At 55.7% G+C, this 230,686-nt stretch carries 161 protein-coding genes and 2 pseudogenes (1 of these 163 running past the window's edge); 83 read left to right on the forward strand and 80 right to left on the reverse strand.

Annotated features, from left to right (window positions below):
- Positions 1-1,073, forward strand: partial view of a protein kinase domain-containing protein gene (locus tag LOC70_RS01075; protein WP_230251412.1) — the 3' portion only. 2,146 nt of this gene lie to the left of the window's left edge; the window shows 1,073 of its 3,219 coding nt (coding positions 2,147-3,219); its start codon lies off the left edge, out of view; the stop codon is at positions 1,071-1,073.
- A 14-nt stretch (positions 1,074-1,087) separates the two neighbouring features.
- Here LOC70_RS01075 and LOC70_RS01080 read toward each other — a convergent pair whose 3' ends face one another.
- The 6 genes from LOC70_RS01080 to LOC70_RS01105 form a co-directional block, all read right to left on the reverse strand.
- Positions 1,088-1,759 carry an HAD family hydrolase gene (locus tag LOC70_RS01080; RefSeq protein WP_230251413.1) on the reverse strand — a complete coding sequence of 224 codons (672 nt, stop codon included), beginning with the start codon at positions 1,757-1,759 and terminating at the stop codon, positions 1,088-1,090.
- Positions 1,760-1,771: 12 nt separating this feature from the next.
- Positions 1,772-4,159, reverse strand: coding sequence for an efflux RND transporter permease subunit (locus LOC70_RS01085; protein WP_230251414.1), 2,388 nt, complete (start codon positions 4,157-4,159; stop codon positions 1,772-1,774).
- A complete protein-coding gene (locus tag LOC70_RS01090; RefSeq protein WP_230251415.1) occupies positions 4,156-4,803 on the reverse strand; it encodes a signal peptidase II in 648 nt (215 codons plus the stop codon). Before LOC70_RS01090 ends, LOC70_RS01085 begins: the two co-directional genes overlap by 4 nt.
- Before the next feature lie 289 nt (positions 4,804-5,092).
- The gene (locus LOC70_RS01095; protein WP_230251416.1) at positions 5,093-5,515 is read right to left on the reverse strand and encodes a thioredoxin family protein; all 423 of its coding nucleotides are present in this window, start codon (positions 5,513-5,515) and stop codon (positions 5,093-5,095) included.
- A 247-nt stretch (positions 5,516-5,762) separates the two neighbouring features.
- On the reverse strand, positions 5,763-6,668 hold the full coding sequence (locus LOC70_RS01100) for a DUF1571 domain-containing protein (RefSeq protein ID WP_230251417.1): 906 nt from the start codon (positions 6,666-6,668) through the stop codon (positions 5,763-5,765).
- 314 nt (positions 6,669-6,982) lie between these two features.
- Positions 6,983-7,219, reverse strand: coding sequence for a hypothetical protein (locus LOC70_RS01105; protein WP_230251418.1), 237 nt, complete (start codon positions 7,217-7,219; stop codon positions 6,983-6,985).
- A gap of 337 nt (positions 7,220-7,556) precedes the next feature.
- Here LOC70_RS01105 and LOC70_RS01110 point away from each other — a divergent pair, with 337 nt between their 5' ends.
- The 3 genes from LOC70_RS01110 (at position 7,557) to LOC70_RS01120 (ending at position 11,226) form a co-directional block, all read left to right on the forward strand.
- Entirely contained in the window at positions 7,557-8,390 is an 834-nt protein-coding gene (locus tag LOC70_RS01110) for a hypothetical protein (RefSeq protein WP_230251419.1), read from the forward strand.
- Between the two features lie 126 nt (positions 8,391-8,516).
- Positions 8,517-10,559: a serine/threonine-protein kinase gene (locus tag LOC70_RS01115; protein WP_230251881.1), complete on the forward strand. Its 2,043-nt coding sequence runs from the start codon at positions 8,517-8,519 to the stop codon at positions 10,557-10,559.
- A complete protein-coding gene (locus LOC70_RS01120; RefSeq protein WP_230251420.1) occupies positions 10,540-11,226 on the forward strand; it encodes a hypothetical protein in 687 nt (228 codons plus the stop codon). Before LOC70_RS01115 ends, LOC70_RS01120 begins: the two co-directional genes overlap by 20 nt.
- A 63-nt stretch (positions 11,227-11,289) precedes the next feature.
- Here LOC70_RS01120 and LOC70_RS01125 read toward each other — a convergent pair whose 3' ends face one another.
- The 4 genes from LOC70_RS01125 to LOC70_RS01140 all read right to left on the reverse strand — a co-directional run bounded on the left by LOC70_RS01125 (position 11,290) and on the right by LOC70_RS01140 (position 16,916).
- Complete coding sequence (locus LOC70_RS01125) at positions 11,290-14,235, reverse strand: protein kinase (RefSeq protein WP_230251421.1); 2,946 nt, start codon at positions 14,233-14,235, stop codon at positions 11,290-11,292.
- A 140-nt stretch (positions 14,236-14,375) separates the two neighbouring features.
- Positions 14,376-15,197 (reverse strand): uracil-DNA glycosylase family protein, encoded by an 822-nt coding sequence (locus LOC70_RS01130; protein WP_230251422.1) that lies wholly within the window; start codon positions 15,195-15,197, stop codon positions 14,376-14,378.
- 21 nt (positions 15,198-15,218) lie between these two features.
- Positions 15,219-15,983: a hypothetical protein gene (locus tag LOC70_RS01135; RefSeq protein ID WP_230251423.1), complete on the reverse strand. Its 765-nt coding sequence runs from the start codon at positions 15,981-15,983 to the stop codon at positions 15,219-15,221.
- A 21-nt stretch (positions 15,984-16,004) separates the two neighbouring features.
- On the reverse strand, positions 16,005-16,916 hold the full coding sequence (locus LOC70_RS01140) for a shikimate dehydrogenase (protein ID WP_230251424.1): 912 nt from the start codon (positions 16,914-16,916) through the stop codon (positions 16,005-16,007).
- A gap of 196 nt (positions 16,917-17,112) precedes the next feature.
- On the opposite strand from LOC70_RS01140, the gene LOC70_RS01145 reads away from it, so the two are divergent.
- Complete coding sequence (locus LOC70_RS01145; protein ID WP_230251425.1) at positions 17,113-18,483, forward strand: phenylacetate--CoA ligase; 1,371 nt, start codon at positions 17,113-17,115, stop codon at positions 18,481-18,483.
- A gap of 210 nt (positions 18,484-18,693) precedes the next feature.
- A complete protein-coding gene (locus tag LOC70_RS01150; protein WP_230251426.1) occupies positions 18,694-21,054 on the forward strand; it encodes a polysaccharide biosynthesis tyrosine autokinase in 2,361 nt (786 codons plus the stop codon).
- Positions 21,055-21,194: 140 nt separating this feature from the next.
- Here the strand turns inward: LOC70_RS01150 and LOC70_RS01155 are convergent, their stop codons facing one another.
- Positions 21,195-22,520: a polysaccharide biosynthesis/export family protein gene (locus LOC70_RS01155; RefSeq protein WP_230251427.1), complete on the reverse strand. Its 1,326-nt coding sequence runs from the start codon at positions 22,518-22,520 to the stop codon at positions 21,195-21,197.
- Between the two features lie 64 nt (positions 22,521-22,584).
- The gene (locus LOC70_RS01160; protein ID WP_390888975.1) at positions 22,585-23,469 is read right to left on the reverse strand and encodes a hypothetical protein; all 885 of its coding nucleotides are present in this window, start codon (positions 23,467-23,469) and stop codon (positions 22,585-22,587) included.
- Positions 23,470-23,936: 467 nt separating this feature from the next.
- Between LOC70_RS01160 and LOC70_RS01165 the strand changes: the two genes are divergently transcribed.
- The 6 genes from LOC70_RS01165 (at position 23,937) to LOC70_RS01190 (ending at position 32,340) form a co-directional block, all read left to right on the forward strand.
- Entirely contained in the window at positions 23,937-25,496 is a 1,560-nt protein-coding gene (locus LOC70_RS01165; protein ID WP_230251429.1) for an O-antigen ligase family protein, read from the forward strand.
- 732 nt (positions 25,497-26,228) lie between these two features.
- Complete coding sequence (locus LOC70_RS01170) at positions 26,229-27,458, forward strand: ISL3 family transposase (protein ID WP_230251430.1); 1,230 nt, start codon at positions 26,229-26,231, stop codon at positions 27,456-27,458.
- 213 nt (positions 27,459-27,671) lie between these two features.
- Positions 27,672-28,460: a sulfotransferase domain-containing protein gene (locus LOC70_RS01175; protein ID WP_230251431.1), complete on the forward strand. Its 789-nt coding sequence runs from the start codon at positions 27,672-27,674 to the stop codon at positions 28,458-28,460.
- A 159-nt stretch (positions 28,461-28,619) separates the two neighbouring features.
- Positions 28,620-29,678, forward strand: coding sequence for a glycosyltransferase family 4 protein (locus tag LOC70_RS01180; protein WP_230251432.1), 1,059 nt, complete (start codon positions 28,620-28,622; stop codon positions 29,676-29,678).
- On the forward strand, positions 29,678-30,769 hold the full coding sequence (locus LOC70_RS01185) for a polysaccharide pyruvyl transferase family protein (RefSeq protein ID WP_230251433.1): 1,092 nt from the start codon (positions 29,678-29,680) through the stop codon (positions 30,767-30,769). The genes LOC70_RS01180 and LOC70_RS01185 overlap by 1 nt, the downstream gene beginning before the upstream one ends.
- Positions 30,770-30,834: 65 nt before the next feature.
- Positions 30,835-32,340, forward strand: a complete 1,506-nt coding sequence (locus LOC70_RS01190; RefSeq protein ID WP_230251434.1) for an O-antigen polymerase — start codon at positions 30,835-30,837, stop codon at positions 32,338-32,340.
- A 5-nt stretch (positions 32,341-32,345) separates the two neighbouring features.
- Here the strand turns inward: LOC70_RS01190 and LOC70_RS01195 are convergent, their stop codons facing one another.
- Positions 32,346-33,269, reverse strand: coding sequence for a sulfotransferase domain-containing protein (locus tag LOC70_RS01195; RefSeq protein ID WP_230251435.1), 924 nt, complete (start codon positions 33,267-33,269; stop codon positions 32,346-32,348).
- Positions 33,270-33,277: 8 nt separating this feature from the next.
- The gene (locus LOC70_RS01200) at positions 33,278-33,937 is read right to left on the reverse strand and encodes a lipopolysaccharide biosynthesis protein (protein ID WP_230251436.1); all 660 of its coding nucleotides are present in this window, start codon (positions 33,935-33,937) and stop codon (positions 33,278-33,280) included.
- 1,315 nt (positions 33,938-35,252) lie between these two features.
- On the opposite strand from LOC70_RS01200, the gene LOC70_RS01205 reads away from it, so the two are divergent.
- Together LOC70_RS01205 and LOC70_RS01210 are read left to right on the forward strand one after the other, a co-directional pair.
- Positions 35,253-35,987, forward strand: coding sequence for a sulfotransferase domain-containing protein (locus tag LOC70_RS01205; protein ID WP_230251437.1), 735 nt, complete (start codon positions 35,253-35,255; stop codon positions 35,985-35,987).
- Between the two features lie 43 nt (positions 35,988-36,030).
- A complete protein-coding gene (locus LOC70_RS01210) occupies positions 36,031-37,242 on the forward strand; it encodes a glycosyltransferase family 4 protein (protein WP_230251438.1) in 1,212 nt (403 codons plus the stop codon).
- 48 nt (positions 37,243-37,290) lie between these two features.
- Here LOC70_RS01210 and wbaP read toward each other — a convergent pair whose 3' ends face one another.
- Together wbaP and LOC70_RS01220 are read right to left on the reverse strand one after the other, a co-directional pair.
- The gene (gene wbaP / locus LOC70_RS01215; RefSeq protein WP_230251439.1) at positions 37,291-38,895 is read right to left on the reverse strand and encodes an undecaprenyl-phosphate galactose phosphotransferase WbaP; all 1,605 of its coding nucleotides are present in this window, start codon (positions 38,893-38,895) and stop codon (positions 37,291-37,293) included.
- Positions 38,896-39,486: 591 nt separating this feature from the next.
- Positions 39,487-41,241 (reverse strand): B12-binding domain-containing radical SAM protein, encoded by a 1,755-nt coding sequence (locus LOC70_RS01220; protein WP_230251440.1) that lies wholly within the window; start codon positions 41,239-41,241, stop codon positions 39,487-39,489.
- 551 nt (positions 41,242-41,792) lie between these two features.
- Here LOC70_RS01220 and LOC70_RS01225 point away from each other — a divergent pair.
- From LOC70_RS01225 to LOC70_RS01240, 4 genes are all read left to right on the forward strand, one after another.
- A complete protein-coding gene (locus tag LOC70_RS01225) occupies positions 41,793-50,630 on the forward strand; it encodes a type I polyketide synthase (RefSeq protein WP_230251441.1) in 8,838 nt (2,945 codons plus the stop codon).
- A gap of 2 nt (positions 50,631-50,632) precedes the next feature.
- On the forward strand, positions 50,633-51,805 hold the full coding sequence (locus LOC70_RS01230) for an aromatic ring-hydroxylating oxygenase subunit alpha (RefSeq protein ID WP_230251442.1): 1,173 nt from the start codon (positions 50,633-50,635) through the stop codon (positions 51,803-51,805).
- 16 nt (positions 51,806-51,821) lie between these two features.
- A complete protein-coding gene (locus LOC70_RS01235; RefSeq protein WP_230251443.1) occupies positions 51,822-52,616 on the forward strand; it encodes an SDR family oxidoreductase in 795 nt (264 codons plus the stop codon).
- A 103-nt stretch (positions 52,617-52,719) separates the two neighbouring features.
- Entirely contained in the window at positions 52,720-54,012 is a 1,293-nt protein-coding gene (locus LOC70_RS01240; protein ID WP_230251444.1) for a hypothetical protein, read from the forward strand.
- A gap of 69 nt (positions 54,013-54,081) precedes the next feature.
- On the opposite strand, the gene LOC70_RS24175 is transcribed toward LOC70_RS01240, so the two are convergent.
- The 3 genes from LOC70_RS24175 to LOC70_RS01260 form a co-directional block, all read right to left on the reverse strand.
- Positions 54,082-54,537, reverse strand: a complete 456-nt coding sequence (locus LOC70_RS24175) for an RNA recognition motif domain-containing protein (RefSeq protein ID WP_255712666.1) — start codon at positions 54,535-54,537, stop codon at positions 54,082-54,084.
- A gap of 242 nt (positions 54,538-54,779) precedes the next feature.
- Positions 54,780-56,252 (reverse strand): protoporphyrinogen oxidase, encoded by a 1,473-nt coding sequence (hemG, locus tag LOC70_RS01255; RefSeq protein WP_230251445.1) that lies wholly within the window; start codon positions 56,250-56,252, stop codon positions 54,780-54,782.
- A gap of 13 nt (positions 56,253-56,265) precedes the next feature.
- Complete coding sequence (locus tag LOC70_RS01260) at positions 56,266-57,699, reverse strand: hypothetical protein (RefSeq protein WP_230251446.1); 1,434 nt, start codon at positions 57,697-57,699, stop codon at positions 56,266-56,268.
- 230 nt (positions 57,700-57,929) lie between these two features.
- Here LOC70_RS01260 and LOC70_RS01265 point away from each other — a divergent pair, with 230 nt between their 5' ends.
- Entirely contained in the window at positions 57,930-58,904 is a 975-nt protein-coding gene (locus tag LOC70_RS01265; protein WP_315857191.1) for a ferredoxin--NADP reductase, read from the forward strand.
- 119 nt (positions 58,905-59,023) lie between these two features.
- Positions 59,024-60,313 carry a glucose-1-phosphate adenylyltransferase gene (locus LOC70_RS01270; RefSeq protein WP_315857182.1) on the forward strand — a complete coding sequence of 430 codons (1,290 nt, stop codon included), beginning with the start codon at positions 59,024-59,026 and terminating at the stop codon, positions 60,311-60,313.
- A gap of 531 nt (positions 60,314-60,844) precedes the next feature.
- Here LOC70_RS01270 and LOC70_RS01275 read toward each other — a convergent pair.
- The 6 genes from LOC70_RS01275 to LOC70_RS01295 all read right to left on the reverse strand — a co-directional run bounded on the left by LOC70_RS01275 (position 60,845) and on the right by LOC70_RS01295 (position 63,435).
- Positions 60,845-61,381 carry a 3-hydroxyacyl-ACP dehydratase FabZ family protein gene (locus tag LOC70_RS01275; RefSeq protein WP_230251449.1) on the reverse strand — a complete coding sequence of 179 codons (537 nt, stop codon included), beginning with the start codon at positions 61,379-61,381 and terminating at the stop codon, positions 60,845-60,847.
- Positions 61,382-61,383: 2 nt separating this feature from the next.
- Positions 61,384-61,482: a 50S ribosomal protein bL37 gene (locus LOC70_RS24560; protein WP_390888982.1), complete on the reverse strand. Its 99-nt coding sequence runs from the start codon at positions 61,480-61,482 to the stop codon at positions 61,384-61,386.
- Positions 61,483-61,580: 98 nt separating this feature from the next.
- A complete protein-coding gene (gene infA / locus LOC70_RS01280; RefSeq protein ID WP_007328023.1) occupies positions 61,581-61,802 on the reverse strand; it encodes a translation initiation factor IF-1 in 222 nt (73 codons plus the stop codon).
- Positions 61,803-61,814: 12 nt separating this feature from the next.
- Positions 61,815-62,228 carry a 30S ribosomal protein S9 gene (gene rpsI / locus LOC70_RS01285; RefSeq protein WP_230251450.1) on the reverse strand — a complete coding sequence of 138 codons (414 nt, stop codon included), beginning with the start codon at positions 62,226-62,228 and terminating at the stop codon, positions 61,815-61,817.
- 42 nt (positions 62,229-62,270) lie between these two features.
- On the reverse strand, positions 62,271-62,726 hold the full coding sequence (rplM, locus tag LOC70_RS01290; RefSeq protein ID WP_230251451.1) for a 50S ribosomal protein L13: 456 nt from the start codon (positions 62,724-62,726) through the stop codon (positions 62,271-62,273).
- 127 nt (positions 62,727-62,853) lie between these two features.
- Positions 62,854-63,435 carry a hypothetical protein gene (locus LOC70_RS01295; RefSeq protein ID WP_230251452.1) on the reverse strand — a complete coding sequence of 194 codons (582 nt, stop codon included), beginning with the start codon at positions 63,433-63,435 and terminating at the stop codon, positions 62,854-62,856.
- A 327-nt stretch (positions 63,436-63,762) separates the two neighbouring features.
- Between LOC70_RS01295 and LOC70_RS01300 the strand changes: the two genes are divergently transcribed.
- From LOC70_RS01300 to LOC70_RS01320, 5 genes are all read left to right on the forward strand, one after another.
- A complete protein-coding gene (locus LOC70_RS01300) occupies positions 63,763-65,814 on the forward strand; it encodes an efflux RND transporter periplasmic adaptor subunit (protein ID WP_230251453.1) in 2,052 nt (683 codons plus the stop codon).
- Between the two features lie 71 nt (positions 65,815-65,885).
- On the forward strand, positions 65,886-66,797 hold the full coding sequence (locus tag LOC70_RS01305) for an efflux RND transporter periplasmic adaptor subunit (RefSeq protein ID WP_230251454.1): 912 nt from the start codon (positions 65,886-65,888) through the stop codon (positions 66,795-66,797).
- Positions 66,798-66,862: 65 nt separating this feature from the next.
- Entirely contained in the window at positions 66,863-69,100 is a 2,238-nt protein-coding gene (locus tag LOC70_RS01310) for a hemolysin D (RefSeq protein ID WP_255712667.1), read from the forward strand.
- A gap of 201 nt (positions 69,101-69,301) precedes the next feature.
- Positions 69,302-69,712: a DUF3467 domain-containing protein gene (locus tag LOC70_RS01315; protein WP_306796853.1), complete on the forward strand. Its 411-nt coding sequence runs from the start codon at positions 69,302-69,304 to the stop codon at positions 69,710-69,712.
- A gap of 239 nt (positions 69,713-69,951) precedes the next feature.
- Positions 69,952-72,900: a RecQ family ATP-dependent DNA helicase gene (locus LOC70_RS01320; RefSeq protein WP_230251456.1), complete on the forward strand. Its 2,949-nt coding sequence runs from the start codon at positions 69,952-69,954 to the stop codon at positions 72,898-72,900.
- A gap of 51 nt (positions 72,901-72,951) precedes the next feature.
- Here the strand turns inward: LOC70_RS01320 and LOC70_RS01325 are convergent, their stop codons facing one another.
- Together LOC70_RS01325 and LOC70_RS01330 are read right to left on the reverse strand one after the other, a co-directional pair.
- Positions 72,952-75,477, reverse strand: coding sequence for a PAS domain-containing hybrid sensor histidine kinase/response regulator (locus LOC70_RS01325; RefSeq protein WP_230251457.1), 2,526 nt, complete (start codon positions 75,475-75,477; stop codon positions 72,952-72,954).
- Positions 75,478-75,481: 4 nt separating this feature from the next.
- Positions 75,482-76,411, reverse strand: coding sequence for an ATP-binding response regulator (locus LOC70_RS01330; RefSeq protein ID WP_230251458.1), 930 nt, complete (start codon positions 76,409-76,411; stop codon positions 75,482-75,484).
- A 129-nt stretch (positions 76,412-76,540) separates the two neighbouring features.
- On the opposite strand from LOC70_RS01330, the gene LOC70_RS01335 reads away from it, so the two are divergent.
- Positions 76,541-77,809, forward strand: coding sequence for a lactate racemase domain-containing protein (locus LOC70_RS01335; RefSeq protein WP_230251459.1), 1,269 nt, complete (start codon positions 76,541-76,543; stop codon positions 77,807-77,809).
- A gap of 71 nt (positions 77,810-77,880) precedes the next feature.
- On the opposite strand, the gene LOC70_RS01340 is transcribed toward LOC70_RS01335, so the two are convergent.
- Complete coding sequence (locus LOC70_RS01340) at positions 77,881-79,014, reverse strand: hypothetical protein (protein ID WP_230251460.1); 1,134 nt, start codon at positions 79,012-79,014, stop codon at positions 77,881-77,883.
- Positions 79,015-79,234: 220 nt separating this feature from the next.
- Here LOC70_RS01340 and LOC70_RS01345 point away from each other — a divergent pair, with 220 nt between their 5' ends.
- The 5 genes from LOC70_RS01345 to LOC70_RS01365 all read left to right on the forward strand — a co-directional run bounded on the left by LOC70_RS01345 (position 79,235) and on the right by LOC70_RS01365 (position 85,835).
- The gene (locus LOC70_RS01345) at positions 79,235-80,428 is read left to right on the forward strand and encodes a phosphoglycerate kinase (RefSeq protein ID WP_230251461.1); all 1,194 of its coding nucleotides are present in this window, start codon (positions 79,235-79,237) and stop codon (positions 80,426-80,428) included.
- 206 nt (positions 80,429-80,634) lie between these two features.
- Positions 80,635-81,915, forward strand: a complete 1,281-nt coding sequence (locus LOC70_RS01350) for a Gfo/Idh/MocA family protein (protein ID WP_230251883.1) — start codon at positions 80,635-80,637, stop codon at positions 81,913-81,915.
- A 423-nt stretch (positions 81,916-82,338) separates the two neighbouring features.
- Complete coding sequence (locus LOC70_RS01355; RefSeq protein WP_230251462.1) at positions 82,339-84,099, forward strand: glycoside hydrolase family 97 protein; 1,761 nt, start codon at positions 82,339-82,341, stop codon at positions 84,097-84,099.
- Between the two features lie 515 nt (positions 84,100-84,614).
- Positions 84,615-85,316: a helix-turn-helix domain-containing protein gene (locus tag LOC70_RS01360; protein WP_230251463.1), complete on the forward strand. Its 702-nt coding sequence runs from the start codon at positions 84,615-84,617 to the stop codon at positions 85,314-85,316.
- Between the two features lie 117 nt (positions 85,317-85,433).
- A complete protein-coding gene (locus tag LOC70_RS01365) occupies positions 85,434-85,835 on the forward strand; it encodes a GNAT family N-acetyltransferase (RefSeq protein WP_230251464.1) in 402 nt (133 codons plus the stop codon).
- Positions 85,836-85,856: 21 nt separating this feature from the next.
- Here LOC70_RS01365 and LOC70_RS01370 read toward each other — a convergent pair whose 3' ends face one another.
- From LOC70_RS01370 to LOC70_RS01390, 5 genes are read right to left on the reverse strand one after another with little or no spacing between them, the layout of a single operon-like run.
- A complete protein-coding gene (locus tag LOC70_RS01370; RefSeq protein ID WP_230251465.1) occupies positions 85,857-86,396 on the reverse strand; it encodes a CinA family protein in 540 nt (179 codons plus the stop codon).
- Positions 86,393-87,082: a (d)CMP kinase gene (cmk, locus tag LOC70_RS01375; RefSeq protein ID WP_230251466.1), complete on the reverse strand. Its 690-nt coding sequence runs from the start codon at positions 87,080-87,082 to the stop codon at positions 86,393-86,395. Before cmk ends, LOC70_RS01370 begins: the two co-directional genes overlap by 4 nt.
- Entirely contained in the window at positions 87,079-89,781 is a 2,703-nt protein-coding gene (locus LOC70_RS01380) for a transglutaminase TgpA family protein (protein WP_230251467.1), read from the reverse strand. Before LOC70_RS01380 ends, cmk begins: the two co-directional genes overlap by 4 nt.
- Complete coding sequence (locus LOC70_RS01385; protein ID WP_230251468.1) at positions 89,774-91,042, reverse strand: DUF58 domain-containing protein; 1,269 nt, start codon at positions 91,040-91,042, stop codon at positions 89,774-89,776. Before LOC70_RS01385 ends, LOC70_RS01380 begins: the two co-directional genes overlap by 8 nt.
- A 7-nt stretch (positions 91,043-91,049) precedes the next feature.
- Positions 91,050-91,946 carry an AAA family ATPase gene (locus LOC70_RS01390; RefSeq protein ID WP_230251884.1) on the reverse strand — a complete coding sequence of 299 codons (897 nt, stop codon included), beginning with the start codon at positions 91,944-91,946 and terminating at the stop codon, positions 91,050-91,052.
- A gap of 289 nt (positions 91,947-92,235) precedes the next feature.
- Here LOC70_RS01390 and dprA point away from each other — a divergent pair, with 289 nt between their 5' ends.
- The 3 genes from dprA to LOC70_RS01405 all read left to right on the forward strand — a co-directional run bounded on the left by dprA (position 92,236) and on the right by LOC70_RS01405 (position 97,872).
- The gene (gene dprA / locus LOC70_RS01395; RefSeq protein ID WP_230251469.1) at positions 92,236-93,402 is read left to right on the forward strand and encodes a DNA-processing protein DprA; all 1,167 of its coding nucleotides are present in this window, start codon (positions 92,236-92,238) and stop codon (positions 93,400-93,402) included.
- Positions 93,403-93,691: 289 nt separating this feature from the next.
- On the forward strand, positions 93,692-97,378 hold the full coding sequence (locus tag LOC70_RS01400; RefSeq protein ID WP_230251470.1) for a S1 RNA-binding domain-containing protein: 3,687 nt from the start codon (positions 93,692-93,694) through the stop codon (positions 97,376-97,378).
- Positions 97,375-97,872, forward strand: coding sequence for a hypothetical protein (locus tag LOC70_RS01405; RefSeq protein ID WP_230251471.1), 498 nt, complete (start codon positions 97,375-97,377; stop codon positions 97,870-97,872). Before LOC70_RS01400 ends, LOC70_RS01405 begins: the two co-directional genes overlap by 4 nt.
- 101 nt (positions 97,873-97,973) lie before the next feature.
- Here the strand turns inward: LOC70_RS01405 and LOC70_RS01410 are convergent, their stop codons facing one another.
- The 6 genes from LOC70_RS01410 to lpxD are packed head-to-tail and all read right to left on the reverse strand — an operon-like array spanning position 97,974 to position 103,633.
- A complete protein-coding gene (locus LOC70_RS01410; protein WP_230251472.1) occupies positions 97,974-99,491 on the reverse strand; it encodes a methyltransferase RsmF C-terminal domain-like protein in 1,518 nt (505 codons plus the stop codon).
- The gene (locus LOC70_RS01415; RefSeq protein ID WP_230251473.1) at positions 99,488-99,817 is read right to left on the reverse strand and encodes a hypothetical protein; all 330 of its coding nucleotides are present in this window, start codon (positions 99,815-99,817) and stop codon (positions 99,488-99,490) included. Before LOC70_RS01415 ends, LOC70_RS01410 begins: the two co-directional genes overlap by 4 nt.
- Positions 99,810-100,502, reverse strand: coding sequence for a SpoVG family protein (locus LOC70_RS01420; protein WP_230251474.1), 693 nt, complete (start codon positions 100,500-100,502; stop codon positions 99,810-99,812). Before LOC70_RS01420 ends, LOC70_RS01415 begins: the two co-directional genes overlap by 8 nt.
- A gap of 9 nt (positions 100,503-100,511) precedes the next feature.
- Complete coding sequence (gene ispE / locus LOC70_RS01425; RefSeq protein WP_230251475.1) at positions 100,512-101,501, reverse strand: 4-(cytidine 5'-diphospho)-2-C-methyl-D-erythritol kinase; 990 nt, start codon at positions 101,499-101,501, stop codon at positions 100,512-100,514.
- Positions 101,502-101,505: 4 nt separating this feature from the next.
- A complete protein-coding gene (locus LOC70_RS01430) occupies positions 101,506-102,450 on the reverse strand; it encodes an LpxI family protein (RefSeq protein WP_230251476.1) in 945 nt (314 codons plus the stop codon).
- 31 nt (positions 102,451-102,481) lie between these two features.
- A complete protein-coding gene (lpxD, locus tag LOC70_RS01435) occupies positions 102,482-103,633 on the reverse strand; it encodes a UDP-3-O-(3-hydroxymyristoyl)glucosamine N-acyltransferase (protein WP_230251477.1) in 1,152 nt (383 codons plus the stop codon).
- Between the two features lie 208 nt (positions 103,634-103,841).
- On the opposite strand from lpxD, the gene LOC70_RS01440 reads away from it, so the two are divergent.
- Together LOC70_RS01440 and LOC70_RS01445 are read left to right on the forward strand one after the other, a co-directional pair.
- The gene (locus LOC70_RS01440; RefSeq protein WP_230251478.1) at positions 103,842-104,768 is read left to right on the forward strand and encodes a tetratricopeptide repeat protein; all 927 of its coding nucleotides are present in this window, start codon (positions 103,842-103,844) and stop codon (positions 104,766-104,768) included.
- A gap of 147 nt (positions 104,769-104,915) precedes the next feature.
- The gene (locus LOC70_RS01445; RefSeq protein ID WP_315857192.1) at positions 104,916-106,526 is read left to right on the forward strand and encodes a glycine--tRNA ligase; all 1,611 of its coding nucleotides are present in this window, start codon (positions 104,916-104,918) and stop codon (positions 106,524-106,526) included.
- A 50-nt stretch (positions 106,527-106,576) separates the two neighbouring features.
- Here LOC70_RS01445 and LOC70_RS01450 read toward each other — a convergent pair whose 3' ends face one another.
- Positions 106,577-107,677, reverse strand: a complete 1,101-nt coding sequence (locus LOC70_RS01450) for a UDP-2,3-diacylglucosamine diphosphatase (RefSeq protein ID WP_230251480.1) — start codon at positions 107,675-107,677, stop codon at positions 106,577-106,579.
- A gap of 415 nt (positions 107,678-108,092) precedes the next feature.
- Here LOC70_RS01450 and LOC70_RS01455 point away from each other — a divergent pair, with 415 nt between their 5' ends.
- The 4 genes from LOC70_RS01455 to LOC70_RS01470 all read left to right on the forward strand — a co-directional run bounded on the left by LOC70_RS01455 (position 108,093) and on the right by LOC70_RS01470 (position 112,354).
- Positions 108,093-108,992: a succinate dehydrogenase cytochrome b558 subunit gene (locus LOC70_RS01455; RefSeq protein ID WP_230251481.1), complete on the forward strand. Its 900-nt coding sequence runs from the start codon at positions 108,093-108,095 to the stop codon at positions 108,990-108,992.
- Positions 108,993-109,031: 39 nt separating this feature from the next.
- Positions 109,032-111,041: a succinate dehydrogenase flavoprotein subunit gene (sdhA, locus tag LOC70_RS01460; protein ID WP_230251482.1), complete on the forward strand. Its 2,010-nt coding sequence runs from the start codon at positions 109,032-109,034 to the stop codon at positions 111,039-111,041.
- Positions 111,042-111,115: 74 nt separating this feature from the next.
- Entirely contained in the window at positions 111,116-111,970 is an 855-nt protein-coding gene (gene sdhB, locus LOC70_RS01465) for a succinate dehydrogenase iron-sulfur subunit (RefSeq protein WP_230251483.1), read from the forward strand.
- A complete protein-coding gene (locus LOC70_RS01470; RefSeq protein ID WP_230251484.1) occupies positions 111,971-112,354 on the forward strand; it encodes a hypothetical protein in 384 nt (127 codons plus the stop codon).
- Between the two features lie 24 nt (positions 112,355-112,378).
- Here the strand turns inward: LOC70_RS01470 and LOC70_RS01475 are convergent, their stop codons facing one another.
- The 11 genes from LOC70_RS01475 to LOC70_RS01525 all read right to left on the reverse strand — a co-directional run bounded on the left by LOC70_RS01475 (position 112,379) and on the right by LOC70_RS01525 (position 129,236).
- The gene (locus LOC70_RS01475; protein ID WP_230251485.1) at positions 112,379-113,914 is read right to left on the reverse strand and encodes a proprotein convertase P-domain-containing protein; all 1,536 of its coding nucleotides are present in this window, start codon (positions 113,912-113,914) and stop codon (positions 112,379-112,381) included.
- A complete protein-coding gene (locus LOC70_RS01480) occupies positions 113,914-116,373 on the reverse strand; it encodes a secretin N-terminal domain-containing protein (protein WP_230251486.1) in 2,460 nt (819 codons plus the stop codon). The genes LOC70_RS01475 and LOC70_RS01480 overlap by 1 nt, the downstream gene beginning before the upstream one ends.
- A 527-nt stretch (positions 116,374-116,900) precedes the next feature.
- Positions 116,901-117,407 carry a hypothetical protein gene (locus LOC70_RS01485; protein ID WP_230251487.1) on the reverse strand — a complete coding sequence of 169 codons (507 nt, stop codon included), beginning with the start codon at positions 117,405-117,407 and terminating at the stop codon, positions 116,901-116,903.
- A 102-nt stretch (positions 117,408-117,509) separates the two neighbouring features.
- Positions 117,510-118,961 (reverse strand): GntP family permease, encoded by a 1,452-nt coding sequence (locus tag LOC70_RS01490; RefSeq protein ID WP_230251488.1) that lies wholly within the window; start codon positions 118,959-118,961, stop codon positions 117,510-117,512.
- A 59-nt stretch (positions 118,962-119,020) separates the two neighbouring features.
- Positions 119,021-119,767 carry an arginyltransferase gene (locus LOC70_RS01495; protein WP_230251489.1) on the reverse strand — a complete coding sequence of 249 codons (747 nt, stop codon included), beginning with the start codon at positions 119,765-119,767 and terminating at the stop codon, positions 119,021-119,023.
- Between the two features lie 94 nt (positions 119,768-119,861).
- Positions 119,862-120,998, reverse strand: coding sequence for a DUF1559 domain-containing protein (locus tag LOC70_RS01500; RefSeq protein ID WP_230251490.1), 1,137 nt, complete (start codon positions 120,996-120,998; stop codon positions 119,862-119,864).
- Positions 120,973-121,722: a DUF2306 domain-containing protein gene (locus LOC70_RS01505; protein ID WP_230251491.1), complete on the reverse strand. Its 750-nt coding sequence runs from the start codon at positions 121,720-121,722 to the stop codon at positions 120,973-120,975. Before LOC70_RS01505 ends, LOC70_RS01500 begins: the two co-directional genes overlap by 26 nt.
- Positions 121,723-121,747: 25 nt before the next feature.
- The gene (locus LOC70_RS01510) at positions 121,748-121,951 is read right to left on the reverse strand and encodes a hypothetical protein (protein WP_230251492.1); all 204 of its coding nucleotides are present in this window, start codon (positions 121,949-121,951) and stop codon (positions 121,748-121,750) included.
- A gap of 106 nt (positions 121,952-122,057) precedes the next feature.
- Complete coding sequence (locus LOC70_RS01515) at positions 122,058-123,551, reverse strand: sulfatase family protein (protein WP_230251885.1); 1,494 nt, start codon at positions 123,549-123,551, stop codon at positions 122,058-122,060.
- Between the two features lie 83 nt (positions 123,552-123,634).
- Positions 123,635-127,165, reverse strand: coding sequence for a PVC-type heme-binding CxxCH protein (locus LOC70_RS01520; protein WP_390888976.1), 3,531 nt, complete (start codon positions 127,163-127,165; stop codon positions 123,635-123,637).
- A 475-nt stretch (positions 127,166-127,640) separates the two neighbouring features.
- Complete coding sequence (locus tag LOC70_RS01525) at positions 127,641-129,236, reverse strand: outer membrane protein assembly factor BamB family protein (RefSeq protein ID WP_261368039.1); 1,596 nt, start codon at positions 129,234-129,236, stop codon at positions 127,641-127,643.
- A 234-nt stretch (positions 129,237-129,470) separates the two neighbouring features.
- On the opposite strand from LOC70_RS01525, the gene LOC70_RS01530 reads away from it, so the two are divergent.
- Both LOC70_RS01530 and LOC70_RS01535 read left to right on the forward strand, forming a co-directional pair.
- Positions 129,471-130,754: a LamG domain-containing protein gene (locus LOC70_RS01530; RefSeq protein ID WP_230251493.1), complete on the forward strand. Its 1,284-nt coding sequence runs from the start codon at positions 129,471-129,473 to the stop codon at positions 130,752-130,754.
- A gap of 74 nt (positions 130,755-130,828) precedes the next feature.
- On the forward strand, positions 130,829-131,089 hold the full coding sequence (locus tag LOC70_RS01535; RefSeq protein ID WP_230251494.1) for a hypothetical protein: 261 nt from the start codon (positions 130,829-130,831) through the stop codon (positions 131,087-131,089).
- A gap of 25 nt (positions 131,090-131,114) precedes the next feature.
- Here the strand turns inward: LOC70_RS01535 and ltnD are convergent, their stop codons facing one another.
- A complete protein-coding gene (gene ltnD, locus LOC70_RS01540) occupies positions 131,115-132,080 on the reverse strand; it encodes an L-threonate dehydrogenase (RefSeq protein ID WP_230251495.1) in 966 nt (321 codons plus the stop codon).
- Between the two features lie 130 nt (positions 132,081-132,210).
- Here ltnD and LOC70_RS01545 point away from each other — a divergent pair, with 130 nt between their 5' ends.
- The 14 genes from LOC70_RS01545 to LOC70_RS01610 all read left to right on the forward strand — a co-directional run bounded on the left by LOC70_RS01545 (position 132,211) and on the right by LOC70_RS01610 (position 154,663).
- The gene (locus LOC70_RS01545; protein WP_230251496.1) at positions 132,211-133,368 is read left to right on the forward strand and encodes an AraC family transcriptional regulator; all 1,158 of its coding nucleotides are present in this window, start codon (positions 132,211-132,213) and stop codon (positions 133,366-133,368) included.
- A 230-nt stretch (positions 133,369-133,598) separates the two neighbouring features.
- On the forward strand, positions 133,599-135,920 hold the full coding sequence (locus LOC70_RS01550; protein ID WP_230251497.1) for a PSD1 and planctomycete cytochrome C domain-containing protein: 2,322 nt from the start codon (positions 133,599-133,601) through the stop codon (positions 135,918-135,920).
- Between the two features lie 61 nt (positions 135,921-135,981).
- On the forward strand, positions 135,982-137,421 hold the full coding sequence (locus LOC70_RS01555) for a DUF1501 domain-containing protein (protein WP_230251498.1): 1,440 nt from the start codon (positions 135,982-135,984) through the stop codon (positions 137,419-137,421).
- 66 nt (positions 137,422-137,487) lie between these two features.
- Positions 137,488-138,711 (forward strand): Tm-1-like ATP-binding domain-containing protein, encoded by a 1,224-nt coding sequence (locus tag LOC70_RS01560; protein WP_230251499.1) that lies wholly within the window; start codon positions 137,488-137,490, stop codon positions 138,709-138,711.
- A 162-nt stretch (positions 138,712-138,873) separates the two neighbouring features.
- Complete coding sequence (locus tag LOC70_RS01565) at positions 138,874-139,662, forward strand: SDR family NAD(P)-dependent oxidoreductase (RefSeq protein ID WP_230251500.1); 789 nt, start codon at positions 138,874-138,876, stop codon at positions 139,660-139,662.
- A 64-nt stretch (positions 139,663-139,726) separates the two neighbouring features.
- Positions 139,727-140,569, forward strand: a complete 843-nt coding sequence (locus tag LOC70_RS01570) for a hypothetical protein (RefSeq protein WP_230251501.1) — start codon at positions 139,727-139,729, stop codon at positions 140,567-140,569.
- Positions 140,570-140,830: 261 nt separating this feature from the next.
- Entirely contained in the window at positions 140,831-142,870 is a 2,040-nt protein-coding gene (locus tag LOC70_RS01575; protein ID WP_230251502.1) for an oligogalacturonate lyase family protein, read from the forward strand.
- A gap of 58 nt (positions 142,871-142,928) precedes the next feature.
- Positions 142,929-145,535 carry a glycoside hydrolase family 3 C-terminal domain-containing protein gene (locus LOC70_RS01580; RefSeq protein WP_230251503.1) on the forward strand — a complete coding sequence of 869 codons (2,607 nt, stop codon included), beginning with the start codon at positions 142,929-142,931 and terminating at the stop codon, positions 145,533-145,535.
- A 136-nt stretch (positions 145,536-145,671) separates the two neighbouring features.
- Positions 145,672-147,333, forward strand: a complete 1,662-nt coding sequence (locus LOC70_RS01585; protein ID WP_230251504.1) for an ExeM/NucH family extracellular endonuclease — start codon at positions 145,672-145,674, stop codon at positions 147,331-147,333.
- A 120-nt stretch (positions 147,334-147,453) separates the two neighbouring features.
- Complete coding sequence (gene pta, locus LOC70_RS01590; protein WP_315857193.1) at positions 147,454-149,553, forward strand: phosphate acetyltransferase; 2,100 nt, start codon at positions 147,454-147,456, stop codon at positions 149,551-149,553.
- A complete protein-coding gene (locus tag LOC70_RS01595) occupies positions 149,550-150,659 on the forward strand; it encodes an acetate/propionate family kinase (protein ID WP_230251506.1) in 1,110 nt (369 codons plus the stop codon). Before pta ends, LOC70_RS01595 begins: the two co-directional genes overlap by 4 nt.
- Positions 150,660-150,906: 247 nt before the next feature.
- On the forward strand, positions 150,907-153,219 hold the full coding sequence (locus LOC70_RS01600) for a VIT domain-containing protein (protein WP_230251507.1): 2,313 nt from the start codon (positions 150,907-150,909) through the stop codon (positions 153,217-153,219).
- Positions 153,219-153,893 (forward strand): rhombosortase, encoded by a 675-nt coding sequence (gene rrtA, locus LOC70_RS01605; RefSeq protein WP_230251508.1) that lies wholly within the window; start codon positions 153,219-153,221, stop codon positions 153,891-153,893. Before LOC70_RS01600 ends, rrtA begins: the two co-directional genes overlap by 1 nt.
- A 134-nt stretch (positions 153,894-154,027) precedes the next feature.
- Positions 154,028-154,663, forward strand: coding sequence for a CatB-related O-acetyltransferase (locus tag LOC70_RS01610; protein WP_230251509.1), 636 nt, complete (start codon positions 154,028-154,030; stop codon positions 154,661-154,663).
- Here the strand turns inward: LOC70_RS01610 and LOC70_RS01615 are convergent.
- Both LOC70_RS01615 and LOC70_RS01620 read right to left on the reverse strand, forming a co-directional pair.
- A complete protein-coding gene (locus LOC70_RS01615; protein WP_230251510.1) occupies positions 154,660-155,214 on the reverse strand; it encodes a dihydrofolate reductase family protein in 555 nt (184 codons plus the stop codon). The two genes, LOC70_RS01610 and LOC70_RS01615, sit on opposite strands and share 4 nt — an antisense overlap.
- A 79-nt stretch (positions 155,215-155,293) precedes the next feature.
- On the reverse strand, positions 155,294-156,295 hold the full coding sequence (locus LOC70_RS01620) for an alpha/beta fold hydrolase (RefSeq protein ID WP_230251511.1): 1,002 nt from the start codon (positions 156,293-156,295) through the stop codon (positions 155,294-155,296).
- A 138-nt stretch (positions 156,296-156,433) separates the two neighbouring features.
- Here LOC70_RS01620 and LOC70_RS01625 point away from each other — a divergent pair, with 138 nt between their 5' ends.
- Entirely contained in the window at positions 156,434-157,147 is a 714-nt protein-coding gene (locus LOC70_RS01625; protein ID WP_230251512.1) for a helix-turn-helix transcriptional regulator, read from the forward strand.
- Between the two features lie 43 nt (positions 157,148-157,190).
- Here the strand turns inward: LOC70_RS01625 and pdxR are convergent, their stop codons facing one another.
- Positions 157,191-158,669, reverse strand: coding sequence for a MocR-like pyridoxine biosynthesis transcription factor PdxR (gene pdxR, locus LOC70_RS01630; RefSeq protein ID WP_230251513.1), 1,479 nt, complete (start codon positions 158,667-158,669; stop codon positions 157,191-157,193).
- Between the two features lie 80 nt (positions 158,670-158,749).
- Between pdxR and LOC70_RS01635 the strand changes: the two genes are divergently transcribed.
- From LOC70_RS01635 to LOC70_RS01650, 4 genes are all read left to right on the forward strand, one after another.
- On the forward strand, positions 158,750-159,256 hold the full coding sequence (locus tag LOC70_RS01635; RefSeq protein WP_230251514.1) for a carboxymuconolactone decarboxylase family protein: 507 nt from the start codon (positions 158,750-158,752) through the stop codon (positions 159,254-159,256).
- Positions 159,257-159,403: 147 nt separating this feature from the next.
- Positions 159,404-160,498: a cupin domain-containing protein gene (locus tag LOC70_RS01640; protein ID WP_230251515.1), complete on the forward strand. Its 1,095-nt coding sequence runs from the start codon at positions 159,404-159,406 to the stop codon at positions 160,496-160,498.
- A 113-nt stretch (positions 160,499-160,611) separates the two neighbouring features.
- The gene (locus LOC70_RS01645; protein ID WP_230251516.1) at positions 160,612-162,441 is read left to right on the forward strand and encodes a Xaa-Pro dipeptidyl-peptidase; all 1,830 of its coding nucleotides are present in this window, start codon (positions 160,612-160,614) and stop codon (positions 162,439-162,441) included.
- Positions 162,442-162,596: 155 nt separating this feature from the next.
- Positions 162,597-164,339 carry a hypothetical protein gene (locus tag LOC70_RS01650; RefSeq protein WP_230251517.1) on the forward strand — a complete coding sequence of 581 codons (1,743 nt, stop codon included), beginning with the start codon at positions 162,597-162,599 and terminating at the stop codon, positions 164,337-164,339.
- A 27-nt stretch (positions 164,340-164,366) separates the two neighbouring features.
- On the opposite strand, the gene LOC70_RS01655 is transcribed toward LOC70_RS01650, so the two are convergent.
- Positions 164,367-166,739, reverse strand: coding sequence for an arylsulfatase (locus tag LOC70_RS01655; RefSeq protein WP_230251518.1), 2,373 nt, complete (start codon positions 166,737-166,739; stop codon positions 164,367-164,369).
- A 456-nt stretch (positions 166,740-167,195) separates the two neighbouring features.
- On the opposite strand from LOC70_RS01655, the gene LOC70_RS01660 reads away from it, so the two are divergent.
- Positions 167,196-168,188 carry an HAD family hydrolase gene (locus tag LOC70_RS01660; RefSeq protein WP_230251519.1) on the forward strand — a complete coding sequence of 331 codons (993 nt, stop codon included), beginning with the start codon at positions 167,196-167,198 and terminating at the stop codon, positions 168,186-168,188.
- A gap of 100 nt (positions 168,189-168,288) precedes the next feature.
- Here the strand turns inward: LOC70_RS01660 and LOC70_RS01665 are convergent, their stop codons facing one another.
- A complete protein-coding gene (locus tag LOC70_RS01665) occupies positions 168,289-169,761 on the reverse strand; it encodes an SDR family oxidoreductase (protein WP_230251520.1) in 1,473 nt (490 codons plus the stop codon).
- Positions 169,762-169,820: 59 nt separating this feature from the next.
- Here LOC70_RS01665 and LOC70_RS01670 point away from each other — a divergent pair, with 59 nt between their 5' ends.
- Positions 169,821-170,033, forward strand: a complete 213-nt coding sequence (locus LOC70_RS01670) for a hypothetical protein (RefSeq protein WP_230251521.1) — start codon at positions 169,821-169,823, stop codon at positions 170,031-170,033.
- Between the two features lie 459 nt (positions 170,034-170,492).
- Here the strand turns inward: LOC70_RS01670 and LOC70_RS01675 are convergent, their stop codons facing one another.
- A complete protein-coding gene (locus LOC70_RS01675; protein ID WP_230251522.1) occupies positions 170,493-171,842 on the reverse strand; it encodes a sulfatase family protein in 1,350 nt (449 codons plus the stop codon).
- A 115-nt stretch (positions 171,843-171,957) separates the two neighbouring features.
- On the opposite strand from LOC70_RS01675, the gene LOC70_RS01680 reads away from it, so the two are divergent.
- From LOC70_RS01680 to LOC70_RS01700, 5 genes are all read left to right on the forward strand, one after another.
- A complete protein-coding gene (locus LOC70_RS01680) occupies positions 171,958-173,022 on the forward strand; it encodes a family 16 glycosylhydrolase (RefSeq protein WP_230251523.1) in 1,065 nt (354 codons plus the stop codon).
- A 208-nt stretch (positions 173,023-173,230) separates the two neighbouring features.
- Positions 173,231-173,602 carry a DUF2294 domain-containing protein gene (locus LOC70_RS01685; RefSeq protein WP_230251524.1) on the forward strand — a complete coding sequence of 124 codons (372 nt, stop codon included), beginning with the start codon at positions 173,231-173,233 and terminating at the stop codon, positions 173,600-173,602.
- Positions 173,603-174,019: 417 nt separating this feature from the next.
- Positions 174,020-175,609, forward strand: a complete 1,590-nt coding sequence (locus LOC70_RS01690) for a proton-conducting transporter transmembrane domain-containing protein (RefSeq protein ID WP_230251525.1) — start codon at positions 174,020-174,022, stop codon at positions 175,607-175,609.
- Between the two features lie 71 nt (positions 175,610-175,680).
- Positions 175,681-178,296: a YbcC family protein gene (locus LOC70_RS01695; RefSeq protein ID WP_230251526.1), complete on the forward strand. Its 2,616-nt coding sequence runs from the start codon at positions 175,681-175,683 to the stop codon at positions 178,294-178,296.
- A gap of 41 nt (positions 178,297-178,337) precedes the next feature.
- Positions 178,338-178,895, forward strand: coding sequence for a hypothetical protein (locus tag LOC70_RS01700; protein WP_230251527.1), 558 nt, complete (start codon positions 178,338-178,340; stop codon positions 178,893-178,895).
- 14 nt (positions 178,896-178,909) lie between these two features.
- Here LOC70_RS01700 and LOC70_RS01705 read toward each other — a convergent pair whose 3' ends face one another.
- Positions 178,910-179,746, reverse strand: coding sequence for a Swt1 family HEPN domain-containing protein (locus tag LOC70_RS01705; protein ID WP_230251528.1), 837 nt, complete (start codon positions 179,744-179,746; stop codon positions 178,910-178,912).
- 153 nt (positions 179,747-179,899) lie between these two features.
- Positions 179,900-180,172 (reverse strand): hypothetical protein, encoded by a 273-nt coding sequence (locus tag LOC70_RS01710; RefSeq protein WP_230251529.1) that lies wholly within the window; start codon positions 180,170-180,172, stop codon positions 179,900-179,902.
- Positions 180,173-181,335: 1,163 nt separating this feature from the next.
- Between LOC70_RS01710 and LOC70_RS01715 the strand changes: the two genes are divergently transcribed.
- The 10 genes and pseudogenes from LOC70_RS01715 to LOC70_RS01760 all read left to right on the forward strand — a co-directional run bounded on the left by LOC70_RS01715 (position 181,336) and on the right by LOC70_RS01760 (position 194,619).
- The gene (locus tag LOC70_RS01715; protein ID WP_230251530.1) at positions 181,336-182,349 is read left to right on the forward strand and encodes a DUF1559 family PulG-like putative transporter; all 1,014 of its coding nucleotides are present in this window, start codon (positions 181,336-181,338) and stop codon (positions 182,347-182,349) included.
- Between the two features lie 95 nt (positions 182,350-182,444).
- Positions 182,445-183,758 carry an outer membrane protein assembly factor BamB family protein gene (locus tag LOC70_RS01720; RefSeq protein WP_230251531.1) on the forward strand — a complete coding sequence of 438 codons (1,314 nt, stop codon included), beginning with the start codon at positions 182,445-182,447 and terminating at the stop codon, positions 183,756-183,758.
- Positions 183,759-183,810: 52 nt separating this feature from the next.
- Positions 183,811-184,521 carry a DUF4198 domain-containing protein gene (locus LOC70_RS01725; RefSeq protein ID WP_230251532.1) on the forward strand — a complete coding sequence of 237 codons (711 nt, stop codon included), beginning with the start codon at positions 183,811-183,813 and terminating at the stop codon, positions 184,519-184,521.
- Positions 184,522-184,692: 171 nt separating this feature from the next.
- Complete coding sequence (locus tag LOC70_RS01730; protein ID WP_230251533.1) at positions 184,693-185,793, forward strand: SGNH/GDSL hydrolase family protein; 1,101 nt, start codon at positions 184,693-184,695, stop codon at positions 185,791-185,793.
- Between the two features lie 57 nt (positions 185,794-185,850).
- Complete coding sequence (locus LOC70_RS01735; protein WP_230251534.1) at positions 185,851-187,986, forward strand: DUF4261 domain-containing protein; 2,136 nt, start codon at positions 185,851-185,853, stop codon at positions 187,984-187,986.
- 102 nt (positions 187,987-188,088) lie between these two features.
- On the forward strand, positions 188,089-189,141 hold the full coding sequence (locus tag LOC70_RS01740) for an ADP-ribosylglycohydrolase family protein (RefSeq protein ID WP_230251535.1): 1,053 nt from the start codon (positions 188,089-188,091) through the stop codon (positions 189,139-189,141).
- An 826-nt stretch (positions 189,142-189,967) separates the two neighbouring features.
- Positions 189,968-190,048 (forward strand): annotated as a pseudogene (locus LOC70_RS24565) (hypothetical protein); the annotation flags it as partial.
- A gap of 245 nt (positions 190,049-190,293) precedes the next feature.
- Positions 190,294-191,919, forward strand: a complete 1,626-nt coding sequence (locus LOC70_RS01750) for a hypothetical protein (protein ID WP_230251902.1) — start codon at positions 190,294-190,296, stop codon at positions 191,917-191,919.
- A 252-nt stretch (positions 191,920-192,171) separates the two neighbouring features.
- Positions 192,172-193,884 (forward strand): arabinan endo-1,5-alpha-L-arabinosidase, encoded by a 1,713-nt coding sequence (locus LOC70_RS01755; protein WP_230251536.1) that lies wholly within the window; start codon positions 192,172-192,174, stop codon positions 193,882-193,884.
- 3 nt (positions 193,885-193,887) lie between these two features.
- A pseudogene (locus LOC70_RS01760) lies at positions 193,888-194,619 on the forward strand (potassium transporter TrkG).
- A 93-nt stretch (positions 194,620-194,712) separates the two neighbouring features.
- Here LOC70_RS01760 and LOC70_RS01765 read toward each other — a convergent pair.
- Positions 194,713-195,453, reverse strand: coding sequence for a YqjF family protein (locus tag LOC70_RS01765; protein WP_230251537.1), 741 nt, complete (start codon positions 195,451-195,453; stop codon positions 194,713-194,715).
- 350 nt (positions 195,454-195,803) lie between these two features.
- Between LOC70_RS01765 and LOC70_RS01770 the strand changes: the two genes are divergently transcribed.
- The 3 genes from LOC70_RS01770 to LOC70_RS01780 are packed head-to-tail and all read left to right on the forward strand — an operon-like array spanning position 195,804 to position 198,179.
- Positions 195,804-196,088, forward strand: coding sequence for a hypothetical protein (locus LOC70_RS01770; protein ID WP_390888983.1), 285 nt, complete (start codon positions 195,804-195,806; stop codon positions 196,086-196,088).
- 14 nt (positions 196,089-196,102) lie between these two features.
- Entirely contained in the window at positions 196,103-197,203 is a 1,101-nt protein-coding gene (locus tag LOC70_RS01775; protein ID WP_230251539.1) for a quinone-dependent dihydroorotate dehydrogenase, read from the forward strand.
- A gap of 40 nt (positions 197,204-197,243) precedes the next feature.
- Positions 197,244-198,179, forward strand: coding sequence for a ThuA domain-containing protein (locus LOC70_RS01780; RefSeq protein WP_230251540.1), 936 nt, complete (start codon positions 197,244-197,246; stop codon positions 198,177-198,179).
- Positions 198,180-198,259: 80 nt separating this feature from the next.
- Here the strand turns inward: LOC70_RS01780 and LOC70_RS01785 are convergent, their stop codons facing one another.
- Positions 198,260-198,895, reverse strand: coding sequence for a hypothetical protein (locus LOC70_RS01785; RefSeq protein ID WP_230251541.1), 636 nt, complete (start codon positions 198,893-198,895; stop codon positions 198,260-198,262).
- Positions 198,896-199,127: 232 nt separating this feature from the next.
- Positions 199,128-201,839: a cation-transporting P-type ATPase gene (locus tag LOC70_RS01790; RefSeq protein ID WP_230251542.1), complete on the reverse strand. Its 2,712-nt coding sequence runs from the start codon at positions 201,837-201,839 to the stop codon at positions 199,128-199,130.
- A gap of 513 nt (positions 201,840-202,352) precedes the next feature.
- Here LOC70_RS01790 and gltS point away from each other — a divergent pair.
- A complete protein-coding gene (gltS, locus tag LOC70_RS01795; RefSeq protein ID WP_230251543.1) occupies positions 202,353-203,573 on the forward strand; it encodes a sodium/glutamate symporter in 1,221 nt (406 codons plus the stop codon).
- A gap of 211 nt (positions 203,574-203,784) precedes the next feature.
- Here the strand turns inward: gltS and LOC70_RS01800 are convergent, their stop codons facing one another.
- The 6 genes from LOC70_RS01800 to LOC70_RS01825 form a co-directional block, all read right to left on the reverse strand.
- Complete coding sequence (locus tag LOC70_RS01800) at positions 203,785-204,336, reverse strand: hypothetical protein (RefSeq protein WP_230251544.1); 552 nt, start codon at positions 204,334-204,336, stop codon at positions 203,785-203,787.
- 163 nt (positions 204,337-204,499) lie between these two features.
- Positions 204,500-205,195, reverse strand: a complete 696-nt coding sequence (locus LOC70_RS01805) for a class I SAM-dependent methyltransferase (RefSeq protein ID WP_230251545.1) — start codon at positions 205,193-205,195, stop codon at positions 204,500-204,502.
- Positions 205,185-205,544, reverse strand: coding sequence for an Rrf2 family transcriptional regulator (locus LOC70_RS01810; RefSeq protein ID WP_230251546.1), 360 nt, complete (start codon positions 205,542-205,544; stop codon positions 205,185-205,187). Before LOC70_RS01810 ends, LOC70_RS01805 begins: the two co-directional genes overlap by 11 nt.
- A 7-nt stretch (positions 205,545-205,551) precedes the next feature.
- Positions 205,552-208,854, reverse strand: a complete 3,303-nt coding sequence (locus LOC70_RS01815) for a family 20 glycosylhydrolase (RefSeq protein ID WP_230251547.1) — start codon at positions 208,852-208,854, stop codon at positions 205,552-205,554.
- Between the two features lie 59 nt (positions 208,855-208,913).
- On the reverse strand, positions 208,914-209,705 hold the full coding sequence (locus LOC70_RS01820; protein WP_230251548.1) for a glutamine amidotransferase: 792 nt from the start codon (positions 209,703-209,705) through the stop codon (positions 208,914-208,916).
- A 33-nt stretch (positions 209,706-209,738) separates the two neighbouring features.
- A complete protein-coding gene (locus LOC70_RS01825; protein ID WP_230251549.1) occupies positions 209,739-211,526 on the reverse strand; it encodes a sodium:solute symporter family protein in 1,788 nt (595 codons plus the stop codon).
- Positions 211,527-211,735: 209 nt separating this feature from the next.
- Between LOC70_RS01825 and LOC70_RS01830 the strand changes: the two genes are divergently transcribed.
- Positions 211,736-212,569, forward strand: coding sequence for a helix-turn-helix domain-containing protein (locus LOC70_RS01830; RefSeq protein ID WP_230251550.1), 834 nt, complete (start codon positions 211,736-211,738; stop codon positions 212,567-212,569).
- A gap of 129 nt (positions 212,570-212,698) precedes the next feature.
- Here the strand turns inward: LOC70_RS01830 and LOC70_RS01835 are convergent, their stop codons facing one another.
- From LOC70_RS01835 to LOC70_RS01885, 11 genes are all read right to left on the reverse strand, one after another.
- On the reverse strand, positions 212,699-213,934 hold the full coding sequence (locus LOC70_RS01835) for a DUF6786 family protein (protein WP_230251551.1): 1,236 nt from the start codon (positions 213,932-213,934) through the stop codon (positions 212,699-212,701).
- A 67-nt stretch (positions 213,935-214,001) separates the two neighbouring features.
- On the reverse strand, positions 214,002-214,934 hold the full coding sequence (locus LOC70_RS01840) for a family 43 glycosylhydrolase (RefSeq protein WP_230251888.1): 933 nt from the start codon (positions 214,932-214,934) through the stop codon (positions 214,002-214,004).
- A gap of 186 nt (positions 214,935-215,120) precedes the next feature.
- The gene (locus LOC70_RS01845; RefSeq protein WP_230251552.1) at positions 215,121-217,013 is read right to left on the reverse strand and encodes a sulfatase-like hydrolase/transferase; all 1,893 of its coding nucleotides are present in this window, start codon (positions 217,011-217,013) and stop codon (positions 215,121-215,123) included.
- Between the two features lie 109 nt (positions 217,014-217,122).
- Positions 217,123-218,682 carry a sulfatase family protein gene (locus LOC70_RS01850; RefSeq protein WP_230251553.1) on the reverse strand — a complete coding sequence of 520 codons (1,560 nt, stop codon included), beginning with the start codon at positions 218,680-218,682 and terminating at the stop codon, positions 217,123-217,125.
- Positions 218,683-218,687: 5 nt separating this feature from the next.
- On the reverse strand, positions 218,688-222,272 hold the full coding sequence (locus LOC70_RS01855; protein WP_230251554.1) for a sulfatase-like hydrolase/transferase: 3,585 nt from the start codon (positions 222,270-222,272) through the stop codon (positions 218,688-218,690).
- Between the two features lie 221 nt (positions 222,273-222,493).
- Positions 222,494-223,927: a sulfatase family protein gene (locus tag LOC70_RS01860; protein ID WP_230251555.1), complete on the reverse strand. Its 1,434-nt coding sequence runs from the start codon at positions 223,925-223,927 to the stop codon at positions 222,494-222,496.
- A gap of 113 nt (positions 223,928-224,040) precedes the next feature.
- Entirely contained in the window at positions 224,041-224,436 is a 396-nt protein-coding gene (locus LOC70_RS24570; protein ID WP_390888977.1) for a sulfatase-like hydrolase/transferase, read from the reverse strand.
- A 174-nt stretch (positions 224,437-224,610) separates the two neighbouring features.
- The gene (locus tag LOC70_RS01870; protein ID WP_230251556.1) at positions 224,611-225,576 is read right to left on the reverse strand and encodes an alpha/beta hydrolase; all 966 of its coding nucleotides are present in this window, start codon (positions 225,574-225,576) and stop codon (positions 224,611-224,613) included.
- An 8-nt stretch (positions 225,577-225,584) separates the two neighbouring features.
- Positions 225,585-226,817 carry a putative glycoside hydrolase gene (locus tag LOC70_RS01875; protein ID WP_230251889.1) on the reverse strand — a complete coding sequence of 411 codons (1,233 nt, stop codon included), beginning with the start codon at positions 226,815-226,817 and terminating at the stop codon, positions 225,585-225,587.
- A gap of 118 nt (positions 226,818-226,935) precedes the next feature.
- The gene (locus tag LOC70_RS01880; RefSeq protein WP_390888978.1) at positions 226,936-229,197 is read right to left on the reverse strand and encodes a right-handed parallel beta-helix repeat-containing protein; all 2,262 of its coding nucleotides are present in this window, start codon (positions 229,195-229,197) and stop codon (positions 226,936-226,938) included.
- 19 nt (positions 229,198-229,216) lie between these two features.
- Positions 229,217-230,626, reverse strand: coding sequence for a sulfatase family protein (locus LOC70_RS01885; RefSeq protein WP_230251557.1), 1,410 nt, complete (start codon positions 230,624-230,626; stop codon positions 229,217-229,219).
- Positions 230,627-230,686 lie beyond the last annotated feature (60 nt).

The raw sequence follows: 230,686 nt of genomic DNA on the forward strand, positions 1-230,686 counted from the left end.
CCACGCAGATGGTCATGCTCCGACGCGAAATCTCAGTCCGACTGCACGACGGACGCGTCGATGTGACCACCAGTCTGCAAGCCGTGGAAGAACTGAAACGCTGGTGTTCCGATTCGATCTTGGAATTGGAAGAGCTTGATTTTGGAGTGAAACAGCAACAAATTTCTTTGTTGGAATCACTGGTTTCCTCGGAAGATCTTGTGACGGAAATCGAATCCGCGGAGCAACTCGCAGCGTTCGAGCTCAATCGCATTGCAATCGAATTGGCCGGTGATCAACTGCGAACCTTCCAACAGAGAATCGGAAGCCTGCACGAAGTGCTCACGCGAATCGCCGTGGGAATCGCCAAAGCGATTCGATGCGTCCCCGGCGACGACCAGGATTCAGAGAATCCATGGACGGAGATGCCGCAAGAAATTCAAATGCGTTTCAATCCCTTGCTGGATCAACTGCACGCGCAAACGGCGCCCAAGTGGTTGTTGGGATTGCTGCGTGACCCCAACTCGGAATGGGACGAATCTTCGATGCCGGTGGAGTTGGTTGCGAAGTGTTTGCCGATGGTCGAGAGCATCATCGACAACCAACGAGCCATGGAGCTCGAAACATCCGACTCGACGACTTCCACGGGCAAGAGCCAAACCACCGACCCAAACGGATCGCCCGCCACCTCCTCACTGACACGACTCACGGGCGAATCGAGCAAAGCATCCATTTCCGAAACCCAAATGTTCGAGCAAACCTCGCACGTCAAACGCGAGGCACCGGAACAGACCAGCATTGAATCGGCACTGCAAGTTGCCGCCCCGTCGCTGTTGCAATGTGGCGGACGCCAGCGACTGCTGTTGCTCGTCGGCAGCCAAACGGAACAGGAACGGCTCGAGTCCAAAGTTCGTGCCGCCCACTCAGGAACACTCACCACCGTCGTGATTCCGGGGATCACTCCCATCCTGATCCACGAAGCCCAGCAAATTCCGGTCGACAACTTGCTGGAACAACTGAACTTGGTCTCCGGTGGCAACACGCAGATCAGCAAACGACTGCACGCCCGCAGCGACTTGGATTGGCGAGTCTGATCCAGCGTCGGAGGTCAGGCGGGTATTTCGGTGCCCGGTTCTGGCAGCAAGTCCCACAGACGCGAATCTTCGAGCGAATCGGCGACCAAGTGCACTCCGGAAAACTCGTGACCACGAGTGTGTTCGTTGGGAACGGCAACCGTCACTGCCCCCGCGGAAACCGCCGCGGCCGCGCCATTGCCACTGTCTTCCAGCACCAACATTTGTTTCGCTGGCATCGCCAATCGCTCCGCGGCCTTCAAATACATCTCCGGGTTTGGCTTCCCATGAGTCACGTCGTCTCCCGTCAGGACGAAGGCGAGCTCATCGGACCAACCGGTTGTCGGCAAGATCATGTCGACAAATTTGCGACGACTGCTGGTGGCTAACCCAAACGGCAAACCGCTTTCGCGAAGGCGATCCACCCAAGCGTCCAATCCAGGCATCGGACGCAGTTCTCCCAGCAACAAATCACCGTACACATCGTCCGATTCGGCCAGCAACGCCACCGGATCATCGTCCAAAGAATGGTGCTCGATCATCTGGCCAATCGCTGACAACCCGACACGGCCCATCATCTTTTGCTGCAGCTCTAATGTGAACGTGTGCCCACGTCGCTCCATCAATACCTGACCAACACGAAAGTAAATGCGTTCGGTGTCAAAGAGCAGTCCGTCCATATCCAGCGCGACGCCGCGAACAAACATGGATGCCTCCATTCAGGTCGGGAAAGGTTTGTTGGATGAATCAAACAGCCGCGACTCAAACGCGACCACCGCGGCAGGCAACAACGTCAAGTTGATGATCGCCGATGCTGCCAAAGTTGCTGCGATCAATGTGCCGAAAGTTGCTGTCGGAATGAATGGGCTAGAGATCAAAATGGCAAAGCCAACCACCAACGCGAGTGTCGCCAGCAAGATCGGCGTAGCAACATCCGTCGCCGCGTGGGCCGCGGCCAGATCCGGACGCATGCCGTGCGACAACCGTCGTTGATAGCCCGCCAAGAAATGAATGGAGCCGTCAATCGACAATCCAATCGACACCGCTCCGATCATTGCCGACCCCAAGTTCAATCCGCCACCCAACCACCCCATCACGGTCAGGACCAACATCACGGGCAAGGAATTGGTCAGCAACGCGGCCATGGCATACCGGACACTTCTCGTTGCAATCGCGATCAACGCCCCCACAAGCAACAGCGAAATGATCAGGGCTTGCCACTGGTCACGCATCAAGCTGTCGACCAATCGCGACATCATCACGGAATACCCGGTCACACTGGCGTCCTCATCAAATTCGTGAACGACCTGCGTGACCTTCGCAATCAAATCCTGTTTGACATCGCCCGGCATGTGTTCTTTGCTACGCAACATGATCCGCAATTCGCGGTCGATCGGGTCGCTTGAAAGTTCACCCGATGGTTCAAACGTCAACAAGGCTTCGGCAAACGTCGGAATCGCCGCACGCATCCCCGCCAAGCGAATTTCAGGCGTCACGATGGCCAACAGAGGACTCATCGCGGCCACCCCATCCGCATCAGCGAGAGATAAAACCTTGGTCAAGCGATGGGTTTCTCCGTCATCGGCGGAGACAACCTGCACCTGTCGCAATTGCGTTTGCAGTTTCCGAACTCGCTCCGCGTACTCCGGAGTGATCACCTCCGGGGCGGGTAAAACAACATCCCAAACGCCCGCTCCACCCAGCTCTCGTTCCACACGTTCGTAGGCCTGGACGATCGGACTGTCATCGCGAAAGTTTTTCAAGAAGCTCGTCTCCGTCGGCAGCCGAGCCGCCAAGAAGGTACTGACGATCAAACCCAACACCGCCAAGCCAGTCAGCCCTTTTCGATGATGCAAACTCTTGCAAACCAACCACATCATGGATTGGTGAAATCGACCATCCAGACTGGCGTCGGCGCTCCCTTCCAACTGCCGCAAAGCCGACTCATCGGATGAGAAACGTCGCCACCCCGGCAATTTCATCATCGCTGCCGTGAACCAAAGCAGCGACAACACGATGCTGATCGCTGCGATACCGGTCATCGCGCCGAACTGTTTCACCGGCTGGACGTCCGACTGCAACAAGGAAGCGAAACCGGCCGCGTCAGTTAAACAGGTCCAAACAATCGGCACCGCCAAAAACGCAATCGCTGCCGAATGATTCTGAGACGCCGTCGTCACCCGATCTTTCATGCGGATCCCCACATGCATGACCGACGCCACGGTGATCACGGCAATGATTGCGATCAAGATGGTCGACACCAATGACATTTCCATTCCCAAGACGACCATCGACGCGCGCGTCGCGACGGTGGACCAGGCGATGGTCAATATCGCCAAGAGCACGACTCGGTAATCGCGAAGCGTCAACAGCATCACCAGACTCAGCAAGCCAATCGTGCCCATCGCCAAGCGGTTTCCGTCTTGCTCGATCAAGTCAAATGCATCGTCCAGCAACACCGGTTCGCCAACCAACACCGGACGTCGTTCCTGTGGCAACTGCTCTGCGAGTGCGCGAAGACCTTCCACTGCCGCTTGCGATTGATCGGTGTCCAACATCGCCACAATCGCGGCCGTTTCCTCATCCGGACTGTGTGTGTATCCAGCAAACATGCCACGAAAGGCGAGAGCGATCGGGTCATCCTGAGACAACATCTTCGATCCAGACGTTGCCCCCGCTTTCGAGTCGCTCGATTCTGATGTCAGAAAGGAAGCCGCATCGGACAAGCTCATCGGCGGTTGTATGTAGTGGAATGCCTCCACCAATTTCGCGATGGACAGGACGCCTCGCACACCCGGCAAAGACTCCGCCTGAGCCGTCCAAGCCTGGCTGCGCCGAACGCCTTCTGCGGTCATCAAATCAGGATCATCGTAGACCAGCATGACGACTAAATTGCCGCCGAATGTGCGTTGCAAATGCTGATACTGCAGCAGCGTTGGATCATCACTGGCGAACATGGAGGCCAGCGAACGATCCATGCCCAAATCACGTTGCTGGATGGTGAGCGGGATCGCCAACAAACACCCGATACCGAACAACCACCAACGCCAAGCGACAAGAAAGTGCGCGAGCCCGTGACGTGGTGACGCGATCAACGTGGACTTCACGATGTCGCCGGATTGCCGGTCGTATCTTGTGATGGATCCTCTGTCTTCTTCGAGTCTTCGTCAGCCCCCAGATGCGGTGGCGGAAAGAAGAACGACTGAATCAACAACATGATGGCTCCCGTCACCAACAACGAATCGGCGATGTTGAAATTGGGCCACTTCCATTCGTCCGAAGCCTGCCACAGAATCCAATCGCGAACACCGCTTTGCCATGCTTCGTGCATGCCCGGTTCCCACCAAAAGCCTAGGCGGTCGTAAAGGTTGCCGATGATTCCACCGGCGATGCAACCAAGTGCAAACGTCAACCAACACGAACGGGCAGCACCGAAATAGAAAAGCCAAACCATGATCGCGATCGCGGCGATCACAGAGATCACGGCGAAGACCAAGCCTTGGCCGGCCCCGAGACCAAAGACCGCGCCGATGTTCACGGCCGTCTCGATGCCAAAGTACCCTTCGATCACCCAATACACGTCACTCATTCCCGGTAAACCACGCCATCGAAAAATGGCTTCCTTGGTCCACAGATCCAATCCTCCACCGATTGCGGCCAAACCGAAGAACAGAGCAAATCGGCTGGCGGGATAGGACGTGGTCGCGGAAGCGGGTTTGACTTCGGATTGGTTTTCGGCGGCGGAGTTCATTCGGGCGAGCCAAACGGGGAAAGCGTTCCGCAGTGGCTGATTCCCACCGCGGGGTGATTCCGCGGGACCCAAGCTGTTTGGAAGTCGCTGGATCAGTTGACCAGAACACGTGAAATCAGATCACTGCTTCGTTCAGCCTGCACGGTAAAGCCAACCGTTGAGAATTCCCAGACGACTATGGAAAGAAGTGCTCAGGAACGCATGAGATTTCCCGAGAGTCATCTCGCGATCGACTCGTATCGTGAATGCGGACTCAGCGGTCGATCACGATCGCTGAGCCCCATTTGGATCACTGGAAATCGGCAACCCAATCTCGTAGTTCCGACTTCGAATGGAACCCGAGCTCGTCGGCCAACACCTCGCCGTTCCGAACCAAGAACATGCGGGGAATGCTTTGGATTCCGAACTGAGCCGCCACGTCGGGAGCCTCATCGACGTCGATCGCGACGACCCGCACGTCTTCCTCCAACGATGCGAGTTCCTTGTCGACTTGGCGACAGGGTCCACACCATGGGGCACCAAATTTCACCAGCACCAACTCCTGCGGTCCCGCGTCCCCAACGGCGGCCTGGATAGCCTCTGCAGGAACGGATGGCGGGGGCAATTGAGGGTCTGATGCGTTGCATCCCAACAGAAAGAGCGACGCCACCCCAATGCAACCTGCAGCGAGCGAGGTCGCGATGAGCGAGGCTGGACTGGAAAAAGCTGTCATGATGAAACTCCGCAAACATTCCACCCGCGATCAGCAATTCGCGGGAGGAAGTGAAACATGCCTTCCGCAACTCGCGGGTGGGCAAAACAGGCTTCCTGCAACGTGCAGGTGAGCGAATTGGACTCCCGCGACACACGGGGAAACCAGCAGGATCAGTGTAACTCTTTTACAACAATGACTGTTCCTACGAATTCCCCGCATCGAATTCTCAAAGCGAAGTTTCTCGCGGTTTCACCCGGCCAGTGAATCAGGAGTGGAAATTGTAGGACTTGTTGTACGGATCAAAATCTGCATCCGTCAGCCCGACGTTCACCTTCAGGTTGAGGTAGTTGTATTCCTCAATGACTTCCCCGCGAGCCCCTTCGGAGGCTGGCCAATCGTAAGCGATGTAACGGATCGGCATGTTCAGCTCATCGTCCATGAACACCTGGGCGGTGTGGAATTCGGCATCTGGGCGACGGGTGGGCTGAGTCAGCTCCAAAACGGTGCAGGCGCGGTCTTTCAGACGGGCGCCTTTACGGAACTCAGCGCGAACGTCCTCGAAGTTCAACGCTTTCTCACCGCGTTCGATCAGCTTGACAATCATGTTCTCGACACCGATTTCCGTCATCGGATATCGCTGGCCACGCATTGCTAGCATTCCGGTTGGTGGAATGGTCACGGTGGGCAAGAAACGACCTTTGAAGCCGCCTTCGTGAGCGACGATATTGCCGTTGTTTTGGTTTTCGACGTAGATCACTTCGCGTCCCTTAACCGAACTCGGTTTCAGGAACATCAGGTAAACGCTGAACGGCTGAACCAAACGTCCGCCCACTTCCTTGTGATTGCGCACCTTGATCGACATGTATTCGTGTTCGCCGACCGTGTCACCGATGCGCTCACGTTTGACCAAAATGGCCGTGTAATCGTTGACCTCGGTCTTCGATCGTGAAAGCGACTGACGCGCCATTTCCAAACCGCGGACCAAATCGGCTTTGGCGGGGCTCATCCCACTGATGGCCGGCGTTGCCTTTTGTGCGGACATCGCTGCGTTGGCGACGCGGTGAACCGGTTTGGTCCACTGCGGATCTTGGCCGAAAAGACGAGATTGAGAGAGTCCACCGGCCAGCAAACCGCCAGCGAGTCCTAAAAATTGACGACGAGGTGTGTTCATCTCAGCTTCCTTGCTGCGTGAGGTCAGGCGAAGAGTTGGGAGGACGCCACTGGATGGACGCCACGTGGGGCTGCATCCAAGTGCATCGACCACGTCCATGCTCAACAACCAATCCTGTGATCGAACCAACTACAACCCGAACAACCCGAGTAACCCTGTTCGGAATCGAATGCTCCCGGCCGAATAGAAACGCCGGGATTTCGTGACGGTAGCAAAGTTTCCCGGCGAGGACCAAGCCAATCCGCACGCCGATCGAAAAAAGAACCGCCCCTTGGCCTTCACTCAACAGGCGGCCCCATCTCAGCGGTCGCCTCTCAGCGATCCTCTTTAAGTCCCCGGATTTTGGCTCCGTGCGACTGAAACGCGGAAAGCTGAACCTCCATCTCAGACAGATCGGATGCAATCCAATCGCCGAAGGCAGCGTCGACCGTTTCGGTATCGAATAACGCCGTGATCCGTCCCCAGTCGAGACACTGGATCTCGTGCCTCGGCGTGCCGGTTTCAGGCGGCACCCATTCGGATGGATTCGGTGTTGGTGATGAAGTTGACATGGCGATTTCCCCAGGACCATTTCAGATGGCTTCACCCAGGAATAGGTTCGGCAAATTTGAGGCCGAATGATCAATTTGGTTTTAAGAAAACCTACGTCAGACAGCGTCCGAGCGCGGCGGAAAACACGCTCAAAACGAGCATTTGGGTTTAATTGACCGACATCTCTTCTACGGAGCTGGACCGTACCAGGTCGCCAAAATTCACCCCGAAACCTGCTTTTTCGTTTTTTTCGCGCCCATTTGCCAAGACGCGGGTGCCACTAACGAAGAACCCACTGATGCGGCATGAAACCGCCCCAAAAAAATCCCGTGATTGGTTTTCCTAGGAGAACACCCGATGTTGAAGAAAATAGTCTTGGCAGGCACCGCCGCCACATTGTTGTCCGGTCTCACCATTGCTACCCCCATTGGCAGCTACGCTCGTTGCGGTTGGTCGCACCTGACCAACTCGGCCAGCGACGCGGTTCCTTTGGAATGGGAACTGAAACGAGCCCGCCAGCTGATCACCGACCTGAAACCCGAAATTCAGCAGAACGCTCGCCGAATCGCTCAGGAAAAAACCGAAGTGGTTCGCCTGCAGCGTGAAGTGAAAGCGACGGAAGAAAAATTGGTCAAAGCCAAATCGGACATCGAACGGTTGAGCAACGACCTCCGCGAAGACAGCGATGTCTACTCCTACGGCGGAGTCACCTACACCTCGGCTCAAGTGAAATCCGACCTGGGCAACCGCTTCAAACGGTTCCAAACTCGTCAGCAAACGTCTGAAAAACTGCGTCAGATGCTGTCTGCCCGCGAAGCATCGCTGGCCGCCGCTTCGCAGCGTATGGACGCGATGCTGGATGCCAAACGCCAACTCGAAGTGGAAGTCGAAAACCTGCAAGCTCGTTTGGGTGCACTGCGTGTCGCTCAGACCAGCACACAATTGCACTTGGACGACAGTGCTTTGTCCGATACCCGCCGCTTGCTCGATGACATCGCCACTCGAATCGATGTGGAAGAAGAGACCATGAAGGTGGACGTCGAATACTTCGGCGAAATCAACTTGGACGAACCTTCGGATGAGAACTTGTTGGACGACATCACGTCCTACATGCAAGAGCTCGAGGGCGTTGACGACCAAGCCTACGTCTCGATTCAGTTGGATGAAGAAAGCAGCGATTCGTCGCTGTGATGAGGGACACACGGGTCTTGTTGGACATGGGGAGCGTTGGGCTCCCCGTTTGACCGTCTGTGTTGAATCTGGCGGAACGTTCTCTTCTCTTTGAAAAGGCATGCGATGAATGCTTTGGCCGATACAATGGAACTTCCCGCCGACCACTCCAATCTTTTGCCTCCTTCTCGTCCGATGAAATTCACCCACGCCCCTAACGATCTGGTCCTGGACCGATACACGATTCGTCGTGGCATCGGCGTGGGCGGATTTGGCGAGGTCTATTTCGCGGTCAGTCAGGCGGGCAAAGAAGTCGCTTTGAAACGCATCCAGCGAAATTTGGAAGTTGAACTGCGAGGCGTTTCCCATTGCTTGAACCTCAAACACCAAAACCTCGTCTCACTGCATGACGTCTGCCGGGATTCGGACGATCAAGCTTGGGTGGTCATGGAATACGTGGCCGGCCCGAACCTGAGAGAGGTTTTGGATGATGCGGCAAAAGCGAACCAAGCTGAAAAACGAAATCGTTTTCGTCCGTCAAAGCGATTGCCTAGCGGGATGTTCGAATCGCAGGTCCGACATTGGTTCGCGGGCGTTTCGGCCGGCGTGGCTCATTTGCACTCCGCTGGCTTGGTCCACCGAGACCTGAAACCGGGCAACCTGTTCGATGACGACGGCATCGTCAAAGTGGGTGACTACGGACTGAGCAAGTTTATCTCTGCCTCCCACCGCAGCGGCCATACGGAAAGCATCGGCACCTTCCATTACATGGCACCGGAAATTGGTCGAGGCCAATACGGTCGCGAAATCGATTTGTATGCATTGGGAGTGATCTTGTTTGAAATGCTCACCGGAGAACTTCCGTTCGATGGTGAAACACCCCAAGAGATCATCGTCAAACACCTGACCGATTCACCCGACCTCAGCCGCGTTCCGGAAGACTACCGCAACGTGATTTCGCGGTGCCTTCAGAAGGACCCGAAGAAACGTCCACGAGATGTTGCGGAAATGCTGTCTTTGGTTTCCATGGACGTTCAACAAACACCGGTCATGGCCGAGGTTGTCCGGGCGAACTCGGACGATCGCCCAGCCACCGATGCAGCGAACGATCTCGAATCCAACGAACAAGCTCCCTTCGCACAGGCAGCCCTCGGTCGCCAGGAAGGCGGAACGGCGATGGTGTTGAACTCACCGGATAGCGAAGAGCCCATCGCTCGCGCGGTTCGGAATACATTCGCCGATGCCAGTGCTTGGTGGCGTGCTTTGGAAACCTCGCCGGGGATCAAACTCGTCTTGGCAATCTCCGCCGTGGCGATTTTGTTGGTCAACACGCACTGGTTGTTGCCGGTGCTTTCGATGGTGGGATTCTTTTACGTTCCGTATTACGTGCTGCGTCATGTTGTGCTGCAGTTGTCGGAACCGCCATCTTACTCGCCATCCAATGACAACCGATCCAACCATTCACAACAACTGACTTCTGCTCCGGCCACTCCCCCCAAACGCAAACCGACGATGTCCAAGGCTCAGGTCCGAGCCTTGCTTCGCGGTGGTTTGGCCGATCGCACTCGCCTATCGCGCGCCGCGGAATGGTCCACGTCGGGAATGACGTCGATGATCGTTGCCGGAGTGCTGCTGCTACTCAGCTCCGTCATCGGCATGCGAAGCACGCCTTTCACTCCTTTGGCTCTCGCACCTTATGTCTGGATGGCTCTGGTGATTTGGCTGGGTGCATTTGGCTTGCTGGGCATCGGCAAATTTTGGGAAAGCACAGAGGGCGAGGGCCTCGTTCGCCGATTGGTGTCGGCGTCTTGGGGAGCATGTCTGGGACTACTGGCATTTGCGTTGGGCCACTTCTTGATGGTCCCGATGGATGAAGGTTTGACCCGAGACATCGATGCAACCGCACTTCCGGTTTCGTTCTACCTCGAAACAGGCGTTCCCAAAGCCGCGGCGATGATGGCTCACTTCGCATTGCTCTTTGGCGTGTTGCGAATGTGGAAGCCGGTCGATCCTTTGCGTCGCGTGCGGCTCAGCCTTTGGGCGGTGACCGTCGCGGTGGTCGGCGAGTGGGTCGTCCATCAAATCGTTCCCGTACCACAGCCCGCTGGGATGCTGATCGCGGGTGGCGTGATCGTGATGACTCAGCTTTCTGCTCCTTGGGTGAAGTCCGATGCAATTGCAACCGTTTGATCGAAGTCGCTATCTGCCGACGTTGGCCGCGTTTCTGCTCGGAACCGCGTGTTCATTGCACGTCACCATCGCCTCCTGTGACGACGCCTCGGCCAAGACTTCGGATGCAACCGAGGTCTCGGAAGCAGACGTCGTCGAGGACGGGACCGCCGAATTGAGCGTTGCCCCGCTGTCACACACGATCTATCCGCCGGAGCGACCAGGATGGATCGATGAAACCAAAGCTCGCGACGGTGACAACGTGCAAATGGTCGTGACCTCCGGTCCGTGCGTTTCCAAAAGCGAAGCCGATGAGATGACCAAGCTTTATGCTCGCGCATCAGTCCAAACTTATGTCGATGAACTCATTGCAAAGCAGCAATCCACCGCTGATCCCGCAATGGTTCCCATCGCCGAAGATTGGATTGAAAATGAATTGATCGTTCGTCGCTACGAAGGCAAGGTGCTGGTCGGCGATGAGACTCAACACGAAAAAGCGGTGCTGTTGCGGATTCAACCGGAACACCAAAAACGCTTTGAAACCGCCATTTCGAACGTTCAATTGCAAGAGCGTTTGGCGGCAACAGGAATCGTGATCTTGGGCGGATTTGGCTGCCTGGTCGGCGGCTCGATCCTGCTCGGTGGATTGGCTTCGCGGCAACGGCAGCAAACAATCGCCAAAGCCTGATTGCACGATAACTTGCTCGCACGAACTTGATCACACGCCAAACCGTTGTGTTTGGTCAGGCGATCAATTTCCGAGCGGACGAAACAGTTCGGTCGAAAACGCTCGCTCCGACTGCATTCGAAATTCCGCCAGGTCCACCACCATCATTTGAGGATCCTCCGCATCGGATTCAGAAGCCGGCGATTGAGGCTGGTTCCCGACCAAATTCGCTTCGATCACGGTGTCCATCGCTGGATCCAAAGATGCGGCTTGCAAAATACTGGCCATCTGCGGCTCGTTTTCCTCGCTCGTTCCCTGATTGGCCCAACCCTCCGCATCGGGTTCCCAAGGCTTTGGCATGATTGGAGTGGCGGCCGTTCGTTGCGACTGCCGACGAAACACATTGCACCCAACCAATCGTGTCTGATGGGGCGGTGAAAAGTTGACGAAGAACGACTGCTGGCGGACACCAAGATCGATCGTCAAATGTGGGCTCCGCCGAAGCACGTCTGAGATCTGACGCGGGCTGAGGTTGCAGTCTTTCAACATCACTCGGTGAAGGGTTTGTGACCTCGCGAGTAAGTTCAAATGACTGTCCGTCAGCGTGCATCCGGCGAGGTTCAGCGTTTCGAGGTTTCCGTTCTCCACCAAACGCTGCAGATCCTCGACCGGGAAGTTGCAGCCGCTGATATCCAGTGAAGCCAACTGCGAAAGCGAACTCACCAAGCGGCTCGCTTCTTCGTTCAAATCGACCCGAGCGATCGACAAACGCCGAAGCGACGGAATCTCCTTCAGCCACCGAAAGGTATTGGTCGAGACACTGGTGTCATCAAAATTGGCAACACGCAGTCGCATCAACTTCGTCCAATGCGACGCTGTTTGATCGTCCACGGCACACCCCGGCAATTCTAATCCGGTCAGGTACCGGTACTTTCCCAGTGCCTGCAATCTCTGGGAAGAAACGTTCGGGTAGGCCAAAACGATGTGGTCCAAATTTCGGAACTTCAGAACCTGATCGATCACCCCGTCGTTGAGCCCAGGTCCGCCGCCACCGAAGTAACGCAAACTACGAAGCCCATCTAATTTGGCCTTCGCCGGCCACGGACTTTCGATCAGCAACTCATCCAGCAACGGCAAATCGACCAGTTCGATCTCATCAATTTCGCCACGAATTTGGATGGCTCCGCGAAGCCGAGGCAGATGCGTCAACTTCAATCGCTCAAGCTCAGTCACTTCGAAATGATCGAGAGCGATGAGATTGCTGTTGTCTGCAATGGCGACTTGATCAAGCCCCGAAAGATCGGCATGCAGCCTCTTTAGCTTTGGCAGGTTCGCCAAACAGTCGTCCAACCATTGCGAAGAGATCTGACACTCGGGAATGTCCAATGCCTCCAAATTGGTCATGGACAGGATCCAGTCCAGTTGCGCTGGGTTGAGATCGGCCTCACGCATTCGCAACCGCCGCAAATACCGCAGTTGAGTCAATCCCTTCAACGCCTCGGAATCAAACCGCACTCCCGATAGGTCAAGCGACGTCAACGTCGGCGTCGCGGCAATCTGATCAAGCCAAGTCGAATCCCCATTCATTGTCGGACTCGCGGCGTGCACCTGTCCCTGGGAATCGTAGTTGTAGACACCGATATGGATGTCTTTGAGTCGATTGACATCTGATAAACGCAACTCTTTCAAATCCGTTGCTTGACACTGAATGGCGCGGATACTGGGAACGTTTTCGAGATCCAGCGTTTCAAACCGCGTCAGCCCCTCAAGCTTGGTGTTGTTTCCATAAAGCAACATCAAATCAATCGGCTCAAGGACTCGATAAAACCGCGGCAAATTCTTGGCGTACAAAGAGTGTTTCTGAGAACGATCGAGATGAATTTCGCGAAGCGACGGCAGATCGACCAAGGACAATGTCAATGTTGCATCGTTGCGGATTCGAATCGAATCCTGAATCAGTAGACGCTCCAAATGAGGCCACTGATAAATATTCAAATGAGCCGCCTCGCCCGGCCTAGGCCTACTGAGGATTAGCGTGCGACACGTTTGCGACCAAGTGGGACGTTGGATTGCTTCCAATGCGAAAAGGTTGCCTTGCAAATCGACATGCTGCAGATGCTTCATGCCACCAAGATGTGCAATCATCTCGGAATCCAACCGGCATCGATGAATCCCCAAGCAGATCAAACGCTCGCATTTCGCGATTTCTTGGCAAACTTCCGCAGACACGGGAGTCCGATTCAGAGCGAGACTGGTCAGTTCAGAAGTGCGTGAGAGTGGCTCCAGCAACTCGGCATCCAATTCGCCATCCGCGATCAACACGGATCGAAGCGTGGGCACTTGCAACAATTGCTGCATTGCCAACCGATCAGGTGAGTAGAGCTCAACCGATCGCAAACGCAGGAAATAAGGGTGCAACTTTTCGGGAATGCGTTTTTGAAACAACTGAGGTGCTTCAAAGGTGAAGTGATAACCACCACGTGCACCGAGACGCTTGACCGATTGATATTGCTGGCGAGCGATCAGGCTGGATCCAAAGACACAAAATGCCGGGACAAGGAAACTTGCCGAAGCCGCGGCGATGTCAAACCGACGTTGCGTCCGCTCGGGCGTGACGGATTTCGCGATTTGCTTTCCTCGCCAGCACCACAACATGAAGGCCAAGACCACCAGGAGCACTGCGACGAAGCTATCTGCGATCAATGCCCCCCAAGACCAAAAGCGGGTCGAATTTTCATTCAAAAGCTGCAACTTGGGAGCATCGTGGAAAGACACTCGCGTTGCATGCTGCGAGTCTCCACCATCGATGACGATCTGGTAACGCCACGGCCAACCCGCCCGAGTGATTTGGTCGGTGTGAATCGTCGGAACTCGCTGAATCAGCGTGAAGGGCTCGCCCACCCAACGTTCGCTAATTTGCGCATAACGCCACGGAGCATTGAATAGAACCATCAAACCAGCAACCAAAATGGCGATGGCATAGGCCGTTTGACGAGTGCGACGACGGTACTGCGAAACTGAATCCGACATTCATTCCCCCGTGCGAGTGAACTCACCACAGAGGGGTCCCAAAGAGGCTCTGCAGTCGAAGTGTCGTCAGTTTAACAGACTCACCGACGGCAACACTGTCTGATTTTTGCAACTTCAGCGACCGCTATCGCGGGACAAGGTCACCAGAGCCCGCATTCCTGTAGCTGTTGCGTCGCTTTCCCCGCCCAATCCTTGTTGGCCGCCGGGGACGCCGGACTGGGGTGCAGGATCCGGTGTATTCGAAAGGCGGATTCTTCTGTCTGCCGCCGCACAGCTTTCTTCCGGCTTGTTTTCTGAACGTCGCTTTCTCCCATCGATTGAACGCATCGAATGAGACACTTCTCGGCAAATGCTCCGACTCCGATCAGGTCCGTCCAAGACGCCGCTTGCAGCACTCGAACCAGATGAGCATCGCAGACCGCCTCCAACGCCTTCTTTTCGCTGGCCGGCAACTTATCCGGCGTCCGGTTTTTGCCACTTTCTTCCATGAAAACCAGCGGACAATAATTCGCGATGAAATGTTCTTTGAAGAAGTCTTTTGCCTTCGGATAGCGTTCGGACATCAGACCCCACAGTCGACGCCCGCTGACTTCACTGCGTTCACACGCCAACCCTTCGATGGGACGCTTTGGGTGTTCGGAAGAAGGCGAATCGACTTCCCCCTGAATTCCCATCCAATTTGCAACCGCATCGATCTCACCGAATGGAACGCCCGTTTGCGCCATCCCCCACGGGCCTGGGTTCATTCCCAAGAAAAGCACGCGCACTTTCGGACCAACTTGACCAACATACTTTTCATGTAAACCCCATGCGTACTGCAACGGGTTGTAGACGTGCGTGACCGGCTCGTCAAACACCAGTGAGTCGACGGAATCTCGAAGTTCCTCCGCGGCCTTCAACAGGTCGGCTTGGATCCGCTTGGATCCGGACGACGTCTTGGAGACACGTTTCGCAGTGGGCATGGCGTTCGTCGTTGGAAGCGTTCAGGGCTTGGGATGGTGAGCCGGAACGGTCGTCCCAGCTGTCTGGTTCAGGATCATGATCTTTTGCCAGATCTTTCGAGACAGACCGGTCGAGAGCTGTTCGATTTCACTCACCGCCGCGATGGAGTCAGGGTCGTCAAAAGTCTTGACATAGAGAGCCGCGATTTTTCCAGTCAGCGACAACATTTCGCTGCAGTAGTCGAGATAGCGATTGAGTTCAAACGCCGACATTTTTTGTCGCGGTGAGTTGTCAGTACCTCGGAAGTTGGAAAGCAGACGTTCCGGGTCTTTCGTCAATTGGTGCATGTCGATGATGTGACACATCGATCGCAGCTCGTGAATTGCAGTCAAAGCACGCCGTCGTTTCAAACGAGTCTCTAGCGAGATCAAGAAGTAGATTCCCGCGCACAGCAACAACATGACTTGACTAGCCGAATCAGCGGTGGCAATCAGGTTGGTAACCTTCATGTCGTCTTGCGTCAGGTCCGTCGTGGACGATTGGGCCACGGAAAACGCCAACACCACCACCGACCCAATCAGTCCAGCGAGCAACAGATAGCTGGCCACCCGAATACGCCGAATGGGGCGGCCCATCTCTTGAGAACGCTGGGACGCCTGACGGGCGACTTCGAGCAACTCACCACACAAACGCTGCAGCCCTGAATCGGGAAAACGTTCGCTGATCCGTCGCTGCAACGTGGCAACGGTCTCAACGATGTGCACATCGTGCAGGGCGAGTTCAGGAGGCGGTGTCGTTCTTTCCATGGTCGATCCATTCATGGCCAGTCAAACCGACAGATACTCTTCGATTGCATCCCGCAACACATCCACTCGGACTTCCTTCCCGAGCCACATCGGGACGACTTTGGCGAGGCATGCGGCATGAATGTCCCAGCGTGTGATGCAGTTGCTGCCGACATCCATTTTGCAACGTTCCCACTCGCTCATGTCGTTTGCCGACCAGTCTTCGCTCAGATCCACCAACACGGTTCCCGGCGGTGTGGACGATTCGTGAAAAGCCTGGATTGCGTCCGCCGCATTGCCGTCCAACACCAACCAAATGTTCGCGTGGGTTGTCCTGGTGATCTCCTCCGGGCGATTCACGAACACAAATCGCTCGCGAATCATGCCTTCATCGGTCAATTCGGGATCCGTTGATTCCGAATCGCTTTCTTGAGAACCAGCGACCTGAGTGGCAACCGGTACCGAAAAGGGCCACGATTTTACTTCGGCCAAAGAGTGAGCCAAACGCCGGCTTTGAGTCGAATCCTCGCCGACCAGCATCACCTGCTGCACATGAAATCCTCCGAGAGCGAGTTGCTGTGCAACCATGTCGCCCCAGACGTCTTGCCGGATTGCAATTGGCAACCAGGGTGAGCTTAAAACCTCGATCTCCTTGGCTGAATCCTGCCTGCTCCGGCGCTGCAACGCGTCGCAGGCAAACGATTTGCTTTCTTCTTCCGACGCCAAGGAACGTACGATGGATGCTTTGCAATTCGCGTCAATCCACGCCCCTCGAAACCCCATGGCATCCATTCCAGCCAGAGCAATCGGCATCTGCTGTTCGTCGAGGTCGAACGAAAGCACTCGGCAATCCAGATTGGCTTGGTCAAAGGCACTTTCCAAAGCGAACTGTGTCGGGTTGCCGGCAACCGGATGTCCAACCACTGCGATCACAGGCTCGATCTTGTCGTCCATGGAGAGGGGTGCCGTGATGCGAAAGTGCGAAAAGAGCAGTGATGCGGATGGAATCGAGGCACAAACATTCTCTGAACGCGCTCAACAATTCACTTCCAGGTAGTTTACCGCGATCTCTTCGATTGCACGACCTTGCTACCTTGGCTGTTATGCTGTCTGCCTTCACCTCCACCCTGATTCGATACGCTCAACCGCCGTGTCGAGTCTTCCGTATTCCTTGCTGGCGAACTCACCGCTGCCAATCTTTTTGATCTTCATGGAACCTTCGCGAACAGAACTACTTTCTTTGAACCGAGATCAACTTCGGCAATGGCAATGGGAACGGCTCCAGACAGTCTGGCAAAGCATCCAATCGCAAAATCACCCTCTGTATCAAGACATCTTTGAGCAATCGCCTGAACTGACGGACTGGGACGCTTTTGAGGCGTTGCCTTTCTTGACCAAAACTGACTTACTTGGCGAAACCCGTGACCAGCCATCCAAGCTCTTTACCTTGCCGCGAGGAGACTACACGAGGACGCATCAAACCAGCGGTTCTCGAGGATGGCCAATGCCCATCTTCGACACGCCCGATGATTGGCGATGGTGGTTGGATTGTTGGCAGTACGTGTTGGACGCAGCGGAGGTCACCTCATCGGACACCGCGATGATGGCGTTCTCGTTTGGTCCATTCATTGGGTTTTGGACGGCAAACGATGCCTTGGTCGATCGAGGTTGTTTAGTGGTCCCGGGTGGTGGCTTGTCGTCATTGGCCCGTCTTCAATTGATGCTGGACCGACGATGCACTGTCGTTTGTTGCACGCCGACTTATGCGTTGCATCTCATCTCCGTCGCGAAAGAAAACGGGATTGATCTGCGTGACAGCCCGGTGAGTCGACTGATTGTGGCGGGGGAACCCGGTGGTAGCGTTCCCGATATTCGGCGTGCAATTGAAAAACCGTGGGGAGCTCGTGTGATCGATCACGCGGGTGCGAGCGAGCTAGGTGCGTGGGGTTTCCCAACGGCCGATGATTCGGGTCTGCATGTGATCGAGTCTGAGTTCATCGCCGAGTTCTTTGTGCTGGATGAGGATGGCACCCCGCAGCGACGTGCGAAACCTGGCGAAGCCTCCGAGTTGGTGATGACCAATCTGGCGCGTCTGGGTGGTCCGGTCATTCGGTACCGCACCGGCGACATCGTTCGTCCCGTTTGGCAACATGGTTTGGATTGCGGCTTTGTCAAACTGGATGGTGGTGTGATTGGCCGAGCCGACGACATGCTGGTCATCCGAGGAGTCAACGTGTTTCCAACCAGCATTGAAGCCATCGTCCGACAAATCGCCCCCACGGCAGAATTTCGAATGATCGCAACACGAAAAGATCATTTGGATCAGCTCTCGATTGAGCTGGAACGCGACGATTTGAACGGCGTGAGGGACGAAACGGCAAGTGCCGCCGACCGTCTCAAGGACGCCTTCCGAGAGCGTTTGGCTTTGCGGGTGGAGATCCACGAGGTCGCCGCTAGCTCGCTTCCCAGATCCGAGGGAAAATCCAAGCGTTTTGTCGATCGCCGCGGAGCTGATTCGTAACGATTGTGCGGTTTGGACGAATCAAAATGATTCTCCGCGACATTCTGACGAGATGAGGTCAAAATGGGCTCCTCTCGCCGGTTGAAAACGGCTGAAACATGCTTTTTCGCTTGACGATCACCAGGGCGCAAGTGAACATCGGTCTGTCACGATGGGGGGAACGCTTCGAACCCTGTCGTCCATCATCGACTGACCCCGAGAATCTTATCTATGGCTGAGTCTGCCAAACCGACCAACCGGCTTCCCGCTCACAGTCCCTCCAGTAGCTCCGTCGACAACGAAGAGACTCTGGATGTCCTACAGATTCTCAGTCGCCAACGTTGGCTGATTGCCTTCCTCAGCATCGCGGGCATCGTCGCCGGGATCGCCTACGCACTGAACGCGACCGTTTGGTACGAATCAAATGCCAAGGTCCTGATCAATCAAAAAAGCGCAGGTCTCGGAGGCAACAGCACCGGCACCGACATGGTTGACGAGGACATCCTGGCCAACCACATGGAATTGCTGCAGAGCCGGATGATCGTCGGTGAAGCACTAGACCAAAACGAGCTGCGGGATTTGCCATCGATTCTGGTTCACCTTGACGAAAAAACAGACGCCGTCGACTACGTCATCGACCAACTTTCGATTGTCAAAGGTGGCGACGGCGCAGCGAAAACCGCTCGCAGCCTCAACATCTCGTTCAACCACACTGATCCCGACGACGCCAAGTTGATTTTGACGGCCGTGATGAAACGGTACGAACAATTCATCATCGACCAAGTCGAGCAGGTCATGGGTCGGGCCAACGAGATGGTCAACGAAGCCAAAACCGAAGTCGAAGCCGATTTGATTGCGGCGGAACAAGCTCACCTGAAAGCTCGCCAAGAAGCTCCCTTGTTCTTCCAAGGGGAAGGCAGCAGCAACATTTACCAAGACCGCTACCGACGACTCCAAGACGAACTACTGGATCTCGATATCCAAGAATCAACGGTCAAAACGCGACTGGCTCGAGTGGACGAGACTCTCGAAGAGATGGGTGATTCGACCGATCCAATGGATCAGCTCGACAAACTTGCTTTGATCGACAGCGAGAGTCTTGAGCGATTGGGTGTGTTCGCCGGACTGCAAATGAATTCTGCAAACACAGCCGAATTCAAAGCTGCGATGCCAGCGAAAATGGAAGAGGCGCGTACCCAAATCACTCACCTGCTTCAGCTCAACAGTGAGAAGCAACGATTGTCCTCTGTCTTCGGTCCGGGACACCCCAAGGTCCAAGAACTCGAAAGCGAAATCACTCTGGTCAAAGAATTCTTGCAAGACAAAAAAGATCTCACCGACCCAGGTGAGATGTTCGGCGAGAGTGCCTTGACCCCTGAAGGATTGCTGAAGGCTTATGTTGGCTTCTTAAACCACGACTTGGCCGCACTCGCAGAACGTCGCAAGGAACTGACCTATCTGGCCGCCGACGCGGAAACCAAAGCCAAAGAACTAATTGAATACGAACTGACGGACATGATCCTTCAAAAGAAGATCACGCGTCAGGAAGAGCTGTTCGAAGGTGTCGTTCAACAGCTTCGTGAGCTGGATACGGCGAGCGGACTGACTGGATATCTCTACGAGTTTTTGGCGATTCCGCGGGTGGGTGAAAAATCCTGGCCAAAGCTTCCGCTATGTGCTGCGGGCGGTCTAATGCTCGGATTGTTTTCCGGGCTGTTTCTCGCCGTCGCCAACGACGTCCGCGATGGCCGATTCCGTTCCGCGGCGGAACTCGACGAAGCCATCGGACTGCCAAGCCTGGGACGAGTTGGCAAATTGAACTCGATCAACCAGGGCATCAAGGGCCTGATCGCAACGGAGCTCTCACCTGATGCCGAAGCATTCCGATTGGGACGCACGGTGCTCCTGCCTGATATTCGGAGCGGCAACGTCCAGACGATCGGATTCACCAGCCCCATGCAGGGCGATGGAAAATCGACCGTCGTCTCCAACTTTGCCGTTTCGTTCTCGCAGGTCGGGCTGAAGGTTCTGGTCATCGATGCTGACCTTCGACGCCCCAGTGCTCATCGCTACTTCAGCCTTGGAAAAGAAGACGGCCTGTGCGATGTCCTGGAGGGGCGACTTGAAATTCCAGAAGCCATCAAGACGACGGAAGCTGAAAACGTTTCTGTGATGACGTCGGGTTCATCAAGCCAAACCCCCGCTGAGCTTCTTCAGTCCAATCGATTGGATGAGGTCCTGGCGGTCGTGAAAGATGAGTATGATTTGGTCCTGGTCGACCTTCCGCCTGTGTTGGCGGTTTCCGATCCAGTGGTCGTTCTGCCACGATTGGACGGCGGCATTTTGGTCGTCAAAGTTGCCAATGTGCGACGTGATGAGGTGGTCAACACACTGCGTCGCGTCGGAAGCTCCGGCGGTGAAATGCTGGGCTGCATGCTGAACGCATTTGGAGCGGGCAAGAAGTTTGATTCGGACGGTGGCTACTACGGCTACTACAAGAGCGACTACACGCGCCCCACCTCCGCCACCCCACGGATGTCCGCCCCCAAGGCAGCCACCATCTCCAACAACGGCCAACCCAAGCCAGAGTAATCGTAGAACAGTTGTCGCAACTGTTCCATGAAGCAAGGCTGCGTCGAAAACGCCCCTCGCTGGCGTGATGCCCAAAAGAAAAAGGCCGCGAACAATCCAAGTGTTCGCGGCCTTTCGTTTGCTGAACTAGGTACTCGAACCTACTCTCGAGTGAAGGCAACCAAGATTGAGTCTCCGCTGAAGTAGTTCAGGAACCCATTGAAGAATGCGGGACCAGGTTTTTGCTGCAGCATGACAACGTCGTCAGGCAGAATTCGAAGTCGCTCTTTCGGATCTTTCATCGCACGATCCAGGTCACAACGAATGGTCATCTGACGCCCATCGGGCAACGTACGAAGAACCAATACACGGCTTGGCTCTCGAAGGTAACCGGGAGTTCCACCCGCCAGGACGCTACCATCGCGGCCAAGAGGACCACCTGCTGAACCACTGGCGAGTGCGATTGCCTCGATGATGTCGACGTCCTGGTCACGAGGAAGAGGAACACGTCCTCCGGGGAGCAGGCCACCCGCGATGAAGTATTCGTTGCGACGTGGAATGAACACCACATCGCCTTCTTCCAAGATGACGTCTTGTTGTGTGAAGGGTAGGTTGTCACAGGGGCAACCCGCAAGCGGAATTCGAATCACTCCAGGGTTACACTGACCGCCTTCTCCACCGGAGACGATGCTCTGCAATTGACCACCGCTGATGAAGCTGGTGTTCAAGCCCGCACTCGCACGGATGACATACAATTCACGAGCGGCGTCGGTACCTGGCAATCCACCTGTCGATGCCAGGGCGTGCAACACATCGTTCTCGTAGATCGGCAAATCGATCACTTCGCCCGAACCACGATGAATTTCATCTACGGCTTGCGGTGAGACAAGAGCCACTTGGGTGTTCGGCGTATCTTCTCGAAGAACGACGACACGTTTGACACGCGGGATCAAGAGATCCACCGTCACGCGTTCTTTGCCTTCTTGAACCACTTCTTCTTCAATCAAACGAGCGGTGATGCGTTCGATCGCCTCACTCATCGTCAAACCGTTTACATCAACCCGCCCGATGATGGGCAGCGTCACGCTCCCATCGGCATCGACTTGAATTGGAAGGCCGGTTGCGGGAGCGACCACACTGCCTCGCGGCGGATAGTAACGCTGGTTAACAGCCTGAGTTCGCTGCTGAACTGGTGTCTCGTCTTCGTTTGGTGGGAAAACACCAAAGACGTAAACACTCAAGGTGTCACCGGCCGCAATTCGGTGAGCTGCCGGCTTCGGCTGGCCCAGCGTCGCATATGGCAACGGGCCCAACGCCTCACGCGAGCAAGCAAACAGTTCTGGATCCAGACGATGAGCCGGCACGGCGTGAGCGGCGGACGACACCAAGTGCTGATGACATCCGGTGCTGCCGATCGCGGCCATCGCGAGCATGCCACAGGCGGTCTTCGCCATGCTCTTCATCAGGGTTTCTTTAAAGCGGGTCATTGCTGAGTCCCTTCGCAATGCAAGGAATGTTCGGGTGTTGGAAGTTGCAAAAACGGGAACTCGTCTACTCGGCGAGTTTGACAACGGGCTGAGTCTCAATCATTTCAAAGAAACCAGCGGGCAAAGCGATGGCATTGCCACTCGCGTCTTTGAGCTCGGTACTGGCCTTCAATCCTTCACCGGTGGGCTCAACCATTCGAATGACACCAGTCCGTGCGGAAGCAGGCTTGGCTTCGAAAGAAGGAGCATTCCGGCGAGCAATCAACTCGGGTTCGCGATCGGGCTTGATCGAAGGCTTTTGCTTTGGCTCAGCTTTCGAAGTCGCCTCAGGCCCAATCGTGTTGCCGGCATCAACCGGAAGTTCGCTGACGTCCAAGTCGATGACTTGAGCTTTCTTTGCGGCAGCTTGCAGGTCGCTGAAGGAGGTCTCGATGTCGGTGGTTTCCATGGTTGGCACCGGAATCGGGGCCATCTCGATCATCTCGTCGGAAACCGGCATTCCGATCGCGGGAGTCCCACAAGGAATGCAGGTACCGTCCGCACAAGGTTCTTCGCAACGGGGGAACGGGCACTCGCATGTTTCGAAAATGCGAATGGTGTGCGTGTCCGGGAACTGCTCTGCTCGAGCCGCTCCGTCCTGCCACCCGCTGTAATAGGCGTGACGCTTGTTGTCACAATCCTTCAGAATTTGACCTGGCTTCCAGTATCGCGACGGGGCAACCGCCGGCGGGCAGGTGCTGCCACCGGTGGACACCTCGTAGAAGCCGTCAATCCAACCACACTTGTAGTCGTGTGGGTAGCAGGATGAATCAGGATTGCCGCATTTCATGTACTGAACGATCGCGCGAGCCGACTGGGTGTGCTCGTAGCAGCAATCATCCAACGACGCACAACCGCCGAAGGGGACCATCAACAGCATGGTCGCCAAGAATTTCCGTTTCATTTTCATACTCGCACCGTGGCTCGTTTGAGACCCGTAGATGGGGATCGCCTACCGGTGTTTTCGGAAAGTCAAGCAATTCCGCACGGAGGAAAGGCAGGAAACCGGGACAAGTTCCCATCCCCCCACCCTGCGAGTTTCAAAACCGTCGCGACCGCAACAGCCGTCAAAGTTTGCCCAGGCGGTTCGCTAGGTTTGCAGACGCTGCTCGCAACCCGCCACGCAACAGAGTTTTGCCGTCGTTGCGTCACGACTTAGACCCCGCAGCGTCAGCAAAGAAGTGCATACGTCGCAGCAATCTTCGTTGTCAAAAAGCTGACAAGCAGGATGGCCCTGCCGTTGACCCTCCACGCACTTCTCATCGCAGCAAATAAACGCGTCCCAGATTAAACTGGACGCCCAAGCCTTGTGCCGCGCAAACACACTCTGCATTCGCAAGATGCTCCAGGAACAAGTCCCAATGACAACCTGCGGCCGTGCATCAGTCTCAGCAAAATCATTTGCTCGGTCACGGGCGTTCAGCCGAAGGAAAAGGCAACGTCAAAGTTGGCAATGAGCGTGATTCGGTTCGCTTTGACATCTGCGGCTCTTTTCTTCCTTCCACTTTCAACCTTCACCTGCACATGCTCAGCCCCGAAATCTCGTTTTGGATCATGCTGACCGTTTCGCTTGGCTTCGCAGGGTGGTTCGGATGGCAGCACGGAAAGAAATACGCCTTGGGCGCTGGCTTGGCCGCTTCTTTGCTGGCGGGCACTTGGTTTGACATCACGGTGCTGAACACACGCATCAATGTCACGATGGCGACTGCGATCGTGCTTCTCGTTGTCTATTGCACACACTCATGGCGAGAAATCTTTCGCCACCTCGGCCTGCTCGACTACCTCATTGGCGCGATCACGATCTGGCACATCATCGTCGACACTTACCACGGCGAACAGCCACTCGCCGTCGCCGCCCAGGCCTACGGCCAATGGATGCTTCCCTATGCCGCCGGCCGCTATGCCTTCCTGCACCGCAACTCATTACTCAAACTCGGACCAGTCTTCGCGATTGCTGGCGCGATCATTTCTCTACTCTGCGTCGCTGAAGCCTGTTCTGGAACCAACATCTGGGAAACCGCCTTTGCTCCACGCGATGAGCTGGTCAATTTTAACGGTCGGGTTCGATACGGGATTGCCTATCGAGCATGCGGTCCCACACGACATGCAATCTTCCTGAGCAACATGCTACTCACGCTCATCCCGTTTGCCATTTTGATGACGCAGCGAGAAATCAATTGGTTTCCAAAACTCGGAAAGCGGAACCGTCTACCCGGCCTCGCAATCGTTGCCATCTTAACCGCAGGAATCGCCTCGTCCTTGTCGCGAGGCCCGTTAATCACACTCTACGTGGCAGGCTGCCTTTCGATCGCATGGCTCTACCGCCCTGCTGCGTGGACATTGCTTGGAGCTAGTCTGATCGCGGCGATTCTTGTCGCGGCGAATTGGAACGAATTCATTCGATTGATAGAATCGAACGAACAAGACCGCAAGCGAGCCTCCGTTCTGGTCGTTGACGATGAAGACGAAGCCATCATCTACACGGGAACCAGAAACCGCCTTGTGATCTTACAGGTCTACGTTCCAATCTTCCTTGAGGGTGGCCCGCTAGGTTACGGAACGACAGCCAGCACCGGCTTCCCACCGAAAGACCTTCCAGGGCTTCCCACTGCGCCCAAAGTCCGAAAACGCCTAGGCATCGTCGACAACGCCTTCCTCAATAACGGCCTGCGTTTTGGCTGGGTTGGATTGGTTTTGTTCGCAGGGCTGTTCGTTCTCGCAACGTCAACGGCACTCCACCTCGCACGTCGAGCCAGCACCTATTTCTTCCCGCTAGATCAACGCTACTTCATCGCCGTCGCCATGCTTTCCATCGCGTTCCTGTTCGAGATCGCCACTGTGTTTTGGTCTTACGACTACGCGACTTGGATGCTGCTCGGATTTGGTACGGTCTCCGGACTGCTATCACAAGTGAAGCGTCCTGACTTCGCAGTTTGATCGTTTCTTCAACCGAACCCTCGCGATCGCGTCGCGAGCACATCCGGATGCAGCTCCGCGAGAATTCAACTCCACGACATTCCGAGTCTCAGACACGGAGAGCTTCCGTCGCAAATCCTTAACAGTTTGCTGCTTCTGGTTCGAGCCCAATCGTTTCCCCAAGGTGCTTCCCAAAGCATGGTTCTGGCTTGTTCGCCCTGGACCAAGAGTCGCTTCAACCGCATGCCTTCACCTGCAAATTCCTTAGAAACTGTTTTGAGCGAGCCCCTGATCAACTTGGAACAACGAGGGTTGCAAATGGCCCCGAAGATTACCGTCGTCGACTGTGCCCTTGAATTCTGAGCTGCGTTCCGCGAAGCGATCCCAGGAACGCGTTAACAACGCTATTGAGTCTACAAAACGGCCAACGCACCGAAAAAGATACCCAAGAGCGTTCACCCGATAGTAAAAGGCGACCTTCAAGAACTTTAGCAGGCAGAAACGAAGGATGATGCGAAAAAGGCATTCGGCGAGCTTTTTGGAACGACGAGACGAAGTACGCTTAACCGAGCAACTGTGTGAAGAAGAAAAGCGACGTGCTACTGCCTTTCCCTGCTTGAAAACTACCTTCGTCTAGTAACTCTTGGCCAACGACGATTCGACTTTTTCTGGCAGGCTGCCACTGCCCCCGAAAAAACGGTCCATCCGGGAATCCTGTGGGTCGGTTAAAATTCTCGGCAAAGGAGAGCACCGATGCAGGAAACCGAATTTTACCAGCAAATTCTCGGACTCAAGCAACCTTGGTTCGTGGCTGATGTCAAACTTGATCCCGAGGCCCAGCAAGTTGACGTGTACGTCGAGCATCCTGAAGGAACCTCATTTTGCTGTCCCGAATGCGGCAAAGCCTGCTCGGTCTACGATCACACGAAGTCGCGTCGCTGGCGACACCTGGACACCATGCAATTCCGCACCGTCCTTCACGCTCAACCGTCTCGCGTGAATTGCCCTGAGCACGGCGTCAGACAGGCGACGTTGCCTTGGGCTGAGAAGAGCAGTCGCTTCACTATCTTATTTGATCGCTTTGCGATCGATGTGTTGCTCGCCACGCAAACCGTCCTAGGAGCCCAAGGCATCTTGAAAACAAGCTGGGACGAGACCTGGCACATTCTCAAAAGAGCAGCCGCTCGCTGGCAAGCTCGCAAATCGGCAAAACCGATGCCGCGAATTGTTATCGATGAAAAGGCCTTCCGCAAAGGGCAAAACTATATCACGTTAATTTACGACCTCGATCGCAGCACCGTAGAAGCGATTTCCGATGGCAACGATACCGAGAGCGGAAACGCCTGTTTTTCGCAGCTTTCGCAGGAACAGCGTGACTCTGTAGAAGCCATCGCGATGGACATGAGTGCCGCGTTGGTCCGAAGCGCCAAGCAGAACATTCCACTGGCGGAGCACAAGATCGTGCACGATCGTTTTCACATCATGAAGCTGGCAAGCGAAGCGGTCGACAAGGTGCGTCGCGGCGAACACCGACAACTGAAGAGTCAAGGCGATGATCGCTTGACGGGAACTCGCTATCTCTGGCTCCCGGGGCAAGAGAACCTGACCGACGGCCAGCGAGAACGATTCGACCGGGTCTACAAGCAAGAGTTGGAGACGGGAAAGGCTTGGGCCTACAAGGAAATGCTTCGCGACCTGTGGCACCATGAGGACGTGGGGTCAGCAACGCTCTTCTTCCAGGACTGGTACCGGCGAGTGATTCACACCAAGCTGACTCCGCTGAAGAAGGTCGCCCGCACCATCAAGGAACGTCTCGCCAACGTCGTGAGCTACTGCGCTCATGGAATCACCAACGCGGTGGCCAAGGGAATCAACAGCAAGATCATGTCAATCAAACGACGCGTCGGTGGCTACCGAAACCGAGAAAACTTCAAAACCGCGATCTATTTCTACTGCGGTGGGCTGGATCCCTACCCACAATAAACCCGGTTAAACCAAAAAAACACGCACAATGAAGGAGCCCTAATAAGCTGTTGAGTGCTTCGACACTTGTGCCAAATCTTCGTTGAACTAAAATTGGCGGTGATACAAGCGATTTGACCTCAGCTTTTCATTTGCCAGCATTCCATGAAATCGCCGCCGACGGCCATCCCGAATCTTTGGCACCGCTGCATAATAAGCAGTCGGCATGCTTTGATGAAGAGTGGCTTTCGGCACCGACTAGTCACACTACGGCACCGGAACCTGACATCAAACGATGTATTTCTGAGCTCGTACCCGAAGTCAGGCAACACGTGGCTTCGTCACTTAATCACATATGTAGTGACTCAAGAGTCCGTTCCTTGGCGAGGTGGCGTTGATGGCGTCTCCAGATTAGTGGGGCGTCACCGGTTACTTCCGGAGGTCGCCGCTGGCGGAGGAAGGTTAATCAAGACACACGAACCGCATCGCGCGAGCTATCGACGCGCGGTTTTATTGGTACGTGACGGTCGTGACGTCGCAGTTTCCGAATACTACTTTCAAAAAACCTACACCCCTTACTTTTACAAGTACGGCAACTCGTTCGAACGATTCTTGAATTTATTCTTGAAAGGCAAGACAAACGGGTATCGAGCTTGGCACTACCACACGTCAACTTGGCTTGATGCGACTGCGGATCGACAGAATGACATCCTCGTCTTGCCATTCGAGCGTTTGAAGAGCGAGCCCCATGAGTCGCTTCGAAGCGTCGTCGATCACATAGGACTCGAGGCCGATGACTCTTTGATTCGAGACGCAATTGCCGATTGCAGTTTAGAATCGATGAAGCAGAAAGAAGATAAGTACTGGAAAGATCGTGGTGAATCCAGCAAAAACTTTGTTCGTTCAGGCAGCTTTGGTGGATGGCGGAAACACTTCACGCCAGAGTTAGAAGAAGCATTCTGGAAAACCGCAGGCTCGACCATGGAACGACTTGGTTACGAGAGGGTTCGCCTGAGCCAATGAAACTAGAATGTGTTGCGTGATGGCGAAAATTCAGATTCCGTGTGCTAAGACCTTTTGGAGTTCTCTATCTTGACGAAGGGCTGTCCTTTGACTTCCGAAACGAGGCCTCCAATATCTGTCGCGGTCGTGCTACCAGGACCACGCAACGGCATGACGCTCATGACTGAGCGAATTGTTCGTGAGATGCAAAGACAATTCTCACTGCGTGTGTTTGACATTGGAAAGAACGGTCGCCCTCGCGGCCGAAGATGGCAGCTTAAAAAGCTGATTCGCAGCGTTTTCTCTGCCCTTCGAATCTTTAGCTGGAAACGACGGGGACAGGAGCGATTGTACCTCGTACTCAACTCCGCGTCTGGACTCATCTACAATCTCGCTCAAGTGATTGCTGGTCGCGGCAGAGGATTTGAAATGGTGGTCCACCATCATGTGTGGTCTTATCTTTCCAAACGTGATTGGCGAATGGACCTGATCATTCGGTTTTTAGGAGACAATGCTGTACACGTCGTTGCCTGCCCGGAAATGGCATCCGCACTGGAGAAGGTTTACGCTCGTCGCCTGAGGTTTGCCTATGTGACACCAGGAATCGTCGGATTGCCAGAGCAAAGCGAACCCGACAATGCACCAAACACGGGAGGACGTGCTTTCCGGCTTGGCATGCTCAGCAATCTAACAATCGAAAAGGGTTTGGGCGATGCAATTGAAACGTTTGCGGAGCTAAGACGACGCGACCGTGATGTCGAGTTAATACTTGCCGGCCCCGCGGCTGAACCGGAAGCTAGGCGGAGAATCGCCGATGCACAGCAGAAATATGGCGACCGAATACACGTTCTTGGACCTGTCTACGGTGACGAGAAGACCGCTTTCTATCGAGAAATCGATGCATTCCTATTTCCGACTCGATATCGAAACGAATCCTGGGGGATCGTTTTGAACGAAGCACTGATGGCAGGGGTTCCAGTCATCACGCTCCGCCGAGGTTGTATTGGATACCTTGTCGGAAAGACCGGAGGTACTCTAGCTGCTCACGACAACGATTATGTCGAGACAGCTACATCGCAAATTGAACACTGGATCAAAGAGCCGGCCCAATACGCCAAGGCTACGGGAATGGCGCGGAGTCGGGGCAATGAATTGAGGGAAGAGGCTGAAGCTCAGTTGACTTGCTTCCTTGATGGTTTCCAAACCGGGCATTGGCCTACCCCCATGAGACATGGCTGATGAACAGCCCCAACGCTCAATCCGAGACACGCAAGTACGCAATCTTCGGCTTCTTCGGTGGATTCAATTCAGGCGATGAAGCCATCCTGGAGACCGTGATCCGAAATCTACGCTCGCTTCATCCGAACGCGGACATCGTGGCGATCTGCCCACGAATCCGAAGTGGGTATGCACCGGTCTACGAGTCGATGGGAATTCGCGTTGTTCCGGCAAATGCAGTGAAGCAAGTCCGCCTATTGCTTCGGACGCACCAACTGATTGTTGGCGGCGGCCAAATCATCACCGGCGACCGTTCCTACAAAGGGCTGCTCTACCTCTGGTGGCTACATCGAATTGCTGCGTCCCATGGTCGCAAGCCATACATGGTTGGAATTGGAGTTGAAGGGGTCCAGCGGCGACTTGCGAAGTGGATCGTGAAGAGTTTGACAGGGTACACCGCACGCATCGGATGCCGCGATGAGTATTCGCTAAACATGCTCCGCAGTGCTGGATGCGACGATGGAAAACTTAAGCTAACCGCAGACGTCGTTCTTTCATCCGTGTTCCAAATGGAAAAGATCAAGACCTTGCAAAAGCAAGAGCGTCCAATTGCGATTGGCCTGCACCACAGCCCGGTTCGTACGTATGCGGAACCCGACTTTTACCAAAGCCTGGTGAAGAAAATTCGCCTCGCATTCCCGGAAAGAAGTGTGGTACTTGTATCCAATGACTCTCGAACAAACTTTGACGCTGGCCTGTTAAACCACCTTACAACGTCGATTGATGACCCTCTTGTGGGCTTTCAACACTTCGATTCACTCGAGGACGTGGTCAAGGTGTACGCACATGCATTGTGCGTGGTAAGTGTCAGAATGCATCCGCTAATATTGGCATTGATTCACGAAGTCCCAGTGGTTGGTGTAAAACGAAGCAAAAAGGTCGAACAACTGTCCAGCAGAGTTGGATTCCCCCTCTACTGCCCTTTAAATGAAAGCAATCCTTCAAGCGACAGCGGTGATTTGATTAAATGTATCAAACGAGCGATCCAGCAAGAATCGTTTGAGTTAGGTGAATTGCCCAATCTTGCGAAGATCAATTTCTTAAGTGTCTGAGAAATCAGTGCGTCCTGACCGTCGCCCATCAACCCATCTCGGCTTTGTTCTACCGGAACTGACGTATGCCTCCTAAAGAGTTACAACAACAAGCTACGATTCGCAAGGCAGTGGGACTTGCGCTGGGCGTACTCTTTGTTGCAACGCTGCTTGGTCTCGCAGTTGCTTGGTCCGAAATGTCTCCGACCCGATTTCGACTCGCTCTGATGCTAGTGGGCCCAGCATTCATCACCCTCGCCACGCCAATCTTGATCGCGATGCGGCAACGCCCGTACGACATTTTCCACCCACTCAATTTTGTTGCACTGTCGTTCTTTTTTGGTGTATTTGGACGTGTCCTCTATGTGCTATCTGCGCACTCGGAAGCGGCGCAAGACCTACTGGAGGGACGTCCAATCGAGATGCTTATCCCTGGTGCAATTCTTAGTGCCACGGGTTCAGTTTTGCTTTGCACCGGTTTCGTCGTGGCAGGATCGATTCATGTTCGCATGCGAACGCTAAACCGAATTTTTGAGGGAACGACCTATCGAGGACTTTCGCTCTGGCTTCCGTTTTGGCTTCTCGTTTCACTAGGCGCCACGTACCTATTTCTTCGCGAAACAGGCTTTCAATATGATGGATTTGCATCGCTTTCAGCAAAGCGTCGCATGGTTGTCAATGGAAACGAAACTCCACTTGGCTACCATCGCTTGCTCGCTCAAGGCATTTCACGGATTGTTATGCTAATTCTAATTTCGATGTGGTTTTGGCCGATTCGCCGCAGTATTGGCTTACGACTTTGGATCTTGACATTCAGCCTTTCAGCCGTAGCGTTGCCGTTCATGGCCAGCAGTCGCGTCAATGTATTGCTGGCACTTATCGCCGCCTGCGTTGCGATTAACCGACTGAAGATCATTCAATTTCGAACGCTACTACTGGCAGTTGCTGCATGCGTAGTGATTCTGACTTGCATGCTTGCACTGCGCAGAGAGAATCAACGGGGAATAGACGCGTCAGAGTCAATCGTAAACCTAGGTTTGGAACCGCTGTTCGGGAACAAGAACTTCGCTTGTGTGGTCAAGCTTTCGCATATCTATGACGGAGTCCCGGACTTAATGGAATATAAATATGGCCAATCATACCTTGGCATGTTTTATGCCCCGATCCCTCGTACTCTTTGGGAAGACAAGCCAGCAATACGGATGGGGCGAGAAATCACAGAGAAAATCTACCACCGCGGATTAGACCTCCGAGACAAAGGCGGTGGAACTCCGCCTGGAATGTTCGCCGAGGCAATTATCAATTTCAGCGTGTATTTATTCCCATTGTTTGTGTTCCTGGTTGGCTTACTATTCCGAATACTCGACAATTCACTAAAAGCACTGGCCGACCAAAGTCCAGTTGGAACGGCACTTTATGCTGGAATCATGCCTGGGCTGAGCCTCGAATTGATGTCTGGAGACTTCGTGGCCACCGTTATTCTAACATTGTCTGTATTGGGCATCCTCGTCGCCATCTGCATTCTTAGACGCTTAACTATCAAGCGGCGATATACCTATCTTTCCTACGACGAAACGGAACCTGCACGATAGAGCATTTACGCTTGATCTTTCGGAAGTTTCCAGTGGTTTAGATCACGGCCGAGTAATCGCTCCACTTTTTCGACCTCGGGAGCAAAATGCTCTACTAACTCGCGGCTGAACTCTCGAGAGACGGGCTCGCGTTTCGAAGGACGAAACATCAGCTTGTGCTTTGCCGCACGGGCATAGCGATAGAAAGCTCCGCTGAGCCTGGACTTCAAAAACATCGTCACGTTGCGCACCGGTTTGCTTCGCAACATCCGAGTGACGACAACACTGTTTGATTTCATCGCTGCGTTGTCTTTGGGAAACTCGGATCGCCCATCACTGGGAAGCTCGAGAAACGACAATACGCGTTCGTACTCTGCTTTGGGATCTTGAGCGAAATCGTCGAATAGCAGCACATGTACTTGCGCCGGCGGGATGACTGCGAGGGCGCGCTCTAACTGCGTTCCTAACGCTGCTACGGAAGCGTACTGCAACAGTCTAGGAGACTTGCATCTCGCTGCGATCGATGCTGGATTGCTCCGACGCGACTCCTGCATTCGCCACGCTTTTTCGAAATCCGGTTCGTTTTCCGCTTCATGGAAACACATCTGCATGTGATAGGCATGCGCGACTTCGTCAGGACGCCGCAACATGAATAGGTACCGCATTGACGGGTTATAGGCCAGTGAATCCGGCACCGCACAGTCCGAATATAGGTAGAGTGTCGACCCCTCCCCGACAACAGCGTGCTCGTCGGTCGCAGCCTGAAACAAAGACTCGTAGGCTTGCGTTGTTTCGATTCCTTCACTGCTACGTAACCCAGGCATGTCGGAAGCCCAATAAAAAGGCTCCTTCACGAAGGAAAAGTAAATCTGCGGATGAGTCCGCAGATAGTTCGCAAGGGCCGTCGTACCACTCTTGGGAACGCCCCCGATGATGAAGTTCGGCTTCATAGTAGCTCTTAGGTTTTCGCTTGTTTCTTTCGGTTCAAAATGCGCTTACTCAATTCCAACATGCCCCTGAGATCAGTTGTTGGCGTACACCATATCTTGATTTGCCAGCGGACAATCAACATTGAAATCACATTGCGAGCACAAATCATCAAAGCGGCCATGCAGGCGGCTCCAAACAGTTGATATGTCTGGATGACCCAGGGTGCTGTGAAAACGTAAGCGATCGCCAGAAGTACCGTTGTCACCGTGGTGACGCCCAAACGATTGGTCATTCGCAAGGTCAATCCCGCGCTGCCCGCGCCAACGAAGACGACATTCGCAGCCCCAAGCAAGCACAATGATGTTGCGCCGACCGCGAAATCGGGATCGAACACCGACAGCACCGCATCTCCGAAGAACAGGAAAAGCAAGAATGCGATCAACGCTGGGGGAGTCGCAATGGTTGACGTAGTGCGCAAGAGCCTCTGCAATTGTTTCAGATCACCGGCAGAATACAGTTCGGCGATGAACGTAGGGACGGCGGCGTTGATCAACAAGAGTGGCGCACTGACCAGGGAAATCATTCGCCGTATTGCCCCCCAAGTTCCGACCTCCACATCGGTGCAATAGCGCCCAACCAACAGGGTCTCAAATTCAACCAATCCAAACACCGCCATCTGCGAGATCACGATTTTGGAGCTCTCAGCGAGAAGACTTCGGTACCCCGGCACTCGATGCGGAGACTCGACGGGCGTATCAGCATCTTGAAACGCTTTTCGCAGAACGAACACACCTAGCAACGTGATCAAGAGTGAGATCACGACGTGCACCAAAAGTGCGTCGCGTGCGTCATTGATGCTGGCCCCAAACAGCAACAAGTACAGCATCATGGACACATTGACCAATGGCCCCTCCTGAAGCCCGCCGAAAAAAGCCGCCTGTGAAAACTTTTGAAGTCCGCGGAAGCTCTCAGTGAACATGGTGATCGCGGCTCGTAAGGCGACCCAAGTCAGGATCAATGGCAAGACGGACTGTAGCGAACGGCCCAAGAGTCTGGGGTACCAATGCAGCAACATTGAAAAAACGCATGCACAGAGAACACATGCGATCGCGGACATCGCGAATACCCGCCGAAGCAATGTCCTACGCTCGTCCCGACTGACTCCCTCCTTCCGAGGACTTAATTGACGCAGCAACACGGTGCTGAGCCCGGAACATGTGATGACGGTTCCTAACGAAGTCGCACTGACGGCGATGACATAAAGAGAAATCTCGGAATCGCTGAGGTAACGACAAACCAAGCGATAGTTGTAGAGAACGCAGAAGACGGAAGCGACGCGTCCGATCAAAGCCCAGAGGCTACTGGAGGCCAGTCGGCGGAGGAGGGAATTTGGTTGTTTCGGCGTCGGCATACGCGGTTGCAGATTGGACTGTAGCGGTTGTGTGGAAGAAACGAAACGTTTTGACTCAGGACAGCGCTGGAAACTAGATACGATTCCAATGTCTTCCCAAAGACGGCTCAGCGAGCACCCAACTCGAAAAGTCTAATTGTCGCATCGCAAATTCGACACCTGTGTTTCAATGGATTGCAGTTCAATCATGCCCGGAGAACACCGTTAAATCCCGCCGAAGGCTATCTGCATCCACCTAAACCTGACTGGGAAACAGCCATGTGTCTTCGCAAAGACGGCTCGGTAAAATCGCGCCGGCAACGACTCGATTTCAGGTTCCATTCTCGCATCTGGACGCAAAGCAACCGCGGCGATGAAGCCTTAATTTTCGTGGCTCGGTTTCCAGCAGGGATTCGATCCGGGGAATGGCAGAAACGATTGAAATCCGACACGGGTGGCTTAACATGTCAGCTTCCAACTCACACCGCAGGTAAACATGGTGAAGCTTCGTCATTCGGCCGTCTATCGAAAAGGGAAAAGCCTTCTGGCGAAGCCGTTGCGGGTCCGGGCGCGACGTCGAGTTCGACGTGAATTTCCGCAAGGCTGCAGCGCCGTGCTGTGCAATTCATTTCCAAAAAGCGGAACTCATCTTCTGATCCAAGCCCTGGGAGCTCTGCCAGAAACAGAGTTCTATGGATCCTTTATCGCAAGCGTTCCGTCCATTCGATTTCGTCTCCGCTCCGATCAAGCTCACCTCAATCGAATCAAGAGCGTTGCGCCAGGCGAAGTCGTCCCTTCCCACCTTTATTACAGCCCGCCATTCGCCGACCAAATCCGCAAACAACGGATCGCTCACTTTTTCATCTATCGCGACCTGCGTGACGTGGTGGTTTCCGAGGCTTTCTACTTGCACTCGATGGCATGGTGGCACGGATTAAGCCGACACTTTCGTGCTTGCCCCAATTTAGAATCGCGACTGCTTTTGTCGATTAATGGAATGCCGGACAAACTACCGAATGAATATCCTGGCGTCGGATCGCGGTTTCGCTTTTACCAGCCCTGGATCGACGACCCGAACTGCATGGCCATTCGGTTCGAAGACTTGGTCAGCGACGAGAAACGAGAGGAAACGCTGCGTGGAATTGCAACGTTCGACCAATCCATTCGTGGCCGGGCCTATGACGTCAACGACTTCGTTTCAAAAGCAACCGTAGCAATGAATCCTGGCAAAAGCCACACATTTCGCAGCGGCAAGCGGCAGGAATGGAAAAAACACTTCACGCCGGCCATTGAGAAAGCATTCGACCGTGTCGCGGGTGAGGTCAATTCATCACTGGGATACCAGTAAGTCACTCAATCTATCGCTCCAGGGGATACGCAGAACCGTCGCCATGAAAATACTAATGCATGACTATGGAGGTTATCCGTTTCCGGTTGACCTCAGCCGTGAACTTGCGGAACGCGGCCACGAAGTGCAACATACCTACTGCGGATCACTAAAAACGACCCCCGGAAGAGGCTTCAAGCGAACAAACGAAGACGCTGCTGGTCTAACCTTTTCGGCTGTTACTCTCTCCGAGCCTCTTGAGAAATACTCTTTAATAAAGAGGTGGCGACAAGAACGACGCTATGGGCAACTAATCGCCGATCAAGTTGACATTTATTCACCGGACGTCGTCGTCTCTGCTAACACTCCTCTTGACGCTCAAAGGCCACTTCAGAACGCTTGCCGCCAAAAGAAGATTCCTTTTGTGTTTTGGCTCCAAGACATACTCAGCTTAGCGACTCAAAAGTTGCTAAGCAAACGCATTCCCGGCATTGGTCATATGATCGGCGAATACTACAAATCGATGGAGGCCAATCTTCTCAAAAACAGCGACTGGAACATTCTAATTACCAGTGATTTTGAGCCAGTGCTTCAGCGTTGGGGAATCCAACGACAGAAAACGAGTGTCATCGAAAACTGGGCTCCCATCCGAGAAATCCCCGTTAAGCAAAAGATCAACCAGTGGTCATCTCTAAACGGATTGTCAGACAAAAAATGCATCGTCTACACCGGCACGATGGGCCTAAAGCACAACCCTGCCTTGATGCTCAAGCTAGCTCTAAAGCTTAAAGAGTCACCAGATTGCCGCGTAGTCGTAATATCCGAAGGCAAAGGAGCTGATTGGCTCCGAAGAAAAGCACTAGAGCTAGAACTGGATAACCTGCTCGTCCACCCGTTCACCCCTTTTGAAGACATTCCGGACGTCATGGCAACCGCAGAAGTCTTGGTTGCAATCCTTGAACCTGACGCGGGTGTCTATTCCGTTCCTTCGAAAGTCTTGGCCTACCTTTGTGCAGAAAGACCGCTCCTACTTTCTGTGCCACTTGACAATCTCGCAGCAAGGACTGTATCGCGAGCGAAAGCGGGTTCGGTTCATGCACCAGATGACGAAGACGCTTTCGTCAATTCTGCAATCGAGCTTCTGAACAACGAAAGCAAACGTAGACAACTTGGTTGCAATGCAAGATCCTATGCGCAAACAAAATTCAACATCAAAGAAATCACAGATCAATTCCTCGTTGGATTCAGAAAGCTAACCAACTCTTCAGCTCATTGAAACGCTCACTCCGAATTGCGGTTCCGCTATCGAAACTGCTGGCATCCGTCAATACGCGCCCTCTCGAAAGAGCATGGTTCGGATGGTTCGGAAGATGATGTAGGTGTCGAGCCAGGGGGACCAGTTGCAGACGTAGTAGCTGTCGAGACGGACTCTTTGTTCGTAGCTGGTGTCGTTGCGGCCGGAGACCTGCCAAAGACCTGTGATTCCTGGGCGGACCCGGAGGTAGAGAGGGTACATCTCTCGGTAGCGTCCAATCTCGTCTGCCACGATTGGACGGGGTCCCACCAGACTCATTTCGCCTTTGAGTGTATTCCACAATTGCGGGATCTCATCCAAGCTGGTCTTTCGTAGAAAGCGACCGATACCGGGGATGATTCGCGGATCGTTCTTCAGCTTCTGATCTTCGACCCATTGGCGACGCATCTCCGGGTCTTGCTCGAGATATTGCTCGAGGACTTGATCTGCGTTAGTGACCATCGTACGAAACTTCCAGGCTTTGAACGTTTCGCCGCCAATTCCAATTCGTTTGTGACCGTAGAAAACCGGTCCAGGACTCTTGCGTTTGATGTAGACCGCAACGATCGCAAAGAGTGGCGAAAGTGCAATCAAAGCACCTGCTGATGCAACCACGTCAACCGAGCGTTTTACAAAACGACTCACTGGACTACGAAGGTGGTCTTTCAGGTGAACCCCCATCACCCCGGCACATTCTCGTGTATTCGACCATAAACTTGGTAGGAGCACTTGAGACGGCAACACAAGTAAGTTGGGTACGTTCCCCGCATGCGACATGACTTCGTTCATGTCAATTTGCTCGCAGCCACCCGGTGCCACGATTGCCCAGCGGACCTGGAGCTTGCGACGAAGTCGGTCCAATCGTTGCACAGACCCTAAGTACGGGATTCCGTTGAGTTCTTCTGAATTGAGATCAGCAGTTTGCCGAGGAAAATCAACGATTCCAATCGGACGAAGTCCACGCTGCGGCACGCGACTGTAGAAGCGAAACAAAGCCCGCCCCTGAGGTCCCGCACCAACGATAATGGTGTTCTCGCCCCACCATGTTGTTTTGGAACAAAGCTTGCGGACAGTTAGCCGAACAATTGGCACTAAAAAGACAGCTACCAATATCCCAATTGAGCACAACAAAAATTCGCCGGTGCTCAAGGTGGCAAGCGTCATGTTGGCGAGCATTACAAATGCAAAGGAGGCAGCAGCGGCCAAAACAGTTTGCCGCAACTCCAAAACGGGACTGCTACCCGTCCCGGGGAAAAGTCCCAAAATTGCACCGGTGCCGAGATAACATGCAACAAGACAAACTGCCTGCAAGAGCAATCCAGAATGCAGGCCCAACCATTCAAGCGTGAACAGAGGCAGAGCGGCGATCATCGCTGACAGCAGAAGAGATGTGACATCACCCAGTACCAGGGGCATGCAGGTCATGAAGAGCTGCATGGTGCCGGTCGCTTGATTGCGAGGCGCGCGTCGTTTGCGTGGACTCGCGCTGCGACGCTGAGTCAACCGCTGGTCCTTGACCGCCGCGCTGGGGACGAAGGGGTCGAGTTGTTCGATCGTGTCTGTGCAAACGACACCGACCGGTAGCGGATTTGTGTCTAGCTGCGGCATCAATCGCGGACCAAGTTGAACAATCAAGATGAGTGAAGCACGCCGTTGCGGAACGCGGGGTTCGCTCGGACGGGTGGCATTCTAATTGGACTCACCAGAAGAAAAGGCAACTTCGTCAAGGTTTTACGAAGATCCGATCCCGGCAGCCATCACCTGCTTATAAAGGGGCATCGCATTCCGTTAAGGATCGCATTTGCGAAAAACACAACGGGACAAGCATGGACACTTTCGACAAGACATACGTTTGTCGCGGAGTTGATATCACGGGGAATTTGCAGTCATCATTTCGGTCCGTCACCGACCAGGTTGATCGAGCAGACACCGAGTCCGGCTTGGCTTATGTCGGGTTATTCTCCGTAAAGGACATGCCGAAACCGACACCAGACATCACTGTGACGACACGCGTCAAACGACGCTAATTCCAGTATCAGAGACTTGGGTTTTGATTTGAAGATCGAGCCGTCTTTTGGACGGAACCTGAAGGTGGGTTGGGCGGAGACGCCTCGTTTCTGCGAAGCATCGGCCAGAGTGCCATGTGAGACATGGCCTACGAAGAGGTTGGGAAGCGGTGAATTGGTGAAGCTTCCTTCATCTCAACCTTTGCGGCATTGATCTGCTTCAGGCAGAAGCGGCGGAGTCGCAACTGGATGCGTCAGCGATTGGCAGCGAGGTTGCCGAGTCGTGATTGCTGAACGCCGGCATGTCGGCCACGCTTCTTGGGTACGTCGCGTGGTTCTTCGCGAAATCGATGCTGACGTCTAGAGCTTCCAGCATCTTGCGTGTCTGCAGATCGAAGTGCAGGAAACTACCCATCACAGTGTGGGCATATTCAAACTTCGTCGGCCCCATCCACGCCGCTCTGGCAAAGTTTCGCAGATACAGATACCGGGTTCGTTTATCGCGAAGCATCCGCCAAGCAATCGTTCGAAAGCCCTTGAACATTCGCCGAAATTCCCAGCCATTGGGAACGTGCTTGTTGACGATTTTGATTCGCGAGGCGGTGTCGATCACACGGTCCATGAAAGCCCGCGGCGAGTAGACATGCTCGATGATGTTGCGGAGCTCTTGGTAGATTTCCACTCGGTCACGCATCGTGACAAAGTTCATCCCGCTGATCGTTTGATCTTTCGATTCGGCGCTTCGCAGCTCGTAGTTTGCCGCGTCGTCTTGAATCCAGTTGTGTTCGGAGTCAATCAAACGACGTTCCTTCGCCAGACGCCGGGTGAGCTGCGTGTTGGGCAGCGCCGACAACAAGCCAACCATGGAAAGCGTGATGCCACTCTCTTGAATGAACCGGATCATCGGCCCATCCGTGCCGGGTTTGTCCGTATCGAATCCGATGATCAACCCAGCGGCGACGGAAATCCCATGATCGTAGATCGTTCGAACTCGTTCGATGATCGGGTGCACCGTATTGATTCGCTTTTGAGTGTGAATCAATGTCTCCTCATCGGGCGATTCAATCCCCAAAAAGACATAACGAAACTGCACGTCTCGCATCAGTTCCAGTAGCTCTTTGTCATCCGCCAAGTTGATACTGGCTTCGGTGGAAAACACAAAAGGATAATTGTGTTCTTCGTTCCACTGCTTGAGTGCCACCAACAGCGGTTTGATCAGCTTGCGGTTGCCAATGAAATTGTCATCAGTGAAATCAACCCAACCTCGGTAGCCGAGATCGTAAAGCCGCTGTAGCTCGGCCAGAAACTGATCGGGCGTCTTCACGCGTGGTCGGCGGCCGAACAGCTCGATGATGTCGCAGAACTCACAGTTGTACGGACAGCCTCGCGAAGACTGGACGCCCACGTGCAGATAGTCATTGAAGTCGACGAGATCAAAACGAGGCGTCGGTGTTTGAGTGACATCGGGCTTGTGCGGCGATTCAAATTGCCCCTTGGGGTTCCCATCTCGCCATGCGTCGAGCCACATCGGAATGGTCAGTTCACCTTCGCCAACGATCACCGCGTCCGCGTCTTGATAGATCTGCGGCTGGCTCGTCGGATCCGGCCCCCCAACTACAATGAACTTGCCTTCCGCGTTGGCCCGCTGAACCCATTGCAAGATGCCGGGTTGCTGAGGCAGCATGCCGCCCGTGCAGACAACATCGGCCCATTGCCAATCCTCCTCGTTCACCTCGTCCACATTTTGATCCGCGAGGCGAAACTCCCATTGTTGAGGCAACAACGCGGCGACCGTCATCAATCCCAACGGCGGAGCGGTCGCTTTGGCACCGATCGCTTTGGCACTTTCGACGAAGTTCCAGTAGTTCGTTTGTTCAAAACGCGGCTGAATGAGAAGACAACGAACCGGAGCATCGGGGCTCTCAGGGAGCCGTGAAAAATCTGGCAAGCTGGACGGAGTGGGCGTCGTTTGCATGATTGCGGTGTCAGCCAGGTGAGTGGATCAATTGCGTTGCCAAGCATGTTGTGCGGCCGCGTCCATCTCGTCCAATCCGCCCAGACACGACTCAGTCAACCTAGTCAGTCAGTGGGGGGTCACCAAATGAGAAACGCGGTTTTCACGTAATTTTTGCAATCTGACGGGCTGGACAGTTGGAAGCCGAAACACCCGACGAGCCCCCAACCACCGCATTGCCGAAAGCTTGAATCATTCGATCAGTTTGATCGCAACGGGTTCAGTTTGCTCACAGCGGGCTAGCAAATTGCTTTACGCGTCCCAAGCAAGACCGGATGCAAGTGTCCCACTGCGCCCGCCGGATTTTCGACTTCACCATTCAGACCGGTCGAAAGGACTCGGCGGGCACAATCCTTGCAACCCGGCCAAGTTGAACCAAGCGAATTCACTGCTTCGACATTCCCGCCTTTTTTGGCGTCACCGTTTGCACGGGGGGATCTGCAAATAAACTTGGGCGGTACGAAACATTTGTTCTTCACCGATGCGGTGGCTGCAAAGCCGACCCAAAAACCATGCCCCACTCGCCTTCTCTCGGAATGCCATTGATCACAGGAGCCAGCGGCATGCTGGGCTCTTACGTGATGGCGGAGATGCTACGTGCGGGCCGATTGTGTGCCGTCCTGGTGCGAGGCAAAGGCAAACAATCCGCATCGCAACGAGTGGATCACATCCTCAGCCGATACGAAACGGCTTGGCAAACAAAGCTCGTTCGTCCAACGATTTTGGAAGGAGATCTGCTGCAACCTGGTTTAGGCCTCAGCAACGAAGCCATCGACTGGGCCAGCCAAAATTGCGATCGAATTCTGCACAGCGCTGCCAGCTTGAGTTTTCTGCCGGCTGACCCCGAAGGCGACAACGAACCCTATCGCACCAACGTCGATGGGACTCGCGAGGTCATTGCGATGGCCCGCCGAATGGGACTCACCCAGTTTCATCACGTTTCCACCGCCTACGTCTGCGGCAAGCGATCGGGACGAGTCAAGGAGTCCGAAGGAGACGTCGGTCAATCGTTCGCCAATGACTACGAACGCAGCAAACTGATCGCCGAAGGAATTGTCCGCGAGGCCTTCACCGGTCGGGATCTAACCATCTACCGTCCTTCGATTGTGATTGACCGCACGGGTTTGTCGCCGGTGTCCGGTGATCGCACGATCTACGGTGCGTTCTCGATGTATCAAATGCTGGCGTCTCGATTTGGTCTGCCGAGCGACGGTCAATGGTTTCGCGATTTGGGTTTTGCCGGCAATGAATGCAAGAACATTGTCGATGTGGATTGGATTGCCCGTGCGATTTGCAAGATCATCAGCACGCCACGTCTGCACGGTCGGACTTACCACCTGACGACTCGCGACGGCAGCTCCATCGAATCGTTGGACGCCGCATTCCACACAGCCACAACGCAGTGGCTGGCCACCCGCAAGCCAGATCGAGTGTCTGCGTCACGGCCATCCAACTCCGACCGAAGTGCGTCTCCATCGCAAACTCGAAAAGAGCTGGATCAGATGGCCGATCCGTTTGTCAAAACGTTCTTGCCGTATTTCCGCGACGACCCAACCTTTGATCGTGAAAACATCGACGACGTGATCGCAACGACGCATCTGGATGACACTCCGGCCATTGGCACCGAGGAGTTGTTGCAGATGATCAGCAATTGGACGGCTCCCACGACGAAGCAACCCACCGGGAAGAAGCGCTCGGCAAGGACAGCTGACTCCGCCGCCGAAGGCGACAAGCGAACTTCCGTTGCCCGATCGCCAGAAGCCGCCATCTCAGAAGGCAATCCAAACGATTGTGTCATTTGCGGGTTTGAAGTTCGGCTCCCCGGAGGCGTCGATAACGCTCGGGCTTTTGAAGAAATGCTGTTCGATGGGCGGTCCGTCATCGCCCCGATGCCGAGCGACCGTTTGGATCGCGAACTGTACTTCGATTCCAAACGCGGAGTGCCAGGCAAGACCTACACTCAGCTCGGTGGATGCGTCTCGCCCGCGCCACTGGATCCCGATGTCGAGCGTCAAATTGAGTCTTTGGGCACGTTTGACTTGACCCATCGGCAATTCGCTCAGGTGGCGGTCGCGGCGATGAAGTCAGCGGCGGCCGCGAACCAATCGTTCTCGTTTGATCCAATGCGAGCCGGTGTGTTTGTCGGACATAGCGGTGGCACCGAACTTGGTGGCCCGCTAGCGATGGCGACGATGGCTGATTCCGCGATGGAATTGGTCGAGCAAACTTCCAACGTTCAAGCGTTGGATGCTGGCACGCGAGAGGGACTGAAACGGTCCGTCGCCAACGCCATTCGCCAAGATCGCCCACGTCATCAAGCCAACCATCTCCCGGAGTTCAACGCGTACTCCGCCGCATCGTTGGCCGCCAGGATGCTCGGCTTCCAAGGTCGACGCGAAGTCATTGATGCGGCTTGTTCCTCGTCACTGTTGGCGTTGCAACATGCCGCCTCGGCGATTGAAGCCGACCGAATTGATCTCGCGGTGGTTGGCGGAGCAACATTCAACAACGTCGACAACTTGGCTTTGTTCTCGCAATCGGGCGCGTGCAGTGAGACGGGCTCTTACCCGTTTGACAATCGAGCCAGCGGGCTGATTAGCAGCGAAGGGTACGTCGCGGTGGTGATCGCGCGGCGCAGCGTCGCCGAAGCGAACCAGATGCCGATCTTGGCCACACTGCGTGGGGTTGGTGTTGCTTCCGACGGAAAAGGCAAGGGCCTGTGGGCGCCCCGCAGCGCAGGCCAGCAAACGGCGATGCAACGTGCCGTTGACTCGCAACCACTCAACATTGATTACTTGGAGTGTCATGCCACCAGCACGCAGGTCGGTGATGCGACGGAGCTTGAAAGCCTGACTCAATTGCTGGCCGGAAAGAGCGGCAACGGCCCACTTCCCATCGGCAGTGTGAAGAGCAATCTGGGGCACCTGTTGGAAGCGGCTGGTTTGGTCGGCGTTGCGAAGTGCCTGCTGGCAATCCAACGCGGTGAAATTCCACCGTCCATCAATTTCTCACAGCCGACCGAACGACACGACTGGCAAAATTCGCCGGTACGAATTGTTGACCGCGTGGAACCCTGGACACAACGGACTTCATCGCGTGGAAAAGTCGCCGCGGTCAACGCATTTGGCATCGGTGGCTTGAACGCTCACGCGGTGATTGAAGAAAAGCCGTCCACAACATTGAATTCCCGCACAACAGCTAGTTCGCGAGAAGCCGAGCCGATCGCAATCGTTGGTCGCGGTGTGGTGCTTCCGGACGCGCCGAACTTGGATGCATTCCGCGAATTGTTGACTTCGAGTCGTTCCGCGATCAGTGATCCTCCGCCCGGTCGATGGATGCAGCGTGCGGCGGACGGAGCCTGGATTGGTGTCACCAATCGCTCACAGTACGGCGAGATTGGTTACAGCACACCGCATTGCCGTGGCGGCTACATTCGCGACTTCAAGTTTGACGCCCAGTCCTATCGCATTCCGCCCAAGATGGTGGCCAACGCCAATCCGGCTCAACTGATGCTGATCGAAGCCGTTCGACAAGCGATGGATGAGTTCGATGGCGGCCAATGGTCCGTCGATCGGCAAAAAGTCGGTGTCGTTGTCGGAACGATCTTTGGTGGCCAATTCAGCAACGAATTGCAGGTTGGTTTGCGTCTGCCAGAGATCACTCGGTTGGTCACGCGGCAACTGCGGGAATTGGGTTGGTCCGACCTCCAAGCCCAGGCGACCGCCGACGAATTGCGTCAAGTCACGCTCGACAAATACGGTGCTTTGCTTGACGAAACCGGCGGGTTCACCGCCAGCACACTGGCATCACGGATTGCGCGCACATTCGATTTGATGGGCGGTGCTTTCGCGGTCGATGCTGACGAAGCCTCCGGCGGTCTCGCGCTGATCACCGCGATGGAACAACTGCATGCCGGCAAAATGGACTTGGCCATTTGCGGCGTCACTCAGCGCGGCATGGACTTGGTCGCGTTCGAACAGTTGGCTCGCAAGAATCAGCTCCTCACCACCGGGCATCCCCAAGATCTTCCGCACGATGGATCGCAGATCATCCCGGGTGAAGGCGTTGCCGTGTTGACCCTTCAACGCCTCAGCGATGCGAAAGCCAACGGCCGTAAGATTCTCGGAATTCTCACCAAACCTACCGAGAGCTTCACGAGCGATGTTCGGGGCGCGCGTGCCGCAGCGGCTCAGGATTCCGAAAGAAATCAAATAATTTCCGCACGAAAACTGGTGGGACAAATCGGCCACTTGGGCGGTGGTCAGGGCATCGTTCGAACAATAGCGGCAACATTGTCGCCTTCCTTCGGTTCCGCAGCAGCACCTCACGAAGCGATACGCATCCACGAAGTTGCCGACGACGGCTATCAAGTGAATTATAGTGTCGCCCCCCAGATGAACTATGAGTCTGCATCCTTGTCTTCTGATGAGTCAACTTTGATTTCGCCATCAACCGCTTTGGAATCCCGAGCCGAATCGACTCCTTCGCCGAACTTTCGCGAAAACGTCGTGGCGGCCACATCGCCGGAATCGGGAGACTGCATCACAACTCGGATTCAGTGCTTTTCCTTCGAGGCATTGCAAACGGCTCTTCGCCAAATCGCGGAAGGCGTCACGCCAAACGATTCTGTCGTTGAGCAATTCGACTCCTTCGCCCACCGATGCTATCGAGCCGTCTTGCTGGGTGACAACCAACCGGAAATCGCGTCCGCCGCATCAGCAGCACTCAGCGGCCCCATCCGAGAACGAAAATCAGGTGGCTTGGTTCGTCATGATGGCTGGGTTTGGATGCCGTCCTCTCGCCCGAGCGAACTCCTGCCCCGCGCGGCTTGGTTGTTCCCCGGACAAGGTTCGCAATACGCGGAGGCCCCGGCTTGGCTGAAGTCCGACGATGCCGAGGCGAGCCGAGCATTCTTGCAGTCGTTTGATGGTGAGCTGCAAGCCATGGGATTGCCCGCGGTTTCGGATCGCCTGCATGATCCTGATCAGCAACTCGGTCGTGATGTCTGGTGGACTCAAGCGTGGGTGTTGGCCGTTGGGTCAATGTTCTCCGATGCATTGCTGCGATCTGGACTGCGTCCTGACGTTGTTTTGGGTCACAGCTTTGGCGAATGCACGGCAGCATGGTGCGCCGGCGTCGTACCGACTCGCCAAGCCATCGAGTTTGCCAAGTCGCGAAGTGATAGCGTCGTGATGACGACTCGCGAACGAGGGGAATTGCTCTCGGTTCGTGGCGCACCTTCCCAAGTCGATGCGGCACTCCTGTCGAGCGACATCCGATACACGATTTCGCATCACAATTCGCGTCAGCAAACGGTCATCGCCGGTTCGCCTGACCAAATGCGTGCTGCGAAGGAGACGTTGGCCTCCGCGGGCATGGCGTCGGTCGTGATTCCCGTTCCCGCTGCATTCCACACTCCCGAGATGATGCCCGCGCAGGAGATGCTGCGCGCTCGATTCACCGGTCAAAACGCTCGACCACCTCGCTTCGCATTTTTGTCCGCAGTCTCCAATCGCTACTTGGCTGAACCCGCGGACATTGTCGACAACCTAGTCACCCAATTGACGCGTCCCGTTTGCTTCAGCGGTGCGGTGGAACGATTGGCTCATGATGGTTGTGAATTGATGGTCGAGGTTGGCCCGAACAATGTCCTCACACGACTGGCGGGCTCCACCGTTGAACCGCACGTGCTGTGCTTGTCGGCTGATGAACGCGGACGCACCCCACATCGCCAATTGAAGCTTTTGAAGCTGGCCTACGAAGCTTTGGGACAAACACTGGATCAGTCCGTATCGCCGTCGATGCCCACTTCACCGGCGAGTCGACCTCGGCATTCGCAAAATGGCCATGTCGCCATGCAAAACGGGCATGCCACCAGCGTACCTGTCAGCGCGGCCACGACCTTGCAAACGCAACAACAACCGACATTTGAGGTGGTCGACGTCACTCGCCGCAGCCGACGACAAGCGGACCAATGTGCCGATCCGCAAAACGACGCAAGCAACATGAATTCCATGTTGGCAACACCAGTCAGCAGCAATGGTTCGGCATCGCAGGCTACGATCGATTCACCGATTGCGCCCCCTTCGCCGGCGACCGTGGCTCCGACCAAGGCTGCGAACGCGATGGCGTCACCAGCTTCCACGGCAACCGATCTTCAACGTATGCAATCAGCTCGATCCTTCTTGTTCGATTTGGTGGTCGATCTGACGGGTTACGATCCGGAAGTCATCGAATTTGATGCGGACCTGGAAGCGGAGCTTGGCGTCGACAGCATCAAAAAGGCTCAACTGATCGGCGAGATTGTGCAGTGGGGCAACTTGGAGGTGGATACGCAATCCATGCGTCTGGCTCAGTTCGCTTCGCTGAACGACATTTTGCAGTTGGTCGGTGATCCCTCATCCATTGAGAACGCACCGGAACCTTCCACCGCGTACTCGAACCAGGCGTCGCCTGGAACAGAAGAATTGCCACTACCAGAAAGCGGGTCTGATCTGGCGGACTCGCTGAAGCGATTGATGATTGATCTGGTCGTTGACCAAACCGGTTACGACGAAGACATCATCGACATGGACGCGGATCTGGAAGCCGAACTGGGAATTGACAGCATCAAGCGGGCTCAGCTGCTGGGCGAGCTGGAGCAACAGTACGAACTGCAATCGCTCCGCCAATCCAACTTGAAACTGTCGGACTTCCCCACGTTGTCTTCGATCCACACGTTTGTGATGGACCAAATCGAAGGGCGGGAACCATCCAGCGAAAAAAAAAACGCCTCGCTGAACGAACGCCCCACCGCTGAATCAGGCGAACAGGACGCTCCCGCCACGGGCACTCATCGATTTGTGATGCGAACCCGAAAGGCCAATCGCCGTGACGGAATGCCAACATCGCCGAACCTCAACGGTGCGGCATTGATTCTGGGCGACAACGACGTTGCGGATTCTTTGGCGCGACGATGTCTTGAGCAAGGCGTTGAGGTCTATCATCTGAATCGCCCATCATCGATGGAAGCTTTGGATGCGGAGCTGGATCGGATTTGGCAGATCGAGCCGACTCCGCATTTGTTCCTGACCACACCGCATGACGCCGGTGCGTGTTGGTCCACGTTCGATGTGGAATCATGGCGTCAACGGCACGCCGATGCATTGGCCACTCCCTATCGCGTTTGCCAGCGTTGGATGCAGCACATGATCGATGACGACCGAATGAGTCAATCGTCGCTGGTCACCACACTGAAACTGGGCGGCGAATTCGGCTTCGACGCGATGACATCGGCGGCTCAGTCGAACGTCGCCATTCACAGTCGGTCCGCAGAGTCGGGTGGTTTGGCCGGTCTGACCAAAGCGATGCTGATCGAAGCTTGGATGCGAGGCTTCCGAGACACACCGATGCTGGTCGTGGAAGGCATCGATGGTTCCTCCGCCGACGAAATAGCCGATGGCGTCTTTCGCGAATTGGCCGTGCCTTCGTATGACGAAGAAGTCGCTGTCCAAGGTCAAGAACGTATTGCGACGCGAGCCGTTTACCAACCGTTGGACATTTCATCACAACAGACACCACGGCTGACTCGGGGCGGCAATTGGGTTGTTGCTGGTGGCGGTCGCGGCATCACGGCGATGACCGCCATGGAGCTCGCTCAGCGTCACGATTTGAAGCTGCACCTGCTTGGCATGGCTCCCGTTCCGCAAATCGATGCGGAGATGCGTGCCCATGCCAAGCGTGATCGGGCGGATCTTCGTCGCGTGGTGATGGCGCGCATCCAAAAAGAAGGTGGCAACCCGGTTAAAACTTGGCGTCAGCTCGAAAAGGCGATCGAAATCGACCTGACGTTGGAAGAGTGCCGCGAACGATCGATTCAGGCCACTTATCACAGTGTGAATGTCTCCGACGCCGAAGCTGTCCAAGCCGCGTTGTCAAAGATCCGTTCGACCGACGGCCCGATTCGCGGCGTGATCCAGGGTGCAGGTTCAGGACAAGACGCACGCTTCGATCGCAAGCGTCCAGATAAGGTCGCTCAGTGCTTCAGTGCCAAAGTCGACGGCACCATTTCGCTTGCCGCCGCGACACAGAACGATCCATTGGAATGGTTCATCGGCTACGGTTCGATTAGCGGACGTTTTGGCGCCAACGGGCACACCGATTATTCGGCCGCCAATGACATGCTTGCCAAGCTGATCGGGCGACTGCGCCAGCAACGGCCACAAACCCGTTGCGTGACTTTTCATTGGCACGCTTGGGGTGATGTCGGCATGGCAACCAAACCCGAAGCCAAATTGGCGCTCGACATGATCGGCATGGAATTCATGCCGGCGGAAGAAGGCCTGCAGCATTTCCTTCGCGAAGTGGAACATGGTGGGAACGAAGCTGAGGTCCTGATCACGGACCGACGTTATGTCCGGAAGTTCTTTCCGTCGGAGTCTTCACGCTGGATCGAGTCTCCCGATCGTCCTTCCCCGATGCTTGATCCGACCGAGCGGATGGACGACTCAAACCCAGAAACTTTCGCAGTCACGCTTCATCCTCAGAACGATTTGTTTCTAAAAGATCACTTGGTGGTGGGACGGCCAACGCTGCCTTTCGTGATGGCGATTGAAATGCTGGCCGAGGCCGCCCGTTGGAACTCTTCACAGCAAGTCACTCGATGTCGCGATGTGGTGGCATCCATGCCTCTCAAATTTGCGACGGACGATCCGTTGGCAATTGAGATTCTGAAAAGCGATGCCAGTTCATCCGACCGCTGGTCCTTGGTCAGTGACCTTCGCCGAAAAGATGGCCGATTGGTTCAGTCACGGCGTCAACATTTCTCGGCAGCGTTTGATTTGGGATCGCCAACCACCAAACGCGGTTCGATTGAAGTTGCACGGGTTGAAGAGTTGCCCGTTCCCTACGTCGACGAAACCGCGCCGGTCTATCATGGGCCATCGCTTCAGTGCTTGAGAAGCATTGGCTTCCTGAACGTTGCCGGCAGTGCCACCGCAACGTCCACCGACAAACCAGTGGCCGTCGGCACCATCGTCGCACCGAGCCCAGCACACCTTGCTGGCGAATCTCGACCGCTGATGGGATGGGTTCTGTCGCCCGCAACGATGGATGCGGTGCTTTACGCTGCGGGAATGCTCGCCTACCGAGTGGGCGGCAACCCCAGCCTGCCGATTTCTTTCGACACCATCGACTTTGGCCGACTGCCTGATCCTGGCGAACCGCTCCGAGTCCAGGTTCGATGGGAAGAAGACATTCCTGGCAAAGGTCCGGAATCCGCAGCGGGCGGACGATTGTCGGCGTTGCTTCTGGGGCAAAACCAAGACGTGATTTTGCAGTTGCATGGATACCGAGTTGGTTGGTTGCGTTAGAGATGTATCACGCGACGACCTCCCTTCCAGCGATTCTGCCATCGCAGTGGTACACCGACGCTGACTTCAATCGGCGTGAGCGGACGGCGTTACGTCGCGACGGATGGCAACTGGTGGCCGCCGCGTCTCAACTGGCAAATTCAGGCGACTACGTCGCGATGGACTGCCTCGGGCTCCCACTGGTCGTCCGCAACCACGACGGTGAACTGGTCGCATTTCAAAACGTCTGTGCCCACCGGCAATGCCAACTCGTCCCAAAGGGACAGGGCACATCGGAAGAATTAAGATGTCCGTACCACGGCTGGCGTTACGGGGCTGATGGCCGAACACGAAAGATCCCCGAAGCAAAGAACTTCCCTTACTTTGACCGTGAAAAGCACCGCTTGACCGGCTATCCGGTTCACCAAATTGGTCAATTGGTTTTCGTAGATCTCGCTGTCGACAAGAGGTCCGACGAACCAAGTGATCCGCAGATGTCTTGGCCCGCACCATGGCTGAGCGAACTGGCCGCCCGAACCAATTCAGATGACTGGCAATTGGTTCTGTCGGATGAGTTGAGTTACCCGTGCGACTGGAAGATTCCCATCGAAGGATCGCTCGAAAGTTATCACCTCAGCGAAGTGCATTCTGAAACATTCGGAACAGACCCGGGCGAAAACGCGAGCACGCATGAATTGCTTCCCTGGGGAACTCGCTTCGCAACCGACGCCCGGGAGGACTCTTTCTTGGCCAGAATCGAGGAACGTGTGATGAAGTACTTGGTCGGCAATTTTGGCCCTGAATACCACCATGTGCACGCGTTTCCAAATATCATGGCATCGTTCACCGACACCATGAGTTTGGTCTACCAAATCACCCCGGTGGTCGATTGCGCAACCGATGGCCAAAGCGGCGGAACTCCCCAAAGCAAAATGAAAGTGTTCGGATTTACGCGAAAGTCCAAGCGCAGCGGTCCCGTTGGAAGATTGCTTTCGCGAGGACTTGGTCGGAGCGCGGCTTCCATGGCACAAAAGGTCTTGGCAGAAGACGCGGCGATTTTCCCCAAGGTTCAAGCGGGGATGAACGCCGCTGTGAGTCACCATCGCCAAACACCCGAAAGAATCTTTGGACGTTGCGAAGAACGTCTGCACGCGTTTCACGTGCATTGGAACCAACAAATGAAACGTCACGGATAAGGACAGGACGGCAATCATGCAGAGTGACTCCTATCAAACGAATGCAACGTTGGACCTACTTGGAAAACGAGCCTTGGTCACGGGAGCAAGCCGTGGCATCGGCAAAGCCATCGCTCTCGAACTCGCTTCACGCGGTGCGTCGGTCGCGATCAACTTTTTGAAGTCAGAAGAGCAAGCCGTCCAAGTCGCGACGGAGGTTTCCAACCTCGGTCGAAACGTCATGCTCGTGCGGGCCGATGTGTCTTCGAAAGACGATGTCACCGCGATGGTGGACACGGTTGCCGACAAATGGGGTGGACTGGACATCGTGGTCAGCAACGCCGCCGCCGGTGGCTTTCGCGATCTGAACGATCTCACGCCGGTCAACTTCGAAGCTGTTTTGCGCAGCAACTCCGCTCCCGTGGTTTGGCTCGCGCAAGCGGCTTGGCCTCATTTGGCCAAGGGTGACGATCACGGCAAACTGGTCGCGGTGAGCAGCCACGGATCCAACTGGGCGGTCCCGCACTACGGTGCCATCGGCGCTTCCAAAGCGGCGCTCGAAGCCTTGGTCCGTCATCTTGCATTGGAACTGGGCGACCATGGGATCAACTTCAATTGCGTCTTGCCTGGCATCATCGCAACGGAAGCAATCGCCAGCATGCCTGGATCGGAAGGTTTGATCGAAGCCGCGACCGAACGCATGATGGTCGGGCAACGACGCCTGTGCGAACAAGATGTCTCTTCCGTGGTGGCGTTTTTGAGCGGACCAGGCAGTGACCTCATTCAAGGCCAAACGATCGTCGTCGACGGCGGAGTCAGCATTCGCGTCTAACCGTCTCAACCATTTCATCTCATCCATTTTCATCTCATCCGGCGAGTCGCTGCCCCGACGTCACGCCGCCATCATCCCACGCAACACAACGAACGAGTTCGTCATGGTAGATCCCCTGATGCTTCGCCGAGGTACCATCGCTTTGGCGGTAGTTCTGATCGGCATGATTGGATGGCAAGTCGCGAAAACGGCTCCTGGTTCGTTGCCCGGCGAGACTTCGGACAAGGTCGCAAAAGAGACACCCGAACTGAGCCTGGGCAGCTTCGCACAGCCGGTCCGGCCTTCGCGAGCCGAAGGCGAAAGTGAGTCGTCGCGCGACTTGACGCTGCGAGTTGGCCAGATTGGCTCCGCCCCGCGCCGCGACGAGTTGATGACGTTGCGAGCACTCCCAGAATCCGAACGCGACTGGATGCGGGCATACAGCAACGCCAAAGGTCACGCTTGTCGTGTGCTGACGCCGGGTGCCTCGGTCTCGTCGTCGTTTTCGCGAGTGCGTCCCGGACAACATGGCGAACTCGGTCGTCCGTCAGCGATCACGATTGGACTGGAGATGGCCAACGAAGGCCGCCAGAAGCTTCCGGCGGTGACCCGCCAACAGGTGCTTAAGTATTTCGAGGACCATCGTCTCTCCGTCCAACCCAACTTGTATTACGACGAAGAAGGTCGGGTCTACTTTGGCACTGACTGCGCCGCCGCGTTCTATGAAATCGAACGCCCTGGCTACACGATTGAACCGGAACCCATGATCAATGTCGCGGTCAGCCGTTTCCGAACGCTGGGTTTGATGGGCACACCTGATGACTCGGGCGTGGTAATCGGACGCACCTTGGCAATGATGTTCGCGTTTGAAAAGAGTGACGCGACGGTGTCGGGCGTTGCCGATAGTGGTCGCCAGGCGCTGGAGCTGATGCTGCTTCATCTGCCGCAGGATTCCACCGCAGATGACTTCGAATTGGAGGTCTACATCACCAGTGAAGAACGCACGAACTTGCATCGTCTGGATTTGGGTAACCAGGCGGTGAACTCACCATTGCCAACGATCTCCTCCGAGGTTCGATTTGACAAGATGATTTTGATGGGCATGTACCCCGCGGAACCCGTGGTCACCAAGATCCATTTTCGTTCGGCAGGCATCCTATCGATGGAAATGATCAAACGTTTGACACGAGGTACCAGTGACCGAACGGCGATGAGCCTGACCGAGATCCTGGACGAGTTTGGCAAGTTGTCTCTGGAAGCGCCCGTCAATTCGACGCCGAAGTACGAGGACGCGGAAGTCGCGGAGGCGGCACGACGCAAGTACGAACGATTGCGTGCGATGCGTGAAGAGATTTCTCGCGACGACGCGATTTTAGATTCCCCCAAGCGAGCGATGATGACCGGCTTGGACGACTGAATCAGCGCAAACAAGAAGCCGATTCGTCTCCGAACCGGCTTCGCGTTTCTCAAACTTTGCTGTCGAGGATCAGCGATCGCCGCGGCCACCGTAGCCGCCACCGCCGCCGTATCCACCGCCACCACCGTAGCCGCCACCGCCGCCGCGGTTTCCGCCGCCACCGCCATAGCCACCTCGGCCGCGTCCGCCGCCACCGCCACCGTATCCACCACCACCGCCACCACGCGGTTCACGTGGACGAGCTTCGTTGACCGTCACGCTGCGACCGTCAATTTCTTGTCCGTTCAGGTTTTCGATCGCGTCTTTTGCGCCTTCGGCGTCCGCCATTTCGACAAAGGCAAATCCGCGACTACGTCCTGTCTCTCGATCCATGATGATGTTCACAGATGACACTTCGCCATACTGTTCGAACGCCCCACGAAGCTCATCCTCCGTGGCTTTAAACGAGAGGTTCCCGACATAAATGTTCGTCACTAATCTAATACCCTGCAAACCGTCACCAACGAGGCAAGATGCCTCTCGCATTCAGGTTCGTTTCACTGGAAAACGCTTCCAAAACAAACCAACCAACCCGAATGTGGTGCTCAACTGACTGCGCAGCGTGAACCATCCTCATACCTCAGTCAATCCCAACTTTTTGACGCGATGATGGAATTCACGAAACAATTCCCTCGCGTCGCAATACCGTCAACTCGGGGTGTCACGTTCGCCATCCATCCCGATCCGGTCATGGATCGGCACCTCAATCCGGAAGTCTCGGCAGCACCTTAAGATACGTCGGCCAAAATCTTCTTCGCAGTTCGCTCCGCCGCCGCGATGACGGGTGCGATCCCCACACCGCCCAGTGCATTCGTGTTCAGATGCAATCCGGTGAATGGCTCCAACGCGGAACGGATCGTTTCGACCTTTTCCAAGTGCCCAACCTCGTACTGAGGCATCGCCTGATTCCACCGAACCACGCGGATCACCGACGCAAGCTCGTCAATTGACAAGGCTTGGTCGAGCCCAATCAGATCCCCCAGTTCCTTTCGCACCACGGAAACAATTTCGTCGTCGCTGCGCTGCAGGATTTCAGGTTGCAAGACACCACCGACAAACGCCCGGATGATGACGTGATCGTCCGGTGCCCGCTGCGGGAATTTGGTGCTAGCAAAGCTGCCCGCCAAAACGTGACGCTGTTCCTTTGGCGGCACGACAAAACCAAACGTATCCGGCAACCGTTCAACATATTCTTTCCGCACAGCCATCACCACGATGGCGGTCGAGGCAAAGGGAATGCTGCGAAGTGTTTCCGATGCCTTTTCGCTCCAAGACTGAACCAAACCTGCCGCCACGTGCGCCGGCGTTGAGATCACGACTTGATCGAACTCCGACGAATCTTCCAAGCCTGGCGATGCACCGGAATCGATGTTCACTCGATAACGCCCATTGTCGGCCTGTTCGATCGACAGCACTGATGTTTGCAGTCGAATACTCTCACGACCGATGAAGTCAGCGAGTGTATCCATCCACTGCTTCATGCCCTCTGGAAAGGCGCGAAACTTTTCGTAGCGAGCCCCGCTGCTGGCTTGTTCGGTGGAGTCCTCTCCAGATCGAACGCGGCGGATGGTCGCCTTTGCCAATGATCCGTCTTGCGACTCCATGTCCCACAGTGGCTTCATCGTCGCCGCCATGCTCAACCGATCCACGTCCGCGGTGTAGATCCCAGCCACCAACGGCGCCACGATGTTATCCAAGCACTCGGGTCCCAACCTTCGCCGGACAAACGCGCCCACACTTTCGTCAGCAACGCTGTTGTCTCGAGGCGGTATCAAACGCTCGCGAAGCAAACGCAACTTTCCTGGCCAACTCAACAAAGGCGTTGTGATCATCGACCAAAGCCGGGTTGGTCGCATCAAGACAAACCCTTCGGGAATGGGGACCAACTGGTCGCCCGTCGCAATCATGGCGCCACGACCGTTGGGATTGGGGCGCAGCAGCTGATCCGCGACTCCCAACTGCTCACACAATTCGATGGCTGCGGGTGGCGCGGTGGCGAACATGTCGGCACCGTGATCGATGACGAACCGATTGCCAGCCTCATCCGTCACGGTTTCGGTATGGATGACTCCGCCGAGTCGATCGGCTGCTTCAAATAGCGTGACGTTGGGCTGCGGCTTGCCTTGTTTCTTTGCCAACAAACGCAGGTGAGCGGCGGTCGACAATCCCGACAAACCACCACCAATGATCGCAATGTTCATCTACTGAACTGGCTCACTGATTCGTTGGCTGCATGCCGTAGCCTGGACCACTTTGATCCATGCTGCCGTCTTCCATCATCATGGGTTCGCCATAGTTCTCGCCATAGTCGGGTGGGCCCATCCCCATGTTCATGTCGTCGTAACCCGAGTTGCCGTAGCCCCCCATTCCATTGCCGCCACGGCTCGCACCCATTTTCGCGAAGGCAGAGACCATACTGAACATCGGCTGAATCGCAGCAATTGTTTGCTCCGATGCCTCGTGAAATGCGGTGGCACTGTTGGCCGATTCGAGTGGGGCCAAAAAAGAGTCCAGCATTTGCGGGGCCTGGGTTGCCATTCCAGCAACCATTGGATTCGCGGCACCGGCACCTGTGTTCAACGATGCCATGGTGGCCTCACCATCGCTCATTCCATTCAGCTTTTCGGTTTGCTCTTTGATCCAATCTGGAAACCGCTCCGAAACACCCTTTGGAATCCAGTAGCCGTCTACTTTGACAATCTCGATCGAACCACCGCGGTTGCCGCGTCGCTGGCCAGGCTGAGTCGCACCCGAACCGACGGGTTGGATCATTGCGGAGTCTTCCTTGAAACTCCCAACTTCCCACCGAGCCTCTGAACTGGTGAAGGAGCCGGTGAGCTGATGAAGGTAAGGTGCCATCACACTGCTACGTTCTCGAAACCAAGCGGTGAAGCCTTGTCCGCGGATGGACTCGGGTGAGAACGCGTTGTCCGCCATGCCTACTCGAATCATGTTGGCAAGCGGCAGAAGCAATTCATCAAACGCTTCGCTGAATGCACTCGGACTGCTGGGATCACCGGACGACAAACGCGGATGTGACTTGATCCAGTTTTGGCGAGTCACCAAGAGATCCGCCAAACGGTAGAGCTGTTGATTGCCTTGGTTCCATTCGTTCGGATCGACTTTCTGCATCGCCAGATCCACCAACTGATCCAGATCGCTGCGGTAAGATGGAGGCAGGGCGTCGAAGATAACCGCCAAGTGTCCGTCACGAAGCTGCTGCTGTATCTGCGACACCGCTTCATCAGCCGACAATCCGGCGGCCAACGGTGTGTACGCCGGGGCTGCCGGTGGCGTTGGCAGCGGGTCGGGCGCGGGAGCCGATTCCGCCGACGCCACCTGACGCAATTCGTCGCTCAATGCCTGACGTTGCGACTTCAGCCGTTCGGCGATTTCTTCGGCTTGAATGCGACTCTCCGCAACCAAGCTTCTCATCGGCACGCTGACTTTCCGTCCATTGGACATCAGCAGGATGACGTTGTCGTCCCACAGCCCAACCATCTGCGCTTGAATGGTGCGGTTCCCCACGAGGCTGGTCCAGTTCTCGGCGGGCAATTGGGTTTGCGCGCAGATCGCCAATCCGATCGCAAGCGAAAGGCTTGAGAAAGGACGCGAAAGCAACCGAAAGAAGACTTGGCGATCAAACATGATCGATGGCCTGAATGGAATGATGAGATAAAGGAAGGTCGGTGTCGGATGCGAGGCCTCGGGTGCTATGAACGTCCCACGTTCGGCCCGACTGAACCACGGCACTGCCAATCCATCTCTCTCCGTAGGCCAGGCACCCGTCGTCACCACGCCGCTCGACGCCATCCAGTATAGTAACTCCCGCAAGAGAGGTCGCCGACATGAACCAGCATCTGGGAGCGGAACGAAAGATGGACGAAGTGGACTACCCAGATGAGGAAGAGAAACAGCAGCTCCGCGAAAAACACTACAACGCGACCATCATCAAACGAATCGACCTGACGGAAGACCTCGCTCGATTCCGCATTCAGTGCGACGAACCGTTCATGCCGTTTGTGCCAGGGCAGTACGTCGCGATCGGACTGGGGAACTGGGAACCCCGGTTGCGTGGGACTCAACCAGAAGACGTCCCGATCAAAAAGTCACGCAAACTGGTCCGCCGCGCATACTCGATTTCATGTCCGATCTTGCACGACGCAGATTCGCCGCACGCCGGCCAACTGGCGCCGGTGGACGAGATCGACTACCTGGAGTTCTACATCACCCTGGTCCGCCAAGGCGCCACGTCGGCGAGCAAACCACCTGCGCTGACGCCTCGCCTGTTCGGCAAAACCGACGGAGATCGAATCTGCGTGGAGAAAAAGATCACGGGACGTTACCTGTTGGGCGATATTCCTTTGGACGAGAACGTTCTGATGCTCGGGACGGGGACCGGCGAAGCACCTCACAACGCCATGGCCACAACGCTGTTGTCCAACGGCCATCGCGGCAAGGTCGTGGTGGCCACCAGCGTTCGCTTCCAGTCCGATCTCGGATACCAGCCCGAACACGATGAACTGATGCGTCGCTTTCCGAATTACTGCTACCTGCCTCTGACAACTCGCGAGCCGAAGAACCTGGAACCGAACCGTCCCGATTACGTCGGCAAGCAATACCTTCAAACAATCTTCACTTCCGGTCGACTGGCTGAATTGGTTGGCGATCCGCTGTCCCCGTCAAACACGCACGTTTTCCTGTGCGGCAACCCAGACATGATCGGCTACGTTCCGCCAGGTGCGGAAACTCCTGACAGGCCGGGCATGCTCCCTCTGTTGCGTGCGGCCGGTTTCCACGATGCTGATGAAGCTTCCGGGCCAGGCACAATTCGCTTCGAGAAATACTGGTAGCCTCTGACCATCTTCTTGCAAGATTCGGCTTCGTAAAAACAACGCATTGCCTGCTGACCGCTGAAACCGAACCATCTAAGACAGACTCTTCACACGCACGAGCACATCATCCCACGAGAGTGATCATGGACCTCAACAACACCATCGCTTTGATTCTTGGTGGCGGCCGCGGGACTCGCCTGTTTCCGTTGACAAAGATCCGCGCCAAACCCGCTGTGCCATTGGCGGCCAAGTATCGCTTGATCGACATTCCGATCAGCAATTGCATCAACAGCGGCCTGAATCGTGCCTACGTGCTGACCCAATTTTTGTCGGAAAGCCTGCACCGTCACCTTCGTCAGACCTACACGTTTGACCATTTCAACGGCGGCTTTGTCGAACTGCTGGCGGCTCAGCAAACCGTCAACTCAGGAACGGACTGGTACCAAGGCACCGCCGATGCGGTTCGCAAGAACCTGGTCCACCTTCGTGAAAGCTGGATCAAACACGTGCTGATCCTTTCGGGTGACCAACTGTACCGAATGGATTTTCGAGAAATGATGCGGACGCATATCGAATCCGGTGCGGCCGCGACCATCGCGGGCATTCCCGTGACTCGCAAAGACGCTTCCGCGCTGGGCATCATGCAAGTCGATGACTCCGGCCGCGTGACCGGCTTTGTCGAGAAGCCACAAACCGAAGAGGAGATCGCGAAAGTTCGCATGGAGCCTAGCTGGATCGACGCTCGCGGCATCGAAAGCCAAGGGCGTGACCTACTGGCCAGCATGGGCCTGTACATTTTCGACAAGGACCTGATGGTCGACATGTTGGAAAGCAGCACACACAGCGATTTCGGCAAAGAAGTGTTCCCGGAAGCGATCAACACGCACAAGGTTCAGCTGCACCTGTTCGATGGCTACTGGGAAGACATCGGTACCATCCGCTCGTTCTACGAAGCCAACCTGTCGCTGGCCAGCAAGAACCCGCCGTTTGACATCCGCAATCGACATTCACCGATCTACAGCCGGCCTCGCTTTCTGCCACCAACGATCATTGGCGACGCCAACATCCGGGGCAGCTTGATCGCCGACGGCTGCCGAATTGGCGACAATGTCACGATCGAAAACAGCGTCATCGGCCTTCGAACGGTCATCGGCGACAACGTGACGATTAAAGACAGCGTGGTCATGGGAGCGGACTTCATCGAAATGCGTGGTGCCAATCGCGACGGCCGTTTGCCGCTGGGCGTCGGAGCCGGCAGTTACATCGAAGGCGCGATCCTCGACAAAAATTGCCGCGTGGGACAAAACGTTCGCATCACCAATGCCGCGAAGGTCGACCACCAAGGCGAAGACGATGACCTGCAAATTCGAGACGGCATCAGCATCGTGATCAAGGATGGTCAGATCAACGACGGATTCCAGTGCTAAGACTGAGGTCATTGGCGGCTGGCTTATTAGGAGAAGAGTCCGGTGGAACCGGACCTACGTGACTCGAAGACACGCCAGCGTTTTGGGACGGGCAATAGTGCCCATCCTACGTCGGTCGAGAGACACGGAAGGGTCAACTGTAGGTTGGCCACTCTTGGCCGACCGCGAACACGCGCGGCCTGTCAAGGAACACGCGGGCTGCGATCATTGGCTCGCAGGAGCGTCCGGTAGAACCGGACCTACGCCATAACGCTGAATTGTCTTGCGGTGAAAGTGGGCTCAGGGCAACTGCGCTGACCAATTTGCACCAGAAGCCCGAAGAGACGCCAACGTTTTGGGATGGGCAAGAATGCCCATCCTACGTCGGTCGAGAGACATTGAAGAACCAACTGTAGGTTGGCCACTCTTGGCCGACCGCGAACACGGGCGGCCTGTCGAGGAACACGGGGGGCTGCGATCATTGGCTCGCAGGAGCGTCCGGTAGAACCGGACCTACGCCACACCGCAAATTTCCTCCCGGTGGAAGGGAGCTCAGGAGTTGGTCGACTCTTTGGCGGCGCCAAGTTGGCGAGTGACAGCTTCGATTGGAATTGGGATGCCTCGCAGGCAACCTTCCAAAACCAAGTCCGTGCCGACGACGCCTTGGAAGCGGGCAACGATCATGCGGCCACGGCGAGCTTTTTCGAGCTTCACCAACACGATCAAGTTATCGCCGGGGGTCACGACTCCGCGGAAACGGACTTCGTCAACACCACCGAAACCGACCATGGCGGCGCCGAGAAGATCGTGCTTTTGGGTGTAGTAGCTGGAAAGCTGAGCGACTGCTTCCAACATCACCACACCGGGCATCAGCGGCATGCCGGGCATGTGACCGCGAACCCAGAATTCATCTTCCGTGATGGCCTTGTACGCTGCGCAAGCATGCTGATCGAGATCCTCATAGAGAATCGCCGTCAGCTGTTCCATTTCGTGCCGCTGCGGGTTGTACTCGCGAATCGCATTGATGTCTGCGATTGGCTTTTCAATGTCCAGCAGAGCCGGGTCCAGGATGAATTCGCTACGTGCCACGATCAGGTCTTGATTTTCTTACGCTTTGCTTTGCGGGCTTTGGCGTTGGCAGGACGTTTGCCGTGGTTGGCTTTCTTTGGTTTCCGGTGGGGCTTGGCCACTGTATCGGTCACTATGGAAGAGGGGAGACGAATGGAAACGGCAAGCAGATGGCGAATGAAACCGTCGGCCAACACGAGCGGATGCGAAGGCTTGTGACCTAGCGTTCTCGGTAGACGATGCGACCTTTGGTCAAATCGTACGGAGAGAGTTCCACGCGAACCTTGTCGCCTGGGACAATCCGAATGAAGTGCTTTCGCATGCGGCCGGCAACGTGTGCCATGACTTCGTTGCCGGTTTCCAATTGCACGCGAAAGCGAGTGTTGGCGAGGGCCTGTGTAACGGTGCCCTCGACTTCAAAAGCTTCTTCTTTCTTACCCAAAATTGAACCTTCTTAGCGTTTGCTAAACTGAACGCCACGGCGAGCACCGCGAAGGCCTGGTTTCTTACGTTCCTTCATACGTGAATCACGCGTCAGGAAGCTGCCTTCACGCATTGGATCGTGCAGAGCCTCATCGTGGCTGCACAGGGCACGAGCCAAGCCCATGCGGACGGCGCCGCTTTGGCCGGTCATGCCACCACCGGAAACGCGAACCAACAGGTCGACCGATCCGGTCAATCCCGCTGCATCGAGCGTTTCAGTGATCGCGTAGCGATGTTGATCGTTGACGAAATAGTCTTCGATCGATTTTCCGTTGATTGTGATGTTACCGCTGCCGGGACGCACGCGAACTCGGGCAACGCTGCTTTTGCGACGACCTGTTCCCAGTGCGTCGCCGTTGATCTTGTCTTTTTTAACTGAAATCATGGATCAGACCCGCATGATGCGGTCGGTGAGGACGTGTGGGAACTAGGCGGTGGCTTTCTTGCTGGTGCGAGCCAATTCGGTTGGCTGCTGAGCGGTGTGTGGGTGCTCAGGACCAGCGTAAATTTTCAGCTTGCTCAGCATTTGGCGAGCCAGCTTGTTTTTCGGAAGCATGCGACGAACAGCGTGAAACAGCAAATCCTCAGGTTTGCGATCACGACGATCTTGATAGCTTTCCAAACGCAGTCCGGTGTAACCGGTGTACCACGTGTAGTGCCGATCACTCATCTTGTTGCCAGTCATGGCGATCTTCTCGACGTTGGTCACGATGACGAAGTCACCGCAATCCACATGTGGGGTGTACTCAGGACGATGCTTTCCCATCAACACAACAGCGATATCGCTGGCGAGTCGACCGAGGACTTCGTCACTGGCATCGACGACGTACCACTGTTTTTCGATTTGGCCGGGTTTGGCCATGTAGGTTCGTTGAACAGCCACTGCTTACAACTTCTGACAAAAGGGCACCGAAAATTTGAATCGCAGAACCTACTCGACCGACCCCAAGGCCGGCAAGGGCTATTTGGGAAACGTTTGTAGGCTTTTTGGGCGAAATGGGACAGCGGAGCTAGCCGGCCTTCGTTCGTGACTCCGCCGTCGAAGTGGTCGTGCGACCGGACTTTGACGAGGCGGTCGATTCGGAACGAGGCTTCCGCTCGGGCTTGGCCGTCAACTGAATTGGCGGCACCGAAGCGGACCCGCCATGAAAGGTGCGTTTCCCGTCAATGGTGTGATCCAAGACGAACGCTCCCGCTGGCATCCCTTTTCGCGGCGAGACACGCAAAATCGCAGCGTGCCCGCACTGAGGGCATCGAATCCGAAGGCTATGCGCGTCCAATATCTTTTGAATGGATTGAGCAAGTTCTCGATTTTCTTCGATCGTCTCCAGCGACTGCCCCACCAAGGACTGCAACCGCGATTGCAGCGTCAACCGGATGGTTCGCTGAATTCGATTCAATTCCCACTGCAGCGACTGCAACATCTGGCCAGGAGCAACCTCGCTCCCCACCGCAGCGGCACCGACGGCACCCGCCGTCCCCTGAAGCGTCTCCTTGGAAGAACCCCGCGTTGCGGCGATGGATTGCTGACGGGCGGGCTGGGCATCATCCAAGACGCGGATCCATTGTTGAAGACACAGAGATAAAGACACGGACGAGAGACCAAGCGACATCCTGATTAACCGCCTCTCGGTTTCAAAAGTTTTCTCTAGACACGAGGTTATACAAAATGTATAAGTTGTCCAGTGGAAATCGCTGCAATCGATTTCCTCAGCGTTTCCGGAGTTGTCGGCCGAGACGCGCTGGGGGGAAGGACCGGGTCAATCGGCGTTTTCCATGCCAGTGGTGCAGTCGACCCACGTTGGAGGCAAACTCCGTTTTTGACGTCACTTCCCGTGGCGATCTGGGCGGATGTTTAAGTAGTGTCGGCCCCACTGGACGTTTCCGCCCCCTTCTCGCCCGAGCAGTCAAGCAGGCCCATGTCGGTCAACCAACAAACGGTCGAAGAAACCAAAGCACAGATCCGTGGTTTGGTGAACGAAATCGCAGCTCTCTCAAAGAGCGGTGCCACCGCCTCGGAGTTTTATCCAGAGCTGCTTTCGAAAATCATCACCGCCCTGGCAGCCGCCGGTGGTGCGATTTGGTTGCTCGATGACGACCAACAACTACGGCTGCAGTACCAAATCAATGCGGAACCTTCGATTCTGAACGAAGGCACGGAAGACGCCGATCGACACAACCGATTGATCCGCCGAGCCGCGGCCGCCGGCCAATCTCTTTTGGTCCCGCCCTACAGCGGAACGACCGACGGCGACGCGGAAGGAAACCCGACCCGTTATCTGTTGGTGCTGGGTGCACTGCAGCATGACGGACAAAAGGACGGCTTGATTGAGATCTTCCAACGCCCCGACACGGCACCGGATACCCAACGTGGCTACCTGCGGTTCCTACAGCAGATGTGCGAATTGGCGGCGGAGTGGCTTCGCAGCCAAAAGTTGCGAACACTCGGTGATCGCCAAACCCTTTGGCAACAAGCCGACTCGTTTGCCCGCGCCGCTCACGAATCACTCGATCTCAAAGAAACCGCCGCCATCGTCGCGAACGAAGGCCGCCGATTGATCGGCTGCGACCGAGTCAGCGTGGCCATCAAGAAAGGCCGCAAGTGCAAGGTGGAGGCCATCAGCGGCCAAGACACCATCGAGAATCGCTCGAACATCGTTGCAGCCCTGAACGTCCTGGCAACTCGAGTGGTCGCCGCCGGCGAACCTCTTTGGCACGACGGGTCCACGGAAGATCTGCCGCCGCAAATTGAAGAAGCCCTCGAGGATTACGTCGACCTTTCCTACGGCCGCAACTTGGCCGTCCTTCCGCTGCGTGAACCACAACGCAAACTCGGTCACGAAGCCGAGGTGGGTGCCGCCGGAGAAGTCGACCGCGACAACGCTCACCGCGGCGAAGTCATCGGTGCGTTGATCGTGGAACAAATCGAATCAGATCTGCCGCCGGAAATCTTCCGCCAACGTTGTGACTTGGTTTTCGAACACGGCACTCGAGCCATCGCGAATTCGCAAGCACACTCGAATCTCTTCCTGATGCCGCTGTGGCGGACACTCGGTCGCGCCACCTGGGTTCTGCGGGCTCGCACCCTGCCCAAGACTGTCGGTGTGATCGCGGGCATTGCCGCATTGATCTGCGGATTGATCTTCATCCCGATGGAGTTCGACCTGGAAGCCGAAGGCACCTTGAAAGCCGAAGCCCGCCGCGAAGTCTTCGCCGGAATCGACGGCGAGGTCCGTGAAGTGCTGGTGGACCACAACTCGACGGTCAAAGCCGGTGATCCACTGGTCAAGATGATCAACCCGGACATCGATATCGAAATTGAAGATCTGCGTGGGCAAATCCGCACGACGATGGCGGAACTGAATCGCATTCTGACGCAGTCACAAAATCGCTCGCAACTGAAGCCCACGGAGCGATTGGCAATTGAACTGGAAGAAGTCGAAGTCCGCACCAAGCTCAAGGCACAACAGGCCAAGCTCGAGCTGAAAGAGCAAAGAGCCGCGGATCTGATTGTGCGATCGCCCATCGACGGAATCGTTGTTTCGTGGGAGGTCGAGAAGATGCTGCTCAACCGACCGATCCAAACGGGCCAAGTCCTGATGGAAATCGCGGATCTCTCCAAACCCATGTATCTCGAAGTTGAGATGCCGGAGAAACGTGAAGGTCACTTGGATGAGTTCATTCAGAAAAACAAAACGCAAGTCCTCGATGTGGATTACATCCTGGCATCCAACCCGGACGAAGCTCTGCCGGGCAAGCTCCCCGTCGAAAACATTTCGCTTCGCGCGGATACCAGCGAAGAGCATGGCTCGATCATCAAAATGCGTGTCCTGCCCGACCTAACGGAACTGAACAAGTTGTCGCCCAGCCCCGGCACCAAGCTGACCGCCGACGTGAAATGCGGCAAACGTGCCAGCGGCTTTGTACTGCTGCATGAGGTGCTCGAGTGGCTCTACAAGTTCATGTTCTGATTCCGAAACGCTTCGCAAACTCCTTCTCTCCTCTCCCTTCTCTTCTTGACCCCCACCACGAGTTTCCCTTGATGAACACCTGGCGTTTGATCTTTGCAGCAATGGCTTGCATCGGCACCGCGTTGATCAGTGCTGACTTGGCGACGGCTCAAACTGGATCCGCAACCGATCCGTCGACAGTCTCGCAAAACTGTTCTGTCAAATTCATCCGCAAGGTGGACATCCCTGCCGAGGTCGAAGGCAAGCTGGTTGAACTTCCGATCGAAGAGGGCATGAGTGTTTCCAAAGGCGACTTGCTCGCACTGGTCGACGACACGTCCGCTCGGTTGGCCTTGGAATTCAAGAAAGCGGAAGAGAAGGAAGCTCAACTCAACGCGGCCAACGAAGTCAATCTCAAAGACGCTCGCAACAACGAAGAACTGGCCCGCGCCGAGGCGGAGTCCTTTCGCGAGCTGTACGAAAAAGGTGCAACGCCTTACTACGAGATGAAGAAGAAAGTGCTGGAAGCCATCCGAGCTCTGCTTCGGATCGACTTGGCAGAGATGCAAAAGAAAATTGCCGAGGCGCAGTACATCGCAAAACGCAGCGAACGTGAAATCGCCGAGTTCGAACTGGATCGTCGCCGCATCACGGCTTTGTTTGATGGCTACATCGAAATGCGAATCGCTCAGCTTGGCGAATGGGTTCAACCAGGATCACCAATCGCCACCTTGGTGCAACTGGATCGCCTGCGAGTGGTTGGCGACATCAGTGCCATCGAGTCCAACGGCATGGCTCGCGCGGGCGCACCAGTTGTGGTTCGCGTATTCAACTCGGCCGACCCCGACCAAGACTACGAAACCAACGCTCAACTGGGCTTTGTCAGCAGCGAAGTCGATGGGCTGAAACGCTATCGCATTTGGGTCGACATCGACAATCGCAAGGACAGCAACGGCAACTGGATGGTCAAACCCGGTATGGATGCGGAAATCATTTTTCAGTGATTGCAACTCTTCTCAATCGCTTCTTTGAACCATTCGCAACTTGATCTCTCGCGTAGCTTGACTCCATGACCACTTTGGCTGAATCACTGGTAAGCAGTTCGTCACGTGCACTGACCGTGCGCCGACGTCCTGACTTGACCGCCAGCCGCCACCACTACCAGGGACAAGGGTACTGGGTGGTCAAAGAGCCTGTTGGCCTGCAGTACTTTCGTTTTCACGACGAAGAGTATTTCATCCTGAACATGCTGGACGGGCATGTCAGTTTGCAGCAAATCAAAGACGGCTTCGAACAGCGGTTCGCGCCGCAAAAGATCACCTTTGGTGACTTGCAACAATTCATCGGCATGCTGCACCGCAGCGGCTTGGTGATCAGTAATTCACCCGGTCAAGGAAAGTCGCTTCGCGAACGCGGACGCAAGAAAAAGAACAAAGAGCTGCTGGGGAAATTCTCCAACGTCTTCGCCATCCGTTTCCGTGGCATCGACCCAGAAAAGATCCTGAACCGGATGCTGCCGATTTTCGGTTGGGTGTTCACGGTCCCCGCGTTGCTCTTCTTCATTGGCTTGTTCTTCGCCGCATCCTTGCTGCTCGCGACGCAGTACCAGACAGTTTACGCCAAGCTACCGACCTTCCACCAATTCTTCGCAGCCGATCGCTGGATCATCTTGGCGGCGACCATGGCCATCGTGAAAGTCATTCACGAATTTGGTCACGGGTTGAGCTGCAAGAAGTTCGGCGGCGAATGCCACGAAATTGGCTTCATGTTGCTGGTGTTCACACCATGTCTTTATTGCAACGTGTCCGACTCGTGGATGTTGCCCAACAAATGGAAACGCATTTGGATCGGTGCCGGCGGGATCTACGTCGAGATGATCCTCGCCTCGATCGCCGCGTTTGTTTGGTTCTTCAGTGAACAAGGCACGACGGTCAATGACTTGTGCCTCAACATGATGTTCTTGAATGTCGTGAGCACGGTCTTGGTCAACGGGAACCCGCTGCTGCGTTTCGACGGCTACTACATTTTGATGGATTACTTGGAGATTCCTAACCTCCGTCAAAAGAGCACCGAAGTTCTCAAACGTTGGTTCCAAACCACGTGTTTGGGATTGGAACTGCAAGAGGACCCATTCTTGCCAACCCGCAATCGATTCATGTTTGCGATGTTCACCGTTGCCAGCGTGATCTACCGCTGGGTGGTGGTGTTTTCGATCGTGTGGTTCGTGATGCAAGTCTTGGAGCCTTACGGCTTGCAAGCACTGGGACGGATCCTGGCCGTGATCGGCTTCTCGGGTTTGGTGGCCCAACCCGTCATTCAAACTTGGAAATTTGTTCGCACACCTGGGAGATTGTCAAAAGTGAAACGCGGACCGTTGTTAACGACGCTCGCCGTTGCGGGCGTGATCCTCGCCGCGGTGTGCTACATCCCTTTGCCGCACCACATCGACGCGGCGTTTGAAATTCGCCCCAGTCAAGCTGGCATGGTCTACGCCGGCGTGGTTGGTCGCGTGGAAGAGACCGTCCCGGTCGGAACTTTGGTCAGTGCCGGTGACACCATCGCCATGCTGAAGAATCCTGAACTGGAGATTCGACTGGCGGAACTTCAGGGCGAACGCAATCTCGCGAAAGTTCAATTGGCCAACTTAAAGTCACGCCGGTTGGATGACACCTCCGCCAAAATCCAGATCGAGATTCAAGAAGAGATGTTGGAAGCCATCGAGACATTGATGGCGAAGACGCAAGAAGAATTGGATCGCTTGAACGTTCGCGCAAAACGTGACGGTTTTGTACTTCCTCCGCCGGAAAGAAAGGAACAAGACACCAGTGATGGGCGTCTACCAAGTTGGACCGGCACGCCACTGCAAGAACGCAATCGCGGTGCGCTGCTGACCGCCGACGATTTGATCTGCGAAATCGGTTCGCCCGAAGCTTTTGAAGCGGTGCTGATCATCGACCAAGGCGATCGTCAGTTGGTCCGTGAATCACAAGAAGTCGACCTGAAATTGGATTCGCGTCGCTTGGAAACCTTTCATGGTTCCATCCAGGAGATTTCCAAGAAGCCGTTGGAAGCTGCATCGGCGTCCATGTCCAGCCAAACCGGTGGCAACCTGCAAACCGAAATCGACCCACAAACCGGACAGATCAAACCACGAAGCGTCTCGTATCAAGCACGTGTTCCGATCGAGGGAATCGATTGGCCACTGCGGCCCGGATACCGAGGTGCCGCCAAGGTTCATGTCGACCCGATGTCTCTAGGAGCACGTTTGTGGCGAGTCATTATCAAAACTTTCAACTTCGACTTCTGAGTGAGCTAGGTTTCCAACATCCTTTCCCATTTGCCGCGAATTCGCTTCTTTGACTCGATCAAACCTCACTGGAATCGAAGGCGTTTCAAAAACACAGATTCTTGATCCCCACCCGTCGCTTTCGCGTTGCGACGTTGGGGGGGATCACTACATTGGCCCCAAACACGCGAATCTCAACGTTACCTTTCCCCTTTTGATTTTTTGGAGATTTTGATGGCAGACGAAACCAAGACGGCAGAAGCCCCAGCAGCAGAAAAAGCCGCTCCAGCTGAAAAGGCTCAAAGCCAAGCTCAGGCTCCTGTGCAAGTTCAGGTCAACGACGACAACGCCGTTGCAACCTACGCGAACTTCTGCCGCGTGACCGGTTCGCCCGAAGAACTGATCATCGACTTTGGTCTGAACCCACAACCGATCGGTGTGCCAAAGGAACCTATCCAAGTCAAGCAACGCATCATCGTGAACTTCTTCACTGCGAAACGTTTGTTGGCTGCTCTTCAAATGTCGGTCGCTCGTCACGAGTCGGTCTTCGGCGTTTTGGAAACGGACATCAACAAACGAGTTCGTCCAGGCCTGCAACAGCAGCAACAGCAACAAGCTCCTGCCAAGTCGTGATCGACTGAGAGCTTCTTGAGACTCCCAAAGCCATCTCGTTGAGTTCAGCGAGATGGCTTTTTTTGTGCCGGGCCGACCGCGAAGCAAAACACGCGGGCAATTCAGAATGCAGTGGTTCGATTCAGCCCATGGTTCGAGGTAGCACTGGCACGCGGTATCCCCGATGATGGCACCGACCGCCATCGAATTTGTGTGATGGCCCTGCAATCTGAACATTCTCCCTCGCCACGAAAGATCGGATGTCGTCGATCGCATCCCAATCGAACCGCTCCGCTGATCCGGATTCCCTGCTGCCAAAGTTCGGACTGACGCAGTTCCGTCCCGGACAGCGAGACGTGGTGGACGCGTTGGCGAAGGGATCGGACTGTCTGTGCGTGATGCCGACGGGCGGTGGAAAGAGCCTGTGCTACCAATTGCCGTCGCTGGCGCGTGAGGGCACAACGATCGTCGTGTCACCGCTGATCGCACTGATGAAGGACCAAGTCGACGCATTACAGAAACGCGGCATCCAAGCCCGGTTGCTGAACAGCACGCAGTCGCACGGCCAGCAAGAATCGGTGATGGAAGAAATGGCGGCCGGTCGTTTGGACATGATTTACGTCGCACCGGAACGATTGCGAAACGGTCGCTTCTTAGATGTGGTTCCCAAAGCCAATGTGACCTTGCTGGCCGTCGACGAAGCTCACTGCGTGAGCGAATGGGGACACGATTTCCGCCCCGACTATTCGCGCCTTGGTCGTTTTCGGGATCGCTACCTCGGCGGAGTGCAAACGATTGGCCTGACCGCCACCGCCACCCCAACGGTTCGCGACGACATCTGCGAACTGTTGAACCTGAAACAACCAAAGATCTTTGTTACCGGCTTCGCTCGCACCAATCTGCGTTTCTCGGTCACGCCTTGCAACAACGACGTTGCCAAACAGAACGCCTTGCGTGATTACTTGGCCAAGCAATCTGGTGCGGGCATCATTTATGGTGCCACGCGAAAACGATGTGAAGAGATCGCTGAATGGCTGCCGGAAAAGACCGGTCGCCATGTGGGCGTTTACCACGCGGGCATGCATCCGGACGAACGACGTCGTGTCCAAGAGTCGTTCATGAATGGCGATCTGTCCGCGATCGTTGCCACCAACGCGTTCGGGATGGGGATCGACAAATCGGACATTCGATTTGTTGTTCACTACAACATGCCCGGCTCGCTCGAAGCCTATTACCAAGAAGCGGGCCGCGCCGGACGCGACGGCGAAATGAGCCAGTGTTGCTTGCTGTTCGCCTATGCCGACCGGCAAATCCAAGAGTTCTTTATCGAGAATCGGTACCCGTCTCGCGAAACGGTCAAGAAGGTTCACGAATACCTGTTGTCTCGCGATGAAGATCCGATCGAGCTGACGCTGGATCAGGTCCGCGAGGCAATCGGGGTGCGTGATGGCAGCGAAGCCATTGGGACATCCGAAACGTTGCTTTCGAAAGCAGGTGTGTTGCGACGACTCGACGCCAGTGCCAACCAAGCCGTGCTGCGGATCGACAGCGACGCCCCCACCTTGTTGGACTTTTTGCCGCCGGAAGCCAAACTCAAACGCCAAGTCATGACGGGGATCGAAAAGATCGTCGGTTCGCGACGCGGCGAAGATGTCTTTGTACGTTTGAGCTACCTGGCGACTCGATCCGGAGTGGAACGCAAACAACTGACGCGGACACTGCGTGAACTGACCAAGCTGAAGTCGTTCGACTACATCCCGCCGTTCCGCGGACGCGCCGTTCACATCATGCGTCGCGACGTGCCCTTTCATCAGTTGAAAATCGACTTTGATGAACTGGCGCGGCGCAAGAAGGCCGAATACGAAAAGCTGGAAGCGGTGATCGACTTCGCACGGTCAACGTCGTGTCGCCAACATGTGATCCTCAATTACTTCGGCGACCCCAACGCATCGGAATGTGGCAAGTGCGACCACTGCGATCCTGCGGGCGACTGCATGCCCGCGGAAACCGGCACGAACTCAGCCGGCAACACTCTTCCAACCGCGAACGAACTGCAGGTCGGCGGCGGACTCAGTGACCAGCCTGGATTGGACATGTCCGCACTGACCACCGCGGTGCGAGTGATCCTCAGCGGCGTGACCCGGACGCATGGACGACTGGGCAAGAACCTGATCGCCCAAATGCTGGCCGGCTCAAAGAACAAAAAGGTCACCCAGCTTCGGCTGAGTCGCCTCAGCACTTACGGCATGCTATCGGGAATGAAGCAGGCTGAACTGACCGACGCAATGGACTCACTGCTGACCGTTGGTTTGCTGGATCAGAAAGAACTGAACGAACGGCGGCCCACCGTTCACATGACGGACCTTGGTCGCAGCGTGATGAATGGACAGGTGCCACTTCCGAGCACGTTGCAACTGAAGTTTCCGCTCGCGAAGAAGCTGGCAAAAATCGCGAGCAAGATCGAATCGGGAGATGTCGCGGAGGAAGAACCTGGCGACGCTCCCATGGTGCCAACTTCCGTCGGCCCCACGTTATCCCCACCCGCGCCATCCTCACCCGCAACCGAACCGTCCATCGCGACCGAAGCCACTCAACCGACCGATCCGGAGCCACTCACGTCCAACGATGCTTCGGAATTGCTGTATCAAGACTTGAGTGATCGCATCAAACGTTTTCGGCGGAAACGTTCCGCGGCACTTAACGTCGCTCCCCATCGCATTCTCTCAGAATCCACCATCAAACGACTGGTTCAATCCAAACCCGCCAACGTGACGCAGCTCGAAAGTGTCTCCGGCGTATCCGACGAATTCATCGAGGCTTACGGAAGCGATTTGCTGGAATTGATTGCCAACACGTTGTCCGAACACGAATCCAGTCTTCCCCCGACAACATCCACACCGACGCCCCAACCGACTGCCACACCAGCCACACCCACCAAGTCATCACCAACGCAAAAGCCCGCCCAGCCATCCGTCTTTCCTGATGAAGCCGAGACCGTTGCCGTCGATCCGTCCGCGTGGCGTCATGAATACTGGACGTGGCGTCTGTGCCGAGATGGCTACACCTTGCAACAAGTCGCCGAGATCCGTGGTGAGCCCACCGACGTCTTGGTGGACCATCTGATCGCGGCAGCCAAAGCCGGACAAACCATCGATCCGAACTGGGCCGATTCACCTGCCAATGCGAAACGACTCCGCAACTTGAAGTAGCTCGCCAGCGAAGGGTTGGTGCCTTCACGGCTCAGGCCTTCCCGAACGACTTCAAGCCTCGTCGGGGCTGCCCGATTGAGAGAGCAGCTCATCGACGGCTGCCAGCACACGTTCCGCTTCCCGCTTCAAGTCGTCCAGCAATTGCGGTGCGTCGGCGACCCGATTTTCTCGGCCAGCTTCTTCAATTCGCTCCGCCGCGATCTGCAACTGCTTCGCCCCCAGCAGTCCACATGCTCCCTTCAAAGTGTGAGCTGTTCGACGTGCATCGTCATTCAGGCCGGCCGGCATTTCATCCGACAACTTGGAAACCAATTGCTCGCATTCCGTCCGGAACACAAACGCCAAACGAAGCACCCCCGCCGTCCCACCAGGAATTCGCGAACGTGCAGAATCCAGATCCAAACATCCCAACGTGTTCGACGAAAACGAAATGGCGTTGGAAGTCGATCCGGCCGAGGGGAAGGCTGCGTGAGCCGCGTTGATCGTCACAGAACTCTGGTCGTCGCTGAGTTTCAAGTGATCCACCGGCGTTTGGTCGATGGTTTCAGCGAGCGAAGTGTCGTCACTTTGCGGCAGTTCCTTTTGATAGGGCGTCAGAGCCTCTCGCAGTTTGCGGCTGTGAATCGGTTTGGTCAGGTAGCTATCCATTCCCGCGGCCCGACACGCCGCCGCGTCTTCGCTCATCGCCGCGGCGGTCAACGCGATGATGGGTGTGTGCCGGCTGGTTCCGAGTTCTTCCTGCCGGATCGCGCGCGTCGCTTCCAAGCCGTCCATCACTGGCATGTGCATGTCCATCAAAACGACGTCGTACTCTTCGCACCGCCACTTCGTGAGCGTTTCGCGTCCGTCGCTGGCGATCGAACACTGATGCCCAAGCGATCGCAACAACCCGGCGATCACGTGCTGGTTCGTCACACCATCTTCCGCGACCAAGACCCGTAAAGGAGCGAGCCGTTGATGGGACGCTCCTCCTAAATCTTCTTCTTCGTCGTCATCTTCACTGGGCACGGACTCCGGACAAACCGGCATTCGCAATTCAAACGAAAATGTGGTTCCGACTCCGACCTCGCTCTGCAGAACAAGCTTCCCGCCCATCAGTTCGACTAATTGGCGGCTGATACTGAGTCCCAATCCCGTGCCTCCAAATCGACGCGTGGTGGAAGCATCGGCTTGCGTGAACGGATTGAGAACAGCGTCTTGTTGAGCCGGAGGGATGCCAATTCCCGAATCTCGGACACTCAATCGCAGCGTCACCAGATCGGGACGCCCCACCTTGCCCGATGGCTGATCGCCATTATTCGAGTCGAGAGGATTTTCCTCCCGAAGCAGAACATCCACCTCCAAACGCACGCCCCCGTTGTCGGTGAACTTGATCGCATTGCCGACCAAGTTCGTCAGCACCTGGCGCACTCGACCGGGATCTCCCATCAATCGATCAGGCAACTCCGTCGCGATCGCACTTTGAAGCTCCAACCCTTTTTCAGAGGCGGGCAGAGCGAATGAGCGGAGCGTCGACTCCACCGTTTTCGAAAGAGAGAACGGAACCGATTCGAGTTCGAGCCGGCGGGCTTCGATCTTCGAAAAATCCAAGATGTCATTGATCAGTCGCAACAGCCCATTGGAGGACTCCTGAATGATCTGCACGTAATCTTGTTGATCCGCATCCAAGTCGGTTTGCGAAAGCAAGTCCGCCATCCCAATCAGTGCGTTCATCGGCGTGCGAATCTCATGGCTCATGTTGGCCAGAAACTCACTCTTGGAACGATTCGCGGCATCCGCCATCCGAACCGCTTCTCTCAGCGCCGCTTCCGATCGTTTCAGTTCCGTGATGTCACGCGAAATCCCGAAGGTCCCAATGATGTCGCCTTCCTCGTTGCGTAGCGGCATCTTGGTGGTCATGCACCATGTGTCTTCGCGGTCGGGCCAAGTCTCTCGTTCCTCTCGATCGACCAAAGCCTCACCGGTCGCGATCACCGTCAACTCATCCTTGCGAGCCGCTTCCGCATGCTCGGGTGTGAAAATGTCGGCATCAGTTCGGCCGTGTACCTGCTCCACACTTTGCAGACCAAACTTCTGCGCCATCGCTTGACTGACTCGAATGAAACGGCTGTCGACATCTTTGAAGTAGATTGAATCCGGAATATTCGCGAGCAATGTGTTGAGCAACGATTGCTCGAACTGCGACGCCTTTTCCTTTTCAACCTTTGCGGTCACGTCCCAAAAAAGAACCTGAATGCCCAGCAACTTGCCGCGGTGATCATGAACCGCCGTCTTCACCCGTTCGATCCAGCCAATGGAATTGTCGCCCAACCGAGTGGACTCGACACTGTGCAAGGGCTCGCCTGTGTCCATCACCTGTTGGTCATCAGCACGGTACTTCTGCGCGATCTCAGGTGGAAACAAGTCCTCATCGCGTTTGCCCGCCAACTCGTCCCAGGTGACGTTTCGCCATTTCAGATACGAATCGTTGGCGAACACTCGGCGCCCATCCGCCGATTTGATCAACAAGTTCAGCGGCAGGGCATTGGCCAACGCGCGGTACGTTGCTGACGTTTGGAATTCAGAAACATGACTCATCGGTTCACTCAACACCGCATCGTTTCACCAACGTGATTTGGTTGCCTTCGTCGTTGAACCACATCTGATCAACAAAGCTCGCAATCAACACCAACCCTTGCTTGTCGCCTTGTCCGACACCGTCCGCACTGGCCGCAAGCGAACTCGCATCCAACTCACCGGCTTGTGGAACGCTGGACGTATCAAACCCCGGGCCTTGATCCGTGATCACGATCCGAATGGCGTGCTCCGATGCGGTTGCTTCGACATGTGCCAACCGACTCTTGTACGGTTCTTCCGACAGCCGCTTTTTCATCGCGTCGTTGATCATTCCTTCCCGAGCCAATTGGCCATGCGTTGGTTGTTGCTCGCGTGGGATTTCCAAATTGCCATGCAACATGGCGTTGGTCAGCGCATGTTCAAGTGCCACGCCCAAACGAACCATTTCAATGCTGGGCAGAAGCTCCATCCCCGCACTGACTTGCATCAACAATCCAACCAGCGGAGAGATCAACGTTGGATCCGAAGGAAGATCAAACACGAAGACATTCTTTTTCAACGTCGAGATCAACTTCGCGTACGACGCATCGCTGCGGATCACACCGAGCACATCAACAATGGTGTCATTGAGCAGATCGCTCATTCGCGTCTTCGGAACATAACCCGCCGCGCCACGACGGAGCGCTTCCGCGGCCAATTCCTCGCTGCCGTGACTGGTGACCAGAATGCTGGGGATGTGCGAGAAGTCCGCTCGCATGCATTCCACCAACTGCAGACCATTGATTTCGGGCATTTCCAGATCCGTGATGACGATATCCGGTGCCTGTTCTTTCAAATGCGATAGCCCGAGTTGACCATTGGCAACGTGCACCACCTCGTGATTCGCCTCCTGCAACAACATGGTCATCTCCACCGCCTGGGTTGCACTGTCTTCGACGAGTAAGATCTTGGCCATCGCATCTACCTCTTTCATGTTGAGCAAGCAGGACGGGCGTTGTTCTGGTGAACTTGCCACCCCTTATCTTAGGGTTAACGGCGGCGAAGATGTGCATCCCCCTTCAAAATTGTCGCAGGAGCAAACCGAATGACCCTCTATTACTCCGTTGGATCTGAAACTACTTCGCTGACAACGGATGACTTGCGAGAAGCGTTGAAGGAAACGTTTTCCGCGATCAAAAAGCCCGAACGCGTCCTGCTGTTGCCTCCCGATGCGACTCGATTGTTCAGTCGAGCGGGTGAATTGACGGTGCTGTGTCACGAGCTGCTCGGCGATGCGATCACCGACATCATGCCGGCGTTGGGAACGCACACGCCCATGAAGCCCGCCCAGCTCGACCACATGTTCCCGGGCGTTCCTCACGATCTTTTTCGTCCGCACCGTTGGCGAGAGGACGTGGTGGAACTTGGCCAAGTCCCGGCCGAATTCGTCAGCGAAGTGACGGGCGGGATCTACACAAAGAGTTGGCCCGCCCAGGTCAACCGCAAGCTTCGCGACGGTGGCCACGACTTGATCTTCTCACTCGGCCAAGTCGTGCCGCACGAAGTCATCGGGATGGCCAACTACAACAAGAACGTATTCGTTGGTACGGGGGGCGTCACCGGGATCAACGAGAGTCACTACCTGAGCGCGATGGTCGGGATCGACGACACGCTGGGAGTCGCTGACACGCCGCTTCGCAAGATACTGAACTACGCTTCGGATCACTTCTGCCAAGACATGCCGCTGCTGTACGCATTGACCGTGATCCAGCAAATGAAGGATGGAACGAAACACACGCGAGGTCTGTTTATTGGCGACGATCACGAAACATTCTTCGCCGCCGCGGAACTCGCACGCAAGGTCAACATCACGCATCTTCCCAAAGCACCACAACACGTGGTCGCGTACTTGGATCCGGACGAATTCAAGAGCACCTGGTTGGGTAACAAGGCGATCTATCGAACCCGAAAAGCCATTGCCACCGGTGGGCGTTTGACGATCCTCGGTCCCGCCGTGGAAGAGTTTGGCGAAGACCCTCGCATCGATGAATTGATTCGCAAGTACGGCTATCGAACCAAAGCCGAAGTGATGCAATTGGTCGCCGAGAACGAAGACCTCGCCGGTGATCCATCCGCCGCGGCTCACTTGGTGCACGGATCGCCCGAGAACCGATTCGAAGTCGTTTACGCCGCCGGCAAACTCACCGACGAAGAAATCTCATCGGTTGGTTTCACACCCGGTGATCTCGACGCGTTGATGAAACGTTACGACGTGACCAAGTTGGAAGACGGCTTCCACACCGATGAAGACGGTTCCGAGTTTTACTTCGTGCAAAACCCGGCACTGGGTTTGTGGGAAGCACCTCTGAACTGACAACTTTGGTGCCGCGTCGATAGCCACCAAACAATGTCACCCTGTGCCAAACATGATTGCTTGATTGGCAATCACTGAGCTGTGCGATGCGGCGACGTCGCGGCGATTTGTTGACCACGTCGGGCAACGCCGAGAATCGTTTGTGCAAACGCATCTCGCGTTGCTTCGTTCACCTGAGGCAATCGTCCCGCGATGTCCAACATCGCCGATGGATTCCGTTCGCTGGCTTCACTGACCTGAGCAATGAATTGAGCGGTTTGTTCGAAGTTGCTGTCGGCTGATCGACCGATGATTGGACTCATGGTCCGAGCGATCAGATCGATGCCGAGACTGTCCAGCTGCACAAAGCAATCCAGCACTCCCGACACGCGGGTCTTGCCGTCGTCGCCCACGGTGTAGGTGGATTCCAAAACGAACACGCCTTTGCCGCGAATTTCGGTGGGCGTCATTTTTCCGTCGTAGGAACCATCGACCACGAAGATGTGCTTGTTGGCGTCGCCGTACACCAAATCGACTCGGCACAACGTCCCCACACCATCGCTGGCGTCGAGCTGGTAAGGCCCCGTGCGAGTCGACTGCACTTTGGTGATGCCCATCAAATCCCAAAGGCCCACCAATACATCGGGGTTCCGAGTCAGGAACAGGAACATGTCGCGGTCGCACGGAATGATCTGCGAAGGCAACCGACGAAACAAAGTCGGCTTCTCCGCAATTCCCAAGATCCGTTGCTTGGCCTCGGGTGTTAGCCGTTCCATTGGCAGAGCGTTCAAAATCTCTTGCCGATGCGCCACCGAACCAATTCGCGGCGGGCCCGACTGCGGCAACAGAGAGAAACGACGCGATTCGGAGCCGTCTTGAGCGAATCCCGTTTGCCCAAGAAGGCAAACCAGGACAAGACTCGCCAAGATCACGCGTGCGGAACGCTGCACTTTGGTGCCCGACGTGGCGGGACCATACACCTGATCGATGAGGGTGTCTCGCGATGATGTGACCGTGTGGTCATGGCGCATTGCAATCCTGGCACAGGCTCTCACCCGCACCTCCCCCGCTGGTATCGGTTGCGATCGAAAGGGCAAAGTCTTCCGTCCGCGATCAAAGTCATCCAAATCGAATGACCATCCAAGTTGACTTCGGTTGTCGCCCGCTTGTTCCACCGTGACTCGCGACGTACCGATGCCGTGGACGAACCGCTCTCGTTTCGCCACCGCTCTCTTTGTTTCGGTTCTGACGATGGTGAGACGTGAGGAAAAGAGATCTCAGATCTTGCCTGGGATGGTCACGCGGCTCGCGGAGATGCGAAAACACCACGAAATTCACGGTTTCAGGTGGCCCCTTCGCGAAATTGCCCAACTGACCAATACTGATGGCTCGGGTTCCGCCCGTCGCAATCACCCCGTCCAACACCAACTCGGAGTTTCCCGCCCGATGGCCAAGAAATCCATTGATCAAATCGACGTCCAAGACAAAACCGTCCTCATGCGAGTGGACTTCAACGTGCCGCTGGACGATTCGTTGGCGATCACGGACGACCGTCGCATCCGCATGGCGTTGCCAAGCATCAAGAGCGTCATTGAACGGGGTGGCAAACTGATTCTGATGAGTCACCTGGGTCGCCCCACCGGCGGTGAAGGTGACGAGAAATTCTCGCTGGCCCCCGCCGCCAAACGCTTGGGCGAACTGCTCGGCAGTCCCGTCCATTTCGCAACCGACACCGTGGGCGACGATGCCTCCGCCAAAGCCGACTCGCTGAAGGCGGGCGAAGTCTTGGTTCTGGAGAACCTGCGTTACAACGCGGGAGAGAAAAAGGGTGACGCTGAGTTTGCTGGCAAACTCGCCGCCATGGCAGACGCCTACTGCAACGATGCATTTGGCACCTGTCACCGCAAAGACGCATCGATGGTCGCCGTTCCCGAAGCGATGGCCGGCAAGCCACGCGTGGTCGGTCACTTGGTCGCGAAAGAGATTCAGTACTTGAACGATGCCATCGGAAACCCCGAGCGTCCGTTTGTGGCAATCTTGGGTGGTGCCAAAGTCAGCGACAAGATCAACGTGATCAACAACCTGTTGGGCATCTGCGATGCCGTCCTGATCGGTGGTGCGATGGCTTACACCTTCTCACTCGCACAAGATGGCAAAGTGGGCGGGTCGTTGGTCGAAAAGGACAAAGTCGAATTGGCAAAGGAACTGCTCGCCAAAGGCGGTGACAAGTTGCACCTTCCCGTCGACACCCATTGTGGCGACGACTTCGGAAACATCGCCGGATGCAACAAGAAGATCGTCTCGGCCGGCGAGATTCCCGATGACATGGAAGGCTTCGACATCGGGCCCGAAACCGCCAAAAAGTACGCCGATGTCATTCGCTCGGCCAAGACCATCGTTTGGAACGGCCCGATGGGCGTGTTCGAAAAACCACCGATGGACGAAGGCACCAAAGCGGTCGCGCAAGCCATTGCCGATAGCGATGCCATCAGCATCATCGGCGGTGGCGACAGTGCTGCTGCTGTGGATCAACTCGGTTTCGCGGATCAAGTCAGCCATGTCAGCACCGGTGGTGGTGCCAGTCTGGCGATGCTGGAAGGCCAAGCCTTTGCCGCCGTTGATCTGCTCGACGAAGCCTGATCCGCGACTTTGTCGCCAAACGATTCGCGAGAATTGAGCTTCTTTGGCGGGATTGCATTAAACTGGGGAAGATCTGTGATCTTTCCCTCCTTCGCATTCTCCATCAGGAGCCCGCCAAGATGCTTTCTCGCAACGAATCCACTTTTTCCCAACGTCGCGAATCTCAAACCGCGACGACGACCGGTGAAGCCTCTCGCCGGCGGTTCATGGGCACCGGAGCCGCACTCGCCGCGGGCATCGCCTCGACCACCGGTCGCCCCGTCCGCGGTGCGGAACCCGCGGAAAGCTCATCCAGCTCGGCATCCAAACATCTGCGTTTGGCTTTGGTCGGTGCCGGGGGACGCGGGACGGGAGCTATCAATGATTCGTTGACCATCAACGACAACGTTTCCTTGGTCGCGGTCGCTGACCTGGAAGGCGAAAAGATTGGAAAGATCTGCGAATCTTTGAGCAAACGTCATGGTGACAAAGTCGCCGTGGATTCCAGCAAAATGCATGGCGGAATCGATGCCTACAAACGGGTGCTCGATGATCCGGAAGTTGACATCGTTCTGTTTGCCACACCGCCTGGTTTTCGACCCCGCACGGTTCTGGACGCGGTGGATGCTGGCAAGCATGTCTTCGCCGAAAAACCAACGTGCGTGGACCCGGCGGGATATCAATTGTGCGTGACCGCGGATGAAAAGGCGAAAGCCAATGGCACCTCCATCGTCACCGGAACTCAATATCGACGACAAGAAAACTATGTTGAAGCAATCAAACGTATTCACGACGGTGCGATTGGCGACATCATTTCCGCGACCGCTCGTTATTGCAGCAACGGGATTTGGAACAAGACTCGAAAAGAGGGCATGAGCGACACCGAGTATCAGATTTACAACTGGATGCACTTCATTTGGTTGTCCGGTGACCAGATTGCCGAGCAAGCCGTTCACAACATTGATGCCATCAACTGGATCATGGGTGGCCCACCCGAGTCAGCCTACGGGAGCGGTGGCCGGTTCACTCGCCCCGAAGGCAGCGAAATGTGGGACAGCATGTCCATCGATTACATCTATCCGGGAAACCGTTTGGTCTCATTCATGTGTCGCCAAATCCCCAACTCGCAGAGCGATAACTCCAATGTGATCTACGGATCCAAAGGCATCTGCACGATCTACGGGATCAACCGAGGTGCCATGATCCACGACCGTGACGGCAACGAAGTGTGGTCGATGGAAGGCGACTTGGGGGCGGCTTACAAACAAGAGCACAAGGATTTGGTCGACAGCGTTCGTGCCGGCAAGCCGATTGTCGAGTTCAAAGAAACCGCTGACAGTTCGCTGACCGCTGTGCTCGGTCGACTGGCCGCCTACACCGGCAAACAAGTCAGCTGGGACTTCGTCGCCAACGAATCCAAGCTTGATCTGTTCCCCGAGAACCTGGATATGCAGGCATCGCTTCCCGAACCCGCTTTCGCGATCCCCGGCAAGACGAAGTTGGTCTGATCTCAAGTGTCACAAGCTTCCAGTCTGTGATTGATGTCATACGCAGCAGGTCCCTCGCGGGCGCTACCGATGTGGTGCTTGCTGCGTTTTCGAGTGGTGGCAAACGCCCGCTGGATTCAACGTGACAGGCGGTTTGTTTTATCTGTCATCTAAGTCTGGGTTTCCGAGCCGATCGCGACACCCATTTTGTGCAGCGGCTGAATCACAAAGCGTCGCCGCATCGATTCAAGGCAAAATCGTTTTGCCTGTTCCCCTTTGGCCTTCGCCTCGCTTGCCCCTATCTGGCAAGTGCTCAACGGTCGTGCCAACCATTGTCGAATCTAAATGATGATCTCAATGCCAAAGCTGGTTTCCTTTTCAATTGCATGTTGGTTGTTCCTTTCCATATCGAACTGCAACTGGGCAGCGGAAGAGACAACGATCGTGTCTCCATCCGGAGATCATTCGATTCAGTTTTCGCTTCTTGATGGGGTGCCGCATTACAGCGTCGCGTTTCGGAACGTCCCCATTCTTGAGAATTCAGAGCTCTCTCTGGTTCTAGATGGAGGCGAACTCGGTGATCGGTTCGTTGTCGAGAGCAAGCAGGCCGATTCGGCGAACGAGAGTTGGGTTCCCGTGATCGGTTCGAGAGCTTCCTACCCTGATGCCTACAACGAATGTGTCATTCAGCTTCGTGGGGGAAATCAGAAGGCACTTCGACTTGAGCTAACCTTCCGTGCATACGATGAAGGGGTGGCGTTCCGCTACACGATTCCTCCGCAGGAAGGGATTGATGAGTTGGAGCTGAAATCAGAAGACACACACTTTCAGTTCACCGACGATCACTTTGTTTACTGGGATGATTATCCGCAAGCACGGTATTCGAAGCTGCGAATCTCTGAGATGCCGGGCCGTTCGATCCGCCCGCTGCTGGTCGAAGCCGGATCGCATTTCGTGGCAATCGCAGAAGCTGGAAGCATTGGGCACTACGCTCCCATGATGCTGAATCGATCCGGTAAGAATCAATTGGTCACGCGGTTTCGAAGCGGGACTGTGTCAGCAAGCAAGTCACTGACGACTCCTTGGCGAGTGATCATGGTGGCGGAACAACCTGGGACATTAGTTGAAAATCACTATTTGCTTCAGAACCTGTCGCCGCCGTCCAAGCTGAATGACACATCATGGATCCAACCTGGAAAGGTCTGGCGAAGCAGCCTGACGACGAAGGGTGCCAAAGCGATCATCGACTACGCCGCCGCGAACAACTACCAATATGTGCACTATGACGCGGGCTGGTATGGCCCCGAACGCGATGCGAATTCGAACCCACTGACGGTCATCGATTCGATCGACATGCAGGAGACGATTCGTTATGCGAATGAGCACGGTATCGGATTGATCTGCTACATCAACAAAATTGCCATGTCACGATACGACCTGGACAAAACATTTCAGACGTATCAGCAATGGGGCATTCGCGGGGTCAAGATGGGATTTGTTGACTGGACGAGCCAGTCGGACATGGAATTCTTGTACGCTTCCATCGAGAAAGCCGCGAAGTACAAACTTATCGTTGATATTCATGACAACTTTCGGTTGACCGGGATCGAACGCACCTACCCACATCTGTTGACCGTCGAAGGAATCCTTGGGAATGAGGAATTGCCAGAGAAAGGGAATCCGCCAAAGAATGTTCTGACCACATCGTTTGCTCGCATGATCGCAGGGGCTGGCGACTACACGCCCTGTTATTTGAATGGCCGTGTCGTCAGCCGTTCGTTTCAGCTTGCTTTGGGGGTCGTGTTCTACAGTCCGCTGCAATACCTGCATTGGTACGACCAAGCCGATCGATATCCAGAGAATCGTTATCCTGAACTTGAATTCTGGAAGGAGATGCCAACGACTTGGGATAACTCGAAGGTGGTCCACGGTTCCATCGGGAGCTACATCACGATTGCCAGGCGGAAAGGCGATCGGTGGTTCGTGGGAACGATTGTCGACGAAGCCCGAAGTCTGGACATCCCGCTCGATTTCTTGGGCCCGGGAGTGTTCGACGCCAAAATCTACGCGGAAGATCCAGACGACAAAAAGCAGGTGGTCATCCAGTCACGCCAGGTCACCGCGAGCAGCAAGTTGAAAGTGACCATGAGCTCTGGAAGCGGATGCGCGATCATGATCTCGCCGATGCTGAACTTAACCGAATGATCTTTGGAACCACGTTGGTATTGAAGTCAGCCGCATCAGCAGAAAGTGGTTCAACACTTATCCGCCTCATCATCTCCCACTGATTCAAGAGTGAGTGATCGACGTCAGTTGCTCAGACAGTAGCAACAGCTACTGTCGGGCTAGCCACGGGCCTTCATACCGGTTGCCGAGATTGTCTGCGTATCCGCCCGGTTCAATGCACATCATGTCATCCCATTGATTCGTCTTGCGGCGAAAATATCGCTCTGAGGCGATTTGTTTCATGGGCCTGGCACTGGGTAGGGCCGTGAACCAGAGAAAATTCCGGCAGACACTTGCCAGACATACGAGGAAACTTATATTTATGTTATAATTGGTCGATGGTTTATTTGCAACTCATTGAAATTCCAGCACAGTGCGAAACGCTAACTGGCTCGTCTGCTGTCCGTGATGCAGATGCGATTGAACGTCGTGCTGGAGCGGATGCACATTCGCCACGACAACCCGTTTGGATTGCCTGAAGTGGAGACGACATCATGAGCACAACTGAAACTCCCGGCGCACCCCTCGAAAACACGAACACTTCTTTGATGCGGATGATCCTTTCGCTGCACGGGACCCAGCAGCAAGCGTTCATTGCTGCGCTCACTGAATGCAGCGATCAGCTTCGGGCCAATTCGGAACGACTGATGGCGATCATTGACGACCCCAAGTCTCTGCCCGGTGACAAGGGCCGGGCATGGCACACTCTGTTGGATCAGTTTCGTTTGTTGCCCGACACCGAGGGCCGCTATGGCATGGACCTTGCGCAGTCCGAAGCAGGGGCCGCAGAGAAGGTCCCGGCGCTGAAAGCCGAAGTTGAGAAGATGGATTCACAAGAGGCTCAGTTCGCTGATCGCCTTCGAGAGATCATGAAGGCCAAGCACATCACTCAGAAACAACTTGCCGAACGTATCGAATGCACCCAGCCAGCGATCTCTCAGATGCTGAATCGCAAGTGCCGTCCGCAGCGCGCGACGCTTGAGAAGATTGCAGTCGCGTTGCAGGTTGATCTACGCGAATTGTGGCCGGACATTGAAGTCATTGATTACCTAGATTCCGTTGTCGAGTTCGGTCGCGATGGACAAGCGATGAGCGACGCAATGGCGAACGCTTTGCATGATGACTCGCAGCCTCAATCGGCCAGTCGTGGTAAACGCTTGCCTTCATGGAAGGAAGCAAAGCAAAACGGTGAATGAGTTCCAGCTTTATGCCGACGAATTCTGTGAAGCCGACCAAGTTGACTTGGTCGGCTTCTCTTGGGTTAAACCAAGCACGGGCGATATTGCACGGAGTGGATTCTTGGGCCAGACGCGATGGAGTCCATCGCGAACTATGGCACCAAGGTCTGGCTCTTTCGAAACGCGACTGGCCAGGTGGTCGGCTACGGTTCAGTGGGCACGGTTCGATGGCGTTGGCCGTTGCCCGACGGCAGTTACACAAGTCTGCTTTACATTCCAATGCTGGGAATTGACCATCGGTTTCAGGGGCAGCCTCCGGACGCGCAGTGGCGATACTCTCGCCAAATGATGAATCATCTGATTTCAGAAGCACATGGTCTCAATCGCAGACGCGAGAAACCGGCTGAATACTCGCTGCTCTTAGTGGATCAAGCCAACGAAGCAGCAGTGAAGCTTTATCAACGCTTTGATTTTGAACTGATTCCTGTTGTGACCCGCGGCCCAGGGCTTCGAGTGATGAAGCATCGGCTTCGGTAAGCAGGAGTCATCGTGAAGCAGCTATTCGTTGGCCGGGATGTGTCCAGGCAACGACAAATAGCGTTGGATTGCGGTGAGGAGGTTGGCGGTGGCTTCGGTTTGTCGGGACTGGCGGGTGGAGCTGCGAAGGACGATTCGTTGTGCTTCAAGTTCGCATCCGCGTTGCAGGACGGCGATGAAGAGGATGCCGTCCACCGCGGGTGGAGCGTCGGGGCCGAGGTGCCCTGTGATGGTGGCTGCGATGGTGGCGTCGGGGGTGCGTTCCAGGACCGAAGTCGCCATCGCGTTGGTGATCGCTTGGCTTTCAGCGGTGTGCTGTTTCAAGTCGGCTGCGGTGATTCCGAGCCACGCTTGTTTGGTGGTTTCTCGGTAAGTCACTGCACTGCCGCAGAACACTTGGGACGCACCAGGGATGCTTCCGATCGCTGCAGCGGCTGCGCCACAGGTGCAGCTTTCTGCCAAGATCAGACGATTTTGGGTTCGCTTCAGCAACGCCACCAATGCCGTCGCAACCTCGCGTGGGTCATCCACCACAGATGATTCCAAATTTGATGACGTCATGAGGAGGCGTCAGCAGAATCAGAATTCGCCGCGTGAGCGGGCAAACAAGTGCGAACCAAACGCAACACCTCTTGGCACACTTCTTCGGGCGTCATCCCATCGGTTTGCACCACGATGGCATCGCTGGCGGCACGCAGACGGCCAACCGGTCGCATGCGGTCTTCCAAATCACGTTGGTTCTGGGCGGTCAAGATTTCTTCCACCGTCATCACACGTCCGGCGGCGGCCAATTGCTGCTGGCGTCGGCGAGCACGCTCCTCCGGCGACGCTGTCAAAAAGATTTTGCATTCCGCATCGGGAAAGACTTCCGTCCCTTGGTCTCGGCCTTCCGTGACGATGTCACGTCCGACCGCAATGCGGCGTTGTTGAGCGCTCATTCGCTCACGGATCGGCGGGGGATCGGCGAGATAACGGATATTCCCCGTCACCTGTGGCGTGCGAATCTCTTCACTGATGTCTTGATCATCCAAGTAGATACGATCGTCTTGCCACACCAAGTTGACCGTTCCGGCAAAATCAACCAACTGCTCCACATCGTCCCAGCCCAGACCACGCTGCATCGCCCCCCATGTCACCGCTCGGTACATCGCCCCGGTGTCTAAAAACTCGAACCCCAATTCACTGGCGACCCGACGAGCGATGCTGCTTTTCCCCGCGCCGGCGGGACCGTCGATGGTGATGATCATGATGAGTGATTTGCTATTTGACGAAGAGACTTCAAGGCATCCGCAATGTCGGGCCGTGAGGCCATGGCGTCCTCGGCGGAGCTTGTTCGCCCAACGGATTCAGACGCTTGGTCCCCAGAATCGGCTGGAGCTCCAGCATCCAATGCGGGCTTCGCGGACTGACCATACCGTAATGCGTAGAACGCTTCGGTCAATCGACTCATGGGGCCATGCAATTGACTCCACAGAGGATTGGTCGGTGGTGAATCGTCTTCCGACACACGGACCGGCGTTGCCCCCTCGGCCCCCGCCATCAACGTTCGCGTGAGTTCTTCCGGCGTCTGACCGGGTCGACGTTCGATTCCTAGTTGAGAAAGCACATCCAACGCTTCAGCATAAAACGGCACCGATGGACGTGCCGCTTTGGCCACGCCTTGCTTTCGCAGTTTGCTACGAAGCCAAAGTGGGAAACGCACCTTGAACGCAAGCATTGCCAAGACGCACAAACCGATCGCCAACACGGCGCCCTGCCAAGAGAACAACCGACCGCCGCCGATCCCCTCCACGTCACCGGAATTGATCTTCATCGCCAAGTCACGCGTGCGATCGATCCACGACCGGTACGATGCCGTCATCGGTGCCAAACCGGGGGTGGCCATCAACGCCGTTTCTTGACGCTTGGAATCCATTTCGATGATGTAGTCGTCCCAAACATCTTTGGCGAGATCCAGCATCTGATTGCCGCCGGCTTCATCACCCACCAAGCCACCTCCACCCGGTGTTGGATCCAAACGCAACCAGTAATAAGGCGACTCAGGCTGGCCATAAATCGAAGTGCCGACGGGGATGTCACTGCGAGGAATCAACGCTTCCACCCAGACATGCGCATGGCTTTGACGGACGATGAAATACTGGCCGAGATCGCTGAACTCATCGGTGTGGTACCCGACCACGATGCGAGCCGGAATGTCTTGGCTTCGCAGCATCATCACCAACGCGGAAGCAAAGAATTGACAGTGGCCACGCCGGTCGGTCGCGAGGAACTGCTCGATCGGATCCACCCCCACCATCGCGGATGGGTTGGGCTGCAGCGAGTATCGAAATTGATTGTTGAATGCCAAGTACCGCTGCATGGCCTCGGCGATGTTGACCGTGGTCCGTTTATTCTCCGGCAACGTCTCGATGATGGAACGAGCCATCGAGTCCGCGGTTGGAATCAGAACCTGCGGGTACTCCAGCAACTGATCCATGTAGTTGAGGTCGTTGGCGTTGAGCCCCATCGATTCCTCGTCGGATTCGATCGCCCGGTTCATCATGGGAGTTTGGTAAGCCAACCAACGCGTCTGCACACCGTTTCGGAACGCATGGGTCCCGATGTGATAGGTCACCGGCGGGTACCAAGGTGTTCCCAGTGGCCCAGCGGAAACGGAACCGCCAGCCGAATTTCGACGTGCGAACGTGCCTTTGCCGCTGATCACCATCAAGTCGTCACTACCGGGCGTCCAGTGAAACGGAGCGATTGCGAACAAAGAATCCGTCGACAACGACTCACAAGCGATCCGAACGTTCACCCGGTCATAGAAGTTCAAATCGCTCGAACGATTCGGAACGAACTCGGGAGGCAGCGGGCGGGCGGGCGACTTGGAAACTGCGGTTGCTCGCCAACTGGTGGTTGCATCGATCGTGTATTGCTCCAACACGCAACCACGCAGATACAGATCCGCAACCACCGGATACGGCTTCTTCGTTGCTCGATCGATCAAATCCACTCGCACCGCACGCTTGGTGCTTTGCTGCATATTGCGGATCGCACTCATTTTGAGGTCTTCGCTGAACCCGACCATCGCCACTCCGTTGGAACTGCCACGCGATGCATCCACACGGCGTGGCAAGCCAAAGAAGAACAACCCTGCAAACAACAAGACAGCGGGGAACAGAACCACGCCCACCATCCAAGGAAGTCTCAATCCAGCTCGCGAAAACGAATCGACAGCGGCGACGTTGGTCCACTGAATCGGCGACGATTGATCCTCGTCGCTGTTGACTGGCAAACCAAGCAAACGTTTGGGGTCCTGGTCAGAGGACCGGGTTTGCTCGACCAACGTGTCCGCCGCCATCAACGAGATCGCCATGCCACCGACGATCGCCAGCGGAATGAAGAAAATCGCGTAAGCGAACGCATCGTTGAACACCGCCGCAACCACGCAATTCAGCAACGCGAAAATCATCAACTGCTCAAAGAGTCGAGTCGTCTTTTCCTGCAACATCAAGATCGACTGGGCGATCACCAGCAACTCTGCCACCGACTCCATCTTGTTGCCAACGGCCATGTCGTCTTGCATGAAACCGGAGACGCTATAAATCGCGGCGATCGCCATCGCGGCATAGGCCACCACCGACGGCAACGCAAAGAACTTCAGCCAATCAACAAAGATGAATCCAACGACGCTAAAGAACACCGCGATGATTGGCAGCGACGCGGTTTGCCCACTGCTGCCGATCACCAATCCACTCAGCATCGTGACCATGGCGAACGCGAACTTGGTACGAAGTCGCAATGGCGAATCGGGAACCGTTTGAACGATCGCTTGCAACTCACGCATGCTTGGCGAGTCGTCCTGCGCAGGCATCTCGCCCGGCTTGTCGACGACCTGATCGGCTGACGGCGTCTCCGGCAGAGCATCAACGCTGTTTGGCGGGGTATCAGTAGGTTCACTCATGCAATGCCTCCATCGCCGTCGATGCGACCGACGAATCCGCGAGCCAAGCTGCGGCGTCACGGCCCGATAGATTGACCCAATTCAAACGACCTCGCTGCTGCCACTCTCGGAGCAACGTCGCTTGGCTATCCCCTGTTGCCAGGACTTGTGCCAGCGGCCGAGGGCTGAGCACCACCAGGTCAGGCAGATGTTTGACCGCGCTGCCGACCTGTTCCAACGATCGGTTCAGATCCGGTTGAGCAGTGGTCTGCGTGCGTGCCAAGATTTGCAACATTCGCCGCAAAGCTTCGCGAGACAATCCGCCGCCGCAGGTTTCGTTTTCTTCGCCTGCGACACTCATCATGACTTGGCTTCCCGATCCGCCGAACAATTGGACGACCAACGACGCCGCCAAACTGATCGCGGTTTCCACCTGGTGATGTTCGGGCGAATCTTCGGCAGCGGACGCGGGACAATACGCATCGACCAAAAAGCAGATGTCCAAACGTCGTTGTTGCTCAAACTGCCGAACGACCAAATCGCCGATCCGCGCGGTTGTTCGCCAGTGAATGTGTTTGCGACTGTCACCACGACGGTATTCTCGCAACCCAAAGAAGACTTCGTCCGCATGCCCTTGGCGGTGGGCGGAAGAGGACACGTTGCCCAACTTGGTCGGCAATCGCTGCCGCCACGACCGCGGAAGCACCAACAACCGCGGATAGACATCCACGAACTCTTCTTCGTCCGCGGAATCACGCCATGCGGTGGAAAGCGAAAACGGTGCCGTGGTGGAAACTCGCCATTTATCCAAACGATAGCGACCGCGTTTCTCAAACGTCACATCGAGATAGGCACTGGTGGCTTGCGACGGAAGCAACATCCCGACCCCAGTATGAATCGTCCGCGAACCGGCGGGTGCGGAACCCGATCGTGTCGTGGATGGAGCCTCCACCGTTTCCGCGCCGAGTCGCGTGATCCGATCGGTCAAACTGATCATCCACAGGGGCATCAACGGATGACGATTGCTGACTTGATACCGGATGCGAGCCGGTTTTCCGGCGAAGACTTCAGCGGGGATGCGTCGATCCACGCGAACCGATTCGATCGTGGACCGGCTGACTCGCCACTGCGCAAGCAACACCGCCAACGTCATCGCCGCCACAACGATCAACAAGTTCAACCCGTTGAGCGATCCGCCGAGAAGTCCAAACAAACCGATCAGCATGAACTGCCAACCGAGTCGCGTCAGACGGTTGCGGGTGTTGCGGCGTTGCAAAGTCATGGAAGGCCTAAACCGGCACTGGAATGGGTTCGATCAAATCAGCCAACTGCTGTTCGACCGCTTGTCGGTTGCCGCCTTGGAAAATGCCTTCGGCGAGCACCCGGTGGGCGAGTGCCGGAACAGCCATTTGTTTGATGTCGTCCGGTGTGACGTAGTCGCGTCCTCGACGAATGGCCATCGCTTGGCATCCCCGATGGAAACTGATCAAACCCCGGGTGGACACCCCCACTTGGAACGCACCGTGGTGCCGAGTCGCATCCACAATGTTCAGCAAGTAATCCACCAACGAATCATCCATGCGGACTTTGCCAACATTCGTCTGCGCCGCGAGAACCTCTTCGGTGCCGAGCATCGACTGCAAATCATCGACCGGCTCACCGGATTGGTGCGTGGTCAAAATGTTGCGTTCCACATCGCGAGCGGGATAACCAATCGATGTCCGCAACAAGAACCGGTCCAGTTGGCTTTCGGGCAGAGCGTAGGTGCCTTCGTATTCAAACGGGTTTTGAGTCGCGACGACCATGAACGGTTTCGGCAACTCGTGCGTGACGCCATCGACCGTCACTTGGCCTTCGCTCATCGCTTCCAGCAAAGCGGACTGAGTCCGTGGCGGAGCGCGGTTGATTTCATCGGCCAACACGATGTTGGCAAAAATCGGTCCCGGTGCAAATTCAAACTGCCCCGTGTCTGAGCGATAAATCGTGCTGCCGGTGATATCGCTGGGCAGCAAGTCTGGGGTGAACTGCAAACGAGTGAACTTGGCATCCAGACTGCGTGCCAAGGCTTTTGCAGTCAGTGTTTTCCCCACGCCGGGAACGTCTTCGAGCAAAACGTGTTCACCAGCTAGGAAGGCGACCACCAACAGGTCGATGAGCTCGTCTTTGCCCAAGACGACTTTTGCCAAGTTATCGCAAAGATTTTGACATAAGTCGGACGCGGCCCGAAATGACATGTGGTCGACCGTGATTAGTGAGCAGTGAGACAGAGCAAACGAATTCGCTGGAAGAGAAGTGCTATGCTAGTGGCTTCGCGGAGGCATTTCTATCGGACAGACCGCACTTCGGCACCGAGACAAATTCGCGTTTGCGAGCTGACGATTCGCCCATCGCACCGGGGCGTCGATTGATTGACCGAAGCTGAATCCAGTTGAAATCAACACCGGGCGAAGACGCAAGTAACGCGGGAGACCGAATATGAACCAGCATTCGCCCATGGATGCGAGACCTTCGTCAGGCGATGACTCGCATGCAGACACCACGCGGGATCTTGTGCAACTTTGCTTATTGCCGGGGTTGGGACCGCGAACGTTGGCGTCGTTGCTGGACGCGTTTGGTTCGGCGCGAGCCATCTTGAACGCGGGCAAAGCCAACTTGTCACAAGTGCACGGCGTAGGCCCCAAACTGGCCCACGTGATCGAAACCGCTGCCGATCATGTGGACATCGAGGACGTGTTTGCGTGGTGTGCGGCTCACGATGTCGACATTCGCCGGCGCGGCGAAACGAGCTATCTCCCGTCGCTGCTGGACTTGGACGACGCACCGCCGATCATGTTTTGCCGCGGACATTTGCTGCCCCGCGATTCGGTTTCCGTGGCCATCGTCGGCACTCGGCACGCAACAGCCTATGGACTTCAACAAACTCGCCGCATCGCGATGGACTTGGCTCGGGCCGGGGTGACGATCGTCAGCGGTTTGGCCCGCGGCGTCGATACCGCCGCCCACCGCGGTGCGTTGGAAGCCGATGGCCGGACCATTGCCGTGCTGGGTGGCGGTCTGGGAAAGATTTACCCGGCGGAGAACGCTCCCTTGGCGGACGAGATTGCCCAGAGCGGTGCAGTGCTCAGTGAATACTCGCCTCAGGCTCAACCTCGCGGCGGCATGTTTCCTCAACGCAATCGGATCATTGCCGCCTTGGGCCAAGCAACGCTCGTGATCGAGGCTCCCAACCGCAGCGGATCGCTGATCACAGCCAGGCTCGCGTCCGAGATGGGTCGCACGGTCGGTGCATTGCCGGGACAGGTCAACAGCCGAGCTTCCCAAGGCTGCCACCACCTGATTCGCGATGGTGCCACCCTCGTCCAGCACGCGGAGGACGTTTTGGAGTTGCTCGGCCCGCTGAGCGCTCCGGTTTCCGAGTCGACGGCCACCGAGGATGAAACGCCGATCCGCGACGCTCGCGAAATGGCACTCAACGAGATCGAACGCCAGGTTTTGGCCGCGGTTGGAACGACCGGAACCGCTCTGGATGAGGTCACCCATCACAGCGGATTGCCAGCGTCGCGAGTCAACGCGATTGTCAGCATTTTAGAGATGAAACGCTTCGTCCGACGACTCAGCGGGCAATACGTGTCGCGGATCTGAGAAGGTTGACAGTTTGGGCCCACGGCGCTATTCTCCCGCCTTGGTTCCAAGCCTCCGTTTGCAGCAATTTGCCGAAGGTCCTCGCGACGCCCGGTGGGTGCGGCTCAGTCGATCCGACATCCATGTGGCTTCATTTGCGATGGCAGATGCTGCCGACGATACATTCTCAACCGTTTCTTTCGATTCGATCGCCGCATCGTTTTGGCCAACGGCCGACTCGCTCTCCCGAGCGGATTTGGTCGCGAGCTTTCGAATCGTCCCACGATGCTAGCAAAGCGACCGACATCCGATGACTGTTGATCTGGACGCAATCGCCCAACGCGGGCGGTGCGAGGTCTCGAGTTTACGTTTGGCCCTGCCTCTGATTGAGCAAGGCTACACGCCACCTTTCCTTTCAAGGTACCGTCGCGACGAACTCGGCGACATCGACGAGGCGAGCCTTTGGAAACTCGCCCACGCGGTCCGCACTCAGAAGAATCTGGATGAGTATCGCGAAAACCTACAAGACGCTTGGAAACAAACGCCACTGGCCGACCCAGCCATCGGCCGCGCGATTGGCAACGCTCAGTCCAAACGATTGCTGGATCGACTCAGCCGCCGAGTCAAGTTGGAATCGGGTGAATCCGCGAGCTTGGCACAACGGCTGGCTGTCCGCGTTCTGAATCCTCAAAAGGGTGACGGCGAAGACCTGAATCGTTTGGCAAGCACGCTGGCCGAATCGATGGCGTCGGACGTTAGCGCATCGCCCGCTGAAGGGGAAGCCGCGGCTGAAACCGAATCCGACAACGCGGCTCCTGATGTCGATGGAGCCCTCGCCAAACTGGATGCAACGATCTCGAAGCGACTGATCGGTGATCCTCGCATCGTGGGTGCCGCCGTTCGTTGGCTTTCCCGCAATGCGAAAATTCGCATCTTGGAAGTCCACGACCCGCACATCCAAGCGGAAGAGGCTGGCGAAGCGGAGACCAAGCAGGAATCCAAATCCGACGAACCAGCAAAAGCTGCGTCGGAGACTCCCGCTGCCGAGTCTCCTGCCGCGGAGACCCCTGCCGTCGAAGCGTCTGCAGAAAGCCCAGCGGAAACAACGCCCGCAGCCGAAGCTCCTGCAAATGACGCTCCTGCCAGCGAAGCCCCCGCAGTCGATGACTCGGCAACACAAACTCCGGAAGCCGAAGCCGTTTCGGCGGAAGCAGCACCTGCTGAGTCGACCACCGAGGAAGCTTCCTCCGCGGAAGCGACGCCAGCCGAATCCGGTGAAGAAACTCCCGCGTCTGAAACACCTTCTGCGGGAGCATCAACCGCGGATGCAACTCCATCGGAAGACGCTGCCCCCAAAGCGGAGCAACCCCAAGGAGACGCAGCGGCCGCGACCACCAAGGCTGCGCCCGCCAAATCCAAAGGCAAGAAGAACAAGAAAATCTCGCCTCGTCAGCGCCGTCGCCGCTGGTTGGTCAGCACGCTGAAACCGTTGTCCGGCAAGAGCATGCCGGCCAACAAACTCAGCTCCTTCCAATTGGTCATGCTGGGCCGTGCCCTTCGCAGCCAAGTGGCCCAATGTGCGTTTGACTACGACGCCGCAAAGCTTGTCGCGGAACTGCAAAAGACCGCTGCCGGTTTCAACCGCCCGCTCGCGGACCGTCTTTCCGGATTGGTGTTGGAAAACGAAGCCATCATTCGCGACGCCGCAGAAGCAGCTTGGTGGGACGAGCTGCAAGAACAGGCCTCCACTCGCTTGGTCAGCATCGCCGCGGACAACCTGCACTCGCAGATCAACCGTGGTGGAGTCGAAGCAAAAGTCGTGATGTCGATCGACGCCGTTGGCCCACGAACGGCAGCCACTTCGATCATCGCCGCCGATGGCCGTTTGCTTCACTGCGAAGACATTCCTTGCCAGTTGTCGGCAGCCATGCGGACGCTGGCGGTGACCAAAATGGGCGAGTTGATCCACGCTCACCACGTCGATCTGATCGTTATCAGCAACGGTCCCGCGCGTCGTGCTTGCATGATCGCCGTGGGCGAACTGATCAAACAATCGGCTGACAAATCGGTGCGATGGACGCTTGCCGACCGAAGTGGTGCCGACGCTTACGCCGGTGGCCCCGCCGGCGATCAAGAAATGAAAGCGACCCCGCGGCGTTTCCGCGCAGCGGCTTGGATCGCGTTCTCGGCCATGCAACCAGCACAAGCACTTGTCAAAGTCGATCCGCTGAAATTGCGTTTGGGTTCGTTCCAGCGTGAACTATCGGACGATGCCGTGCTGTCGGCACTGGAAGACGTGATGGTCAGTGGTGCGGCTCGTGGCGGTGTCGATGTCAACTCGACCGCAACGACTTGGATGCAGCGTTTGCCCGGCATCACCTCTGACATCGCGGATGCGATCGATCAACGTCGCCGTGAAAAGCTGGTGGCCTCGCGTGACGATCTGGCGACCGCGATCCAGTGGCCATCCGTGGTGAACTCACGCCAAGCCATGCCTTTCCTGCGAGTCTTCGGTAGCGATGAGTCGCTCGACGGAACCCTGATCCATCCCGATGATTACCCGTTGGCAAAGAAGCTCGCATCGGCACTCAGCATCGAACTGCCGCCGGATCGTCCGCCCGCATATGAGTTGCCCGATTACAGCGAACCAGCCCCGGCCGCCGAGACCACGGAAACAGTGGCGGCAACCGAAACGGAAGCGGCTCCAACCGGCACCGAAAGCAGCGAATCCACGAGCGAGCTAAGTGCCACTGAAGACGCGGAAGCAACATCTGAAGAAAACGCTGAAGCCGCTGCGGAAGCCACCGAAGAAACGGCCGGCGCAGAAGTCGCTGCGACAGAAGGCGACGTGAGCGGCGAAGCATCCGCTGAAACCACTTCCGAGCCCGAAGCGGAAACCGCCGCCGATGCGGAAGCTTCTTCGGAGGAATCATCCAGCGACGAAGCTTCCGCGGAAGACAAAACGGCATCCGATGAAGCTCCTGCGGCTTCCGCGCCTGACGCCCCAGAGCCCGTTCGTCGCCCGATGCCCGAGAAAGCGGCGGTCGACAAACTGATCAAAGAATGGCAGATCGGAAAACGCCGATCCCACCAACTGGTTCGCTGGTTGTGCGATCCATTCGGGGAAGGCGTCAGCGAAGGCGAAGTGCCCGCCGTGATGACGGCGATGCCAGCCTTGTCCGAACTCAAACCGGGCGATCAAGTCATCGGTGTTGTGGTTGGCGTGATGCCATTTGGTGTCTTCATCGAGCTGTCACCTGATTGCAGCGGATTGATCCACGTCAGCAAAATCTCTGACAGCTTTGTCGAAGACCTGCACGAAGCCGTCCAAGTCGGTGATGTGATCACGGCTTGGGTGACTGGCACCGACGCAAAACGCCGTCGCGTCGCGCTCAGTGCGATCTCACCTGAAAAAGAAGCGGCCTTGGAAGCACGCCGACAAAACGACCGTGGCGGTCGAGGGCGCGGCCCCGGCGGACGCGGTCCGGCACGAGGCCAGCGTGGTGGTGGCCAGGGTCAGGGTCAGGGTGCTCCTCGCGGACGCGGTGGGCAAGGCGACAACCGCGGACAACGTGGTGGCCAAGGCCGAGGTGGTTCAGGTCAAGGCGGCCCGGGCCAAGGTCGTGGTGGCCAAGGCGGTCGCGGTGGCAAACCAAGACGCTCGGGAGGTCGTGACGGTGGCCGTGGCGGACGTTCACGAGGACCGAAGAAACCCGAGGTCTACGAAGTCGTCGGCAAGGACCCAGAAAAGCCAACCATCAGCGACGCGATGGTCAAAGGCGACGAACCCATGCGTTCGTTTGGTGACTTGATGCAGTTGTTCAACAAGGAGAAAGGCCAAACCGCCCCTCCCGCCGAGAACAAACCTGCGGAAGTCAAACCAGTCGAAACGCAGCCCGCACCGGAAGCCACGCCGCCGCAAGCCGCATCACCAGCCGCCGAAGCCCCCGCAACTGATGCGGCCGAAACCCCGGCTGCTCCCGAGGGGGACAAATGAGCGACGATTTTCAATCTCGATTGGAATCGGCCATCGCTCGAGGGCGACGTCGCGCGGAGCACCAAGCTTCGCAACAACGCCAGCAGGAAATGTCCGAAGAAGAGCTGAAACGACTCCACACGTCGTATCGGCTCTCGCTGTCCGAGCAAATCGAACAGGCGGTTCAACGTGTCGCCGACCATTTCCCTGGCTTTCGATACGAGTCCGTGTTTGGCGAAGAAGGCTGGGGCGCGGCCTGCTATCGCGACGATTTGCGACTCGACTCGGGCCGCCGAACGAACCTCTACAGCCGGTTGGAATTGGTCATTCGACCGTTCAGTGACCTGCGAGTGCTCGATCTCAAAGGCAAGGGCACGGTGATGAACCGCGAACTTTTTAACCGAACGCATTACGCCAAAATCGCCGAAGTCGAACAAGAAGACTTCAGCCAGCTAATCGATTCTTGGGCAATCGAATACGCCGAAATGTACGCAGTGAAAAGCTCGAACGCGTAGTGCATCCCCGTATTGCAGACGCATTGCAGCAAGCATCGATCGACGGGCAACTCCTCGGCCCCTTACCGGCATCTCTGAAACGCCGAGGCAGCTTCAACACATCACGGTGACGTCGCGTGTGCCCAAGGTGATTCGGTCGCCTGCACCTGAATCCTGGCGTGAGCCGGCAAATGGTTCTTGCCAATGCGGCCATCCGCCTTCACCCAACCCAGCGGACGCCCCGCGTGCTGCACGATGGCCCACCCGCGATGCTCCGTGGGAACCGTGCCCCCGCCAAGATACGCCACGGCATCTTGGTCACCCAGCTCGATTCGCTCGACCGATTGGCAGAAACGATTGCCGACGTTTCGCTGAGCTCCCGCATGCGACGGTTTCCAGGTTTGGCCCGTTCGATACGCGACTTCTGGTCCAATCGTCCAATCCTGCTTCACCCACTCGGGCGCGTTGTGGCAGAACGCTTCCGCGATCCAATCTCGTTGCCTCAAGAAGCCCGCATCATGCTCGGCCCAGTCGATGATCGGCTGCTCACCATAAACGTCACGCACCAACTCCTCGCAGGAAGCATCCAGCGGTTGCTCCGACTGCAAGATCCCGCGTCGCAACATCCAGGGCTCCTCCGCGAAGGACGCTTCTTCGTTGTCCTCAACGGCAATCGGTTTGCTCAACCGAGCCGCGAATGCGCCGGCACATGAATCGCGATGTGGCCAAACTCGATAGGCCGCTTCGATCAATGGACTCTGGTACGACGCCAATCCATCCACTGGCGAAGGCTGCAACTCAAGCTCGCTTGTCATCCAAGAAACCTGGTCTTCGTTTTCAGCGACCGCGAAAGTGCATGTGCTGTAGACCAGGGTTCCGCCTGGTCGCAACAAACGCTCGGCCGCGGAAAGGATTCGTTGCTGCCGCGCGGCGTTGGTCGCGATCATCGACTCATTGATCGCTCCTTTGGATTGTCGCCCGCGAGACAACAAGGCTTGGCCGCTGCACGGAGCATCCACCAACACAACATCAAACACGCCGGGCAGTTTTTCAGCCAACTGATCCGGGTCTTGCCCACTGATGGCGTAACGATCGGAACCGGACCGAGCCAAATTGAACGCGAGAGGAGCGAGCCGCGATTGAATAGGCTCATTGGCGAGCAGAAAACCCTCGTCGCCCACGGCTTCCAGCAATCCGCTGGCTTTGCCACCCGGCGCAGCACACAGATCGCAAACCACCTTGCCACGTAGCCAACTCACATCGGCTTTCGCAACGGCCAATGCCAGAAGCGAGCCAGCATCCTGCAGGTAAAAATCACCGGACGCGAAGCCGATGGATCGTGATGCCGGATAGCCTTCGGGAATCGCGGTCGCCAACGGATACCATGGAACGCAATGCGGTGGCGAATCCGACGATTCGACTTCGCTGGGTAAACGATCACGACGCCAACGCAAGACATTTGGATGCCGCTGTGTCATCGCAGTCGCCAAACGCTCCAGTTCATCGACTGGCAATTCAATGGGCGCGATCGCCGCGGCCATCTGGTCGGCCGTGAATTCCAGCGGCCGACGTGTTCCGGATGACTTCGCCCCCGCCGATCTCCGGTTGCCCTTCTTGGAGCCTTTGCGTGAGCGACTCACTTTTGGGCGAACTTATTCCAGACGGACATGACCAATGACAGAATCATGGCGATCGCCAGCGGTGACGTGAACGTGAACATGATGAACAACACCTGAGACAAATTTCCGGCTTCGCTCTCCGGAATCTTCACGCCCATCCAAATGGCGATGTCCGTTTGCACGCTTGGAACACGCGACGCGTAGAACAATCCTGCCAAAAACACCGCGCTAACCAGTACTAGCAACAACGCCACCGCGATGCTGATTTGAGGCCGATTCGAAGCGTGGGTTCGCCCCGAACCGGCCGGATGATCCTCCGGGGCAACGACTGGCTTCGCGTCACTCATCGAAGATACCGGCTCCAAAACCCTCGGCTCCATCCGATTCCGCTTGACTGGAATCGCTCGGCTGGGCTCCTCCGGCATCGCGGTTGGGCGAGTTCGTCACGGTGGATCCGCGCGAACCACCGCCGCGACGATGCATGTGTGGTTGTGGAATGCGTTGATCGTCTCCGCCTTCGCCACGAACGATCAGCGTTTCCGAATCGCCATTGGCCGCCGGTGAATTCCCGGAATTCGACGAACTGGATGAGGCGGTATCGGCATAGTCGGCTTCGTCGTAGTCGCCTGCGTCAAAGTCGTCTTCATAGCGACTGCGATAACCCGGCTGAGATGATCGAGTCAGCTCGGCTTCGAATTCTTCGATCACGGCTTGCTGAATCATTTCACGGCATTCGCTGTTGATCGGGTGCGCCACATCCGCGTACAGCTTCTGGGGTGAGTTCACACTGTGGCCGCTGAGTTTGGCACCGCAGTGATTGCAGTAGGTGGCCCGCAAATGGTTTTTGGAACTGCATCGATTGCAGTGCCCGGTCAGCTTCCGGCTGGGCATCGCGACAAAGGGTCCACTGGCACCATCGATGATCTTTAAGTCGCGAACGACGAACGATTGATCGATCGTGATGGAGCAGAACGCCCGCAGACGATCCTCCGAACTTTCCATCAGCTTGATGCGAATCTCGGTAATTTCCACGACGTACCCCTATGCGATGTGGATCTCCGACGGCACCACACAACTCACCACCGATCGGATCAAAGCGCCGCCCGGGAACGTCGACCGCAACGTTTCCGCCACATTTGCAGCGTGTTGCGATGAGCTCGCCAATGCGAAGCAAGCCGAACCGCTGCCCGTCATTTGGCAATCAGTCAGTCCGGCGTCGGAAAGCCATTTTAGGGGGGGATCGATGCGCGATGAAAGCCCGCACGCGGGTCCTTGCAACGCGTTATGCATATTAAAACTGGATTCCCCGCCCATTCCCTGCAGTGCACGAACAAAATTCACACTGGATCGCGGTTTCTCCGGCACCGTGCAACGTGAATAAACCGCTGGCGTCGACACGCTCGCCGCGGGAAAGATCACCACCGCGTGCAACGGATTGGCTAACGAAAAGAACGATAACTTCTCACCGCGACCCGTCGCTCGAGCGGCTTCCGCAGAAGAATCATCTTCCGAGATGCCAAGGAAGAACGGAACGTCACTGCCAATTTCTGCGGCTATGCCCGTCAATAAACGTCGATCCACACCTGCGATTTTGTCCGGTTGAATCTCCGCCGCGGCTCGCCAGCCCAATCGCAGTGCCGCGGCCGCATCGCTGCTGGCGCCGCCCATTCCAGCGCCACTGGGGATTTGTTTGTGAAGACGGACATCCCACCCGCCTTCCAAGTTCAATGCGTCCGTCAATCGTTGCAGCGCACGAACAACCAAATTTTGCTCGTCGGTTGGAACATGCAGCAAAGCGTCGTCTTCACCAACCTGCATCGCTTTCGCGACCGAGGCTCGATCCGGGGACCAATCGACCTGCAACCGCACACCCGGCTGGGCAACATGCTGAACCCAAAGCTCATCCCGCCAATCGATGGCTGTCATCACCGTGTCCAGCTCGTGAAATCCGTCCTCGCGACGAGACAAGATTTCCAGAAACAAATTCAGCTTGGCAGGAGGCGAAGTGCGATACCAACGAGAAGATGACACGAGTTCAAGCGGCTTTCTGTGAACGGATGGAGTGCCCTCGCATCATATCGCTTGAGTCTTGCGAAGCGATGGCCACCAACGAAATCCCCAATCGATCGGCCAAAGCGATGGTTTCTTCGCGGTCCAACAAGATGGTCTTTTCGGCTTCGATCGCGATGGCGGCACCTCCCGCCTCATGAACCCGTTGAATGGTTTGCGGACCAATCGTTGGAACATCAAATCGCATGTCTTGTTCGGGCTTGCTCACCTTCACCAGCGTCCATCCGCCGCGACGGCACAATTCGCCGGTGCGTCGGATACACGCATCGGTTCCTTCGATCGCTTCCACGGCAATGATCGTTCCGTCTTTGATCGTGATGGCTTGGCCGATGTCCAAACCGCCCATCGTTTTCGCGATTTGCCAACCGGATGCGATGTCCGATTCAATCGCAGAAGACGGCTTGCGACGTGTCAGTTGCCCCTCATCCGCCAACAGTTCCGGTGCGAGTTCCGTCGCGGAGCAAATCTTCATGGAATGAGTCTCGTAGGTATGGATCACGGCCCCCAACAAGCGATCATCGCGGGCATCTCGTTCGGCACCGAACAAACACGGCCAAAAGGTTTTGATGCAGGTCCAATCCGGCATGTGGCGAATCCAAACGGAACCGCTGTAGAGCAAATCGGATTTGAATAGTTTCCCGGCCATCGTCACGTGCTGAACGCCATGACGTTTGAAGTACCGAAGATGGCCTCCGAACCGGCCGACACCGGACCAGAGAACACTGTCACATACGTCGTTCAATTCTTCGCCCGCGTGTCCGTCGATAGCCACGCAGTGCACCGGATGTCCGAGTCGCTTGAGTTTCTCCGCGACGCAAACTGGAAATCGTCCCCACCCCGCGATCAAGCCGACGGGAGCGAGAGCGGGGACATCGACGGGGTCCATGGAATGACGGATGGGTTCGCTCATCGGATCAAAGGGACGTTCGTGCGGCAACGTGTCACGCGGCGCGGCGTGAACCCGACTCTTGCTTGCCTTCGGCGTCGCATGCATTTTCCGAAGCCAAACGTTCCACTTGCTGAGTCAAACGTTTCAGGTCACGACGCATCTCAGGCAAGCGACGCTGAACCGCCATGATTTGCATTTGGTCTCGTTGCGAAGTTGCCGGCGATCCCAAATAAACTTGGTTGGCGGCCAAATCGTCCATCACGCCGGCCTGTGCTCCGACAATGACGCCGTCGGCCAAAGCAATGTGATCCTTCAAACCAACTTGCCCCGCCAACACCACGTAGTCGCCCGTGGTGCAGCTACCGGCGATGCCGACTTGGCTGCACAACAAATTGTGCCGACCGATCCGGCAATTGTGAGCGATCATGACTTGGTTATCGATTTTGGTTCCCTCACCGATCCGAGTCGCTCCGTAGGTTCCGCGGTCGATGGTGGAACTGGCTCCGACTTCCACATCATTCTCGATGACCACATAACCCAACTGTGCGGTTGGAACGTGTCGACCGTCCACCATTTTGTATCCAAACCCATGAGCCCCCACGACGGTTCCCGCGTGCAAGGTGACTCGTTCGCCAAGTTCGCAATACGCATACAACGTCACGTTGGGGTGCAGCGTGCAGTCGGCTGACAACTTGCATCCCGCACCAATGGTCACACCAGGAGCGATGAAACAGTTCGGCCCAATCTCAACATCACATCCAATATTCGCGGTCGGATGCACCTTCGCCGTCGGGTCGATCTTCGCGGACGGATCAATCCCCGCGACCGGCAAGCAGTCTTGGCTGGCGGGTCGAAAATACGAAACTAAACGGGTGAATGCAGCGTGAGGATCCGCAACGATGATTTGCAAATGAGTGGGCGAGTCCGCAACGTACTCGGGTGCGATCACTGCGAAGGCTTCGCTGCCCGCGAGTTGATTGGCATGAGCCACCTGATCGACCAAGGTCACGTGGGTGGAACCTGCTTCTGCCGGAGGAGCGGCACCCTCACAAACCAAGGCGGCGACTTCAGGCGAGGGAGCTTTTCCCTGTGCGGGGCGAGCGGACGCGTCGGATTCGCTGGCAGAAACATCACTGAAATCCAGCAGCTGACCGCCGACGAGATCGGCGACCGCTTGCAGTGACAATCCTTTGGAAGACGCCATTGGAAAAATCCTTTTTCGTTGACGTGTGTTTGATCGGTGTGAGTCGGAACCTTGGTTTGTCTCTTGTAACGGCAACCCACAAATTGACGCAACGTGAATCGTCGGTCTTGCGACGGATCGGCAGAAAGCACTAGGACAGGGTTGCATGACGCGCGTCGGGCTCTGGCCTGCGTGTTTTCCAAACGGCTCTCGCACATAGTCGCCTACGATGCCCAGCCCAGCTCTTCGCAACGATTCCTATCCAACACCCGCGTCCGCCGTCCCCGCGGGGATGCCCTCGCGAAAAAATTTGGATGCGACCCAAAATCCAAACGGGTTGCGGATCTTTGCTCCGGAAGACCAACCCGCTCAAACGGCTCCCGAGCCCATCGCTCCGCCGAGCCGGACCAAAATTTGGAGCTGCCTGATCGCTTCGCTGATCGCCGGCGTGGTTTTCTCGACACTGACGGGATGCCAATGGGCGGCAGGAAGCCAAAACAGCCAAGGCGCAGCTCTCTACAACCAAGGCCAATACACAGCGGCGATGGAACAATTTCAAAAAGCCATCGCCTCCGACCCGACCGACGCGGATGGCTACTACAACTTGGCCGCCACGACACACCGTTTGGGCAATCAACGCCAAGACCCCAACCTGATTCGCCAGAGCGAAGCGCTCTACAACCAGTGCTTGGACCACGATCCCAATCACATCGATTGTCATCGCGGATTGGCCGTGCTGCTCGTTGATTCGGGCCGTCCCGACCGCGCCTTCACACTGCTGAAAAATTGGGCCGCCGCCAATCCCAACTTGGCCGACCCGCGAATCGAGCTGGCTCGACTGTACGAAGAACATGGCGAACCGCAAACGGCTTTGAAATACCTGGAGGACGCCGTCCAACAAGACGCCAACAACGCGCGTGCCTGGCTCGCCTTGGCTCGATTGCGTGAATCCGGCAACGATCCGGTTCAAGCATTGCAAAACTACCAACGTGCGTTGGCTCTGAACGGTGGTGTCCTCGGACCCAACGGAGCCATGATCAGCGAGCGTGTTGCCGCTCTCAGCCGCCAGATCAACTCGACTCGTGACGCGGCTTCGTTCAATGCCGGCGGAACGCAAATGGCGACTCCCGGCGGTTTCAACTCGGCTCGCTATTGAATCTGACTCACTGGCTAGCAATGCCGCCCAGCAATGCCACGTCGGCCTGATGGCAGTGGGATAGGCTAGCGAACGATTTTGGGGAGAATGGAGGGTTGGTTTTCCCTCATTTCCCCTCGAAATAGCTGCACGAGTCCCATGAAATCAATGGACGCCCTGGTGTCGTTGTGCAAACGACGTGGTTTTCTTTTCCAATCCAGCGAAATCTACGGCGGTGTCCAAGGCTTTTGGGACTACGGACCGCTGGGCGTGGAGCTGAAGCGGAACCTGAAAGACGCTTGGTGGCACGACATGATCGCGGGCCACAACGAGCTGATCGCTCCCGCGGGTGCACCGTCGACGTTCGAAATGGTCGGCCTGGATTGCACGATCATCATGCACCCGCAAGTCTGGAAATGCAGCGGTCACTATGACTTGTTCCACGACCACATGGTCGACTGCAAAGAATCCAAGAAACGCTACCGTTTTGACCAGGTTCGCGGCCGTTTCGTCGAATATCAAGGCACCAAGATCTTTGTTTCGACCCTGGCCGAAATCGAGCAAGAGGAAGACGAAGTCCGCCGTCGCGGATTGAAGTACTTCAAGCTTCGTGCGAAAAACGCTGACGAGCTGACGGTTGCAAAAGAATCGCTGACGCTGGACCAACTGGACTCCACCGACAACGTGCTCGCACCCGACGCCAAGACACTTGGCACGCTGACCGAGCCACGCGAATTCAACTTGATGTTCAAAACCACGCTGGGCGCGCTCGGCGGCGAAGACGACACGACCTTCCTGCGTCCGGAAACCGCGCAAGGAATCTTCGTCAACTTCAAGAACGTCGTCGACAGCTCTCGCGTTCGCGTCCCGTTTGGCATTGGCCAAGTCGGCAAGAGCTTCCGCAATGAAATCACCCCAAGGAACTTCACCTTCCGTTCGCGTGAATTCGAACAGATGGAAATCGAGTTCTTCTGTCACCCTGACCAATCGCAAGAGTGGTATCGCTACTGGCGCGACCGCCGCATGGCCTGGTACACCTCGATGGGCCTGTCCAGCGAATCGCTGATCATGCGTGAACATCACACCGAGGAATTGGCTCACTACAGCGTTGGCACAGCGGACATCGAATACGCATTCCCCTTCCTCCCCGAAGGTGAATACGGCGAGCTGGAGGGCATCGCCCACCGCGGCGACTTTGACTTGCGCAGCCACATGGAAGGCAAGCTCGATCCCAACACCAACCCGATGACGGTCGAGCTGAATGAACACGGCAAACCCAAGTACCGTGGCAGCGGCAAAGACCTCGCGTATCGGGATGAAATCAGCAACGAGAAGTTCGTGCCTCACGTGATCGAACCCTCCGCGGGTGCCGACCGAGCCGCCTTGGCGTTCCTCTGCGAAGCCTACACCGAGGACGAAGCTCCCGATGAAAACGGCAAGATGCAATCGCGAACGGTGATGAAGCTCGACCCACGTTTGGCGCCCATCAAAGCCGCCGTGTTCCCACTGGTCAAAAAGGACGGGATGCCCGAAGTCGCCCAAGAAATCTACGGCGCTCTCAAAGAACACTACAACGTGTTCTACGACGCGAAGGGAGCAGTCGGCCGACGTTACCGACGTCAAGACGAAGCCGGAACGCCTTACTGCATCACGGTCGACGGCGATTCATTAAAAGACAAAACCGTCACCATTCGCGACCGAGACTCACTGGAACAAACCCGAGTCAAAATCGACGACGTCGTTTCAGAAATCCAATCGCGTCTGAAAGCGTCGAAGTAATAGCATCGACGCTAGCTATCTTACGCAGCGACGACAGCCGCCGATTAGCTTCAAACCACACCAGTCAGCAGATGGTCTTTGATCGCTGCGGCTCTGGGGGTGAGTTGGTCGGTGGCGCGGCTAGGTTGGTCGGCGGAGGGTGCTGGGATTTGATCGGGATTGTCGAAGTTGATCAGCTCCAACTCGCCGTTTTCGTATTCCACCATGCCGGTGGCGTTTTCTACCCAGTCGCCCAGGTTGAAATACAGCGGTCGTTTCGCGTCAGGTGACTCGGAAGCGGGACTGAGTCGTCGGACCGTGGGAATATGGATGTGCCCGCAGACGATCACGTCGCATTCGTTTTCCGCCGCGTGCTGACGAACCTTGGCTTGAAACCCGCTGACCCACTGAACGATTCGTTTGGTGTTCTGTTTCAAGTAGCGGCTGATCCGTCGAGGCTTCATTCGCAATGACTTCAACACGCGATTGATGGCCCGATCCGCCGTCAGAAGCAACGTGTACAGGAACGTGCCAAACAACGACAGCCAGTGAGCTTGTCGCTCCACCTTGTCAAATTGGTCGCCGTGCAGCACCACCACGCGTCGCCCATCCACCGTTTCGTGGACAAACTGTTCGCGAACGCAAACGTCATCGGACTTGGGCACCGCCGACCAGTCCACATGACGGAGATAATCGTCGTGGTTGCCAGGCGTGTAACGAATGGCGGTACCTTCTTCGGCCAATTCCGCCAAACGATTGAACAAACGGTCGTAGACGGGTGGCCAGTACGGATGCATGTGCAGCACCCTCGCATCGATGAAGTCACCGACCAGAAACAAATGCTCCGGCGAGTGATGGCTGAGAAACTCGATCAACCGTTCTGCTTGAGCGTGACGCAATCCCAGGTGGACGTCGCTGATAAAGATCGAACGGATCGTCCGCGTTGCGGGCGTTTGGTAGCTCGATCCGGCGGCAGCGGACTCTCGGCTTGATCGAGTGAACCGGCCAATCCGTCGGCGACGAGGCGGGCGGACGGAAGTCGATGAGTTGGGCAAAAAAGTGATCAACAGGCTGATCCAGTAGGTCAAATGAAGCTCAACGTGTTGCCCGTCAGGATAGCCACTGAGACCAAAAGTCGAGCCCCAAAGAAGCGAAAGACGGAATCTATTCATGGAAATGTCATTTCGCAGCTCCGCATCTTCGCCCCCTCTGCGACCGCGACCCAGACGCTAACGGGCCCGAATTCCGCCTTCGGGCCGAACAACGCTGGCTCACGGAAGGTCGACCTGTCGCCAGACCGATCCGTCACAGCAGATCCACTGCCGCGGGCGGTGCGTTTCGGCGGGGATGGGCGGATTCGCCAGAACCGTCGCCCGTTTGTTCACCTAAGCGGACACTTTCGCGGCAGATGGTCGCAGCCAAACCAGAGAAATCAGGCGCGTCTCTAGGCTGGAGTTTGCGGAGGGCGTAAACTCCGGGGGTTGAGCCGAATTCTCGCGTTGGGTGTCTCTCCTGGGATGTTGTCAGCGGCTGGGGAATCCGGTTTGTCGACTGGGCAGTTTCCACCTCAAGAAGACCTGGACCCACGTGTCTGACCTCACTCGTTCGCAATCGTTTTTCTTGCGTCACGAATTTGCCATTCGGCGACTGCATTCATTGACCGGGATCGTGCCGCTTGGCGTTTACATGGTCATTCACTTGACCACGAACGCGAGTCTGCTGAACGGAACGGAAACGTTCCAACGCGCGGTGTACATGATCCACAGCCTGGGCGATTTGCTACCAATCGTCGAATGGGGCGGCATTTTCACGCCGTTGCTATTCCATGCCATTTTGGGCGTTTGGATCATTCGCACGGGCAAATCGAACCTGAGCCGTTATCGATTCACCGGGAACCGCCGCTACGTGTGGCAGCGTTGGACGGGTTTGATTGCATTCGTGTTCTTGATGACACACGTGCTGCATCTGCACGGATGGTTCCACGCCGATTTTTGGCTTGCAATTATGAAGCCGCTTGGTTTCGCGAATTTCAAACCGTACAACGCGGCATCCACCCTGGGCGCTGCGATGCAGGGCTACGTTTGGCCGGCGTTTTACTTGGCTGGCGTTTTGGCCACGGTCTATCACCTCGCCAACGGGATTTGGACCGCAGGCATCACATGGGGTTTCTGGGTTTCGCCTCAGGCACAGGAACGAGCCACCAAAGTTTGTGTGGCGTTTGGCGTCGTTTTGGCGGTTATTGGAACGTCGGCATGGTGGGCGGCGGTTCGCATGGACGAGACCGACATCGCTCAAGCCGAAGCCGACGAAGTGGAAATGTTTGAAGCCGCGGTCAAGACCGGGTTGGCCTACGACATTCCCGAGAAGCGTTCGGTCGGACACGAGGATGCAGACAAAGAATCTGGAACCGCGACGGATGCTCTACCGGCCGAGGAGCCCGATGCCGAAAAGGCGTCTCGTCCAACCGACGCCGTCATCACCGAATAGTTCGAAACCACCATCTGATAATTCTGAAGGAAACGTTCCATGGCACAATCCAACTCGCCTACCCGCGTGGTTGTCGTTGGGGGTGGTTTGGCTGGTTTGGCATCAACGATGAAGTTGACCGAACTGGGCGCCCAAGTCGATCTGATCAGCCTCACTCCGGTCAAACGCTCGCACAGTGTTTGCGCTCAAGGTGGTATCAACAGCTGCAACGATGCCACGCGCCAGCTGGGCGACGACGAATGGAAACACTTCGATGACACGGTTTACGGTGGTGACTTTCTGAACCACCAACCGCCCGTGAAGGAGATGGCCTACTGGGCTCCTAAAGTCATCGAGCTGATGGACCGCTTGGGAGTGCCCTTCAACCGCACCGGAGAAGGCTTCATCGACCGTCGCCGTTTCGGCGGAACACTCTATAAACGAACGGCGTTCGCCGGAGCCACCACCGGCCAGCAATTGCTGTACGCGTTGGACGAACAGGTCCGCCGTCAAGAAGCCGAAGGCAATGTCACCAAGTACGAATTCTGGGACTTCCTCGGCCCCATCCAAGACGAAACCGGCCGCTGTCGTGGCGTGGTCGCTCAAGACATGGTGTCGATGAAGATCAAAGCATTCCCTGCGGATGCGGTCGTGGTCGCAACGGGAGGCTGCGGTTTGATCTACGGCCGCAGCACGATGAGTGTCTTCTGCACCGGCAGTGCCGCCAGCCGCTGCTTCCAAGCGGGTGCGAACTACGCCAATGCGGAATTCATCCAGGTTCACCCAACAGCCATTCCCGGTGCCGACAAACTTCGACTGATGAGTGAATCCGCCCGCGGTGAGGGCGGTCGCGTTTGGGTGCCTCGCACTCCTCATGATCCCCGCGAACCACGGGCAATTCCCGAAGCTGACCGGTACTACTTCTTGGAAGAACGCTATCCGGAATACGGCAACCTGGTGCCTCGTGACATCGCGACACGTGAAATCTTTGACATCTGCGTCAACGAAGGATTGAGCGTCGAAGAGGATCGCATGTGCGTGTACCTGGATTTGACGCACATTTCACGAGCCGAACTGGATCGCAAACTCGGTGGGATCCTTGAGATCTACGAGAAGTTCCAGGGCGTCGATCCGCGCGACGAGCCCATGAAAATCTTCCCGGCTGTTCACTACAGCATGGGCGGCTTGTGGGCTGACTACGTCAAATCCGCCGATGGTGGCCTGGAAGCGGGTGCCCCTCGCAACCACATGACCACCATCGAAGGTTTGTATGCGATCGGCGAATGCGATTACCACTACCACGGTGCAAACCGTCTTGGTGCCAACTCGTTGCTGTCGTGCATCTTCACCGGTTTATTCACGGGTTCGTCGATCATGAACTACTCGGCGGCACAGTCGTCGGGTGCCAGCGATGTTCCTCAATCGCTGCTTGATTCGTCCGTGAAAGCCCAACAGGACCGCCACGATCACCTGCTGAACGGAAACGCGGGCAGCGACGAAAACCCGTACCTGATTCACCAAGAATTGGGCGACTTGATGACCCGCGTCGCCACGGTGGTTCGTCGCAACGATCAACTCGCAGAAGCGATCAAGAAAGTCGACGAACTGCACGAACGTGCCATGAAGGTTTCACTGGCTGACTCCGGATCATGGACCAATCAAAACGTGATTTTCGCGAAAGCGTTGCAGGATATGTTCCCGTTGGCGAAGGCACTTCTCAAAGGTGCACTGCAGCGTGACGAATGCCGCGGTGCTCACTACAAACCGGACTTCAAAAAACCTTCGTTGACTTCCGAAGATCCTGTCGAGCGTCGTCGCCAAGCCGAAGCTTGGTGCGACGAGTTCGAAGCCAACAACGAAAAGTACCTCAAGAGCACAGTTGCCACCTGGAACGCCAGCACCAACCAGCCTGAATTGACGTACGAAGAAGTCGACACATCTTCGATCCCGCCTCGCCCCCGTTTATACGGATTGGTGGGAGCGGAAGCGATCGAAGAAGTATGGAACGAACGTGCTGCCAAGAAAGCTGCCGAGTCCCAATCCGGAAGCGGTTTGGTCGGGGCCAAGTAAGCCATCGACGTCCGCTCACCCAACTTTGACACCTTCACCGCATCGCATTCACTACCTTACGAATCCCACATCCGATGATTGCTCTCGACCCTTCGACGAAGAAACGCCCCGAGTTCATCAACGTTCGCGTGCGCCGTCAGGACGCTCCCGGGAAACAACCGTACTGGGAACTGCACAAGATCAAGTACGAACCCGAGATGAACGTGATCAGCGTTCTTCAACGGATCGCTGCTCAAGCGACCAACCGTGACGGCAAAAAGGTGACGCCAGTTGCGTGGGACTGTGGTTGTTTGGAAGAGGTCTGCGGCTCCTGCACGATGGTCATCAACGGTCGCGTGCGACAAAGCTGCAGTGCTTTGGTCGATCGCTTGCTGGAAGACAACTCGGACGAGATCGTTCTCGAACCCATGAGCAAGTTCCCGGTGGTTCGTGACTTGGTCGTGGATCGCGAACGATTGTTCCAAGGTCTCAAACGCGTCAAAGCCTGGGTGCCGGTGGACAGCTACTTCAACATGGGTCCGGGCGAACGAATCCTGCGTGATGACCAGGAACGCAACTACCCACTCAGCCAGTGCATGAGCTGCGGATGCTGCGTGGAAGCGTGCCCGCAATACAACAAGATCGAACTGACGCAAAAGTCCGATGAGTCGGACGAAGCATTCGAAGCACGCAAACAAGAAGCGTACGCGGAAGCCTTTGTCGGACCGCATGCGATTTCGCAGGCCATGTTGTTCAACAACCATCCGACCGGCAAAGCGTTGGCGGGCGAACGATTGGACGCGTTGTCGGGCCCCGGTGGTCTTGCAGCGTGCGGCAACGCTCAAAACTGCGTGGCCGTCTGCCCCAAAGAAATTCCGTTGACCACGTCCATCGCGCGTGCGGGACGAGCCACCACGCTGCATGCCATCAAAAAGTGGTTCGACAAGTAATTGCTTTGGTGGCGATATTTTTGGACGGCTCCCAACACGCTGATCGGTTTGACGATTGGCTTGCTTCTCGGGGGCCGCATCCAATGGGTTTCGGGCGTCGCTGAAATTCACGGTCGCTGGATCGCTCGGGCCCTGCGGTCGATGCCGGTTCCCGCCGCCGCCATGACGCTCGGCCACGTGGTCCTCGGATGTTCGCTCAGCGACTTGGATCGGACCCGACGGCATGAGCGGGTGCACGTCCGCCAATATGAACGCTGGGGCCCATTCTTTTTGCCGGCCTACTTGCTTGCATCGCTGTTCTTAAAGTTCTCGGGCCGCGACGCCTATCGAGGCAACCCGTTCGAAGTCGAAGCCTACGCCATCGACGATCCGTCGAAACCATAAACGCGAAGAGCCCTCAGCCCTCCATCACTGCTTCGACGTATCCGGCGTGATGTCCAAGCTCCAACTGTGCAGCAAACCAAACCGGTCACTCCGCGTGCCGGCCACAACCAACTGCCAAACACCTTGGACGCTTTTCCCGTTGAAAGCACTCAAGCTGGGTTGGTTTTTCAAACGACCTTCGGGAATGAAAGTGCCGTCGAAGGGTGGCCGAGCTTTGGTGATTGGGTAGCGGGCGTCGTCGTCGAACCGGGTGCCTTCGAAGTGGTCATCGTGTCCGCCGACTCCAGTGAACAGTTCGATCTTGGTCTCATCGGGACCAATCAAATAGGCATCGAGCGACTCGTCGTGCGTGTGCGTGATCGAGAGCTGCACATCGATGTCCGCGATCGGATAATCTTCATTGATCACAATTTCTGAAATGACCGTCTTTCGCGGTGGCAGGGCCGCAGCGGTGTCGTTGCGGTAGTCGCCGCCCATGATGGAGGCAGAACCTGCAAGTTCGCTCTTAGTCAGCAATCCATCCGAGTTCTCATCCAACGATTCAAACTCGGCGAGCAATTCGTTTGTCCATTCGGATGCGAACTCAGGCATCGAGATTTGCTGATCACCATCAGCGTCTCGCTCGAAGAACCATGGAGGCAAACCTTCCGCGTCTTGATCTTCTTCCTCCTGAACCTGGATCAGATAGGTGTTCAGCTCGTCGCGTGAAATTTCGCCGTCGCGATCCACATCGATTCGGCCAAAGGGAATCCCCATGCTGACCGTTTCACTGGCTTCCAATCGTCCGTTGCGATTCTTGTCGAAACGTCCCATCACCGTGGAGGTCAGATAATAACGACGGTCTCGACGCCAATAACGCGAATCGTCGTCGCGGGAATCACGCTCGGTTTCTCGGACCTCACTGCCAACTCGGCGACGTTTCTGAACCAGTTCTTTGGAAGCGCCGGAGAGCAATCGCCGCCGAGCGTACCGCTGTGCCAGTTCAATCACGCTCAATCGATTGTCGTTGTCGTAGTCTTCTTCGAATGGATCTCGGTAACGCCAATCACCACGTTCCACTTCGCGTCGGTCCAAGAATCCGTCTCGGTTGCGATCGCTGCGAGAAAGGGTCCGCTCGGCTTGCCGATAGTCCGACGCGGTGTACTGAAACTTCATCTCCCCCAAACCGAACTCGGGCACCATCGGCTCATCATTCTGAGGCCCGAAAGGCAAGATGGTGATGTCAGTTTCGGGGTCGACCTCTTGGCCAGAAACGCCGTTTTGATAGGCGTGATAGATCCGAACGGCTTCTTGCCATCTCTCGATCGAGTTGTCACGGTTCAGATCCATCCGGCGTGCTTCCGCGACTCGTTCCAAGTAAGGTCGCGACAACGCGGTGATTTCTTCTGGTTCGATGTCGCCGTCTTGGTCACGGTCCAATCGCTCCAACGATTCACGAATGCCGGACTGAGCCTGTACCGTTTGCTGGCCGCCAACGACCAACAAAGCCGCGGGAAAAACACAACGGGAAGCCCACCGAACCCATGATCGCAGTGGGGAATATGCGGGAAGCAATCGCATCAGCGTCCACCTCGTTCGCGAGAGCGATCACGCGTGCTGGTGCTTCGGCGACTGGATGTCGTCGTGCTGGCACCCAGCACTTGTTGCAGGACTTCTCCCATGACTTCGTCGCTGCTGGGGATGATCACCTCGACCGCTTGTTCACCACGCGAATCGATGGTCTGCACCAACTCCTCCACTTCCGCGAACAACTGAGGCGGGGCGGTGATGATCAGTGAATTGCTGGCCTCGTGGACAGCGACCGTCATCTTCGGCTCGAGATCACGCGCGGCTTGCGACGCGGACTTCTTCGGCGGGTTCTTGGAATTGTTTCGATTGTCGCCGTTGCGAGCCGCTTCACGTCCATCGGCATCGTTTCCACCGCCACCCGGTGCCGCGTTGGAATTGCCCTCGGCCATTCGTCCGGCGTATGCCTCTTCGATAGCTTTCGCGACGTCCACCGCCCGCGTGTGTTGCAACTCAATCACATGCGAGGTTCCATACGTTTGAACCGTCGTGATGCTGCGATCTTTATCGATGATCTTCAAATAATTCTCGATCAGATCCACGTCATCGGACGTGCCTTGTGCGATCAAACGATTCAGCCGTGAATCCGAAACGATGGTGATCGACCCGAACAGCAACGTCATCGTGCCGTCGCGTGTTGTCAAAAAGCTGCCTAGGTAGCCGCCGGACGAAACCGAAGAGATGGTTCCATTGACCAGCGTGCCCGCCTCGCCTTCGCGAGCCGCCTCGCCACCTTCCAGCAACTCGGCCAACATCCGCAACGCGTCATCTGGTCGGATGTGCTGCAAGTAAAACGCGATCGGCGGTGAAGCCGATGTTTGCATGGTGGTGCCCAGCGATCGGAGGTGCTGCTCGAACTGGTCCAACGCGTCGGTGTCTTCCGACTGGATGATCAATCCTTGCGAAGTGATCTGGCAAGTGATGGGCTCCGATCGAGTCCGAGTCACTGTCGTCAACAATCGTGCTTCGGTTGGCTCATCGGTCAGACGCCGCTCCGCTAACGTGTGGGTCGCTCCGTTTGGCTCAGGATCGGAACTCTCCGTCGCGGCGAAGTTCTCACCGGTGTCCGACGATTCGGTGGTCTCTCCGTTGGGCACGCGTTCTAACAAGTCCGGCGTGCTGGAATCGCTGCCGGGGTAGAGCAGAACTGGATTGCCCGATTGCCAAAACTTCGCGCCCGTCTCCAACAAACGTTCCGCGTTCTTCCCCTTAAACGGTAACACGCGAAGCTGACCAGCCTCTTGGGACGATCCGTTGGCTTCCAATCCCTGGACAATCGCTTTGATCTGTTCGATGCGATGACGCTTACCACGCACGAACAACCGACGATTACCCGGATCCGCATCGACGCGTGGTGTGTCGGGGTCGATTTCATCGGGATCTGCATACTCGTCCGGCAAATCCAGCATTTGGTCGATCAAGCTGATCGCGTAAGCCGGATCCACATTGTTCAACTGGATGACCTCGAACTCGTCGTCGGCAGCCTGAAGCTGTTGAACCGTTTGGCTGATTTCCTTCTGTGTTTCAGCGGATGCCAAAGCCACAATCGTTCCGGCATCGTCATCCATCGACAAACGAACGGTCTTTCCTGACAACAACGTTTGCAACACGTTGTAGACCGTCCGAACGTTGCCACCGGGAACCAAATACGACTGGAGCTCCATCGGCTCGTTCGCTGTTGTCTTGGCCGAGTCCGGCTGATCAACCGCTTTCACCAAACCTTCAAGCAATTTCACCTTGTCCTTGATTCCAGTGACAAAGATGCTGGAACCGCCCAGATCGGCCGAAAGACTGACATCGATTCCGATCATCTCATCGGTCGCCAAACCCAAGTGAGGCCGAGCCACGGTCAGCACGTCTTCCGCCTTCACATGCTGAAGCTGGAATGATTGAACCACGGTGCCGTTGTCCATCTCGTCCGCTTTGAACGCCGATAAAACACGTTGCACGCTCTGAAGATTCGCGACGGAATCCGTGATGATCAACTGGTTGGTTTTGTTGAGCACCGTCGGTGTTGTCATCAGGTTCAACGCTGACAATTCTTGGACCGCATCTTCCGCGTCAATTTCGCCCAATGAGAAGATGCACTTCACAACGTCATGCGACTGCTTCTCACTCAGACGATCCGCCTCAACGAACTCGGCCAAGGTTTCCAGTTGCTGAATCCCTCGCGGATCGGTCAGGTCAATCACTGACAACAATCGGCCGCTTCGCACCAAGGTGAAGCCTTCGGGGATCAGAAACAAATTGACCCGATCGATGGCTTCCGGAATCGTGAACTCGCTTTTGTCCGTGTAGGTGAAACTTCCCGATGGAACGTCACCCACGTGCAGTGCCAAATCGGCCTCGTCGGCCAGCCACTGAATCACGTCTCGCCATGGCACACCGTTGAAGGAAAAGCGAAGCGTCGGATCGGCTGGAACACTTTGTTCGACGGCGAGTGATTCATTCACCAACACATTCGGTGCTGGATCGGTGGCGGGTGTTGGCGTTTCCTGCGCCCAAACGTTGGCCGAGGAAGCAGCGACTCCAATCAAAATGCAACTGAGGGCCGTTCGTGCCGCACGCCGCCGGGATGCATTCCGCCGCAGGGGTGATGTTGCGGAAACGGAGCGTCCTTCCGGAGCGATGGCTCGCCCTGGGAAACTGTGTGCGCTTTTCATGGGAGGCAGGGGAGCACCCTGGTGAGTCACCAGGGGCTCTTTGTCGGTGGGAGGTGGGAAGCGGCAGCGAACAATTAGGATCGAGCCGACCGCAGGTGGGAACTGCTAGGTTAGTGAATTGTTAGTCGAAGTCAATATTTTTCGGGCCTTGATGGCCCTTGGGCGACGCGCAAAACCCTGGTTTCAACAACACGTTTCGGCCCGCGCCAGCCCCAAAAAGTGCACGTTTGGCCACCTTTTCGACCCCGGTCGCATTCGACACTGGAGGAGGCTCCCTGAACACTGCCCAGGAAGCCTGATCATCGACCTCCGCCGCGTTAGATTGACTGAATCTGGCGGATCAGATCCAGGATTGCCTGGGCCTGGTCAATCCCGCCCGCCTGTTTGACGAAATCCGCTGCGGACTGCAGCGCATCAACGCTGACGGTGCCATGCGAGACCGCTGGCCCTGGAGCGGGAGCAGCGTTGGTTGGTTCCTCCACCTTGGAGCTGACCGAGCGACGGCGTTTTACGGGGCTCGCCTTTTTCGCAGCTTTGCGTTTTTCCTGGGAGCGAACGTTGCCAACGTCTTGATACTTGATGCCGTGTTCTTCCAAGGCGGCAACGATTTCCGTGTTCCGAGCCTCCGGGTGCGCGTGGATGTAGCGACGGATTCGCTCGCTCTTGCTGATGCTTTCCTCAGCGTGGTTCAGGTCAGCGGCCGACGAGTCGCCATTCTTGCCAGGCTTGGCTTGGCGGTCAGATGAGTTGGAATCGGCCTCGTTTGCTTGGGATTCTCCTGCTTGGGGTTCTTCGTTGAGTAGATCGGGCTGAGTTGTATCCATGAAGGTTCGATTGGAGGGGACAAAGGCGGGGCAAAACGCCACATTAAAGTTGCTGACCGCCGAAAGGGAAACAGTTCAGCGACAGACAATTTGTGTGAGGTTTCAAATTGCGGGAAAAACCGCAGCCGCGATCACAGTTACCAACAACGCCGATAAACCAACGGCAGCACTCATCGGCGAGATCGTTCGAAGGGCTTCCTGCTCCGTCATTCCCGTCATCTCCTTGATGATCCAAAACGCACTGTCGGTCATCCAAGAAATCGGTTTGCTACCCGCGCCAATGGCCATCGCTAAATAGACCGGGTGAAATGGCAAGTCCCCGCTGAGTGCCAACGACTGCAGGATGCTGGCGGATGTGATCATCGCAATCGTCGCGGAACCCTGGATGGTTCGAATCGCTGTCGTGACGACAAACGCCAGCGGCAGCAACCACAATCCGGGAAAGCCTTTGGCCACTGAACCAATCACTTCCGCGATCCCCGCGTGGTACAGCGTCTTTCCCATCGCGCCGCCGGCGGAAGTGATCAAAATGATGGAACCGGCCGATGCGATCGCCGCTGAGACCATCGGTCTTCGCTGGTCAACAGGAACCCACCGCATCAAACCGAAGGCAACGACGCACCCCAACCCCAATGCCAAATTCTTGTCCCCCAATTGAATCAACCATTCGAACCAAGCTGCTTCCGCAGTTGTTTCACTGACGCCGATCGATTTCAGCGTCGATCCCATCGCGATCAAAGCCACCGGCAGGGCGATTGGAAACAACGCCATCCACAATGGCGGCTTCGTCGCACCCGCCTCCGCGTCGCCCGACACGCTTGCCAAAGTTTGCGTCCCAGATCGCGTTTCTTTCCCTTCCTCCTCGCGCAACGGTAGATCCACCAACCGATTGATCACCCGCGCCGCGATCAACGCCATCACGCTGGTCACACTGCCGATTCCCAAACCGGCAATCAGCATGGCCCCCACTTCCACCTCCAAAAAAGCCGCCACTTGCAACGGGCCTGGCGTTGGAGGAATCAACGAGTGCGTGATCGATCCGCCGGCCAGGATCGCAAGGATAAACAGCACGTAATTCTTCCCGGTTTTCCGTCTCAACGACCGAGCCAACGGAAGCATCAGGTAGAAAACCGTGTCGAAGAATACAGGGATGCCCAACACAAACGATGCGGCGGCCATCGCCTCGGGAGCCCGTTGTTCACCAGTCCATCGCAGCATCGTGTCGACGATCCGAGCTGCCGCACCTGATTGCATCAACAAACCGCCGATCACGCTGGCCAGCGCGATCACGATCCCGATCGAACCCGCCGTCGCACCAAACGCATCCGCCACACGAGACGACGCGGATTGGGTCACAAATTCCGCCGCTTCTGCTTGGGTGAACTTCCCATCCTCTAAACGCGCATCGGCGAACTGCTGCAACTGACCGGGCGTGGTCAATGTCGCCACCAGCAACGCCGCTGACAGAAGCGAAAGAAACGGGTGCAACCGAAACGCCAGGATTGAAACCAAAACCAGCGTCACGGCAAGAGCGACCAACCACCAAATCGTCAAAGCTTCATCTCACGGTGTGGGGAGCGAAAGATCACGAGCGAGCAAGATGGTGGCAGAGTCTACTCCATAAACCGCCGCCAATGCCCATCGATCAAACGTTCCTGCGGGGTGAATCGCGATTTGTAGTTCAGATGCCGGTTTTGCTCGACATACAAACCCAAATACACCCACGTGCGGTGATTTTCCCGCGCCCATTGAATTTGCTGCAGCACGGCAAATGTCCCCAAGCTGAACTTTGACATGGCGGGATCGAAATGGGTGTAAACTGCGCTAATACTATGTTCCCCCACATCCATGATGGAGATCCCAACCAACTCGCCCTGATAGCGGATCTCCAATTCAAATGTCGGCCAACAACTTGTGATCAAAAACGTTTCGTAGTCCTGAGCCGAAATTTCGCGGCCGTCCGTCAACCCACGCGTGTCCCGGTGCTCGTTGTAAAGTCGCACCCGTTCCGCATCGACTCGCGGTTGTTGCCATGTCCAGCTCAGCTCCCGTTCCGCTCGTTTCAGCACACGACGAAACGATTTGCTCAGCTCGAACTCTTCGGCTTTCACCCGCGTTGGTTGACAGGCATCGCATTTCGGGCAAGCCGTGTGGTAGAGGAACTGACTGCTTCGTCGGAATCCAGCGGCCAACAACGCATCAATGTCTTCGCTGTATCGAGGCTGAGTCGGAAAATACAGCGGCATGCGAGCGGGCTCGCCATCAATGTAGGGACAATCGCTGATCGAGTCCTGCACGAGCACCAACCGAGAACGCACGCTCTCGGCTCGCTTCGGAAATTCATGGCTAGGATTCTTCATGCAATCCAGCGTACGCATGAGTCGAAATCAGTTCCAGCGTCCGATCCGTCGCAGTTCATCACAGAGCATATTCTCTTCACAGAGCATTCTTTCTTCACGGAGCATCTTCTGCTTCGCCACTCCGCGCCGTGCCAAGAGCTCCCCACAACCCGTACGGACTCACGGGCAGCCACGCGTCCGATTCAAGCTGTGTCGACTCCGATAACGATGACTCATCCTCAGCCACACGAATCACCGGAGGAAGCCCCTCTTCGTGATCGATGGTGTCGGTGACAAACCGCACGGCTCCATCGCACATCAGGAAATGAGCGCCGTGCTGATGAAAACTGCCAACGGAAAGAATCGCGTCATCCGTTAATCGCAGCCCCACCGAACAACTCGCGGAATTCGGTGGCAGAATGGTCGCGACCGCGGAGATCGCCGCGGCCCCGTCCGCCCAACGACCGCCTCTCCCCACGGAAGCCAAAGTCGACTCCTGCGAATAGAAACCAGGGCGATCGGGGTCCGTTGCAACGCGGCAAGACTCCGGCGACTCAAACATATCAATTGATTGCCCGAGCAAAGTTTGCCCGATCGCATAACGGTCACCGAGGTCATTCCCGATTTCTGCCATGGCTATCGTGTTGGACAAACCATCTTTGATGTCGCGAAACTTGGTCGTGAATCGCCCCGCGAAGACGCCGCGCACTGTTCGGGTCGATTCATGATCATCGTTCAGACGATCCACCTGGTCTCCAACACAAAAAGCGTACGACGTCAGCCCGAACGGCTCGGCTGTCGCGGGCGATGCGGGACACTGAAACGAAGGAACCTGTGTCCGCCACGGTGAATAGGACTTCACCCAAGGCGCGGGCCCCATGGAGGGATAGAACTCGCCTTCGATCGTCGAGGCTTCCGTGATGTTTTCCCACAGTTCGGCTTGTTCCAAGAAAGGAAGCAACGCAACCAGACCGCTAAGCCGCCGCAAATTGCTTTCCATTTCGTTTCCTTGCGGCCCTGTTCCACCCTGCATCGCAGGAAGCTGGTTGTAGGACGAATGATAGTTGTGCATCGCCAATCCAAGGTGTTTGAAATTGTTGCTACACCCCATCCGCCGCGCGGCTCCACTGGATGTCCTGACCGCGGGCATCAACAACCCAAACAGGATCGCAGCGATCGTCACAACCACCAACAACTCAAGGATGGTGAATGCTGCCCGAGAGGGTTCAGCACGGTCTGGTTTCCGTTGCACGCTGCCACGGCATGGAAGTCTGCTTCTTGTCCAATCTGACTTCATGGCATTTTCTCCCAACCTCGAAAAGAAGCCACGGCACCAACCAACTGGCCCAGGCCAACACACGATGAGCGGCATCGGTTTCGGTGTCCGTCACAATGCACACCCCCACCGCGACACGCAACAACAGTGGCGAACACAACAAGATGAAACAACGAGTCGCCCACAATCGATGCCGAGCGATCTTGCCTTTCATGGCAAAAAGTACCGCTGCCACCATCGTTCCCGCCGTCGCCAATGACAGCAACGAAAACGCAAGTGAAGCTGACGGACCTGCAATGGCATACTGTGCCATCACCAAACCACTGGGCGCCACCAACAGCACAACCACAACCGCTTGGACGCGTCCCAATACTCGATGCCATCTAGCGTGACCTGACATCCCAAGACCGCTGAAAACCAGAATCAGCCCAATCACCCAAGACGCCGGTGCCGCCACCACATGCGTGTAAAACGCGGACGGATACCATCCGTCAAAGTGGTTGCGATGAGCGGCAAGAAAGACGGACGAGTCAAAATCCGCAGGAAAGTAGTGCTGGAATGGCACCACGATTTGAATCAGCACATGAAAACCGAGAACAACGCCCATCCCCATTGCGATCCGCAACAACCAAACCATTCGCGTATTGCTCAAACGCGAATGTGGACGAGTTGGGGCTCGGTGATAGGAAACAATGGACACGATCGGTTATCCTCCACACCCGAGTCTAACCGCATTGAAATCCGCCCGCCAAATGGATTGCCGCCTTCATGAATCCTTCGGAACCAGCCAACGCGCCAACAACCTCGCTTGGATCGGACAACACAAAGCAAACGAACGATTGTCCAGAAATCAACAAGAACTGGAACCAGTGCTCACCGTCCAATGCCACGCAAGGCGTTTGCCCCGTCTGCACAGGACGAACGCTCATCGAAATTCGAGGCAAGCTGCAGTGCCAACGCTGTCACGCGATTTGCGAGACCTGCTGCGAAGGCGGCCGGATCTGAATCCGACTGTTGCCACGCCTCAGGTTGAGTTCAGCGGCTGATCAACGACTGCTTTTCTGACAGCGGAACGTTTCGGTCAAACAGCCTTCCGTAGCGTTCGTAGTCATTGTAGGACACGGCATGTTGCCTCCACTTTGCAAGTTCGCGGTCGTAGCGTTTCCGCATGGACTGAAGCAATTCGGCTGACTTTGGATCCGTCGCTAAGTTGACCAATTCAAGCGGGTCGTTCTCGGTATCAAAAAGCTCTTCCACCGGCTGAATCTCATCGTCGCCGTACCACCAATAGGTGTATTTGTACTCGCGGGTCACGCAGCTCAGGCTGTGAGTGGGCAGCGGGCCAAACACGTTGATGAATGGCAACTGTTGATGGCCACCTCGCTCGGGTTCATGCAGCAAACCAAGCAGGCTCTTGCCATCCACTTCTTGCGGAATCTCAACGCCAGCCAACTCCAACATGGTTGGCATGAAGTCAATGTTGCCCGTCAAACGCTGACAGCGAATCTGCTTTCCATTGAGAGGACTCCGAGGGTCGTAGATCATCAACGGGGCTCGGGATGATTCTTCCATCGGCAAGACTTTGGATCCATAGCCATGGGCCCCGCAAATGTAACCGTTGTCGCTGGTGTAAATCACAACCGTGTTGTCGGCGATGCCCTGCCGTTGCAACTCTTCGCGAATCATCCCAAGTGCCACATCAATCCCGTGGACCTGTTGATGGTACTTGGCCATTTCTCCGTCGTAATCGGAATCGTAAAGCCACTCCGTGAACCGTGGGTATTGCCGACCGAGCTTGCTCTGTGGTGATAGGTGTGCTGCAAACTCTCGTCCGAAGTTGGCCGGCTTGGTGAACTTCTTCCCGGCATAGACGGCGTCGAACCGTGGATCCGGCGTTGCCGGCTTGTGAGGTGCTTTGAAGCTAATCGATAAACAAAACGGTTGATTCTTCTCGGCAGCTTCGCGAATCACGTCTTGCCCAAACGCCGCGTAAGAAAGCGTCGAGTGCGGATACTTCTGCGCATACTTCCGCATCGACTTATTTTTCGCGGTGGCGTAGTTGGTTTGTCCCGGTCCACCGCCCCAGAAATCGAAGTCGTCCTCACACAAGCCTTTGCCGTCGACCACGATCCCAAATTTCCCCGCGAATGCGGTCAGGTAGCCAGCCTTTCTCAACAAGACTGGATACGACTTCTGCCACACATCCTTGCGCATGTTTCCGTGACCGAAGTTGCACCCGGTCTTGTATTCCACCATCCCGGTGAAGACGTTGGCACGGCTCGCCATGCAAATCGCGGTCGTGTTGTAGTGGTTGTCAAACAACACACCCTCGCGAGCGAGTTGGTCCATGTTGGGCGTTTGGACGTCTGGATTGCCGTAGCAACCCAGCGAGTAGGTGCACTGATCGTCAGCAAACAAGAAAACAATGTTTGGCTTTGGTCTGTCTGGCTCTGTCCCAAACGCGGACAATCCAAACCCTGAATCGATTCCAACGAGCCCACAAACAAAGAGCAAGCTCAACCAAGCCATGCGGCTCGGCTGGTTGCAGTTCATTTTTGACGACTCGCTGACTTGAGAATATTCACGAGTTTCGATCGCAGTGCTGAGAACGTTCATTTCGAATCCGATTTCTCGGTTGGCGTTAGGCTGATGAGGTACTTCATCAAGTCATCAAACTCCTGACGACTCTTCAGCGATCTCACCAAACCCTCCGGCATGATCGAAACATCGGATTCCACCACGTCTTCAATGCTGTCGTCGGAAATCAACACCGGCTTCGGATCAGCGACGCTTCGAAGCTGGATTCCCTCCTCGGTATCTGACACTCGAATCCCCATCATGATTCGCCCATCTTCCGTCAGCACTTTGACCTGCGCGAATTCCTTGTCGATGGCTTTGGACGGGTACAGAACCGCGTTCACCCAATCAGCAGGCGTCATCGACTTGGTGATTTTGTTCAAGTCCGGTCCCAATTTGGGAGCATTCCCAGGCGGATCGTGACAGGCAAAGCACGAAGCTGCCGAGTTGTAGAACAGTTGCTTGCCACGCCGGACCTTCCCGTTGTCCAAAGCAACGGCAGCCAATTTCTCGGGTGACTCAGCCAACAACGCCTTTTCAAGCTCGACGTTGTTGATCAGCTCAGGCTCTTGCAAATCCGCTTTGGACATCAGTTCTTTCTCCAGAGGATGAAGCGACTCCAATTCCTCCGGCTTCCAAAACGTCGTTCGCCCGGAAGTCTCCGCACGCACCTTGGCGACCAATTTCGCGTCGATGGGTGATGCTTTGTTTCCCCAAGTATTCCGAACAAACGTCAACAGATCCGCCAATTCGCGATCGTCCAGCAAATCGCGAAAAGCCGTCATGGGCGGGACACCGCGAGCGGGGTCGAACACTTTTCCACCCACCTGCATCTTTCCCCACATGCCATGCAGAGCCAACTTGATCAAACGTTCTTCGCTGCCGGTTACCCATGGGCTGTCGACCAACGGTGGATAAACAGCACCATTTCCCAAACCGTTGGTTTGATGGCAGGTGGCACAGTGAGACTCACGTTGAAAGATCTCGGAACCGCGTTTGTAAGCATTGTGATACTGTTTCTCAAGCGAACGCGGCGCACGGTAGCTGACGATGTGTGATTCGGGGTTGCCGGCAAAATTGACCGCCATTCGAGTGTCAAACGACGTCCAAAAATGCTTCACCGTCTTGGCGGCGACCGCGGCGTGAGGAACGTCGGACTCCAGCAATTGATTCAGCAGTTCATGATTCTCGACGTTGTGTTGTTGATGCACCCACAATGCTTCCAACAAGTGATGAGCCTCTTCTTCGTCGTTGGGATCGAATCCCTTCGCCCATCGCTGGACCGCGGCGATCACTTCGTCCGAATCACGCTCACTCAGCTCCACATGAGTCCGCTGGCGCACCCCGTCGACCGGATGCTTGAGATTTTCCAATAGCGAATCGATCGTTTGTCCATCGATGGCAACGGGATCCTGCAGCGGACGATCCTTGACCGTCAAACGCAAGATGCGTCCGTGGTTGTGGTCTCGACTCGGGTCACGAATGTTGTGCTGCATGTGCCCGATGATCATGTTGTGCCAATCGGCGACATACAAAGCACCGTCCTCACCCACGATTGCATCGCTGGGGCGAAAGTTTCGATCTTCGCCATTGAGGATCTCCTGCTGAGGCGTTCCCCAAACATGGCCGTACGGACGGTTGCCCCCGTCGCCTCGATCCAAGTCGTACTGCTTGATGCCCAAGAACCCAATCACGTTCAGGATCAAGAAGTCCTGTTGCATGTCCTCAGGAAAGTGAGTCGAAGACATGATCGCGTTGGCTGGAACAGGACGAAACTCCTTGGCCAGCAACGAGTGCATCTGGAACCCCTTTGCATTCGGACGAACTTGGTACGAACGTCCTCCGGTTCCATCGTTGGCGTAGAGATACCCCCACCGATCAAAGCTGATCCCGTGCGGGTTGGGACTGTTCGCTGCAATCGGCGTGATGGCAAACGTCCGAGGATCGAACCGGTACATCCCCGATCCACCCGTGTTGAGGTTTTGCTTCCACGGAGTTTCGTGGTTGTGCACCAGAAAGATCCCGCTCTGCCAATAGACACCACCGTCGGGACCATAAATCAGATTGTTGGCGGCATGGTGCGTGTCCGAAGTCCCCAGACCTTGCAAAATGGGATAGCGCACGTCGGCGCGGTCATCGCCATCGGTGTCCTTGAGAAACAGCAGGTCCGGCCCCGATGTCACCAAGACACCGCCGCCCCAGAATTCGAACCCCAGCGGATTGTGGACGTGCGCGAAGATCTTTCGTTTGTCCGCGATACCGTCCCGGTCAGTATCTTCGAAGATCATCAGGCTGTCTTTTAGCTCGTCGCCGGGATGCCACTTGGGATAAGAGTTCCAACTCGCAGCCCAAAGGCGTCCTTTCGTGTCCACTTGAAGCTGGACCGGGTTGGCCAAGTCAGGAAACATGTCTTCGGAAGCAAAGAGATTCAATTCAAACCCATCTGGCACCTGGATTTTCTCAAGGCTTTTCTCTGGACTCAAATAGTCAGTGCTGCCTTCTTTCGCGGCACTGGAACTTTTGCTTCCACCGCCCACGTTGGTCTTCACTTCGACGGGTGCAGGAACGTTGGAGTCATCCGGCTTGGCGGAACGGCCATTGGCTGCCGCCCAAATCACTTCATCGCGATTGGCGGTCATCGCGTCCAACATTTTCAGTTCGTGCACCAACACATCTGCATTGGTTTGCCCATCAACAAAACTGAGAGTGGAACGTGAACCCCAAATGTCGTTGCCATCCGTTGCACGATAGCGGTTGTGCCAGTGCCAGTTCTTGTCTTCGACGGCTTCATAAACCGCCTGTAGCGTCTCGTCATCGGTTTCGGCGTCGCCCAACAATCGTTTCGCGATAATGTCCGCCAACTCGCGATAGCCGTCTGCGTTGAGGTGGATCCCATTGAGAGTCAATGGTTCATCGGTTTCCTCGTATCGTTCCAACGTGGGCGTGAACAAATCAACGAAGGTGGCGTCTGAAAGTTCCGCAGCTTGCTTCGTTGCCTCCGTGAACGCCGCCAGGTTCTTGTTCAATTCCCCTCCGTCCGGCAGATGCCGATTGCCGGTGTACTCATAGGCGATGGGGCTGAACAAAACGAACCTTGCATCCACCCCCGCGTCTTTTCGCAAAGCACGGTACTTGCTCACCAACTTGACCAATTCATCGGTGTAGGCCGAAGCACCATCGGGGCCCGCATGTGATTCGTTGTACCCATACATCACCCAAACAACGTCCGGAGCAACGTGTTGAAGGTATTCGGTGTCGTTCGTGAAGCCCTTGTTTCGAGGACGCTGATTCACCATGTCGCCGGAAAAGCTCATGTTGCGAAAACGAACGTTTTTGTCGTTGAGCTTCGTCTGCAAGACCGCTTCCACCCAGGGATCATGCTGCATTCGATCAGCCAATCCATTGCCATAGATGGCGACGACGTCGTTTGTTTGAAACTCAAAGGGCGTTTGAGCAGACGCGTTCGGTTGAGCATTCATCAAACCGACGGCAAACGCCATCAATAGCCAACCTGTGCAGGAAGCGGCTCGACCAATAGCAAAGAAGCTGACAAGCGGATGTCGCATGGATCTCTCAGGCGGGAGGAGGAGGGAAGGGCAACTCCTCAAAGACCACACTGAATGACCGCTGATGTCGCTTGGGCGAGACAGCAGCTCAGTGGCTCGATTTTGAGAAGTGTGAGGGGACGCCATTATGGCTCGAACCAAACACGACTGTGTGCTTCACTTCTCTCCACCGCGATGAATTTTGTGGACAAACCACCTATTAGCACGCCAGCCGCGATCCAAAGCAGTCGTCAGACAAACGTTCACGCCAACCGGCCAACGATTTGCGCACATGCAGAATGAACGCCGGCCAGAGACGTTCCCCTGCATCCATTTCAGCAAGCCAACAAAAATGGCCGACCACGTCGCGTTAGGAACGAACGATGTCGTTCAGGCACGCGATGCAATCAGTCAAAATGAACCTCGCTAATCAAACACGTTGAAACGCGTGACAGCGATTAGCGCAAAGTCAGTCGGTCACCCGCAACTTCAGGTGTCAGAAATCCGACTCGGGACGTTGAGGTCGGTCCGGCCGCGTGTCCTCACGCTCGCCGCCACCAAAACCACCGCGGCCGCCGCGACCACCACCAAAGCCTCCTCTTCCGCCTTCGCCGCGTCCACCGCCACGTGGACCTCCCGCACGCGGCCCGCCTTCACCGCCGCGCGGACCTCCGCGATTGCCAAATCCACCTCGGCCTCCGGGACCGCCGAAACCGCGCCCCTCAGGAGCCTCGCTTGCAGCAAGCTGATTGTCAGCGGGGTCAACGGTTTCGCCTTCGTCCGTCACGCAGTACAGGTTCTTGTTGCTACGAACCAACAGTTTCCCTTGGGAAACTGCGGGGCTGCCGCCGAATGATTCTGCATCGGATGTGAATCGGTTCACACTCAGCAGTTCCGCCTCTTCGCCCAATTGATAAACAAAGGCTTGTCCGGTTCCGTTGACATAGATCAGCTTGCCATCAGCAATGATTGGCGAACCGTAATCTTGCGAGCCCATGCCGCCCCCACGCGTCGCACCTTCCAATCGCAGCTGGTCAACTTTGTCGCCGGTCTTGGCATCGATCACGGCCAACACGCCTCCCGCAACTAAATAAAGATGCTCGCCATCGAACACCGGCGAACCGAAGCGAGCGGAGTCGCGACCGGTCCAGGCAATTTTCGAGTCGGTGACATCACCCGTTCCGCCTGCTTCGACTGCGGCACTTCCACCACCGCGACCGGTGAACGCAAACACTTGATTCCCGTCGACGATCGCACTGGAGTGTGCTTGTTCCGCACCCGAGGTCGCTGCATACCAACGAAGTTTTCCCGTTGCGGGGTCGAGGCCCCAAACCTCTTTGGCAACGCTCATCACCAAATCACTGCGTCCGTCATCGATCTTTGCTATCGCGGGAGTTCCCCACATGCCATCCAAACCTTCTGCTTCCTGACGCCAAACCACTTCGCCGTTGTCTTTGTTCACCGCGACAACGGACTGACTCTCCGCCGATGCGGTCACGATCACCTTGTCTTCGTAAACGATGGGACTGGATGAGGAGCCCCATTTCCAAGGATCCGATTCGTTCCCCAGCTCGACGTTCCAAAGCGTGTTGCCATCCAGATCAAAGGCATGCAATCCACTTTTACCGAAGTAGGCATACACTCGCTGGCCATCGCTGACGGGCGTATGAGACGCGTAGCCATGGGCGGTCACACCAATTCCCGTGTAAGGATCTTCAGGCTGTGCGGCCGGCACATCCTTTTGCCACAGTACCTCACCGCTGGACAAATCAACACAAACCAAGTGCCGAACTAAATTTTTGATGTCACCTGGATCCTGTCGATCCAAACCGTATCCGGAATAGGCGGTCACAAAAACGCGATCACCGACCACGATGGGACTGGAAACACCGGCACCGGGCAGTTGGGTCTTCCAAGCCACATTCGCATTGGGTGACCACTTTCCAGGTAGCGAACCACCATCTTGGCTCACCCCAGAACCATTGGGTCCGCGGAACCGGCTCCAATCTTCCGCCTGCACGCTCAGCGGCATCGCAAGGAAGGTTCCAGCCAATCCCAAGGTGCACCAACTTCGTTTTAAACATCGAATCATTCAACTGGTCCTGCGGCGACAACGTGAAAAGTGATTTGGACGAGAACGCGGCTGAAGAACCACGAGCCTCGATAGAACCCCACCCAATCAACAAAGTATCGGTGGCAATCTGCAACCGAGCGGCCTCGAAAACGACGAGCACCCGAAAACGATGGGCCGCTGAAGCCGTGTAGACTGGTGACAACATCATCCGACGCCAAAAATCATTCCGCGACAAATCCCACCTCAAGCTTCATGAATCCTCGTTTCGCAACGACGTTGACGCTCGCCATCGCAGCAACCCTGCACGTCGCGCCAGCATTTGAAAATCTGGCTTCCGCAACCGGCGCGGAGCAAAACCGGGCGGTTGTAAAAGACCTCCCGGGCCTCGTGGCTTTTTGGGACTTCTCCCTGCGAGAAACCGATGGCTCGGGGCGGTTCATCGCGCACGTCCCACCGGGGACCGATCACAACTACGCACTCGATGCTGCCAACTACGTTCGCGAATATTGGGGCGAGGGACGCGAGGCCACATACGATGACTTTCCGCAATTGAGTAGCGGGCCCTTCAACGCAGCCATTCGCATTCGCAAAGAAAGTGATCCGAACTTTCGACCGTTTCTCTGCGTGCCCCGATCGCGTCTTCATGACACACCGCTCGACATCAAAGGCGAGGACCAATCCGTCACGGTAGTCGTCTGGGCCATCCGCGAAAGCGGCAATCATGCTTTGGCAGGGATCTGGCATGAAGGAACAGACCTCAAGCAATCTTCCACCGCAACCATCAAAAAAGTCGAACGAGGTCAACGTCAGTACGCTCTCTTCGCGGGACTCAACCAACCAGGCAGCGCCTGCGGGCATGTCTCCGAAAACGGTGCGAGCTCTTTCCTCAACAAATACGCACTGCACAAATGCAATTCACTGGGACGATCCCCCACCATTTCCGCGGATGCTCCTGCGGAACAACTCGCCGCGTCCTGGCAGTGTCTCGCGATGACGTTCAATCACCAAACCAACGAACTGACGGGCTGGTTGAATGGCATCGCGGGAGACCGCTGGCTCAAAAACCCCGCTTCGGCTGGCCTAATCTCGTACGCACGCAATGCCTATCTCCAGGGACATTACGCGCGTACACCAGGGTTGCAACCCGGCGAAGACATCAACTTTCCTTCATCCCAAACCTACAATCCGCCAGAAGACACGGCATTGGAGGTCGAGACGGTTTCGGATAGCGAGAACGAACGCATCGAGAAACGCCGCTACCGCTACACCGAAATCCTGGTCACCCTGACCAAAGACTCATCGGGCGAATTCGTGGAAACCGATCGTGATCTGGTGGGACTGAGCTTGAACCCCTGGTGGTATCCGCATGGCATTTATTCGCCGGGCAATGCCGAAGAAGGCGGCCCCTTCACGATCGGCCGTGTGATTCACAGTAGTCGCAGCGTGGGATTCACCGGATGGATTGGTGGCGTCAGCGTGTTCAATCGTGCGTTGTCAGCCGAAGAACTGAAAGCCTTGTCGGAACTACGGCACTGAAGGTGTTGTTCTGGTCACCAATACTCGCAAGCCAAATGTCGTGAGACACCCAGCCCCATGAGAGACCCAGCTCCTTGAAAGAACTGCCCCCCGAAACGCTCGAACGAGTCCGCTCGCTCATTTTGGAAGGCAATAAAATCCAAGCCATCAAGCTCTATCGCGAGGCCACGGATGCAAGCCTTCGCGAATCGAAGGTACAAATCGAGCAACTCAGCGATGAACTCAGGATCAGTCATCCGAAACAAATGACGGTCAACGAATCCACTGGCTGTGCCGGGATGTTGCTGCTGAGCATTCTGCCTCTTGGTGGCATCGTCTACGCGTTGGTCGTTTGAAGCGAACCCAAGTTGACTCGCTGGTTCACTCTTCCCCCGGCGTTTTCTGCCCTGACGATTCTTCACCGGGCAACGTCATTCCCACGTTGCGAGCGTAAACTTTCGCGATAGCGGCATCGTCTTCCGCCCCCAATCCCATCCCCGCAGCCGCGAGAAATTGCTGCAGGGCGGCGGCCGTCAGCGGTGCACTGAACTTAGCTTCGCGAGCAATGTCAGAAACGATCCCCAAATCCTTCGGCCAAATGTTGATCTGGCTGTGTGGCGTGTAATCACCCGCGGCAACATGCGGTCCTCGGTTCTCCAACATCCAACTGGTGCCCGCACACTCAGGGATTACCTTCAAAAAGGTTTCCGGTGTCACGCCTTGGGTCATGCCAAACGTCATCGCCTCCGCCATGGCCGCGATGTGAACGCCCGCCAACATTTGATTGACCGCTTTCATCGCGGAACCAGCGCCGACTGCCCCGAACCGAAACACCGTCTCCGCCATCGCATCCAGTGCCGGTGCAGCCTTTTCAAATGCGGAGTCGGAACCACCGGCCATGATCGACAGTTGGCCATTGGCGGCTTTGACTGAACCACCTGAGATTGGCGCGTCCAAATACAACACCCCCGCCTCATCGCATCGACGTTCCATCGCACGCGCGAAATCGGGAGCCACCGTTGCGCAGGCGACCACCACGGTGCCCGGTGCCAAACGCGAGACAATCCCCGCATCACCAAACAAAACAGACTCAGTCTGGTTCGCGTTCAGGACCGAGACAATCACAATGTCCAGTTCCCTCGCGACGTCGCTCAGTTCCGTTGACTCGCCGCCCAGCGCACGAAAACGCTGCATGGGATCCACCGCAAGGTCGATCCCCCAAACCGAATGGCCAGCGCGTAAACAAGACGACGCCATGCCGTAACCCATCGCCCCCAATCCAATCGCAGCAATCTTGGTGATGGAAGTAGCCGATGCTTGCTTGGATCGTTCTTTCGTAGTAGTCATTTCGCCCCGCGATATGAAGTCGAAGTAGATTGTATCTGACGACACATCTCTCTCACCTGCGCAGTTGCGCACTTCGTGCACGATTCTGCGCAGGCATTCAGCTGTCATTTGTTTTGTTGGATCAATCAACATGCCCAAGGCTCACCGTCCACGACATGTTGGAATTCTGGTGGAGACGGATGATTCCTGGGGTCGCAACGTTGTCGATGCGGTTTGTCGTTTCGCTCAATCCAACGGTTGGACGGTGCTCATTGCTCCTCGCGATTCACAGGGCCGTCTGCGTTTGCCAAAGGTCTGGAAAGGCGACGGCATCATCGCTTCGCTCCGCACCACTTCGTCCGTTCAACACGTCAAGAATTGGCGACTTCCAGTGGTGGATGTTGGCATCATGGTTCCCAAATACGATTGGCTGGCTCGCGTCGCAACGGACGACACGGCTCGCGGCAAGATGGCGTTCGAACATCTTCGCGATCGCGGATTGACTCATTTCGCATGCTACGCACCTCCCATCGGTCGTTACTCGGACATCCGATCCGAAGCATTCGCCGCAGCCGTCCACGCGGGTGGTCACGAATGCGCGATGTATGAAGCAACGCCGGATGACGCCGCCGGTTGGCTGACGAATTACTCCAACGTGCGTCGCTGGCTCGCTACCTTGCCACGTCCCTTGGGAATCTTCGCAGCGGATCCGTATCCGGCGCGTCAGCTCATCGAAATCTGCTCCTTTGATTCCATCCGCATCCCCGATGAAGTCGCAGTGTTATCCGGTGACGACGACGAGTTGCTATGTAATGTGGCTTCTCCCCAAATCTCCGCCGTTGAACTGGCAAGTCATCGTCTGGGAGAAACCGCCGCTGGCATGCTGGCCCGCATCATGAACGGATCCCCGGTTCCCAAACGCCCCAAACTGATCGCACCGCTTCGCGTCCGGGAACGACATTCGACGGACATTCTCGCGATGGCGGACGACGAGATTGCCGAGATCCTTCGTTTCATTCGTGACCGAGCATCCATGGGCATCACGGTGTCCGACCTTCTGCGAGCCTTTCCGATTTCGCGGCGTCGATTGGAACAACGTTTCCGGGCCGAACTCGATCGTAGCCCCGCGGAAGAGATTCGCCGGGTTCGAATGGCGTATGTCAGTCGTCTGCTGTTGGACTCGGACAAGGCGGTTTCCGCCGTTGCTGCAGAGGCTGGCTTTTCCACGGGTGCATCTCTGTCACAAGCCTTCCGACAACACTTTGGCACGACACCCGGCGAGTACCGCAAGCAAAACCGAGCCACCTAAACACCGGCCGCAAACTCGAAATCGTTTTGCGCGTTTGCGTATTGTTGCATGATGGCGTTCACCTACCCTGGAGACGCCACGAGCCATCCGACAACGACTTCCCACCGACCGCAGGGTCACGACGCGACTTACAAAATTTTCGCTATCCGACCTTGCCTTTGCTAAGTTGATTAGCCTCGCGATTTGCGTCCTGCCTTGAGCCCCACCTCTCCTCGATCGAGGTCCTTCCGATGTCAATTCCAAAGAATCTTCCGCTGAAGATGCTGTTTGGAATTTTCTTCTTCGTGTCATGTCCCATCAGCGTGGAGTGCGTTGCCGACGAGAAAGCCAAGATCGATTTCGTGCGCGACATCCAACCCATCCTGCGAGAGCATTGTTACGAATGCCACGCGGGAACGACGGAAGAGGGCGGGTTGAACTTGGGGATTCGCGACGCAGCGTTTCGAGGCGGCGACAGCGACGCGGCGATCGTTCCAGGCAAGAGTGATGAAAGTTTGCTGGTTCAATTGGTGAACGGCCAAGATGGATGGATCATGCCTCCGGAAAGCCATCCACCTCTCAACAAAATTCAAATCCAACAACTTCGTGACTGGATCGACCAAGGTGCTTCCTGGCCGAAAGACGCCGATGTGGCCAACCCAAAATTGGAACAGGCCAAACGCCATTGGGCGTTCCAGCGTTTGCAACCGACCAGGATTCCGAAGCTTGAAGGCAACACCGATTGGACTCGGAATCCAATCGACTCGTTCGTGCTTCAGCGATTGCAGCAGGCCGGTTTGTCACCGTCAAAACCGGCCAACGCCAGAACGTTGGTGCGGCGTCTTTACTTTGACTTGATTGGTTTGCCTCCCACGCCTGAGAAGACAGATCAGTTCATTGAAGCTCATGCAGATGATCCAACCTCCGCGGTACAGAATCTGGTCGATGAACTGCTGGCGTCACCACGTTACGGTGAACGTTGGGGCCGGCACTGGTTGGACGTCGCTCGTTACGCGGACAGCGATGGTCAGGAAGCCGACATGGATCGCCCCCACGCCTATCACTATCGCGATTTTGTGATCGGTGCTTTGAATGACAATATGCCCTATGACCAATTCGTGCGTTGGCAGCTTGCGGGCGACGAATACGAACCGGACAGCGACGCAGCGGTTTCCGCGACTGGTTTCCTGACGGCGGGAACCAGTTTCAAACTGCCGGATTCGTTCCTGGAGAGCGAGCGACTGCTCAATCGCTACAACGAATTGGACGACGTGATCTCAACCGTTGGTTCGGGATTGCTGGGGATCACCGTCGCGTGTGCTCGTTGTCACGACCACAAATACGATGCGTTCTCATCAAAGGATTACTATCAACTGCTCGGGATTTTTCACAGCGGCGACCGAGTGAGAGGAAAACTCCCAAGTGGAGCCGACGGGTTCTTCTTTCAAGACTTCGACAGCGAGCGTCGGACGACGTGGTTGTTCCGCCGTAGCGATTTCTACGACCGAGAAATCGAGTTGCCGATCGGCTTTCCCGAAATGCTGTCCTCCGGTCCGGACGCTGAGGAATACTGGCAGCAAGCAAAAGAACAATCCTGTGAAAACGGCGATCCCAAAAGCACCATGCAGCGACGGGCGTTGGCGGAATGGATCACCGATCCAGAACACGGCGGTGGAGCGTTGCTGGCACGGGTGATCGTCAACCGCGTTTGGCATCACCATTTTGGAAAAGGCATCGTTGAGACGACCGGTGACTTCGGCGTGCAAGGTGATTCGCCAACCCATCCGGAACTCTTGGAATACCTGACTCACCAATTCGTCAGCAATGGCTGGAACATCAAATCATTGCATCGGCAGATTCTTAGCAGTGCGGTTTGGCAACAAGCCAGCACTCGAGACGCCAACGACTCACGCGGTCACGACGTCGACCCCGGCAACAAGCTGCTTTGGCGGATGAATCCCCAACGGTTGGAAGTGGAGGTCATGCGTGACGCGATGTTGTCGGTCAGCGATACGCTGAACTACCAATCGGGCGGACCGGGCTACAAACCTTACATCGCCCCCGAAGCCAACTTGGCGCGAAACATCCAAGGCGAAAGCTATCCCAAGGACGCGAAAGATGACCCGATAACTCGCCGTCGCAGTGTTTACATGTTTCACAAGCGTTTGATTCCGTACCCGATGTTTCAAGCCTTCGATCGACCGGATTTGATGGTCAGTTGTTCTCGTCGGCAAAACACCACCGTGGCACCGCAAGCGATGGTGATCCTCAACGATCGGTTTGTCCGATCTGTGGCCGGTGACTTTGCTCGTCACCTGATCGATGAACAAACCAATGATGGTGCTTTCACTGACAGTTCCTCGATCGAGGACTGGACACCCATCATCGAGCAAGCCTTTTCGACCGCGTTTGCGAGATTGCCAAACGAAGCGGAAGTGCAGGCCTCCAAAGAGTTCATTCGAGCACAAATGGATGCCCGCTCGGACCGCAACGAGACCAACCCTCGCGACGAAGCGCTCAGTGATTATTGCCAATCGTTATTTGGACTGAACGAGTTCATCTACATCGATTGAAACACCTTCGCTTCCCCTGACGCATCGCCTTTCATCGAATTCCCTCAAGAGGCAGCCAAACATGTCGCCCTCGAAACATTCATTCCCTTGTGGACGCGTTGCAAACTTGCTGAGCCGCCGAGAATGGCTGCATCGCGCGGGTGCCGGTGCGGGAATGATCGGTTTGGCAGGAATGATGGCGGAGCAGAATCTGCTGGCAGCTCCACCAACGGAAGGTGCCGGGCAATTCGTGACATCGTTGACGCCCCGCACCGGTCACTTCCCCGCCAAGGCAAAGTCGGTCATCTGGTTGTTCATGGAAGGCGCCCCGAGCTCGGTCGACATGTTCGATCCCAAACCAGAGCTGGACAAACGCGACGGCGACACGACGGACATCCAAGCATTCTTTGGAAACCCCGGCCCGCTGATGAAGTCTCCTTACTCGTTCAAGCAATATGGTGAATCGGGTCAATGGGTTTGCGACCAGTACACCCACGTGGCAAAGCATGTCGACAAGATGGCTTTCATCAAATCGTGTTATAGTGAAAGCAACGACCATGTCCCCGCCATCTATCAAATCAACAGCGGTTTACCTCGTCCTGGATTCCCCACCGCGGGAGCTTGGGTGACGTACGGACTGGGTAGCGAAAATCAAAATTTGCCTGGCTACGTCGTGATGGGCAACACGCAAGGAGCCAAGGGTGGCCCGCACAACTGGGGTGCCGGTTTTCTTCCTTCCACTTTCCAAGGAACCCTGTTTCGTTCGCAAGGCACACCCGTTCTGAATCTCAAGCGTCAGCCTCAAATCACGCGGCAAGATCAGTTGGCCCAGCTCGACTTGATGGCCAAACTCAACGACGAGCACATGCGACGACACACCGAAGACGCTGAATTTGCCAATCGCATGCAGTCATTCGAGCTCGCCTTTCGAATGCAGAAAGAAGCCACCGAAGTTGTCGACCTCTCACGCGAATCCAAAGAAACTCACGAGCTGTACGGCATCGATAATCCTCGTTCCAAATCCTTTGGTTCGAAATGTCTGATGGCCCGACGTCTGGTCGAAAGTGGTGTGCGTTTTGTCCAGGTCTACAGCGATGGCGAGTGGGACGCTCACGACAACCTGCAGGAAAACCACACGCATCATTGCCTGGCGACCGACAAACCGGTGGCTGGCTTGCTTGCTGATTTGGAACAACGCGGACTTCTCGACTCCACGTTGGTGATTTGGGGCGGCGAGTTCGGACGCATGCCCATCTCGCAAAACGGCAAGGGGCGCGATCACAACCCCAAAGGCTTTTTGCAATGGATGGCGGGTGCGGGGATCAAAGGCGGCACGAGCTACGGCGAGACCGATGAGATTGGCTACGAAGCGGTCGAAAACCCGGTCAGCGTCAACGATCTGCACGCAACCATTCTGCACTTGTTAGGTATTGACCACGAACGGCTGACCTATTTCCACAATGGTCGTAGCTATCGACTGACCGATGTCGCCGGTAAAGTGATCGACGAGATTCTTTCGTAGCGAAAGAGCATTCGATCACATCCCAAGCAAGTGAAAGGTGTTGCTTGGGTGAACCGGAAAAGCAGCATGGCCAACATCGCCGTCATCGGGACCCTGGATAGCAAAGGGATCGAGCATCAGTTTGTCACGGATCAAATTCGCAAACGCGGCCACACAACGTTGCTGATCGATGTGGGAACTGGCGGACCACCACAAGTCGCACCGGATGTCTCCCGCCAAGAAGTCGCCGAGGCGGGTGGGATCTGCTTGGACGATTTGATGTCCCGCCAAGATCGCGGGGAGTGCGTCTCCGCCATGGCCGACACGATTCCTCGTTTGATGCGACAACTGCTCGATCAAGGCCGCATTGACGGCGTGATCTCGTTGGGCGGCGGTGGAGGAACGGCAATCGGGACCGCCGCCATGCGAGCGTTGCCGATCGGGTTCCCAAAGGTCATGGTGTCGACCATGGCCAGCGGAAACATCGAACACTATGTCGGCACCAAAGACATTGTGATGATTCCCAGCGTTGTCGACGTCGCTGGACTGAATCGTGTTTCGCGAACGATCTTCACCCGTGCGGCGGGAGCCATTTGTGGCATGGTCGAGTCACAGGTGGAACCCAACCGAGACGACCGTCCGCTGATCGTCGCCAGCATGTTTGGCAACACGACGCAGTGCGTCAACGCCGCGGTCCCAATCTTAGAAGCGGCGGGATACGAAGTGTTGATTTTTCATTCGACCGGTGCCGGCGGCAAAGCCATGGAGTCGCTGATCGAAAGTGGCATGATCGCCGGTGTCTTGGACATCACCACGACCGAATGGGCCGACGAATTGCTCGGCGGAGTCATGTCGGCTGGTCCCCATCGATTGGAAGCCGCAGGCAGGGCGAACGTCCCATCGATCGTCGTTCCTGGTTGCCTGGACATGGTCAACTTTGGTGCCCGTGACACCGTTCCCGACAAGTTTTCGGACAGGAACATTTACATCCACAATCCTCAGGTCACGCTGATGCGAACATCACCGGAAGAATGTCGTGAACTTGGATCGATCCTTGCCAACAAGATCAACCAATACACCGCCCCGGTGTCGGTACTGATTCCGCAGCAAGCCGTCAGCGGGATCAGCGCCAAAGGCGGTCCCTATCACGATCCCGAAGCCGACCAAGCTCTTTTCAGCAGTTTGACGGGTTCGCTCCGCGGTGACGTGGATGTTCGGTTGGCGGACAACGAGATCAACGACGAGGCATTCGCACGTCTATGTGCCGAAACACTGCTCGAAAACATTCGACTCCACCAGTCATCATCCTAGGACACGAACGTCGCTTGCAACTTCGATTGGGCTTCGCAAATGGAGTTGATTCGTTCCTGTTCGTCGACACGGTATGCGGGATGCACCGTCGGTTGGACATTGCATGATTCAGTGAGCTGAAAACAGAAACCGAACACGCCGAAGCAGACACAGGAGCCTTCAATGGATCTTCAACTTCACGATCAAACCGCTTTGGTCACCGCATCGTCCGGTGGCATTGGCTTGGCCATCGCGAAACGGTTCGCCAAGGAAGGTGCGACGACGATCATCAACGGACGCAGTGAATCAAGCGTCAATCAGGCGATCGACGATATCCGCGAAGAGATTTCGGACGCCAAACTCATTGGCTTGGTCGCTGACAACGGAACCGTCGATGGCATCGCCAAGACCATTGCAGAACACCCGGACGTCGACATTCTTGTCAACAATCTTGGGATTTTCGAAGCCGTCGATTTCTTTGATCTCACCGATGATCAGTGGCAGGAGATTTTCGAGATCAACGTGATGAGCGGTGTGCGTTTGGCTCGTCATTACCTCAAACGAATGCTTGATCGCGACCACGGCCGAATCATCTTCATCAGCAGCGAATCGGGTGTCCTTCCCGCACCGGAAATGGCTCACTACGCCATGACCAAGACGGCTCAGCTAACGCTGTCTCGAAGCTTGGCTCAGCTGACCAAAGGCTCGAAGGTCACGGTCAATTCGGTGCTGCCAGGATCCACCCTCACACCCGGCGTCCGAGAGTTCATCTCCGACCTCTTCCCAGACGAACCTTTCGAAACGATCGAAAAACGCTTCGTCAAGGAGAACCGCCCCAGTTCGCTGATCCAGCGTCTCATCAAACCGGAAGAGATCGCCAACTTGGTTGCGTTCACCGCCAGCCCTTTGGCGGCCGCGATCAACGGTGCCGCACTTCGCACCGACGGTGGCATTGTCCCCACGATCGTGTAGTCTCGATGCAGTCATCTGCCACCCGAGTCCCCCTCGAACATTTCGCGACAACCAATTCGTGCCCGTGAATTTGCAAGCTTCGGCCCGTCACCTTGTTTCCGTCTTGCTGTTGATCACGGCACCGTTGATGGCTGTGGCGGACGAGGGTCAAACGCAGGCTGCGCGGTGGCGAAGTCAGCAACTCGCAACCGTCGCTTCGCGGATGGAACAAGCCGAAACCGATGAGCAGCGATTGGAGTTTGCCGCGCGTCAATCTTGGCTACGTCGTTGGTCGCCTGGCGAGATGCCATCGGCGCCCGAGTCCGCACCCGATGAGTCGGAATTGGTGATGGAGCCGTTGCTGAAGGGAATGGAACGACCAGCCAACATCTCGAAGGAGAATTGGCAACGGCTGACCTCCCTGCAATCGTCGTTGCACGCAGTCGACACCGACGACGAACGCAAAGAAAACTTGCGTCAGATCATTCCACTCGCGAAAAAGTACGAACGGGAACTCACGACTGCATTGACCGATGAACAGTTGCGTTTCCCATCCACGACCGGATGGGTGCTCGCTCACGCTCGGTATCGGTTGGGTCGAGCCTTGGCGTATCGAGAACTTCCGACTGTCCGCGAAGCATGGCCCATCGCGGACCCCATTCTCTATGAACAACACTTGATCGCCGCCCATGACAGCTTGTTGAAACTCACCGGCGAAAGCCGAACCGAGTTCATCCTGCTGGATGATCGCATGCTTCGTCGATCGGGTGCGAAGGGCCGAGCGTTGGAGTTGCTGGAAGCCAACAAAGCGTTCATCGATCCGAAATGGTATCTGAAGAAGCGTCGTGACCTGCTGCAAGAACTTGGTTGGGATCCACCCTTTCGAGAAGCTGCGACGCACTTCATTCAGGCCGGCTACGTCGACTGAACCTGACGCTCGCCATCTGCATCGGCGATCGCCTTTAACGGCCAATCCCACCAACGCGATTTCTCAATTCGGCTGACATATCTTTCTTTCTCAGCCATAAATCCGCACTTACGTCGCGGAACCCGCCCTCATCGTGGGCGAAGGTGATTCCCTTTGGCTACCATCGACACCGACCGCTGGTCGTGAGGCTGAACGCTTGGGTGTTCAATCGTTGGCTAGCGAGTCCTCCCCACCCATCCCTCCCGCCTCTACATCCAAACCATGTTCCATCAACCACTGCGTCACTTGTTGACATGGGGGTGTTGCCTCGTCGGCTCGCTATGTTTCGCCGATGAACCTCCCCGTGATTGGATTGATCCTCAAACCGGCCACCGAGTGATTCGTTTGTCGAACGATCCCGGCAGTGCCAGCATGTACTTTCATCAAAACGCCTACACGCCGGAAGGTGACAAACTACTGATCTCCACCCCGCGTGGATTGGAAACCGTCGATCTCGCGACGAGAGAATTGAAAGTCGTGGTGCCGCGGCAAAACTACCGTATGGGCGGCAGCAGCGGTGTCGAGATGGGCCGAAAGTCTCGACACGTTTACTATGCGACGCGATCAGAGGAAGGAACGCTGGTACGCCGCACCCATGTGGATACGGGCGAGACCGACGATTTGGTTGTGCTACCAAGAGGAGCCAGCTTCAACGGTGTGAACGCCGATGAAACGCTGCTGTTCGGAACCATCCGCGAATTTTCGCCCGGCGAACGGCCTCGCTCACGCGACCGTGGTCGGAACCGCCAACGATCGACGGACCGATCCATGAAGTTGTTCACGGCCGACGTTGCGACCGGCGAGATCAACACCTTTCATCCTGCCAAAGCTTGGCTGAATCACTTGCAGTGTTCACCAACCGATCCCAACCTGGGTTTGTTTTGTCACGAAGGCATTTGGCAGGACGTCGACCGTGTTTGGACCGTTCGCTTTGGCAGTGACGACGCTCGGCTCATGCACACACGCCAGCAACGTTACGACATCGCGGGACATGAGTTCTTCGGAGCCGATGGAAAGTGGGTTTGGTACGACTTGCAAACCCCAAGAGCTGAACAGTTCTGGTTGGCGGGTGTGAATGTCGAGACCGGCGAGCGCATTCGCTATCGACTCAAACGCGAAGAATGGTCGGTGCACTACAACGTTTCGAGAGACGGCAAGCTCTTCGCCGGCGACGGCGGCGGCCCCAACAGCGTGGCCAACCAAACACCGTTGCCCGAAAAGCGACGGTTGAATCCGCCCGGCAACGGACAGTGGATCTACCTGTTTCGTCCCAGCGATTCGTTCACGGAGGCCGCCGTGAGCGGTGAGGCCGCCAAATCGGGTGAATTCATCGCGGAACGTTTGGTCAATCTTGCGGATCATGATTACGACTTGGAACCCAATGTCACGTTCACTCCGGACGGGAAGTGGATTGTCTTTCGATCCAACATGCACGGTGAACGCCATGTCTACATGGTTAATGTGCAAGCCGAGCAAACCGTTTCTGACCGCTCAGCGACCATCGAGAAGCCCCGAGACAAGCCAAGGTTGGTGCTGATCGGCGACTCAACGGTGAAGAACGGCAGCGGCAAAGGCGACTCGGGTTTGTTCGGCTGGGGTCAGGTCTTGTCCGAACACTTCGATACCGACCAAATCGAAATCGAGAACCGAGCTTTGGGTGGCCGCAGCAGTCGCTCGTACTTGACCGAGGGACTCTGGCAAAAATCGCTTGAACGCCTGCGAGAAGGTGACTTCGTCATGATGCAGTTCGGGCACAACGATGGTGGTCAAATGTTTCGCGGCGACCGCCCCCGAGCTTCGATCAAAGGCAATGGTGATGAGACCGAGGACGGCGTCGTCGAAGCTACGGGCAAAGAAGAAACCGTCCACAGCTTTGGTTGGTACCTGAGGAAGTACATCGCCGATGCAAAAGCAAAAGGGGCGATCCCAATCGTTTTGTCCCAAGTTCCACGCGACCGATGGGACGAAGGCCGTGTCATTCGCTCCGACAAAGACTACGGCCTGTGGGCACAGCAAGCCGCCAAACAAGCTGGCGCTCTCTACATCGATCTGAACGAAATCGTTTCGCAACACTACGAAGCGGTTGGCGCGAAGAAAGTCGATCGCGATTACTTCACCGCCGACGATTGGACGCACACAACGCGAGAGGGTGCCGAGGTCAACGCGGCATGTGTGGTCGAAGGAATTCGCACTCAGGTCCCCGAATTGGCAAAGCACCTTCGTCAAGACAACGAAAAGGCGAATCCGCCAACAGCTAAATGATCTCACGTGGTTTCGGCTCTAATTCATTGATTTCGTTCCCCTTTTTCAGGTCAATCAGATGCTCCTCCGTTTTCTGTGTGTTTTATTCGCTTGCCTCCTGTTTCGCCCGTTAGGCGGCCAAGAACCGGACCCGCTATCGGTCCCATTGGCAAAAGAGAATCCGAACTATCTGAATGTGGATCTGCCGGTCGAACAAAGGGTTGCTGACCTGCTGCAGCGGATGACGGTGGAAGAGAAAGCCATCGCACTCAACCACAACGGCCCTGCACTGAAACGCTTTGGTCTGCGAAGTGACAAATGGAACCAATGTTTGAACGGTGTTCAGTGGGACCGCCCCACAACTTTGTTCCCAGTTTGCATTGCCATGGCAGCAACTTGGGACACGGAGCTCGTCCAAAACGACATCGCAAGAGTCATGTCGGACGAAGCCCGCGCGATCTACAACCAATGGCAGCAATCTCCCGAGATCAAATCGCAACATAAAGGCCTGATCTATCGCGCTCCGGTGATCAACATCGGCCGAAATCCGTATTGGGGTCGCAATCATGAAGCCTTTGGTGAAGATCCGTATCTGACGGGTCGAATGGGTGTCGCGTACGTACGTGGCTTGCAGGGCGATGACCCACGGCACTTGAAGACGGCGGCAACACTCAAGCACTACGCCGTCAACAATGTGGAAACGCAACGATTCAGTCTGGACGCGAGCGTTTCGGAGGAAATGCTTCACGACTACTGGCTGCCTCACTTCCGCGACTCGGTGGTGGAAGCCGGTGCTTGTTCGTTGATGGCCAGTTACAACGCGATCAATGGAACGCCAAACAACATCAATCATTGGTTGCTGACCGACGTTCTGAAGAATCGCTGGAACCACTCCGGATTCGTGGTTTCCGACTTGGGAGGCGTTCGAACGATGGTCAACGGCCACGAACAGAAACGAATGTCCTATGTCGATGCGGTTGCGAAATCATTGATGGCAGGATGTGACTTTTCGGGACCCGAATACGAGCGTTACATCCCACTCGCTTTGCAAGAAGGCAAGATCACCGAGGAACGATTGAACGACGCAGTTCGTCGCGTGCTCACCGTCCGTTTTCGATTGGGAGAATTTGATCCGCCGGAAAGTGTTGCCTATCACAACCTCTCTCCGGAAATCATCGGTGGCGAGGCTCATCGGAGGGTAGCGTTGGACGTCGCACGTAAATCAATCGTCCTGCTTCAGAACAAAGAATCGGCACTGCCTCTCGACCAGGAAGAACTGAAGCGAGTCGCCGTCATCGGGCCATTGGCGGATCGAGTGGTTCTCAACAATTACAACGGAAGGCATGAAAACCTGGTGACACCTCTGGCCGGTATTCAACGTTTCCTGGGCGACCAAGTGAAAGTCGCGCATGCTCGCGGAACCACGGTCACTGGCCCCAAAGACGGTGTTCCTACCCAAATCGATCAAGAGCGAGGCTTCAGCAGCGGCCGCAGCCTGAAGCTGGACGCTCGTTCTGTGGGCGATTTCGCGGAGTTCCCCATCGAGGTGGATGCCGATGGCAAACATGCGTTTGAACTGCGTTACAAAAGCTATCCCACTCGCGGGCAATTCCAACTCAGCGTGGATGGCAATGATGTGGGACAGCCCATCGATATGTTCGAGGCGGAGGAACGTTATGGCTTGGTGGCCTCCTTGGGGACCATCGAACTGACCGCGGGCGAGCACACAATCCGTCTTACATCGGTCGGCAAGCAAGCCGCCAGCCAAGGTTTCTCTGGCCACTTTGACCAATTGCATTTGAAGGGTTCCACCAATCAAACCATTGAGATTGAATCGGTCGCCGTTCAAACCGGCCGGGCGAAACCGAAACGAGATCCAATTCAAGAAGCGGTGAATCTCGCCGCGAATTCGGATGTTGCAATCTTGTTTGTCGGAACGGACCAAAGCGTCGAACAAGAAGAACGCGACCGCACGACGCTGGGTCTGCCCGGCGAACAATTGAAGTTGGTCCAAAAGGTGATCGAGGCCAACCCGCGAAGCGTTGTGGTGCTCAAGAGCGCCGGTCCACTGACAGTCCCTTGGATCAAACAAAACAACGCCGCGATTCTGCAGGCATGGTGGGGCGGTGAAGAAGGCGGCACAGCGATCGCCGAGGTACTCTTTGGTGCCACCAACCCATCGGGCAAACTTCCCCACACGGTTTACGCATCGGAGTCACAGGTTCCGCCACTGGATGAATACAACATCGACGCGGGGTTCACATACATGCACCTGCGAGGAGAACCACTTTTTGCGTTTGGGCATGGGCTGAGTTACACCAACTTTGAGTATGGCGACCTATCGCTCGATCAAACCACGCTCAGTGCCGACGAATCACTGTCTATCAATTTAGAAGTTCAAAACACCGGCGATCGACAGGGAGATGAGATCGTGCAGCTTTACGTCCGATCAATCGACTCCTCGAGTGACGACCCCAAGCTCCGACTTGCAGGATTCACCCGTGTCGAAATGAATTCCGGTGCGACTCAACGTGTCCACTTTGAACTTTCCCCCAAACACATCTCCCGTTTCGATTCCTCCGTGGATGATTTCGTGGTCAAACCGGGACGCTACGAAGTGTTGGTGGGCAGCTCTTCCCAGGACATTCGATCGAAAAGTGAATTCCGGGTACCCGCTGGCGAGTGAACTTGCAACGGATTGCAAAATGTGAAGAAGCTGTTGTGATACGTCCCCTGACATCGTTCGTGGGTTCGTTCGGCAGATCGATTTCGATAGGATCAGTGACCATCACTGATCCGCACACTCTTGCCGCCACTTTCCCATGACAGCTTCGCGACGTTTCCTTTTGACCACCGCGTCAATCCGATGGTTGGTGGGCTTGTTGCTCGTAGTGGGGTGCAAACCCGCCTCCAACCCCGTCGCGAAGCCCGAGTCGGTGGCGGAACCAGCCAAGACAAACGTTGAACCGATCGCTTCGACCGATTCAGCAATCGCAGACACCCCATCGTTCCGTCCTTCGGCTGACGCGATCGTGATCGATGGCGCACTGAACGAAATCGACTGGGATTCACTGGTTGGTAAACGCGTCATCGTGCGGGGCGATTTGACCATCGTGGACACCTACAACTTGATCCGCCGAGGACAAGTCGATGTTGCTCGCGAACGACTTTACGTTCCGACCAGCATTGTCGATCCCAACGACAAGGATCCCAAGCTGAATTCCTACGAAGGCGGAAACAATGTCGCTCAGGTCACCCAAGCCCAAAAACTCAACGACACCGCCACCATCACGCTGGATGATGGCTCGGCCGAGCAAAACATCTTTCCACCGAAACTGTTTCCGAATCTCGGAGGCGGCTTGGCGACCGTGCGTCTGGGTTCGACCATCAAAGATGTCTCGGGGAAGGTCGTTCTTGCCGGCAGCAAACTGCTACTCGTTGCGGATCAGCCTTTGAACTGGACTCCCGCACCTCGACCACCTCGACCGGACGTGGGCAACGCGGAGGTGACGGTGGCGAGCTTCAACGTGCTAAACTATTTCACCACCATCGACGATGGCAACAACAACGCGCGGGGTGCGGATTCCTATGCGGAACTGCAGCGTCAAGAAGCCAAAATTGTCTCCGCGATGATCGCCCTCAAAGCCGACGTGATCGGCCTGATGGAACTGGAAAACAACCTCGAAGCGGAACAACGTTTGGTGGACGCATTGAACCAAGCCATCGGCCAAGAAATCTTTCGCGGCTGCGGATTGCCAGACGGGTTTGCGAAGGCTCCGGGCGGCAACGACGCCATCCGTGTTGGAATGATTTACCGTTCCGACCGAGTCTCCACGATCGGCGACGTGACCATGATTCGTGACGATGCATTTGGCGTGGCACGCACGCCAATCGTGCAGACATTCCAAGCGGTCTCGGGCCAAGCGGTCTCGGGCCAAGCGGTCTCGGGCCAAGCGGTCTCGGGCGGCGATCCATTCACCGTGGTCGTCAACCATTTCAAATCCAAAGGCGGCGCCAGCAACGCGCCCAAAGCGAATCAGAACAAAGGTGATGGCCAGGGCGCATACAACGCGAGTCGGCGAGCCCAGTCGCTTGCGATCACTGACTTCGTTCGCTCCTTGAAGGTTGACGAACAAGAACCACGCGTGCTGATCATTGGCGACTTCAACGCTTATCAACAAGAAGATCCGGTGGATGCCCTGCGTGCGATGGGATTGATCGATCTTCATGAGCACCAACGCGCGTCTGAAACAGACTCCGGCAGTTACTCTTACGTCTACTATGGCCAAGCCGGCAGCTTGGACCATGCATTTGCCACCCCAGCGCTTGCGAACTCAGTCACCGGGGTTGCCGCGTGGCACATCAACGCCGACGAACCGCGGTCGCTGGATTACAACCAAGAATACAATCCCAGCGAGCTCTTTCGCGAAGATCCCTATCGCAGTTCCGATCATGATCCGGTGCTCATTGGCATTGGTGACTGAACCGATGCCAATACTTCGACATGGAAACGCCATCTGTTGCCGCAGCCACCGCCGGAGTCTAGGTTGACGGCTTCGTGACTTGGATGACACGGCCCCCATAGCAATGGCATGGCAAACCCCATGATTCAGCGCAGCGTTTACATCGGCACCAACAGCAATGCCACTGGCAAACGCATGGTGGCGCTCGGCATGATGGAATTGGCGGCTCGCCGTTTCGGTCGCGTGGCTTTCTTTCGCCCCGTCGTGCGGTTGGGATCCGATCAAGACCAAAGCATTCGCATGATGCGTTCCCGATATGGCATCACAACGCCCACAGAAGAAATGTGCGGTGTGACTCGAACGCAAGCCAGGCAGATGTTAGCGGCGGATCGCTACAGCGATCTGATCCAGCTGATTCAACAAAAATTCAAACAATTGGAAGTCAAAGCGGACTTCGTCGTTGTCGAAGGCACCAGCTACCAAGGGCTCGCCCCTGAGCTGGAGTTTGAACTGAACGCCGATATCGCGGCCAACATCGGTGCACGCGTTCTTTCGGTTTACGCGATGGGCGACCGTACCGTTGACGAGTGCGTTCAATCGGTGTTGATCGGCAACGAGAGTTTTGTTGACCGAGGGGCGCAGTTGATCGCCACGATCATCAACCAAGTCCCCAACACCCAATCCATGGCGCTGCAGGCCGCGGTGACGACATCAAAACTGAACTCGAAAGCACCTCTGTACCTGTTGCCAGAGGAACCGCTGCTACGTCAACCAACCGTTCGCGAAATTCAGACTGGGATCAACGCGAAACTTGTTTCCGGCGATGATTCTTCCTTGGACCGCGAAGTCGCCGTCCGCAAGGTCGCCGCGATGCAACTGCCGGGCTTCTTAGAACGTCTCGCGAATGCAGCGTTGGTGATGACTCCGGGTGATCGCAGCGACATCTTGATTGGCTGTGTGCTGGCTTGTTCTCAACCCGACGGGCCATCGCCCGCGGCCGTGATTCTGACCGGAGGAATCACCCCGCCGCCTTCCGTGCGTCGCTTGGTGGAAAATGCGAACGCGTTGCCGATTTTGATGGCCACGGAAGACACTTACACGGTTGCTTCCAAGGCCGCTGAAGTACGGGCCGAAATTGGGGAGCACTCGCCACGTAAAATCGAATCCGCGATTGGAGTTTTTGAGCGACATGTCGATACGGATTCTCTTGCGGAACGTTTGAAAGCCCCGGTGGTTCCGCACATCACGCCCATGTTGTTTGAACACTCGCTGATCCAAAGAGCGCGGCAGCAACGCGTCAAAATCGTTCTTCCCGAAGCGACCGAACCACGCATTCTGCAAGCCGTTGATGTTTTGCGTCGACGTGATGTCACTGATGTGATCTTGCTGGGCAACCCAAACGAAATCTCGGCCGCGGCGGCTAGGTCAGGCGTCATGCTTCCCGGTGACGGACTGCATATCATCGACCCAGCCACCAGTCCTCTGCGTGATTCCTTCGCAAGCGAATACTATCAATTGCGTCAGCACAAAGGGGTGACCTTCGACATCGCTCGCGATCGAATGATCGATGTCACCTACTTTGGCACCATGTTGGTTCACCGCGGGATGGCGGGTGGATTGGTGTCCGGCGCCGTTCACACAACCGCCAATACCATTCGCCCAGCGTTCGAATTCATTCGCACCCGCCCCGACGTCAACGTGGTCAGCAGTGTGTTTTTGATGTGTTTGAAAGAAGGCGTCTTGGTCTACGGGGATTGTGCGGTCATCCCCAATCCGACCGCAGAGCAATTAACAGAAATCGCCATCAGCAGCGCGGAAACGGCCGCTCAATTTGGCATTGAGCCACGAATTGCGATGCTGTCGTACTCCACCGGCGAAAGCGGACAAGGCGAGGACGTCAACAAAGTCCGTGAAGCCACCGCAATGGTGCGTTCGCGACGACCGGATCTGGCCGTGGAGGGGCCTTTGCAATACGACGCGGCAGTGGATCCTGATGTCGCTGCGACGAAACTGCCCGACAACCCCGTGGCGGGCAAAGCGACGGTGTTGGTGTTTCCCGACTTGAACACAGGCAACAATCTTTACAAAGCCGTCCAGCGTTCCGCCGGTGCCATCGCAATTGGTCCGGTCCTGCAGGGGTTGAATAAACCGGTCAACGATCTTTCCCGAGGTTGCACCGTTCCCGATATCGTCAACACGGTCGCAATCACGGCCATCCAAGCTCAGATGGTGAGCGAATGAACGTTTTGGTTTTCAACGTCGGCAGCACCACGCTGAAATACGCTTGCATCGATTCGGAAACAGAAGACACCATCGCTTCCGGATTGTTGGATCGAATCGGACAACCCGGTGGCGATGCGATCAACCATTTGATTGCAGCGGAAGATGCCATCCAAAACGTCGGATTGCAGAATGTTCATGCGATTGGCCACCGGATCGTGCAGGGCGGAAGTTTGTTTCCCGAACCGACCGTTGCCACAGCGGAAGTCTTGACGCGTTTGAAGACGCTGGACACTCTTGCTCCTTTGCACAATCCATCCGCCCGCGCGGTCGCGGAAGGATTGACAAAGATGACGGCTCCGCAAGTCCTCGTGTTTGACACGTCCTATTTTGCCAGCCTTTCGCCGGCGGCCTATCGCTATGCGGTGCCAGAAGACTGGTACAGCGAACACGCCGTTCGCCGCTACGGATTTCACGGGACTTCCCACCAATTTGTGACTCAAAAAGCAATCGATTTTTTGGGTGGCCACGAACAAACCAAAATCATTTCGTTGCACCTGGGCGGCGGAGCCAGTGCCACCGCATCCATCGGCGGACGAGCCATCGACACCTCCATGGGCATGACACCGTTGGAAGGGTTGGTGATGGCGTCACGATCAGGAGACCTGGATCCGGCGGTGGTCTTGCACATGACCGAACACGCGGGTCTGTCGCCCAGCGACGTCCGCGACGCATTGAATCGACGAAGTGGGCTGTTTGGGCTGTGCGGCGAACCGGACATGCGTGCCGTCCTTGGCCGCCGACAAACCGGTGACCCAGCCGCCACCTTGGCCATCGACATTTATGTTCGGCGAATCGTCAAGACCATCGGCAGCTACATCGCCGTGTTGGGAGGATTGGACGCACTCGTGTTCACGGCGGGCGTTGGCCAGCACTCCACCGAAATTCGCGCAATGGTTTGCCAATCGCTTGGGCATTTTGGAATATCCATTTGTCCGCAGAAAAACGAAACCTGTCGCGATGATCCCTCGGACCTTTCATCAGAAAACGCCAGGGTTCGCACATTGGTGGTCGCCACTAACGAAGAACTCGCCATCGCGCGTTTGGTGCGAAAAACGTTGCTCTGATCGCGTCTTCATGCGTTCAGCGAAACGATTTGAAGTGCTTGGCGAGATGCACTGCTTGGCGAAGTGTTTTGCTCACCAGCGTGTGTTGCTTGGGTGGCGAATAGCGAGCAACGCACAAAATTTTTGCAGCCGCACCGAGTTTTTTTGCAGCCGCATTAAAGAAAATTTGGGTCAAAAGCGCTTCGCATTGGACACGACGGGATCTGGGTAGAGAGATCGACTTCCCCCCTCTCTCTCGGAGCCCCCCATGAACGCTCACGGCTTCCAAGCTACCTTTCGAAAACCATGGCGACTGGTCGCCGGATTCACGGCCGCCTTCACCGTTTTGGCATCGCTCTTCGCTTTGACATCGTCGGCAAACGCAGGGTACTCCGTCTTGAGCGGAGTTCCGGTCACTCAAGGTCAGATGCAAATCGAGGAGGGTGACTTCGAAGAGCTAAAACAGCGTCACACCCACGCCAACCGCTGCTTTCCGCTCAAAGAAACTCGCGTGGAAGCAGACATTTCGGGAGTGCTGGCCCGCGTTCGGGTCTCTCAAGTTTTCCAGAACCCCTACGCCGATCGGTTGGAAGCCTTGTACGCCTTTCCACTGCCCGAAAACAGTGCCGTCGACGCGTACTCATTCCAGATTGGCGAGCGTGTGATCGTCGGCGAAGTGAAACGACGCGAACAGGCACGACAAGAATACGAGAGTGCTCGCGACGAGGGACGCAAAGCCGCTTTGCTGGAACAAGAACGCCCAAATCTGTTCTCACAATCCATCGCTAACATTCCTGCCAACGGCGAAGTCACCGTGCACATCGAATACGTGCATGCGTTGGACATCGATGAAGACCGCTATGTCTTTCGGTTCCCCATGGTCGTCGGCCCTCGATTCATTCCCGGCAACGCTTTGAGTCGCCCCAACGTGGGTCGCGGATGGGGCAATGACACCGACCAAGTTTCCGATGCCTCACGCATCACCCCCGACTTTCTGCCCGAAGGCATGCGAAACGGGAACGATGTTTTCGTGACCGTGAACATCGACGGAGGGATGCCCATCCAAGAAGTCGTCGCGGTGACTCACGAGCTCGACATCGAAAAGAAGTCGGAGACTCATGCCGTCGCAACACTGAAAAATCAATCCACAATCGCTGACAAAGACTTTGTGGTCGAGTACCGCCTGGCTGGCAACGACAGCACGCTTGCATCACTGACCCATCGCGAATCCGCGACGGAGGACGGCTATGTCATGCTGGCCTTGCAACCCAAGTGGAACATTGAGCCGACGGAGATCACTCCCCGAGAAGTGATCCTGGTCCTCGACACCAGCGGTTCGATGAACGGCCCCGCGATCAGTCAACTGCGTTTGTTCGCCGACCATGTGCTCGATCATCTCAATCCCAACGATCGCTTCCGCGTCATCTCGTTCAACAACCAATCCAACGCCTTTCGAACCGAGGCCTGCGAGGCAACCGCCGAGAACATCACCGCCGCAAAGCAGTTCGTCAGACGTTTACGTGCCGGAGGCGGCACGAACTTGCTCCCCGCCCTTCAACTGGCATTGGGAGATCGTGCGGACGAGTCCACGCGACCGCGTTACATGGTTTTGATGACCGACGCGTTGGTTGGCGACGACCATTCCATCTTGGGATATCTGCGACGACCTGAATTCCAAGATGCTCGGGTCTATCCCATCGCGTTCGGCGCGGCCCCCAACGACTACTTGATCGGACGTGCCGCAGAGCTCGGACGTGGGTTCTCGATGCAGGTGACCAATCAAGACAACGCGACCGTCATCGCGAAACGCTTTCACGAACTCACCAGCCAACCCTACATGACCGACTTGCAAATCGATTGGGGTGGGTTGACTATCAAAGACCTCGCCCCTTCGCGTTTGCCTGATTTGTATGCGGGCAAGCCATTGGTAGTTCTGGGAAGATACGACACGCCCGCGACGGGAACCATCACGCTGAAAGGGAATGTCCAAGGCCACGCCGTCCAGATGCAACTGGAACTGGAACTTCCGGAACAAGAATCCGCCCACGACTCCATCGGTCCCGTTTGGGCCCGCCAGCGGATCCGACAAATTTGGAATCGCGACATTGGCAACGAGACTCCTGAAGGACGATCTGAAATCACCGAGTTGGGCCTGAAGCATCAACTGATGACCCAGTACACGTCCTTTGTCGCGGTGGAACAAACACTCAGCGAACCACCGACCGGACAACTCGTCACCGAGGACGTTCCCGGCCTGATGCCGGAAGGAATGACCGAAAAATCAGTCGGCCAATCGCGGGTGAATCCTCGAACCAATCAACCTGCAACGCAGGCAACCGCCCAGCTTCCGACCCCACAGCCACCAACCGCCCAAATGCCCGCTGCGGTGGACACGCCAACTCCGATCCCATCATCCGGCGGCAGCCCCTATCGCGGTGGTGGCGGAGGAGGCGGTCCCATCAGCCCCATCACTGGACTCGTCTCGATCGGCGGTGCAGCCGCCGCCTGGATGCGGCGTCGTCGAAACCAAGCCGAAAACGACAACGCCACCGAAGGCTCCTCTCAACAGGATCGTGTTTGATGAGTGCTGGACAGACGCTTTCGCAAACACGTTCTGGTTCCAATGGCACACCGATGCTTTCGGTGTGCCAGCGGGAAGCCAGCGAACGGTGGCGATCTCCTCTCACGATGATTCTCGCCACGATTGCCATCGCCGCATTCGCGGTTCCCGATTTCGCGTCCTTCTTGCAACTGGACTATGTTGCTTGCCGATCCGGTCAATGGTGGCGATTGATGACCGGTCATTTGGCTCATTTCGGATTGGGCCATTTGTTCTGGGACTTGCTGATGTTTGTTGTCCTGGGCGCTGCCTGTGAACGCCGACATTCAAAACTATTTCCGATCGCCGTCGCGGCGATGGCATTGGTGATCTCCGGCACCTTGCTGATTTGTCGCCAAGACGTCACTAGCTACCGAGGTCTCAGTGGAATCGACACGGGACTCTTTGCTTGGTTCGTGTTGGATCAAATTCGGCTTGCCTTTTCGAACCGAGACCGATCTTCCGCTACCATCTGGTCCATCGGCGGGTGTTTGCTGGTTGGCAAGTTGTGCTACGAGCTGTTCACTGGGGAAATCCTGTTCGTTGACGCCAATGGATTCACACCTCTGGTCGAATCTCACGTCTGTGGCGCCGTGGTCGGAGCAACCTTCGCTGGACTGGCTGGCCTATCCTTCCGTCCACAAGGTCGAACCTAAAACGTGAGTGCGGTGTCAGGTCATCATCAAAAGTCGCCGGTTGCGTTTCTGCGATGCAGTCCTTGTACAAAGTGGCATCGCGTCGGAATTGTTAGAAAGGAATCCAATTGCTCAATCCTCAGAAAAAATTTCCCATGGTTCTGGCGGACGGAACGGAAATCCGTTCGGTCGTTCAACTCAACCAGGTCATCGACCATCCTCGGATGGAAATTGGTGACTTCACTTACTTCGGTCATCTGGAGGAACTCGACGACTACGCTGGCTTTTTGGCACCGTTTCTTTTTCCGCTCAGCCTCGAACGTTTGGTCATTGGAAAGTTCTGTCAAATTGCTCACGGAGTGCGTCTGATTACCAGCTCCGCGAATCACAACATGAGCGGATTTTCGACTTACCCGTTCAACAACTTCACGATGCACGAGCGAACCTCGCCCGAGGAAATCCAGGCGATGTTTGACATCCCCGGTCGCAAAGGCGACACCGTGATTGGCAACGACGTTTGGATCGGAATGGAAGCCGTGGTGATGCCGGGTGTCACCATCGGCGACGGTGCGATCATCGGGGCTCGCAGCGTGGTGGCCAAAGATGTCGCTCCTTACACCATCGTTGCGGGAAACCCAGCCCAATGCGTCAAACGCCGATTTGATGAAGAAACAATCCAGGTATTGTTGGAAATCTGCTGGTGGAATTGGCCGGTCGAGCGTATCGAAGCCAACGTGGATGCGATCGTCGGCTGTGACTTGGATGCACTGAAGCAAATCGACCAAGCCTAATTGGAGGCTTGGTCCACCCGATATTTCGACTGCACGAAACCACAGTCAAAGATTTTAGTATCTTGGTGAGTGAGCCAGATGTCTTTCTCAAGCAGTCCAAACAGTGGGATTCCCTCGCCGATCAACACGGGGATCGCCGTGATGATCATTTCATTGATCAATCCCGCTCGCAGGAATCGCTGGATGGTGATCCCGCCGTCGATGTAGAGTTTCTTGGCACCTTCCTCGGACAGACGACGATGCAAATCCGTTGGTGATTCCGCGGAATGAGTGACGCAGTTGGGAAAGTCTTCAGGGAACTCAATCGTGTTCTGGCTCAGCACAACAACGGGTGTCTCGCCGTAAGGCCACGCACCAAACGTTCGCACTTTCTGGTAGGTGTTGCGCCCCATCACCAGCACATCGACAGACTTCATGAATTCTGCGTAGCCGCAATCCTCGCCTTCCGGCACGGTTGCATTGGCTTGATCGAGCCAATCAAGATCCCCGTCTTTGCGAGCGATGAATCCGTCGAGGCTGGTGGCAATGAACACAGAGACGTCGGCTGACATGAACGATTCCGTTGATGAGGCGAGATGAACGCGGGTTGTAGCGTGACTTATCCAATTGGCGAAGTTCTGGTTCGACTCGCTAGATGCTGATCGAACCTTTCACAACCGGTCGTGGACGAGAAGCCTTTTGGTGGTTGCGTTTCAACCAACTCAAAATGGCTTCGTTGGTTGCTTCCGGCATCTCTTGTTGAATCCAATGCCCGCAATCCAAATGCACCACATCGACGTTGGGAACGAACTCCTGCAACCTTTCCGATGGCGGAATCATGTCGCGATTTCCATAGATCATCAACGACGACTGCTGGATGATCGGATCCGCATCCGCCAACTGATGCCAATCGCGATCGAGGTTTTGGTACCAACGGATGGCGGAAGTGAACCCCGTCGACTCAAACGCCGACACAAACACATCCAACTCATCGTCGCTCATGATGGGATCGCCCAACGGTGCCTTCGCTTTGGCCAGGTTGATCAGTGGCATTCCCGGGTCGGGCTCTCGCGGAGGCACGTTTTTGCGGAACAAGTTGCGTAGAAATTGGCGAGTGTGATGATCGAACACCGCATCGGCCACGCCAGGCTGCCGATTGAAATGAACGAAGTAGTTGTCGGCTCCGAACACCTGCTCCATGAACTCGATCCATGGCACTTCGCCACGCTCCTGATATGGCAAGCTCAGGTTGATCACGTGGCTCACACGGGTTGGATGCAACAACGCCAAACTCCAAACCACCATCGCCCCCCAATCATGACCGACAAAAACAGCGTCTTCGTAACCAAAGTGGTCCAGCAGTCCCACCAAGTCCGCCGTCAAATGCTCGATGTCGTAGTCGGTGACCTCGGCGGGCTTCGATGAGTTTCCATAGCCTCGTTGATTCGGCACGATGACGTGGTACCCCGCTTCGACGAGCATTGGCACCTGATGCCGCCAAGAGAAAGCGTGCTCGGGCCAACCATGACAAAGCACAATCGGGTTGCCCGCATTCTGCTGACCAGCTTCGAAGACTTCGAGCTGGATTCCGTTGATATCGAGAAGAGTCGGTCTTGGAAATTGTGTTGATAGAAGTTGGTCGCTCGTCGCCATTGTTCGTCCCTTTGTTGTTCGAGAAGTTTGTTCAACGATCGTCTTCGTGTCTGTCGACCAACTTTACAGAGCCCTCCTGACAGCCTACTGTCAGCAGTGTTGTGAGAAATCGGAAGGTTTTGCTTCACGGGGAATGCATTGCGTCGGGCGGATCGTCTTTTTCGGATCGTTGAGTACCTCAAAGCCCGTCGCGAAACGGTCACCGCGAAGGAACTCGGTGAGGAGTTGGAGGTCGGCGTCCGCACGATCTATCGCGACATCGCTGATTTGCGGGCATCCGGAGTTCCGCTGACCGGAGAAGCCGGCGTCGGCTATTTGCTCAGCCCCAACTACGTGGTCCGGCCGCTGTTGTTTGACGATGAAGAGTTGGAGGCACTCGCTCTGGGAGCCCAAATGGTGCAGAGCTGGGCCGATCCAGCAATGGCTCAGGCGGCGCGGCGGGCGCTGGATCGCATCACCGTGGTTCTCCCTGACTCATTAGCCGACAACATTCGCCAATCCACTTCGTACGCCTACCCAAGTGCTGGCAAGCCAGCGCTGCAAATTGACTTCACCTCGCTCAGGCGAGCGATCGGCACGCGGCACTTGGTCGAGTTTGCCTACATCGATCAAAACGGGTCTTCCACCACCCGGCGAATTCGACCATTGGCCATCATCTTCCTGGCTCCCAATTGGATGGTGGCAGCCTGGTGCGAACTACGGCGCGATTTCCGGCATTTTCGCGTCGATCGCATGCAGGAGCTGGTTGTCCTCGACGAAAAATTCGAACTTGAACCTGGCAAGACGCTGGACGACATGCAACGGCAATGCGAAGAAGAGTTTCAAAAGAAATCACCTTCCGCTACAAGTTGAACATGTTGACGAGCATTCTCTCGCGGTGATTCGCGAGCGACGTTCAGTCCTTCAGAGCTTTCGCCCAACGACGCACGGCGTTCTGAATCGATTTCCGGTCGTACGCCGCGAAACCGAGGATCATGCCAGTGGTACTTCCGGTGCGTGAATACAGGCTCACCGGATGAAACTCGACCTTCTCACGCACGGCGGCGTTGATCAGCTTTACTTCGGCTTCTCGCGTCACGCCCTGAGCCGTCAAATGCATTCCCGATTCGGGTTGTTGCACTTCGACGAGGCCGGCCAGATGTTTCTGAAGCGATTCGTACAACACCGTTTGACGCTCGGCGTACAACGTTCGCATGCGACGAATGTGCTTGACGAAGTTCCCCGTTTCAATGAACCGATGCAGCACCATTTGAACCAACGGCGGCGATCCTCGGTCCTGAAGGAATCGAGCATAAGCAAACACGGGCACCAGCGATTTTGGGACGATCAAAAAGCCCAACCGAATCGATGGGAACAGCAACTTGCTGAACGTCCCCATGTAGATCGTTTGGCCTGATGAGTCGAGGCTGCTCAAAGAGGGATGGGGGCGTCCCGTGTAACGAAACTCGCCGTTGTAGTCGTCCTCGATGATCCAACTCTGATGCCTTTGTGCCAGAGCGATCAACTCCAACCGCCGAGTCAAACTCATCGTCATTCCCATCGGCCACTGACCTCCCGGAGTCACACTGATCAGCTTGGGCTTCGCCGCACGGTCCGGAACTCGAGAGACATCGATCCCTTCCGAGTCCAAAGGCACGGGCACCACCTTCGCACCCGCGATGTCTAACAACCGGTTGGCGGGCGAGTTGCCGGGTTCCTCCACCCAAACGGTGTCGCCGGGATTGAGCAACAACTGAGCGATCATCGTGAAGGCTTGTTGAGAGCCGGAGGTCATCACAACCTGTTCCGGTTCGCAGGACAAACCTCGCGAGACCGCCATGTACTGAGCGATCGATTCCCGCAAAGGATAGTAGCCTTGCGGATCGCCAAGACGCAGGTGCTTATCAGACCAACGCGACTGCTCAACAGAAAATCGATTCCAAAGAGCAGTTGGAAACTCGTCCGTTGCTGGCAGATGCGGCGTGAAGGCTTTGGGACGCTTGGAAACGGGCGGCAACCATTGGGCTTCCTGCGCTAACTGTTGCCCAAGCGTCGAAAGCCTTGCAGAGGATTGCTTCGTCGGTGTGGTGGCCGTGTGAGCCGAATTAAAATCGAAGGCTTGCGGCGGAATCTTCGCCACGCGTGTTCCACTGCCTCGAACCGACTCCAAATAGCCTTCGGAGATCAGCTGCTCATAAGCAGACAAGACCGTGTTTCGGGACACGCCGATTGCGGACGCGAGGTTGCGGCTGGATGGCACCCGGTCCTCGGGCTTCAGCATTTGACCGACGATGGCCTGTCGCAACTGGTTCTCCAATTGTTGATAGACCGGCGTCGTCCCTTCGCCGTTCAACTGAATCCAATCGAATTCGAAGTGTTCATTTCTTCGCGGCATGGAACAACCCAAAGTGGCACCCTCGTTTCGTCACCAAGTGGTTCTTTAGAAGAGCCACTTTGCTTCTATGATTCTACTTTGTGACGTCGCTCGACCACCACCAGGAGAACTCAATGCGAGCCAATTACTTTCAGTTGATTCCAAGCGAGATTCGGCAACTGACCAGCATCGAATCCACGATGGCGAACTACTCGATCGGAACGCAACTGCTGGAACTGATCAAGCTCCGCGTGTCGCAAATCAATGGCTGTTCGTTTTGTGTCAGCCTGCACACTCAGCAGCTTCGTTTGATGAACGAAACCAACGAACGCATCGATTTAGTCAGCGTTTGGCAGGAGGCTCCTTGCTACACCGACCGGGAACGCACGGCTTTCCGGTGGGCAGAGTCGTTGACTCGCCTCGCGGACGAACGCGGCATTCACGACCCGCTCTATACCGAAGCCGTGAATGAGTTCGGCGAAGAAGGGCTCAGTCAGCTGAGCTTAGCTGTCGCCATGATCAACACATGGAACCGCTTGGCCGTTCCATTCCAAACCGATCATCAATTCATCGCGTCCTTATTGCAGCACTCCGCCACCACCAATTGAAAGAGCCGAACAATGAGAATTATCCCACACCTCTTGCTTTGTATGACGATGTGGACAACAGGCGTTCCCGCGTTCGGTCAGACTGTTCCCCGGGAACCAGCGACCGCCTCCAAGCAAACCGCCGTCGATCAATCGAACCATCGGAACATGCCGGTGGTGAAAGTGCTTCGGACCGATCCGATCACCAGCGATGTGGACGGAAACCCGATGTCCACCTCGCTGATCGAAATCACATTCGCTCCGGGGGCTTCGTCGCCGCCGCACCATCACCCCGGTGAAGTCGTGGGACATGTCCTGGAGGGCACGTTGGAGTTCAAGATCGAGGGCCAACCTCTTCAAACCCTCCACCCCGGCGACACGTTCTTTGAACCGACGATGGTGCTGCACGAAGTCGCACGCAATCCCGACAACAAGGCCTCCACGCGCGTGTTGGTCACCATGGTGCATCCTCGAAACACCAAACGTCTGACCATTCCCGCCGGGGAAGTCGAAAATGCAAAGATCTCGCCCGAAGCCAACACCGAGGTGATTGCCAACCAAACCTGCACGATTCGCGTTACAGACAGCGTCAATCGCGCTTCGTTCGATGAGTCCCTGCCGACGATTGGGGTACTGCTGTTCGATGATGTCTTGATGACGGAAGTCACCGCGCCGATCGATGTCTTTTCCAAACCCTCCCAAGATGGCAAACGTCTGTTCAACGTGGTGACGGTGGCGCGTAAACATCAACCGGTGCCGATGGAAAGCGGACTGCGGGTTCTGCCGGATTACTCCTTCGATGACTGCCCGGACTTGAACGTGTTGGTCGTGTCCAGCTCGTACGAGATGGAAACCATCGTGGCGTCGCCCGACATCGTGAATTTCGTTCGCTCCCAAGGCGCCGCAACGGATTTCACGATGAGCAACTGTGCCGGAGCCCACTTGATCGGAGCCTCCGGAATCGCAGAAGGCAAAAAGATCGTGACGTACATCGGCGGTGGCGAACTGTTGCAGAAGACTTACCCAGGTCTTTCAGTGCAGGACGATCGCCACGTCAGTTTTGTCAAAGACGGCAAGATGATTTCGTCCAATGGCAACCTTGCCAGCTACATCTCGGCCCTCGAACTTCTCGAAGTAATGACATCGAAGGAGCACCGCGCGTACGTCGAGTCGCATTTGTATCTTGAACGATTGCAGCGTTACGAGCGGTTCGACCGCCACCTTCCCGGCGACACCGGAGCAGAATCGAACAAAGATCGATAATTAATTGGCCATCTGCTCCACTATCGTGGAATCCGGTCGTTCGCTTGAAGTTCGTTGAACTGGCTGAGTAAGCTGGTGACTTCCCGCCACGATCTCACCTTGGTATTGCAACCATGAATCGACTTTCCACGTCCGTTCTCGCTTTCCTGTTTCTCACGGCATCGCCTTTGGCCGGGGATGAAATTCAGATTCCTGTGGTCAAAGACGGGAAAGCACAGGTCATCAAGGAGCTGGAAGATTCCGACTATTGGATCCGGCATGATTTGTGGGTCGAGACGGAGTTCGATACTGACGGCGATGGGAAGCTGGATCGGATGCATGTCAGCGTCACTCGTCCAACGCAAACCGACACGCAGTCGCTCAAGCTGCCGGTGGTTTACAACTCCAGTCCATATTTCGCGGGCACCGCTGGTTCGGACGAGTCTTTCTACTGGGACCCTCGCCAAGAATTGGGTGACGATCCACCAAAACGATCCGAAGCTCCCGACGTCAAACTGACCGGCACTCGACCGATCATCTCCAAGCGACACGTCAAAGACTGGCTGCCTCGCGGGTTCGTCGTGGTGCATTCGAGTGCGCCGGGCACCGGACTGTCACAAGGCTGCCCAACCGTGGGCGATGATCCGGAAGCCCTGGCTCCCAAGGCGGTGATCGATTGGTTGTGTGGTCGCGGAAAAGGTTTCACGGAACCAGAAGGTGGCGAACCAGTGGAAGCCTACTGGTGCTCCGGAAAGGTGGGCATGACCGGCACAAGCTACAACGGGACGATTCCGTTGGCCGCGGCAACGACCGGGGTGGAAGGTTTAGAAGTCATCATCCCGGTGGCTCCCAACACTTCGTACTACCACTATTACCGATCCAACGGTTTGGTCCGTCATCCCGGCGGTTACCTGGGCGAAGACATCGACATCTTGTATGACTTCATCCACAGCGGCGGTGACGAAGCCATCAAAGACTACTGCAATTGCAACGTGCGTGACGAACTCATGATTGCCCAGCAAGACCGAGCCACCGGCGATTACAACGACTTTTGGGCTTCACGGGATTACCTGAACCGAATCGACGGAGTCAAAGCGGCCGTGCTGATGTCTCACGCTTTCAACGATTGGAATGTCGTGCCGGAACACAGCATTCGCATCTATGAAGCACTCAAAAAGAACGGAGTGGAAACCAAACTGTTCATGCACCAAGGCGGCCACGGCGGACCTCCACCCATCGACATGATGAATCGTTGGTTCACTCATTATCTCTTCGGCGAAGACAACGGTGTCGAGAATGATTCGAATGCTTGGATCGTTCGCGAAAGTGATGATCGATCCAAACCAACCGAGTATCCAGAGTACCCGCACCCGGACGCCAAATTCGTCTCGCTGTACCCAACGCCGGGTGCTCCTCAGCGTGGAAGTTTGCAAACCAGTCCGCTTGCCACCGTGATTGAAGAAACACTGGTGGACAACTTCTCGTTCTCGGGTGACTCGCTGGCACAAGCCGAATACACCGAGCATCGTTTGATCTACACGACGCCTGAACTCAATGAAGCCGTTCATCTGTCGGGAACCCCGCGAATCAAACTTCGCATCGCTTGCGACCGCCCCGCCGCCAACCTGAGTGTGTGGTTGGTTTCGTTGCCATGGAATGGAGATCGCAACGCGAAGATCACTGACAACATTATCACTCGAGGATGGGCCGACCCGCAGAACATTGATTCGATTCGCGAAAGCGTGCCATTGGTCCCCGGTCAGTTCTACGACGTCGAGTTCGACCTGCAACCGGATGACCAGATCATCGCGAAAGGCCAGCAGATTGGGTTGATGGTTTTCTCGAGCGATCGCGACTACACCCTTCATCCGACGCCGGGAACCAAAATCACTTTGGATCTTCAGAAAACCCGCCTGAGTTTGCCGGTTGTTGGTGGGACCATTCCATTTGCCACCAAGGATTGACTCGCGAGACCCATCCAAAAAATTCATTCCGTTCGGAAAGCATGAGCTAGGGTTGTACGCAGCCACACGCTGGACCGGTGTGCGCTGCGATCATTCCGCGAATTGTTGCCTTCACGCAATGATCGCCTCAGTCATTCTTTTTCGAACTCCAGCGGATGAAGCACGCACTCGTTCTCTTCGGCATCCTGGCCGCGATTGCGTTGGCGGCGCCTTCGCTGGTGGTGCTCGGCTATTTTCTGCTCATCGTTCCCGGGCTGATTTTGACGATTGCTCCGACCGTGTTTGTGTACTTGGTCGCCACGGCAATCATTCGTCGCACGCTCCCCATCGATTCTTCGGTTGCCGCCACAGTGGTCGCATTTCTGATCGCGGTTCTTGGCGGTTGTCTGGTGATGCAGCCCTTTCGAATGCGAGCAATCGCGAACTATCAAGCCGCTCAACAATCCGATGTCATCCCTGATCAGCAGATTCAACTGACAGGAAATGTTCGAATTGAAATGCCGAGCCGCAAACTTGGTCCCGCTTGTGATGCCCTTTGCCTCGCGGCTCTCGACTCGCCGCGAGTCGACTCCGTCACGATTGCTTGCATCGACCCGCAACGCTCTTCCAGTAATCAGGAAGCCGGCTTCCAACTCGTCGATGCGAATCCAGACTCCAGGCCTGGGATCTTTCCCAACGATCCGGGACAAATCGTTCGACACTATCCGCCGCTGGCGAAAGCTCAAGTCGGCAAGAAATTCACGTCGGCGACCAAAGCCGTGGAAGCCGAATGGGCCTTGCGATTGTGCGGTCCTCAGCGAATTCGAAGCGTCGTTCCCGTTGATGCTGATTCAGCCGATTGGACCTTACGAATTGAAAGTCGACGTGACCGTGACTCCCGTTTTCGCCGTGTCACTCTGACAGACTCGGATGGTGTGGTTCACCTTCGACTCAGCTATCAGCGACAATCCGTTCCTGCCTCGATCTTCTATCTCGGTTTTCGATGCAACTTCTCCACCAGCATGCTCTCCAGCGCATCGTTTGGTTTGGGAAGGCAATCGTTGCAATCGGGAGACCCGACGCTCGATCCGGAAACAAGCTGGCTTGAGTCGATCGAGTTTCCACTTCCCACATGCGATCTCAACAACATCGCCAAGCTGCGTGACCAAGCTCGCTTGGTCATCAACGATCCTTCCGCGAGTGAAGCTCAACTTGAATTGACGCGGCGATACCTGGGTCTCTTCTTCTTTGATTCCAAAGAACCCGACCACGGACTGATTGCACAGATCGTGGCCGACAAACGTGTTACCGATTTGGATCAGCCGCTTCAAAACCTGTTCTCGAAACAGAAAACACCGGCGGCCATGCGAGATGCCTTCGCCGAACGCATCGTGATGACGCACACGTCACCGAAGCTTCGACACTGGCTCGCTGAACGGCTCGCCGCCATGCCGGAGGGCACCTTCGCCAACCCCACCGCGACGCATTGGAAGATCTGGAACACGCCGGAACTACGCCAACAAACCGGTCCCTTTGTGTCACGCATCGCTGATACCGGGCCCCAACAAGCACTGCCCGTGCTGCTATCGATGCTGGAGGACGTCACGAAGATTCCGCATTGGCGAGATCGCCGTGCAATGGTGCATGGCATTCGCGAAGCTTTCGTTCAACTGGGGCCTCAAGCCAACACCGCCGTGCAGCCCGTGACGAAGCTATTCCTGCAGCGGCCATCCCCGATTCTGAGCAACTCCGGCGATGCAAACGATTGGCGATTCACACTGACCCGCATGGGCGTCCCAATCGAGGACCTGCCCATGTTTCCAAGCCAATCGCAATCCACCATCGATCGGATCCACCGCAACGTTGCCGACAAAGTTCGTCGCTACGAGAAAGCCCAACTGGCCCCTGACGAGGCCTGACGTTTCACACGCGAGTCCATCAAACGATCACTTGACTTCCAAAAGAATCTTGTGGATTCGTCCGGTGAACTTGGTTTCGTCCGGACCATAGCCAATGCCTTGAGCGACCGGCGTTTGATTGTCCAATCCAACGTCGGCGGTTTCATCCGCTGAGAAGAGATTGGGCTGCGTTTTGTCGACACGGCCTTTGGCAACGGACTTATCGCCCACCGACAAAGTCGCCGTGCCGCCTTTGCCCAAACCACCTCCGTCATAAGCAAAGTCGAGCTTCACCGTTGACTTGCCTGGTGGCAATGCCTCCGATCCTTCGATGACGTATCGGTTCAGCCCCAACCAGTTGTATTCGAAGCCGGGTTTGCCGTCGCGAAGGTGCAGTGACCAACCGCCAAATCGGCCTCCTTGGATTAAGATCGCTCCTGATGCGCCACCCTCGGGAATCTCAATATCAGCCGTGATGGTGAACGAGCGGTTTTTGACATTCATGAAGGTGTTCTCGAGCATACCCTCCATGCCTTCGTACAACGTCAGCGTGGTGCGATCGCCGAGCAAGTCCGGTCGCCCCGCGAGCGCCGGATTCGCACGTTCAATGGTGCGGTCATCCAGTGGCAAAACGTTATATTTCGCGGCCTCGACCATGAATAGGTTCTGCATTTCGTCCAGTTTTTCTGAATGCTGTTCAGCCAAATTGGTCGCCAAGCTGAAATCTTCGTGAACGTTGTAGAGTTCCCAAACATCATCCGTCAGAGGTTGCATCCCACTGGTTTGCCACGGCGCTCGGTGGATCGTCCGGGCAAGCCAACCATCACGATAGATCGCTCGGTTACCGAACATTTCAAAGTATTGCGTCGTGTGCCGCTCGCCCGCGTCGCCGTCGTTGAAGGTGTACAGGAAACTGGTTCCCTCGATGGGCACCTGGGGTGTGCCATTGACCACTGTTGGTTCGGGTAATTCCGCAGCTTCCAAAATCGTCGGCGCAACATCAATCACATGACTGAATTGCTTGCGAAGCCCACCGCCTTTCTGAATGCCATTCGGCCAGTGCACCACCATGCCATTTCGAGTGCCGCCAAAATCTGACGCCACCTGCTTGGTCCATTTGAAGGGGGCATCAAAGCAAACGGCCCAGGCTGCGGCCATGTGCGGGAAGGTGGCTGGGCTTCCCCATTCGTCAATCAATGGGATCAGGTCTTCGACTTTTTCTTCCACACCATTGAAGTAAGTCATTTCGTTGTACATCCCGACCATGCCGCCTTCGGCACTCGTACCATTGTCGCCCGCGATGTAGAGAACCAACGTGTTGTCCATTTCGTCGATCTCTTCGATGGCGGAAACCAATCGACCGATGTGGTGATCGGTGTGCCCAACGAATCCCGCGAATACTTCCGCCTGACGACGGAACAATTTCTTGTTGTTTTCGGGCAGCGATTCCCATGACGCCAAATCCTTGGGCATGGGTGGCAATTTCGTTCCCTCTGGAATGATGCCTTCGCGTTTCTGACGCTCGAACGTTTGCTCTCGGACCTTGTCCCATCCCTCATCAAACTGCCCGCGAAATTTCGCGATCCATTCCTTGGGAACATGGTGCGGTGCGTGAGTCGCTCCCGTGGCAAAGTACATAAAAAACGGTTTGTCCGGAGTCATCGATTGCTGGGCCTTCACCCAGTTGATGGCTTGGTCCGTCATGTCCTCGGTGAAGTGGTAGTTGTCTTTCTTCGGAGGATTGACTTTCTTCACTCCGTCGTAAATCAAAGGTGCCCATTGGTCAGTCTCACCGCCGATGAAACCGTAAAACTTGTCGAAACCTTGATGAACCGGCCACCGATCAAAAGGTCCTGACACGCTGGTCTCCCAAGGTGCCGTTTCGTGCCACTTTCCAAAGGCGCCGGTGCTGTAACCATTCAGCCTCAGCATCTCCGCCAACGGTGCAACGCGATTGGGAATCTTTCCCGTGTTGCCTGGATACGCGGTGGAGGTTTCCATGATGGAGCCCGCATTGGCCGTGTGGTGGTTGCGTCCACACTTCAGTGCCACACGGGTTGGCGAGCACAACGACGTGGTGTGAAAGTTGTTGTATCGCAAGCCGCCTTTTGCCAGACGATCCAAAGTCGGCGTTGGAATGGGACCGCCAAAAGTCGATGTGGATCCAAAGCCAAGATCATCAATCAGAATGATCAAGACGTTGGGAGCTTTCTCCGGTGCCGTCACCTCAAACGGTGGCGGAGGCTCTGTGTTGCGAACATCCAACTCTGTGTATGCCGGATAGGTTGGCTCGGCGATTGGCAGAATTCGTCGATCAATCGGAGGACTGTCGTTGGCATCACCAGCATCGGCCGACGTGGCACAAGCTAGGCTCGTCAGCACAACGCCGAAACATCTAGCCACATGTGGAAGTAGTCTCATGCGAGTTCACCTTTTGATAAGTTTGAGAAACGTCGTCATTCGGGGAACCAACGAGTATCTCGCCGTACTCACCAACGACGTGTTGAAAAGAGTTTGACCGTCGACGGTTCAAACCTGCATCGATTGCATCGCGAAGATTGCCGTGCCAATGTATCCAGCGGTGAAAGAAGATGTCACAGTCCGATTCGTGAGATTTCAATCAATTTATGTATTCAGCTCACACAGTAAACTTCTGTCTACCGAACCGACTGCTATTACATTCGCAATCAAGGCCTTTGGCTACGGATATGCCGGGTACAATATGGACAGCTCAAGGTGCGGACCGTTGATGAAGCGACCCGAACGAGTCCTCCGATGCTTCGTGAATCTCGTTTCCGTGGTTCCGATCACCGCTTGTCGCAATCTTGTCTTTCAACTGTTTCGATGTGGCTTTCATACTCATCACGCAAGAGAAACATGAACAACCCACGCTTTCTGACCAACTTTGCATTTGCAGCCTCTCTATGGATCGCTTCGGTCACGGCATGGGGACAGGACCCTTTGCCTTCGTGGAATGACACGGCTTCGAAGAAATCCGTTCAGGCCTTCGTTGAACGAGTGACCAGGCAAGACTCACCCGACTTTGTGCCGGTGGAGCGTCGAATTGCAACGTTTGACAACGATGGCACGTTGTGGAGTGAACAGCCGTACTACTTTCAACTGGCGTTCGCCTTGGACCGAATCAAAGCGATGGCTCCGGATCACCCGGAGTGGAAGAATCAGCAACCATTCCAGGGCGTGTTGGATGGCGATCTGAAAGCCGTGATGGCTGGCGGTGAAAAGGCTTTGATCGAAATCGTTGCTGCCACACATTCAGGAATGACCGCGGACGAATTCGAGCAGATCGTTACGCAGTGGATCGACACCGCCAAACATCCCCAGACTGGAAAGCTGTACAAGCAGATGGTCTATCAACCCATGTTGGAGTTGCTGGACTATCTACGAGCGAATGATTTCAAGACGTTCATTGTTTCCGGTGGCGGCATTGAATTCATGCGTCCGTGGACGTTGGAGACGTACGGCATTCCTCGTGAACAAGTCGTTGGCAGCAGCATCAAGTCTCGCTACGAAATTCGCGATGGCAAACCGGTCCTTGTTCGTTTGCCGGAGGTCAATTTCATCGATGACAAAGAGGGCAAACCGATCGGAATCCACATGCACCTCGGACAACGTCCCATTTTCGCGGCGGGCAATTCGGACGGTGATTGGCAAATGCTTCAGTACACCACGATCGGTCACTCCCCAAGCTTTGGCCTGATCGTGCATCACACCGACGCGGATCGTGAATGGGCCTACGATCGCCAGTCGCACGTTGGCCGACTGGACCAAGCCTTGGACGATGCCCAACAACAAGGCTGGACGGTGGTGGACATGAAACGCGATTGGAAAACCATCTATCCGAGCAAATGAAACGCGAAGAATCAGGCCGAATCTTCGATCACACCAGTGTTCTTTCCTTGTGGACTTTCTTCTTCAGGATTTCTCGCATCGAGGCCGAATCGGCCATTCGTCACGAAGCATTCGTTTGTGCTTCGACGTTTCGAGCGATCCCACGAAGCATCACGGGGAAAACGAATCCGTGCAGTGGGTAAACCGCGTACCAGTAGGCCAACCCGAGCAGCCCCTTCGGTCGGAAGCGGGCGGTCATGGTCACATCGGTTTTCTGCGTCGGTTCGGGTTCGACTTCGAAATCGAGTTCGGCAATGCCCGGCAATTTCATTTCAGCCCGCAACGTCAAACGTTCGTTGGGGATCAACTTCGTGACTCGCCAGAAGTCAACCGCTTCTCCGTAGTGCAGATCGCTGGGGTGACGTCGTCCGCGGCGCAATCCCGGTCCGCCGATCGCTTGGTCCATCCATCCGCGGATGTGCCACAGGAAGCCTGCTCCCCAGTAACCCTTCGCACCACCGATCGATCGAATCTCTGCAAAAGTTCGATCAACTGGACCATCCACCGTGACGCATCGTTGATCGGTCAGCGTGGTCCCTCCCGCCCAATCGGGATCGCCCGGCATTTCCCCCGCCGTTGACCAACGTGTTTCCACGTCGCCTTGATTCGTCTTTCCCAAAGCTGCTTCGATTGCTTCTTCGACGCCGAGACATTCACCGGGGATCAGTCGAACGGCTTCGTCGTTGCGACAAACGGTTCGATTCTTCAATCCTTCTGCCAATGGGCGAGCAATGCTGCTACTGACTGGCGTCACCAAACCAATCCACAAACTGCTCAAACGAGGTGTGAGCACCGGCACGGGATAGATGATCCGTCGACTGAGACCAAGCTTCTTTGCCATCACCTGCATGATCTCTTGATACGTCATCACGTCTGGACCACCGATGTCCAAAGTGCGGCCGGCGGTCTCCTGCTTTTCCAAGCACTCGACCAAATAACGCAAGACATCACGAATGGCCACAGGCTGCGTTTGGGTCGTGACCCACTTGGGTGTCACCATGATTGGCAATCGTTCGACCAGATATCGAAGCGTTTCGAACGAAGCCGAACCTGATCCAATGATCATCGCCGCCCGAAACACAGTCGTCGGCACGTTCCCGGACTGCAAGATTTCCCCGACCTCGTGCCGGCTATCGAGATGCTCCGACAAGTCCGGCCCCAGCTCTCCCAAGCCGCCGAGATAGATGATTCGATGGCAATTCGCTCCCTGGGCAGCGTCTCGAAACTGAGTCGCCAATTCGCGATCCCGTTTCGCATACTCACCTTTGGCCGATTGCATGGAATGCACCAAATAGTAGGCCGCGTCGGCATTCTGGAGTGCTTTTCCCGTTGCTGCGGCATTCTGCAATTCGCCTTCGATCACCGTTAAACGGGAATGATTGACCCACGAGAACTTGCTCAGTTTTTCGGGACGACGCACCAAACATCGAACGCGATATCCCTTGTCCAACAACCGTCCCACCAGCCGTCCGCCGACGTAGCCGGTCGCGCCGCACACCAGGACATTCGATTCGTCGGGGGTTGATTCAGACATAAAGTGATTCGGCTCAGAAAGGAGTCATGTTTTCAAGCTTCTTACTAGAAAGGTTAGCGATGAGTACAGACACAGCGACGCACACTTGGCCACAACTGGCCGGTGGACTTTACGACGCGTTGACGGGGCGAAACGCCGAGATCACCTACGACTTTCAAAACATGGAGGTCTTTGTGCCAGCCAAGACCGGCGGTGAAAATGTGGAACACGCACATTGGAAACTCCAGGGCGTTTTGAAGATCCGCACACAAGACCTTTCTGGCCAAGCATGAGCGGATCTGCGCCGAAAGTCGCACTCGACGCAGACTTGAAACTGCAACGGTTCGATGGTTCCACGTGCGTCCAAACGGTATACGTCGAGACTCTCGACGATGGTGTGCTGGCGATTCAGTCGACCGGCACGACCCCGCGGATCACATGGAGCCAGTTGCAGTCGGCGAGAAGCTTTCTTCGAGCAACGGTGATGGCAACCGGCCAACCGCTCGCTATCCAACACGACGGCCATCGCATCGCGAAAATCACACCGCGAGGTAGCCGTTCCCCAAAATGGTCGATTCACTGGTGGACCGTGCTCCGCCGGCTTTTGGTGAAGCGTTGAATTGAAAAGACGACTCGATTGCAGTCTGTACTCGGCCACGGCCCGTGGAGTTGAGCCCGTGGAGTTGGGCCCGGACGATGCTGCCGTCAAAACCAGCGTTCTCAGTCAGCCATCGATCCAAAGTGCCAACGGGTCACAGATTCTTTCGTGAGGGTGTCCACAAATCCGTCCGCCAATCTTCGATGGATTGCTTCAAACGAGCCACGACCTCCGGATGTTTTTCCGCGACATCGTTTTGCTCGTTCGGATCTGATTTGACGTTGTAGAGTCTCACCGGTTCCTTGTCCCAAACGTGCAACGCTTTGTATTTCGTTGTGTCTTTCCCGTCATAACGCACGATCAGCTTCCACTGATCTTCCACGCACCACAGATACTGAAGTGTGTCGTCTGGATCGCCCAACGTCATGTTGTGCGTTGAGTGAGTAACTCCAAAAACACGATCACGTCCCGCTCTCGCATCTGCACTCAACAAATCGAGGCCGGGCAGATGACTCGGAACCTCCAGTCCAGCGGCCTTTGCGACCGTGGGATAAAAATCAATGGTGTGAGCGAAGTCGGCTGACCGTTGCGGAGCAACCTTTCCAGGCCAAGAAATCATTACCGGTGTGCGAATCCCGTTCTCGTACGGTGAACTCTTGGAACGCTGCGCATACCCTTTCCATAGTTCTTGGTTCGGGTCATCCGCGTTGGTGCTGGGCGCGGCCCAACCGTTGTCGCACACGTAAAACACGAGCGTGTTCTCGGCCACGTTCTTTTCTTCCAGATGGCCCAACAACTGACCACACGTTTCATCAAACCATTCGCACATCGCATAGTATCGAGCCACATCTTCGGCGCGATCCGGTGCCGAATATTTGTCCAGCAATCGCTGCGGAGGAGTGTGTGGCGTGTGAGGCAGGAATGGTGCATACCACAAGAAAAATGGCTTTTGCTCTTCCACCGCGTGATCAACGAAATCGGTTACCGGCTTCATTCCCTTTCGCCCAATCGCCAACCCCGCGTCGCCATGACGTCCGCCTCGTTTGGGATCACCGTGCGTCATTCCATCGGTGAAACCGCCGTCTTCCCAAGAACCTTCCCACCATTTGCCTGATTGATGTGTCAGATAACCGGCCGCCGTCAATTCGCGAATGATGCTTGAGTGTTTGTGAAACGAGTCGCGGAGAGGCTGGTCGAGCGCGGCTCGTTGGTTGTACCCGTCCACATCGTTGCCGGTGATGCCGTGCTGCTGTGGGTAAAGCCCCGTGACCAATGTCGCCAAAGATGGCCGGCACAAAGGAGCGGAAACGTACCCCCGTTCAAACACCAAACTCTGCTTGGCGAGTCGATCCAGATTGGGTGTTTCGATGTCCGCATGCCCCATGAACCCGTAATCCGACCATGCCTGATCGTCACTGAGAATCAACACAATGTTTGGTCGATCAGCTTTCAACGGGCCAAACGAAAAGACCGCGATCGCCAAGAAGAAAAAAAGTTGTTTCATGTTCCCGCTATATCTGTTGCCGTGTTTCAATCAAAATCTGTCTGTAGCCGCCTGTGGCTTTCTTTCGCCGATGTCAACGAAGACGACCTCCAAAGTCAATAGACCACCAGTCTACATGAACTGGATTCGGTTGCCGACGATCCGTCCAATGGCGGCGTTGTTGCTTTCGGTGAATGTGCACAAGTCGTCCGTCGGTTTCAATGAAGTCCATTGCCCCCCGCGAAACCAGATCTCAACAGGTCATTCCATCGTGCAGTCAAACCTCCCGTTGGCGACAATGTTCACGCTGTTGCTTTGCATTGTCGTCCCCCACATCGCGTCCGCTCAGTCCAACCGCAACAACTATCCGTTGTCGGAGAAATCGGGAGCCCCATGGCAAATTCGATGGGATCGATCAGATGATTTCAGTGGCGATGAGGTCGACTGGAAGAAATGGAACCAATCGCCTGAGAACTTCGGGGCTTGGGTTTGGGACAACCAGCGGAACATTCGGCAGTCCGACGGGACCGTCCAGATCACGATGCGTCATCTTTCGATGCCGATTGCTGTCGGAAACCGACGACCGACACCGTACACGTCTGGGATGCTGAAGTCCTACGCAACCGGGACCTACGGGTACTACGAAACTCGAATGAAGGGGGCGGCGCTTTTCCCGGGCGTGTGCCCATCGTTTTGGTTGTACAGCAAGATTGATGATTCGATCGCAGAAGAAGGAAAGGCACGCTACAGCGAGATTGACATTGTCGAGCTGACACAACGCGGCAATCTGCGGAAAAACAATGAACGCATTGCCGACTGCAACCTACACACGATTTTGTCCAACGGCACGGCTGGTATTCAGGGCAGACTTTGGCGGCGTCCCAACGATGAACGATACCGAGCCGAGCAAGCAAACGAAGTGCTTCTGTCGTTCGACCCGCGAGACGACTTCCACACGTATGGCTGCGAGGTCACGCCCGAGACGATCACTTGGTTCATCGACGGCAATCAAGTCGGCCAGAAATCCAATCAGCATTGGCATCGTGAGATGAACGTGGCGATCTCACTTGGACTTCGCCCGCCTTATTCGACTTACACGGAAAAAGGTTTCATCCCGTCAGAAACAGAAACCAGCGGTCCGTTTCCAACCACCATGGAGGTGGACTACGTTCGTGTTTGGGAACGCAAGCGATCGCAATAGCTCACCACCGATGCGGACTGGCATGTGGCATGTCTCGGACTTGGCTGCGATGCACAATCATGCGATGCACAATCATGCGATCAGCAATCTTGCGGTGACAGGGAGGACGCATTGGTCGCATGGACGTTTGCCATGACGTTGAGTAGAAACCGTTCCTTTGCCGCCAATCTTTCATCAACAGCATTCGATACCGGCGAGTCAGCCTCCGATGTCAAGCAGACGTGAAACCGAACGAGAAATCAGCAAAGCAATTATCCGCTTTGAAAAAGAGTTCATGGGTCGAGGCCCCCTGGAAACAAGGTCTTACATCATCGAGGACATGGTGCTTGTCCGTTTGAAGAATGTCCTGACGCCAGCCGAACTGAAATTGGCCGAATCAGAACGCCACGAACGCGGGCGTTATCTGATCAAACAGATGCGGCAAGAATTGATCGAACGGGGACGGACTCTGCTCGACGCTGTGATCAAAGACATCCTGCACATCAACGTGATCAGCCTGCATACCGACATCAGTGCCAAAACCGGTGAACGCGTGATCGTCTTCACCTTGGAAGAGAAGCCGGCGTTCACCGACTCCTAACTGGTGACCAAATTTTTTCTCGCGGAATCTCTTGACGATCGTTGGAGTGCTGCCTACTCTTCTGACGATGTGACACATGTTTGGACCTGATCTCACATGGGACCCAGGGGCAAACGTCACAAAAAGGTTTCGTTTCCCCGGATCTCAATGCCGGGGTAGAAAAAGCCGAGAGACTGCACTGGCGGTCCCTCGGCTTTTTTTATGTCGGTACGTGTCAACTGAGTCTGACGCCACCCCGAAACGGGCCTGAACCAAACGTTTACACCACTTAACCACGCTAAGCCGTGGTGGTCAGCATGGCCGCCCGGACAAGCCGGATGGGAACACCTTTGCGTGTTCGCATCCGGCTTTTTTTGTGCCCGCACATCACCACATTGCTCACCTTTCAACGCCAAACACTCTTCACGGAAAGACACCATGCTTGAGACCATTGCTCTCGTGCTCGCCGTTCCCATCCTGTGCCTGCTATCGCTCGCGTGCGTCTCGTCGCGACAGGCGAACAAGAAGGTGGATCAGCTTCGGCGAATCGTCCCGTGGATTCTTGGCACACAAACGATCCTCGCCACTTTCCTAGTGGTTGCCTGTGCGTTTGGAAGCAATGCCCCGCTGTCGGTCACTTGCTTTGACGTTTCAAAGCAGCACGGAATTGGCTTCGGCATCTTCGTCGATGGCGTCTCCAGCTTGATGCTGTTCATGGTCAGTTTGGTTGGCTTTGTTGTCAGTCGCTTCTCCATTCGCTACCTCGATGGCGAGGCCATGCAGGGCCGATACTTTCGATGGCTGGGACTCACGGCGGGGGCCGTGTCGTTGATGGTCATTGCGGGCAACCTGCTGATGTTCTTTGCGGCCTGGGTAATGACAAGTTTTGGCTTGCATCAATTGCTCGTTCACTACCGTCATCGTCCCGCCGCGACCCATGCCGCATGGGCCAAATTCACCATCAGTCGACTTGGAGACGCATTTCTCGTCGTGGCCTTGTCGCTGACTTTTCACAGCTTTGGCACGTTCGATTTGGAAGTGCTGCTGGACGAAGCCAAACGATTGTCGAGTAATTCCACCATCGACATCAGCCACACATTGATCGGCTGGTTCATCGTTCTCGGAGCGATGACCAAATCGGCTCAATTCCCATTTCACACGTGGCTTCCCAACACAATGGAAACGCCCACGCCTGTTTCGGCGTTGATGCACGCCGGAATCGTCAATGCAGGCGGATATCTAATTGTTCGAACCAACCCGCTCGTGTCGCTTGCTCCGCAGGCCATGTTGGCGTTGGTGATCGTTGGTGCTTTCACGGCTTGCTTCGCAGGCTTAGTGATGATGACACAAACCAGTGTGAAACGCTCGCTCGCCTATTCAACGATCGCTCAAATGGGCTTCATGATGTTGCAATGTGGACTGGGCGCCTTCTCGATGGCGATGCTGCACATCCTTGCTCATTCGTTTTACAAAGCTCATGCCTTTCTCAGCAGCGGCAGCGTGATTGCACAGAGCAACGCAACGCGGGGAGCACTTGATTCATTCTCCAAATCAAAGCCCGCATTTGGAACACTTCTTCTGGCGATGACCACAACGTTGCTGGCCATCGCAGCCGTATCGCTGGCCTTCGGGGTGGATGTGATTGGCAAACAAGGTGGCTTGGCTTTGGCCTTCCTCTTGTTTCTCGCCTTGACCACTTGGGGTTGGCGACTGTTTGCAAGCGGTCGTGCCATACCTCGTCTCGTCGCCGTCGCCGGCATCGCGGTCTTGTGCGTCACATACTTGGGCAGCTACGTCGCCGTCCATCACTTGGTCTTTCCGGCAATCGTCGATGGAGCAGGCCCCGCTGCTTCCTCTTTGATCGTTGTCGAGGTGTGCTTCGCCTTCTTGGCGCTGTTCTGGATCAACATTGCCTTGGTGCAACAGCTTCGCCCCACTTGGCTGGAGCCTCTGCGGATCCACGCCGCCAATGGCTTTTATGTCGACGAGATTTGTCGGCGAGTCTTTGGGCCACTCGTGAACTCGTGACAACGTCTCGGACCACAGCAACAGATCTCGCCTCACTTAAAACTGATATCAACCCGAACCGGAACCGACACATGCCGCCCACAAATACCACACCGACGAAGACGGAATCCATCACGCACAAGCAGCCCTCGATCCACGAGGCCCCTCAAACGCTTGGCGTCCTCGATTCAATCATACAAACCGTCGAGCAGAGGATTTCGCCCGTCTGGCCACTGAAGGACTACGTGGCCGTCAACCCGTACGCCGGGTTTGCAAAACAAGAATTCTTGGCAACGCGTGAGTACCTCCGTACTTTGTCGGACCTCGAATTCTTCATGCCGGTGGACTACTACCGACAACAGTTTGCTGCTGGCGAACTCGATCGCAACGACATCTCCGCCGCGGTGGATGAATTGGTTGCGGACCGTGTGGAAGGTGCAGAACGAATCGACGTGAATCAAGTGGTGACGCTCCTACGACAGGCATCCACGCCCAGCCCAACCGCAGATGCAGAATTCACTCACCCCGCCAACGACAACCGAACTCTTTTCACACTCGCAGAGATCATCGACGCTGATACGGATTCCGATTGGTGCCGTTCGATTACATCAGAGATTTCGAAACAGTGTGCTTCTCACTATGACGATGGCCAGGCCACTTGGTGCAGCACATCACGTGACCTGCCACTCTTCACCGCATGGCGATCGGAGAAACTGCGTGATCGAACCTTTGAAATTCTTGGTGTTTCTGGTTTTCGGAAGTTTGTTTCTGCGCTGCCTCACGACGGTAGCGCAGCCCTGTCTTGGCTGATGAACCAACTTGGTTTGCCAATAGAGCTTTGGGAGGACTACCTACTTTGCTCCGCACTTAAGCTGCCCGGTTGGAGCGCATGGACGCGATATCAACAACGCGAAGCCAATCATGCTGGAATCGAAAACGATGACTTCATCGGTTTGATCGCGATTCGAATGGCCTACGAAGTGGCGATCTCCAAGCACCTGAACTTTCATGTTGCTTGGCCAAGCTTCGCAAACAAACACCTGAAGAATCGCGAACGAGCCGCACATCCCAGCAATCATGATTTGCTTCGATACGCGTTGCTCAAGGCGAGCGAAATTGCCTACCGCAATCGTTTGCTTGGTGATTTGGGCGGTCAGAAATCAGCAAGCCTCGGTGAAGGTTCAGTCGATGGACAAACGAGTCTCGATCACTCTGCGGATTCATCTCCACCGCTGGCACAAATGGTCTTTTGCATCGACGTTCGATCCGAACGGTTACGACGTCATCTCGAAGCGACATCCTCTGCCATCGAGACCTTTGGTTTTGCAGGCTTCTTTGGCATTCCCATGGAATTTGTTGAGTTGGGAACCAACCAGGGATCTCCAAACGTTCCTGCGTTGATCCAGCCGCAGTTTCGCGTCCACGAGGAGATTGACACCGTCGATGCAGACCAGAATTCCAGCTTCGCCACGAAGCGACTCAATCTTCGTTTCATGCGGAAAGCTTGGAAAGAGTTCCAATCATCCGCTATCAGCATGTTCGCTTTCGTGGAAACCACCGGCCTGCTTTACGGATGGAAACTATTGGCTCGGTCACTGGGCTGGAAACCTTCACTTCAGCACCGCTTCGACGGCGTCGCCAAGGAGCACCGCTGCGAGCTATCTCCTTCGATTGACAATTTGCCGGAACGAGGTGTCACCTTTGAGAAGCAGGTTGATCTCGCAGAATCCATTCTGCGAGGGATCGGAATTCTCCACGACTTCGGCCGGCTGGTCGTTTTCTGCGGTCATGGCAGCGAAGTGCAAAACAATCCCTTGCAAGCAGGATTGGACTGCGGCGCATGCGGTGGCCATTCAGGCGAACCCAATGCAAGGTTCGCCGCGAAATTGCTGAACCAACCCCACATCCGTCAATCACTCGTGCAGCGTGGCATCGAAATCCCTGACGACACTCAGTTTGTAGCGGCACTTCACAACACCACCACGGACGAGATTTCATTCTTCGATGACCATTTGCTGCCGTCGTCGCACTTAGGCGACCGACAACAACTGCAATCGTTGGCGACGGATGCGACCCAGCGAACTCGCATGGAACGCTGCCGATTGCTTCCGGGACCTGACACGAATGACGTCGTGCGACGCAGTGGTGATTGGTCCGAAGTGCGTCCCGAATGGGGGCTGGCTGGGAATGCGGCGTTCATCGCGGCACCTCGACAGTTCACGCAATCCGTGTCGCTCGATGGAAGGTCGTTCCTGCACAGCTATGACTACCGCAATGACCGGGACTTCACAGTGCTGGAACAAATCATGACCGCCCCCATGGTCGTCGCGAATTGGATCAACATGCAGTACTACGCTTCCACTGTGGACCCAATTCATTTCGGAAGCGGCAACAAAACAGTCCACAACGTGGTCGGTGGATTCGGAATCCTCTCGGGCAACGGGGGTGATCTGATGAGCGGACTGCCATGGCAATCTGTACACGACGGCAAGCACTATCAACACCATCCTCTTCGCTTGCTCGCAGTCCTCGCCGCTCCACGCGATGCGATCACATCGGTTCTCGAAAAACATCCCAATGTTGCAGAGCTGATTTCAAACGGCTGGATTCACTTGGTCGCAGCAGAGGGACATCGGCTCTATCGCTATACCGAACAAAACACGTGGGAAGAAACCACTCACAACCCCACTCATCCAACCGCCGTTTGATCCGCACTCAAACCACCTTCGCCTCTTACTAGGAAACGATCATGTCGATGACCTTGACCATTCAAAAATGTCCTAACGCCACCCTGCTCGAGAACGCTTTCCGCGCGGCAACACGACCGATCAATTGGTTGGTGATCACGCACAATGATCCCCAACTCCTACACGCGTTGAAATCAGGCATGAAAGACGAATCAGCCGCCTTTTTGACGGTATCCCAAGAGTCGTGGGACTTTGAGGATCCAGAGTTCGCCGAAGCAATTGACCGAGGACTTCATCAGGCCGACATCCAACAACTGTTGCTTGTTGGCGGTCCAAGAGCGGTCCCATCGTTCGACCACTCAGTGCAGCCTGAGACAGCACAGGAGGCAACAACCGGGTACACCAAGTTGCTCGCGGGAGCCAAGCTAGTCAACATGCGCGACCGTGAATCTCGCGAATGGTTGGCTCAACAAACAAAGATGCTTCTTCGCGTACCCGCGGTTCACACTCGTTGGTCCAACGGAAAGCTGGACGTGACCGGACTTTACCATCGATCCGAAAGCGGACTTTTTTTAGCCTACGACGTCAACCGAGATCGCTACCACGCATTGACCAGTTGATCGTGGGTTCGTTTTCAATCGCTTGGCTGCTGCCCTTCGTCAAAGGGCAGCAAACTATTCACCGCAACGTAGTCGGGCGACAATTCCAACAAACGGTCCAACGTATCGGCGAGCCTTCGAATCGCGTCCCAATTGGCGGCGGTGTAGGGCTGAGAATGTGCCAGGTTGTTGCGAAGTTTCTCGAGGTCTTTGACGACGCTGCGAATTTCATTTTTGGAACGTTTCCAGAATCGTTCTCGCAGCGTGTCCGACTTCGCGAAAATTTGGCCTTTGTCAGACAACTGCAAACAGTCGATCAGCTTCACACTCTCTTTTCGTCGTGCTCTCTCATTTTGCAAGTCCTTTGCTTTTTCAGCTCTGGCTTCGGACAAGGATGCTTGCCACGATTCGTCCGGATAGGCCCGGTCAATGATTCGAGTCAAACTCATTTCAAAAAGCGTGATCATGCCGAACAACCACATCCGCATGGGTGGCTTTTCCAGGTCATGACGATGAATGACCCCGACGGGTTGACCCAACGTCGCCACTAAAACAAATGGATGACGGTCTAGCAGGTTCACCACGCTTTGCACTGCGGACGTTGTTGCCACGACGGCAGCGTCTTCGAGGGGGTGCATCTGATCCGTGATCGAACGGTTGTCGAGACGTTCCTGATGCAGGTAGCCCTTCACAATCCCGTCGACACGGATCCCCAGAACCGTGAGTGGTCTTTCCACCATGAATTCGCGGATCACCTTCGTTTCGCTGGTGGAATCAAAGGAAGCCAGCGGTTCCGCCAGATCGCGAGCCACGATGCTCTCTTGAAAAACTCGTCTCAATCCTTCGGCACTCGCGGCAATCGCATCGATCATCTCTACCTCGATTCTTCTTTGTACGGTGTGGGACAGACGGAAATGACCGCTGGAGGAAACAGAAACTACGCTGAAACATACCGGTTCTCCGCAACCGTTCACCAGATCCGTTGTCGGCGCGGCATTTGGGTTGGTGGGTTTGATTCGTTCCCTTCACGGAGAAGGCTCATCAGCATGTTGATGATTGGTCGAAAGTTCGCAGGCAAAGTTGAGCAATTGCTGACAGATCATTTTCAACACAGCCAACTCGCGTCCGCGACCGAGTCCACCGAACGATCTTTGCTTTCTCAATCCTTGCCATTTCGATTCTTGGTGCGAGCCTGCCGATTGTTGGCTCCGCTCCAACAACAACAACAACAACAACAACAACAACAACAACAACAACAACAACAACAACAACAACAACAACAACAACAACAACAACATGCCGGCCCGGTTGCCAACTGAAAAAACAAACCGCCCGCTTTGGCTCACCACTCAGCGGCGATGTGTCAAACCGGCGCAGCAGGCCATCGATCATTGCCCTCGCGGGGCGTTGCAAGCATAATTTTTCGCATGAGCCGATCTTTGGTTCGCATCCGCCCCAATTGCTCCCCGTGTCAAACGCCAAACAACTTCTGAACCACAACAGCCGACCAGCTCGAGCCTTGCAGTGGTTCTTGCTGCTGTCGGTGAGCTTTGCGCTGTCGGGGGTACTCGTGGTCCCAGCTCCCAAAGTGACAACCGGACAGAGTACGGAGCGATACCCATGTGAGAATTGCCCTTGCGGTTGCTCGTCCGCAGACTTCTGCTGGGACAAATGTTGCTGCCACACGGATCAAGAAAAGCTTGTGTGGGCCGAACAGAACAATGTGAAGCCTCCCGATTTCTTGATGACGAGAGTGGCAATTGCCGAGCAAACTCGCACAAATTCAGCCGAGAGTTCTTGCTGCCACTGCTCGAATTCGCGATCTGGAAACTGCGACGTCCGTCAAAACGACCGAGACGTCCCGAGGTCAGCGGCAACATCAGGCGGGGTCAAAACCGTGTTGATGTGGAAGGCAGAAGAATGCCGTGGCTTGAAGCATTTGTGGAATTTGGTTGCGGCTGCTTACGTACAACCGTTGAACGATTCATTCACTGTTGACCCACCACTATTGGGCCGGCTCGCCTTTTTTCACGAGGACGCCGCCTCGTATCTCATTTCGCCGGACCCGCCGATTCCGTAGGTGGATGATTTCAAATCGCAATGCCCGTCCAGCGGCGATTCGCCTGGCATTGGTACAGATTTCGTGCATCAACAGGGCAACTGCCGGTCGTCAACATGTTTGACCGGACAGGGTCTGTCCGTATGTCGGTCGATGCCATCGAAGAAGTCATGGACTGGTTTGCGTCCACCATCAAACGTCACCGCTCACGTCATCCATTGACTTGAGAGAGTCGCTTCGTGCGTGTCGACATCTCGCGTGCCGCAAAAGCACCGCGTGGAGCGAGGTGACCGTCGATCGATCTCCGCATGCATCCAAAGTTGGATTTTGACTCCGCTTGGAAGCTGCCTGCGCTGACGTTGTGTCCACTGATCATTCAACTTTCAAAATCACTCAAATCTCATGTCACTTCATCGAACAAACACGAGTTCGCGTTTCGCGTTCACACTCGTCGAGTTGCTCGTGGTCATCGCCATCATTGGCGTCCTTGTCGGTCTTCTGTTGCCGGCCGTGCAATCCGCTCGCGAAGCAGCTCGACGAATGAGCTGCAGCAACAACATGAAGCAGATCGGACTCGCACTGCACATGCACCACGACATTGTGAACTACTTTCCTTCCCAACGAGACCAAGCCGAGGCGCCGGTTCCGGCGAACCAGCAGTCTTTCTATCGCTGGGGGCCCCTTGGACTATTGACGCCCTATCTCGAACAGTCCGCGATCTACCAAGCAATTGACCTCAAAAAACCGCTCTATCTTTTCTCGATGGGGCCGCCGCCCGGCGTCACCACGCACCCTGACTTGGGTGAAGAGGTTGCCACCAAGGTGCCGACATTCTTGTGCCCGAGCGACGTCAACGATCGCGTGAGCGAAGACTGGGGAGCGACGAACTACCACGCCAACAATGGCACCGCACAAGACGGCGGAATCTATGTCGACTGCGACGGACTGTTTTACATCGACTCACGGAAACGATTTCGTGACATCCTCGATGGGACCTCACACACAGCGGCTTTCTGCGAAACTCTGATTGGTTCCGGTTTGCCCGACAGCACTCGTGGAGAAGCCAATCAAACCGCCGAGAGCGTCAATGCCTCGGTTTGGAACGCGGCTTCGCCAACCATCGAAGATTCCTGGTGCCTCAACGATGCCAGCCCCGTGATCTTCAAACGAGGCGAGAAATGGGCAGATGGATCCGTCAATGACTCGGGCTACCACCACTTTCGAGCGCCGAACTCAATCGTGAACGACTGCTACTCACGGTATGCAGCCATCAAAAGCGGCCGCAGTCGTCACACGGGTGGCGTCACGGTGTTGCTCGCGGATGGATCCGTGCATTTCGTAACCGAATCCATCGACGCCAACGTTTGGCGTTTGGTCGGCTCCATCGCTGACCGAGAAGTCGTTCCTGAATTCTGATTCCCGCCGGCCCACTTTGACCAATTGTTCCTCTTGTGCCAGCTTCCATGGCTGGTCTCCGTTCAATCCCGACAACTCTTTTTTAGAGCAATAACATGCCTTCGATCTTGATATCCATTTTGATTCTGACGACGACGGCGGTGGAAACCTGGCCTTCCTTTCTAGGGCCGACTCCATCTTCGCTTGACGCTTCTCAACTGCCGCTGAAATGGAGCCCAACAGACGGTATTTCTTGGACCGCCGAGATTTCTGGTCACGGGCAATCCAGCCCGGTGATTTGGGGTGACAAGCTCTTCGTAACCAGCACCGATGGTCCGGAGAAAGACACCTACTTCGTCTCGTGCTTTCGAACGACCGATGGCCAGCAACTTTGGTCGCACAAATTTCCCAACAGCGTGCCTGTCGCCAACAGTTACTACGTCAGCCGTGCCGCACCGACACCAACGGTCGACGCAGAACGTGTGGTGGCATTCTTTGAAAGCGGTGATTGTCTGGCTCTATCACACGATGGCGAAGTGCTGTGGCAACGAGACCTGTCCAAAGACTATGGCCCCTTCGTCGCAGAATTCGGCCTGGGAGCCTCTCCTTGCCAAACCGAGGACTCGGTCATCTTGTTGTTGGAACACGATGGCCCGAGTTGCCTGCTTGGGCTCGACAAACGAACCGGGCAAACGCTTTGGAAAACCGAACGCGAATCCACGCGGAGTTGGAGCTCACCTGCGATCGTGCGTATCCATGACATGCCCCAGGTCGTTGTCAGTTCGGGCGGCGGTGTGGACGGTTACGACCCGCATACTGGTGAACAGCAATGGCACTTCGATGACATCGGCGGGAACACGGGCTGCACCCCGATAGACCGCGGCGAAGGCCGGTTCCTTGTCGGTGCATCGCCGGGTCGCAATGGCGAAAACGCTGGCTCGGCGGCTCAGTCCAACTGCATGATCCAGGTGACGCACGATGGTGACCAATACCTTGTAAAGAAACTCTGGATTGCCGAAGGTGCCGTCCCGTCCTGGGCATCCCCCATCGCTCATCAAGGTTTGGCGTATTGGATCAATCGCGCCGGCGTGGTTCATTGCTTTGACACCGAAACGGGCGAGAAGGTCTACACCAAACGGACCGAACAATCATGCTGGGCGACCCCATTGGCGATCGGCGATCGGATTTACCTGTTTGGAAAAGACGGGCTGACCACCGTGCTCCAGGCGGGTCCCGAGTTCAAGGTGCTGGCTGAGAATCAAACTTGGGATCCCGAAAGCCTGCCCAAAGAGTCGTCGCTTCCCGAAGAGAAAGACGAGCGGCGACGCCAAGCCAGCGCCATGTTCAGCAAACCCACCCTGTACGGGTACGCAGTGACTTCCGACGCAATTTTTGTTCGCGTGGGGAACGCCATTCTTTGTTGTGAATAGAATGCTCAGCATCGGAACGACTTTCCCAATTCCCAACCGAAGCGGACAACAGATGAATCGTTGGACAACTTGCGTCATTGCCAGTCTCACGTGCCTTTGTATTGCTGTGCAAGCGCAGGCTCACTATCTGTGGATCTCGGTGAAGCAAGGCACTGACGACACGCAAGTCGCCAACATTTACTTCGAAGAATCGCCCCATCCGGGCGATGGCTCTTACATGGACCACTTCCTCGGCAAGAGCGACGTTTGGGTCCGAACGGTTTCGCAACCAATGCCATCCGCTGTCGCCGCGACGGAAGTCAAAGAAGGTGAGAATCGATGGATGCGTTCAACGATGCCACGCGCAACGGAATACAGTGTCGATGCATACGGCAAGTTTGGGGTGTACAGCTATGGGAAGACGAAAGTCCTGCTGCACTATTACGCGAGAAACCTGTCCGTCGAGTCTCATGACGCCATGCATGAGCTGGGACATGCCGAACAAATGGATTTCGACTTGGTTCCGCACGAAGTGGGTGACACCCTGGAATTCACCTTGCTGTGGCAGGGAAAGCCCGTTGCGGATCGAATGGTCTTCATTCGTGGAGCCGATGGCTTACGCATAAATGTTTCGACCGACGCGAAGGGTCGTGTTGATTTGCAGCGTCCCGCGTCTGGCAACTTGACCCTCCGAAGCAGTGTCGAATTCGACACTCCTGGCGAGGATGACGGCGAAGCCTACGAGAAGGTGCGTCACAACATCACCCTCGTCATGCCTCTTTGATGCGTCTGCGCAACTGGGGGCATTTGAGTTGTCTTGTGCCCGAACAAGCTCAAACGTTTGGGAGTGCCCCCGTGCGCTTTCGCGAGTCAACGATCGCGAATCAACGGCGGGTCTTCGCGAGCGTGAACTCGGTTAGAATGAGCCGGTCAGCAACCTTTATTCAACCGGCCCATGACCTCGCCCTCCTCCGACAAACAATCGACTCCGCAACGCACCAATCGAACGGGTATTCCGCTTCGTCGAAAGATTCTGTTCAGCGTCATTCCAGTGCTTCTTTTCTTCGGCGTGCTTGAAGGAATGTTGCGTCTGGTTGGTTTTCAAGCCAACCAGGGCGTGGAACGGATGGAGTTCACCTTTCCGATCGACGACTACAACGAAAGTGCGCCGCAGCCGTTCCTGGTTCGTGACGAGACATTGTTCTGGCGTCCGAAAGCCGGCGTGATGGACCACAACTCAAAGGGCTTCTACGGACCTGAGTTTGAAGCGGAAAAGAAACCAGGCGTTTTCCGAATCGTGTGCCTTGGCGATAGCTGCACCCACTTTGGCCCCGATTCCTATCCCGACATGCTGCGCATCTATCTGGATGAAACGGCCCCCGGGAAATTCGAGGTCATCAATGCCGGTGTGATCGGCTACACGTCGTTCCAAGGACGACGACTGCTAGAGTCCGAGGTGTTGAAGTGGTCGCCCGACCTTGTGACGGTGTACTTTGGATGGAATGACCACTGGTTGGCGCGAGGCCGACAAGACAAAGACCAGAACGTCGAAACCTCTGTCGTGATGAACGCGTTGCAAGGTTTTCGAGTCATCCAATTCGCGTCGTACACACTGGGTGGACTGAGCAGCCAGACCGGCAAAGCAAAACGGGTGGAACTTGACGACTATCGCGAGAACCTCGCTCACATTGCAACGCAGTGTCAATCGCAGAATATCGCGACTTGGTACATCACCGCACCCCATGCGTTTGATTTGGGCATTCCGCCGTACCTGGTTGAATCAGGAGAAATCTCCGACCAAAGGTCGCTGATTCCCATGCACCGAAGCTACAACCAAGTTGTTCGCGAAGTCGCACAAACCAAGGAAGCAACGCTGATCGATCTCGCCGGCGAAATGGATCAAATGAACAAACAAGAGCTGTTCATCGACGACCACATTCACCTGTCTCGCACCGGCAAGTTCTATCTCACCAAACGAATCATTGAGACGTTGGAAACCAACAACATCCTTGCTGAACGACCAAACGCTGAACCGTCGGCACCCGGAACCGACTGAATTCATCGCGTGTTAGACTTTCCGTAACGACCTTCTCGGAGAGCCGATGCAATGACGATGGTGAGTTTTGTACTTTTCAGCGACGACGTTGAAATTCCTGAAGAGCGTTGGCAAACGGCGTTCGGGGATGACTTGCCATTTCGAGTCCGTGTCGGCGAAGTCTCGTGCAACGAATCCGGAATCGTCGAATTCAGTTTGGAAACGGACTCTTCAAGCCAAACGAATCCGGGCTCCATCATGCTGGCACGGATGCCTGCACTGGAACGAGATGAGAATGCCCCACCCGCCGCGTTGTGGCCGGACTTCCAATCAGACATGGCGGCTCAGCAAAGTCACTGGATTGTGACAACGTTCGGATCGGATCTTAGCTTGGTCGAGGAGGCGTTGCTGCTAACGCATTTCACCAATTCAATTCTTCAAGCCTTCCCATCCGCACTGGGAGTCCTTTGGAACAAGCATGGTCTTCGGGTCAGTGCTGAGAACTTCCAAACCATCGTCGGTTCGCTGGAGCCCGATGGTCTGCCGACTTCTGTTTGGATCGACATTCTAGTTGTTCCCGCTTCACAGGCGGGTGGTAAACCAGTCGCGATGACCACCGGAATGGATGCATTTGACTTGATGGAAATTGAATGCGTCGATTCACCTGAACCGCCTAATGAAATCCATCGGCGGATCGAAGGCGTTTGCGAATACTTGCTGAATCACGGACCGATCTTAAAACACGGCCACACCATCGGCGAGTCAGAATCCGAACGCATCGCCATCGTGCATGGTCAATCAGCCTTCGGACGTGAAGGCAAAGTCATGCATCTTGTCTACGCAGACGCGGAGTCACAAGGCAATGCCTCCACCTTGGCAACGACCTTGACTTTGATCGGCCTTCCTGCCGCGGCGCTCGCCATGATTGGTGGCATCGTCTACGCCGTTGGCATGTTGACGCGCGGCCCTGACACCAAACCCCCGTCCGTCGTTGCTTCGCCCACTGAACAAACCGCTTCCACACCGACCGATGTCGTGTCGACGCCAGTGCCATCGATTGTCCCCGATCCCCCGGCGGACGCCGCCACCGTCGTCCAAACGCAATTGTTGAATCAAGCTGTCGATTGGTCCAACACGAAGGAGATCGACCTGACTGTCGATGATTTTTGGCAGTCAACCGAGGGCATGCGGGACTTCGAAAGTTTTGTTGCGAGTCCTATCCAGGTTCCCTTGGATGATTTGGATGGCGTTCGCATCGCCAAACCGCTCGTCAATCCCTTTGCCCATCACGCGCTTTTGGTGGCGACTGGATCCACAACATCCTCCCGCGTCAACACTCGTGTCGCGGTGGGCGATCTCGAATCAGGCCAGATTCTTCAATCAGTGACGGTCGCTGGCGTTTCCGCCCAACCGTTGGCCTATTCGGCATCTTGTCAAATGGCCTGGATGTCCGCTGGCCGGCAATCCGAGATGTTGCAGGGATGGCGTTTACATGAAGACCAAGTTGAACAGAGCAAACCGTGGGATCCGTTTCAATCCGTTCCCGCCCCGCGACTTCCCGAACGCCGTTTGCGAACGTCCGGCATTCGATTTGTTTACCCAATGGCCAACTCAACACTGGTCGTGGGAAACACAAATGGACACGTCGTCATCTGGAACATCGAGACGATGGCACCTGTCGCCCATTACCACGTGGGCAACCGACCGGCCTGGGCGGTGACTGCCAATGGACATTTGCTTGCACTCGCAACCAGCTCTGAATTAACCATCGTTGATGTGCGAACCAATGAACTGGTCGCTAAGCGTTCGCTCGCTGATTTAGGCTCCATCAGTTGGCCCAAACTTGACTTTTCCCGAGACGCTTCGGAACTTTTCCTTTCCTCCGTTTCTCGCATTGTAATTTTGTCGGCCGATGACGGTTCGATCACGGACGACTTCACCGTCGGTGGGCTCTCAACCAGCAATGGAGCAATTTTCGTGGACCGCGATCAAGTGTTGGTCAACGGAACCCATCTCATTTCACGAACCACTCAACAGACCGTCCGACGATTGAGCGGTTTGGGTGTTCCTATCAGCTTCGATCGTTACACCTACGCTATGTCCCACGATGCTTCCGCAATGGTTCTTTGGCCGCTGGAACTACCGACGGCATTGGACGCCACAGATAGTCGCGACCCAATGGTCTTAAAAACCAGTGGTCTTGAGTCGAATTGACCAGACTATCCTGTATTGCGCTGCCGACAATCCCTTCATGAATGAACAATCAACACGCTCGGCTTTGCTTACGATTTCGACGTCCCGTTCTGGAATGATTGAATGAATCGCGATGCGATCGTTGGATGCATTTTGGGTACCGCCATCGGTGATGCGATCGGGTTGCCTTACGAAGGTGTATCCCCGGAACGAGCACGGCGTTTACTTGGACCACCGGATCGCCATCGATTTGTTTTCGGGCGAGGAATGATCTCCGATGATACCGAGCACACCTGCATGGTCGCTCAATCGTTGATCGAGAGCGACGGGGATGTTGAGTTGTTTGCCAAGCGGTTCGCCTCGCGACTAAGGTGGTGGGTGATTGCTTTGCCTGCGGGCGTTGGGAAAGCAACGGCTCAGGCTGGTTTGAAACTTTGGCTTGGGGCGAGCCCAGAGAAAGCAGGTGTGTACTCAGCTGGGAACGGCCCCGCGATGCGAGCGGCTCTGTTTGGCGCCGCCATGGATGACCGAGCCAAGATGCTTGAGTTTGTCCGTGCGTCGACTCGCCTAACACACACTGACCGAAAGGCGGAGTTCGGCGCGATTGCGGTCGCACTCGCAGCTCAGCATGCTCGCCAGAACCCAACTGTCGACGCGGAGCGTTGGTTGACAGAGGTGGCCGACGCTTGCGGCGAATCAGCTTCCGAGCTGATCGAACTGCTGCGGCGTGCGATTCACAGCGTAAAAGTGGGTGAGCTGACCACAGATTTTGCGAGGTCAATCGATCTGAAAGACGGGGTGTCCGGCTACACGTATCACACCGTCCCTGTCGCCGTGCATGCTTGGCTATCGCATTCAAAAAATTTCCGAGCCGCAATCCGTTCGACCATTGAGTGCGGTGGGGATGCCGACACGACCGCAGCGATTGTTGGAGGAATCGTCGGATGCGGGGTGGGAGAAAGCGGTCTGCCCGACGACTGGTTGAGCCGGATCAAAGAACTACCACGCAGCGTTGACTGGATGCAATGCCTCGGCGAAGCATTGGCTGACACCATGGAAGGCCATCCTCCGAAGAATACACCATCGATCAACCCCATCACCGCATTGACTCGTAACTTGTTCTTCTTGTCGATCGTTCTTTTTCACGGATTCCGCCGGCTCGCTCCACCATACTGATCAACGCGAACTGAGTGTCTCGTTCGTTGAAACAGAAACGCTGGTTGGTTGCTCCGTTGGACTTCTCACGCAACTCGGTGGCGTAGGACTTTCCGTCGGGCTGCAACACACTGTCCATGATCTTGACCCAGCAGTCGCGTGTGGTTGAACGAATTGAAATTTGTTGTCAGACGATGGGTCGAACGAACTCGATCGACACAGAGTTCCACTTCGACACAACCACATAACCACGCCGCATTGCATTTATCCGCTCAGTGCTGGTGTGGGGCGACGTTGTAGCGGCCAATGTTGTCCCACTTCCACCGCTGTCTTCGGTACGTGAGTTGCGATCCAGGTGTCCTCCATGGGAACTCAAATCGAACGTCAACGTTGATGTTGTCTTTGGAAGAAGTCGGACCATGGGTGTGTATTTGCACGGGTTGTACCTGATGGTTGATGAAGCTTTTTCCTTCGGTTTCGCTTCGAGCTGAGTTCGTACCGACCGCTCATCACCCCATCGAAGATGGACTGGACGAACAGTATGAAACGATCTTTTTCACGGCAAAGTTTGGCATTGCTTGCCGCAACGGCGTTCGCAATGCCGGTCGCGTTGACGATGGCTCAACCCCCCGAACCAGGGCAAACGGGGACGGGGTTTCAAGACGAATCTAAAACGCTGCAAACGCGGTTGGATGATGCAAATGACTCCCAAGCTGAAAGGCAAGATGAGGAGGGGCTGGACTACCTTACGCGCGGACCTCTGCACGAAGCGTTCGCCGATCCGTTTGACCGTGACCCCGAGCCCAATCCATTTGCGCCGAAGCAACCCCCGGCGCCCATTGATGAGATGCCACCGGAATACCGACCGGAGGGCGACAACGTACAGTGGATCCCCGGTTATTGGGCGTGGGACGAAGAGCAAGAAGACTTCCTGTGGATCAGCGGTGTTTGGCGGGATATGCCACCTCAACGTCGTTGGGTCGCGGGGTATTGGGAGGAGGCTGATGAGGGATTCCGCTGGGTGAATGGTTTCTGGACAGAAACCAAGAACCGGGAGGTAGCTTATCTACCATCACCGCCCGAGTCGGTCGAGCAAGGACCATCATCGCCATCCCCAAGTGACAACCACTTCTACATTCCCGGGAATTGGGTGTATCAAGACACGGACTATCAATGGCAACCTGGTTTTTGGCCAGGGCACAACCCGGATGGGTCTGGGTTCCTTCGCAGTATTACTGGACACCCCGCGGATGTGTGTACCGAGCAGGTTACTGGGATTATGACTTGCCAAATCGCGGCATCGTATTCACCCCGGTGCATTTTCGCGACCGAGTCTACACACGTCCGAACTACGTGTACCGACCCCGCTACACAATCGACACCACGGCCGCATTACTGGTCAATCTGTTTTTGCGTCCCGCAACCAATCGCTACTACTTTGGTGACTATTACGGACGCGGTTACGCCAACAATTACTACCCTTGGGTCAATTACGGTCAGCGCTCGCGAGCCTATGATCCGCTGTTTGCCTATTACTCCACTCGCGGCGTAGGACGCAATGCGACGACGCTGGATTGGATCAATCGTCGCTACAACTACTTCGCGACAAACGACGGACTTCGACCACCCCGCACTGTTGCCGCCCAACGTCAATTCTTGCGTAACAATTTGGAAGGCAACGCAAACGTGGACACGGGAATTTTGCGTGTTGCGGCGGTCGCCGACAACTTGACCAGTTTGGCGAACGACGGTGCGTCTGGTATGCGATTGCAAAGACTCCAGGACTCGCAACTGGAGGACGTGCGGCGTCAAATTCGTCAGTCAACGAATGAGCTTGTAAATCGTCGACGCGAGATTGAATTGCAAACCGATACCAACGCGGACGTTGATTCGAACGCCGCGTCCGCAAATACAGAGGCCAACGCCGAGGCTCGCGGAACATTGGAGCTGCCGGACTCGGTCAACGCGTTGGCGGGAGATGATTCCAACGGGAATCGTCGAAACGAAACACGTCGAGAAGAGAACGCACTCGCCGACGCAATTTCGGGATCGGACGGCGAACGCGACGAGCGTTCGATGCGGGATGCTGGTGGGGAACTTCGGGAGCGTTTTGAGGCAAGACGCGAACAGCTCGAGGACGCGGCAGAAGATTCCGCTGACCGTGCCGGACAAGCCATCGAAGACACGGGGGAGCGATTGGAACGCTCCAACCAAGCCATGCGAGGTCGTTTGCAGGGCAATCGCGAAGACGCTGAGGACCTTGGTCGCGACGAAAATATCCGTGATTCGCTTAACGGCGCACGTCGCGAGACGGCCGAACGTGCCGGCGATGCTGTGGAGCGTCCGGATACGAATCGCCCCATGGAACGAAATCCGCTCGAGGACTTGAGAAATGGCCTCGACGGAAATCGCGGTGGTTCGCAAGCCAGCGATCTGCAACAGCGATTGCAACAGCTTCGTCAAGAGGGGCGTGCCCGACCTGAGCGACCTTCTGATTGGCCCGGTCGCCAGCCGCGTTCGGATCGAGGCAATGGATTGCCTGACTTGCCACGTCGGGGAAGCCAATCGGTCGATCCAACCCGAGCCAACCTTCCGGGTGTCGGCGACGCGCTCAACCGTGGTGTCGGGAATCTTCCCGGTTTGGGAACACCCGACAACGGTCGCAGAAACGCGGGTGGGAATCGCGGTGGTGGCAACGGTCGCGGAGCCAACGCTGGGGCGGCGGCTAACGGAGGCGGTGCCAACCGCGGTGGCGGCAGCATTGGAGGAGTCATAGGCGGCGCTCTTGGTGGCGACTGAATTGATTTTGCTTCACACTCAACTCGCTGGGGGAAACTCTGGCGAGTTGTTTTTTTGCGTTGATCTCCAAAATTCATCCAGCGATCCACCAGCCGCTTCCGCGATATCAATTACCGTGCATGGTCGTTTCCAGGACGATGCGATGGCGTTGGATAGAATGCCAGAGCTTGGTACTCAGCGGTCAAGCTAGAAGTCGCGTTGGTATTCACGAACGATCCGATTCGCACAACTCCGATAACTGGGCAATTGTTGATGAGTAAAACGCTTCCTTCCTTCCTTGCCTTGCTTGTCATTTTTGGTTGGTTCACTCTGAACCTGCATGCAAAAGATCCGATCAGCAATCAATTATCGATGGCGATCGAGAAATCAGAAACAAAAGGAAGCTACCGCTGGGTATCCGAGAGTGAGTTGGAAGGTCAATCAGGATTTCGTCCGGGAGCGATGCGTGGTACTACGGTCGCCGATGACATGATTGCCCTTTCGATGTCATTCGGTTCGCGTGACTTGCAAATTTTTATTGATGGAGAGAAGGCAGCGGTAACGGATCGTGATGGCCGCTGGGAAACGATTGCGATGAAGGCCCAAGGTTATTCCTCGGGAAAATTCTCGGCTTCGATCGCTCGGAACGTCGAGACGCCCGTTGAGGAACTGAAGAAGCTCGTGCCTTTGCTGACATCTCTTCGGACAGAAGACGATTGGATCGTTGGCGACTTGCCCGCAAATGCCGCGGAAGATCACCTTGAAATACGACGCGGTGGTGAGACCGTGCGTCGTCCCACAGGGATCGTGCGATTTCGCATCAACCATGGTTCATTGATTAAATATGTGGTCCGCGCGGAAGCGGAACTTGTGAATGAGGATCGAACGAACAAAGTCAGCCGCACAAAAACAATTCAGCTACGCGATGTCGGTACGGCGAAGTGGGATGTGCCCGATGGAGCGAGTGAAGCACTTCAACGGCCAATCAAAAAATCCGAGCCGAGACTTTCCGAGGCGGCGGAGGCCTCTCTGCTGAAAGCTCGCGGCAAGCGAGACATCGGGGTCCATGACCCATCGTCCATCGTCAAATGCGATGGTGAGTATTGGTTCTTCTCCACGGGAACCGGTATCTATTCCTGGCATTCACAGGACCTACAAACCTGGAAGCGAGGCCCCAGAGTTTTTTCGGGAACAGCGACTTGGGTCACGGAGATGATTCCCAGCCAACGTGGCCACTACTGGGCACCGGATATTATTGAGCTGGGTGATCGCTATTTGCTTTACTATTCCGTGTCGAGTTTTGGCAAGAACACATCAGCGATCGCGTTAGCTTCCACAACCACGTTGAATCCGAACGACCCGGCGTTTGGGTGGACCGATGAGGGCATCGTGATTCAGTCCACCAGAGATGATGACTTCAACGCAATCGATCCCGCTTTGATTCAAACCCAGTCAGGCGAACTTTGGATGTCGTTTGGGTCATTCTGGAGCGGCTTGAAGCTGATACGGTTAGACCCGCAGACCGGCAAGCGTGATGCTGCCGTTGGAAAACTTCATTCCATCGCGAACTATCGTCAGATTGAGGCGCCGCACATCTATCAGCATGACGGTTGGTTTTATCTTTTCGTCAATTGGGGCAAATGCTGCAGCGGCGTCGATAGCACCTACAACATTCGAGTGGGCCGAAGCCGAGAAATCACCGGCCCATACTTGGACCAGGATGGGGTGGACTTGGCTAACGGAGGCGGCACTCTATTGCTGGAAAGTGAGGGGCCGTTCATTGGTCCGGGACACGCAAATGTGCTTCACGAAGATGACCACTTCTGGCTCAGTTGCCACTACTACGATGGGACCGAGAGAGGCCGTTCGCATTTCTCCATTCAAGAAATGACTTGGTCAAAGAAAGGCTGGCCAGAGGTTGCGACGCTTTCGGCCAGCGATCTGGCGCCTGTTCACGACGATCTCAAGCGGGAGCCCGATCGGTAGCCGATGTTCCGAAGGAAGACGCAAACCTTCGCGGTGATAGATTTCGTTGACCACCACTGTAGGGTTCAACCAATTCTCGCATTCCGGCTCACGACCAGGGTCATCTTGCGAGCGACGTTGATCTCCGTCACGGTTGGTTGGATGCTGCTGTTTCTGACGGAACCTTCTTACCGTTCGATGCCTGCGGAGCAAAGAGTCCTTGCGTCAGGGTTTCAAGCCATGTCAGCCCTCACCACCGTTGGCTTCAACACGACTTCCATCGGCGAATTAGCACTCGGACCGACATTTTTAATACTATTGATCATGATCGTCGGTGCATCGCCCTTAGGGACCGGCGGCGGCTTGAAGTCCACTTCCGTCTCGGCGGCCATCGCCACGACGATGAGCACCCTTCGAGGACGTGACAAAGTGACTTTTTAGGGCTGTGAAGTTCCGGCTCACCGGCTCTCTTCGGCTTTCGCGTCGCTGGTTTTCCACGTGGCGATCTTTTTCCTGGGAGGATTCTTGCTGCTGTTGTTACAAACAGAAAGCCCATTCGAAGATGTCATCTTCGAAGCTGCGTCAGCGTTGGGCACCGTCGGGCTATCTCGAGGACTCACCGGCGAGCTTCAGCCTTTGGGGAAATGTGTTGTGATCGCGTTGATGTTCATCGGACGCGTTGGCCCCATCACCTTCGGTTTGGCTTTGGCTGCCGGGGCTCATGAATTTCGTGAACGCGATGACTTGGCTGTTTAAGGCCGAAGTCCTGTCTGGATACCAAAGACGTTTACCTTGATGTGCTGCGGGTTCACAAGAGATTCCAAGCATCTCTCGCATAGAAAAGAGAGGTCATCTCGCGACGCACTTTGACACCAGCCAAGCACGCACGTCAATTGATTCGGCCATCATCAAGTGCGGTTGTCCATCGAATCGAAATCCAAAACCATCGCCCATGGTGTTCAACGCTTCATCGCAAATTGCGGGTGCAAGCTTCCAAGGCGGATGATCGATCTCACCGCGATAGACATCGCCGCGTCGATTGACGCTGTAGAGGCAATACCGAGCGGTCAACCAATGCTCCAGAGAACCCGGCTTGGCTTCCGTATAGTCGCCGGCTGCTCGATAGCTCGCGTCGTACACCGCGGAAGGCTCGCCACGGTGCGTTCGTTCACTTCGGTAAAAGATCTCGCCTTTGGTTCCTCGTGCAAGCGACATTGTGGCGTCCATGTAGGGAAGGTTGAATGTCGCACGAGCCGTACGGACCGCGACTGGACTCTCGGCATCCAGTGAAAAGAACCAAACACCTGGCTTCCCATCGATGGTGACATAGGTCCTCACGTTGAGTTCAAGAAAACGACTCAAGCCGGGAATTGGGGGACATAGTCGCGGGGCAACGTTCGACATCAGAAACGGAACCACACCCGCCCAGGCTTTCCCTTCACGAGTGTCGAGCGTGATGCCTTGCGGAAGTCGTCTGGCAACAACCTCGGGTTCAATTGGCCAGTGCGCAAACAGCAGCTCCGACCAAGTCATCTTCATCACCCAAGGCTGTCTCGGCAAAGGCCAAGTTCGATCCGATTTATTCTTCATGCCTTTCTCCCGACGCTCGTCCGAGTTCCATTGCGATCAAATCGTTCTGTCCAGAACACCGCCAAGTGACCGCCGAATCGTGGGGCAGCCTGCCCAACATAACCGCAAGACCGAACGAATGATTCAGACGCGTCGAAGTTGACCGGTTCTCCCCTTCGCTAAGTCCACGACTGCAACGACAAATCGGTCTACAAACGACCGTCGGCGTCATGTTCAAGCCAGTCGATTACAATCCTTGGTTGAGAACGAGTCTGGGACTTGCCGTGACTCGAGAAGACTGCTGTGAACGTGTCACCGAAGGCGAGGAACACAATTTGACGAACCGCGAAATTGACCAAAAGGCGGCGATCATGATCGTTATCGAACACTTCGGAAACATCCCACCAGGCACCAAGTGCTCCGCCGTGTTCTTTGACTCCGAGAAAATTCGACGGGAGAAAGATTTCCACGCCAGACTGTACAGTGAGAACGGCGTGCATGACGCTGAGGTTTTGCGAACCATGGTCGATGCAAATGTTCCGGATGAACCTTACTGGTTGGTGTCGCTCAAGACCGGCGATGCAAGCCTCGCACAAGCAACTCGCCTGCACCGCGTCGATGCACGTACCGGCAAGGTCCTTCCCGAACCGGCTTGAATCAAACGATCGCGATGTCCTTTTATAAAACGCTCGTTCGGCCGTTGCTCTTTCAACTGAACGCAGAAACTGCGCATCACTTTGCTGTCGAAGGATGTCGATGGGCGAGCGTTGTTCCTGGCGTCACACACGTCACGCGGCTGTGTTTGGAATCTCACGATCCCGTCTTGGAAACCGAAGTCGCCGGCCTCCGGTTTCGCCATCCAATCGGGCTCGCCGCGGGGTGGGACAAAAGCGGGCGAGCGCTGCGAATGTTGGACGCGATGGGATTGGGTGCGATTGAAATCGGATCCGTCTCGGCGAGAAGCTCCCAAGGAAATCCAAAACCTCGGCTGTTCCGGCTACCGGAGGAACACGCTGTCATCGTGAATTACGGTCTGCCCAATGAGGGTGCCGATGCAGTTGCCTCTCGAGTCGCTTCGCATCGTGGTCGCGTTCCGATTGGAATCAACATCGTCAAAACGAACGACGGGCCACACGCTCCGGCTTGCGATGCCGACGAGATTCTGAGCGACTACGAACGAAGCGCAACGTTGCTTCATTCGCATGCTGACTATCTGATGCTGAATCTCAGTTGCCCCAATGCCAAAGGCGGCAGGAGCTTCTTCGCTGAACCGGGCAACGTTGAACGATTGTTGCAGCGACTTCAGCCGATGCAGTTGCAAGTGCCAGTCTTCCTCAAAATCTCGCCGCACGACGAAACCGCTCAATTCGACAGCTTGCTAATGCAATGCGACCGTTTCAAATTCGTTCGTGGATTCTGTTTCAACCTGCCGTCGACCAAGCCAAAGATGTCGGTGGCTCCTGAGAGCTTGGTCGACAAACCGGGCGCGGTGGCGGGCCGGCCCGTTGCTTCGTTGATCAACGGATGCATCGCGGAGTTGTATCGCCGTATGGATCGCGAAAGATACGCTATCATCGGTGCGGGAGGAGTCTTCACCGCACAAGACGCCTACGACAAGATCCGACTGGGGGCTTCGTTCGTTCAGATCTACACGGCCATGATCTACGAAGGTCCCGCCATCACAAAACGCATTTGCCTGGGACTGGCGGAACTGTTGAAACGGGACGGTCACAGCAACGTGACCCAAGCCGTGGGCAGCGCGCACGAATGAGCCTTCGAGGAATCATTCCATTACTGGAGCAGAATCCAAGATGACGAATCAATCGAACCAGAACCCCGTACGTGAATCGTCGGAATCGCGTCGAAGGTTCATCAAGACAACGTCCGGAATCGTTGCTGCGGGCGCCGTCACATCGCCCAATCTCGGATGGTCCGATGATGTAGCGGACCGTGCCACGCGAGTGTTGATCGTGGTCGGTCCCAGCAGTCACCCACCAGGCACACATGAGGTCGAGGCGGGAGGCAGACTGATGAAGCATGCTCTGGAACACATCGAAAACCTATCGGGAATCCACGCGGATGTGGTGGAGGGTTGGCCCGACAAATCCCTTCGCGACACCGCTTCGACGGTCGTCTTCATCGGTGACTTGTTCCCACCCAACCGCCTTCCCAACGCGCAGCAAAACCTTTCCGAGCTGGACGAAATGATGCGGCGAGGTGTCGGAATCGCTTGCATTCATTACGCGACCGGCTTGCTTGGAGACGATGTCACACCCGAAGGCGACCACCCTCTGTTGCGTTGGATGGGTGGCTACTTTGCCAATCGTTCCTGTCCACATCACGAGTCCTTCGCCCGCGTGTTTCCGAAGGCAACCATCACTCCCGAACCGACGGACCATCCCATCACGCAAGGCTGGAACGAATTCACGCTTCGCGACGAACCGTATTTCAACAACTACTTCGGCACCGATGAAAACCAACTCGCATCCAATGTGACCGTCCTGGCGACCTCAATGTTGCCACCGGAAGCCCCCAAACAAGAGACGGTCGCCTGGTGTGTCGAACGACAGGACAGCGGTCGCGGATTTGGCGTCGTGATGCCGCACTACTACAAGAACTGGCGGGACGAAGACCTGCGACGACTGATTCTGAACGGAATCGTCTGGAGTGCGAAAATCGAGGTTCCGGCGGAAGGAGTAAAAACCAAGTTGCCAGACCTGGCTGACTTCAACCCCAAGGCGATTTAGCCTAACGGCTCCGAAGGCTCATGGGACAGACGTCCTGAAATTGACAGACATCGGATCAACAGACATGTCCCGAGGCTCGGTTAAATCCCGTCGAAGTCCAAATCGGCCTCGCGGTCCCATTCCTGTTGAACATACTCACCAGCTTCTTCGGGAACCATCAAATCGAAATTCGGATCTCGGGCATCGTTGACCGTTTCATACTCGCTTCTCAGCACGTTGGGACGAAACAACAGGTCCTCGTTGGCAACGATCCGAAACCCAAGGCTTGCGAGTTCCCGATCTGTCATGTCGGTCCCTCGCCTCCACATCACCGTTGCCGTTTCTCCCGAGAACAGCTTCGATACGGAGTCGATGATCATTCGTTGCCAATCACGCATCGAAGAGTGGAAGACAGCCCTATGAATGAAGGCCAGACCAAGCACCGGATGATCGATTCCTAGTTCTTTCCGATACTCGGCGCATGCTTCGGTTGGCTCTAACATCGCCGAGCAGACATGGTGCCATCCCTGCGAATCAGCATCGCAAACCTCCATTACGTTCATCCCCTCTTCCTCGATCCGTGCGATGTCGAGGTAGTCGACCGCCAGCCTCGCGGCGACCACTTCGCGATCTTCATTTTCGCTTGACGCACAAATCACGGAGAGCTCATGCGGACGAATGTATCCGTCCGGATCGACGGGCTTCGGGTAGAAGATTGAACGCGACTCGATTCGCATGAACTGCCTTTCCTGCGAGGTGTAAACTGACAAACCATCATCCACAATCACCCCACTCTTTACCACGCGAGATCGCCGCACTCGCTGGCTCAACACGGATTCGATCAACCCGCTCTCACGGAAAATCTCCCCCGACATCCGTTCCAGCTGGATGAGTCATCGCAAGGCCAACTGTCATGCACTGGGGCTCTTTGCATCTTTCAAAGGCTCGGTTTCTGAACCTTCATACGACTCACTGTGAACTTGAGTGAAGCCGCCACTTATCGATCTCCGCAAGTGTGTACAAGAGCATCCCGGCGCCGACAGCCAGTGCCCACGGTCGCCAAGTGGTCGGCGCGGTTCCGAAAAGATGATGCATCACCGGCAGGTAGGTGAAGACCAGTTGTAACCCGACCATCATGGCGATCCCGCACCACAACCAGAGATTGCTGAATAGACCGACGCCAAACATCGAATGCCGAAGCGACCGGCAATTGAGCAAGTAGAAGGCTTGGCCAATGACGATGACATTCACGGCGGCCGTTCGTGCGGAACTCAGATCGACACCAAGTGACTTCTTGAAAGCAAACACAAAATACGTTGCCATGACCAATAATCCGCCCACCCACAACGTCCGCCACATCAGCGACTTTGTCAAAATCGCTTCGTTCTGGTCACGTGGTGGACGGTTCATGATGTCTCGCTCCTTGGGCTCAAACGCAAGCGTCGCGCCGAGCAGAACAGCAGTCGACATGTTGATCCACAAGATCTGCAGCGGCGTGATTGGCAACTGGAATCCCAAGAACGCCGACACCAAAATGATGCCTGCTTCTCCAAGATTCGTCGGCAACGTCCAGGCGATGAACTTGATCAAGTTGTCATAGATTCCTCGACCTTCTTCCACCGCCGCTTCAATGGAGGCGAAATTGTCGTCGGTCAAAATCATGTCCGCGGCTTCCTTGGTCACTTCGGTGCCCGTGATTCCCATCGCGACACCAATGTTGGCTTGCCGCAGCGCCGGTGCATCATTGACTCCGTCGCCCGTCATCGCGACGACGTGACCACACGACTGCAGGGCCTCGACCAACCTCAGTTTCTGAGCCGGTGACACGCGGGCAAACACGGCAGTGTCTTCGACCGATTCGATCAAATCACGATCGGTCATCTCCTCCAACTGAGCTCCCGTCATTCCAATCAGCGTTTCGGACGACTCGTCGCGGGCGCCTTGCAATCCGAGCTGTTTGGCAATCGCCGTCGCGGTCACGACATGATCGCCGGTGATCATCTTGACCTTAATCCCCGCTTGCTGACACGCCGCAACCGCGGTGACCGCCTCGGGACGTGGCGGGTCGATCATGCCCTGCAATCCGAGAAATTCGAGCTTTTCCTCCAGGTCCTTGTGTTGAAGCGTCACTTGGTCCCGTGGCACAGTCTTGGTGGCCAGCGCCAAGACTCGTTGACCTTGTCCAGCCATGGTCTCAACCTGGCGCTCGATGGCGTTCGCATCCAATGGTTTTCCACCGACTGCTGAAACGCAACGCGGCAACAATCGCTCCACCGAGCCTTTAATGTAGACTCGCGATTCAGTGTCACAGCGATGAAGTGTCGCCATATATTGATGTTGAGATTCGAACGGCACCGCGTCCAAGCGAGGAGAAGAGAGAGTTTCACCTTTTCGACTGAATCCCGCCTTGGCCGAAGAAACCAATAAAGCCGCCTCCGTCGGATCACCTTCGACAATCCAGTGACCCTCGTCGTTTTTGACTAGCCTCGCATCGTTGCACAACAATCCGGCTCGCAGGATACCCTGCAGTGTCTCATCTTCCGCCGGCTCGACGGGACGCTCACCAGAATCGGTCACCACTCGAAATCCACCCTCGGGTTCGTAGCCACTGCCCGAAACAACGTAGCAATTGCCCCCCGCGAAGATCGAACGAACGGTCATTTGGTTCTGGGTCAAGGTTCCCGTCTTGTCCGAGCAAACAACCGTGGTGCTGCCGAGCGTTTCCACGGCAGGCAATTTGCGAACGATGGCGCGGCGTTGAGCCAGTCGTGACACGCCAAGAGCGAGTGTCGCGGTGACGACGGCGGGCAGACCTTCGGGAATGGCACCAACAGCCAACGCGACAGCGGCCAACAACACTTCGACCGGAGGTGCCCCTCGTAATAAGATTGCGAGAGCCACCATTGCGGCCAGCACGAGGATGACCTTCAACAACATGTGACTCAACTCATTGATTCGCCGAACCAACGGAGTTTCCAAGACATCAGCGGACGCGATCAGGTCATTGATCTGCCCAATCTCGGTTCGATCGCCAGTCGCAACAACGATCCCCACTCCCGTCCCATAAGTGACCAGCGTGGTCGAGAAAGCCATGTTCTTTCGCTCGGCCAATACCGTGTCCGCCGGAAACACGCTGGTCTCCTTCTCAACCGGAATCGACTCACCTGTCAAAGCGGACTCGTCGATCTGCAAATCTTTCTCCTTGATCACGCGCAGATCCGCGGGAACTCGATCGCCGGATTGCAACAACACGAGATCGCCCGGAACCAACTCGGAGGCATCAACTTGAGACTTCTCTCCTCCGCGAATCACAGTAGCTTCGTTGTTCATGATTCGACTGAGTGCGTCGATGGCCTTGAGAGCTTTCGCCTCCTGCATGAACCCAATGACGGCATTGACAATCACGACAGCAAAGATCACCGCCGCATCTGCCCACTCGCGCAAAATCAATGTCAACGCAACCGCAGCCAACAAGATGTAAACCAACGGCTGCTGAAACTGACGCACCATGATTTGCAGTTTCGTGTCGCCGGCTCGCTGCGTCAGTTCGTTTGAACCGTGCTTGTTGAGTCGCCGACGCACCTCAAGCAAAGCCAGACCATATTCCGTATCCGTTTCAAGACGTCTGGCAACATCGTTCAACTCGTGGTCATGCCATATCTCGGTTTGTGGCTTGGGCATCTGATTGTTCGCTCGTGAGTCGAGCGTCCTTCATGAGAAAGTAACATCTCAAACGAAATTCGCAGTCGTCTTGCCGCGACTATTTTGCGTGTCAAAAGTCTCCGCACCAAGGCCGCTCATCTCGCATAGCGTGATCGGCAACAGCCGATTGATTCACGCCGTGAGCATAAAGTGCGTCGACAGACCGAAAGTTTAATCGGCATAAAGCTGCGTGTTGAATTGTTCGGCCATCTTCGTCGATCAATGGTGCAATGACGCTGCCAGCGACCCAGAAATCAATCTCCATGCTCCCATGCCTGCTGTGCGTTTCGACCGCTGGCAGCAACAAAACAACCTGCGAGTCTCAAAGTGAGCATGGAACATGCATTTCGGACGCAAAGACTCCTGTAGATTTGCTTCATGAACGAATGCGATATGGCGGTAAGCCAGTAACTCTCGTCATATCGCTTGCCCGACCGATGGGTTACAAATCAGGCTCCGCTACTTCCCTCGACACGAGTTTGGCGAGTGTTCATGCCCGAATCTCAAGTCTTCACAATTGACGCGACATGGACGGCCATTGTTGCAATCATGGTTCTTTACCTCGGGCGAACACTCACGTCACGCATCCGCGTTCTGCGAGACTTCAATATCCCCGATGCCGTTTGCGGTGGTTTGGTGTGCAGCCTGGTTGTCGCGATCTTAGTTTGGACTCGAGGCATCGAGTTCTCGTTTGACCTGAGCCTTCGCGACCTGCTGTTGCTTCTATTCTTTAGCACCGTGGGATTGTCGGCCAAACTCCGAACGCTGATCAATGGTGGCAAGTCGCTCGCCATTTTGGTCGTGTGCGCGGTCGGCTTTCTCATCCTGCAAGACTTGGCCGGAATCGGCGTCGCGATGTTGCTGGGTGCTGATCCTGCCTACGGACTACTCGCGGGCAGCATCGCGTTTGCTGGTGGCCATGGTTCGGCCATCTCCTACGGTCAACTTGCCGTTGACCAGGGTTTGCCAGGGGCGTTGGAACTGGGACTGGCCTGCGCAACATTTGGCCTGATTGCCGGTGGACTGATCGGCGGCCCAATCGCCAAATTTTTGATCTCACGAAACCAACTTTCGGGCGACCGGACTGCGCAGGAATGCGTTCCCGGTCCCGAGGAAACCGAGGCCGCCGGCCATGTCACGCTGGCGGGCATGCTCGACTCAATTCTGGCATTGGCAATTTGTCTGGCCGCCGGTTCATTGGTAAACGATTGGCTGGCAAATCATTCGTCGCTGCCATTGCCCGGATTTCTGACGGCGATGTTTGTGGGGATCCTCATCGCCAATGGATTGGACGTGCTTGGCAAGAGCGTCGACAAACCTGCGATCAGTTTGTGCAGCGATGTTAGCTTGCAACTCTTCCTGGCGATGAGCCTGATGAGCTTGCAGTTGTGGACGTTGTCGGGTGCCCTGGGGCCGCTTCTGCTGGTGCTACTGGTGCAGATCACAGTGATGGTTGCCGTCTCACTGTTGGTTGTCTTCCCAGCGATGGGGCGAGACTACGACGCCGCCGTGATCGCCGCGGGTTTTTCAGGTTTGGGCTTGGGTGCGACTCCCGTTGGTATCGCGAACATGCACGCGGTAACGGCGAAGTTCGGTGCTTCACCAAAAGCGTTCTTGGTGGTGCCGTTGGTCGGTGCGTTTTTCTTGGACATCGCCAACGCAGCCATCATCCAAGCATTCCTGGCCAGCCCACTCTTCACTGCAACCAGTTAAGCCAAACGTTCAAGGCGAAACATGGATCCGTTTCGCGTTGCACCCCGGTTCGAAGCGGGAGCAACAACACTGGTCCGAACCATTCCAAGGCCGAAGCACAACTGCTAAACCACGCAACGCAGCGACTTGGACATTGCAGGTGCAGCCCGCGAGGGACCTTGGTGATGTAGGGACAGTCAAGCTTGACTCGCGTGTCGGTGGCCCGATGCAGTCAAGCTTTCAGCTCAACCGACTGGACCGACTGACGTGGCGTCGACACGTACACGATGGCTTCCTGCCCTGCCAAACCAGATTGCTGCAGCAATTGAAAGTGATCATACCGTTCGATTTGGAACCGATGACCGTCAATACCAACATATCGATGCAGTAACTTTTCGTGCCGCAGCGAGAACAACTGGATCTTGCCTTTGACCGGGAAAACTTTCCCCTCCCGAAGAGTTCGCTTCATCCGATACCGGTGAGACAGAACGAAGCCCCACAGAACCAGACCGAAGAACGCCGTCGCCCCAACGTACGCCGACAAAGACCGAATCCCCAAAGCACCGGTGCGAAGCATCTCTGCACAGAAGCCCAAGAATGCTAAGCCAAACACAACCGAGAAGGCTACCCAGGCGAAACGGCAATTTTCAAAGTGGGAATCGGCGACCCGTTCCTTCTGAGCTGCCGACAACTCGCCGGACTGATTGGCTGCTAAATCCGATTGAGAAAATTCGAAGACCGTTTCCAGTACCGCTTGTCGTTTGAGCAGATCGTCATCCACCATGAGTCCCCTTTCGTTTCGACTGATTCGCAACCTCGACTGATCGAGCGTTCTCTCATCCCGATGGAACACCCTCTTTGACAAGCGTCTGATTGATCATCGTCGTGGGCACCGACGTCGCACCAAACGCGTCCGTCTTGGCGGTTTCATCTTACCTCTCGTTTTGTCATGCATAGGAAACCCAACCTCGAAAAGCGAACCCGGCGTAGAACAAACTGACGTCAGAAAAGCCTGCTTCTCGCAAGAGCGACTCATCTTGTTCGGGATCAAGAATGGTTAGATGTGAATCGATTGCTTCACGAGCCCCCGCGGCTTTCGCGGGATCCACGCCGGAACTGGTCACGTAGGCGGCGTATCGCGATAACCACACGGATCGGGCGCCACCCGATTGTGCGAAACTCAAATGAACCACGACGAAGGGAGCATTTGGTTTCAGACGTTCGCGAATGGAGGACAACATGCGCCTTCGTTCCTCGAGGTCCGCGAAATGCATGGTCAAGATGCAAGTCGCTGCATCAAATGGTCCGTCTGGCGCGACGTCGACTTTGCCTTCATGAAGTGAGACTCGCGACACGAGTGGACCCAGCGTCTGCTTGGCAAGTTGCAACATCGCGGGAGACGGATCGACGCCGTCAAACGTCCAACTCGGTTGTGCGTCGGCAAAGACCTTCAGTTCCAAACCGCCGCCCGCTCCGATAACCAATACTTGTCCGTCGTGCGCGACACGTTCGGCCAATAACAGCGTCGTCATACGCTGCATGTCAACAAAACCAGGGAAGGCCAAACGAGGCAATTCGGCATAATTCGCGACCGCTTGAGAATCGCCAAAAGCCGCATCTAAGAAATCTTGCTTAGACACCATGTGAATTCCGTTTTGCTTTGAGTGAAATACCACGGGCTTGCAATCTCTCATGGCAATCGGCACTGAGCGAAGCAAGCGTGACTTCACCGAGCCGTTGCAGGAGCAATTGCTCGGCTTCGTCAAATGTCTCGCCAAGCACAGCATTCACGGATTGCTCCACCAAGCAACCAGGGGCTTCCGTTCGATGACCGATTGCCAGCAACGATGGACTGCCGACCGCTTCGTAAATGCCGAGCAACGTGACTACGTGCAGGTCACACGCCAACGTCCAACCGCCACCGTAGCCCTTTTCCGATTCCACGTAGCCCTGTTTGTGCAGCCCAGCCATCAGACGACGCGAAGGCTTCACCGCGAATTCAGTTTGGCAGGTGAAGATACTGGCTAATCTCCGTCCGATTTCCATCGGGAGGTGTGATGAACAGCAGTAGCACCGGACGTGGCATTCCCGTGGCATGATCGATACGAATTCGATAGCGAGCGCCTTTTCTGAGCAACACTTCCGCAAACTGCCCTGATTCGTCGTTCGGACTGTTTCGTACGAGCACTTCTTCCGTTTCGAACGTTCCGTTCTGATTCGCATCCACGAACAGTGTGGCGTGACCGCTTTGCGTTCGCATTTCCAACACATGCTTTCCGTCGGCGGGTGCAATCAGATCGGATTCCGTCATCTGACCTCGGACAGCGACGTTCTGCATCAAGCCACGGACGTAGGGCATTTGATAGCGACGAAGAATCTTTGATTCAGGCAGTGACGCCAGGTCTGGCACCGTCTTCGGCGTCCGTCGTCCAATGTCAAATTCAGTCACCTCCACCCGATTCGGCCAGTTGTGAAAGAACTGCCAACTGTGCCCATCCACAGTCGTCCCATCATTACGAACCAACTCCGCTCTTACGCTGAACGGCCCCCGAGCCATCAAGGGCTGGTCGAAATCACGGTCGGGCTTTGGCACGGGATGAAAATTTGGTGAGTTCAAGCGACCGGACCAGCCACCAGTGCTGTAACGAATTTGCCCCTCGATCTTGGTGCGATTGTGAAGGGTCACCTCCAGCTCATCTCCTGAATAGGGCTGATACATCGCAAGCACCGGGTGCGTGGGATCATCCGCAACCGGGGAAATTCCAACCGGCTGCAGCAATGGCATCACGCGTTGCTCAACGACTTTCGCTCGCCGTTGAAATTCCGTGAATGTGTGGCCGGCGGCGGTGTTCCACAAACGTTCGGACAGAATGGGAATCCTTGGTGCGAGAAAGTGAACCACACTGCATTCGTACTGTTCCCAGTACAGCATCTGCCCACCGAGAACCTGATTCTGCTTTCCGATCCATCTCGCGTTCCACTCGCCGTCGTCCTTGTTCGAATCGTTGGGACCGCGGTCTTCAAAAACAGGGCGTCCGGGTTCCCAGTGCATGAACGTGCTCTTGTCCCATCGATACAGATCTTCCAGGCGGAAGCGTTTGCCGCCGGTCGAGCCTGGATGGATCAGACCTCCGTATCCACCGGTCAGATAGGTCGGCTTCCACGAAGCATTGATGATCTGGTAACCATTGTTCAGCAGATCCCAGGGCGCGTTGTACGAACTCTCCCACGCCATCACGATGATGCGGTCGTCACCCGTCGCAGGCAATTGATCGGTTGGTGCTCCGTGAAATCCTTCCCAAACGAGCAACCGCTTTCCTCTCGCGCGAACTCGACGATTGATCTCGGAAAGAAACGGAATCAATCTCTTTCCAGCACCTGATTCGTCGCCTCCTATATGGAAATAGGGCGAACTGGCAAAAACATCGATCATTGCATCAACAATTCGACCGACCTTTTCATAGTTTTCTGGTGCCGCGACGTCTGCGTCGTTTCGAGCGTCGGGCAGATACCCGGACTGCAGCAGTCGGCCGGAGTGGCCCGGCAAGTCCAGTTCGGGGATGATCGTCACACCACGATCATCCGCGTAGGCGACCAATTCTTTGAGCTCATCCAGCGAGTAGTGAGGGTTCTTTTCGAGATGGTCCGTGACTTCCGAAAACGGGAACGTGAACAACTGGTGATCGGTCAGATGCAATTGCAGATAGCGAACCTTGTAGAGTCGGCACAACCGGACGGAGTCTCGGATCACCCCGATTGAATGGGGTGTACGAGCCACATCCACCATCAACGCGCGATACGGGGCCGACGGTTTGTCTTCGATCTCAACGGCAGGAATCTCCATCGAGTCACCGTCCAACAACTGCAACAGTGAAGACGTTCCGTGGGCGATCCCCTGAAATGAATTGGCGGAGATACGAACACCGGACTCGCCCGCAACCAAAACATAGCTCTCGTCATGGATGCCGTCGTTCTTCGCGAGCGATAGAACAATGTCCGATCTCATCGGCGACTCCACGTCCGCGATCGTTGGGAGCTTCCATCCTGTCAGCAATTCCAATTCGCCAGCCAACACAGTCGCGTGCGAATACATTCGAGCATCGCTGTGCTTCGCATTGACTATGATTCGCGAATCTTTGGTGTAGGAGAAAGGCTTCGCGTCGGGCTTGTGCACCATGGACACGGGCGTTGGCACAACAACCACCGCCGAAGACAACCCTTCTGCGTCGGTTTCGCTCGAAGCGAGCGGCGTATCGGCAACCAACGTGGCAACCACCTCACGAACCGGGGCGCCCGTGGACCAATCCATTTGTTTCATGATCCGACGTTGGTTGTCCGTCATTGGCATTCGCCAACGGTCTGCAAAAACCGGAGTGAGATCCTCTTCGGCCGCGAAGGACGCGCTGACCAACCAATTGAACGCTTGCGTTTTCGCTGATTCGATGTTGGTCGCTTTGGCGGGCTTGCACTGGCGAAGAGTGTGATAAAACCGTTTCACAAATTCGTCTCCACCGTGATCCCGACGCAGCTTCAACATCGCGGTTGCGTACATCACCGGTTGGTCACTCGGATGAATCGTTCGCCCCTCGGCGTCCTTCAATCGGTTTGCTTTCTCGCCATCACCAAGATTCGTGAACGCCTCGTAGAACCCGATGTCTGACTTTGCGTAGATCTCCTCGCAACGTTCAATTGTTTTGCGAGTTCGTGCATCCAGGTCTTTGCACTTGAGTCGATCCATACAGACGTATCGCATGAACACGGCGTAACCCGTCGTGAATAACGAATGACGATCACCAAACACGAAGAAGTTGCGTCCCATCTCGTAGAAGTAGTAGTGCTGAAAGCTACTGGGATTCTTCTGAAAATTGGGCAGATCGGTCGAGTAAAAAGCGGAAGCTTCGATCCCCGTGGCACCGACATAGCCGCATCCGTGACCGCACGACAAATCTGCCTGTGGCAACGCACAAATCACAGGCTTATTGTGAATGGCCTTGAACTGCCGAGGTTGCTGACCAACCAATTCGGAATAGGTGCTCCAACCATCATCCAGCCGTTTCACAAACGCGGTCAGCTCTTCGCGGCTGTAGTTGCCTTTCTTGGTCAAGAACACAACGTTTTCGCCTTCCCAGGCAAGCATCTCAAAGTCCGCTTCCGCCTTCTTCCAGCGATCTGGATAAAACGCAAGCTTTGCATAGTCGGCGAGCACGGGCGTCAGTGCTTGGGAATCGCTTCCTTCCTCAGCCAGCAGCGGTCCTGCCAGCAAGGAAAGCAACAGCGTGAGGAAAGTCGTTTCAATTCTCATTAGGATCACTTGGTGAAGACTCGGTGGTGATAGCGTTCTGCGTTGGCTTGATCGATGAATCAATGCGTACCGTCCAACAGCCAGTCCAAAGCTTGCGACCAAAGTTTCTGGTAACCATCCCAGTACACAAAGTTGCAACCCCAGTGCGGTGCCGGGTCGGACATGTATGAGAGCACCCGCCCCTTACCGAATTGCCCGACACTCAACAGCGGATCGCCGGTTTCTTTCCAACTCGCAATCACATCGCATCCTTTTCGCGGTTTGACGATGTTGTATCCCAGAATCGGAGGCATTGATTCCAAGTCCACCCCGGCAATGACAGGGTGATCAACGGCCACACCTTGGCCAGTGAAACCTTCCGTGCTCTCACGAAGGTCTTCAATCTCAAGACACGTCACCGGCAGGACGTTCTTCAAACCGGTGCGACCCCAACCGCCTTTACCCATTTCGCCATTGAAGCTCAACCAACCGCCAAGGAACATTGCGTGCGTCCCGCCTTCGATCGCCTCCACCGTCAAACGCACACGATCGGGAAAGGTAAGTGGTTGGTTGCCGAACTTGCTGCGGTCGAAGAACTGCGGCGCCAGCTGAAAGTTCTTCGCTTCCACATCGGAAAAAACCAGCACGTCGTACTCGGCCAAAACATCCTCAAACTCGCCGGGGCCCAAGCGATAAAAGTCCCAAGTCGGAACGGAGGTCACCTCGTGTCTCCCAGTCGACTCAAATGCTTCTTTCAACCAAGTTCCATAGTTAAAAATCTCCGTGCCTTTATGCGTGTAGTTGAACGGAGTTTCCGCGAAGACGGGGCCGAGCATCACAGCCCAATCACCCACATAATAAACCTTTGCCATCGTTGTTCCTAAGTCAGTGTCCGAAGCGTTTGATCACGAGTGAGAGATTTTCAAAGATGGCCACCAACGGACCAAAGTAATGCCGGCGGCAACCGCCACAAGAAAGCTGACTCCAAAAGAAATCCATTGGCCGTACAGCAGATAACCGGTTCCGAACAACAACGCGTAGGTCATGAACGTGGCCGCCACCATGGCTCGAATGCCTGCCGTGATTGATTCCCCCGATTCCAGCTCCACCCCGTCACGTGCCAATGCATCCCGAACCGGCCCCCATCCCGATCCACCCGGACGGATCCTCCGATAGAAATCTTTGAGCACGGCGAGGTCAGTCACGGGTGAAAGAAACGTCACCAACAACCAAGCGATCGTTGTCACGAACACGCCAATCAGCAGCTGTTGCCAGTCCTCAGGCCTTTCCCAACCGAGCATCGGATAGCCAAAGCGAAAGAACATCGCGACGACGAACGACACCACCATGCCCGCGATCTCGGTGAACGCGTTGATCCGCCACCAGAACCATCGCAGGATGTAGATCAATCCCGTGCCGGCTCCGATCTGTAGCAGAATGCTGAACCCGTCCATCGCACTTTCCAGTGTCAACGCCACCAAACCCGCAATCACCATCAGTCCCACCGTGGACACCCGTCCGACGGTCACCAACGTTTTCTCGGAAGCATCCGGTGCCACAAATCGTCGATAAAAGTCGTGAGCAATGTAGGACGACCCCCAATTCAGTTGCGTCGAGATGGTGGACATGAATGCGGCCATCAAACTCGCGATGACAATGCCGAGCAGTCCCGACGGCAGAAAAGTCAGCATGGCAGGATAGGCCAAGTCGTCCTTCACAATCTTGGGATCGATGTTCGGAAACGCGTCGCTGATCGATTGCAAATCGGGAAAGACGACGAGCGAGGCAAACGCCACGATGATCCATGGCCACGGACGAATCGCGTAGTGAGCCACTTGAAATAGCAGCGTGGCCGTCGTTGCATCCAGCTCCGATCGCGCACCCAACATGCGTTGCGCAACGTAGCCACCACCACCGGGCTCGGATCCTGGATACCAACTGCTCCACCACTGCACCGCGAGCGGGATGACCAACAACGGAATCAATGCATTGGTGTCAGAGAAGTCCGGCAACAAACTCAACTTGCCAGCGACGTTTTCATGAACGAGTAGATTCGCAAACCCACCAACTTCAGGAAGATCACAAACGACAACCGCCGCCGCGATCGCGCCCACCATCGCGAGCACGAACTGAAAACAGTCCGTCAAGATCACACCCCGCAAGCCGCCCATCAACGTGTAGGCAACGGTCACAGTTCCTGCCAACAACACGGTTTGTAGGGGCGACCAACCAAGCAGGATTCCACCGAGCTTGATACCGGCGAGCGTCACGTTGGCCATCACCAAACAATTGAACACAACCCCCAGATAGATCGCACGAAACCCACGAAGAAATCCCGCCGGCCGACCGCTGTATCGGATCTCATAAAACTCAAGATCCGTCAGCACCCCGCTGCGTTTCCATAGCCGAGCGTAAACAAAGACGGTTAGCAGCCCAGTCAACAAGAACGACCACCACATCCAATTCCCACTGACGCCTTGCGTGCGCACGACATTCGCGACGAAGTTGGGTGTGTCCGCGGCAAACGTCGTTGCCACCATCGAAAGCCCCAGCATCCACCAAGGCATTTTTCCGCCGGCCAGGAAGTACTCCGAAAAGCTCTTCCCAGCACGCCGGGATGCAATCAGCCCAATCGAGATCGAGACAACAAAGAACGCGGCGATGATGATGTAGTCGAGAGTGGTGAGCTTCATCTGATCACTTTCATCCAATCGCACCGGAATCGATCGCAGAGGGTTCACAACCTCCCCGCGGATGTCGCGAATCCATCACCATGAAGGAGCCCCGCTTCGGCGAAAGATGAACGCATTTTAAAGACACACTGCGTTCTTGCTTCGCTATTCTGTTCAAGCATGTCGCAATTCATGTAGCAGTCCGCCTCCCGATTGTCGCAATTTCCGCCATGAGCTCTCTCGATCCACCTCCGCCGTTATGCGGTGCAATCGTCACCGAGGTCACACTCGTGGACCGACTTGAACGACAAGAACGCGGCGCGTTTCAAAGTGATTCACTGCCCGGCCATCTGATTCACGTCTGCGTCTCGGGAGAGGTCGAACAACGATCGGGCGGCGTGACACAACGGTTCGAAGCCGGCGACGCGGTTTGGTACTACGAGAACGAACCGGTCCAAGGCAGCGTGTTGACCCCACCCTGGATTTTCTACACGGTGAACTTTCAGGCACCGTCGCTGCTCCCGCCACCGCTGCCACAACGGGTCTGTTCAGCCGGCCCGAACGCGGCGGATCGCATGGTCGAATTGCTTGATGTTTGGCGGTCAACAGAGTTGCCGGAAACCCAACGACATCTTCGCGTCCATGCCATTCTGTATGCTCTGATCGCTGACCTGCTGCCAACCCAATCGCAACACCACCGCATTGACGACTCGACACAGGCTTGGTGGCAACTCGAAGTTCAACTCCGCGGACAACTCGATCAACCCATCGATCTCAATCGGCTGGAACAACTCAGTGGCCGATCCCAACGACACATCACACGTGCTTGCCGCTTGGCAACTGGACTGTCACCAATGAAACGGGTCAAACAAATTCGACTGAGCTATGCGCGCGGATTGACACAACTTTCCGATCTCTCCATGACGGAAATCTCCATGCGTATCGGATACACGCGAGTTCAGGAATTCAGCCGCGACTACCACGCAGCGTTCGGCTGCACACCCTCACAAGATCGACTCGCCGGACCAGACTACCGGCAAAGCAAACGTTCCAGCCAACGCTGAAGAAGAGGCACTCCACTTCCGCTTGATATCTCGAACGATCGCCGGACGTTATCGGCCACCGTTGATTGCCAGCGCGAGCTGAATTTCCCCAATGGCAGCACACGGTCGATCCCCGCAAAGACGCGGGAACTAAAAAGCGGTGCGGATCGCCTCCAACGAGACACCGAGCAAATGATTTGCAATCGGATCAAGATCTGCTTCGGTTCCATTGAAATGATAGGTACGTTGGACGTGCCGCATCGCTTCATTAGGCTGCAGAGCCGCAGCGGGAGACGAAGTTTCCAACTCATAGAAAGGTCCCAATGGCGGCTTGCCTGGTTCAGGCGATCCATCGTTGTAAGCATTGATGGCATCCCCGGCGTAGGGCTCGTCTTGCAACTCCCACATCGAATTGACAAAACCGTGCGGAGCCTCCTGCACGTTGTAGGTGACAATGTTGAGGACCTGACCGGCCGCATCGTAGCTTCCAGCGATGCCCTTCGAACGTTGAGACGTGATGCCAATCTTTCCTCTTCGAGTTCCATCGCCTCGGAAAAACAGCTCCTGTTCGCCAACTTTTAAATACTCGTCGGGAACTTTTCCGAAGTAACTGTCATTGACTAACGGTCCAAGCGTTTTCGAATCGCCCGATCGAAAAGGAATCACGACGTTGGTATTGGGGGAAGGATTGTACATGCCCAAAATCCATATGGACAACAGACCGCTCTCTGCTTCCCACGGGCTGGTTCCAGCATTTGTAATTTGATTGTCAGTTTCGTAAGCCACCATTTTCAAGTCACCCGCAAGCGGAATTCCCAACAGCTTCGACGCATCCCGTTGATCTAACAACCTCACCGTGCGGTCGATGTCCACGACAAACTCGGTTCCACTGTGGTTGATCAGCTTGGTTGAATGCTTGAACTTTGCAGACGACGCCGTCTTGTCCAACAGCTCAAATGCTTCGGTATCAATCGCCGCCGGCGTGGACCATTGCGAGAATTCAAATTTTGCGCCGGGTGGAAAGAACAACGCGTACTGCCCACCTTCAGGGCCGAGCCAAAAGCGCTCTTCCCCGCCAAAGACGTAGATATGCTCTTCAAGCGTTCCCTTTTCTTCCTGGTCAGAGAGCAGTCCTCTTTCGATAACGGGACGATTGATCCATCCAAGGCTGGGGCCGGACTCAATGTCAAACGTGCTGGTCATCACACGTGCTTGGTAGGCGGGAACCACCGCGACTGCCGCATCACCATTCTTTAGTAGCACCACCTGCGTGTGTTCATTGAGAAAATCCAGGTCCTCGGAGAACCCTTCACCTGCGGAGGACACTTTCGCAGCGAACACCGTCGTCACTGCAACCAAGAGCAGAATTGTCGATCTGAAACTCATCACAAGTTCGCCCATTTTTCCGGGCTGCAGGCCCATGAAGTCATTCACAATATTCCTTGACATCATCTCAATCCTCCACCGAAGTTTCAAATCGCTGGATGAACGGCAATCGAGTCTTGCCACCGTTCGGTCTACCAATTTCAACACCCCACGCGGGAACCTTTCCCGCACCGCTTTCTGTGAAGGCTTCTGGTCGATACGCACCACCTGCCCAAGGGCCGTCGACAACATCATGCGTCTTTGAAAAATGCACTCCGTCGTCGGCAAAAAGGACCGAGTTGACGATCTGCTTGGGACCTGTCGTTCCAATCATTGCCGCAACGCCTTTTCCCTGCGGCCAAACCAAAACTTCGTGGTTTCCCGGGATAACCGGATTCGCGGGGTGACGAACATACGGTCCTTCCGGGGACTCGGCGATCGCCAGCCCCATCTGCGTTTGCCCTGGTCCTTTCCCGAGCTGCCGTCCCTTGTAGTAAAGCCAGTACTTCCCCTCTCTAACAATCAAACAAGCATCGTCAACCAAGTGGCTGTCAAAGTCATCGGGATCATCACTGTTCTTCAACGCCGGATTGTTCGCGAGACGCGTCCACGGACCATCGGCTGAGTTCGAAACGGCGATGCCGATTTTCGAATCAGGGTTGAACCCCTTTCGATAGTCTCGCGAGGTCCCCGTGTAGAACAGAAAGAAGCGTCCATCTGCCACAAGAATGTTGGGTGTAAAAACACTGGCTCCATCCCAACCTCCTGCCTCACCTTTCGCGAGAGCCAAGCCTTGCTCGATCCAGTCGACACCATTCTCCGATGTTGCATACCAAATCGTCGCGTCATAGCCGGGCGAAATCTTGCCCTTGGAGTACCACACGTAATAAAGATCATCAACTCGGATGATGTCACTTGGATCTCGACGCATGACGCCGGCTTCCGCCCCAATTCCCTTGAGTGGCAGATGGGTCACTTTGACAGCGGGCAACGGTGGCTCATCCGCGTTGATGGTGACCATCGCCACAAATATCGCGTAGTAGCAAACGAGAAACTTGAAGATGCAAATGGTGTGTTTCATGGCCTGGGAGTTTGAAAGACAACTTCTGGATGGAACTTGAACGACCGTGGACGAGACTTTTCGGTAGCAAGTGTGGATGCAATTCAACAACGTCAAGGATCGCGAAAGCTTTGCGGAACGAGTGTGTTATTCGACCAGCGGCGCGGTGAACTCCGTCGACGTTGCCTTCGCATAGAAACCGACGTACTGGACCGATTCTAGATTCGACGGCAACGTGAAACGGATCGTTGTTCCATTGATTTCAGCTGAACCTCTTGACTCGGAAAGATCAATTGAAACCGTAATCTCAAAGGTATCGTCTGGCTTAAAGACCGCTTGTGTTGATGCGGCATTACCGACGTTCGCCCATCCACCCTCGAAAGCGACGTGCCGATTCATGCCAATGGCAGTTCCGATTTTGAAACTCGATTCATTGGTCGGTTCGGACGCCAAGACCAGGGCTCCATTTCGAGTGACTCCACTTTGTTGCGTACTCCGATACTTCAGTTGAATCATGGCTTGATCCACGATCGGATCATCCAACTTCTGCAGCGCGATCCCCTCGGCTTCCGGAGAAATGCGATAGCCAAAGTCCGTCGACGTGACGCTGGATCCCCGAACAACGTCAAAGTCGCCCGTGGTGTCTTTACCGAGCGGTGGTTCCACCGCTGGCGAATTCTTTCGTTGTTTCGGTTGATCGAGCTTCCACCAATCGGGACCTTCGGCCAACACTTCCGCATCATGCTTGATCAGAGCCTCTCGCATCGCGGCAAACTTCTCAGGAAACTTTTTCGAGACATCGGTGGTCTCTTGCCAGTCTTGTTCGATGTTGTAAAGCTCAAACGAACGGAGGTCATCTGACCCAACGATCTTCCAGTCGCCCACCCGCATGCCGACGCGAAACTCCGTCGGTGCCAAGTGGTTCCGCCAATACAACGGCTGCTCGCGTTGGACAGACTGCTCCGCGAACAAGGGCAACAAGCTGGTCCCATCGATGGTTCGATCCGTTGGAAGCGGTATGTCGAGGACATCGCAGATCGTCGGAAAGATGTCCGAACCGATGACCGGAGTTTCGCTCACACTGCCGGCTTTGATTTTGCCGGGCCAACGAACGATGCCCGGGACTCGGATACCACCTTCGTGAGTCGCCCGTTTTCGACCGCGCAATCCACCGGTTGATCCTCGAGTCCGACCTTTAGTTCCATTGCCCTCCGGGCCGTTGTCCGACGTGTAGAACACCACGGTATTGTCGCGATATCCCATGTCGTCAACTGCGGCCATCAGCTTACCGAAGGCGTCATCAAGCTGCGTGATGTTACCATGGTGCTGGCGAATTCCTTCGTCTTCAATATCCGCGTAGTGCTTCATGTATTGGGGAGCGGATTCGATCGGCAGGTGTGGTTCGTGAGTCCAGACGGTGATAAAGAATGGCGTCTCTGAATTCTGCCGGCTCTTTAACCAGTCGATGACCTCGTCGGCCGCGATCACAGCGCTGGGCCCTTCCATTCGCCCAACAGCCTCACCGTTTCTTACATAGTTGATCGGGTTCATATGGTTGGGAGACGCGTTGTTCTGTGTGGCTAGCCAGTGGTCGTAGCCGTGATCATCCGGCTGCGGCTGATCGTCAGAATTGAACTTCCCATTGAGGTGCCATTTTCCGGCATGGCAGGTTTCGTAGCCTCTCTTCTTCAGCAGCGAGGTAATCGTGATCTCGCTGTCACGCAGGTGGTAAATGCTTCCGCCCGGAATCCACCGCCAGACACCATTCCGATAGGGAGTTCGCCCAGTCAGGATTGCCGACCGTGATGGCGAACAGACCGAACATGCCGCATAGCACCGGGTAAGCCGCAACCCTTCACTGGCAAACTTGTCCAGGTTCGGCGACTGGATGATCGGATGGCCGTAACAGCCAAGATCGCCCCAGCCCTGATCGTCTGTTAAGAACACAATGAAATTGGGTGGATCTTCTGCCCCTTCAGCAATGTTGAACGGGCAGAAGGCTGCTAGAGCCAAGACGACGGCAAGAACGGTTTTGGACATTGACAGACCTTAGAAATCGATTTCTTTGATGAGGATCAGTTTTAGGTAGCGGAACTCGTCAAGAGTTTCGAATCTCCCTACCGCCGAACGAAAGTCTTGACGACTTCCGCTACCGTTTTCTGGCATGGTTTGGATGTCGCTTCTGCCGCTGCTTCGCAATTGCTTTGACTATGGCTGGATCCAGAGTGTCCCAATCTTTCTCGTGACTGATCACGGGCACGTCGGGGAAGAGTGAACCGGTAGGACGCTGTTGTCGGCCACGCTGCATAAACTCGCCAAGATTCTGACGAATGGAATCGCCGAGTTCCATCAACTCATTCACAATCTGTGGATTGTCGGCTGCAACGTTCGTGCTTTCCGCTAAGTCTGTGTCGAGGTTGTACAGAACCGGATTTCGAAGATCTGCAAACGCTCTGTTCCTATCCCAAAACGGTAATTGTTCCTGACTTCGCGGCAGATGGAGCTTCCACGGTCCGCTTCGGATGGCCTGGAGATTCTCGCAGTTGTAGTAGAAGAACGGCTGTGCTGTTGGACGCTTGAGCGGAATCCCTTCGAAGAGCGGCAGCAAATTTTCCCCATCGTAAACACGCTCCTTCGGCAACTCCGCTCCGATGGCCGCGGACAGCGTCGGAAACACGTCCATTGCGTTGATACCAACATCGGATACCGACGGCTCTTTGATTCGGGCCGGCCAGTGGAAGATGAACGGAACGCGGTGCCCGCCTTCAAATGTGACGTACTTTGTTCCTCGATATGGTTTGGCGTATTGATTGGCGGTCGGTCCGTTATCGGATGTGAAGATCACGATCGTGTTGTCCGCGATGCCCGATTTTCTCAGCGCGGCCATCATCTCACCGATGCCCCAGTCGAGTTCCTGCATGACATCGCCTCGGACACCATCCTTTGAACTCCCCTTGAAGTCCTTGCCCGCCTGGTACGGCGTGTGGGGATAGTTGTGGGCGTAGTAGAGAAAGAATGGCTCGCTGCGAGTCGCCTGGTCGTGAATGATCTTCGTGACACGTTCCGTATACAGCTGTGTCAGCCGATCAAGCGGCGTTCGTGCAAATACCACTTTGTCTCCGTCGAAGAACTTCGGCGAGTGGCTAAAGTTGCATGGCATGCCGTAATAGCTGTCAAAGCCCTGCGTCCGAGGCAGGAATTCCGGCTCTGTGCCCAGGTGCCATTTGCCGACCATGTGAGTGGCGTACCCGTGCTTGCTGAGTTGCTCGGCAATCGTGATCTCATCCGGACGCAGTCCAAGGAACCAATGGGCTGTCCGATTTGGATTGATTCCCATGTAAAGACCGGCACGCTGCGGATAAGCGCCCGTCAGAAACGCCGCTCGTGACGGCGAACAGATGGAAGCTGCCGTATGGAAATCCGTAAACCGGGTTCCTTCGGCAGCAAGCTGGTCAATGTGCGGTGTCTTGACCTTCTCAGCTCCATAGCAGCCAACGTCGGAGTAGCCCAGATCATCAGTCAGCATAAAAATGATGTTGGGTCGTTCTGCTGCACACGCAATCGAGGATGCGAGCAGCACCAGGCAACCAATCGAATAGGGTCTAATTGCAACGGAAGTCGTCAATACTTTCAACCACACCATTCCAAGACTGAAAGTCTCAACGACTTCCGCTACGACGATCGGCAGCAGACTATTAATGCCTAGCATTTGCTTCACTGAGCTAAATCCTTTGACAGCGGTCTTGGATTCTCGACGAATGCCGCCGGTCGGCTGTTGTTAGCAATGTCGTTTGCAAACTCGTGCAGGTGATTGTTGAGCTGTTTCACAACTTCGGGGTGCGCCTTGATGACATTATTCATTTCTCCAATGTCGTCTTCGAGATTGTAGAGTTGCATCGGTCGACCTTTTTTGGTGTGGAGCTTCCACTTGCCCGATCGGACGGCCGTGAGCGAGTTGCCTTGATGATAAAAGAATGCTTCGTGCGGCGTTGGGGACTGGCCGACAAGTGTCGGCCAGATGTCTTTTCCGTCGATGATGCAATCGGTGGGAAGTTCAGCTCCGGCCAATTTGGCAAACGTCGGAAGCAGGTCCATGGTCGTCATCAATTCATTGTTGTCGTGGCCCGCGGGAATCATTCCGGGCCAGCGGATGACGGTTGGTTCTCGCATGCCGCCTTCAAACGTCGTTCCCTTGTGACCTCTTAGCGGGCCGGGGCTGGCGTGAAGGGTGTTCTTCGGAGGACCGTTGTCTGAGGTGAAAATGACGAGAGTCTTCTCGTCCAATCCATTTGCTTTGAGTGTGTCGAGAATGGTTCCGACCGACCAGTCGATTTCGGCGATCGCCTGTCGGAACAATTCGTCACGCGTGCGATAGTCGATCTTGCCATCTTCGTCCTTCAGCTTCGAAACAACTTCATCGGCGACGCCTTCCATGAACGGCGGAGACACGTGCAGCGGAGCATGAGGAATTGGATGTGGAACATACAAGAAGAAAGGAACGTCTTTGTTCTGCTGAATGAACGATACAGCTCGTTCGGTGATCCGTTCGGTGAGGTAGTCTGCATCCGGATCCATCTCAATCACAGTGTCGCCGTCGAGCAGCGGCAATGGTGGGAAGTCGTATTTGTCCTGCCGTGGATGGAACGGGTGAATGTCGTGACTGTAAGGCAGTCCGAAGAACTCGTCGAAGCCCTGCCGTGTTGGAAGAAAATCTGGCTGATCTCCGAGATGCCATTTGCCAAACATCCCCGTTTTGTATCCAGCTGATTTGAGAACCTCTGCGATTGTCATTTCCTCGGGATTCAATCCCTTGGTATCGCCGGCCAGCAACACTCCAAAGTTCGATCCTGTCGCCATACCGACTCGCTTTGGATAGCAGCCCGTCATCAGGCCTGCTCGAGAAGGCGTGCAAACCGGAGCCGCGACGTAAAAGCTGGTGAGCCGGGAACCTTCTTTGGCCATCTGATCGATACGCGGTGTGCTGACGTGATCTGCTTCGTAGCAACTTAAATCACCGTAGCCCTGGTCGTCTGTGAAAATGACGACAAAGTTTGGCTTGAAGGACGGCACCCCCTCAGTCTTCGAGTAGTGGACTTCGCCAGAAGTCCCTTTCAGCTCGGGAGATTTTGATTTGGAATTCTGGTGAATCCCACTTCTGGCCGTAGGGTACTCGTCGAACACTTTCCCATCGAACTGAAAATCGTCGGCCGTGATGTGACCCCAACCGCCGGTCGCGTTGTCGACGATCTTGATAAACATCTTCTTCCCGGCATGCGGTGAAAGGTCCCATTCGCACTGCTGCATGACCTGGTCACGGATGCCTCGAGCGAACTGAACTTCTTTTCCGTCCGCAGTGCATAGAGCCGCATACGTGTTCGGGCCGTCGCCGCCGCCGACACGGAACGTCATCTTGCCAGATTCGGGAATGAATAACGGTGAGACGAGGATACCCGTTTGAGGGTCACTTCCTTTTTCGGCGTCTGCGGATGCTTCCAATGTCGTCAGGTAGTGTTCACCCTGCTTGTTGTATTCACCTTGGTTGTGAAAGAAACGATCTCGGCTGCCGATGATGTGCCCGAATTCCCCTTCGATGATTCTCCAGGGAGCTAGCTTACCCGATTCAAAATCAAATGACGCGCTGCGTTTACTAGGAGTCGCCTGTGTCTTCTTTGCCGGCTTGTAGTGGACTTCGCTAGAAGTCCTTCGTTTTCGCTTTCCTTGCTTGGGGGAATTCTGGCGAATTCCTCTACGGTACGGTGCAAGCAACGCATTCAGTTCCTTGACGACTTCTGGATGTTGATCATGGACATTCTTTTTCTGGTTCACGTCTGCTTTTAAATCGTATAGCTGAGCGGGCGGCGCGTCCTGCTTGATCTTGCCGTCTTCGATGTCGCTGTTGACGGAGCCCACGAAAGTCGCCGCTGCTGGTCCGGCGAATGTGTGATCGCCTGGCTTCTTCCCCCCGAATCCGCCGCTCCCCTGGTTCGGGATATACATCCACTTTCCTTTGCGAACGGATAGGTGAGTGCCCTTGTGTGGAGCTAGAACCAGATGGTCGCGAATCTGCTCTTCCGGTTCGTCTACGAAGGCAGGAAGCATGTTGACGCTGTCCGCCTGCTGAGCCTTCCCAATCTTTTGTCCGGTTAACGCAGCAAAGGTCGCCAGCATGTCGACGTTACCAATCAACTGATCCGAAGTCGTGCCCGCTTTCACTCTGCCCGGCCAACGCACAATCATTGGCACGCGGTGACCACCTTCCCAGACCCCGAACTTGAACCCAAGCAAGTCACCGTTCTGCCGATGTCCCGCCTGAAAGGCAGCCTGACCACCGAGATTGAACATGCCGCCGTTGTCACTCGTGAAGATCACCAATGTGTTGTCAGCAACTCCGTTCTCTTCAAGACAAGTCATCACCTCGCCGACGATCCAGTCGAGCTCATGGATGAAATCACCATAAAGACCACACCCGCTGGTACCCTGAAACCGTTTGGCGGGAGTAAAGGGGTGGTGAATGTTGGTCGTCGCTAGATACAGAAAGAACGGCTTGTCTTTGTGCTCATTGATCCATTCGACTGACTTCTTCGCCAGCGTTGTTCCGACCTGGTAATCGTTGAACAGCGCGTGAGCCTTCTTTGCTCCACCAAATTGATTGGCACTACGCTGCGCGGCTTCCGGAGGAATGGGTGTGATCGGCGTGATGCCTTTGGCATTCCTGCCGAGATGCACCAGCGGGTCATCCGAATCGCTGCCGACGACGCGATCGTTTTCAACATAAACATAGGGAGGAGCACTGTTGACGACTGGCATACCAAAGTAGTAATCAAACCCAAGATCCTGTGGCCCGGGACGCAATGGTTCCTGCCACTTGTTCGTTCCCTCCCCGAATCCCAGGTGCCATTTCCCGACCACGCCTGTTTCGTAACCCGCGCTCTTGAACACATCTGCGATGGTCGTCTTGTCGGTATCGACAATGAGTCCTGAAGTAATGGGAGCAGGTCCCCAAACGCCTCGGCCACCGCTGGCGTGGACCGGATATTGGCCGGTCAGTAACGCATAACGCGACGGCGTGCAAACCGCTGACACCGAATGGGCATCCGTGAACCGCCGCCCGTCCGCGGCCAACGCGTCAATATTTGGTGTCTGTACTTTGGTAGCGCCGTAACACCCTAGATCACCGTAGCCGAGATCGTCAGCGAAGATCAGAACGACATTGGGCGGCCCTTCCGCTGACTGACAGGACAGAGTCGGAGCTAGATAGATGAAAATTGCCGCGATGGCGAGAACAAATCTTTTATTCATAGTCTTGCTGAATTTTGTGCAGCGGAATTCGTCAAGAATTTCGGCCTTTGCTGGAGTTCTCGAAAGTCTCAACAACTTTCGCTACGATTTTTTGGCAAACCTTCTCTTTAAGCGAGACGTGGTTACGAATGTCCGGTAGTGGATTTCGCCAGAAATCCTGCGGAACAAAGGATTTCTGGCGAAATCCACTACGGTGGGTAAGGACTCGTCTGCATCGCGACTTATCGAGATGGATCGAACTGGAAGAGCGGTTTGACCTCTGACGGCAGCGGTCCAGCATCCTTCGCACGGTACTTTGAAAAGCACTCGGAGTTGGGTTTCTCCGGAAGTGTCGCATGCCAAGCCTGAAGTTTTTCCAATAGTTCTCTGGCGATCTTCGGATGTAAGTCTTTCAGATCGTTCTTTTCCAATGGGTCTTTGTTCAAGTCGTAAAGCCCGAGTACCTCGAAGTCAGAACTGGCGAGCAAACGCCACCTTCTATCCAGGATCGAAAAGACAGGGCCTTTGCTGTTTGGAAGACCTTTCCAAAACAACGGCTTGTTGCGAGATGCAAGTTTGGAGCCTTGCAGTGCCGCCACTTGGCTCATGCCGTCGGGCTCATACCCATCAGGCATGCCTGCTCCCGCGATTTCGCAGAACGTTGGCAGTAGGTCGACAGCGGAAATCCACGAAACATCATCGATCGCACCGGCCTTGATCTTTCCCGGCCAACGGGCGATGAACGGAACTCCAATCCCGCCCTGCAGGATGGACTTCTTGCGTCCACTGCGTCCACCGGTTGTCCCAACACTGCAACCAATTCCAAATCCCTCGCCGGTCGCGGAGTCGTACATGGTGGTAAGCTTGCCGCCTCGGCCGCTACCGGCTGGACCATTGTCCGAGCTAAAGATCACCAGCGTATTGTCGGTTAGCTTCAATCGGTCCAAGGCATCGAGCAATTCGCCGATCCGGTCGTCGGCGTGGGAAAGCACAGACGCGTAGACATTGTCAGGATCATCCAGTTCTGGGAAACGTCGACGATACCCCGGCAAAGTGTGATGCGGTGTATGCGGCTCGTGCATCCATAAGTTAATGAAAAATGGCTTCTTCGCAGCGGAGCTCTTTTCGATGAATGCTATTGCGCGAGCAGCATCCTCGTGTACCGGCATTTGTTCGCCAGAGCAATTGAAGGCACCATACTCGTCGTACCCGTAGTCCATTGGCAACGGCGAATCGGGAATCATGTTGTTGGCGAGATGCCACTTTCCAAAATGAGCCGTCGCGTAGCCGGCCGACTGCAGCATCCGCGGAAGCGTCGGCGTCTTCGGATCAAGCCAGTCCGGCATACCACGATTTGCGTTACTCCTAACCGCCGCGAAATGACCGTCGATGCTGTAACGCGCGGGGAAATGACCGGTCATCACCGCGGTGCGACTCGGAGAACAGACGCCGCTGGCGACCGTGAAACGATGGAAGTCCGTACCTTCTCTAGCAAGCCGATCGATATTCGGCGTCTTTAAGTACGGATGCCCGTGGCAGCCGAGATCGCCCCAGCCCCAGTCGTCAGTAAAGATGAACAGAATGTTTGGCCGATCTGCACCATCAGACTGCTCTCCAGCAAAGACTAGACAGCTTGCCAAGAGGAAGAAGGTCAGCAATTGGACGGGGCGTTTCATAAGTTGGCAATCTGATATTGGGTGACAGACCGTAGCGGAAGTCGTCAAGACTTTCGAAATACGCTGAGCAAAACGAAACTCTTGACGAGTTCCGCTACTCCGAGAATAAGCGGTCATTGGCGTTCTCCTCCGTCTTCTTCTTTCGTGAACGACACACGGTCCGTCAAGAGTTCCACCTCTGTGAAGTAGGCTCCACCGGCCTTGCCGCTGTTGTCGTAGAGATAGGTGACCAGTTCCGTGGGACCGGATGGCAAATCGATTTCAAAGACAATGCTCTTGCTACCTGCTTCCCCTGGTTGCTCCATCGTCCGACCCGAACTGGTGCGATACGCTCCCGTATAGCCCGGATGGTTGCCCGTCATCAGGGCTGCCCGGGTCGGCATGCAGAACGGACTGACGTGAAAGTCGGTCAACCGCACGGACTCAGCGTAGAGCCGATCCAGATTCGTCGTCTTGAGAATCGGATTCCCGTGACATGACAAATCGCCGTACCCCTGATCATCCGTCATGACGAGGATGACATTCGGCTGATCAGCGGCCGATGCACATCGCAGCTGAAAGCAGAGGAGTGCCAGTAGAATGAAAGGGGTTGTTCTCAAGGTGTGACTCACTCGCTGAATGAAACCGACATTCTTTGCATGATCGATTTTGGTTTATTGTCTGTGGAATCGGCCAAACGTTTCTCAAAGTTGGTCTACAAGAAACTGCACTGTGCGTTCGATGATCGTTTCGCGGGACGGATCGATGTCCGCGTCGACCCTGCGCCAGTTATGGCCCGAGTTTTTTATGATCATGATTTCGATCGGCGCGCCGACGGCGTCCGCTTTTTTCTTCATGTAGTACGCGTGCTTCACCGGAATGGTCGTGTCTTTGTCACCCTGGATCATTAATAGTGGAGGGCTATCTTCGTTGATGTAATTGATTGGGCTGACCTCTCGATAACGGACTAACTTTTCTGTCGGCCCTGAATTCGAATTTAGAATCCGAGCGGCGAATCGGTCCCGGAAGTCAGCTCGGTCATCGTGGTTGAACAGGTCCAGGTTCTCAAAGTCACACGGCCCGTACCACGAAACTCCTGCCACCATTCGGTAGTGAGTCTTGGCGAGAGGAACTTCGCCGGGAAGTTGTTCAGGAGAAGTCAGTAAAAGCATCTGTGCGATATGACCTCCGGCGGAGTCTCCCATCACGAATACTCGATTCGGATCGATCTGGAATGTCTCACTGTGCTTGGCCAAATAACGAATGGCGTCCTTGCAGTCGATGACGCAGTCTCGAATCGCCACGCCGCTGTTCTTCTTTGCCAAGCGGTAAGATACGGGTGCGACTGCGAATCCTTTTTTGATTAGTCGCTGGAAGACCAACGCGAATGACCCTCGCGCCGCCTTGTACCGGTTTCCTGCAGCCCACCCGCCCCCGTGGGTAAAGACAACCACCGGGCACTCTTCGGACCGTTTGGAGGTCGGGTAATACAAATCCAGCTTCAAATCCTTACGTCCAACACTTTTATAGACGACTTCAAGCTTGCGATCGCCTCCCGTTTCGAGGTATCTCGGACGTTCGGTCGCGCCCGCCGCCTTTCCCTGACGGCTCGGCCCTTGAGCCGACACTTCACTCGGAACTGCTGCGGCAAACAATGCGACAGCGATCATGTAGCTTCTCATTTATCGGTCTCCGAATCCTGCCATTGAATGCTCGCCGTCCGCTTTTGGATATCGAGCTGAACCGTTGCGTGCTGAAACTCTCGCCAGTAGCGAAATCCGTCTCGAGTTGCAGGCCCCTTTGGCGGACCGAGTGGTCGATCATAGGCTGGAAGCCATCGCATCCAACGGCTATCCTTGTCGGCGGAGTATCCTTCGTGGATGCGAAAGTAACTGTGCTCTTCGGCGCAGATCAGAAAGATGGCCAAAGGAAAGACAAGTGCTTTTCTCGCAGCTTCGTCCGAGCTGATTCTCGCGTGGCTTTCGTCAATGCCGAGATCGCTCGTGTTCTTTGGTGTGTTGAACCCGGTCGTGAACGCGATGATCTTGCCCTGACGTGCTGCTTTTTGAAACGCATCGATACCTTTGGCGACATATGCCTCATAGCTGATGCCACCCACGTTGTGGAAGAAGCCTTCGAGGTAGGATCCGTCGAAGTAATTCAGATACTCAAGTCCCGCATTGTTGAACCGTGCGCGAAGGATATTTCCGACCATCAGCTTGTTCGGGCCGATGGCTCCTCGCGTTTGCTGCATCAACAGGTGGTAGCCGTCCATCGTCTGTTTTTTCTTATTCGCTCCAATCTGTCGGCGCAGGTATCCCGGCTCGAGCGCCTTGATGTTGCCGTCAATGAAGATGCCATCGATCGATGCATCGGCCGTCATGATTTTGCAGGAATCCAGCCACCAATTGCGCAACTGCGAGTTAGACAAGTCGTACGCCGAGACGCGATTGCGAACCAGTTTCGTATTACCGCGATCGTCATGCAGCATGGCTCCGGGGATATCCTCAAGTCGCTTATTCGCCTCATAGCCGCCGTAGTGGACGATTACATTGCGATAGTACAGGAGCGTCGCCTTTGGATTGATCTTCTTGACCGCCCGAGCCGCGATTAACGTTCCCGCTTCGACCGAGCCGTGATCTTCGTGGCCGTTCGCTTTCTCGAACGTGATCAGCGGGAACCTGGCCAGGAATTTGATTTCTTCCTCTGTATACGCTTTGGCTTTTCGAATGTGCATGTACAGAGGGATTCGATCCCACGTGAACGCGGGATACTGACCTTGCGACACACTGTCGCCTATCGACACCTGGGATGCTTCCTGAGCAATGGACAGTGATGAACACCAAATAGAAAGGCTGCTCAATGCCACCAGAACTTTAGGGGTGAGAACTCTCATTGCGCGTTCATTCATCTCCACACGTCTTCACTCAATTCAGGTGTGATACCGTAGCGGAAGTCGTCAAGACTTTCGACGCACCCTATTGCGAAACCAAAACTCTTGACGAGTTCCGCTACTTTGAAAGTCATCTTCAATTCTCGTGTTCGAGTCCAATTTTCGACAAATCGATGGGCACGAATCCCAGCTTCAATGCCGGTGAATCGGGCCGGAGTCGAAAGTCGCCGTTGGCCGGATCAACAAAGAGTGGATCAACAGCGAGGCTGTGAGTGTCGATGCCGTCTCGTTGTTGTTTCTCCAGCATCTGCTTGCCCAATTCCAGATTTCCCACGCAAAAGTAGATGTTGTGATCGGTGTCGGCATCCTTCGCGCGGGCCAATGCGCGCCCGCGGCGATCTTCGGACTGCCTGCGATTGCCGGGCGGCAATTCATCAATGAACGTCGTCTCTCTTCCCGCGGAGTAAAAGATGTTGCGTTTGACCACCGCTTCGTTCATTGGCCCTTCGCGTAACGAGAGGTAGTACCCGCGAGGTGGTGCGATAATGTCGGCGACGATGTTGTTCTCGCAGCGATTGTTCAGCTTCAAAATAATCCCCTGCGAGGTGCACTTATAGATCAAGTTTTCGGCGATGGTTGTATCCATCTGGCCGCCGTCAGTACGAATTGCCGCCTGCATGATCATGGGCGTGATGAGGTGATGAATGTAGTTTCGGCGGATGACGTTGCCCGCCCCCGCCCCGCGGATGTAGATTCCGTTTCCGTCCCCAAGCATTTCCATCGCATGATGGATCTCGTTGGAATCGATGACGTTGTCGTGTGTGTGAAGATAGGGTCGAACGTCTTCCAATTGCGGTTGTTTGGGCAAGCCTGCAACCTCATACCGCCTGATCGTCCTGCTGAGCTCGCGGCCTCGACGCCGGAAGAAATCGGTCATGCAACCAGAAAGGATGATTCCGGTGTAGGGCGTATGGTGCACCAGGTTGTTCGCGATGCGATTCTCGCCACTTTGCCAGATCATGATGCCAGGCGAGTGCGAATAAATCTGTCCGACATGATGGATCTGATTGTTGGTGACAAGATTCTTCCCACTGACGTCCTTCGTCCCTGGGCCATAGCCGCAAAGCAGGATGCCTGTCCCACCGATGTGCTCGATCAGGTTGCCAGACACCGTGTTCTTCTTGCCGTGTAAATCAATGCGAATCGCTCCGCCACCGCTGTGCGCGAACCGGCAACTTTCGATTCGACAATTCTCAGTCCCCCGCAGTCGAACAAGTGAACCCGCTTTGTCATGCATTTCCCAGTCGTGTTGCAGTCCCGCATCTTCGTCAGCGACCGAGTACCGCTCGCCGTGCATGAATGTCAGGCCTCGAAAGCACAGATTTCGAACCGGCACGTCTTCCGGGCCTTCCTTGTCAATGGCTCCTTCAATGCGGATGAGCTCCATCAGCGTGGGCACCAATACTGGCGAGTCATTTCGCGGCCAGAGGTAAAGTCTCCCCTCTTTTGAATCCAATACCCATTCGCCCGGTTCGTCGAGTTCCTCTAAGACATTTTCGACCCAGCACGACGGCGTTTCCTTCAGGAAATGGAGTCGGTTCATCGCGTAGGTTGCGTTGATCGACGTGCGAGCGATCTGCCTTTGCTCATCGACAGATGCCAGCGGCAGGATGTTCACAATCCAAGCATGGTGCGGCCGAACAACGATTTCGACATCACCGAGATTTGGCCAGTTCCTCAAACGCCCCGCTGGATAGTGAAGCTCGTTTCGACTTCCTCCAGTCAGTGGGATGAAGCCCTTCGACCGAGCTCGCGGGAGCATACCGTCAGCATCAAAAAGTGCATGGAACGGGCGGGGGACTGTAGTGGAATTCGCCAGAGTTCCCGACGGAGCGGCTGGCTTCGCTGAGGTGCTTTCGGGACTTCTGGCGAAGTCCACTACGGCGAACTTAACTTTGTCGACAGCCTTTTTCGGTAACTGTGGCGGCACATCCACCAGCGTATTCCAGTCGCTTATCTCTTGAGCGGAACTAAAGACCGGAGTCTCACCGGGATAGGCAGCGTAGGTGATCGTCGCTTCATTTATCGGGGCATCCTGCACCCCAAACACAACGGTCTTGTTCAGGCGGTAGATTCCCCCGCGAATGAAAACGACGACGTCGCCAGAGCGATTCTTACCGGATTTTCGTACAGCATCACGTGCACGCTGGAGTGTCGCAAATGGCCCGTCCGTTCGCAGACCATTTGGTTCTGATAGCGTCCCCGACCATGTGTCAGAACCTCTGGGCGACACATAAAAGTCGGCGGTTGGCTCCGCCGCTTTGCACAGCCCCGTCGCCAACATTGCGATGGCAAATGGGAGCGTAAGGACTAGTTGTTGGAGGAAACGTTTCGTCATCAGTCCGCCTTTGGCCGAGTCATTTGGTCGTCCGTGGCGCGCTCAGCCATTCGGTCAGCTGAGCACTCAATGAAGCAACCAAATCAGGATGGTCGGCCATGACGTCTCGCTTCTCGTTCGGGTCCGCTTCCAAATCAAACAGTTCCACGGGCTTTCCACCGAGCGCAAGCAACTTCCACTTCCCGCGCATGGCGACTTCGGTCGCGTACGGCTTAGGTTTCGGATAGTGGCGTTGCAAATTCCTGTACAGGTCGAGTTGCCAGAACACGGTCCCCCTCGCTTCGTCGCTCGGCGGGGCTTTACCCTTTAAATGCGGCAACAGGCTCAGCCCATCGATAGGCAGTTCACTCGGCAATTCAACTCCGGCTGCATCGCAGAATGTAGGCAGCAGATCGTTCGTGTGGCCGAACGCCTCCGATGTTTGACCAGCCGGAATCGCAGCTGGCCAACGCACGACCATCGGAACGCGTATTCCACCGTCATGCAGATCGGTCTTACCGCCTTTCAAATCGTGGATAAAACCTTCGTAGGCCGCTCCGTTGTCGCTTGTGAATAGGACGAATGTGTTGTCTGCGATTTCGAGTTCGTCAAGCTTTTTGAGGATCTCGCCAACTTTGGCATCCATGTGCTGCACCATCGACCGGAAGCGATGCTGATCATCACTGATACCGTCTGTGGCGGTGCCGGACCAATGCGGCTCTGGAGCGGGCTCATAGGGTTTGTGAGGGACGAGCCACCACACATTGATAAAGAAAGGCTTTTCCTCGGCGGAAAACCGTTCGATCATCTCAACCGCAAAGTCGCCATTTGCATCAGTGAAGTGCTTGGGATAGTACGAATCGTCGTCGCCGACCCGCATGTCATTCCGAAGAAGGACTGTTCCACCCTGTCGGAACAGCGTTCGCCCTCGGCCCATTCGGCCGCGAAGAGGCTGCTGCTCAATCTGCGTTTGATAACAGTCAAACCCGTGCTGCCGCGGGCCTGGCTGATCCGTGAGCCGCTTTCCGTTTTCGTCGACATGCAGTCCACCCAAATGCCACTTGCCAACATGCGCGGTGTTGTACCCAGCATTCTTCAACAGCTCGGCAACGGTCGTCGCCGATTCCGGTAGCCATCGATTGACGTCATTGAAGTGTTTCGTGATGCCGAATCGCAAGGGATACCGACCAGTCAGCACAGATGCTCGCGTGGGTGAGCACACAGCCGAACCGGCGTAGAACCGCTTGAACTTCATCCCCTCACTGGCGAGACGATCGAGATGGGGTGTCTTGACCGCGGGACTTCCAAAGCAGGTCAGGTCACCGTAGCCGAGATCGTCGGCAAGCAGCAGAATGATGTTGGGACGCTCGTTTGCATACGCATCGCTCGCGCTTCCCATCAAGGCAAGAGGGATGCTGGCAATGGCTAGAGAAAAGATGACGTTTTTCATATGCGGTGTGTTCGGTGAGTAATGCGCGCTCTATTGGGATGACAGCATCGGCTAGGGTAC

The organism is Rhodopirellula halodulae (genome assembly GCF_020966775.1).
GTDB classification, from domain to species: Bacteria; Planctomycetota; Planctomycetia; order Pirellulales; family Pirellulaceae; genus Rhodopirellula; species Rhodopirellula halodulae.

Excerpts from the sequence above, each read along its gene's own strand:
- LOC70_RS01850 (WP_230251553.1), bottom strand. The coding sequence starts at position 218,682 with ATGCTAGGCATTAATAGTCTGCTGCCGATCGTCGTAGCGGAAGTCGTT.
- LOC70_RS01670 (WP_230251521.1), top strand. The coding sequence starts at position 169,821 with ATGAGTACAGACACAGCGACGCACACTTGGCCACAACTGGCCGGTGGA.
- LOC70_RS01640 (WP_230251515.1), top strand. The coding sequence starts at position 159,404 with ATGCCGGTGGTGAAAGTGCTTCGGACCGATCCGATCACCAGCGATGTG.
- LOC70_RS01645 (WP_230251516.1), top strand. The coding sequence starts at position 160,612 with ATGAATCGACTTTCCACGTCCGTTCTCGCTTTCCTGTTTCTCACGGCA.
- LOC70_RS01560 (WP_230251499.1), top strand. The coding sequence starts at position 137,488 with ATGGCCAACATCGCCGTCATCGGGACCCTGGATAGCAAAGGGATCGAG.
- LOC70_RS01675 (WP_230251522.1), bottom strand. The coding sequence starts at position 171,842 with ATGAAACAACTTTTTTTCTTCTTGGCGATCGCGGTCTTTTCGTTTGGC.
- LOC70_RS01495 (WP_230251489.1), bottom strand. The coding sequence starts at position 119,767 with ATGAAGAATCCTAGCCATGAATTTCCGAAGCGAGCCGAGAGCGTGCGT.
- LOC70_RS01485 (WP_230251487.1), bottom strand. The coding sequence starts at position 117,407 with ATGGATACAACTCAGCCCGATCTACTCAACGAAGAACCCCAAGCAGGA.
- sdhB (WP_230251483.1), top strand. The coding sequence starts at position 111,116 with ATGATTGCTCTCGACCCTTCGACGAAGAAACGCCCCGAGTTCATCAAC.
- LOC70_RS01545 (WP_230251496.1), top strand. The coding sequence starts at position 132,211 with ATGCCCAAGGCTCACCGTCCACGACATGTTGGAATTCTGGTGGAGACG.
- LOC70_RS01840 (WP_230251888.1), bottom strand. The coding sequence starts at position 214,934 with ATGGTCACCATCAACGCGGATGAGCCACCGTTGCCCGCTGTCAAAGTG.
- LOC70_RS01805 (WP_230251545.1), bottom strand. The coding sequence starts at position 205,195 with ATGGTGTCTAAGCAAGATTTCTTAGATGCGGCTTTTGGCGATTCTCAA.
- LOC70_RS01135 (WP_230251423.1), bottom strand. The coding sequence starts at position 15,983 with ATGGAAAGAACGACACCGCCTCCTGAACTCGCCCTGCACGATGTGCAC.
- pta (WP_315857193.1), top strand. The coding sequence starts at position 147,454 with ATGATTCAGCGCAGCGTTTACATCGGCACCAACAGCAATGCCACTGGC.
- LOC70_RS01140 (WP_230251424.1), bottom strand. The coding sequence starts at position 16,916 with ATGGACGACAAGATCGAGCCTGTGATCGCAGTGGTTGGACATCCGGTT.
- LOC70_RS01365 (WP_230251464.1), top strand. The coding sequence starts at position 85,434 with ATGGAGTCCATCGCGAACTATGGCACCAAGGTCTGGCTCTTTCGAAAC.
- LOC70_RS01225 (WP_230251441.1), top strand. The coding sequence starts at position 41,793 with ATGCCCCACTCGCCTTCTCTCGGAATGCCATTGATCACAGGAGCCAGC.
- LOC70_RS01690 (WP_230251525.1), top strand. The coding sequence starts at position 174,020 with ATGCTTGAGACCATTGCTCTCGTGCTCGCCGTTCCCATCCTGTGCCTG.
- LOC70_RS01580 (WP_230251503.1), top strand. The coding sequence starts at position 142,929 with ATGCTCCTCCGTTTTCTGTGTGTTTTATTCGCTTGCCTCCTGTTTCGC.
- LOC70_RS01770 (WP_390888983.1), top strand. The coding sequence starts at position 195,804 with ATGATCGTTATCGAACACTTCGGAAACATCCCACCAGGCACCAAGTGC.
- LOC70_RS01210 (WP_230251438.1), top strand. The coding sequence starts at position 36,031 with ATGAAAATACTAATGCATGACTATGGAGGTTATCCGTTTCCGGTTGAC.
- LOC70_RS01880 (WP_390888978.1), bottom strand. The coding sequence starts at position 229,197 with ATGACGAAACGTTTCCTCCAACAACTAGTCCTTACGCTCCCATTTGCC.
- LOC70_RS01240 (WP_230251444.1), top strand. The coding sequence starts at position 52,720 with ATGGTAGATCCCCTGATGCTTCGCCGAGGTACCATCGCTTTGGCGGTA.
- pdxR (WP_230251513.1), bottom strand. The coding sequence starts at position 158,669 with ATGCCGCGAAGAAATGAACACTTCGAATTCGATTGGATTCAGTTGAAC.
- LOC70_RS01730 (WP_230251533.1), top strand. The coding sequence starts at position 184,693 with ATGACCTCGCCCTCCTCCGACAAACAATCGACTCCGCAACGCACCAAT.
- LOC70_RS01515 (WP_230251885.1), bottom strand. The coding sequence starts at position 123,551 with ATGGCTTGGTTGAGCTTGCTCTTTGTTTGTGGGCTCGTTGGAATCGAT.
- rpsI (WP_230251450.1), bottom strand. The coding sequence starts at position 62,228 with ATGATTTCAGTTAAAAAAGACAAGATCAACGGCGACGCACTGGGAACA.
- LOC70_RS01180 (WP_230251432.1), top strand. The coding sequence starts at position 28,620 with ATGACTGAGCGAATTGTTCGTGAGATGCAAAGACAATTCTCACTGCGT.
- LOC70_RS01430 (WP_230251476.1), bottom strand. The coding sequence starts at position 102,450 with ATGAGCGAACCCATCCGTCATTCCATGGACCCCGTCGATGTCCCCGCT.
- LOC70_RS01885 (WP_230251557.1), bottom strand. The coding sequence starts at position 230,626 with ATGAAAAACGTCATCTTTTCTCTAGCCATTGCCAGCATCCCTCTTGCC.
- LOC70_RS01780 (WP_230251540.1), top strand. The coding sequence starts at position 197,244 with ATGACGAATCAATCGAACCAGAACCCCGTACGTGAATCGTCGGAATCG.
- LOC70_RS01265 (WP_315857191.1), top strand. The coding sequence starts at position 57,930 with ATGGACGAAGTGGACTACCCAGATGAGGAAGAGAAACAGCAGCTCCGC.
- LOC70_RS24175 (WP_255712666.1), bottom strand. The coding sequence starts at position 54,537 with ATGCGAGAGGCATCTTGCCTCGTTGGTGACGGTTTGCAGGGTATTAGA.
- LOC70_RS01405 (WP_230251471.1), top strand. The coding sequence starts at position 97,375 with ATGAGCGACGATTTTCAATCTCGATTGGAATCGGCCATCGCTCGAGGG.
- LOC70_RS01125 (WP_230251421.1), bottom strand. The coding sequence starts at position 14,235 with ATGTCGGATTCAGTTTCGCAGTACCGTCGTCGCACTCGTCAAACGGCC.
- rrtA (WP_230251508.1), top strand. The coding sequence starts at position 153,219 with ATGAGTGCTGGACAGACGCTTTCGCAAACACGTTCTGGTTCCAATGGC.
- LOC70_RS01700 (WP_230251527.1), top strand. The coding sequence starts at position 178,338 with ATGTCGATGACCTTGACCATTCAAAAATGTCCTAACGCCACCCTGCTC.
- LOC70_RS01450 (WP_230251480.1), bottom strand. The coding sequence starts at position 107,677 with ATGAATAGATTCCGTCTTTCGCTTCTTTGGGGCTCGACTTTTGGTCTC.
- LOC70_RS01300 (WP_230251453.1), top strand. The coding sequence starts at position 63,763 with ATGTCGGTCAACCAACAAACGGTCGAAGAAACCAAAGCACAGATCCGT.
- LOC70_RS01080 (WP_230251413.1), bottom strand. The coding sequence starts at position 1,759 with ATGTTTGTTCGCGGCGTCGCGCTGGATATGGACGGACTGCTCTTTGAC.
- LOC70_RS01510 (WP_230251492.1), bottom strand. The coding sequence starts at position 121,951 with ATGAGCGTTCGTCCTGTGCAGACGGGGCAAACGCCTTGCGTGGCATTG.
- LOC70_RS01695 (WP_230251526.1), top strand. The coding sequence starts at position 175,681 with ATGCCGCCCACAAATACCACACCGACGAAGACGGAATCCATCACGCAC.
- ltnD (WP_230251495.1), bottom strand. The coding sequence starts at position 132,080 with ATGACTACTACGAAAGAACGATCCAAGCAAGCATCGGCTACTTCCATC.
- LOC70_RS01095 (WP_230251416.1), bottom strand. The coding sequence starts at position 5,515 with ATGACAGCTTTTTCCAGTCCAGCCTCGCTCATCGCGACCTCGCTCGCT.
- LOC70_RS24570 (WP_390888977.1), bottom strand. The coding sequence starts at position 224,436 with ATGACGGATGATCAGGGGTACGGCGATTTGTCATGTCACGGGAATCCG.
- LOC70_RS01665 (WP_230251520.1), bottom strand. The coding sequence starts at position 169,761 with ATGTCTGAATCAACCCCCGACGAATCGAATGTCCTGGTGTGCGGCGCG.
- LOC70_RS01715 (WP_230251530.1), top strand. The coding sequence starts at position 181,336 with ATGTCACTTCATCGAACAAACACGAGTTCGCGTTTCGCGTTCACACTC.
- LOC70_RS01320 (WP_230251456.1), top strand. The coding sequence starts at position 69,952 with ATGTCGTCGATCGCATCCCAATCGAACCGCTCCGCTGATCCGGATTCC.
- LOC70_RS01220 (WP_230251440.1), bottom strand. The coding sequence starts at position 41,241 with ATGCAAACGACGCCCACTCCGTCCAGCTTGCCAGATTTTTCACGGCTC.
- LOC70_RS01735 (WP_230251534.1), top strand. The coding sequence starts at position 185,851 with ATGGTGAGTTTTGTACTTTTCAGCGACGACGTTGAAATTCCTGAAGAG.
- LOC70_RS01235 (WP_230251443.1), top strand. The coding sequence starts at position 51,822 with ATGCAGAGTGACTCCTATCAAACGAATGCAACGTTGGACCTACTTGGA.
- LOC70_RS01800 (WP_230251544.1), bottom strand. The coding sequence starts at position 204,336 with ATGGTGGATGACGATCTGCTCAAACGACAAGCGGTACTGGAAACGGTC.
- LOC70_RS01830 (WP_230251550.1), top strand. The coding sequence starts at position 211,736 with ATGAGCTCTCTCGATCCACCTCCGCCGTTATGCGGTGCAATCGTCACC.
- LOC70_RS01175 (WP_230251431.1), top strand. The coding sequence starts at position 27,672 with ATGAAGAGTGGCTTTCGGCACCGACTAGTCACACTACGGCACCGGAAC.
- LOC70_RS01620 (WP_230251511.1), bottom strand. The coding sequence starts at position 156,295 with ATGGCGACGAGCGACCAACTTCTATCAACACAATTTCCAAGACCGACT.
- LOC70_RS01550 (WP_230251497.1), top strand. The coding sequence starts at position 133,599 with ATGTCAATTCCAAAGAATCTTCCGCTGAAGATGCTGTTTGGAATTTTC.
- LOC70_RS01825 (WP_230251549.1), bottom strand. The coding sequence starts at position 211,526 with ATGAAGCTCACCACTCTCGACTACATCATCATCGCCGCGTTCTTTGTT.
- LOC70_RS01360 (WP_230251463.1), top strand. The coding sequence starts at position 84,615 with ATGAGCACAACTGAAACTCCCGGCGCACCCCTCGAAAACACGAACACT.
- dprA (WP_230251469.1), top strand. The coding sequence starts at position 92,236 with ATGAACCAGCATTCGCCCATGGATGCGAGACCTTCGTCAGGCGATGAC.
- LOC70_RS01820 (WP_230251548.1), bottom strand. The coding sequence starts at position 209,705 with ATGGCAAAGGTTTATTATGTGGGTGATTGGGCTGTGATGCTCGGCCCC.
- LOC70_RS01860 (WP_230251555.1), bottom strand. The coding sequence starts at position 223,927 with ATGAAACGCCCCGTCCAATTGCTGACCTTCTTCCTCTTGGCAAGCTGT.
- LOC70_RS01740 (WP_230251535.1), top strand. The coding sequence starts at position 188,089 with ATGAATCGCGATGCGATCGTTGGATGCATTTTGGGTACCGCCATCGGT.
- LOC70_RS01110 (WP_230251419.1), top strand. The coding sequence starts at position 7,557 with ATGTTGAAGAAAATAGTCTTGGCAGGCACCGCCGCCACATTGTTGTCC.
- LOC70_RS01855 (WP_230251554.1), bottom strand. The coding sequence starts at position 222,272 with ATGAATAAAAGATTTGTTCTCGCCATCGCGGCAATTTTCATCTATCTA.
- LOC70_RS01655 (WP_230251518.1), bottom strand. The coding sequence starts at position 166,739 with ATGAGACTACTTCCACATGTGGCTAGATGTTTCGGCGTTGTGCTGACG.
- LOC70_RS01720 (WP_230251531.1), top strand. The coding sequence starts at position 182,445 with ATGCCTTCGATCTTGATATCCATTTTGATTCTGACGACGACGGCGGTG.
- LOC70_RS01370 (WP_230251465.1), bottom strand. The coding sequence starts at position 86,396 with ATGACGTCATCAAATTTGGAATCATCTGTGGTGGATGACCCACGCGAG.
- LOC70_RS01335 (WP_230251459.1), top strand. The coding sequence starts at position 76,541 with ATGACCCTCTATTACTCCGTTGGATCTGAAACTACTTCGCTGACAACG.
- LOC70_RS01595 (WP_230251506.1), top strand. The coding sequence starts at position 149,550 with ATGAACGTTTTGGTTTTCAACGTCGGCAGCACCACGCTGAAATACGCT.
- LOC70_RS01815 (WP_230251547.1), bottom strand. The coding sequence starts at position 208,854 with ATGAGAATTGAAACGACTTTCCTCACGCTGTTGCTTTCCTTGCTGGCA.
- LOC70_RS01195 (WP_230251435.1), bottom strand. The coding sequence starts at position 33,269 with ATGAAGCCGAACTTCATCATCGGGGGCGTTCCCAAGAGTGGTACGACG.
- LOC70_RS01680 (WP_230251523.1), top strand. The coding sequence starts at position 171,958 with ATGAACTGGATTCGGTTGCCGACGATCCGTCCAATGGCGGCGTTGTTG.
- LOC70_RS01475 (WP_230251485.1), bottom strand. The coding sequence starts at position 113,914 with ATGCGATTGCTTCCCGCATATTCCCCACTGCGATCATGGGTTCGGTGG.
- LOC70_RS01120 (WP_230251420.1), top strand. The coding sequence starts at position 10,540 with ATGCAATTGCAACCGTTTGATCGAAGTCGCTATCTGCCGACGTTGGCC.
- LOC70_RS01400 (WP_230251470.1), top strand. The coding sequence starts at position 93,692 with ATGACTGTTGATCTGGACGCAATCGCCCAACGCGGGCGGTGCGAGGTC.
- LOC70_RS01870 (WP_230251556.1), bottom strand. The coding sequence starts at position 225,576 with ATGATCGCTGTCGCATTGTTTGCCGCAGCAGTTCCGAGTGAAGTGTCG.
- LOC70_RS01785 (WP_230251541.1), bottom strand. The coding sequence starts at position 198,895 with ATGCGAATCGAGTCGCGTTCAATCTTCTACCCGAAGCCCGTCGATCCG.
- LOC70_RS01185 (WP_230251433.1), top strand. The coding sequence starts at position 29,678 with ATGAACAGCCCCAACGCTCAATCCGAGACACGCAAGTACGCAATCTTC.
- LOC70_RS01105 (WP_230251418.1), bottom strand. The coding sequence starts at position 7,219 with ATGTCAACTTCATCACCAACACCGAATCCATCCGAATGGGTGCCGCCT.
- LOC70_RS01190 (WP_230251434.1), top strand. The coding sequence starts at position 30,835 with ATGCCTCCTAAAGAGTTACAACAACAAGCTACGATTCGCAAGGCAGTG.
- LOC70_RS01845 (WP_230251552.1), bottom strand. The coding sequence starts at position 217,013 with ATGTCCAAAACCGTTCTTGCCGTCGTCTTGGCTCTAGCAGCCTTCTGC.
- LOC70_RS01750 (WP_230251902.1), top strand. The coding sequence starts at position 190,294 with ATGGCAACCTGGTTTTTGGCCAGGGCACAACCCGGATGGGTCTGGGTT.
- hemG (WP_230251445.1), bottom strand. The coding sequence starts at position 56,252 with ATGAACATTGCGATCATTGGTGGTGGTTTGTCGGGATTGTCGACCGCC.
- LOC70_RS01660 (WP_230251519.1), top strand. The coding sequence starts at position 167,196 with ATGAACAACCCACGCTTTCTGACCAACTTTGCATTTGCAGCCTCTCTA.
- LOC70_RS01170 (WP_230251430.1), top strand. The coding sequence starts at position 26,229 with ATGCAGGAAACCGAATTTTACCAGCAAATTCTCGGACTCAAGCAACCT.
- LOC70_RS01155 (WP_230251427.1), bottom strand. The coding sequence starts at position 22,520 with ATGACCCGCTTTAAAGAAACCCTGATGAAGAGCATGGCGAAGACCGCC.
- LOC70_RS01835 (WP_230251551.1), bottom strand. The coding sequence starts at position 213,934 with ATGAGTTTCAGATCGACAATTCTGCTCTTGGTTGCAGTGACGACGGTG.
- LOC70_RS01575 (WP_230251502.1), top strand. The coding sequence starts at position 140,831 with ATGTTCCATCAACCACTGCGTCACTTGTTGACATGGGGGTGTTGCCTC.
- LOC70_RS01565 (WP_230251500.1), top strand. The coding sequence starts at position 138,874 with ATGGATCTTCAACTTCACGATCAAACCGCTTTGGTCACCGCATCGTCC.
- LOC70_RS01350 (WP_230251883.1), top strand. The coding sequence starts at position 80,635 with ATGGGCACCGGAGCCGCACTCGCCGCGGGCATCGCCTCGACCACCGGT.
- LOC70_RS01345 (WP_230251461.1), top strand. The coding sequence starts at position 79,235 with ATGGCCAAGAAATCCATTGATCAAATCGACGTCCAAGACAAAACCGTC.
- LOC70_RS01615 (WP_230251510.1), bottom strand. The coding sequence starts at position 155,214 with ATGTCAGCCGACGTCTCTGTGTTCATTGCCACCAGCCTCGACGGATTC.
- LOC70_RS01520 (WP_390888976.1), bottom strand. The coding sequence starts at position 127,165 with ATGCGACATCCGCTTGTCAGCTTCTTTGCTATTGGTCGAGCCGCTTCC.
- LOC70_RS01775 (WP_230251539.1), top strand. The coding sequence starts at position 196,103 with ATGTCCTTTTATAAAACGCTCGTTCGGCCGTTGCTCTTTCAACTGAAC.
- LOC70_RS01440 (WP_230251478.1), top strand. The coding sequence starts at position 103,842 with ATGCCCAGCCCAGCTCTTCGCAACGATTCCTATCCAACACCCGCGTCC.
- LOC70_RS01150 (WP_230251426.1), top strand. The coding sequence starts at position 18,694 with ATGGCTGAGTCTGCCAAACCGACCAACCGGCTTCCCGCTCACAGTCCC.
- LOC70_RS01385 (WP_230251468.1), bottom strand. The coding sequence starts at position 91,042 with ATGACTTTGCAACGCCGCAACACCCGCAACCGTCTGACGCGACTCGGT.
- LOC70_RS01685 (WP_230251524.1), top strand. The coding sequence starts at position 173,231 with ATGTCAAGCAGACGTGAAACCGAACGAGAAATCAGCAAAGCAATTATC.
- LOC70_RS01305 (WP_230251454.1), top strand. The coding sequence starts at position 65,886 with ATGAACACCTGGCGTTTGATCTTTGCAGCAATGGCTTGCATCGGCACC.
- LOC70_RS01725 (WP_230251532.1), top strand. The coding sequence starts at position 183,811 with ATGAATCGTTGGACAACTTGCGTCATTGCCAGTCTCACGTGCCTTTGT.
- LOC70_RS01100 (WP_230251417.1), bottom strand. The coding sequence starts at position 6,668 with ATGAACACACCTCGTCGTCAATTTTTAGGACTCGCTGGCGGTTTGCTG.
- LOC70_RS01310 (WP_255712667.1), top strand. The coding sequence starts at position 66,863 with ATGACCACTTTGGCTGAATCACTGGTAAGCAGTTCGTCACGTGCACTG.
- LOC70_RS01525 (WP_261368039.1), bottom strand. The coding sequence starts at position 129,236 with ATGATTCGATGTTTAAAACGAAGTTGGTGCACCTTGGGATTGGCTGGA.
- LOC70_RS01790 (WP_230251542.1), bottom strand. The coding sequence starts at position 201,839 with ATGCCCAAGCCACAAACCGAGATATGGCATGACCACGAGTTGAACGAT.
- LOC70_RS01555 (WP_230251498.1), top strand. The coding sequence starts at position 135,982 with ATGTCGCCCTCGAAACATTCATTCCCTTGTGGACGCGTTGCAAACTTG.
- cmk (WP_230251466.1), bottom strand. The coding sequence starts at position 87,082 with ATGATCATCACCATCGACGGTCCCGCCGGCGCGGGGAAAAGCAGCATC.
- LOC70_RS01530 (WP_230251493.1), top strand. The coding sequence starts at position 129,471 with ATGAATCCTCGTTTCGCAACGACGTTGACGCTCGCCATCGCAGCAACC.
- LOC70_RS01330 (WP_230251458.1), bottom strand. The coding sequence starts at position 76,411 with ATGGCCAAGATCTTACTCGTCGAAGACAGTGCAACCCAGGCGGTGGAG.
- gltS (WP_230251543.1), top strand. The coding sequence starts at position 202,353 with ATGCCCGAATCTCAAGTCTTCACAATTGACGCGACATGGACGGCCATT.
- LOC70_RS01115 (WP_230251881.1), top strand. The coding sequence starts at position 8,517 with ATGGAACTTCCCGCCGACCACTCCAATCTTTTGCCTCCTTCTCGTCCG.
- LOC70_RS01650 (WP_230251517.1), top strand. The coding sequence starts at position 162,597 with ATGAAGCACGCACTCGTTCTCTTCGGCATCCTGGCCGCGATTGCGTTG.
- LOC70_RS01230 (WP_230251442.1), top strand. The coding sequence starts at position 50,633 with ATGTATCACGCGACGACCTCCCTTCCAGCGATTCTGCCATCGCAGTGG.
- LOC70_RS01130 (WP_230251422.1), bottom strand. The coding sequence starts at position 15,197 with ATGCCCACTGCGAAACGTGTCTCCAAGACGTCGTCCGGATCCAAGCGG.
- LOC70_RS01610 (WP_230251509.1), top strand. The coding sequence starts at position 154,028 with ATGGTTCTGGCGGACGGAACGGAAATCCGTTCGGTCGTTCAACTCAAC.
- LOC70_RS01160 (WP_390888975.1), bottom strand. The coding sequence starts at position 23,469 with ATGAAAATGAAACGGAAATTCTTGGCGACCATGCTGTTGATGGTCCCC.
- LOC70_RS01415 (WP_230251473.1), bottom strand. The coding sequence starts at position 99,817 with ATGAGTGACGCGAAGCCAGTCGTTGCCCCGGAGGATCATCCGGCCGGT.
- LOC70_RS01710 (WP_230251529.1), bottom strand. The coding sequence starts at position 180,172 with ATGTTGTTGTTGTTGTTGTTGTTGTTGTTGTTGTTGTTGTTGTTGTTG.
- LOC70_RS01325 (WP_230251457.1), bottom strand. The coding sequence starts at position 75,477 with ATGAGTCATGTTTCTGAATTCCAAACGTCAGCAACGTACCGCGCGTTG.
- LOC70_RS01260 (WP_230251446.1), bottom strand. The coding sequence starts at position 57,699 with ATGTTTGATCGCCAAGTCTTCTTTCGGTTGCTTTCGCGTCCTTTCTCA.
- LOC70_RS01600 (WP_230251507.1), top strand. The coding sequence starts at position 150,907 with ATGAACGCTCACGGCTTCCAAGCTACCTTTCGAAAACCATGGCGACTG.
- LOC70_RS01380 (WP_230251467.1), bottom strand. The coding sequence starts at position 89,781 with ATGAGTGAACCTACTGATACCCCGCCAAACAGCGTTGATGCTCTGCCG.
- LOC70_RS01445 (WP_315857192.1), top strand. The coding sequence starts at position 104,916 with ATGGACGCCCTGGTGTCGTTGTGCAAACGACGTGGTTTTCTTTTCCAA.
- LOC70_RS01090 (WP_230251415.1), bottom strand. The coding sequence starts at position 4,803 with ATGAACTCCGCCGCCGAAAACCAATCCGAAGTCAAACCCGCTTCCGCG.
- sdhA (WP_230251482.1), top strand. The coding sequence starts at position 109,032 with ATGGCACAATCCAACTCGCCTACCCGCGTGGTTGTCGTTGGGGGTGGT.
- LOC70_RS01875 (WP_230251889.1), bottom strand. The coding sequence starts at position 226,817 with ATGAATGAACGCGCAATGAGAGTTCTCACCCCTAAAGTTCTGGTGGCA.
- LOC70_RS01755 (WP_230251536.1), top strand. The coding sequence starts at position 192,172 with ATGAGTAAAACGCTTCCTTCCTTCCTTGCCTTGCTTGTCATTTTTGGT.
- LOC70_RS01585 (WP_230251504.1), top strand. The coding sequence starts at position 145,672 with ATGACAGCTTCGCGACGTTTCCTTTTGACCACCGCGTCAATCCGATGG.
- lpxD (WP_230251477.1), bottom strand. The coding sequence starts at position 103,633 with ATGGCGTCTTCCAAAGGATTGTCACTGCAAGCGGTCGCCGATCTCGTC.
- LOC70_RS01765 (WP_230251537.1), bottom strand. The coding sequence starts at position 195,453 with ATGAAGAATAAATCGGATCGAACTTGGCCTTTGCCGAGACAGCCTTGG.
- LOC70_RS01705 (WP_230251528.1), bottom strand. The coding sequence starts at position 179,746 with ATGATCGATGCGATTGCCGCGAGTGCCGAAGGATTGAGACGAGTTTTT.